Genomic DNA, 224,725 nt, shown 5'->3' with positions numbered 1-224,725 from the left:
ATCGGCTGGCTGGAGCGCAGCGAGCGGGCACCGCGGTCCGGCGCCGGGACGCACTGGCTGTGGCCGGTGGCGCTGGGCGTGGGGCTGGCGGTCAGCCTGTGGGCGGGCGTGCAGGTGCGCCACGCGTTCAATGGCTTTACCACGCTGTTGTCCGGGCCCGTGCTGATGGATTACCGGTTCGCGGTGCTGGTCGTGCTGGCGTGGTGCATGCTGAGGCTGCCGCCGCGCTGGGCCATGCTGTCGCTGGCGCTGACCCTGCTGCTGCTGGTCGGCATGGTGGCCGGCACGGCCGAGTACGCCAACACGCCTGTGGGCTTCTTCAACCTGCTGCACATCGCGTTGGAGATGAACATCCTGCTGCTGGCGATGCTCTACCTGTGGCTGACCAACCGCGACCGGTCCGCGCTGGCCGAACAGTTGTCGGAAGAGACGCTGCGCGACCAGGTGACGGGGCTGCCGAACCTCAAGGCGCTGCGGGAGCGCACGGGCCGCCCGATGCCGCGCGCCGAACTGGGCTATCTGCTGCTCGACCAGACCGACACGCTGGTCGCCGGCTTCGGCCTGGACACGCAGGCGCAGGCCATGAACGCGACGGCGCGCCGCCTGGACGACCTGGTCGAGACCTATTACGTGGGCACCGGCCAGTTCGCGCTGCTACCGCGCCCGGGGCGCGACGCCGACCTGTGGGAGCGGGTGATGGCGCGGGTGGAGCACGCCGAGATCGATGTCGGTGGCGAACCGATCCGCCTGCTGCCCTATCTGGGGGTGGCCGCGTTCAATGGCACGCATCCCAGCGTGATCGACGGGGCCGTGCTGGCGGCGTCGCACCTGGCGTTCGAAGCCCGCCAGCACGGCGAGCTGCGGCCGCGCTACAGCGAGGTCGGCGATACGCAGGTACGCCGCACCCACCGTCGCCAGCTGCACGACGCCACCGAGGCCCTGGCCAGCCTGCGCAGTGAGCGCGTGGCGTTGTACTTCCAGCCGATCCGCGACCTCACTGCCGACATGGGGGCCAGCGGCGAACCCCGCATGCTGTCCGGCGAGGTGCTCTGCCGCCTGCTGGACGAGCGGGGCGACATCATGTCGCCCGCGCGCTTCATGGCGCCGCTCGAGGCGGCGGGGCGCGGCGCCGAGCTCGACCTCGCGGTCATGCGGGCCTTGTTCCGGCTACTGAGGAAGTCGCCCGAGGCGTTGCCCTACTGCCGCGAGATCGCGATCAACCTCACCGGCCAGAGCCTGGCGTCGATGAGCTTCCAGGTCGAACTGCGCACGTTGCTGGCCGGGTCGCCGTTGCCGATGAGCGCGCTGTGCTTCGAGGTCACCGAGACCGCCGCCATCTCCAACACCGCCGCCGCCAGCCACCTGCTCACCGACCTGCGCGCGCTGGGCTGCCACATCGCCATCGACGACTTCGGCACCGGCATGCAGAGCTTCGCGCGCCTGCGCGAGCTGCCCGTGGACGTGATCAAGATCGACGGCTCGTTCGTGCGCAACGTCGCCCAGCTCGGCAAGGACTATGCCGTCGTGCAGGCCTCGGTCGCGGTGGCCAAGGCCTTCGGTGCGACCACGGTGGCCGAGTTCGTCGAGGACGAGGACACCGAATTCTGCCTGCGGCGCCTCGGCGTGCACCGCGTACAGGGTTACCTCTATGGCGCTCCGCGTCCGCTGGCCGAGGTGCTGGCGGACGTGGCGGCCGAAGCGCAGGCCGCGCGCGACTGAGCCCGGGCTCAGACCGTCGCGCGTTGCGGGCGGTACGGAGGCGTGGACATCACCATTTCCGCCAGCGAGAACGCCAGCTCGCGTTCGGCCAGCACCGCGCCGTCGGCGCCGTGTTCCAGCAGGTGCTTCACTTCGCCCTCGCTGTGCGCGCGCGCCAGCAGGGTCAGCGAGGGATTGAGCGCGCGCAGCTTCGCGAGCGTCTCGCCGGCTTCGAGCGGTTGCGGGATGGCCAGCACGGCGATCTTGGCGCGCTCCGGATGGGCCTCCGCGAGCACGCGGTCGGCCGCCGCGCTGCCGCGGATGGCCGGAATGCCGGCGTCGTGCGCGCGAGCCACATGGTCGCCGTTGTCGTCGATCACGATGAGCGGCACGCCGCGGTCGCGCAGCACGCGCGCCAGTTCGCTGCCCACGCGGCCGTAGCCGATGATGATGGCGTGGTCGGTGACGTCCAGCGACGGGCCGGGCGGTACGTCCGGCTCGGCCGGCACGGGCGCCAGGGCTTCCTGCTTCTTCTGCCAGCGGTCCAGCCAGGTGAACAGGAATGGATTGGCGATGATCGACAGCAGCGAGCCGGCCAGGATCAGGTCGCGTCCTTCCGGCGGCAGGATCTTCAGCGCCACGCCGAGCGCGGCCAGGATGAAGGAGAACTCGCCGATCTGCGCCAGGCTGACGGAGATCGTCAGCGCCGTGCCGGTCGGGTGCTTGAACGCCTTGACGATGTAGTACGCCGCCACCGACTTGCCCAGCACGATGATGCCGAACGTGGCCAGCACCTGCCACGGATGCGCGACCAGGATGGCGGGATTGAACAGCATGCCCACCGACACGAAGAACAGCACCGCGAACGCGTCGCGCAGCGGCAGCGAATCGTTGGCGGCCTTGTGGCTCAGCTCGGATTCGTTGAGCAGCATGCCGGCGAAGAACGCGCCCAGCGCGAACGACACGCCGAACATCATCGCCGAGCCGAACGCCACGCCCAGCGCGATGGCCAGCACCGACAGGGTGAACAGCTCGCGCGAACCGGTGGCGGCGATCTTCTCCAGCGTCCACGGGATGACGCGGCGTCCGACCAGCAGCATGAAGGCGACGAAAGCGCCCAGCTTGATGAAGGTCCAGGCGATCTCCACCACGAAGCGGCCGAACGTCGCCGGCTCGCCGCCGTTGTCCGGGCCGAACGTGGACGCCAGCACCGGCAGCATCACCAGCGCCAGCACCATCACCAGGTCTTCCACGATCAGCCAGCCCACCGCGATGCGCCCGCGCGTGGTCTCCAGCAGGCGACGCTCTTCCATCGCTCGCAGCAGCACCACTGTGCTGGCCACCGACAGCGCCAGGCCGAACACGAAACCGTTGAGCGGCGTCCAACCCATGCCCCAGGCCAGTGCCCAGCCCAGGCCGGTGGCGACCGCGATCTGCACGATGGCGCCGGGAATGGCGATCGCCTTCACTTCCAGCAGGTCTTCGAGCGAGAAATGCAGGCCCACGCCGAACATCAGCAGCATCACGCCGAGTTCGGACAGCTGGGTGGCGAGTTCCTGGTCGGCGACGAAGCCGGGCGTGAACGGGCCGACGAAGATGCCTGCAACCAGATAACCGACCAACGGCGAGAACCGCAGCTTGTGGGCGATCGCACCCAGCACGAAGGCCAGGGCAAGGCCCACCGCGATGATGTTGATCAGGTCGGTGTCATGATGCATCGATCGGCAGTGTTCCTCGGCATAGGGGTCGAGTGTCGCCGATGCGAGCGCCCTGCCGCAAACGAAAACTGACCGCGGGTGCACGCGCGCTCGTGCGCACCTCACTGCGCGCAAACGGAAACGCCCCGCGCGGGGCGGGGCGTTCCGGATGGATCAGGCGATGACGCCCATCACCACTTGTAGGCGATGCGCCCGTAGACATACGCGCCGTTGAAGCCGGCTGGCGAATAATTGCTGTAGGGGAGCATGCCGGAGGTCGAGTTGGCGAAGATGCTGCGGTCCGGATACGAGTCCAGCAGATTGTCCGCGCCAAGGGTCAATGTCCACTGCGTGGTTGGCTTGTAGCTGGCCGAGGCATCGAGGATCCATTGGTCGTCGAAGGTCTGGTCGTTGGCGGCGCCGCTGGAGGGGCGGTTGGTGAAGCTGCCATAGCGCGTGGCAGCCAGTGCGAAGGCCCAATGCCCAGTTTTCCAGGTGCCACCGAGAATGGCCTTGTCCTTGGGATACCCCTCCTCGATGCGGCCGATCTCATCACGGCCTATGCGCGAGGGCGACAGCGCGGCAAAAGTGGCCCATGCGGCTGGGTCGGCGGCGATCGAGGTGATCTCGGTCTCGCTGTAGCCGTAACTCGCGGTCAGCTCCAGCGAACTAGCGGCAAAGGGAACGGTGTAGCTGGCGACCACATCTACACCGCGGGTACGGGTATCGACGGCATTGGTGAAGTAGTTGAACGACGTCACGCCGTTGATGCCTAGGCCTGCAAGCAGTGCCTGCGCTGCATTAGCCGCGGCGAGCCTGGACGGACTGCCGGCGTTGGCTGCGGCGGTCGGGTCGATGTTCAGCGGCGAGGACAGCACTATGCGATCGTCGATCTTGATCTGATAGGCGTCTACCGTCACGTACAACCGTTCGCTGGGTTGCAGAACCAGGCCAAGGCTGTAGGACGTGGATTCTTCCTGCGTCAACGCCTCGGCACCGAGCGCGGCGGCCGCGGCGCTGGTCGCCGGGAAGGTGCCGCGCTGCGTGAACACACCACTGCTATCCACCGAGCTGGTGATGACCTGGTAATTCTGCTGGGCCAGCGAAGGCGCGCGAAAGCCGGTGGACGCAGTGGCGCGAACGGCCAGCGTGTCCGTGAAGGCATAGCGTGCCGACAGCTTCCCAGTGACCGCATCGCCAAAGTCGGAGTAATTCTCGTAGCGCCCTGCGATGCCGGCGGAGAATCTATCGGTGACGTCGGCTTCCAAGGCCACGTAGGCCGCGTAGTTGTCGCGATCCGAATGCACAGCGTTCTCGGCGGTAAAGCCGCCGAAGCCCTGAGCGCCCCCGCCGGTGTACGAATTCAGTTCGCCCGGCGACTGGTTCCACTTCTCCTGCCGGTATTCGGCGCCGAACGACAGCGTTGCCGGGTAGGCCAGGCCGATCTCCAGCGGCTTGCTGACATCGGCATTCAACACGTTCTGGGTGTACTCCAGCGCGCCGTCGTAGAAGCGGTGCGGGCTGCTCGCGCCCAGGCTGTAGTTGATGCTGTTCTGGGTGTAGAACTTGAGGTGGTTGTAGCCGTAGTTGTAGCTGACGTCCCACTTCCAGCCGCTCTCGGTGTCGCCCTTGATGCCTGCGACCAGCGAACGGTCCTGCGACAGCTGGTTGATCTCGGGCACGTAGCCGTCCGGGTAGACCTGGGCCAGCAGCGCGCCCTGGCTGCTGTGGTTGCGCGAGCGATAGAAGGCGAAGGACACGATGTCGCGATTGCTGGCGATCGCGGTGGCGTACGCGCTGACGTTGTCGCTGAAGTCGAAACCGGCATTGGCCGAGACGGCGCCGGCATCGACCTGGGGATCGCCGTAAACGAAAGCGACCTGGCCCACCGCGGGATTGTTGCCCGTGTTCGGTGCCGTGCCCTGGTACGGGCCGGCGCGGTTGGTTTCGTCCTGCTGGGTCAGCTGCCCGGCGACATGGACGAAGCCGCGGCCGTCGCCGAACGACACGCCGGTATCGCCCGAGAGCTGCGTGCTGCCGCCGTCACCGGCGGAGTAGCCGCCCACGTCGACCGCCAGGCTGCCGCCCTTGCCGGCGCCCTTCAGCACGATGTTGACCACGCCGGCGATGGCGTCGGAACCGTACTGCGCGGATGCGCCGTCGCGCAGCACTTCCACGCGCTCGATGGCCGACACCGGGATCGCGTTGAGGTCCACCGCCGACGAGCCGCGGCCGATGCTGCCGTTGACGTTGACCAGCGCCGAGATGTGGCGGCGCTTGCCGTTGACCAGGATCAGGACCTGGTCGGGCGACAGGCCGCGCAGCTGCGCCGGGCGCACGCCGCTGGTGCCGTCGGTGACGGCGGGACGCGGGAAGTTCAGCGAGGGCAGCGCGCGGGCCAGCGCCGTGGCCAGCTCGGTGGTGCCGGTCGACTGCAGGACTTCCGGCGTGATGATGTCGATGGGCGACTGCGATTCGGCCACCGTACGGTCGGAGACGCGGGTGCCGGTGACGATCAGGGTATCGAGCGTGCGGGCCTCGGCGGCGGCCGACTCCTGCGCGAACGTGGCGGGGGCGACCAGGGCCAGGCTGATGGCGAGGGTCAGGGGGGACAGCGTACGGGTCATGGGGGAAGCTCCGGGAAGGACAGCGAAGTACGACTTCAAATGGATCAGGGCTTGCAAAGTTTCCTTTGAAACCATGGACTTAGGTGCTACCTGTTCTGGTTACAGGGGCGGGAAGGGCGTGTCAATGCTTTGTTAACAAGTGTGAGCGGGTGTGCTATCGATAAACTACGCGGCCGTTTCCGCCCAAATCCCCTTAGGTTGTTTCTTGATCGCCCTTCGTAATTTCGCGCTCCGCCGCGGCGAGCGCCTGCTGCTGTCCAACGTCGACCTGACCCTGCATGCCGGCTATCGCGTGGGCGTGGTCGGCCGCAACGGCGCGGGCAAGTCCAGCCTGTTCGCCGCCGTGCAGGGCGAACTGGAAGCCGACAAGGGCGACCTGGACCTGCCCGGCAAGGTGCGCATCGCCAGCGTGGCGCAGGAAACCCCGTCGCTGCCCGATCCGGCGCTGATGTTCGTGCTCGGCGGCGATACCGAGGTCGCGGCGGTGCTGCAGGCCGAAGCCGATGCCAGCGCGCGCGAGGACTGGGAAGTGGTCGCCAACGCGCACCAGAAGATGGCCGAGCTCGGCGCCTATGACGCCGAAGCGCGCGCGGGCAAGCTGCTGCACGGCCTGGGCTTCCCGGCCGATACGCACCACCGTGCGGTGTCGTCGTTCTCCGGCGGCTGGCGCGTGCGCCTGAACCTGGCGCGCGCGCTGATGATGCCCAGCGACCTGCTGCTGCTCGACGAACCCACCAACCACCTCGACATGGACGCGGTGCTCTGGCTGGAGCAGTGGCTGCTGAAATACCCCGGCACGCTGCTGCTGATCTCGCACGACCGCGAGTTCCTCGACAACGTCGCCACGCATACGCTGCACCTGCACGGCGGTGGCGCCAAACTCTACACCGGCGGCTACACCGACTTCGAGCGCCAGCGCGCCGAACAACTGCGCCAGCAGCAGATCGCGCACGAGAAGGAACAGGCCGAACGCGCGCACCTGCAGAGCTTCATCGACCGCTTCAAGGCCAAGGCCTCGAAGGCGGCGCAGGCGCAGAGCCGCATGAAGCGCTTGGCCAAGCTCGCCGGTACCGAGGCGGTGCGTGCCGAGCGCGAGTTCCGCATCGAATTCGCCGAACCGGCCAAGCTGCCGTTCTCGTTGATCCGTCTGAACCACGTCGAAGCCGGCTACGGTTCCGATGCGGTGATCCTGCACGACGTCGGTTTCGGACTCGAAGCCGGGCAGCGCATCGGTCTGCTCGGCCCCAACGGCGCCGGCAAGACCACGCTGGTGAAGACGCTGGTGGGCGAACTGCCGGTGCTGGCCGGTGATCGCATGGCGCACCCGGACCTGCGCATCGGCTACTTCGCGCAGCACACGGTGGAGTCGCTGCACGAAGGCCAGTCGCCGATGGATCACTTCCGCGACCTGTCGCCGGACGCGAGCAACCAGTCGTTCCGTGATTTCCTGGGCAAGTGGAACTTCCCCGGCGACCGCGCGTTCGAGCCGGTCGACGGCTTCTCCGGCGGCGAGCGTGCGCGCCTGGCGCTGGCGCTGATCGCCTGGCAGCAGCCGAACGTGCTGCTGCTCGACGAACCGACCAACCACCTCGACCTCGAGATGCGCGAAGCGCTGGCCGAAGCGCTCAGCGACTTCGACGGCGCCATCGTCATGGTGTCGCACGACCGCCACCTGATCGGCCTGGTCTGCGACACGTTCTGGCGCGTGGCCGACGGCAAGGTCGAACCGTTCGCCGGCGATCTCGACGAATACGCCGCCTGGCTGCGCACGCGCGCCTCCGCGCAGGGCAGCAAGCCGTTGCGCGCCGAACCAGCGCCGGCACCGAAGACCGCGCCGGCCCCTGCGCGCAAGGTCAATCCGGTGAAGCTGGCCGCCGCGGAAGCCAAGGTCGCCGAACTGGAAGGCAAGCTGGCCGATCTCGACGCGCAGCTCGCCGACCCGAACAGCTACGCCGATGCCGACCTCGCCGCACGGCTGGGCCGGGACCGCGAAGCGCTGCAGCAGCAGCTTTCCAAGGCCGAGGAGGCCTGGTCGGCGCTGTACGACGAGGTGTAACCGTCCCTTGCCCGCCACACGGCGCCGCAATGGGCTAGGCTAGACCTCACGACGGGGGGGGATGCGCGGCAGGGGTGCCGCGCACGCAACACCCGTGCGATGGGGGCGACATGGAGCGTAAGCAGGCAGGGATGGCCGCATGGGCCATCGTGTTCGTGATGTTCACGGCAGTGGCGCTCACGTGGTGGATCGCACCAGGCGCAACGGGCCATGTTGCACGCACCACTGCGCGCGCATCCCAGGCAAGCGTTCCGCCGGGCTCGATTCGCCAGAACGGATCGCAGCCGCTGGTGCCATCGCGAAGCCTCTGGTTGTCTGGCGAAGTGCTTGAGCTCCCCGACGCCGTCGGTGCACCCACAGTAACCATCCTTGTCGACGGACGTTCGTATGCTGCCGTGGTCCACGGGCGCAACTACAGCGTCGAACTCGGTCATCCGCCTCTGGATGCGATGGTGGTCGTGGAGGCACGGGCGCCGCGCATCATCTACCGGTCCGCGGTGGGCAGCGTGCAACGTTTGCGGTCACTCGCCGGCGCGGACGGGCTCCTTGAAGTGTCCGAACACGCGGCAATGAAAGTGTCGCCGTTCAGCACGGCGCTGGAGTCGGCAGTCAGGTTTGCGCTGGGTGGCCGTGACGCAGCTGACGACGTCGAGTTTTCCGAAGCCGTCCGCGCGGGAACCAACGACGAAATGGACCTGACTGCCTTCGTGCTGCTCAACACTGCGCACTATCCGGAGGATCTGCCTGCGCCAATCGAGACCGGCTACGAGTTGCTCCAGGATCGGGCGGCATTCAAGGTGTTCACGTCTTATCCGTGGGTCAAGCAATACGGTACCGGCTATCTATTTCGACAGGAACACGACGGCGCGACCTTGCGATCGCTCTCCGAGTTGCCACAACGATTGGTGCTCCAGGACGGGATGCCTTACGGCGATATCGCAACCGCGATCAACCGCGTCATCGTGTTGAACCGTCTTCCCGACGGGACATTCGAGCTGCATACCAACGCGGCGTGGCACAAGCCACGGTTCGAAGCAACGTTGGGCGAGGGCGGTGTCGTGAATCTGATGCCGATCGAGCGTGTCTGGCAGGGATTCGTCGACAGTCAGTATCCGTTCCAGACCGAGCGTTCGGTGTACGGCTACTACTTGCGGCGCATGGCCGTGAATGCCGGTGGAGGGGACGTATGGTCGTTCAGTGCGCTGTACAGACTGCCGCAGGGTTCCTCCGGTGGCTCCAGGTTCACGGAGGAGCACCATGTGCTGGCGGGTGGCAACCTCGATGGATGGAGCGAGCCCGGCGCGTGGGGCTCCGTATCGGGTCAGGTGCTGACCTTGCCCTGGTTCTGCGTTGCCGCGACGCAGGAGAATCCGCTCCAACACATTGAGTCGTGCGACTACGTCCAGCATCGGCTTGTTGCAGGCGCCGGACAGACGCTCGAGCATGGCTGGCGCATCGACCCCGCTACGCAGATGCCTGCCGTTCCCTCTGCGGGCCAGCCATTCGCGTGGTCGGTCGGCGCTTCCGACGCACTCGAACTGACGACTGCGACAGCGGAAACGCAGGTGTGGCGACTGCGTACGCGGGTACCCGGTGGAGACGCGGCAGGCGCGCCGGGCAACATCCTGCACCTCACCCGGTCGCTGGAGCCTTCTACGGCGGGACAAACCCGTGTCGGGATCGGAATGACTGCCCGTCGTCGCATCGAATCCGTGGGCGCCAGCCGCGGGGGCGACGTATGGGAGTACTCCCAGGCCCGGGCCGAGCGTCGTCTCTACAGTGGCCGCGATGGTGTGGTGACAAGGATTTCCCGCATCTCGAATGGCACGGGTACGCGCCTCACGACGCGCGCAGGCGCGACGGAGGGCCAGTTCGAGGGTTTCTGGCAAGTCGTCTCGACCGCCATCTACGACGGCAGAGCGGTTGGCTACATGCCGAACAGCACCGCGCAGTATTTCCGGAACTGTACGTCAGCCGTTGCGGCGGGTGCCGGCGTTTGCGCTACCCAGTACTCGGCATTCCGCCCGATACTCGCGCACGGCAACCGTGTTTACGGGATAGAAAGCAGCTACCAGACACCCGTCTCGTTCGTGGGTGGGGTGCGTGTCGCGCAACCCATGCAGCGATCGGTTGGCCCGATCTTCTATGATTGTCTGGCCGGCGCCTGTCCGACGAATGCAGTGATGACGGCATCATTGCCTCCATTGCTGCTGCGGGAGGCGCAAGCCGCGCCCTTGCAGGTTGAAAAGCCGTCGCATGCCCCCAGACTATCCGCCGCCTACCCCCGCATCCCCCGCCTCATGCCCATCTACGCCTTCGAATGCACCCAGTGCGGCCACAGTTTCGACCGTCTGCAGAAACTGTCCGATCCGGATCCCGATACCTGCCCGTCGTGCAGCGCGCAGGCGGTCAAGCGGCAGCTGACCGCGCCGTCGTTCCGCCTGGCCGGCAGCGGCTGGTACGAGACCGACTTCAAGAAGGACGGCGACAAGAAGCGCAACCTCGCCGACGGCGGCGAGGGCGCCAAGCCGTCGGGTGAGGCGAAGCCCGCCGCCGACACCTCGTCGGCATCCAAGAGCGACGCACCGAAGGCGGACGCCAAGCCCAGCGCGTCCAAGCCCGCCGCGGAGTAACGCCAAGCCGCCGCGCCGCCTTGCACGGCGCGGTCGTTGCCATCAGGCCATCAGGAACGCGGACGGCCCGAGACGCGGGTCATGGCGATGCCCTCCAGCGGCATCTCCTCGGTGTAGTCCAGCCACGCGCGGATCACCAGGTCGTCCACGGCGGTGTCCAGCCACATTGGCAGGCGGATCTGGTCGCCGGCGCCCGGCGCCACGTTCACCCATTCGCGCGCATGGATCACCTTGCCATCCGCGGACACGGCTTCCAGCCAGAACGGATGACTGGGCAACCGCTGCGGGCGCAACCGCACCTGGTACTGCCCGGCCAGCATCCGCCGCGATTCGATGCTCAGGGTCAACGGCCGGCGAGGGCGTGGGCGCGGTTCGTTGCTGGCTTCCAGCGGCGTATCGATCTTCACGCCGCGCGCGAGGTCGGCATCGGCGTACAGCTTCAGGTCGTTGTTGCGGTCCACCAGCAGCGCGCACCATTCGCCCAGCGGCAGCGCATCCTCGAACGCCGTGCAGCGGTCGACATAGGCCAGCACGTTGTCGGGATCGCGCATGAACTGGCGCGGCGCGTCCTCCAGCACGATCGAGCTGATGTTCCAGGTCTTGTCGTACTCCAGCATCACCGGCGGGCGGATCTGCTGGTCGCCCACCACCACGTGGTCGCCGTCCATCCGCAGCGTGCCGGTGTCGCGCCCCATCCAGAGCTGGCGCGCGTAACCCAGGTAGGGGCGATACCCAGACGCATCGCCCTCGCGGGCGGCGAGGCTCGCACCATCCCTGGGCGGATCCGCCAGCAGCGAACGACCGAAGCCCAGCGCGGTCAGCTGCGGATGCAGCATCTGCAGGACCGTCGCGCCAGTATCGAGCGTGCTGCCGCCACGGTCGATCTGGCCCGCGGGCAGGTCGGGCGCCAGCATCAGCAACAGGTTCTCGCGCGGCATGTCCGCCAGCACGCTACTGAGATCGTTCGGCATGGCCAGGTGATCGGAGGCGATCACGATGAGGGTGTCCTGCGCATACGGGCTGTTGCGGATCTTCTCCACCAGCGAGGAAATCAGGCGGTCGGTGCACTTGAGTGCGTTGAGCAGGCCGACATCGCCATGACGGCTCTCGTAGCGCTCCCCCTTGCACGACACCGGCAGGTGGCCGGCAGGGTGGTGCGTATCCATCGTCAGCGTGGTCAGCATGAAGGGCGTGCCGCGCGCCGACAGGGTCAGGAAGTCCTCGAACACGTCATCGAGCAGGACATCGTCGTGGATGCCCCAGTCCGAGAAGTGCTCGCGCGCGACGCCCGCCTGCTCGTAATAGCTGCGTTCCTTGATCCGGTCGAAGCCGTGGCTGGCGAGGAAGCTGCCCTTCGCAGCGAACGAGGCATCCGCGCCGCCGCTGAAATGCAGGCGGTAGCCCTGCTGCTTCAGGTAGTCGCCCAGGCAGTACGCGCCGGGCAGGAAGCGGCCCATGCGGCCCATCGCGTTCTCGTCGCCGCGCGCCGTCGTCAACGGCACGCCGCACATCGACGACACCAGGCCGGCGATGGTCCAGCCGCTGCCTTCCGGCGACGCGATGCCGCGGAAGTCGGCCGCCTGTCCCGCCAGGCGCGACAGATGCGGCATCAGGTCCGGAAAGACCTGCGGGTCCAGGTACGTGCGCTCGAGGCTCTCGCCGTAGATCCAGACGATGTTGCGTGCCCGCTCCACGGGGACGTGCGGGATGGCGTATTCGGCGGACACGGCGGTGACGTCGGTCGGCAGCGTGGCCCGGTAGAGCCGCAGTCCATCGGCGAAGAGCGGACTGCCCACGACCGCTGCGACGAAGGTGACGGCGAATGCCGCCGACAGCCATCCGCCGTGCCGGCGCATCCGGAAGCGGCGCACGCGAAGCAGCAGCAGCGAGGCCAGGGCGAGCAGGGAGAACACGACGAATACCGCGATGACGTTGCGGAACTCCGCGATGCCCGCGCCCTTCAGGCCGGTCTGCAGGTGGTAGAGCGTGGCGGCATTGATGCCATCGCCACTCAGGCGATCCACCAGCCACCACAGCGCGAGCGACAGCAGCCATGCACAGAACACGGCCGCCTTGACGCGGCGCCAGCGGGGCGACGCCACCAGCAGGCAGGCGAGCAGCAGCGAGCACGGAACAAGCCAGAGGGACATCGTTCAACCCTCCTGCATCGTTGCGCGGCTCCTTGCCCTCGATGGCGCGTGCGGTCGCAAGAACGTCATGAGTCGGTCAATCCCCTGCAACATGGATATGCCGACGCTGCCATGCGCAAACTGAACATGATGTCGTCACGCGCGTATCGCGTCCGCATGCGTCCGCACCATTCGCGCCTGTGACGTGCCTGCATTGCGCGGTATAAAGGAGCATTGCACCAGCGTGGGGAAACAGGATGAAGCGGACCGTGTGGATGATGGGTGGATACGCGTTGCTGGCCCTGGGCGCAGCGGCCTCGGCGCATGGCAGGGAGGCGCCGCTGCCGGCGGACGCGTTCCTCGCGTCACTGGCCGAGCATTGCGGCAAGGCCTACGTCGGCCGCATCACCGCGAACCAGCCGGCATCGACAACGCCCGACCCGTTCGAAGGCAAGACGCTGATCATGCACGTGCGTGGCTGCGACGCGCCGACCGAGGAGATCCGCGTGCCCTTCCATGTCGGCGACGATCATTCGCGCACCTGGGTGCTGACGCGCACGGAGAACGGTTTGCGGCTCAAGCACGACCACCGACATGAAGACGGCAGCCCGGATCCGGTGACGATGTACGGCGGCGACACGGCGGTGGCGGGAACGCCGCAGCGCCAGGCGTTCCCGGTGGACGCCGAATCGATAGCGATGTTCGAGCGGGAAGGGCTGGCGGCCTCGGTGACCAACACCTGGGCAATGGAAATGGTGCCGGCGAAGACCTTCGTTTACGAACTCAGTCGGCCGAACGGAAGGCTGTTCCGGGTAGAGTTCGACCTGGGCACGCCGGTTGAACTGCCGCCAGCGCCGTGGGGTACCGGCGAGGGCTGAAGCGCGCGTCTCGTCGCCAGGCAGGACCTGCAAGCGTCAACATGGGTCCCAGCTTTCGCTGGGACGACGAAAGCCAGAGATAACTCGACGCCGTCGTCCCAGCGAAAGCTGGGACCCAAATGGACGTTGGCTGCACGTCATATCGCGCAACTCTGTTGAAGCACGTCGCTGGGTCCCGGCCTTCGCCGGGATGACGGCTCTGGGAGGATCCAGCGCGACCGGATTCAGCGCGGTCCGAAGCGGCCGCGGCAACCGCGGTCCACCCACACCTGGTTGCCGGCGTAGCCCCAGCTGTAGCCTTCGCGGCAGCTGGTGTTGGACAGCTGCTGCAGCAGGATCGGCCGGCCCTGACGGGCGTCGTAGGCGCAGGTCCTGCGGCGGTTGTCGTCGCTGCTGCAGGTGACGCTGTAGTCGCCGTTGCCGCCGCCCCAGCCCGTGCCTGAATCGCGGAACTCGGCGCGGCAGCCGCTGCGCACCCAGACCATGCCCTGGCGCTGGCCCCAGTTCTGGTTCTCGGTGCAGCGGGTGGAGGACAGGTTCCGCTGAACCACCGCGCGGCCACGGAAGCTGGTGCGGCATTCGCGATAGGCATTGTTGGCGCTCTCGCAGGTCACCACGCCGCCATTGCCGCCGCCCCAGCCACCGCCGGACGTGCCTTCGGCGAATCGGCCACGACAGCCGCGGTCGACCCAGACCGTGCCGTTGCCGCTGCCCCAGTTCTGGCCCTCGACGCAGCGCGTGCCGGACAGGTTCTGGACGAGGACGGCGTTGCGGCGGAAGCCGGTCTGGCATTCGCGGCGGCGGTTGTCCTTGCTTTCGCAGGTGATCTGGCCACCGGAGGGTGGCGGGTTCGGGTTCCAGCCTCCGTTGTTGCCGCCGAGCGACTGGGCGATGTCCTGCTTGATGCGGCTGAAGGTCCAGTTGGAACGGTTGACCTGGTCCAGATAGAACCGCAACTGGTCGTCGGGGATCCGGCGGCCCCGGGACTGCTCGGAGTATTCGAGGCTGATCACCCGGGTCTGGTCCTGCACGGACAGCGTGCGCAGGTTCTCCGGCGCATAGGCCTTGGGCGTGATCTGGGCGACGGCGCTGCCGGCCGCCAGGGCCAGCAACAGTACGAAAACGGACTGCAACAACGGCTTCTTCATGGCGGCACCCTCCTGGGGAGGCGCCAGCATACGCCGGGAATGTTAATCCGGAGCAGAGGCCGGCCGGGGGAGCGGGTAAACTAGCCGGCTAGGACGGCCGACGGCCGTTGCACCCCTTCCGGCCCCGGCCGGATGACCCCCTGGAGTTCCCCATGCGTACCCATTTCTGCGGCCTCGTCGACGAGGCCATGATCGGCCAGACCGTGACCCTCTGCGGCTGGACCGACGTTGCCCGCAACCTCGGCGGCGTCTGCTTCATCGACCTGCGCGACCACGAGGGCATCGTGCAGGTGACGGTGGACCCGTCCAATGCCGAGGTGTTCAAGGTCGCCGCGTCGCTGGGCTACGAGGACGTGCTGCAGGTCGAGGGCGTCGTGCGCGCGCGCGAAGCCGTCAACAGCAAGATCCGCACCGGCAAGGTGGAAGTGATCGCCACGAACATCACCGTGCTCAACAAGGCCGAGCCGCTGCCGTTCCATCACCACGAGAACCCGGGCGAGGACATCCGCCTGAAATACCGCTACCTGGACCTGCGCAGCGCCGACATGCAGCGCAAGCAGCGCACCCGCATCCGGCTGGTGCAGGCGCTGCGCCGCTGGCTGGACGCGCGCGGTTTCCAGGACATCGAGACGCCGATCCTGACCAAGGCCACGCCGGAAGGCGCGCGCGATTTCCTGGTGCCGGCGCGCATGCATCCGGGCGAGTTCTACGCACTGCCGCAGTCGCCACAGCTGTTCAAGCAGATCCTGATGGTGGCCGGCTTCGACCGCTACTACCAGATCGCGCGCTGCTTCCGCGACGAAGCGCTGCGCGCCGACCGCCAGCTGGAGTTCACCCAGCTCGACATGGAGTTCGCCTTCGTGCGCGAGCGCGACGTGCAGGACGCCGTCGAAGGCATGATCCGCGACATCTTCAAGGAAGTGATGGACGTCGAGCTGGCCAATCCGTTCCCGCGCATGACCTGGGCCGAGGCGATGCGTCGCTACGGCTCGGACAAGCCGGACCTGCGCATCGCGCTGGAACTGGTCGATGTGGCCGAGTTGGTGAAGTCCAGCGAGTTCGCCGTGTTCACCGGTGCCGCCAACGATCCGGATGGCCGTGTCGCCGCGCTGCGCATCCCCGGCGGCGCATCGCTGAGCCGCAAGCAGATCGACGAGTACGCCGCGCATGCCGCCAAGTACGGCGCCAAGGGCCTGGCTTACATCAAGATCGACGAGGCCGGCGCGATCAGCTCGCCGATCCAGAAGTTCTTCGCCGAGGACGCGTTCGCTGCGCTGCTGAAGCAGGTGGGCGCCGGCAATGGCGACATCGTGTTCTTCGGTGCCGGTGGCTACAACAAGGTCTCCGACTTCATGGGCGCGCTGCGCCTGAAGGCCGGCAAGGACTTCGGCCTGGTCCAGGATGGCTGGACGCCGCTGTGGGTCACCGATTTTCCGATGTTCGAGTACGACGATGAAGCGCAGCGCTATGTGGCGCTCCACCATCCCTTCACCGCGCCCGCGGTGGACGACATCGACGACCTGCGCGCGAACGCGAAGACGGCGGTTTCGCGCGGCTACGACATGGTGCTGAACGGCAACGAGATCGGCGGCGGCTCGATCCGTATCCACCGTCCCGACATGCAGAGCGCGGTGTTCGAGCTGCTCGGCATCGGCGCGGAAGAGGCGGAAGCCAAGTTCGGCTTCCTGCTGGATGCGTTGCGCTTCGGCGCGCCGCCGCACGGCGGCATCGCGTTCGGCATCGACCGCATCGCGGCGCTGATGGCCGGCACCGAGTCGATCCGCGACGTCATCCCGTTCCCCAAGACCACCAGCGCCCAGTGCCTGATGACCGGCGCGCCGTCGCCGATCCCGGACGAGCAACTGGCGGAAGTCCACATCCAGGTTCGCCCCAAGAAAGACTGAGAGAGAACCACGCAATGACGGAATACGCTTTTTCGCTGGAGTGGGAACGCCTGGGCAATGACGGCGCCGATGCGGGCCTGGTGACGGAACGCGCGCGCGTGTTCGGCGGCTGGCTGGTGCGCGTCGGCACGTCGCCGGCGGGGATGGCGGTGACCTTCGTGCCGGATGGCCAGGGCCGCTGGGACGGCGAGGACTTCGGCGAAGACGACTACGAAGAAGACGAAGAAGAGTACGAAGAGGAAGAGGACGAGGACGCCGAAGAGGAAGACGAGGCGGACGAAGACGACGAGGAAGAAGAGGACGCATAAGCGTGCGGATCCGTCGCGCCACCGTGGATGATGCGCAGTTCGTCTCCGACCTGGCATCGCGCAGCTTTACCGAGACCTTCGGCCATCTGTATCCGGCCGAAGATCTGGCGGCATTCCTCGCCTATGCGTACGACGTCGAGAAGCAGCGCGTCATCCTGTCTCACCCGGACTACGCGGTGTGGCTGCTGGAGGACGACGGCGTTGCGGTGGGTCATGCCGCCGCCGGTCCTTGCGGCTTGCCGCATCCGGACGTGCAGACGGGCGATGGCGAGCTGAAGCGGCTGTACGTGCTGGCGTCGCATCAGAATGGCGGCTGGGGCGGGAAGCTGTTCGCCGAGGTGGAGCGCTGGCTGTTGAGGGACGGGCCGCGGACCTTGTGGATCGGGGTGTGGTCGGAGAATTTCGGCGCGCAACGGTTCTATGAGCGGCAGGGGTTCGCTCGAGTTGGCGGGTACAAGTTCGCCGTAGGGAAGACGCTGGATGATGAGTTCATCCTGCGGCGTGCGGCTTCTGCCGATGTCTGACCGATAGGAGCGTTCCGCCGGCCCTGCGGGCCAGCGGGTAACTTTTCTTTGTCTGGCCAAAGAAAAGTCACCAAAAGAAAGGCCATTCCCCGACGAAGCAATCCCATCGTGGTGCTGCTATCGGGATTTTCCGACTCGCCATCCTGGCGAGGCGGAAAACGGCGGACATCCTTGTCCGCCGCCCTCCGGGTCTGGTGGGTTCGCGGGAGCGGCAGTGTGGTCAAGCAAGGTCCGAATAGCCGCCGTCATCCCCGCATAGGCGGGGATCCAGCGACTTGCGGCCATGGAAAGCAAAGACACTGGGTTCCCGCTTTCGCGGGAATGACGGGCAGACGCTGCGTTGTTCAGAGAATTCCAGACGATAAGTGCCAGACGGTGGACATCCTTGTTCGCCGCCCTTCGGGTCTGGTGGGATCGCTGGTGCATCGATGCGGTCAAGCGAAGTCCGAATAACCGCCGTCATCCCCGCGTAGGCGGGGATCCAGCGACTTGCGGCCATGGAAAGCAAAGACACTGGGTTCCCGCTTTCGCGGGAATGACGGGAAGACGCTGCGTTGTTCAGAGAATCACTGAAGATCAAAAGCGAACGGCCGCGTGTGCGGCCGTTGCTGTTTGCGGAGGCTTGTTCCTTACTTCTGCAGGAAGTCGAGCAGGTCCTGGTTGACGCGATCCTTGTGGGTGTCGGTCAGGCCGTGCGGGGCGCCTGCGTAGACGATCAGCTTGGCGTTCTTGATCAGCGCGGCGGAGGCCTTGCCGGCGGCGTCGATGGGGACGATCTGGTCGTCGTCGCCGTGGATGACCAGGGTGGGGATGTCGAACTTCTTCAGGTCGGCGCGGAAGTCGGTGGCGGAGAACGCGGCGATGGAGTCGTACGTGTTCTTGTGGCCGGCCTGCATGCCCTGCGCCCACCAGCTGTCGATCAGGCCCTGCGAGACCTTCGCGCCGGGGCGGTTGAAGCCGTAGAACGGGCCCGAGGCGATGTCCTTGTAGAGCTGCGCACGGTTGTCCAGCGAGCCCTTGCGGAGGCCGTCGAAGACCTCGATCGGCAGGCCGCCCGGGTTGTCGGCGGTTTTCAGCATCAGGGGCGGCACGGCGCTGATCAGCACGGCCTTCCTGACGCGGCTGGTGCCGTGGCGGCCGATGTAGCGCGCCACTTCGCCGCCGCCCGTGGAGAAGCCCACCAGGGTCACGTCCTTCAGGTCCAGCGTGTTGATCACGGTGGCCAGGTCGTCGGCGTAATGGTCCATGTCGTTGCCGTCCCACGGCTGGCTGGAGCGGCCGTGGCCGCGACGGTCGTGGGCGACCACGCGGTAACCCTTGGAAGCCAGGAAGATCATCTGCGATTCCCAGCTGTCCGAGGACAGCGGCCAGCCGTGGCTGAAGGTGACGACCGGGCCGTTCTTCGGGCCCCAGTCCTTGTAGTAGAGCTGCACGCCGTCGGCGGTGGTGAGCGTGCTGGCGGTGCGTTCGACGGCGACCGGCGCGGTGGCGGGCTGGGCGGCGAAGCTGGCCTGGGTGGCGACGGCCAGCAGCGTGGCGGCGAGGGTGCGGGTGAAAACATTCATGGGTTCGGTTCCTGCAAGGGGTGGTGGGTCAGGAAAGCGTTCAGTCGGCGAGTACCAGCGTCACGTCGATGTTGCCGCGCGTGGCGTTGGAGTACGGGCAGACGATGTGGGCGGCGTCGACGAGGGCTTGCAGCTGCTCGCGGTCCACGCCCGGGGCGGCGATGGTCAGTTCGGCCTGGATGCCGAAGCCGGTGGGGATCTGGCCGATGCCGACCTTGCCGGTGACGGTGGTGGAGGCGGGCAGGGCGACCTTCTGCTTGCCGGCGACGAACTTCAGCGCGCCCAGGAAGCAGGCCGAGTAGCCTGCGGCAAACAGCTGTTCCGGATTGGTGCCGTCGCCGCCGGCGCCGCCCAGCTCGCGCGGGGTGGTCAGCTTGACGTCGAGTACGCCGTCGGACGAGGTGGCTTGGCCTTCGCGGCCGCCCGAGGCGGTGGCGGTGGCGGTGTAGAGGATCTTTTCGATGGACATGGCGGTTTCCTTGGTGGGTTGGGAAGCGGGAGGCGGGTGGCCGTCCGGTGAGGTGTACTTTGCGCGCCATGCCGGTACGAAAGGTGATATAGAATCCTGAAAACTTGATCTGGAGTTCCGACATGGTCGATCGGCTGGCGGTCCTGCTGGACCGGTTCTCGGTCAGCGCACAGGTGTTCAATGCCGGTGCGCTGTGCGGCATCAATACGCTGGAGGCGGAAACGGGCGTGGGGCAGCTGCACCTGATCCGGCAGGGGCCGCTGGAGGTGGTCTACGGCACCACGTCGCTGCGCATCGACGAGCCCAGCCTGCTGCTGTTCCCGCGCGCGCTGACGCACCGCTTCATCAGCGACGCGGTGCGCGGTGCCGACATGACCTGCGCGACATTGCGGTTCGAGGGCGGCGACCAGAATCCGATCTGTGCGGCGTTGCCCGACGCGGTCTGCCTGCCGCTGTCGGGCATCCGTGGCGCCGGGGACGTGCTGGCGCTGCTGTTCGAAGAGGCCTTCACCCAGCGCTGCGGGCGCACGGCGCTGGTCAACCGCCTGTTCGAAGTGGTGGTGATCCAGGTGTTGCGCCAGCTGATGGAAAGCGGCGAAGTGAAGGGCGGCATGCTCGCGGGGCTGGGACATCCGCGCCTGCGCAATGCCATCGTCGCGATGCACGAGGCGCCGGCGAAGGACTGGTCGCTGGAGGATCTGGCGCGCGTGGCGGGCATGTCGCGCACGGTGTTCGCGTCGACCTTCCGCGAGTCGCTGGGCATCACGCCCGGGCAATACCTGCAGGGGTGGCGCGTCGGCCTGGCGCAGCAGGCGCTGCGGCATGGCAAGCCGTTGAAGGTGGTGGCGTCGGACGTGGGCTACGGCAGCGAAGCCGCGCTGTCGCGCGCGTTCAAGGCGCACAGCGGCGTGTCGCCGCGGGAATGGAAGCGGCAGCAGGTCGCCGCCTGAATATTCAGTCCTTGTCGGGCGGCGCGACCTGGCGCTCGGGCAGCGCCTCGCGCGTGCCGTCCAGCAGGCCGCGACTCAGCTGTCCCTTGTCGATGAAGAGCAGCTGCCCGGACTCGCCGCGCTTGATGCCGCTGTCGATGGCGATGATGCGGCCATCGTGGAAGCTCACCACTTCGTCCATCGTGGTATGCCCGACGACGATGCGCGCCAAGCCGAGCCGGTCGACCAGCGTCCGCACGTCCGGCGTGTCGAGCTCGCCATTGAAATAGCCGCGGTACCAGATCGGGCTGCGCTTGCCGTCGTACAGGCGCGCGGTCGCCGGATCGGCCTTCACCGTGTCCTTGGCGACGCCCAGCGAACCGCGGTACGTCGCGTTGGTGGCATCGATGCCGGCGACCAGGTCCAGGTTCTCCGGCGCGATGCCGCCATGCAGGAACAGCGTGTCGCCCAGCTTCAGCATCACCGGACGCGTGCGCAGCCAGCCGCCGATCACCGTGTCGGCGCCATACAACGCGGAATAGGGACGACCGAGCAGGCGCGCGACCTCGACATACTTCGGATTGATGTAGCGCAGGTCGTCGTAGAGCACCATGGTTTCATGGTTGCCCAGCAGGAAGTGCACCGCGCCGCCGGCGGCATGCGCTTGCTGCTGCAACTGGAACAGCAGCCAGAACACCTCGTTGACCTTGTCGCCGCGATCGAACACGTCGCCGGTGATGACCAGGTGGTCGCGACCGAGCGCCCAGTTGTCGTTGCCGTCGATCACGCGATGCGCGCGCAGCAGCTTCACCATCAGGTCGTACTGCCCGTGGATGTCGGACAGTGCGACGATGCGGCCGCCGGTGTACGGCACGGATTCCGCGTCCGCGACGTGGTTCGGAATCACCGCCGGTCGGTCGTAGCCGCAACGCGGTGCGATCACGGTGTCCTTGCGTCGCTTGCGTTGCACGTCATGTTCGACCTTGCCGTCGCAGACCCACCAGGCGTCATAGCGGCGCGCGGTCGTCTGGAACACGTACGGACCATCGTCGAGCGTCGCTGCGGGCTGTCCGGTGACCTCTTCTGCCACGACCGGCGACAGCCAAGCGAGGGCGAGACCGGCCGCAAGAAGGCGTCTGCGCATCATGGCGATTTACCCAGCACATGCGTGCCGTTGGCGGTGTGGTGTTCCGGGATGCCGTAGACCTCGCCCAGCGCGCCGATGAAGCCGTCGACGTCGTCGCCGCGGAAGACGCCGCTGACGCGCTGGGCGCCGAGTGCGGGGTCCGCCAGCACCACGCGGTTCGTACTGTAGCGATTGAACTCGGCCACGGCCTCGGCGAGCGGCGTGTCGCTGAAGACCAGGCGTCCGCTCAGCCATGCCGGGCGCGCCCCGGCGGCGACTGTCGTCGCGCGCATCTGCATGCGGCCTGCGGACAGGCGCGCTTGCTGGCCCGGCACCAGCACGCCCAGGCGCTGCGCCGGCGCCTCGGCAGCCGCGCGTGCGCGCAGTTCCACGCTGCCTTCGTACAGGGCGACATCGGCCGCGCCGGCTACCTGGGAAACCTCGAACTGTGTACCGAGGGCGCGGACGCTGCCGGCGTCGGTGACCACGTCGAACGGACGCGCGGCGTCCTTGGCCACCTGGAAGAAGGCGCGGCCCTGCTCCAGCACGATATGCCGGCCGCCACGGTCGTAGCGCACGCTGAGGTGCGTGCCCGCGTCCAGGTCGACGCGGGAACCATCGTCCAGCTGCACCGAGCGGCGTTCGCCCACCGCAGTCCGGTAGGCGGCTTCCGTGGGCGCCGTCAGGCGCAGCGCGGCAAAGGTGCCGACGGCCAGCAGCGCGAGCGTCGCGGCCATCGCGGCGGGCCAGCGTCGCCGCGCGGTGCGCGCCTGCACTGGCGCGGCCTGCGGCGCACGCGAAGCCTCGGCGATTCGCCTGCCGATCTCCGGCGACGTCGCAAAGTCGCCGAACGAAGACCACAAGGCCTCCACGCGCGCATAGGCATCGCGATGGTCGCGGCTGGCCTCCAGCCACTGCTGCCACGCCCGCCGGTCGCCTTCGCTGGCATCGTCGGCGCGCAGCCGCACGAACCAGCGGGTCGCCTGCTGGTCGACGCCGTCACTGCCATCGATGAGGGTAAGGTCCGGTCTGCTCATGGCTCCGCCAGGCGCGCCTGCAGGTGGAGCAGCGCGCGCATCATGTGTTTTTCCACCGCACTCACGCTGACCTGCAGTTGCCGCGCGATGGCGGTGTAGGTCATGCCTTCGTAGCGTTGCAGCAGGAACACCTGCCGGCAGCGCGGCGACAGTTCGTCCAGCGCCGACAGCAGGCGTTCCAGCCGCTCCCTGCTTGCGTAGACGTCGTCGGTGGCGGGTTCCTCACTGGGCAATTCGTGCAGGGTGTCGTCGAGCGGGTCGTGCAGCCCGGTGTGGTGGCTGCGTTCGCGCCGGAAACGGTCGCGCAGCAGGTTGGCCGCGATCCGCACCACGTAAGCCTCGGCATGGTCCACCTGCGTAGGCGAGCGCACCAGGCGCATGAGGGCTTCCTGGGCCAGGTCCTCGGCATCCGCCTCGTGCTGCAGGTGCCGGCGGAAGTAGCGCACCAGCATCGGCCGGAAGCGCTGGGCATCGGCCGTCGTGGTGTCGTGGCCGGCTGCGGTGGCGGCGTCGCCACCGGCGTTGCGTTGTGGAATCGGATTCACGCGACGGGTGTCCGGAGGCTGCGGTGCGCAGAGAAAAGTAAGCGGAGGCACCGCGCGACGCAACCGCACGCGACGCAGTGAGGAATCGCCGATGCGCTGCGTCTGCCTTGAAAGGGGAGCGCCATCCGATATCTCACATTTCCCAGCACGTCCAAGGGGGACGACTTGATGAAGACCACCACGCCGCACCGCCACACCGTCATGTCACTGGCTCTGGCCACCGCCCTCGGCGCATCGCTGATGGCCGCGGCCCCGGTGTCGGCGGCGCAGACATCGTCCACCCACCAGTTCGCGGTCGGCAGCCAGCCACTCGGCGATGCGCTCAACCGCGTCGCGCAGACGGCCGGCGTGCAGATCATGGTGCCGCCCGACCTGGTGCGCGGGCGCACCGCACCCACGCTGTCGGGGCAGTACACCGTCAACCAGGCGCTGGACAAGGTGCTGGACGGCAGCGGCCTGACCCATCGCAGCACGCGCGGCGGCGTCATCACGGTGGCGCGCGCGCAGGAGAGCACGACACCCGCGAAAGCCCCGGCGCCGGCACCGAAGCCCGTACCGGCGGCCGCGGAAAATCCTCCCGACACACAGGATCTGGCCGCCGTGCAGGTGACCGGCTCGCGCATCAAGCGCGCGGAGATCGAAGGCCCGTCGCCGGTCACCGTGATCACGGCGCAGCAGATGGAGAACGAAGGCCACGCCACCGTGTTCGAAGCGCTGGAAACCCTGGTGATGGCCGGCGGTGCCGTGGAAACGGAACTGTCGGGCGGCTTTTCGGCCAATGCGCACCCGCTGAACCTGCGCGGACTCGGTCCCGGCCGTTCGCTGCTGCTGATCGACGGTCGTCGCGCGGCCGATTATCCGTTCCCGTACGAAGGCCGCAGCAACTTCCAGAACTTCGGCAACATCCCGTCGGGCGCGGTCGAGCGCATCGAGATCCTGGCCGGCGGCGCATCGGCGATCTATGGCGCCGATGCGGTGTCCGGCGTGGTCAACGTGGTGATGAAGCGTGGCTATGAAGGCGATGTGTTCAAGCTGCGCGGCGGCACCAGCACGATGGGGGGCCGCGATCGCGTCGACGTGCAATGGACCGGCGGCCGGACCGGCGAGAACTGGAGCGTCACCTACGCGTTCCAGTACTACTACCAGGAGATGCTGTACGGCTTCCAGCGCGATGACTGGGACCTGCGCAACAATCCGGCCGCGGGTAGGATCGGCCCCGAACCCACTGCGGCGCTGCGCATCCGTCGCGGCGGCACCAGCAGCAGCAATCCGCTGATCGCCTTGCCGGCAGGCACCTGCCAGCGCTGGGGCGACGAGCTCGTGGACTTTACCTATCGTCGCATCAGCGGGGGCAACGTGCAGACGCTGGGCAATGCGTGCGGCAGCTGGAACGACGAGCGCTACGTGCACCTGAGCAAGGGCAAGAACGAGGCGGCCGCCTATGTGTTCGGCACCTACAACTTCACCGACACGCTGGAAGGCTGGGCGTCTGCGCAGGTGTGGGACTCCAAGGCCGAGTCGCTGGGTGGCTTCGAGAGCATCACCGGTCCCCATACCGACGGCGTCGGTCGCCGCGGTGACTTCTACGATCCCCAGTTCGGCGCCGTCATTGGTCCGACGCGGTTGCTCACGCCGGTGGATCTTGGCGGCGTGGAGAGCATGAACCAGCACTACAAGGAGCGCTCGTTCGATCTCGCGGTGGGGCTGCGCGGCAAGCTCGGCGACCGGTTCGACTGGGACGCGACGCTGAGCCGCGCCGAGTACGACTTCCAGCGTACCCGCCGCCGCATGGTCGGCAACCTGGTCAACGACTTCTTCTTCGGTCCGCAGCAGGGCACGCGGCCGAATGGCGTGCCGATCTACACGATGAACCTGGAGCGCTGGCTGCGTCCGCTGACGCCGGCCGAATACGCCTCGATTTCCACGCTGGCCAAGTACGAAGCCGAATCGTGGGTCACGACGGGCAGCTTCGTGGTGACCGGTGACCTGTTCGAGCTGTCCGCCGGTCCGGTCGGCATGGCGGTGGTGCTGGAGGCAAGCCAGCAAGGCTACGAACTGGACAGCGATCCGCGCGTGCAGCCTGGCGTCGTGCAGCTGTACAACCTCACCGGCACCAATGGTGGCGGTGAGCGCGACCGCTACGCCGCGGGCATCGAGTTCAGCATCCCGATCACCGAGACACTGAAGGCCAGCCTGGCGGGCCGCTTCGACAAGTACGACGACATCACCGCCGTGGACGATGCCAAGACCTGGAACGCGGGCCTGGAATGGCGGCCCATGGATTCGCTGCTGATCCGTGGCGCGTATGCGACCAGCTTCAAGGCGCCGGACCTGCACTGGGTCTTCAGCGAAGGCAGTGGCAGCTTCGGAAGCGCCACTGACACTTGGCGCTGCATGGCCAACGGCGCCAACCCAGGTTGCTCCGGCTATAGCTACTCGATGTTTTCGGTGACCCGCGGCGATCCTGCCCTGGAAGAGGAAACGGGCAAGTCCTGGAGTGCGGGTTTCGTGTGGGACATCGTTGATGGCTTGTCGATCAGCGCCGACTATTGGGATATCGAGCTGAATGGCGCACTGGAACGCTTGGCCACGGCGGATATCCTCGACGACGAAGCGGGCTGCCGTACAGGGCGAAATCGTGCGAATAACGATGCATTTGGTTTCGCGGCGGACTCGGGCTACTGCCAATTGATCACTAGCCTGGTGACGCGACGCCCGGAGGACGGACAGGCAATCGACCGTGTGGCGGAGGTGCGCTCGCTGCCGATCAACCAAGCATTCCGTCGCGTGGCCGGTATCGATGCAGGCCTCAATTGGCGTGTTAGTACAGAACGCTTTGGTCGTTACGGCGTTCGCCTCAACTGGTCACACACGCTGACTTCAGAGCGTCAGATCACTGCCACTGATCCGGTAGAGCGCCACTGGCGCGACGACGTGCGCAATCTTGATTTCCGGAGCCGCGCCACCGCCGGCCTTGACTGGAAGGGCGGCGACTGGACCGCCAGCCTGTTCACCACGCGGTACGGGACATTACCGAAGGTCGGAACCGAGCAGATCAAGGGACGCACCGGCGTGCACTACCTGTGGAATGCCAACGTCGGCAAGCAGATCACCGACAAGGCGCAGGTGAAGGTCTACGTCAACAACCTGTTCAACAACCTGCACCCGAACGACGAAACCAACAGCAGCTTCCCGTATTTCTACGACGTCTATAACCCCGTCGGTCGCGAGGTGGCGGTGCAGTTCGAGTACGCGTTCCGTTAGGAAGCGCCCGCAGGATGCGGGGGTGGTGGGGCGCCCGGGTGACCGGGCGCCCTTTTTTCTTGGTTGGCGCCGCGGTCTGCTTGACCCACACTGGCGCCATGGACGAATCGACGGACGCCACGCGGCGCATCGTGCTGGTACACGGCATCTGGAACGCGCGCTCCTGGCTGACGCCACTGGCGCGCCGGCTGAGGGGCGACGGCTTCGAGGTCGATGTGTTCGGCTATCCCAGTATCGTCGGTGGACCCGAGCCGGCGATCACGGCGCTCGTGGACCGGCTTCGTGGCGGTCCGCCGGTGCACCTGGTGGGCCACAGCCTGGGCGGCATGATCGCGCTGGAAGCGCTGCGTCGCGCGCCCGACCTGCCGGTGCAGCGCGTGGTCTGCCTGGGCTCGCCCCTCTGCGGCAGCCAGGCGGCGCGCAGCCTGGGACAGCGTCGCTGGACAGCGCCCGTGCTGGGCCGCAGCGGCACGCTGCTGCAGGCCGGGTGTGCGCCGTGGGCGGGGTCCGTGCCCGTCGGCATGGTGGCCGGCAACGTGGCGCGCGGCATCGGTCGCCTGATCGCACGCTTGGATGGCGAATCGGACGGCACGGTGGGCCTGTCGGAAACCCGCTTGCCGGGGCTGGCCGCGCACTGCGTGGTCCCCGCCAGCCACACGGGCCTGGTGTTCTCCGCGGACGCTGCGCGCCAGGCTGCCCGCTTCCTGCGTGAGGGCCGGTTCGACGGGCAGGACTGACGGCTGCACGGGGGCGCGTATAATCCGCGCCCTTGTCAGTGCACTCCGGAATCCACCATGGGCAGAGGCCCGTCGATCGAAGCCCGCAAGAACGCCACCGACGCCAAGCGCGGCAAGATCTTCACCAAGATCATCCGCGAGATCGGCGTGGCGGCCCGCGCCGGCGGTGGCGACCCCGCCAACAACCCGCGCTTGCGCGCGGCGGTGGACAAGGGTCTGTCGGCCAATATGTCGAAGGACGTCATCGAACGCGCCATCAAGAAGGCGACCGGTGAGCTGGAAGGCGTGGTCTTCGAGGAGATCCGTTACGAAGGCTATGCGCCGGGCGGCGTCGCGGTGATCGTCGACTGCCTGACCGACAACCGCGTGCGCACTGTGGCCGAAGTGCGCCACGCCTTCGGCAAGCACGGCGGCAACATGGGCACCGAGGGCTCGGTGGCCTTCATGTTCAAGCGCCTGGGCGTGCTGAGCTACGCGCCCGGTGCCGACGAAGAGAAGATCACCGAAGCCGCGATCGAAGCAGGGGCCGACGACATCGTCGTCTACCCGGACGACGGGTCCATCGACGTGGTCACCACGCCGGATGCGTTCCAGTCCGTGAAGGATGCGATGACGGCCGCCGGCCTGGCCCCGGACCATGCCGAGACCACCTACCGCGCCGACAACGACATCCGCGTGGAAGGCGAAACCGCCCTGCAGGTGAAGAAGCTTCTCGACATGCTGGAAGATCTGGACGACGTGCAGGACGTTTATTCCAACGCCGACCTGGGCGCGGACGTGTATGCGTAGGAGCAGTGAATGGGGATTTGTGATTCGTGATTCGCGAGTGCGCGTTTCCTTGATCATCTCCCCCGCTGCTTCTTCCAATCACGAATCACCCATCACGAATCACGTTCCGTGACCCGCATCCTCGGCATCGACCCCGGCTCGCAGCGCACCGGCATCGGCATCATCGATGTCGATGCAGCGGGCAAGGTCACGCATGTCCACCATTCGCCGCTAGTGCTGCTGGGCGCGGACGATTTTCCGCAGCGCCTGCGCCGCCTGCTGGACGGCCTGACCGAGGCCATCGCGACCTGGCAGCCGGACGAGGTGGCCATCGAAAAAGTCTTCATGGCGCGCAACCCCGATTCGGCCCTGAAGCTGGGGCAGGCGCGCGGCGCCGCCATCAGTGCGGTGGTGCTGCGCGACCTGCCGGTGCACGAATACGCGGCCAAGGAAGTGAAGCTGGCCGTCGTCGGCCGCGGCAGCGCCGAAAAGACCCAGATCCAGCACATGGTCGGCATCATGCTCAACCTGCACGGCAAGCTGCAGGCCGATGCCGCCGATGCGCTGGCGGTCGCCATCACCCACGCGCACGTGCGCGCCACGGCAAAGCGGCTGGGCGTGAGTTCGCAACTGGCCTGGAGCAGGAAATGATCGGACGTCTGCGCGGCATCCTGGCGTACAAGTCGCCGCCTTGGCTGGTGATCGACGTCGGTGGCGTGGGCTACGAGCTGGAGGCGCCGATGAGCACGTTCTACGACCTGCCGGACGTGGGGCGAGAGGTGCTGCTGTTCACCCACTACGCACAGAAGGAAGACAGCGTGTCGCTGTACGGCTTCCTGCGCGAGGGCGAACGGCGGCTGTTCCGCGACGTGCAGAAGGTCACGGGCATCGGCGCGAAGATCGCGCTGGCCGTGCTGTCCGGCGCCAGCGTGGACGAGTTCGCGCGCATGGTGCAGGCCGGCGACATCACCGCGCTGACGCGCATCCCCGGCATCGGCAAGAAGACGGCCGAACGCATGGTGGTGGAACTGCGCGATCGCGCAGCGGACCTGATGGGTACCGGCGTCGGTGGGATCACCGCGCTGCCGGTGGATCCGCAGTCCGAAGCCACCATCGCCCTGCAGCAGCTGGGCTACAAACCGGCCGAAGCCACGCGGATGGCGCGCGACGCCACCGCCGCCGGCGACGATGCCGCGACGATCATCCGCAAGGCCCTGCAGGCCGCGCTGCGCTGATCGCCGTTCTAGAGCATCCCTTCACTTCTACAGCGCTACCCTGCCGGCCGCCATGTCCACCCCATCTTCTTCTCACGCCGATGCCGGCAACAGCGGGCAGCACGGTCATTCGCAGGCAGGCATGGTCGCCCTGGTCGCCGGCGCGGTCGGGGTGGTGTTCGGCGACATCGGCACCAGCCCGCTGTACACGATCAAGGAGATGTTCCACCCGCACTTCGGGCTGACGCCGGACCCGAACACCGTGCGCGGACTGCTCTCGCTCGGCTTCTGGTCGCTGCTGCTGGTGGTGACCCTGAAGTACGTCATCGTCATCATGCGCGCCGACAACGACGGCGAAGGCGGCATCATGGCGCTGACCGCCCTGGCGCAGCGCAGCCTGGCCAAGGGTTCGCGCATGAGCTACACGGTCGGCATCCTCGGCATCTTCGGCGCGGCGCTGTTCTTCGGCGACGGCATGATCACGCCGCCGATCACTGTGCTGGGCGCGGTGGAAGGTCTGGAAGTGGTATCGCCGGTGTTCCGGCAATGGGTGGTGCCGATCAGCCTGGTCATCCTGACCGGCCTGTTCGCCATGCAGCGTTTCGGCACGGCGAAGGTCGGCAAGGCGTTCGGCCCGGTGATGATCACCTGGTTCATCGTGCTGGCCGGCTTCGGCATCTACAACATCGCGCACAACCCGTCGGTGCTGGCGGCGCTGAATCCGTACTGGGCCTGGCATTTCTTCACGACCCACGACTGGCACGCGGTGTTGATCCTCGGCGCGGTCGTGCTGACCGTGACGGGCGGCGAAGCGCTGTACGCCGACATGGGGCACTTCGGCAAGAAGCCTATCCGCTGGGGCTGGTTCGGTTTCGTGTTGCCAGCGCTGGTGCTGAACTACTACGGACAGGGCGCCGTGCTGCTGCGCCATCCCGAGGCCGTGGCGAACCCGTTCTACATGTCGATCCCGGGCTGGGCCCAGGTCCCGATGCTGGTGCTGGCGACGACCGCGGCGGCGGTCGCGTCGCAGGCCGTCATCACCGGTGCGTTTTCGGTGACGCGCCAGGCGATCCAGCTGGGCTACCTGCCGCGCCTGCACATCAAGTACACCTCCAAGGACACGATCGGCCAGATCTACGTGCCGTCGATCAACTGGATGCTGTACTTCGCGGTGATCGTGCTGGTGCTGAGCTTCCAGAGCTCCGGTGCGCTCGCCACCGCCTATGGCCTGTCGGTGACCGGCACGATGTTGATCGACACGCTGCTGCTGGCGATCGTGGCGTACACGCGCTGGCCGGATTCGCGCAAGTGGGTGCTGCCGCTGTGCGGCGTGTTCCTGGTCATCGACCTGGCCTTCCTGTTCGCCAACGGTGCCAAGCTGGTCACCGGTATCGGCGCCTGGGTGCCGCTGTTCATCGGCATCTCCGCCTTCACCATGATGCGCACCTGGCGCCGTGGTCGCGAACTGCTGCATGGCGAAGTGCAGAAGGAAGGCATCCGGCTGGATACGTTCCTGCCGGGCCTGATGCTGGCGCCGCCGGTGCGCGTGCCGGGTACGGCGATCTTCCTGACCGCCGACAAGGGCGTGGTGCCGCACGCGATGCTGCACAACCTCAAGCACAACAAGGTGCTGCACGAGCGCAACGTGTTCCTCACCGTGGAGACCCTGACGGTCCCCTACGCGCCGAAGAAGAAGCGGTTGAAGATCGAGCCGATCGGCGACGATTTCTACCGCGTGGTGATCAGCTACGGCTTCGCCGAAACGCCCGACGTGCCGCAGGCGCTGATGAGTTCTTGCGACCAGGGTGGCGTGTACTTCGATCCGATGGAAACCACGTATTTCGCCAGCCGCGAAACCATCGTCGCCGCACGTCACGGCGGCATGCCCATGTGGCGCGACAAGCTGTTCGCGGCCATGCATCGCAACGCGGCGCCGGCGACCGGCTTCTTCCGCATCCCGGGCAACCGGCTGGTCGAACTGGGCGCACAGGTCGAGATCTGACGGGGAACCGGTCGGCATTTCGGCCATAATCCCGCCATGACCGCCGACCGCATCATCGACTCCTCCGCCACCCGCGAAGACGACGCCATCGAAGCCAGCATCCGCCCCAAGCGGCTGGACGAATACCTGGGCCAGAAGCCGGTCCGCGAGCAACTGGACATCTACATCCAGGCGGCGAAAGGGCGCGGCGAGGCGCTCGACCACGTGCTGATCTTCGGTCCGCCGGGGCTGGGCAAGACGACGTTGAGCCACGTGATCGCCAACGAACTGGGCGTGAACCTGCGCGTGACGTCCGGCCCGGTCATCGAGAAGGCCGGCGACCTGGCCGCGCTGCTGACCAACCTGCAGCCGCACGACGTGCTGTTCGTCGACGAGATCCATCGCCTGTCGCCTGTCGTCGAAGAGGTGCTGTATCCGGCGATGGAAGACTTCCAGATCGACATCATGATCGGCGAAGGCCCGGCCGCCCGGTCGATCAAGCTGGACCTGCCGCCGTTCACCCTGATCGGCGCCACCACCCGTGCCGGCCTGCTGACCGCGCCGCTGCGCGACCGGTTCGGCATCGTGCAGCGGCTGGAGTTCTACTCGCCCGAGGAGCTCACCCGTATCGTGCAGCGCTCGGCCCGCATCCTCGGCATGGACTGCGTGCCGGAAGGCGCCGCCGAAGTGGCGCGCCGCGCGCGCGGCACGCCTCGCATCGCCAACCGCCTGCTGCGGCGCGTGCGCGACTATGCCCAGGTCAAGGCCAACGGCCACATCGATGTCGACGTGGCGCGTGCTGCCATGCAGATGCTCAAGGTGGACCCGGAGGGCTTCGATGAACTCGACCGCCGCATGCTGCGCACCATCATCGACAGCTTCGACGGTGGCCCGGTCGGCGTGGAGTCGCTGGCCGCGGCGCTCAGCGAAGAGCGCGGCACGCTGGAGGACGTGATCGAGCCCTACCTGATCCAGCAGGGCTTCCTGATCCGCACCGCGCGCGGACGCATGGCGACCCGCAAGGCCTACCTGCACCTGGGGCTGACGCCGAAGGGCAGGGTGCCGGAATCGGGCGATGCATCGGGTGAGCTGTTCTGAGCTCCACTGGTTACAGGTTGGTATGCACGACACCGTGCGGGAGCGGATGCTTTGACGACTGATTCGACGAGGATCGCCGTGGATACGGCTCCGTTCATCTTTCCGACACGCGTCTATTGGGAAGATACCGACGCCGGTGGCGTGGTGTACCACGCGCAATACGTCGCTTTCCTGGAACGGACCCGTACCGAATGGTTGCGGGCCCGTGGCCACGCCCAGGAACGACTGCGCCAGACCCACGACCTGGTGTTCGCCGTCCGTTCGATGCGCCTGGATTTCCTGCGCCCCGCCCGGCTCGACGATCTGCTGCAGGTCAGTGCGCGCATCCACCAGTGCAAGCGGGCCAGCGTGGTCTTTGCCCAGTCCATCGAACGGGACGGCGAGGTCCTGCTGACGGCGGAGGTGAAGGTCGCAGCGCTCCGCGCGTCGACGTTCAAACCCGCTGGGCTGCCCGATGCGTTGTACGAAGAGTTCCGCCGGCTCGAGTCCCCGGGCCAGCCGCTTTAACCCGACAAGCAACACGAACCGAGATACGAGGAACGACGGATGATCGCAACGCTGCTGGCTTTCCAGGAAGTCGTGACCGAGGCGCTGCCGCCCGAAGCGACGGCCGCTGCGGCAGAGGCGGCCGCCGCCACCACGCACAGCGGAATCAACTACATCGACCTGATGCTCAAGGCCAGCCTGCCGGTGCAGCTGATCGTGCTGCTGCTTCTGGTTGGCTCGGTGATCAGCTGGGTGATCATTTTCCGCAAGGGGCGCGTGTTCAAGACCGCGAACCGAGACGCCGACGAGTTCGAGGGTCGGTTCTGGTCCGGCGCCGAACTGCACAAGCTGTATGCCGGTGCCGCCGACCGCAACCGCGTGGTTACCGGCCTGGAGGCGATCTTCGAAGCAGGCTTCCGCGAATTCACCCGCCTGCGCGACAAACGTGGCCTCGATGGGCGTGCGCAGCTGGAAGGCGCGCAACGCGCCATGCGCGTGACCTATACGCGCGAAGTCGATCAGCTGGAGCGCAATCTGGAACTGCTCGCCAACATCGGCTCGACCGCGCCGTACGTGGGTCTGGTCGGCACCGTGTTCGGCATCATGGTGACCATGCACGACATGCTCAACAGCGGCGAGCAGGCGGGCATCGCCGCCGTCGCGCCGGGCATCTCGGAAGCATTGTTCGCCACCGCCATCGGCCTGTTCGTCGCGATCCCGGCGGTGTGGGCCTACAACCGCTTCACCACCCGCGTCGAGCGGCTGGCCGTGCGCTACGAGAGCTTCGCCGAAGAATTCAGCTCGATCCTGCAGCGCCAGAGTTCGGGCGAGTAATCGGGGCACGCCATGGCCGGAAGCATCTTCCATCGCAAGCGGCGCAAGCTGAAGTCCGAGATCAACGTCGTGCCCTACATCGACGTGATGCTGGTGCTGCTGATCATCTTCATGGTGACCGCGCCGCTGCTCACGCTGAGCGTGGACGTGAAGCTGCCGTCGTCCAACGCGAAGGCAGTGGAGACGCGCAACGAACCGGTCATCGTGGTCGCGTATCCGGACGGGCGCTTCGGCTTGAAGCTACCCGAAGCCAAGCAGCCTGAAGTGCTGGATGCGGCGACGCTGGAATCCCGCGTCGCGGCGATCCGTGCCGAGCAGGGCGACGAGCTGCGCATCATGGTGGCCGCCGAGGGATCCGCGCCCTACCAGAAGGTACTGGATGCGATGGACGTGCTGCGGCGGGCCAAGGTCGGCAATGTCAGCCTGATGACCAACGCGGGCGGCAATGCACGCTGAGGTGCTCCAGCGCCAGCGCCCCCCTGAAGAGGAAGGGCTCGGCCGGGCGGTGGCGTGGGCCATCGGCCTGCACCTGCTGCTGCTCGCGATCCTGCTGCTGTCGCCGTACTTCAAGTGGGACCGCGAGCGGCTGAATGCGGCCGGCTCGCAGTCGATGGAGGCCACGCTCGATGTGTCCGCCGCCGACCAGCGCGCGGTCGAGCGCGCGCTCGATTTCCAGCCGGCGCCGATGCCCGAGCCCGTGCAGGAGCCGGCCCCCGAGGACACCATTCCGCCGCCGCAGCCGATCCCCGAGCCGAGGCCGCAGGACGCACCTGTCGAGCGGCAGGCGCAGGCCCAGGAACGCATCCCCGTGCCCGACACCGTGGATCAGGATGAAGCGCGCCGCGACGCGATCTCGCAGGAGAAGGCACGCCAGGAGCAGGAGGCCAAGCGGCGCCAGGAACAGATCGACCTGACCGAGCGCAAGCGCCAGGAGCAGGCCGAGCAGCAGCGACGGCTGGCCGCCCAGCAGGAAGAGGACCGGCAGAAGCGCATCGCTGCCGAAGCCGCGCAGAAGGCCGAGGCCGACAAGAAGCGACTGGAGGAAATCCGTCGCCAGCGCGCCCAGGCCCAGCGGGAGCAGCAATTGGCCGAGCAGAAGCTGCGGCAACTGGCGGACGCACGTGCCCGGCAGGCGGCCAGCGCGGCGGCTCCCACATCGGCGCCCGCGACCGGCCCGGTCGGCAATGGCGGCACCGATGAAGACCTGCGCGGCCGCTATGCCGCCGCCATCCAGGAAGCGGTGCTGCGCCAGTGGACCCGCCCCGAATCGGTCCCCGTAGGTACCCGTTGCCGGGTGGTGATCCGCCAGTTGCCCGGTGGCGACGTGGTCAGCGCCGAAGTCCAGCCCGGCTGCGCCATGGACGCGGCGGGCCAGGATTCCATCGAGCGCGCGGTACTCAAGGCGCGGCCGCTGCCGTACCGCGGCTTCGAGTCGGTGTTCGCGCGGACCCTGACCCTCAATTTCGAGGCCAGGGACCGTTGACTTCACGCGGCGTTTCGCTCCATTCCGTTCACAATTGTTAAAACGTTCACGCGGGGACTGGTATCCCTTTGCCGCCCCGCACAACCGCAGAGTCGTTGCCCATGAAGAAACCGCTGCGCTGGTTCGCGTTGCTCCTGTTCACCCTCGTTCCGGCGCTGGCCTCCGCCCAGCAGCAGGGTCTGGAGATCGACATCATCGGCGGCAACGCCTCCGCCCTGCCGATCACGGTGGTGCCCATGCCCTACCAGGGCAGCGCCGCCGCGCCGCCGACCGACGTATCGGCCGTGGTGCGTGCCGATCTGGAGCGCTCGGGCGCCTTCCGCACGCTGCCGGAGGCGCGCATCACCGAACGTCCCACCCGCGGGGGCGAGATCCAGTACCCGACCTGGCAGGCCCTGCGCCAGGACTACATCGTGGTCGGCCGCGTGGTCGATGCCGGTGATGGCGGTTACCGCGTCGAGTACGAACTGTTCGACGTGGCGAAGCAGGAGCGCATGCTCGGCCTGGCCATGACCGCCCGCTCCAATGCGCTGCGTGACGTCGCCCACCAGCTGGCCGACGCCATCTACGAGAAGATCCTCGGCGTACGCGGCGCCTTCTGGACCCGCATCGCGTACATCACTGCCGCCGGCACCGGCAAGGCGACGCGCTACGCGCTGATGGTGGCCGATTCCGATGGCTTCAATCCGCAGACCGTCGTGCGCTCGGCCGAGCCGCTGCTGTCGCCGTCGTGGAGCCCGGATGGCCGCAAGCTGGCCTACGTGAGCTTCGAGAGCGGCAATTCGGCGATCTATATCCAGGACATCTCCACCGGTGCACGCGAGAAGATCGCCAGCTTCCGTGGCATCAATGGCGCGCCCTCGTTCTCGCCCGACGGTCGCCAGCTGGCGCTGACCCTGTCGCGCAGCGGCAACCCTGAGATCTACGTGATGGACCTGGGCAGCCGTTCGCTGCGCCAGCTGACCACCACGTCCGCCATCGACACCGAGCCGGTGTGGAGCCCGGACGGGGGCAGCATCTACTTCACCTCGGATCGTGGCGGTCGCCCGCAGATCTACCGCGTGCCGGCCAGCGGCGGTAGCGCCAGCCGGGTGACCTTCGAAGGCAACTACAACGCCACCGCCAGCATCGGCTTCGACGGCAAGAAGATCGCGGTGGTGCAGGGCAGCGGCAACAACTACCGGATCGCCCTGATGGATACCAGCTTGGGCGGCGCCCGCTGGACCTCGTTGTCGCCGGGCTCGCTGGACGAATCGCCGAGCTTCGCGCCAAACGCCAGCATGGTGCTGTATGCCGCGCGGGAAGGCGGAAGGGGCGTGCTGTACGCCGTTTCCGCCGACGCGCGCGTGCGCCAGCGCCTGGTCGTGGCCAATGCGGACGTGCGTGAGCCGGCGTGGTCGCCCTACCGCACCCAGCGTTAATTTTGTGTCTACAATGTGACTCCCGGTTCCACCGATCCCCCGTTCAAACGACGCAAGGAATGACCATGAACAACACCACCCGTGTTCTGCTGCTCTCCATGATGTCCGTGGCCGTGCTGGCTGGCTGCAAGAAGGACGTCAAGCCGACCCCGCCGACCGACACCACGACGACCACTCCGACCACCCCGACGGGCCCGACCACGTCCGGCGTGTACGGTCCGAATGACCTGGATACCGATGCCTGCCTGCGCCAGCGGGTGGTGTACTTCGACCTGGACCAGGACGCCCTGAAGCCGGAGTTCCAGGCCATCATGGGATGCCACGCCAAGTACCTGCGTGACCGTCCGTCCTCGCGCATCACGCTGGAAGGCCACGCCGACGAGCGCGGCAGCCGCGAGTACAACCTGGGCCTGGGTGAGCGCCGCGGCAACGCCGTGAATTCGGCCCTGCAGGCCAGCGGTGGTTCGGCCAGCCAGCTGACCGTGGTCAGCTACGGCGAAGAGCGTCCGGTCTGCACCGATTCCAGCGAGTCCTGCTGGTCGCAGAACCGTCGCGTCGAGATCGTCTACACGGCCAAGTAAGCCGTCGTCGTCACGATGATCGCGAAGAAGACGTACCTGCTGGTCCTGGCGGCGGCCCTCGTGGCCGCCGCTCCCGCGCATGCGCAACGCGTCAGCCTGGCCGATCGCGTGGCCGCGCTGGAGGCGAAGGCCAACAACCCGCAGCAGAACCTGGACCTGCTCAACAAGGTCACGCAGCAGGAAGCGGAACTCCGCGAGCTGCGTGCCCAGCTGGAGCAGCTGCAGAACGAGAACGAGCAGCTCAAGCAGCGCGGCCGCGACCAGTACCTCGACCTGGACGGTCGCCTCAACCGTCTGGAAGGCGGCGCGGCACCGGCCCCGGCCGGCACGCCGGCCACTGCTCCCCCGCTGGGCAATGCGCCGGCCACTGCACCGGCGCCAGTCGATGCCGCGATGGCTGAGGCAGCGCCCAGCGTCCATGGCGACATGGGCGCGCTGTCCGCCGCCGGCGACGAACGCACCGCCTACAACGTCGCCTTCGACCGGCTGAAGGCCGGCGAATATGCCGATGCGGCACAGCTGTTCACCAGCTTCCTGCAGCTCTATCCCGGCGGCGTGTATGCGCCCAACGCGCTGTACTGGCTGGGCGAGAGCTATTACGTCACCCAGAATTACGCGCTGGCCGCGGACCAGTTCCGCGCATTGCTGGCGCAGTACCCGACCCACGACAAGGCGTCCGGCGCCCTGCTGAAGATCGGCCTGTGCGACTACGGACTGGGCAAGCTGCCCGAGGCCGAGCGCACCCTGGGCGAAGTCATTGCCAAGTACCCGGGCACCGACGTCGCCCGCACGGCCGACGACCGCCTGCGCGCCATCCAGCTCGGCCGCCTGCGCTGAGCTGCCTTCGTCCGGCCCTTCATGGCCGGATGACGGGCCGCCAGGGCGTATCATGCGCACCCCATGAATGACGCCGCCCGCCCCAGCGAAATCGTCCAGTCCCCGCTGGAACGCCTCAAGATCACCGAGATCTTCCTGTCCTTGCAGGGCGAGGCGAATGCGGTCGGCTGGCCCACGGTTTTCGTCCGCCTGACCGGCTGCCCGCTGCGCTGCCAGTACTGCGACACCGCCTACGCCTTCCATGGCGGCGATTGGCGCGAGATCGACGACATCGTGGCCGAGGTCGCCGCCTACGGCGTCCGCCACGTCTGCGTCACCGGCGGCGAACCGCTGTCGCAGAAGCGTTGCCTGCTGCTGCTGCGGAAGCTGTGCGACGCCGGCCTCGATGTGTCGCTGGAGACCTCGGGCGCGATCGACATCGCCGATGTCGATCCGCGCGTGTCGCGCGTGGTCGACCTGAAGACACCGGGCTCCAACGAGATGGCGCGCAACCGGCTGGAGAACCTGCCCCTGCTCACCGCGCGCGACCAGGTGAAGTTCGTGCTGTGCGGGCGCGCCGACTACGAATGGGCACGCGACATGCTCGCCGAGCATAGGTTGGCCGAGCGCTGCGACGTGCTGTTCTCGCCCAGCAAGTCCGAACTGTCGCCACGCGAGCTGGCCGACTGGATCGTCGAGGACCGCCTGCCGGTGCGCTTCCAGATGCAGTTGCACAAGCTGTTGTGGAACGACGAGCCGGGGAGGTGAGCGGACGGTACTGAGTGGGGCGGTTGTTGCCGTCATCCCAGCGCACGCTGGGATCCACTTGCTTTCCGCTTGGACAAAAATCAGACGCAACGGCACCATGGATCCCAGCATGCGCTGGGATGACGGGTCCGACGTTCCCACGCCTTACCACTGATCACGAATCACGAATCCCATGAAAAATGCCGTCGTTCTCCTGTCCGGAGGCATGGACTCCGCCGTCGTCGTCGCCATCGCCCGTGAGCAGGGCTTCGCCGTGCATGCGCTCAGCGTGCGCTACGGCCAGCGGCACACCTCCGAGCTCGATGCCGCCGCGCGCGTCGCCGCCACGCTGGGCGCCGCCGCGCACAAGACCGTGCACGTGGACCTGCGCAGCATCGGCGGCTCCGCGCTGACCGACGACATCGACGTGCCGGAAGCCGGTGGGCCGGGCATCCCGGTGACCTACGTGCCGGCGCGCAACACCATCATGCTGTCGGTGGCGCTGGGCTGGGCCGAGGTGCTGGGCGCGAACGACATCTTCTGCGGCGTCAACGCGGTGGACTATTCGGGGTATCCGGATTGCCGGCCCGAGTTCATCGAAGCGTTCGAGAAACTCGCCAACGTGGCGACCAAGGCTGGCGTGGAAGGCGCGGGCCTGCGCATCCAGGCGCCGCTGCTGCACATGAGCAAGGCCGACATCGTGCGCGAGGGCGTGCGCCTGGGCGTCGATTTCGCGCAGACCGTCTCCTGCTACCAGGCCGACGCGGAAGGCCGCGCCTGCGGCCACTGCGATGCCTGCCGCCTGCGCGCGGCCGGCTTCGCGGACGCCGGCGTGCCGGACCCCACGCACTACGTGTGAGCCGGTCGGATTTCGCCCCTTCGCGGACGATGCGCTAGAATGCGCGTCCCGGTGCAAGGCCGGGATGCGTTTCCGGGCCGTTAGCTCAGTCGGTAGAGCAGAAGACTTTTAATCTTTTGGTCGAAGGTTCGAATCCTTCACGGCCCACCACGCACATCCCGCCGACGCGCCATGACTGCGCTGCGTTCGCGTCGGCGCCCGGCAGGGAATCCCACGAGTGACCACGGCAGCGCGTGACTGGACGGCGCAGGCGATCCAGCGCATCGAGGCGGACTACAACCGGTCCGCCGACACCCACCTGATCCCGCTGCCGCTGCCCGGCTTTCCCGGCATCGACGTCTATCTGAAGGACGAATCCAGCCACCCGACCGGCAGCCTGAAGCACCGGCTGGCGCGCTCGCTGTTCCTGTATTCGCTGGCCAACGGCTGGCTGCGCGAGGGTGCGCCGGTGATCGAGGCGTCCAGTGGTTCGACGGCGGTGTCCGAAGCCTACTTCGCGCGTCTGCTCGGCCTGCCCTTCATCGCCGTGATGCCGTCGTCGACGTCGCCCGACAAGATCGCCGCGATCCAGTTCCAGGGTGGGCGCTGCCATCTCGTCGAGCAGGCGGCCGAGATCAACGAAGTTTCCCGGCGACTGGCGCAGGAGAGCGGGGGCCATTTCATGGACCAGTTCACCTACGCCGAGCGCGCCACCGACTGGCGGGCGAACAACAACATCGCCGAGTCCATCTTCAAGCAGATGGAGGCCGAGCCGCATCCGGTGCCGGCGTGGATCGTCTGCAGTCCGGGGACCGGCGGCACCAGCGCCACGCTGGGGCGCTACGTGCGTTACCGCCGGCATCCGACGCGCGTGCTGTGCGCGGATCCAGAGCATTCGGTGTTCTTCGACCGGTATCGCGGCGCCTGCGCCGGTGGCGACGATACGACGCTGACCTGTGCGCGCGGTTCCGGCATCGAGGGCATCGGCCGCCCGCACTGCGAGCCCAGTTTCATCCCCGCCTGCATCGACGCCATGGTGAAGGTGCCGGATGCCCTCAGCCTGGCGGGCATGCGCCACGTCAGCGCGGTACTGGGGCGGCGTGTCGGCGGGTCGACCGGCACCAATTTCGTCGGCATCCTGGCAGCCGCGGCGCGCATGCGCGAGGCGGGCGAAGCCGGCTCCATCGTCAGCATCCTGTGCGACAGCGGCGAGCGCTACGCGCACAGCTACTACAACCGGGACTGGTATCTCGAGCGCGGCATCCCCATCGTGGACAGCGACGATGCGATCGCCGCCGCCGTGGCCGGGCGCGGGCTGCCTTCGCTTGCGCAGGCCGACTGGCCGGACTGAATCCCTTTTGTTGAACGAGGCATCCCCATGACCAACCCGTTGCTCGACTTCTCCGGCCTGCCGCATTTCGACGCGATCCGTCCCGAGCACATCGCACCGGCCATCGACCAGTTGCTGGCCGAGGCCGAGGCGGCGGTGAAAGCGACGGAAGCCGTCGCCCCGGTGACCTGGGACGCGTTCGTCGTGCCGCTGGACGACGCCACCGAGCGCCTGGCGCGTGGCTGGAACCAGGTCACCCACCTGGAAGCCGTGGTGAACACGCCGGCGCTGCGCGCCGCCTACAACGCGCAACTGGCCAAGGTGACGCGCTTCTGGAGCGCGCTGGGGCAAAACCTTGCGCTGTACCGCCAGTACCGCACGCTGGCCGATGCACCCGAGGCGGCGCAATACGACGACGCGCGCTGCAAGGTGCTGGACAACGCGCTGCGTGATTTCCGCCTTGGTGGTGCCGAGCTGCCGGACGAACAGAAGGCGCGCTTCGCCGCGGTGAAGGAGGAACTCGCCGGCCTGGCGGCGAAGTTCTCGCAGAACGTGCTCGATGCGACCGACGAGTATGAGTTCTGGATCAAGGACAAGCAGCACCTCGGTGGCTTGCCGGCCGACGTGGTGTCGGCGGCACGTGCCGCGGCCAAGGCCGACGACGAGCCCGGCTGGAAATTCACCCTGCAGATGCCGTGCTACCTGCCGGTGCAAACGTATGCGGACGATCGCGCGCTGCGCGAGACGCTGTACCACGCGAATGCGGTGCGCGCGTCCGAGCTGGCCGACAACGAGGCGCTGGACAACTCCGCGCTGATCGATCGCATCCTCGCACTGCGCACCGAACTCGCTGCACTGCTCGGCTTCGCCAGCTACGCGGAGTATTCGCTGGCCACCAAGATGGCCGACACGCCGGATGAAGTGCTGGCGTTCCTGCGCGATCTCGCCGCGCGCGCCAGGCCGCATGCGCAGCGCGACCGCGAGGAACTGGAAACCTTCGCCCGCGAGCAGCTCGGCCTGGAGACGCTCGAAGCCTGGGACCTGGCCTATGCAAGCGAGAAGCTCAAGCAGGCGCGCTACAGCTTCTCCGCGCTGGAGGTGAAGCAGTACTTCACCGAGCCCGCGGTGCTGGCCGGGCTGTTCGGCGTGATTGGCGATCTCTACGGCCTGCGCGTGGAGCAGGACGAAGCGCCCACCTGGCATCCCGACGTCCGTTTCTACCGGCTGGTGGATGGCGACGGTGCGCTGGTCGGCCAGTTCTACCTCGACCTCTACGCGCGCGAAGGCAAACGCGGCGGTGCGTGGATGGACGACTGCCGCAACCGCCGCGACACCGCGCGCGGTGCGCAAACGCCCCTGGTCTATCTAGTGTGCAACTTCGGCAAGGGCATGGACGGCACGCCGGCCACCTTCAGCCACAACGACGTGACCACGCTGTTCCACGAAATGGGCCACGGCCTGCACCAGCTGCTGACACAGGTCGGCGAACTGGGCGTGGCCGGGATCAACGGCGTCGAGTGGGACGCGGTGGAACTGCCCAGCCAGTTCATGGAGAACTTCTGCTGGGAATGGGAGCGCGTGCAGGCGATGACCGCGCACGTGGACACCAGCGAACCGCTGCCGCGCGCCCTGTTCGACCGGATGGTCGCGGCGAAGAACTACCAGAGCGGCATGGCCACCGTGCGCCAGCTCGAATTCGGCCTGTTCGACATGCAGCTGCACAGCGGCTTCGATCCCGCCGACGACAGCGTGCTTGCGTTGCTGGATCGCGTGCGCGCCGAGGTGGCGGTGAACCTCCCGCCGGACTGGAACCGGTTCCCGCACCAGTTCAGCCACATCTTCGCCGGCGGCTACGGGGCGGGGTACTACAGCTACAAGTGGGCCGAGGTGCTCAGTGCCGACGCCTACGCCGCCTTCGAGGAGGCGCCGGCGGAGGTCGCCGACACCGGCGCGCGCTTCCGCCGCGAGGTGCTGGCGCGTGGCGGAAGCCGGCCGGCGGCCGAGAATTTCCGCGCCTTCCGCGGTCGCGCGCCCCGGATCGACGCGCTGTTGCGCCACGCCGGCATGGCCGGCTGAGCGCCGCGGCAACCCCGGAGGGCAGGGCGGAACCCGCTTCCGGCTGGTTTGACCCTGCCTGTAAACGTTTTCATAATGGCTCCCCCGCAACACCGGCGTTCCCGGGAGGACCGCTTACATGCCGCATCAGCGAAGGATCGAAGGCCTGATTGCCGGGATGACGCTGGAGGAGAAGATCGGCCAGCTCGGCGCTTTCGCCGATGCGCTGCGACCGTTCGCCTTCGAGGTCAATCCGGAGACCTTCGCGCGCGATGCCGAGCAGGTACGCGAGCAGATCCGCAGCGGCCGTGTCGGCGCGCTGTTCAACGGCGTGGGCGCGGCGGAAGGCCGCGAGGCACAACGCATCGCGGTGGAGGAGAGCCGGCTCGGCATTCCGCTGCTGCTGGGCGCCGATGTCATCCACGGCATGCGCACGGTATTCCCGATCCCGCTGGGCGAAGCGGCCAGCTTCGAACCCGACCTCGCCGAGCGCACCGCGCGCGCCACAGCGAAGGAAGCCACCGCCGCAGGCATCCACTGGACCTTCGCGCCGATGGTCGATGTCGCGCGCGACCAGCGGTGGGGTCGCGTGGCGGAAACCTCGGGCGAGGACGTGTACCTGTCCTGCGAGTTCGCCACCGCCCGCGTGCGCGGCTTCCAGGGCGATGATCTGACCGCTCCCGATTCGCTGCTGACCACGCCCAAGCACTTCGCCGCCTATGGCGCGATCTCGGCGGGCCTGGACTACAACTTCGTCGACATGGCGCCGCAGACGCTGCGCGACGTGCACCTGCCGCCGTTCAAGGCCGCGATCGATGCCGGCGCGCTGACGCTGATGAGTTCGTTCAACGACATCAACGGCGTGCCGGCCTCGGCCAACCGCGAGCTGCTGACCGACATCCTGCGCGGCGAGTGGAAGTTCGAAGGCTTCGTCGTTTCCGACTACACCTCCGACCTCGAACTGATCGCGCACGGCTACGCCAGCGACGAGTCCGACGCGGCACAGAAGGCGCTGTCGGCCGGCCTGGACATGAGCCTGCAGAGCGGCATCTACGCCGGCCACGTCGCCACGCTCGTGGCCGAAGGTCGGCTGAGCATGGACGAGGTCGACGAGGCCGTGCGCCGTGTGCTGCACGTCAAGGCGGCGGTCGGCCTGTTCGACGATCCCTACCGCTGCCTCGACGCCGAGCGCGAGGCCGACCTGTCGCACATCGCCGCGCATGACGCGCTGGCGCGTGACTGCGCGCGCCGCTCCATCGTGCTGCTGAAGAACGACGGCGACCTGCTGCCGCTGAAGAAGGCCGGCCAGCGCATCGCGCTGATCGGGCCGTTCGCGCAGGACACCGCCAACCTCGGCGGCTGCTGGAACATCTTCGGCGACGCCTCGCGCATGGTGGACGTGGAAACCGGCGTGCGCGCCGCGCTGGACGATCCGTCCGCGCTGGTCGTGGTGCCGGGCAGCGGCATCGAAGACGCGCTCGACGGCGGCCTCGACGCCGCGGTCGCCGCCGCGCGCGATGCCGACGTCGTGCTGCTGGCCGTGGGCGAACCGCACGAGTTCTCCGGCGAAGCGCAGTCGCGCACGCAGATCGTGCTGCCCGCCGCGCAGCAGGCGCTGGCCGAGGCGGTCGCCGCCACCGGCACGCCGGTCGTCGTGCTGCTGCGCAATGGTCGCGCGTTGGCGCTGGACGGCGCGGTGCGCGATGCGCAGGCGATCCTGGTGGGCTGGTTCCTCGGCACGCAGACCGGTCCGGCCATCGCCGACGTCGTGTTCGGCGACTACAGCCCGTCCGCGCGCCTGCCGGTGAGTTTCCCGCAGGACACCGGCCAGCAGCCGTACTTCTACAACCACCCCGCCACTGGTCGGCCCAACGTGCCTGGCACGCCGCGCTTCTTCCAGACGCGCTGGCGCGAAGTCACCCACGCCGCGCTGTATCCGTTCGGCCATGGCCTCTCGTACACCCGCTTCGACTACGGCGTGCCGCAGCTCGATACGCAGACGCTGGGCTGGGACGACACGCTGACCATCTGCACGCGCATCACCAATAGCGGTACCCGCGACGGCGAAGAAGTCGTGCAGCTGTATCTGCGCGACCGCACCGCCAGCCGCGTACGTCCGGTGCGCGAGCTGAAGCGCTTCCGCAAGATCGCGCTGGCTGCGGGCGAGTCGCAGGACGTCGAATTCACGCTGACGCGCGCTGATCTGGAGTTCCATGGCGTCGACAACCGGCCGGTCGCCGAGCCGGGCCTGTTCGACCTGTGGGTGTCGCCGTCCAGCGCGGTTGGCGACGCGGTGCCGTTCGAACTGCTCGCGCCCTGAGTCCCGATGTCGGCGCATGACGACACCGCACCGTCCGTCGGTGCCGTGAACGATGTCCCCGGTGCGCGCGAACGCATCGCCACCCGCATCGCGTTCTTCATCGGCGGCTTCGCCATCTCGGCGTGGGCGCCGCTGATCCCGTTCGCCAAGCACAAGCTGGCGCTGGACGACGGTCAGCTCGGCCTGATGCTGCTGTGCCTGGGCGTGGGCTCGGTATTGATGATGCCGCTCGCCGGCGGGTTGGCCGCGCGCTTCGGCTGCCGCCGCGCGATCCTCGCCGCAGGCGCGGTGATCTGCCTGTGCATGCCGGCGCTGATGCTGGCGCCCAGCATTCCCGTGCTCGCGCTGGTGCTGGCCGTGTTCGGCGCCAGCATGGGCGTGCTCGACGTGGTGATGAACGTGCAGGCGGTGATTGTCGAACGCGCCAGCGGGCGCGCGATGATGTCCGGCTTCCACGGCATGTACAGCGTCGGTGGCATCGCCGGCGCGGGTGGTGTGGCCGGTGCGCTGGCACTGGGCGCGTCGCCGCTGCTGGCGATCGGCGGCATGGCGGTGATCGCCGCGGTGTTGCTGGCCAGCGCACGGCGTGGCCTGCTCGGCGACGGGGGCGACGGCGATCATCCTGCCTTCGTGCTGCCGCGCGGGCGCGTGCTGCTGGTCGGCGCGGTGTGCTTCGCGATGTTCCTGTCCGAAGGCGCGGTGCTGGACTGGAGCGCGGTCTTCCTCACGTCGGTACGCAACGCCGATCCGGCCACCGCCGGGTTCGGCTATGTGGCGTTCGCGGTGACGATGACAGTCGGACGGCTGACTGGCGACCGCATCGTGCAGGCGCTGGGTGCGTTCCGTGTCGTGCTGTGCGGTGCGTTGATCGCGGCGGCGGGCTTCCTGCTGGCGATCCTGGTGCCGTCTCCGCTGGCGGGGCTGGCGGGTTTCGCGCTGGTCGGTGCCGGCGCGGCCAACGTGGTGCCGGTGATGTTCTCCGCCGCCGGACGCCAGCGCAGCATGCCCACGCACCTGGCGGTCGCCGCGGTCACCACGATGGGGTACGCGGGCGTGCTGCTGGGGCCGGCGGCGCTGGGTTTCATCGCCAAGCTCACCTCGCTGGCGGCGGCGCTGGGCCTGCTGGTCGTGCTGCTGGTGGCGGTGGCGTCGGTCGCGCGCGTCGCCACGCGCGACTGAGCGGTTTACGGGCGCGGCGCGCCGCGCATCATCGGACCGCCGGGGTAGCCGCCATACGGGCCGCCGTAATAGCCGCCGGGGCCGTCGTAGCGGTCCACGTTGATGTTGAGGTTGAACGTACGCGGCTTGCCTTCGTCGTCGTACGTGGTCTTGCAGAGGTTGAGGTTGGCCGCGTTGTAGGTGCTGCGGCCATGGCCCTTGCTGTAGCCGATGCCGGTGGTGACGCTGCCCGACACGCCATCGCCGTCGTCGTCGCCGTAGTAGACGCAGGGATCGACCGGGACCGCGGGCGCGCTGCTCTTCTTCGGGCGCGCCGGCTGCGTGTCGCCGTACCAGGTGCCGGGCGGGTCCTTGGCGTAGGTCGCCTCCCGGGGCACGCTCAGGTCGAGTGCTTCCGCCGTCGGCTGCGCGAGCGCAGGCCCGGTGGTCAGCAAGGCCAGCAATGCGATGGGCAAGGTCTTCATGGGACATCCCGGCAGGAAGGCGCGCCGGCTGGCGGACCTGAAAGGCAACCTAACAGCCGGGAATTGAACGTCGGCTGAGATCGACGTCCGGATGCCGGGAACTTCATCCCGCCGCGCCCAGCACGTCGAGCACCCGCTGGCCGTAGCGCTCCAGCTTGGCGCCGCCGATGCCGCCGACCCGCGCCAGGTCGGCCAGCGTGGCGGGCTGTTGCTCGGCGATGTTGCGCAGCGTGCTGTCGTGGAAGATGACGTAGGCGGGGACGTTCTGTTCGCGCGCCAGCTGTGCGCGCAGGTCGCGCAGCACCTGGAAGCGCGGCAGGTCGGCCGCCTGCACCGGCACCCCGCTGCGCGCGCCGCGGTCGCGCTCACGCTTCTCGCGCTGTTCCTTGCGCAGCTGCAGGCGGCGCTCGCCGCGCAGCACTGCGCGGCTGCCCTCGGTCAGGCGCAGGCTGCCGAACTCGGCCTCCACTTCCAGCAAACCACACGACACCAACTGGCGGAACACGCTGCGCCACGCGGTGGCATCCAGGTCCTTGCCGATGCCGTACGTGGTCAGGTGGTCGTGGCCGCACTGGCGGACGCGCTCGCTCTCGCTGCCACGCAGCACATCGATCACATGGTTCACGCCGAAGCGCTGGCCGCTGCGGTACACGCAACTCAAGGCCTTCTGCGCGGCTTCCGTCGCATCCCAGGTCTCGGCCGGACTCAGGCAGTTGTCGCAGTTGCCGCACTCGTGCGGGTAGGTCTCGCCGAAGCCGGCCAGCAGCACCTGCCGGCGGCACTGGGTGGACTCGCAGTAGCCCAGCAGCTGGTCCAGCTTGCGCCGTTCGAGGCGCTTGCGCTCTTCGCCGGCCTCGCCCTGTTCGATCATCTGCTTCAGCAGCACCACGTCGCCCAGGCCGTAGCACAGCCACGCTTCGGCGGCTTCGCCGTCGCGGCCGGCGCGGCCGGTCTCCTGGTAATAGCCTTCCATCGACTTGGGCAGGTCCACGTGCGCCACGAAGCGCACATCGGGCTTGTCGATGCCCATGCCGAACGCGATGGTCGCGACCATGACGATGCCGTCCTCGCGCAGGAAGCGGCGCTGGTTGTGCGCGCGCACGCTGGCATCGAGACCGGCGTGGTAGGGCAGGGCGTTGAAGCCCTGCTCGGCCAGGTAGTCGGCGAACTGCTCCACCCGCTTGCGCGACAGGCAGTAGACGATGCCGGCCTCACCCTGGTGCTTGCGCAGCATGTCGCGCAGCTGGTGGCGCGCGTTGTCCTTCTGCACCACGGTGTAGCGGATGTTGGGGCGGTCGAACGAGCTGACGAACTTCTCGGCCTCGACCAGGTTCAGCCGCTCGGCGATCTCGCGCTGGGTCGGCGGGTCTGCGGTGGCGGTCAGCGCGATGCGCGGCACGTCGGGCCAGCGCTCGTGCAGCAGGGTCAGCTCCAGGTATTCGCGGCGGAAGTCGTGGCCCCAGGCCGAGACGCAGTGCGCTTCGTCGATGGCGAACAGCGCGATGCGGCTGCGGTCCAGCAGCGACAGGAAGCGCCCGGTCAGCAGCCGCTCCGGTGCGACGTACAGCAGGTCCAGTTCGCCGCGCAGCAGGGCCTGTTCGACCTGCTGGGCTTCGTCCGCGGCCAGCGAGGAATTCAGGAAGGCGGCGCGCACGCCGAGCTGGCGCAGGGCATCCACCTGGTCCTGCATCAGCGCGATCAGCGGCGAGACGACGATGCCGGTGCCGTCGCGCAGCAGGGCGGGCACCTGGTAGCAGAGGGACTTGCCGGCGCCGGTTGGCATGAGGACCAGGGCATCGTGGCCGGCGGCGAGGTGTTCGACGATGGCCTGCTGGTGGCCACGGAAGGCGCTGTAACCGAAGACGCGTTGGAGGGTTTCGAGTGCGGGGGACGACATGGGTGCAAGGATAACGCGATGACGGGTGTCGGCCTGGTCCGTGGGCGCCGGGGGCTATCGGACATCCCTCTGGCTAGAGGTAGGAATTCATCCTGGTGCGAGCGTAGCGGCTGAAGCCCCTCTCCCAGCGGGAGAGGGGTTGGGGTGAGGGGCAACGGAGTCCGTTGATTTCTGTCTCCCTATGCAATGTCCGCGCCCGCGATGGGCTCTTGGTTCTACGGCCTGGCGGGGCGAATCTTCTTTTGGTTCCGGCGAGGCGCCGCTCGCCGCGGGGGCCTTCTTTCTTTGCTTGTGCAAAGAAAGAAGCAAAGAAACACACCCCAGGCGGCACGCCCTGCGTTGCGCGCAGGGTCCGCGAGCGGGCCGGGAATTTTCGTAAGGCACATCCATGTGCCATACGAAAACGCCGTCATCCATGACGGCGCCCTACGGGTTTTGCCCGGCCCGCTCGCCGTGCCTCATGGGGACCCGGAAAGCGTGAGCAACGGCAAAAGCGGCTCTTGGGCCCCCTGAGGTCCGGCAGTCACGGCGGGTAAAACCCGCAGGGCGGCGCACAGGACGTGCGCCGTTTTCGTACGGGGCAGAGCCTGCCCCGTACTCGATACGGGGATGCCCCGCACGAAAATTCCTGCCGGGACTGCGAACCCGCCGCGTGCGGCGGGCGGACCGCCGGGGTGTGCTTTCTTTGCCTACTTTCTTTGCACAAGCAAAGAAAGTAGGGCCCCCGCGGCCAGCGGCACCATGCCTCATGCAGGCGATCCATCCGCACGTCCACAAACAAAAAGCGCCCGCTTTCCTTTCACAAGCAAAGAAGCGCTCATCAACAGCCGAATGGCTGGTCAAGCAAGGCCCCGCGGCGAGATCCATCCGCACGTCCAGAAATGAAAACGCCCGGACCAGGCCGGGCGTTTCGAGGGGACCGCAATCGCCGCGATTACTGCAACAGCGAGCGCAGCATCCACGCGTACTTCTCGTGGGTCTGCAGACGCTGCGTCAGCAGGTCCTCCGTCGGCGCATCGTCCGCATCATCCGCGATGTCCAGCACCTTGCGGGCCGTCCGGCAGACCGCCTCGTTGCCGATCACCAGCTGGCGCACCATTTCCCGCCAGTCGGCGCTGTCGGTCAGGCCCGGCTCCTCGGGAATGGAGGTCAGGCTGACGAACTCGCGGTACGAGCCGGGTGCATTGAAGCCCAGCGCGCGGATGCGCTCGGCGATCTCGTCCAGCGCCGTCCACTGCTCCGTGTACTGCGTCTCGAACATCGTATGCAGCGAGTTGAACATCGCGCCGGTGATGTTCCAGTGGAAGTTGTGGGTCTTCAGGTAGAGCGTGTAGCTGTCGGCCAGGAAGCGCGACAGGCCGTCGGCGATCTTCTTGCGTTCGCCGCTGCTGATCCCGATATCGATGTTGGGTGCCGACGGGGCGGCCGCGAGCGGCGCGGCCACGGAGGCGGGCTTGGTCTTGGCGGGCTTGGTCTTCGGCTTGGCCATGCAGATGCTCCTGTAGGTGGGTTGAGACGGCACAATGGACACACTAGAACATGTGGCGTGAGCAAAAAGTTTCAAGCGCGTGCTGAAGATGAGTACTCCCCGTAACCCTTCCCCCCGTCCCGACCGCGCCGCCCTCGACCAGGGCCGGCAGTCGCTCGACCGCGCGCTGAGCCGCGACCGCGGCCGGCTGCACGGGCTGTGGTCGCGCTGGCAGGGCAAGCCGGCCGATGCCGGCGCGCGCCAGGCCTTCGAACAGGCATTGATCGCCTCTATCGCCACCCGCGAACGGCGTCTGGCGACCGTGCCCGCGGTGACGCTGGACGAGGCGCTGCCGATCGCCCGGGAGGGCGAGCGCATTGTCGAGCTGATCCGGAACCACCAGGTCGTCGTGATCGCCGGCGAGACCGGCTCCGGCAAGACCACCCAGCTGCCCAAGCTGTGCCTGGCCGCCGGTCGCGGCGTGGCCGGCATGATCGGCTGCACGCAGCCACGCCGCATCGCCGCGCGCGCGGTCGCACGCCGCGTGGCCGAGGAGCTGAAGACCGAACTCGGCCGCGGCGTCGGCTTCCAGGTGCGCTTCAACGACCAGGTCGGCGAAGACACCCACATCAAGTTCATGACCGACGGCATCCTGCTGGCGGAAATCGCCAGCGACCGCTGGCTGTCGGCCTACGACACGATCATCGTCGACGAGGCGCACGAACGCAGCCTCAACATCGACTTCCTGCTCGGCTACCTGAAGCAGCTGCTGCGCAAGCGCCGCGACCTGAAGGTCATCGTCACCTCGGCCACCATCGACACCGCGCGTTTCGCCAGGCACTTCGACGACGCGCCGGTGATCAGCGTGGAAGGCCGCACCTACCCGGTCGAGGTGCGCTACCGCGCGCCCGAAAGCGAGAGAGACGGCGAGGGCGAGCAGGAAGGCGACCGCACCGTCAACGACGCCATCGTGGCGGCGGTGGACGAGATCACCCGGCTGGACGCGCGCGGCGACGTGCTGATCTTCCTGCCCGGCGAGCGCGAGATCCGCGACGCGCACCAGTCGCTGGAGCGCCGCAAGTACCGCAACACCGAGGTGCTGCCGCTGTATGCGCGGCTGTCCAATCAGGACCAGGACCGGGTGTTCAACCCCGGCCCGAACCGGCGCATCGTGCTGGCCACCAACGTCGCCGAGACCTCGCTGACGGTGCCGCGCATCCGCTACGTGGTCGATCCCGGGTTCGCGCGCGTCAAGCGCTACAGCCCGCGCAGCAAGCTCGACCGCCTGCACATCGAACCGGTGTCGCAGGCCAGCGCCAACCAGCGCAAGGGTCGCTGCGGACGCATCGCCGAAGGCATCTGCTACCGGCTGTACTCGGAAGCGGATTTCCAGGCACGCGCGGAATTCACCGATCCCGAGATCCGTCGTTCCAGCCTGGCCGGCGTGATCCTGCGCATGCTGCAACTGGGCCTGGGCCGGATCGAAGACTTCCCGTTTTTGGAAGCGCCGGACGAGCGCGCCGTCGCCGACGGCTGGCAGCAGTTGACCGAACTCGGCGCCATCGACGGCGAGCGCCGCATGACCGCGATTGGCCGGCAGATGGCGCGCCTGCCGGTGGACGTGAAGCTGGCGCGGATGCTGGTGGCCGCGCAGGCGGCGGGCTGCCTGCGGCCGATGCTGGTGATCGCCTCGTTCCTCGGCATCCAGGATCCGCGCGAACGCCCGGCCGACGCGCGCGGCGCGGCCGACACCGCACATGCGCAGTTCGCCGACGGCCGCTCCGAGTTCGTCGGCGTGCTGCGGCTGTGGGATGCCTACCGCCAGGCGCACGAGGACCTGACCCAGTCGAAGCTGCGCGACTGGTGCGGCCGCCATTTCCTCGGCTTCCTGCGCATGCGCGAATGGCGCGAGCTGCATCGCCAACTGCGCCTGCTGTGCGAGGAACTGGGCTGGAAGGAAGAAGCCAGCGAAGCGTCGCTGGCGCCGCTGCTCGCCGGCAGCAGCGCACCGCCGGCCGCGCGCGAGGACAGCGCCGCGGCGGTGAAGGCCACGCGTGGCCAGCTGCATCGCGCCGCACGCCTGGCGCGCGAAGGCAAGGCCGAGCCCGCGCCGGCACCGGTGGCGGTACGCGCGCAGCAGGACCAGGCGCCGGCCGGCGGTGGCTTCAGTGAGCGCGTACGCGCCAGCGCCTACCAGACGCTGCACCGCGCGCTGGTGGCCGGGCTGCCCACGCAGATCGGCCATCGCACCGACAAGGGCGACTACCAGGCGCCGCGCCAGCGCCGCTTCCTGCCGTTCCCGGGCTCTCCGCTGTCCAAGCGCCCGCCGCCATGGCTGCTGGCGGCGAACCTGCTGGACACGCAGAAAGTGTGGGGCATGACCCTGGCATCGATCGAACCCGACTGGGTGATCGCCGAACTGCCGCACCTGCTGCTGCGCAAGCATTTCGATCCGCACTGGTCGCGCGCGCAGGGCCAGGTGCTGGCGTCGGAGCAGATCAGCCTGTTCGGTCTGGTGCTGGCGCCGAAGAAACCGGTGCACTACGGCCGCATCGCCCCGGCGGAAGCGCACGACCTGTTCGTGCGCCAGGGCCTGGTGACCGGCGAGATCACCACGCGTGCGTCCTTCGTCGCCGACAACCTGAAGACGCTGGAGCAGGCGCGCGAAGAAGAAGCCAAGCTGCGCCGCGCCGGCCTGGTCGCCGACGAGGACTGGCAGGCACGCTGGTACCTGGACCGCATCCCGTCCGGGATCCATTCCGCCGCCGGACTGGATGCGTGGTGGAAGGCGCTTCCGCCGGACAAGCGTCGTGCGCTGCACTGGTCGCTGGCCGACCTGTTGCCGGGCGAAGGCAGCGAGGAAGACCGCTATCCGAAGTACTTCGCGCTGGGCGATGCCCGACTGCCGCTGCACTACCGGTTCGAACCTGGCGCGGTTGACGATGGCGTGACGCTGGAGGTGCCGCTGCACCTGCTCAACGCACTGGATCCCGCACGCCTGTCGTGGTTGGCGCCGGGGTTCGTCGCCGACAAGGCGGCCGGGCTGATCCGCAGCCTGCCCAAGGCGATGCGGCGCAACTATGTGCCGGCCCCGGACTTCGCCCGCGCGTTCTTCGAAGCGTTTGCCAAGCCTACCGCCGACGATATCCGCGGCGAACTGGCGCGGTTCCTGTCGCGTGCGACCGGCGTGGCGGTCAGCGCGCTCGACTTCGACGACGCGGCGCTGGAGCCGCACCTGCGCATGAACCTGCGGCTGCGCGAGGATCCGCGCGGTGGCGGCGAAGGAAAAGTGCTGGCCGAGTCACGCGATCTCGATGCACTGCGTGCGCGCTTCGGTGCGAAGGCGGGACAGGCGTTCGCGGCGCGTGCCGGTCGCGAGATGGCGGCGACGGGATTGCGCGAGTTCCCCGCGCAGCCGATCCCGCGCGAGGTGCCCGGCGAGGCCGGCGTGCCGGCCTATCCGGCCCTGCGCGACGAGGGCGAGACGGTGGCACTGCAGGTGTTCGCCGACCGCGCCGAAGCCGATGCCGCGCACCCGCGCGGCGTGCGTCGCCTGCTGGAGATCGCGCTGGCCGACAAGGTGAAGCAGGCGCGCAAGCAATTGCCGGTGTCGCCGAAGACCGGGCTGCTGTACGCGGCGATCGAATCGCAGGAGCGCCTGCGCGGCGACATCGTCGATGCGGCGATGAATGCCGTGCTGGCGGGTGGGCTCGATGCGATCCGCGACCGCGCCGCATTCGAGCACCGGCGCGACGACGCCGGCAAGCGCCTGTTCGGCGAAGCGATGGAACGGCTGAAACTCGCCGAGGCGATCCTGTCCGCGGTGGCTGAGCTGAAGCCGCAACTCGACGCACCGCTGATGGGCTGGGCGCGCGGCAACCTCGACGACCTTCGCGCGCAACTGGCGGCGCTGGTGCATCCCGGCTTCCTGCGCGACACGCCCGCCGACGCGCTGGCGCAGTTGCCGCGCTACCTGAAGGCGATGAAGCTGCGTGCCGAGCGCGCCAAGCGCGATCCGGCGAAGGACCAGGCGCGCATGCTGGAACTCAAGCCGTTCGCCGATGCGCTGGCGCAGGCGAACGAGGACGGCATCGCGCAGGCGGCGGACTGGCAGGCGCTGCGCTGGGACCTGGAGGAACTGCGGGTATCGGTGTTCGCGCAGGAACTGGGCGCGAAGAGCGGCGTGTCGCCGAAGAAGCTCGCGCAGCGCCTGCAGGCGCTGCGCGGGTGAGGCCTCGCGCGCGCGTCAGTCGGCGCGCTGCACCTTCGGTCGCGGATTATGGCCTTCCACCTGCAGGTACCAGCCACTGATCTTGCCGGGCGAGACCGTGACCTTGGCGTTGCCGAGTGGCTTGCCCGCGTAGTACTCACCGTCGATCACCCGCCAGCGCTGGCCGTTCTCCAGGGTGAACACGGTGCCGCGCGACCAGCCCTTGAGGCTGTTGCCCGCCAGCGTACTGGCGACGGGTTGCAGTCCATCGCTGCCGAACAGGGTGCCGGTCACGCGCGGGCCATCGTCCCTGCGCTCCTTGCGGACTTCTTCCACGACTGCTTTCCTGTCCTCGTCGAGCAGGCTGTTGAGCAACGTCAGCTGCTGGCTGCTCAGCTGGTCCAGGCCCGTCGCCTTCATCTGCTCGGGGGTGAGTCGCTTCTGGATGTCGACATACTCGCGCGCGTGCAGGGGCAGCGCGGCGGCGGCGCAGAGCAGGGCGAGCGGCAGGAGGCGGTACAGGCGCATGGTGATCCTCGGGGATGGCATTACTTGATACGGCGGACGGGCGCGGCGGTGTTGTAACCGTCGATCTTCATGAACCAGGTGTTGCCGAAGCGGGACGGCGTGATTTTTACCACCGGATCCGTGCGACGCACGCCGGCGAGCGAGGCGGGCTCCACCTGTTCCCACACCTGGCCGTTGGCCAGCGTGTACTGGCGTCCCTTCGCGAAGCCGTTGAATGCGCCGACGATCGTGCTCTGTATGGGCTCGGTCGTGCCGAAATCGAAGAACCCTCGGGTCTCCTGCTCGACCTCCTTGCGGCCCTCCTGCTTGGCCTGCGCGACTGCCTGAGCGGTCTTCTGGCCGATGCGCTGTTGCAGCCACGCATCCAGCGCGGCGAGTTCACCCGCGCTCAGCTTATCCAGGCCGGCGGCCTTGAATTCACTGTCGCTCATCGCGTCGCGCAGCGGCTCGAGGGGATTCTGCTGCGCGACGGCGCACGTGGAGGCGACCAGCAGCGCGATGGATAGAAACAAGCGGCTCATCTTCATGGTTGTTCCGGCGGTCGACTGGCCGGTAGTGTAGTCATTCCGGCGGCGCTTGGCCGCCCATCTCCGTGCCCATGGCTTCCCCTGTCCACGACATCGCCACACTGCTGCAACGACCTGCGGTCCAGGGGTTGCCGGCGCCGGTGCGCCGCGCGCTCGCCGAGGCGGCGACGGAGGCCGGCGCGCAGGACGGCATGCCCGATGCGGCCGAGGTGCTGGCCGATACGCTGGACACGCTGGTGACGCTGGGTGCGGACGCCGACGTCATCCTGGCCGCCCTCCTGCATGGGCTGCCGGCGCTTCAACCCGCCCTGGGACGCATCATGGCAGGCAAGCAGGTGCCCGGACTGGCGGATCTGCTGGAGGGCCAGGTCGCGGCCGCGCAGGTCTGGGCGCTGCACGCGGAGCAGGCGCGCACCGGCAACACGGAAGGCCTGCGCCGGCTGCTGCTGGCGATCGTGCGCGACCTGCGCGTGGTCACCATCCTGCTGGCCCGACAGCTCGCGCGCATGCGCGCCGCGGGCGCCTTGCCTGAATCGGAGCGCCAGGCGTTGGCGCGCCTCACCCGCGACATCCATGCGCCGCTGGCCAACCGGCTGGGCATCTGGCAGCTGAAGTGGGAGCTGGAAGACCTGGCGTTCCGCTACCTGCAGCCGCAGGTGTACAAGCAGATCGCCACGCAACTCGATGAAAAGCGCCTCGGTCGCGAGCGCTACATCGGCGAGGTCATCGACGCGCTGCGGGCGGCACTGGCCGAGCACGGGATCCACGCGGACGTCAGTGGCCGGCCGAAGCACATCTACAGCATCTGGCGGAAGATGCAGCGCAAGCAGGTCGGCTTCGACGAGCTGTACGACCTGCGTGCGGTGCGTATCGCGGTGGACGACGTCGCCGCGTGCTATTCAGCGCTGGGCATCGTGCATGCGCTGTGGGTGCCGATCCCCAGCGAGTTCGACGACTACATCGCGCGCCCGAAGGCCAACGACTACCGCTCGCTGCATACGGCCGTGGTCGGCCCGGAAGGTCGCACGGTGGAGGTGCAGATCCGCACGCACGAGATGCACGCGCAGGCCGAACTGGGCGTGGCGGCGCACTGGAAATACAAGGAAGGCAAGGGTGGCGGCGATGCCTTCGACCGCAAGATCGCGTGGATGCGCCGGCTGCTGGATGGCGCGGGCGACGGCTCCGTGGGCGAAGGCAGCCTGGCGGGTGAACTCGATGCGGAACTGGTCGAGGATCGCATCTATGCGCTGACGCCGAAGGGCGAGGTGGTCGACCTGCCGCGCGGCGGCACCGTGCTCGACTTCGCGTACCACGTGCACACGATGGTCGGGCACCGCACGCGCGGCGCCAAGGTCAACGGCCGCATCGTGCCGCTCAACCACGTGCTGCGCAGCGGCGACCGCGTCGAGATCATGACGTCGAAAGAGCCGGAGCCGCGTCGCGACTGGTTGCTGCAGGCCAACGGCTTTCTCGCCAGCGGGCGCTCGCGCGACAAGGTGCGGGCGTGGTTCCACAAGCTCGACCGCGCGCGCAACCTGCAGGCCGGGCGCGAGCTGCTGGAAAAGGAACTGAAGCGGCTCGGGCTGCACCACGCCGACCTGACGGGCGCGGCGAAGAAGTTCCATGCCGACAGCGTCGAGGAGCTCTACATCCAGGTCGCGCTGGGCGACGTTGGTCCGCACCAGGTCGGGCGTGCGCTGCACGAAGAGCAACGCGCGGCAGCCGAGCCGGATGCGGTGTCGCTGCCGGTGCTGCGGCCTCCGCGCAGGGTCGCCAAGCCGGGCAAGTCGAAGTTCACCGTGCAGGGCGTGGGCAACCTGCTGGTGCAGCTGGCCAAGTGCTGCCAGCCGGTGCCCGGCGAACCCATCGCCGGTTACCTGACGCGGGTGCGCGGCGTGACCGTGCATCGCGCGGACTGCGTGGCGTTCGCGCGTCTGGCGGCCACCAGCCCGCAACGCGTGCTGCCGGTGGAATGGGGGCAGGCCGGCGGCGGCTATGAAGTCGACGTGCAGGTCACCGCGCTCGACCGCAAATGGCTGCTCAAGGACATCACCACGCTGATCGCGCAGGAAGAAGCCAACGTGCTGGACATCAACAGCCAGAGCAACCGCACCAGCGGCCGCGTGCACCTGCGCCTGCGGCTGAAGGTGGCCGACTTCGGCCAGCTCTCCACGCTACTGGGCAAGCTCGATGCATTGCCCGGGGTCGAGGACGCGCGACGTTCAGGCTGAGTGGGTATGCTGCGGGCGTGACCCGCGAAGACCACCACGGCGCCGGACGGGGCCGACGCATCGAACCGCGCATCGACCGGACGCGCGGCGCGGCGAGCGATCCTGCGGCGCCCCGCGTGGCGACAATCCCTGCCTGGCGCGATCGCCGGCATTGGCGATGGGGCGCGGGGGTTGCCGTTCTCTTCATCGTGCTCGTCGTCGCGTTCCGCCAGCCGCTGGCGGACGTGCTGTGGCCGCAGACCCGTATCCAGTCGCTGCTCGACCAGGCGGACCAGGCGCTGCGTGCCGGCCATCTGGATGCGACCGATGGCAGCGGCGCGCGCCAGCTCTACGAAGCCGCGCAGGCGCTGGACAACGACCGCACCGAGGCCGCCGACGGCCTTGGCCGCGTCGCGCAGGCCGCGTTGCGCGCGGCGGACGTCGCGCTCGGACAGGGCCGTTTCGACGAGGCCCGCGCGCACCTCGCGCTCGCCCGCGACCTTCAGGTGCCGCGACCGCAGGCGGATGCGCTGGCGCTGCGTTTGCGCACGCGCGAAGCCGAGCATGCCGGTGTCGATGGCCTGCTCGCCGCCGCGGTGCGCGCGCAGGCGGACGGGCGCCTGTGGGGCGGCGACGACACGGCCCTGCCGCTATACCAGCGCGTGCTGGCGCTGCAGCCGACGCGCATCGAGGCGCTGGAGGGCAGGGAAGACGCGCTGTCCGACCTGCTGCAGGAGGCCGGATCGCATCTCCGCCGCGGCGAGATCGGCGAAGCCGCCGCCAGGATCACCGCGGCGCGCACGTTCGACGCCGGCCATGTCGACCTGCCGCAGGCGGAAGCGGCGCTGGCCGCGGCCGTCGACGCGCGACGTCGCGCCGGTGCGCGCGATCTGGCGCGCGGCCGGCTGGCGTCCGCACGCGCGGCCTACGACGCGGTCCTGTCTGCCGCGCCCGACGACGGCGGTGCGCGGCAGGGCCTGGAGCAGATCGGCCTCGCACACGCGCGGCAGGCGGAGCGCGCGGCGGGCGATTTCGATTTCGTGGGGGCACAACACGAGCTGGACCTCGCCCGCGAACTGGCGCCGCAGTCGGGTCGTCTGGCGCAGGCGGAGCAGGCCGTCGCGCGGGCACGCGAGGTACAGCAACGTCAGGGCGCGACCGCGTCCCTCGGTGCGCGTGAACGCGAGCGCCGCGTCGTCGCGCTGCTCGCGCGGATGGCGCAGGCCGAGGCGCAGGGCCAGTGGCTGACGCCGCCCGGCGAAAGCGCCTACGACACCTTGCGCGCGGCGCAGGCGCTCTCGCCTGACAGCCCGGCGGTGAAGCAGGCCGCTACCCGCCTGCTGCCCGCGGTCCGCAGCTGCTACGAGGACGAACTGCGCGCCAATCGCATCCGTCGCGCGCAGGCCTGCCAGCAAGCCTGGCAGACCCTGCAGCCGCGCGATCCCGCGATGCAGGACGCACGCCGACGGCTGGCAGAAAAATGGATCGCGGTGGGCACGGAGCGGTTGGGCGCGGGAGACCTCGTATTCGCCGCGCAGGCCCTGCAGGAAGCGCAGCAGTTGGACGCGACCGTCGCCGGACTGGACGATTTCGCCTCGCGCGTCCGCGTGGCCCAGGCGGCCACCGCGCCCTAGCGCAGGAAGACGCGGCGCACCGTGTCGCGCGCGGCGTCCAGCGAGAAGTGTCGCGCGATGTTGTCGCGGCCGTGGTCGGAGAGCCGCTGCCACAGCGCCGCATCGCCATACAGGCGCAGCACCGCGTCGGCGAAGCCGGCCGCATCGTCGGCAACCAGTACGTCGTGTCCGCTGCTCAGGTGCATGCCCTCTATCGCGCAGGACGTGGCCACCACCGGCTGGCCGTGCGCCATGCTCAGGTTGATCTTGCCCTTGACGCCCGCGCCGAAACGCAGCGGCGCCAGTGCGATGCGCGCGCCATCCATGTACGGTCCCAGCTCTGCCACGTGACCGTGCACGACGATGCCAGGCTGCGCCTGCAAGGCCTGTACCTCCGGCGGCGGCGCCACGCCGATGCAGTGGAAGCGGATCTCCGGCCGTCGAGCGTGGATCAGCGGGAACACCTCGCTGCCGAACCAGCGCACCGCATCGACATTCGGCGGATGCCGGAAGCCGCCGACGAACACCAGGTCGTGCCGCTGTTCGAAAGGCAGCCCCGTGGCCGCCAGCTCGTGCAGGTTCGCCACCACCTCCACGCGCGCGTCCGGCAGCAACTCCGTCAGCATCTCGCGCTCCACCGGGCTCACCACCAGCGTCGCGTCGGCCTGGCGGATCAGCGCGAGTTCGCGGTCGCGCGTACGCTCCGCGGCGCGCTTGAGGCCGGCATCCCCCGCCAGTTCCGCGCCGCGCCGCTCGCGCAGGAAGTGCAGGTCGACCGTGTCGAACACCACCCGTGCCTGCGGCGCGAAGCGCCGGACCAGGGGCAGGAACTCGGCGGCGACGTAGTGGCGCGACAGCATCACCACGTCGAAGCGGGCACCGTGTTCGCGCAGCCACGTCGCCGGGCGCGTCGCGAACGGCGCATGCCAGGCTTCTATGCCGAGGTGCCGGAGGCGCTCCGTATCGCCCTCCACGTGGTGCAGGTCGGCGGGCAGGAACACCACGTGGGCGCCGTCGTCCACCAGCATCCGCATCAGGTTGACCAGGCGCAGGGAGGCGGAATCGTGGTGCGGGCGCGGTGTCTCCGCGTCGATGACGAGGATCTGCCGCCGCGGCTGCACGACCGAGCCGGCCGTCGGCACGCTGCCGGCGCGCGGCTGCTGCGCGAGCGCATCCTTCCATTTGTCCGCAAATACGCCACGGTTGCGCACCTGGTAGGCCTTGGTGCCGCTTCCGGTGTCTGTGCCGGAGGTGATGCCCTCCAGGTGCACGACGCGCGATGCGGGCTGGCAGAGCACGCGGAGGCCGCGTGCGCGTACCGCGAAGGCGAGATCGGTGTCTTCGTAGTAGGCCGGCGCGTAACGCGTGTCGAAGCCGCCCAGTTCACGGAACAGCGGTGCGGGAATCGCGATCGCCGCGCCGGAGCAGTAGTCCGCATCGCGCAGGCTGGCATAGCGGGGATCGTCGGGCGAATCGAAGCGGCCGTAGTTCCAGGCCGAGCCGTCGTCGAACACCACGCCGCCGGCTTCCTGCAGGCGCCCATCCGGATAGATCAGCTGCGCGCCGACCAGCCCGGCGTTCGGGTGCGACTCAAACGTGTCGAGCAGCGCATCGAGCCACCCCGGTTGCGGCACGGTGTCGTTGTTGAGGAATACCAGATGATCGCCCTTCGCCAGCGCCGCGCCGTCGTTGCAGGCCGCGATGAAGCCGCCATTGGTCGAGCGGCGGTGGTAGCGCAAGCCCGCGACCTGAGACATCCACCCATTGGTCTCGTCGCGGGAGCCGTCGTCGATGACGAGGATCTCGCAAGCCACAACCGGCGGGTGTTCCGCCAGCGCGCGCAGGCAGGCGAGCGTGTAGGCCGCCTGGTTGTAGACCGGGATCACTATGCTGACGCGCGGCGCATCGCTCGCCGGTACCGCGAACGGCGCGAACGGTGCCGCTGCGGGGACGTAGAGCGGCGCGGAGTCCGGAAGTACGCGACGCGCGAACTGCCGCCGTACCCGCGCCCACGTGGGCCCCAGGCCCCGCGTGCGCAGGCTGGCCAGTCCTCGCCGCACCAGGCCGCGCATGCGTTCCAGCATGAAGCGCACGTCGGCCCACGACATCGACATTCCGTTGCAACTCCAGCTGAGCAAAGGGGAAACGGCCCGGACGCACCACGGATGGCTGCGCTAGACTCGCCCGACTCCCCATTGTCGCATCCCCTGTGGCCCGCAACGACTACGACGACGAAGCACTGGACGAAGACGACATCGACGACGGCGACGGCCCCGGCTGGCGGCAGCGCCTGCTGACGTGGGGCCTGGCCGCGGTGGGCCTGGGCCTGGGGTTCCTGATCCCCTACACGATGTACCTGAACCATCAGGTCACCGAGCGTTTCGGCGAGTTGCGCTGGCAGATCCCCACCCGCGTCTATGCGCGGCCGCTGCAGGTCGCGCCGGGGCTGGCGATGGACGCGCAGACGCTGAAGACCGAACTCGATGCGGCGGCCTACCGCGACGATGGTGCCGGCGAGCGCCCCGGGACCTACGCGCGCGACGGCGGTCGGTTCACCATTTCCAGCCGCGGCTTCATCGACGTGGACGGGCGCGTGGCGCCGCGTCGACTGCAGGTCAGCCTGTCCGACGGTCGCATCGCCGCGGTGCGCGACCTTGGCCGCAAGCAGAACCTCAAGGCGGCGCGGCTGGATCCGGCGCGCATCGCCACGCTGTACGGGCAGAAGCAGGAAGAGCGCCGGCTGGTACGGCTGGAGGAAGTGCCGGAACTGCTGGTGACCGGCCTGCAGGCGGTCGAGGACCGCGACTTCAAGGACCACCACGGCATCGACCTGTCGGGCATGGTGCGCGCGGCATGGCTGCTGGTGCGTTCCGGTGGCGATACGAAGCAGGGCGCCAGCACGCTGACCCAGCAGCTGGCGCGCAGCGGTCTGCTGGGGATCGGCAAGGAGCAGACGCCGACGCGCAAGTTCAACGAGATCCTTTATGCGCTGATCCTGGAAGCGCGCTACGACAAGCGCACCATCCTGGAGGCGTATTTCAACCAGGTCGATCTGGGCCAGCGTGGCAGCCAGGCGATCCATGGCGTCGCCGCCGGCGCGGAATTCTGGTTCGGCCGCGACCTGGACAGCCTGACCACGGAACAGGTCGCGCTGCTGATCGGGCTGGTCAAGGGGCCGTCCTGGTACAACCCGCGACGCAATCCGGAGCGCGCCACCGAACGGCGCGACTACGTGCTCTCCAAGCTGCACGAAACCGGCCTCATCGACGATGCCGAATACACGCGTGCGCGCGCCGCACCGCTGGGCGTGACCAAGACGCCGGGCATGGCCGCGGCCAATCGCTTCCCCGCCTACGTGGATCTGGTCCGTCGCCAGCTGGCGCGAGACTATCCCGAGAGCGCCCTGCAGGGCGCGGGCCTGAGCGTGCTGACCGGCATGTCGCCGTCGGCGCAGGCGTATGCGGAAGCGTCGGTGACGCGCACGATCAAGGCGCTGGAGAACAAGCGCCGTCCGCCGCTGCAGGCCGGCATGGTGGTGACCGACGTGCACGACGGCGACGTGCTGGCCGTGGTCGGCAGCCGCAACGTGGCGGAAGTCGGCTTCAACCGCGCCGTCGAGGCCCAGCGGCCGGTCGGTTCGCTCCTGAAGCCCTTCGTCTACCTGCTCGCACTGGCCCAGCCGGACCAGTATTCGCTCGCCACCTGGGTCGACGACTCCCCGGTGACCGTGCAGCTGGGCAAGAACCGGCGCTGGACGCCGGACAACGCCGACCGCCGCAGCCACGGCACCGTGCGGCTGGTCGATGCGCTGGCGCGTTCGTACAACCAGGCCACCGTGCGCGTGGGCATGAAGGTCGAACCGGACCGCCTTGCGCAGCTCATCCGCGTGCTGGCCGGCATCCAGGCCGAACCCAACCCGGCCTTGATCCTGGGTTCCACGGACCAGAGTCCGTACGCGATGGCGCAGCTGTACCAGTTCCTCGCCTCCGGCGGCGAGATCCAGCCGCTGCACGCGGTGCGCGGCGTGCTCGATCCCGACGGCAAGCTGCTCAAGCGCTACGACAAGACGCCGGCGCCCGCGCAGGAAGGCGATTCCATCGCCGCCAACCTCATCACGGTGGCCTTGCAGCAGGTCGTGTCGAACGGCACCGGCCGCCAGCTGATCGGCGATGGCCTGGGCAGGTTGCAGTCGGCCGGCAAGACCGGCACCAGCAACGACAGCCGCGACAGCTGGTATGCGGGCTATACCGGCGACCACCTCGCGGTGGTGTGGATGGGCAACGACCAGAACGAACAGACCGGCCTGTACGGTGGCACCGGCGCGATGCGCGTGTGGTCGGGCCTGTTCGCGCGGTTGCCCAGTGCGCCGCTGAAGGTGTCGGGCAAGGGCCTGGACTGGCAGTGGGTAGTCGGGTCCAACAGTACCGACGCCAGCTGTCCGGAAGCCCGGCAGCTGCCGTTCGTCTCCGGCTTCGCACCGGCCTACGCGCCGTGCGTCATCGAGCAGGTGCCGGTCGAAGGCGAAGAACAGGAAGGCGGCGGCTGGCGCAGCTGGTTCGGCCTGGACCGCAAGAAGGAAGAACCCGCACCGCCTCCCCAGGACCCGCCCGCGCAACAACCATGAAGATGAAGTACGCCTTCCCCCTCCTGCTGATCCTGCTGGCCGGTTGCGTCTCCGCACCGGTGCCCGAGGCACCGGTCGTACGCGATCCGGTGACGCCGGACCAGCGTGTCGCCGCGATCCATGCCGCCGCGGGCGCCGACGATCGCGAGCTCGCCGTGCAGCCGTTGCGCGATCCACAGGTCGAGGACCTGCGTGAGACGGCGCAGCAGGCACGCGCGTCGCGCGATGTCGCCAGGGCGGCGGACGCATTGAACCAGGCCTTGCTGCTGGTGCCGGACGATCCTGCCGTGCTGCAGGAACGGGCCGAAGTGGCGATGCTGCAGGGCGACTACGCACGCGCCGACACGCTGGCGCAGCGCGCCTTCCAGCTGGGTTCGCAGGTGGGTCCGCTTTGCCGCCAGCACTGGGAAACCGTGCGCCAGGTGCGCCAGCACGAACTCGCGGTGCATCAACCGTTGCCCGCACGCCACACGCCGGAGGATGCCGCCGCCCATGCCGCGCGCGCTGCGGCCCTGCAGGCGGCGATCGCCGAGGCGGAGAGCAAGCGCGATGCGTGCACCGTGCCGGTGATCGAGCGGATGTGAGGCGCATGCCGCGTCCGTGACGCGGTACCCTTGCCGCTGCACGCCGCCCTCCGTTTTCCCGATGTCCCAGCTAGCCCAGGCCAGCCGCGACGCCCTCAGCGAGGGCGGTGCGCTGGCGGAACGACTCGATGCCTTCGCGCCTCGCGATGCACAGCAGCGCCTGACGGCGGCGATCGCCGACGCCTTCGATGCGCGCGACGTGCTGCTCGCCGAGGCCGGCACGGGCACCGGCAAGACCTTCGCCTACCTAGTGCCTGCGCTGCTGTCGGGGCTGAAGACCATCGTCTCCACCGGCACGCGCGCGCTGCAGGACCAGCTCTACCACCGCGACCTGCCGCGCGTGCGTGATGCGCTCGGCGTGGCCGGACTGAAGTCCGCGCTGCTGAAGGGGCGCAGCAATTACCTGTGCCGCTACCGCCTCAACCAGGCCAAGGGCGACCCGCAGGCGCTGCGCACCACGTTCACCAGTCGCGAGCAGGTCGACCAGTTCCAGCGCATCGTCGCCTGGGGCGGACGCACCAAATTCGGCGACATGGCGGAGCTGGCCGCGTTGCCGGACGACTCGCCGCTGCTGCCGCTGGTCACGTCCACCATCGACAACTGCCTGGGCAGCGAGTGCCCGTTCTGGGAAGACTGCTTCGTGGTGCAGGCACGCCAGCGCGCGCAGTCGGCGGACATCGTGGTGGTCAACCACCACCTGTTGCTCGCCGACCTGGCGCTGAAGCAGGAAGGCTTCGGCGAGATCCTGCCGGGCGCGCAGGCGTTCGTCATCGACGAAGCGCACCAGCTGCCCGAACTGGCCGCGAACTTCTTCGGTGAAGGCTTCGGCATGCGCCCGTTGCAGGAACTGGCGCGCGATTGCCTGACGGAGTCGAAGGACGCGGCCGGCGCGTTGTCGGCGCTGCAGCCGCCCGTGCGCGCGCTGGAGCAGGCACTGCGCGAGCTGCGTGCGGCGATGGAAGGGCTGCCCGCACGGGGCACGCGCGAGCGCTTACTGGCCAAGCCCGGCGTCGCGGCCGGCTTCGACGCGCTCGCCGTCGCGCTGGACGAGCTCACCGCCGCGCTCGCGCCGCTGGTCGAGGCCTCGCTGGGACTGGAAGCGTGCGCGGCACGCGCGAAGGAGTTCGCCACCCGGCTGACGCGCTGGTACGCGGCGCCGACCACGGATGCCTTCGACGATGACGCCGCGCCAGCCGACGACGCCAGCGACGTACTCTGGTACGAACTGACGCCGCGCGCGTTCCGCTGCCAGCGCACGCCGCTCGATGTTTCCGGCCCGTTGCGCCAGCACCGCGAGCAGTCGCGCGCGGCGTGGGTGTTCACCTCGGCCACGCTGGCGGTCGGTGGGCGCTTCGACCACCTCGCCGTGCGGCTGGGCCTGGACGATCCGCCGACGCTGTTGCAGCCGAGTCCGTTCGACTGGCCGCAGCAGGCGCTGTGCTACCTGCCGACGGGGTTGCCCGATCCGAATGCGCCGGGCTATGGCCAAGGGCTGATCGCGACCTTGCGGCCGGTGCTGGAAGCGTCGCAGGGGCGCGCGTTCCTGCTGTTCGCGTCGCATCGCGCGTTGCGCGAAGCGGCCGAAGCGTTGCGGGGCGGCCCGTGGCCGTTGTTCGTGCAGGGCGAGGCGCCACGCGGCACGCTGCTGGAGCGGTTCCGCGAATCCGGCAACGGCGTGCTGCTGGGCGCGGCGAGTTTCCGCGAAGGCGTCGACGTGGTCGGCGATGCGCTGAGCGTGGTGGTGGTGGACAAGCTGCCGTTCGCGGCGCCGGATGATCCGGTGTTCGAGGCGCGGCTGGAGGCGGTGCGCCGTTCCGGCGGCAATCCGTTCCGCGACGAGCAGCTGCCGCAGGCGGTGATCGCGCTGAAGCAGGCGGTCGGCCGGCTGATCCGCAGCGAGACCGACCGCGGCGTGCTGGTGCTGTGCGATCCACGCCTGACCGGCAAGCCGTACGGGCGCGTGTTCCTCGATTCGCTGCCGCCGTTCCGCCGCACGCAGCGTTTGCAGGACGTGCAACGCTTCTTCGGCGCCGAAGTCGAGGAAGACATCGTGGCGCCGACCCGCGCCAGGGATTCGGACGACTGGTTCGCCGATGCGCGCTTCTGACCGCCGCCTTCGTGCCCAACGTTTAAGCTAGGCGCCTCATGACTTTCCCGCTGCCCATGAAGCTGCTCGCCTTCGAAACCGCCACCGAAGCCTGTTCCGTCGCCGTCCATGTCGATGGCGAGGTGCGCGAGCGCTTCGAGATCGCGCCGCGGCGGCATGCCGAACTCGCGCTGCCGTGGGCGGAGCAGTTGCTGGCCGATGCGGGCCTCGCGCGCAGCCAGCTCGACGCCATCGCGCTGAGCCGTGGTCCGGGTGCTTTCACCGGCGTGCGCCTGGCCATCGCGCTCGCGCAGGGCATCGCGCTGGCGCTGGACCGCCCGCTGGTGCCGGTGTCCACGCTCGCCGTGCTGGCCGCGCAGGTACCGCCACCGCCGGTGACCGCAGGCGAGGGCGGCTGCGATGTCGGTATTCCGCATCCCATCCTGGCCGCCATCGATGCGCGCATGGGCGAGATCTACACCGGCACCTTCGTGCATCGCGGCGACCGCCTCGAGGCGACGTCGGGGGAAGCCGTGATCGCACCAGCCGACTACGCGCTGGCCGGCGACGATGGTGGCTGGATCGGCGTAGGCACCGGTTTTGCGGCTGGCGACGGTGCGCTCGCCACGCGCCTGCAGGCCCGTTTCGCCCGCGTCGATGCGCAGGCGTTGCCGCACGCGGCGGATCTCGCGCGGCTGGCGGCGGACGCTTTCCGCCGGGGCGAGGTGGTCGCGCCGGAACTTGTCGAACCGGCCTACCTGCGCAACAACGTCGCGCTGACCTTGGCAGAACAGAAAGCCCTGCGCGCCTCGCGCGCCTGACCGCGTCGCGCGCTACTCGTCGCGCACTTCACCGCCCGGCAGGAAGCGCCAGGTACGGGTGACGTGCAGGATGTCGACGTTCTCGGCCGTTTCCGGCAGCGGTGGGAACGGCGAGGACAACTGCACGATGCGCTGCGCGGTGGAGTCCAGCAGCGGGATGCCGCTGGACTGGATGATGCGCGTCTGCTCGACGCTGCCGTCGCGGCGCACGGCCACGCTGATCACCAGCGTGCCGGCCAGGCGCCGGCGGCGCGCTTCGTCGGGATAGTTGAGGTTGCCGACGCGCTCGGCGCGGTCCACCCAGGCGCGCAGGTAATTCGCGTAGACGTATTCCTTGGTGCTGGCCGAAACGAACTTGCGCTTCGGCCGCTTGGCGTAGAGCTCGGAGCGCAGGTGGTACTCCGCTGCCAGTCGCGCCATCTCGGCATCGCGCTGCACCTTCTGTTCGCCCTGCGGCAGCTCGGGCCGGTCCGGCTGCGGGTGCGCTTCCGCGGCCGGCGCGCGGGTGTCGCTGTCGCGCGTGGTCACCACGCGGCTTTCCGGCGGCGGCACCGGCGCGGTGGTCTGCGCACGCAGCGGTTGCGGCGCCAGGCCGGTGTCGGGTTGCGGAATCCACCCGGCCTGGCTGTCGCGCGGACGCTTGGCCTGCTCGCTCTCGCCGCCGCCCTGCTGGCTGGCCGCAGCGAGGAAGTCGGCTTCCTTCGGCGTCAGCGGCGTGCTGGTCTGGCTGAGGATCACGTCCAGCGTCGGCATCACCGGCGCGGCGTCATCCAGGGCGAAGCCCACGCCGAGGACCAGCAGGCCGTGCACGATCAGCGACAGCGCCAGGGTGGCGCCGAGGCGTTCGTTCGCGCCGATCTTCGGCGGGCTTGCCGGTACGGCGGACATCTCAGGCCGCCAGCTTCTTCTCGATGGCGTCGAACAGCTGGCCGGCGATGTTCAGGCCGTACTGGCCGTCCAGCTCGCGCACGCAGGTGGGGCTGGTGACGTTGACCTCGGTCAGGTAGTCGCCGATCACGTCCAAGCCGACGAACAGCATGCCGCGCCGCTTCATCTCCGGCCCGACCTGCGCCGCGATCCAGCGGTCGCGTTCGCTCAGCGGCCGGCCTTCGCCGCGGCCGCCGGCGGCCAGGTTGCCGCGGAATTCGTCGCCCTGCGGGATGCGCGCCAGCGCGTAGTCCACCGGCTCGCCGTCGACCAGCAGCACGCGCTTGTCGCCGTCCTTGATGCCGGGGATGAAGCGCTGGGCCAAGGTCAGGCTGCCATCGCCGATCAAAGTTTCCAGGATGACGTTGGTGTTGGGGTCGCCGGCCTTCACGCGGAAGATCGAGCGGCCGCCCATGCCGTCCAGCGGCTTCAGCACCGCCTCGCCGTGCTCGGCCACGAAGGCCTTCAGCGCGGCCGGGTCGCGGCTCACCAGGGTCGGCGGGCAGCACTGCGGGAATAGCAGCGCCGCCAGCTTCTCGTTGAAATCGCGCAGGCCCTGCGGGTCGTTGACGATCAGCGCGCCGGCCTGCTGCGCGATGCCCAGCACGTGGGTGTCATAGAGGTACTGCTCGTCGACCGGCGGGTCCTTGCGCATCAGCACGACCTGGCCGGGGCCGAAGGTCAGCGTGCGCGTGTCGCCGAGGGTCGACCAGCCGGCCTTGTCGTCCTTCACCGTCAACGCCGCGACCTGGGCCTGGGCCACGCCCTCGCGCAGCGACAGCCGGCCGGGGATGACGTAGTGGAGGCGGTGACCGCGCCGCTGGGCTTCCAGCAGCATGGCGAAGGTGGTGTCCTTGGCGATCTTGATGGACCCGATCGGGTCCATGACGACGATGACGTCCAGCGGCATGGGGAGCGGTTCTGCGGGAGACGCCGCATGGTATCAGGGCGGGCGTCGGCGCCGCCCCGGACGCCGGCGGAACACCGCGTTCGCGCGGCGGCGGAAAATTGAGACGTGGATCGCATGATGCCGTTCAGCGACGCGGACCGGAAAGGCGCGGCTTGACAGTGCGCGCCGGGATGGGGGATATAGGCAGCAACGCAGCGTGGCCGGTTCGTCAATGAAGCCACGCGCGCATGGGGAAATCAGGTAATGACGCAGAACGAAGGCCAGGCCGGTGGACTCCACGGCCTACGGGTCATGGTGATCGATGACTCGAAAACCATCCGCCGCACCGCAGAAACCCTGCTCAAGCGTGAGGGTTGCGAAGTCGTGACCGCGACGGACGGGTTCGAGGCCCTGGCCAAGATCGCCGACCAGCAGCCGCAGATCATCTTCGTGGACATCATGATGCCGCGCCTGGACGGGTACCAGACGTGTGCGCTGATCAAGAACAACCAGGTGTTCAAGTCCACGCCGGTCATCATGCTGTCGTCCAAGGACAGCCTGTTCGACAAGGCGCGCGGGCGCATCGTCGGCTCGGAGCAGTATCTGACCAAGCCGTTCACGCGCGAGGAGCTCCTCGACGCCATCCGCGCCCACGTCAGCACCTGAGGGGCTGGCGCCATGACGATCATTCGCACTGAAGGCACAGGGGGCGGGCGATGATCCGCACACCGTTCGATACGCTGGCCGAATACGAGCGCCGCAGCCTGGCGCACGCCGTGGTGCAGCCGGCGCGCGAGATCGCACAGGACCAGTACCGCGGCGTCGGCTACCGCGTCGGCAAGCGCAGGCTGATTTCCAACTTCGGGGAAGTGGTGGAAATCGTGCAGATGCCGCCGGTCACGCCGGTGCCGGGCGCGCAGCCTTGGCTGCTGGGGATCGGCAACCTGCGCGGCAACCTGTTTCCGGTCGTGGACCTGAAGCAGTTCCTCGAAGGCGAGCGCACCGTGCTGCACGAGGGCCAGCGCGTGCTGGTCATGCGCCAGGCCGGCGGCGACGTCGCGCTGACCATCGACGAGTTGTACGGCCAGCGCAGCTTCCACGAATCGCAGCAGGTCGAGCCGGGGGAACTGGCGGACGGCCGCTACGGGCATTTCATCGATCGCGCTTTCGCCAGCGACGATCAGCGGTGGGGCGTCTTCGCGCTGGGGTTGCTGGCGCGCACGCCCGAATTCCGCCAGACCGCGCTCTGAGCGCGGACGACAAGAACAATCAGGGGTTGAACGATGAGCACTGCGACGGATTCTCCTAGCGCCGGCAAGGTCGGCAGTTTCGGCAACAATTTCTGGCTGCTGCTGCTGGCGTTGTCGGTGCTGGTCTTCGGTGCCAACACCGGTGTGGCCACCTACCAGGGCAGCCGCCTGTCCGGCGCCAGCACCGGCGCTTCGGACATGCGCGTGCTGTCGCAGCAGCTGGCCAACCAGGGCAGGGAGGCGGTCGCCGGCAACGCCGAGGCGTTCAAGGCGTTCAAGGAAACCAAGCAGTCGGTCGAATCCACCGTGTCCGACCTGCAGGCGCGCTTCGGCAACGAAGGCGCCATCTCCGGCCCGCTGGCCAAGCTGAGCGCCACCTGGGCGCCGCTGGGCAAGAACGCCGACCAGATCGTCACGTCCGAGGCCGCGGTGCTGGCGCTCGCCGGCAACGCCGACCGTTTCGCCACGCAGGTGCCGCAGCTGCAGGCGCAGCTCAACGAAGTCGTGCGTGCCATGTCCGCCGGTGGCGCACCGTCGTCGCAGATCTACAGCGCGCTGCAGCAGGTCGTGCTGGCCGGCACCATGGCCCGCCGCGTGACCGAAATCCGCGCCGGTGGCGCGGGCGCCGCGACCGCCGGCGACGCGCTGGGCCGCGACGCCGTGCTGTTCGGCCAGGTGCTGGACGGCCTGCGCGACGGCAACCCGGACCTGGGCATCGCGCCGGTCCGCAACGCCGCGGCGCTGTCGGCGCTGCAGAACTCGCAGACCCTGTGGACCGCGATGAAGAAGGACCTGGACGCGATCCTGGCCAGCTCGCGCAACCTGTTCGCCGCGCAGTCGGCGGCGGCCGCGCTGACCAATGGCTCCGGCCAGATGCTCCAGGACAGCACCAACCTGTTCCAGGCGTTCTCGGCCTTCGGCTCGGTGCGCGACACGCGCCTGTTCCCGAACTTCTGGCTCGGCATCGCCTCGGGTATCGCGGCGCTGGTGTCCATCATCGGCCTGTTGTGGTCGCTGTACCGCACCCGCCAGCGCGAGCAGGAAATGCGCTACCAGACGCAGGTGGAATACAACAGCCGCAACCAGCAGGCGATCATGCGGCTGCTGGACGAAATCAGTTCGCTGGGTGAAGGCGACCTGACGGTGAAGGCCTCGGTGACCGAGGACATGACAGGCGCCATCGCGGACGCCATCAACTACGCCGTGGACGAACTGCGCAACCTGGTGACGACGATCAACGACACCTCGGTGCAGGTGGCGGCCTCGACTCAGGAAACCCAGGCCACCGCGCTGCAACTGGCGGAAGCCGCCGGCCACCAGGCCGACCAGATCACCACCGCCTCCGACCGCATCAGCGAGATCGCGACCAGCATCGACCAGGTGTCGAAGAACTCCACCGAGTCCGCCGAAGTGGCGCAACGCTCGGTGCAGATCGCGACCGAGGGTGCCGGCGTGGTGCGCGAGACGATCCGCGGCATGGACCAGATCCGCGACCAGATCCAGGAAACCTCCAAGCGCATCAAGCGACTGGGCGAGTCCTCGCAGGAAATCGGCTCGGTCGTGGAACTGATCAACGACATTTCCGAGCAGACCAATATCCTGGCGCTCAACGCGGCCGTGCAGGCGGCCTCGGCCGGTGAGGCGGGCCGCGGTTTCGCGGTCGTGGCCGACGAAGTGCAGCGCCTCGCCGAACGCACCTCGGGCGCGACGCGCCGCATCGAATCGCTGGTGCAGACCATCCAGGCCGATACCAACGAAGCGGTCAGCTCGATGGAGCAGACCACCGCCGAAGTGGTGTCCGGCGCGCGACTGGCCGAGGACGCGGGTACCGCGCTGGGCGAGATCGAGCGCGTGTCGAACGACCTGAACAACCTCATCAAGGGCATCTCCAGCGCCGCGCAGCAGCAGTCGTCGGCCGCCCTGGACATCACCCAGACGATGGGCGTGATCCGCCAGATCACCTCGCAGACCTCGCTGGGTGCCGGGCAGACCGCCGAGTCCATCGGACACCTGGCGCAGTTGGCCGCGGACCTGCGCCGTTCGGTCGCCGACTTCAAGCTGCCGGGCTGAGGACGGGACGCACTGCATGAACTTCCTACGCCTTCCCGCCTGCCAGCAGCGCGAGGCTGACGGTTCTGCCGTCGCCGCGGGAGCACGCCGATGAGTGCGCTCCGCGAAGCCATGAGCCACGCCGTGCTCGGCTGGGTGAAACCCGAGCTGGACGAAACCCTGCGCCTGGTCCGTCAGGAGATCGAAGCGTTCGTCGAAACGCCGTCGGACACCAGCCGCATGCGCTTCTGCGCCGGCTACCTGCACCAGGTGCAGGGCACGCTGCGCATGGTGGAACTGTATGCGCCGGCGATGGTGGCCGAAGAACTCGAACTGCTCGCCAAGGCGCTGCAGGACGGCGGCGTGGGCGACCGCGACGAAGCCTGCGCCACGCTGATGCGCGGTGCGGTGCTGTTGCCGGATTACCTGGAGCGCCTGCAGGAAGGCCATCGCGACATTCCGATCGTGCTGCTGCCGCTGCTCAATGAGATCCGCGCCTCGCGTGGCGCGCCTGGCCTCAACGAGAGCATGCTGTTCCCGGCCGGCGCCCGCGATGAGGCGGCACCCAGCGAAGCCGAGATCGACCACGCGCGCAGCAGCCTCAGCGGCCGCAACCGCGAACTGCTCGACACCGTCGGCAACGCGGTGAAGGAAGAACTGCTGCGGGTAAAGGACGCGCTGGATCTGCACCTGCGCACGGGCAGCGACGCGAACGAACTCGACTCGCAGGTCACCGAACTGGGCAATGTCGCCGATACGCTCGGCATGATGGGCCTGGGCGTGGCCCGCGACGTGGTGCTGCAGCAGCGCGACACGTTGCGCGAGGTGGCCTCCGGGTCGCGTCCGGCCGACGAGGGCACGCTGCTCGATGTCGCCGGCGCGCTGCTGTACGTCGATGCGTCGCTGGACGACCAGGTCGCGCGTCTGGGCAGCGGCGATGCCGTGCAGGACCCGAGCGCCGCGGAATCGCAGCGCACGGTCGAGATCCTCGCGCAGGAAGCCATCATCAACTTCGCCGGCGCACGCGAGCGCTTCGTCGCCTTCATCGAGACCAACTGGGACCACGCCGAACTGGCGGACGTGCCGCGCCTGCTGGACGAAGTGGCGGGTGCGTTGCGCATGCTCGAACTCGGCCAGGCCGGCGACTACGTGGTCGGCGTGAAGCGCTACGTCAGCGGTGAGCTGATCGGCAAGAAGCGCGTGCCCGGTGGTCAGCAGCTGGACACGCTGGCCGATGCGATGGCCAGCCTGGAGTACTACCTGGAAGCGCTGCGCGAGCGGCGTCCCAACCGCGAGGACATCCTCGAGATCACCCGCGGCAGCCTGGAAGCCCTGCGCTACTGGCCGCTGCCGGCGGAAGCCGCCGCGCCCGTCGAGACGCCCGCTGTCGAAGCGCCGACCGCCACGCCGGTACCGGTCGCCGAAGCGCCCTCCGTGGCGCACGTCGAGCCCGTCGTCGAACCCGCGCCGGCATCGTTCGGTGCGCTCTCGCTCGAGCCCCTCGATGCCATGCCGCCGTCCAACGCCGGCGCGAACCCGTTCGATCCGGTCGGCTTCGAGGAAGACAGCGCACCATCGCCGTCGCCGGCCGAGGAGCAGACGTCTGCGTTCGACCTGCCGGTCGATGCGGGTGACATCGCCGTGGCCGATGCGCCAGCCGATGCCGACGACCGCGCCGCGATCGACGTGCCGGTCGAAACCTTCGCCGCGGACGTGTCCGCGCCGGTGGTCGAATCCGATGCGCTGCCCGACCTGCGGCACGAGATCGCCGCCGCCGCGGCCGCCGTGCCGTCGGCCATCGTCGGCGGCTTCGATGGCGACAGCACCGACATCGACGACGACATCCGCGAGGTCTTCCTCGAGGAGTTCGACGAAGAGATCGTCAACCTGCGGCAGCTGCTGCCGGCCTGGCGCAGCAATACCGAAGACCTGGAACGCCTGCGACCGATCCGCCGCGTGTTCCACACGCTGAAGGGCAGTGGCCGCCTGGTCGGCGCCAAGACCCTCGGCGAGTTCAGCTGGAAAGTCGAGAACATGCTCAACCGCGTGCTCGACCGCACGCGCGCACCGAGCCATGCCGTCGAAGTGCTGCTGGAGCAGGCCTGCGACACGCTGCCGCAGCTCAACGCCGCGCTGCGCGGCCAGGGCAGCGTCACCGCCGACCTGGCCGGCCTGCAGGACGTGGCCGACCGCCTCGCCGCGGGCGAGGACGCGTACTACAGCGCCGAGCCGACCGTGCTGGAAGAGGACGTCGACCTCGATGTCGTCGAGCCGGCCGCCGTGGCGCCCGTTTCCTTCGTCGACGAGGCGCCGGCCGTGTTCGAGCCGGAAGCCGAAGGCACGCCGGCCTCGGTCGATGCCGTGCTGCGCGAGATCCTCGAGGCGGAAGTCGACAACCATCTCGACACCGTCGATCACTGGCTGCAGAAGGCGCAGGTCGAGCCTGTGCCGGTCAGCGAGGAACTGCTGCGCGCGATCCACACGATGAACGGTGCGCTGGCGATGGCCGACGTGCCGGAAATCATCCACGTCACCTCGGCGGCCGAGCAGTACACCAAGCGCCTGCTGGCGGCCGGCGAAACACCGACGCCGGAGGGCGTGGCGGCCTTCGCGGACACCGCGCAGGCGATCCGTCGCAGCGTCGCCGCGCTGCAGGCACCGTCGCCGCGCATCCCGGCGTTCGCCGCACTGGCGGGCCAGCTGCGCGCACTCGCCGACCGCCTCCCCGACCTGCGCCAGGGTGCGCAGATCGTGGACGACACCCGGCAGGGCACCTACGTCGGCCAGACGCCGATCGCGCCGCCGGTCGGCCCCTCGGATGTCGAACTGCTGGCGATGGACCTGTCGGCGTATCTCGATGCCGAAGCGGCCAGCGGGGCTGGCGGATTCGACGCCACCCGTTCCGTCGAGGGCGCCACCGTCGACGACGGCGCAACCCCGTCGACCGGCGAGATCGCCAGCGACGCCACCGAAGCCGTGTCGTCGATCGACGCATCCACGGTTCCGGAAACACCGGCGCCGGTGGACCAGAGCGTCACCTTCTACGACATCGATTACCGCATCCTGCCGCGCACGCACGCGCCGGAGGCCGAGCCTGCGGCGCAGGCGGGCAGCGACGTCCCCGAGGACGAAGCGTTCGCCGAGGTGGAGGAGATCGTCGTTGCCGAGGCCGACGCCGAAGCAGATGCCGGCCAGGCCGATATGGCCGGGGATGCCTCGACGCCGATCGAAGAGCCCGTTGTGGTCTCCGGCGAGGACGTCATCGAGCAGGCATCCGACGAAGCGGTCCCCAGCGTCGAAGACGATGCCCTGGTGGTCGATGGCGACCTGCCCGCCTTCCTCGTCGAGGCGGACGACGCATCGCCGGCCGAGGCTGGCGACGGCGACGGAGTGGCAGAAGCGGATCCGTCCGTCGCGGACGATGGCGTCGCTGCGCAGGACGAAGCCGTTCCCACCGAGCTTTCCGACACGGCGGCGACCCCCGACGCGGAGACGGCCGCCTGGACGGCAGACGTCACCGACGCGGTCGAAGGGATCACCATCGCAGGCGATGCCGACGAAGGTCCTGATGCCGCGCCGGTCGCAGTCGAAGACGACGCAGTGGAGATGGAAGCGCTGTCCGTTGCCCAGGAAGACGACGCGTCCGCCATCGACACCGCGTCCACGGATGACGCCGGCGCCGCGCTTTCCATCGAGGATGCCCTCGTCGAGGAAACCGCGCCGGCACCGGCCGTCGACGAAACCGTGGAGATCCAGGACGTTGTGGATGTCGCGGACGTTGAAGACGCATCCGATGCGGAAGCACCCGCATCGCAGGACATCGAAGTCGAAGCCGTTGCCTCCGTCGAAGTCGAGGAGTCTGCCGTGACTGCACCCGCCGAGATGCCGGAGCCGGAAGACGCGCTCGACCTGACCGGGCTCGACCTGGACCTGGTCGAGATCTTCATCGAGGAAGGCAACGACCTGCTGGACCACTCCGACGACCTCATCGCCAAGCTGCGCGAGACGCCGGAAGACCGCACGCTGCTCACCGGCCTGCAGCGCGATCTGCACACGCTGAAGGGCGGCGCCCGCATGGCGGGTATCCACGCCGTCGGCGACCTGGGCCACGCGATCGAGTCGATGCTGGAATCGATCGCCGGCCAGCGCACCGAGCTGGACCGCCGTGGCATCCAGTTGCTGGAACGCGGTTTCGATACCCTGCACGCCCAGCTCGCCCGTGTCACCGCGCGGCGCGCCGTCTCCATCCCGGACGGCATGATCGCGGAGTTCACGGCCCGCGCCCGCGGCATCGAACTGCCGGACGCGCCGGTGTCGGCGGACACGCCGGCCGCACCGGTCGAACTGGCGCCGCTGTCGGCACCGATCGATACCGACGCCGCCGCGCCGGTCGAGGAAGAGTTCTTCCCGGTCGGGCAACAGGAGCAGGTCCGCGTCCGCGCCGATCTGCTGGACCGCCTGGTCAACAACGCCGGCGAAGTCGCGATCTACCGCGCGCGCCTGGAGCAGCAGCTGGGTGCGTTCCGCGGTGCGATGGCGGAACTGGACCGCACCAACATCCGCATGCACGACCAGCTGCGCCGTCTCGACCTGGAGACGGAGGCGCAGATCGTCGCCCGCTACCAGCGCGAGCACGACAAGCAGGATCCGACGTTCGATCCGCTGGAACTGGACCGCTTCTCCACGCTGCAGCAGCTGAGCCGTGCGCTGGCCGAATCGGCCGCCGACATCAGCGGCCTGCAGGGCGTGCTGGACGACCTCGCGCGCCAGTACGACAGCCTGCTGCAGCAGCAGTCGCGCGTCAGCTCGGAGCTGCAGGACGGCCTGATGCGCGCGCGCATGCTGCCGTTCGAAGGCATCGTGCCGCGCTTGCGCCGCGTGCTGCGTCAGGCGGCGACCGAGACGCACAAGCAGGTCAGCCTGCAGTTCTCCGGCACGCACGGCGAAATGGACCGCAACGTGCTGGACCGCATGACCGCGCCGCTGGAGCACCTGCTGCGCAATTCGGTCGCGCATGGCCTGGAAACGCCGAAGGAACGCCGCAAGGCGGGCAAGCCGGAAGAGGGCACCGTGCACGTGGCCCTGCGCCGCGAAGGCTCGGAAATGGTGCTGGAGGTGTCCGACGACGGCGCCGGCCTGAACCGCGACGCCATCCGCAAGCGCGCCGAACAGCGTGGCCTGCTGCAACCGGGCGCGGTGCTGCCCGACACCGCACTGGACCGCCTGATCCTGGAGCCCGGCTTCAGCACCGCCGACAAGGTCAGCCAGCTGGCCGGCCGCGGTGTCGGCATGGACGTGGTCTACAACGAAGTGCGCCAGCTGGGCGGTTCGCTGGAAATCAGCTCGGTGCCGGGCAAGGGCGCGACCTTCACCCTGCGCCTGCCCCAGACGCTGGCGGTCAGCCAGGCCGTGTTCGTGCAGATCGGCGAAACCCAGTTCGCGGTGCCGGTGGCGGCGGTCAGCGGCATCGGCCGCATCAGCCACGCCCGCTTCAGCGCCGGCGCGGGCAGCTACCACTACGCCGGCGAAGACTATCCGCTGTACAACCTCGGTCACCTGGTCGGCCAGGGCGCGGCCAAGGCCGAAGGCCAGCCGCAGGTACCGTTGCTGCTCGTCCGTTCGGGCGACCTGCGTGCCGCCGTGGCGGTCGACCAGGTGCTTGGCAACCGCGAAATCGTGGTCAAGCCGGTCGGTCCGCAGATCGCCTCGATCCCCGGCATCTACGGCGCTACGATCACCGGCGACGGCAGCGTGGTGGTGATCCTGGACGCCGCACCGCTGGTGCGCCGCCACCTGGCGCAGCCGCAGGAGCCCGCGCAGCAGGCGCCCGCGGTGGAACAGCGCCGCGTGCCGCTGGTGATGGTGGTCGACGACTCGCTGACCATGCGCAAGGTGACCAGCCGCGTGCTGGAGCGCCACAACTTCGAGGTCAACGCCGCGCGCGATGGCGTCGAGGCGCTGGAGAAGCTGGAAGAACGCGTGCCCGACCTGATGCTGCTCGACATCGAAATGCCGCGTATGGACGGGTACGAGCTGGCCACCGCGATGAAGGCCGATCCACGCTTCAAGGACGTGCCCATCGTCATGATCACCTCGCGTACCGGCGACAAGCATCGCCAGCGCGCCTTCGACATCGGCGTGCAACGCTACCTGGGCAAGCCGTACCAGGAGCTCGACCTGATGCGCAACGTGTACGACCTGCTGGGAATCGCCCGTGTCCGTGAGTGAAGCCAAACGCGTCGCCCTGCTGGCGCGCCCGGGCGAGGCGCGCGAGCGCCTGCGCGTGGCGCTGCACGAGGCCGGTGCCGAGATCGTGCTGGAAGACGACCCCAATGCGCTCGATGTCGAGGCACTGGGCAACAGCGCGCCGCAGGTGGTGCTGGTGGCGCTGGAACCGGCCATCGAGGACAGCCTGGAGCGCTTCGACAGCGTGCTGCACGATCCCGCGGTCGCGGTGATCTTCGACGAAGCCGAATTGGCCGCGCGCCGCCAGGGCTGGGATGCCCAGCGCTGGGCGCGCCACCTGGCCGCCAAGCTGCACGGTCACCGCGACGTGCTGCCGCCTGGCCGCGAGGAAGACGTCGGCCTGCAACTCGAGCCTGGCCTGCCCGTCACGCCTGCGCAATTGCACGAAGGCGACAACGTGTCCGATTACCTGGCGTCGGTCGCCGGCATGGCGCTGGAGCTGCCCAGCGACGATTTCGCCTACACCGGCAGTTTCCAGGCGCGCGAAACGGACGAGCAGGTGATCGACGCGGATGCCTGGCTGCGGTCGGCCTCCGCGCCGGCGGAAACCCCGTCCGCGCCGCCGCTGCCGGAAACGCCGTCGGCCGTACCGCCGCCCCTGCCCCCTGCAGCGCCCGCGGCCTCCGGCTTCGACCTGTCCAGACTCGAGCTGGAACCACTGGAAGGTGGTGGTCTGGCATCCGCGCGCGTCCAGGGCGCCGTGCTGGTGTTCGCCGGCATCGGCGGGCCCGACGCCGTGCGCAAGCTGTTGGCCGACCTGCCCACGGGCTTTCCCAAGCCGGTGATGGTGCACCTGCGCCTGGATGGCGGCCGCTACGACAACCTGGTCCGGCAGATGGAGCGCGTGTCGCACATGCCGGTCCTGCTCGCCGAAGCCGGCAAGAACGCCGATGCCGGACACGTCTACGTGCTGCCGGGCGACGTAGTGCCGTTCGTCGACGCGGGCGCGGTGGGCTTCCGTCCCGGCGCGGTTATCCACACGGTGATCCCGCAACTGCCGCCGACCGACAGCGCCGTGCTGCTGCTGAGCGGCAGCGACACCGCGCTGGTCGATGCCGCCGCCGCGCTGGGCAACGAGGGTGCGCTGGTCATGGGCCAGTCGCAGGAAGGCTGCTACGACCCCGCCGCGCCCAAGGCGCTCGCGGCGCTCGGCGCCGACCTGGGATCGCCCGCGCAGATCGCGCAGCGCCTGACCGACCGCTGGTTCTGAGGAACATACGATGGCCCATTCCAACGACGAAATCCGCGGCGTCCTGATCCAGGCCGGCGAATACCGCCTGCTGCTGCCCAACGCCACCGTCGCCGAAGTGCTGACGCGCGCACCGGTCGAGCCGGTCGCGGACATGCCGGACTGGCTGCCGGGGCGCATCGACTGGCACGGCTGGCCGGTACCGCTGGTCGCGTTCGGTCGCCTGACCGGCAATGTCGGCGAACCGGTGGCGCTGAACAGCAAGATCGTCGTGCTGAAGGCGCTGAGCGGCGACAAGGATCGACCTTACTTCGCTCTTCTGACGCCGTCGTTCCCGCGCCTGGTATCGGTGCCGCGCGACGGCCTGCTCGCCGACGCGACCGAGGAGGACCTGCCGGTGGGCGTGAAGGTCCGCGTGCTGCTGGGCGACGAAGCCGCGGTACTGCCCGATCTGGAACTCGTCGAGACGATGATCGACGAGGCGCTGGCCAACGCGGCCTGACGTCCTGCAGGGTGGGCCTTGGCCCACCGTTTCGCTGTCTGTCACCGGGATGCTTCGGCACGTGGTCGGTACATCCGACGCCGTGCGATGGCGGGCTTGAGCCCGCCCTACAGCCCGCCCTACAGGTCGCCGAATCTCGATTGCAGGGCGGCGATGGCGGCCAGGCCGGCGGTTTCGGTGCGCAGGATGCGCGGGCCGAGACGGAGTCCGGTGAAGCCCGCGGCCGACAGCGTGTCGCGATCGCGCGGCGACCAGCCGCCTTCCGGTCCGATCGCCACCACCACCGCGCCTGATGCGATCTCGACGGTCGCCAGCGCTACGTCGCCGGTCGGATCGAGCGTGAGTTTCGTCGCGCCGGTGCCGACATCGCGCGCCGCATCGGCAAGGGACGCCGGCGCCGACAGGCTCGGCAGGCGTGCACGGCCGCTCTGCTCGCAGGCGGAGGCGATGACGCTGCGCCAGTGCGCCACGCGCTTCTCGGTGCGTTCGGCATTGAGCTTCACCTCGGTGCGCTCCGCCATCACTGGAATGATCGCCGCGACGCCGAGTTCGGTCGCCTTCTGCAGGATCAGGTCCATCTTCTCGCCGCGGGCGATGCCCTGCAGCAGGATCACGCGCAGCGGCGACTCGTTGTCGATCGCGCGCGCAACGACGATGTCGGCCACCACGCCGCGCTTGCTGATCGCGGTGAGGCGCGCGTCGTAGTCGTGGCCATCGCCGTTGAACAGCACGCAAGCATCGCCTTCGCGCAGCCGCAGCACGCGTGCGAGGTGGTTGGCGGCGGTCTCGGGCAGGGCAAGGGACGTGCCCACGCTCAGGGGGGCGTCGACATGGCAGCGGGTCAGACGCATGCGGTGGCCTCGTCGATGGCGTGGCGGGTGACGTCGGCGAGCAACTGCAGCGCGTCGTCGTCCACGCAGTAGGGGGGCATCCAGTACAGCACGTCGCCCAGCGGGCGCAGCACCACGCCGCGTGCCAACGCGGCGCGGTACGCCTTCAGGCCGATGCGTGCGGTGGCGGGGAACGGCGTCGCCTTGTCGCCGTCCTGCGTCAGTTCGAACGCCAGCATCATCCCGGCCTGGCGCACGTCGGCCACGTGGCGGTGTGCGGCCAGCGGTTCGGCGAGCGTCGCCATCGTGCGCGCGGTCGCGCGGTTGCGTGCCAGCACGTCGTCGGCGCGGAAGATGTCCAGCGACGCCAGCGCCGCCGCGCACGCCAGCGGATTGCCGGTGTAGCTGTGCGAATGCAGGAAGGCGCGCTCGCGCGAGTCGTCGAGGAAGCCATCGTAGATCGCCTGCGTGGCCAGCACCGCCGCCAGCGGCAGGAAGCCGCCGGTCAGCCCCTTCGACAGGCACAGCAGGTCGGGCATCACACCGCTCTGTTCGCTGGCGAACAGCGTGCCGGTGCGGCCGAAACCCACCGCGATCTCGTCGGCGATCAGGAACGCGCCACTGGCGTCGCACAGTTCGCGCACGCGGGAAAGATAGTCCGGGTGGTGCATGCGCATGCCGCCGGCGCACTGCACGCGCGGCTCGACGATGACGGCGCAGACTTCACCCGCATGGTCCTCCAGCAGCGTCGCCAATGCATCGGCTGCGCGCCGCGCGCAGTCGGCCGGCGACTCGCCGGGCTGCGCCAGGTAGGCATCGGGGGAGGGCGCGAACAGCGCCTCGGTCAGCAGCGGCGCATAGACCCGCCGGTACAGCGGGATGTCGCCCACGGCCAAGGCACCCAGCGTTTCGCCGTGGTAGCCGTTCTCCAGCGCGATGAACTTCGTCCGCGTGTGTTCGCCACGGTTGTGGAACCAGTGGAAGGCCATCTTCAGCGCCACTTCCACCCCCGCCGAGCCGTTGTCGGCGTAGAACACCTTGGCCAGCGGTGCGCGGCCCATCTGGTGCGGCGCCACCGCCAGCAGTCGTTCGGCCAGCTCCACCGCCGGCGCGTGGGTGAAGCCGGCCAGCATCACCTGCTCCAGCGACTGCGCCTGTGCGGCAATGGCGGCACCGACGCGCGGTTCGGCATGGCCGAACAGGTTGGTCCACCAACTGCTCACCGCATCCAGGTAGCGCGTGCCGTCGTGGCCGACCAGCCACGCACCCTCTCCATGGGCGATCGGGACGAGCGGCAAGGTGTGCGGGTGCTCACGCATCTGCGTGCAGGGATGCCACAGCACCGACAGATCACGGGCACGCCACGCGTCCGCCTCTGCTAGCATTCCCGTCTGATGATCCTGTTGTCGCATCCCCTCATGATATCGGGCACCGCCCCCTGCCGTCGCCACGCACTGCGTGGTGCGCGCGGACGCCGCGCCGTCGCATGAGCCGCCTGCCGACCATCCACGGGATCACCCAGCGCACCGATGGGCCGGACCGCCATGTCGAGGAGCTGGACCTGGAATTCAGCAACGGCGAGCGCCGCCGCTATCACCGCCTGCGCTCGCAGGGGCATGGCGCGGTGGTCGTGGTGCCGATGCAGGACGACGAGACGGTACTGCTGGTGCGCGAGTACGCCGCCGGCATGCACCGCTACGAACTGGGCCTGGTGAAGGGCCGCATCGACGCCGGCGAGACGCCCGAGCAGGCCGCCGACCGCGAACTGAAGGAAGAAGCCGGCTTCGGCGCGCGCCGCCTCGACGTGCTGCGCGCCCTGACCCTGGCGCCCACCTACATGAGCCACCAGTCCTGGCTGGTGGTGGCAAGAGACCTGTACCCCGAGCGTCTGCCGGGGGATGAACCCGAGGAGTTGGAAGTAGTGCCCTGGAAGTTGCAAGACCTCGACCAGCTGATGCTGCGCGAGGATTTTTCGGAAGGTCGTTCGCTGGCGGCACTGTTCATCGCCCGCGAATGGTTGAACGCGCGGACATGACCAAGATGACCGCCGACCTGCACGAAGCCGTCATCGTCATCGCCCGTGAAGCGGGCCAGGCCATCATGGCCGTGTACGAGGGCGCCTTCGACGTGCAGCGCAAGAACGACGACAGCCCGCTTACCGCCGCCGACATGGCCGCCCACCAGGTGATCATCGATGGCCTGCGCCGGTTGACCCCCCAGTGGCCGGTGCTGTCCGAGGAAGCCGCCGACATCCCGTGGTCCGAGCGCAGCCAGTGGCCGACCTACTGGCTGGTGGATCCGCTGGACGGCACCCGCGAATTCATCAAGCGCAATGGCGAGTTCACCGTCAACATCGCGCTGATCGAGCAGAACGAACCCGTCTTCGGCGTGGTCCACGCGCCGGTGACCGGCGAGACCTGGCACGCGCGCCAGGGCCGCAACGCCTACCGCCGCGTCGGCGACGTGGATGCGCAGATCCGTACGCGTGCGCCGGCCACCGGCACGCTGAAGGTTGCCGCCAGCCGTTCGCACCGCGACGCGCGCACGCAGGCTTTCCTCGACGGCATGGGCGACATCGAGGAGGTCTCGCTCGGCTCGTCGTTGAAGTTCTGCCGCATCGCCGAAGGCACGCTGGACGTCTATCCGCGCTTCGGTCCCACCAGTGAGTGGGACACCGCGGCCGCGCAGTGCGTGCTGGAAGCCGCCGGCGGCGCGCTGCTGGCGCCCGACGGCCGCGCGTTCCGCTACAACCGCCGCGAGACGCTGCTCAACGGCGATTTCGTGGCGCTGGGCGACATGACGCTGCCGTGGCGCACCTGGCTGGCGCGCGCGCAGGACGACGACCATGGACATGCCCGCATCGCCTGACGGCGACATCGCGCGGCTGCTGGCCATCATGGCCCGCCTGCGCGATCCCGACGGCGGTTGTCCGTGGGACCTGGAGCAGGATTTCTCGACCATCGCGCCGTACACGGTGGAAGAGGCCTACGAGGTCGCCGATGCGATCGACCGGCATGACCTGCCCGCGCTGAAGGACGAACTGGGCGATCTGCTGCTGCAGGTCGTCTTCCATGCGCAGATGGCGCAGGAGCAGGGCGCCTTCGCCTTCGGCGATGTCGTCGAGGCGATCTGCGACAAGATGGTGCGGCGCCATCCGCACGTGTTCGGTCCTTCGACAGGCTCAGGACAGGCTGCCTCGTTCGCGGATGCGGAAGCGCAGACGGTGAACTGGGAAGCGATCAAGGCCGCCGAGCGCAAGGCCGCGGGCGAAGAAGACACGTCCGCGCTGGCCGGCGTCTCGCGCGGCCTGCCCGAATGGCAGCGTGCGGTGAAGCTGCAGTCGCGCGCGGCGCGGGTCGGCTTCGACTGGCCAGACACCGCGCCGGTGATCGACAAGCTGCACGAGGAGATCGACGAGGTGCGCGTCGAACTCGCCGCCGCGCCATCGCCCGAGCGCGACGCGCGGCTGGAGGACGAGATCGGCGACCTGCTGTTCGTCGCCGCCAACCTCGCGCGCCATGCCAAGGTCGATATGGGCGGCGCGCTGCGCCGGGCCAACCTGAAGTTCGAGCGTCGCTTCCGTGCGATGGAAGCGATCGCCGCCGCCGAGGGCACGACGATGTCTGCGCTGTCGCTGGAGCAGCAGGAAGCGCTGTGGGGACGCGTCAAGCAAGGCGAAGGCATGTAGCGTCAGCCTTCTCGGCCTCGCCGTCGCGGCGTTCCTGGCAGGGAGGGCACACGCAGCGGAGCAAGCTCCGCTCTACGGGGGGCGGTTGTCCTGCCCGACCACCGTTGGACCGTCATTCTCGCGAAGGCGGGAACCCAGCGACTTGCAACATCGCACCGAACCGGCGCGGTGATTCGCGTGCGAAGACGGCAGCGGTCGCATCGCCGGACGCGTTGCGTTGCCGGGATCCCTGGGCTGGCGGCGGGCCAGGGCCCGCCCTACGCTGTCGGCATGAAAACCTTGCTGCTGTTCCTCGTCACCGCGTTGGCCGAAATCGTCGGCTGCTATCTGCCGTATCTGTGGCTGCGCAAGGGCGGCAGCGCGTGGCTGTTGCTGCCCGCGGCCGCCAGCCTGGCGCTGTTCGCGTGGCTGCTCACGCTGCATCCCACCGCGTCCGGGCGCGTGTACGCCGCCTACGGCGGCGTCTACGTCACCATGGCGATCGGCTGGCTGTGGGCGGTGGATGCGGTGAAGCCGACGCGCTGGGACCTGCTGGGCGCCGGCTTGTGCCTGGCCGGCATGGCGGTGATCATGTTCGCGCCACGCGCCGCCTGACCCTGTGGGAGGGGACATGAGCCGCTTCGCCAGCTTCCGCGAGTTCTATCCGTTCTATCTCGCCGAACACAGCAACCGCACCTCGCGGCGGCTGCACTTCATCGGCAGTTGCGGCGTGCTCGCGCTGCTGGTGCTGGCCATCGTCGAGGGGAATGCGTGGTGGCTGCTCGCCGCGCTGTTCTGCGGCTACGGCTTCGCCTGGGTGGGCCACTTCTTCTTCGAGAAGAACCGGCCGGCGACCTTCAAGCATCCGTTCTATTCGTTCGCCGGCGACTGGGTGATGTTCAAGGACATCCTCACCGGGAAGATCCGGTTCTGAGCGACGCATGAGCCGTGTCGTCCGGCACGCCGTCCGCGCGGTCGCGCTGCTGATCGGTGCACCGTTGACCGGGCTTTTCGCCTACGACCTGGTGGCGGTCAGGCCGCATGTAGCCGGCATGGAGGCGATCCTCGCGCAGGCTGATGGCCAGGATGCATCGCCGCCACTCCTGATCCGCCGTCTGATAGACGCGAGCGTGGAATCACCGGCGCCGTCGGTGGCCAGGATGGCAGTCCGCCAGTTCTACCATTCTCGGTCCGCCATGGCCTGGCAAGCGAGAACAGCGCTCTGGCAGATCCTGCTGCCCATGCATTTCAGCGATGAAGAAATGTACGGGCTCTACGCATCCCAGGCTTACAACGGTGTCGACAAGGGCCTGGGCCGTCTTGCACGACGCGAGCACGGCAAGTCCCTTGGCGCGCTGGCACCCATCGAGGCGGCGCGCATCGTTGCGATCGTACAGGGACCGTCTTACATGCTGCGGGACAGACAGCGGCTGGAGACACACGCCGAGCAGCTGATGGCCCGAGCCGGATATGCCCCATGAGCGGCCTCGCGACCCCTCACTCGTAGAACATCAGGAACGCCGCGCCCACGATCAGGGCGAACGCCGCGTAGTGGTTCCATTTCAGTGGCTGGCCCAGGTACCAGGTGCTGAAGCCGGCGAAGACCACCAGGGTGAGGATTTCTTGGATCGTCTTCAGTTGCACGACCGAGTACACGGCGCTGCCCATGCGGTTGGCCGGCACCATCAGGGTGTACTCGAAGAAGGCGATGCCCCAGCTGGCCAGGATGGCGACGAACAGGGGGTAGCCTTGTACTTCAGGTGCCCGTACCAGGCGAACGTCATGAAAATGTTGGACGCCAGCAGCAGGAACAGGGGCAGGATGCGGTCGATCATGGCGCGGCCGTTGAGGAAAGGACGCAAAGCGTAATCCCAACTGCCAGCTGAATGCAGTGGGCGTCTTCACGCGGTGTCCACCGGTCGACCGGTAGTTTCACAAACCTGAAGCCTCTCAAGGAGCCGGTATGCGACACAGTCAGGAAACCGCGGGTCTGGTGCTGGTCGTGGAAGACAACCGCAATATTTCCGAGATGATCGGCGAGTATCTCGAAGGGCGGGGATTCGAAGTCGACTACGCCACCGACGGCCTCGACGGCTACCGCCTGGCGGTTGAGAACAGCTACGACGTGCTGGTCCTGGACCTGATGCTGCCACGGCTGGACGGCATGGAAGTGTGCAAGCGCCTGAGGAACGAGGCCCGCAAGTCAACGCCCGTCCTGATGCTGACCGCGCGAGACACGCTGGACGACAAGCTGACCGGCCTCAGTTCCGGCGCCGACGACTACCTGACCAAGCCGTTCGCCATCCAGGAACTGGAAGCACGCCTGCGCGCCCTGATCCGGCGGGAACGCCGCCAGGTGGGTGCCGAGGTGCTCAAGGTCGCCGACCTGGTGCTGGACCCCGTCAGCATGCGTGCGACCCGCGGCGGTACCGAGCTGATGCTGTCGCCGATCGGCCTGCGCCTGCTGACCATCCTGATGCGCGAGTCGCCCCGCGTGGTGACCCGGCAGGAGATCGAGCGCGAGATATGGGGTAACGGCCTGCCGGATTCCGACACGCTGCGCAGCCATCTCTACAACCTGCGCAAGGTGATCGACAAACCCTTCGACAAGCCGTTGCTGCACACCGTGCAGAGCGCGGGCTACCGTATCGCCGATATCGGCTGACCTGAGCGTCGGCGCGCGGCATCATGGCCACTCCGCCGGACGATACGCCGATGCGCCACCACGGCCTGCCCCGCAAACTCAGGATCGCCTTCATCCTGCAGGCCGTGATGGTCAGCCTGGCCATCGTGCTGGGCGTCTACCTGATCTCCGCCGTCATCAAGCACAGCCTGATGAACACGGCGCTGCAGGAGGAGGCCGCCCACTTCTGGCAGCTCTACAGCGCCAGCACCGCGCAGCCGCCACCGAACACGTACAACCTGCGCGGCTACCTGGTGCTCAAGGGGCATTCCAACCTGGTGCTGCCGGAGAACCTGCGCGACCTCCGCCCCGGGTTCCACGAACTGAAGAACGACGACCTGCTGGTGCTCGTCGACGAGCAGTCCGAGGGCCGCCTCTACCTGGTGTTCCTGCGCTCGCAGGCCGAACGCCTGGCGTTCTATTTTGGCACCGTGCCGATCATCATGACCCTGGTCGCGATCTACCTGGTGTCCTGGCTGACCTACCGCGCGTCCAAGCGGCTGGTGTCGCCCGTCAGCTGGTTGGCGCGACAGGTGGCGGAATGGGATCCGCGCCGTCCCGACGTCAGTGCGCTGGCCGCCGATCGCCTGCCGAACGATGTGCAGGGCGAAGCCCGTCAACTCGCCGCGGCGTTGCACGGACTGGCGCAGCGCGTGAGCGCGCACGTGGCGCGCGAGCGCGACTTCACGCGCGATGCCAGCCATGAACTGCGCACGCCGCTGACGGTCATCCGCGTGGCCACCGACATGGGCATGGCCGAGGATTCGCCGCCGCGCGTGGCGCGGGCGCTGCAGCGCATCCAGCGCGCCGGCCGCGACATGGAGGCGGTGATCGACGCGTTCCTGATCCTCGCCCGGGAGGCCGAGGTCGAGCCGCAGAGCGAGGATTTCGATGTGGCCGACATCGTCATGGACGAGGCCGAGAACGCGCGCACGCTGCTGCTCAACAAACCCGTCGACCTGGAAGTCACGCTGCATGCACGCCCACGCCTGCACGCACCGCCGCGTGTCTTCCAGGTGGTCGTCAGCAACCTGTTGCGCAATGCCTGTGCCTACACCGACCGCGGCCGCATCGACGTGCTGCTGGAGTCCGATCGCGTGATCGTGCGGGACAGTGGCATCGGCATGTCCGTCGAATCGATGCAGCGCGTGTTCGAACCGTTCTACCGCGCCGACCCCACGCGCCCGCATGGCAGCGGCCTGGGCCTGTCGATCGTCAGCCGGCTGTGCGACCGATTCGGCTGGAAGATCGAGCTCGACAGCGAGCTCGGTCGCGGGACTACGGCGACGATCCGCTTCGTTCCGTAATCCATAATGGGAACTGACCGGTGCCGCGGGCTGTCAACGCGGCAGCCTCCGGCGCGTTCCCGTTTCCGACTCCCCACTCCCCGAGCCGACTCACTGCATGAGCCAGCCAGCACGCATCGCCCCCCGCAAGACATCTCCCCTGCCCAGGATCCTGCTTGGGGCCGCCGTTGTCGCCATCCTCGGAGCGGGCGCGTGGTACTGGACCTCGCGCAAGGCCGAAGGCGCCGAGAGCGCGTATCGCACCGCGACCGTGGAGCGCGGCGACATCCGCGTGGCCATCTCGGCCACTGGCACGCTCAGCGCGATCTCCACCGTGACCGTCGGCAGCCAGATCTCCGGCCAGGTCACTGACGTGCTGGTGGACTACAACAGCGAGGTGAAGAAGGGTGAGGTGCTGGCGCGCATCGACCCGAGCACCTACGAAGCCCAGATCGAACAGGGCAATGCGCAGATCGCGAACGCACAGGCCAGCCTGAAGCAGGCGCAGGCCACGCTGGCGAACGCCGAACTGGACTACACCCGCAAGGCCGACCTCGGCACGCAGAAGCTGGTCGCGCAGAGCGACGTCGACCTGGCCCGCGCGGCGCGCGACCAGGCGCGTGCGCAGGTCAACGCCGCGCAGGCGTCGATCCGCCAGCAGACCGCGTCCACCCAGACCACCCGCGTCAACCTCGACCGTACCGTCATCCGCTCTCCGGTGGACGGCGTGGTGCTGACCCGCAGCATCGAACCCGGCCAGACCGTGGCGGCCAGCCTGCAGGCGCCGGAGCTGTTCACCATCGCCGAAGACCTGTCGAAGATGAAGATCGAACTGGCCGTCGACGAAGCCGACATCGGCCAGGTCAAGGTCGGGCAGGCGGTCTCGTTCACCGTCGATGCCTTCGCCGACCGCCAGTTCCGCGGCGAGGTGCAGCAGGTGCGCCTGTCCGCCACCACCACCAGCAACGTGGTGACCTATCCGGTGGTGGTCAGTGTGGACAACAGCGACGGCACGCTGCTGCCGGGACTGACCGTCAATGCCGAGATCGAGGTCAGCAAGCGCGACGACATTCTCAAGATTTCCAACGCCGCGCTGCGCTACAAGCCGACCGGCGAGGAGGCCAACGCCACGGCCGCCGCACAGGCGCCGCAGGGTGGCCAGAACCGCGGCAGTGGCGTCAGCGACGACCTGGTGCGCGTCGCCGGCACCCTGCAGCTGAAGCCGGAACAGCAGTCCGCATTCGACGCGGCACTGGCCGCGTTGCGTGAGCGCCAGGCCGCGCGTGCGGCGCAGGCGCAGCAGCGAGGCGGTGCGAGCATGTTCGGTGGGCCGGGCGGCGGCCCGCGTCCCGGCGGCAACAGCAGCAGTGGCGGAGGCGCAATGCAGGCGCAGATCCGCCAGCGCATGGCCGAACGCATGCAGCAGGACTTTGCGCCGTTCCGCGCCACTCTGGACGAGCAGCAGAGACAGCGCTGGGATGGCGAACTGCGCACGTTGCTCGGCGCCAAGCGCGCGCCGGTCTACAAGCTGGTCAACGGTAAGCCGGACATGGTGCAGGTGCGCGTGGGCGCCAGCGACGGCACCAGCACCGAGGTGTCCGGTGCGGTGAACGAAGGCGACGTGGTGGTCGTGGGCGAGCGCGCGAAGGAATGAGCACGCCGTCCGCGAACGCCGGCGACCGCGTGCCGGTCATCCAGACGCATGCGCTGGGCAAGGTCTATTCCGCCGGCACCGAGGCGGAAGTGGTCGCGCTGCGCGGTGTCGACATGCGCGTGGACCGCGGCGATTTCGTCGCCATCATGGGGCCGTCCGGTTCGGGCAAGTCCACGCTGATGAACCTGATCGGCTGCCTGGACACGCCGACCGACGGCCGCTACCTGTGCGACGGCATCGACGTGGCCACGCTGGACGCCGAGCAGCTGGCGATCCTGCGCCGCGAGAAGATCGGCTTCGTGTTCCAGGGCTTCCACCTGTTGCCGCGCATGACCGCACTGGACAACGTGGCGATGCCGCTGGGCTATGCGCAGGTGCCGCCGGGCGAGCGCGCCGAACGCGCGCGCCAGGCACTGGCCGCGGTCGGTCTGGCCGAGCGCGCCGGCCACCGGCCCAATGAACTGTCCGGTGGCCAGCAGCAGCGCGTGGCCATCGCGCGCGCGCTGATCAACCAGCCGCCGATCCTGCTGGCCGATGAACCGACCGGTGCGCTGGACAGCAAGACCGGTGAGGAGATCCTGGCGCTGTTCAAGCGCCTGCGCGACGACGGTCATACCGTCATCCTGATCACCCATGACGCCGAAGTCGCCGCGCACGCCGACCGCATCCTGGTGATGCGCGACGGCGAGCTGCATGAGGAGGAGGTGATTCGTGATTCGTGATTGGAAGGGAGGCGCCATGAGGCCGATTCCCCAACGAGCTTGCGATATTTCGGTGCAGCGTGGCTGCGGTCGCTTTGCTCTTGCGAATTCCCTATCACCAATCACCAATCACGGCTTCCAACCATGAAGTTCTCCGACATCCTGCGCACCGCGCTGCACGCACTGCGCGGCAACTGGATGCGCAGCGCGCTGACCTCGCTGGGCGTGATCATCGGCATCGCCGCCGTCATCGTCATGGTGTCGGTGGGCCAGGGCACGCAGGCCGAGATCGACAAGCTGGTCTCCGGCCTAGGTTCGCAGCGGCTGGACATCAGCCCGGGTGCCGGCCGTGGTCCCGGCGGTGGCGGCGTGCGCATGAGTTCCAGCAGTTTTTACACGCTCAAGGAAGGCGACGTCGACGCGATCCGCAACGAGATCCCGGAAGTGCAGTACGTGGCCGGTGCGTTGCGCGGCAACACCCAGATCGTGTTCGCCGAGAACAATGCGTCGACCAGTTGGCAGGGCGTGCAGGCGGATTTCTTCGACATCAACAGCTGGGTTATCGCCAACGGCGAAGGCTTCGATGCGCAGGACTACTCCAGCGCCGACAAGGTGGTGATCCTCGGCGAGACCGTGCGGCGCACGCTGTTCGGCGAGGACAGCGGCGTCGGCCAGACCGTGCGCCTGGGCCGCGTGCCGTTCACGGTGGTCGGCACGCTGGCGCCGAAGGGGCAGGGCGGTTTCGGGCAGGACCAGGACGACGTGATGATGGTGCCGCTGGAGACCGCGCGCCGTCGCCTGATGGGGTCGATGGGGGTGCCACCGGGTGCCGTGCAGCAGATCGCGCTGACCGTGGCCGACGCCAAGGACCTGGGCTACGTGCAGGGCGAGGTGGAAGCGCTGCTGCGCCAGCGGCACAAGATCGGCCCGGGTGAGGACGATGACTTCAACGTCCGCAACATCTCCGAGATCGTCGCCACCCGTACCGCGACCACCCGGCTGATGTCGCTGCTGCTGGGCGCGGTGGCCACGATCTCGCTGATCGTCGGCGGCATCGGCATCATGAACATCATGCTGGTGTCGGTGACCGAGCGCATCCGCGAGATCGGCCTGCGCATGGCGGTGGGCGCGGGGCCGGGCGACGTGCGCCGGCAGTTCCTCGCCGAGGCCATGCTGCTGTCGCTGGGCGGTGGCGTGCTGGGCATCGTCATCGGCGTGGCCGGGGCGTTGCTGGTCGGCAAGTTCAGTGACCTGCCGGTGGCGTTGAACGGGCAGGTCATCGGCCTGGCGGCGGGCTTCTCGATCGCCACCGGCCTGTTTTTCGGCTACTACCCGGCACGCAAAGCCTCGCAGCTCGACCCCATCGAGGCGCTGCGCTCCCAGTAATGCGCCAGGACTGGCGTGGCGCAGCGGCGGGAGTATGCTGAACGCCCGTTGCGCCCACCGGTCCTGCGCCATGAGCCCGCATTCGTCCCGCCGGCCGCTTGCACTCGCCATCCATGGAGGCGCTGGCGTGATCGAGCCGGGGAGCCTGGGGGCCGACGTGGAAACCGCGATCCACGCCGAACTCGCGCGCGCCCTCGATGTCGGCCACGCCATCCTCGCCACGGGCGGCACTGCGCTGGACGCGGTCGAAGCCGCGGTGACGGTGCTCGAGGATTCGCCGCACTTCAACGCCGGGCGCGGCTCGGTGTTCACCGCCGAAGGCCGGCACGAACTGGATGCGTCGATCATGGACGGAAGGCATCGCCGTGCCGGTTCGGTCGCCGGCCTGATGACGGTGCGCCATCCCGTGCGGTTGGCGCGACGCGTGCTGGAGGATTCGCCGCATGTGTTCCTGATCGGCGACGGCGCGGAGCAGTTCGCCGATACGCAGCCGGGCATCGAGCGCGTGCCGAACGGCTGGTTCTCGACCGAGGCGCGGCGCGCGCAGCTGCGCGATGCGCAACAGCGCGAGCAGCAGGCCTGGCAGGGCAGCGACGATCTGCGCGGCAAGTACTTCGGCACGGTCGGCGCGGTCGCGCTCGACAGCCGCGGGCACCTGGCGGCCGCCACGTCTACCGGCGGCATGACCAACAAGCGCTGGGGGCGTGTCGGCGATTCGCCGGTGATCGGTGCCGGCACCTGGGCCGACGCGCGTTGCGCGGTCTCGTGCAGCGGCTGGGGCGAGTTCTACATCCGCAACGCGGCGGCGCACGACATCGCCGCACGTATCGCGTATCGGGGCGATCGCCTTCGCGATGCGGTGGAGGATGTGATTCTCGGCGAAGTGCCGCAGCATGGGGGCGATGGCGGCGCGATCGCGGTGGACCGCGACGGCAACCTGGCGCTGGTCCTCAATACGCGCGGCATGTACCGCGGCTGGGTGCGGCCTGACGGCACGCGCGGCACGGCCATCTATCAGGACACCTGAGTGACGGTGCCGTCGGAGCGCAGCGCGGATGCGTTGACGCTGGCGATCTATCGCACTCTCCGCGCCCAGGCGCTGCGGTTGTGCCGTCGTACGGACGAAGCGGAAGACCTGGTGCAGGAAACGCTGCTTGCCGGCATGGTCGCCGGACGCCATGACCTGCCCTGGCTCTCCGGCGTACTCCGTCGCCAAGCAGCGATGGCCGCACGCACGGCGGTCCGTCGGCGCCGTCGCGAAGCGCTGGCCGAACTCCATGAAGACGTCGTCGCTGCCGAGGCATCGCACCCGTCATCCGGACCCGCCGCGACGCACCTCCCCTGGCTGGCGACGCTCCCGCCCTCGGCACGACAGCTGGCCGTGCTCGCCCTGCACGGCCTGTCCGCGGACGAGATCCGCTGGATCCTGCGCATCGAGCCCACCGCATTCCGCCAGCGCCTGACCCGCATCCGCCAGACGCTCGCTGCGCAGTCCCCGACGGTGCGCGCCGAAAGCATCGCGCTGTCGCAACTGCGCGACCCTGCACGCAGCGTCGATCTGGCCTTCGGCCTGGCCCGGCGTGCGCTGAAGGCCGCCATGCAGGCCGGCGAGGGCCTGGGAACGCACGATCCGGATGGGCACCTGCTCCTGATCGATGCCGGTGCTCACACATCGCCTTCCCGCGGCAACCAACAGAAGGGAATCACACAGGAGGACATCCCATGCTCACGCACTGCAAGGTAGGCGCCATCGTGTTCTTCGTCTCCGACCTGGCCCGGTCGGTGGCGTTCTACCGCGACACCCTGGGCCTGCCCATCGACGCCATGGACGGACATGACGGCCCATTCGCGATGGGCGAGGTCGGTGAACTCGCGCTCGTCTTCATCCCGCGCCCGGCGCGCGCGGGCGAATCGCCGGTCGTCGTCTTCAGTCTCGAGGGCGGCATCGACGACCATGCCGAAGCGCTGGCCGCGAAAGGCGTGGAGATCGTGGTGCCGGTCAGCGAGTCGCCCGACGGCGGGCTGTCGCTGGACTTCCTCGATCCGGACGGCAACGTGCTGAGCCTGCACCAGAACGAGGGCGCGCCGCGCCGGCACTGAGCGCGGCGCGGCGACGGGATCACTTCACGTACGGGGCAATCACGCGCTGCCAGATGTCGTAGCCGGCGGCATTCATGTGCAGCCGGTCTTCGACGAACAGGGCCTCATTGGGCTGGCCGCCTGCATCCAGCATGGGCGTGAAGATGTCGATGTAATCCACGCCCAGGCGCGTGGCTTCCGCCTGCACCAGCGCATTCGCCTCGCGCTGGGTGGGCAGGAGTTGCGCGCGCGACGGGCTGGGCTTGGTGCTGATGTAGGCGATCTTCGCCTTCGGCAGGTCGCGGCGTACGCGCTCGACGAAAGCGATGAAGTCGGCATGCAGCTGCTGCGGCGAGCGGCCCGAATTCAGATCGTTGTCGCCGGCGTAGATCAGGATCTGCCGCGGGGCGTAGGGAACGATGGTGCGGTCCGCGTACCACGTGCTGTCCCGCAGTTCGGACCCGCCGAAGCCGCGATTGATCACCGGCACGCCGGGGAAATCCTGCGCCAGCGTGTCCCACAGGCGGATCGACGAGCTGCCGGTGAACACCACGCCTCCGCGCGGTGGCGGCGACTGCGCGTCTTCCGCCGCAAAACGCTGCATGTCGTTCTTCCACTCCGCGTTGGAAACCTGCTCCGGAATGCGCGGCGCGGTCTTCGCCGTTGTCGTGGCGGCAGGCGTGGCGGACGTCGCGGGCGGGCCGCCCGCGCAGGCGGCGAGCACGGCGGCAAGCGCGAGGGCGGACAGGGGCAGGCGCAGGGAGTTCAGGAACGTCACGGGGGAAGGGCTCCTCGGGGGCGGTCAGCCCCAGTGGACCAGCCCGGGACCGGTGATGCAAACCGGCCGCGGGCTGCCTTGTGGCAAAATCGCGTCTTGGCGCGCTACCGGCGCCGGTTCCACCCGATCCGACCTCCCGCTGGTCCAGGCACCGCCTGGCCGGCCGGGGACGATGCGGGACCTCCTTCGCATCGACCTGCCCATGGCTGACGAAACCGGACATCTCCCCCGCGGCCCGGGCCGCATCCTCAAGGCGACCGTGTGGTCCATGCAGGGGCTGCGGGCGGCGTGGATCCACGAATCCTCGTTCCGCCTGGAGGTCTACCTGCTGGTCGTGCTGGCGCCACTGGCACTGTGGCTGGGAGAGGGCGGGCTGGAGCGCGCGCTGATGATCGGCAGCTGCCTGCTGGTGCTGGCGGCCGAGCTGCTGAACTCCGCGGTGGAGGCCGTCATCGAGCGCTACGGCCCCGAACACCACGAACTCGCCGGTCGTGCGAAGGACATGGGTTCCGCCGCCGTCTTCGTGCTGATGATGAACGTGCTGCTGTGCTGGGGCCTGATCCTTGTGCCCCGCTATCTCTGACTTTTGATCTGAACCAAGGTACTCCCCCATGATGGAACTGCTTACCGATCCGCAGGTGTGGATCACGCTGATCACGTTGAGCGCGATCGAGATCGTGCTGGGCATCGACAACTTGGTCTTCATCTCCATCGCGGTGAGCAAACTGCCGGCGCACCAGCGCGAAGTCGCGCGCAAGTTCGGCATCGCCGTGGCGTGCATCACCCGCATCATGCTGCTGCTGACGCTGGCCTGGCTGGCCGGCCTGACCACCGATCTGTTCACCCTGTTCGGCCAGGGTATCTCGGTGCGCGACCTGGTGCTGATCGTCGGCGGCCTGTTCCTGCTGGTGAAGGGCACCAAGGAGATCCTGGAGCTGGTGAAGGGCGAACCGGATTCGGAAGACGTGCATACGCGTCCGGCCGTGTCGTTCGCCGGCGTCATCGCGCAGATCGCGGTGATCGACATCGTGTTCTCGCTGGACTCGGTGATCGCCGCGGTCGGCATGGCCAACCACACCCCGGTAATGGTGGCGGCGATCCTGCTGGCGGTGATGGTCATGCTGCTGGCGGCCAAGCCGCTGGGCCAGTTCATCGACAACAACCCGACCATCAAGATGCTGGCGCTGGCCTTCATCGTGGCCGTCGGTGCCTACCTGCTGCTGGACGGCTTCGAGATGCATATCCCGAAGGGCTATCTGTACGGCGCGATGGGCTTCTCGGCGGTGGTCGAATGCCTCAACCTGTGGGCGAAGAAGCGCGCCAGCCAGCGCATGCTGCGCGAGTAAGCGCACGCCGACGTCGCATCGCGAAGGGCTCCCTCGGGAGCCCTTCTTTTTCACGGACAGGTAACAAGTCCGTGGGCGTTGCCTCCCGCGCCGCATGACGCTTGCGCCGTCACGGGCGAGGTGCTGCAATCGGCGCGTCCTTCAACGGAGTGTCGTGCCATGCGCCAGGTGTCGCGTCTGTGGTTGCTCGTCCTGCTCGTCGCGCTGCTGTCCGGCTGCGGCTACAACGCCATCCAGCAGAAGGACGAAGCGGTGAAGGCGGGCTGGTCCGAGGTGCTCAACCAGTACAAGCGGCGCGCCGACCTGATCCCCAACCTGGTCAAGACCGTGCAGGGCTACGCCCAGCAGGAGCGGCAGGTGCTGACCGACGTGACCAACGCGCGTGCGCGCGTCGGGCAGATCCAGGTCAATGCCGACGACGCCGCCTCGCTGCAGCAGTTCCAGCAGGCGCAGGGCGAACTCTCCAGCGCGTTGTCGCGGCTGCTGGTGGTGACCGAGAACTACCCGAACCTGAAGTCCGACCAGTCGTTCCGCGACCTGCAGGCGCAGCTGGAAGGCACCGAGAACCGCATCACCGTCGCGCGCGGCCGCTACATCCAGACCGTGCAGGACTACAACACGTATATCCGCCAGTTCCCGCAGGTGATCACCGCCAAGATCACCGGGGCGAAGGAGAAGCCCAACTTCACCGTCGAGAACGAAGCTGCGATCTCGGAAGCGCCGGCGGTGGATTTCGGTACGCCTCCGCCCGCACCGGCCACGCCGCAGGCACCCACACCGCCGCCGGCACCGTCGCCGGACAACTGAGCAGCGACGCATCCCCGCCATGCTCCGCGCGCTGGCGCTCTGCCTGCTGCTGATCGTCGCGCCTGCGTGGGCGCAGTCGCTGGCGCCCATTCCCGCGCTCGATTCGCCGGTGGTGGACACCACCGGCACGCTGGATGCGACGCAGAAGCAGCAGCTTGAAGCGCAGTCCCTGGCATTGCAGCAGCGCAAGGGCAGCCAGTTGCAGGTGCTGATGGTGTCGACCACGCAGCCGGAAACCATCGAGCAATACACGCAGCGCGTCTTCGACCAGTGGAAGCTGGGCCGGCAGGGCGTGGACGACGGCGTGCTGCTGCTGGTCGCCAAGGACGATCGCCGCGTGCGCATCCAGCCGGGCTATGGACTGGAAGGCGCCATTCCCGATGCCATCGCCAACCGCGTCATCCAGGAATACCTCGCGCCCAAGTTCCGTACCGGCGATTTCGGCGGCGGCATCGTCGACGCTACCGCGACGCTGGTGAAGCTGATCGACGGCGAAGCGCTGCCGGCGCCCGTCAGCACGCATCGCGAGCCCGGTAGCGGTCGCGGCACCGACTGGCTCTTCGCGCTGTTCGCGGCGTTCATCGTGGCGACGGTCGTGCGCGGCGTGTTCGGACGTGCGCCGGCTGGGCTGCGCGGCGTGTTCACCGGCGGCGCGGCGGCGGGGGTCGCGCTGCTGCTGTCGTCGCTGATCCCGGCGGGGATCGCCGGCGTGTTCGGATTGCTTTACGGGCTTGCTTCGGTCTCCACGGGTGGTGGCTACGCGCGTCACCGCGATTGGGGTGGGTGGGGCGGCGGCGGTGGCGGTTGGGGTGGTGGCGGGTTGGGAGGTGGTGGAGGCGGCTTCGGTGGAGGCGGCTGGGGCGGTGGTGGCGGCATGTCCGGGGGCGGTGGCGCCTCGGGGAGCTGGTGATGCGCCTGCTACGGCATCTGTTCGCCCCTTCGTCGCGCCGGTTGTTTCCCGAGGACAGCCTGCAGCGGATCACCGAGGCGATTGCGACGGGTGAGCGCCAGCATCGCGGCGAGGTGATGTTCGCGGTGGAATCGAACCTGCCGCCCGGCGCGGTAGTGGCCGGCATGGACGCGCGCGACCGGGCGCAGGACGTGTTCGTCCGCCTGCGCACCTGGGATACCGAGGCCAACAACGGCGTGCTGATCTACCTGCTGCTGGCCGACCACCGTATCGAGATCGTCGCCGACCGTGGCCTGGCAGGTCGCGTGAGCGATGCGGAATGGGCGGCGGTCTGCCGGCTGATCGAGCAGGAGATGCGCGCGGGACATCCCGAACAGGCCGTCATCAACGGCATCCGCGCGGTATCGGACCTGCTGGCGATGCACTGGCCGCAATCCGACGGGCAGCCGGACGAGGACGAACTGCCCAACCGGCCGCACCTGCTGGACTGAAACCGGCGCCGTGTAACGCGGAGCTCGCTCGACAGCCGGTGGTTCCGGGTGAGGGCCCAGCCGAGCAAGCTCGGCTCTACGACGGCAACCGCATCGGCTGGATGGATATCGACGCCGTAGAGCGGAGCTTGCTCCGCTGCCTTGGCTCCGAATACCTGCCCAGCCAGGCGAGTCGGGCGCTACGAGATCGCCAGTCATCCACGCGCGGACCGGCTGGGGCAAAATAGCCCATCCCCACCGGCCACGCCGAGGCGCATGATCTACCTCCACCAGATCGATCCGATCATCTTTTCGCTGGGACCGGTCAAGCTGCACTGGTACGGCCTGATGTATCTGCTTGCGTTCATCACGGCCTGGTGGCTGGGCCGCCTGCGCGCGTCGCAGGGACGCTTGCCCGGCGTCAACGCGGATGCGTTCTCCGACCTGTTGTTCTACGCCATGCTCGGCGTGGTGCTGGGTGGTCGCATCGGCTACGTGCTGTTCTACGGCTTCGGTACCTTCCTCGACAACCCGCTGTCGATCTTCAAGGTGTGGGAAGGCGGCATGAGCTTCCATGGCGGCCTACTCGGCGTGATGGCCGCGGCGCTGTGGTGGTCGCGCAAGCACCGGCTGCATTTCTTCGACACGATGGACTTCGTGGCGCCGCTGGTGCCGCCGGGCCTGGGCTTCGGCCGTCTCGGCAACTTCATCGGTGCGGAGTTGTGGGGCAAGCAGACGCACAGCGACTGGGGCGTGATCTTTCCGACCGACCCTGCGCTACGCCACCTGGATGCACTGCAGCTTCAAGCGCAGTATGCGGCTGGCGCACTGGACCCGTTCGCCCGTCATCCTTCACAGCTCTACCAGGCCTTCCTCGAAGGGCTGGTGATGTTCGTCGTGCTGTGGACGGTCTCGCGCAAGCCCCAGCCGCGTTATCTCGTCTCCGGCCTGTTCGCGCTGATGTATGGCGTGTTCCGTTTCATCGTCGAGTTCGTGCGCGTGCCGGACGAGGGCATGTACGTCGCATTCGGCTGGCTGACCAAGGGCCAGATCCTCAGCGTACCGCTGGTGCTGCTGGGCCTGTACCTGCTGTGGCTGTCGCGCCGCGCGCCGACGCTGCAGCCGGTGGTGCCTGTGCCCAACGACGGCAAGGAGAAGACCGTATGAAGCCGTTCGCCGGAGGCGAAGCATGAAGCAATACCTCGACCTGTTGCGCCACGTACTGGAGCAGGGCGCCGAGAAGTCCGACCGCACCGGCACCGGCACGCGCAGCGTGTTCGGCTGGCAGATGCGCTTCGACCTCAACGAAGGCTTCCCGCTGGTCACCACCAAGAAGCTGCACCTGCGCTCGATCATCCATGAGCTGCTGTGGTTCCTGAAAGGCGAGACCAACATCGCCTACCTGAAGGACAACAAGGTCAGCATCTGGGACGAGTGGGCAGACGAGAGCGGCGAGCTGGGTCCCGTGTACGGCAAGCAGTGGCGCAGCTGGGAAGGTGCGGACGGCCAGACCATTGACCAGATGCAGTGGCTGGTGGACGAGATCAAGCGCAATCCCGATTCGCGTCGCCTGGTGATCAGCGCCTGGAACGTGGCCGAGCTGCCGAAGATGGCGTTGATGCCGTGCCATTCGCTGTTCCAGTTCTACGTGGTCGACGGCAAGCTCAGCTGCCAGCTGTACCAGCGCAGCGGCGACATCTTCCTGGGCGTGCCGTTCAACATCGCCAGCTACGCGTTGCTGACGCACATGGTGGCGCAGGCGACGGGTCTCGGCGTGGGCGATTTCGTGCACACGCTGGGGGATGCGCACCTGTATTCGAATCACTACGACCAGGCGCGCGAGCAATTGTCGCGCGAACCGCGTGCGCTGCCGAAGCTGCACCTCAATCCCGACGTCACCGATCTGTTCGGCTTCACCTTCGACGATATCGAGATCCACGGCTACGACCCGCATCCGGCGATCAAGGCGCCGGTGGCGGTCTAGGTCCTGTGCGCGTCTCGCTGATCGCGGCGCTCGATCGCCACCACGCCATCGGCCGCGACAACGATCTTCCGTGGCGTCTGCCTGACGACCTTAAGCGCTTCAAGGCGCTGACGCTGGGGAAGCCGGTGCTGATGGGTCGCAAGACCGCCGAGTCGCTTGGCCGCGCATTGCCCGGACGGTTGAACCTGGTGCTGACCCGCAGCGGTCGCGTGCCGTTCGAAGGCATGCAGGCGGTGGCGTCGGTCGACGAGGCGATCCGGATCGCGACGGAACAGGGTGCCGACGAACTCTGTGTGATAGGCGGTGGCGAGGTCTATGCGTTGACGCTGGACCGCGCCGATGTGCTGCACCTGACCGAGGTCGATACCGTGGTGGACGACGCGCATGCGTTCTTTCCGCCGTTCGATCCCGTGGACTGGCGCGAAGTCTCGCGCGAAGTGCATCCGGTAGATGCGAAGCATGCGCTGTGCTTTGACTTTGTCGAGTACAGGCGTCTCTGACAGCGCGCGATGCGCAGACGAACGTGGGCGTGTCATTCCGGCAGCCCTCAACGACAAGCCTGACAAGGTCGGAATCCACTTTGCTTGCAGTCGAATCAGTGCGAGCGGAAGCACAATGGATTCCGGCTTTCGCCGGAATGACGATATGAACTCCCGCACTTTCCGCATCTGGGGGATGCGCGGCGTCGAGCGGCTCGCGCTACGGCAATGCGATTTGGTCGACGGCCGCAGGCTGCCGGTAATGGCCGATGATGGCGTGGCGGAACAGAAGGTCGTCTTCCTGCGTGCCGGCGTTGATGTTGTGCAGGATCAGTGGCGTGCCGTCGTGGCTGCGGCGGTCCGACACGATGCCGATATGCAGCAGGCCGCTGCCGGTGAGTTTCCACGCCACGATGTCGCCGGGCGAGAAATCGTCCGCTGAAGAGCCGATGCTCTGATGCCATCCGTTGCGTTCGAACCAACGCATCTGGTTGGGCACGCGACGGTGGTCGATGTTGCGATCGGGTCGGGACAGCCCCCACAGCTTCGGGTATCCATCGAAGTGGAGACGCATGTCGTCGTGGATCGCCTGCTGCAGGTCGAGTCCCTGTGTGCGCAACGCGCGTATGACCACATCCGTACAGACGCCGCGATCGGACGGCACATCGCCGCCGGGGTACGACAGGCTGAAGTAGCTAGGGTCATACAGGCGCACCACGCCGACCTGCGCACGTGCCGCGGCGACCAGCGGGGGCGAGATGGTAGGAGGCGCATCCGGCGTGGCAGCGGACGGCGGCGCGGTATCGACGGCGGCCGGCGTTTCGTCACGGCAGGCCGCGAGTACCAGCAGCATCAGGCACAGCGTCGAAAGCCGCGCCCGCCGCATGCTCAGTCCTTCGGCAGTTCGCCCTTGGGCGGAGGTGGCACGTCGCGGCCGGGCACCTGCACCAGCCGGATGTCGTCGGTATCCAGTTGCAATGCGGTGAGCTTGCCGCCCCACACCGCGCCGGTATCGATCGCGTGCACGCCATGGCCGATCATCAGGCCCAGCGTGGACCAGTGGCCGCAGACGATCTTGAGGTCGCGCTCGGCGCGGCCCGGCACTTCGTACCAAGGATACAGGCCCTGCGCCTGCCGGCCCGGCGCGCCTTTCTCCTCGATCGCCATTCGTCCGCGTGGCGTGCAATAACGCATCCGCGTGAGCACGTTGATGATGGCGCGTGCGCGATCGTAACCGGACAGGTGCGGCGCCCAGTTCGGCTTGTCGCCGTACATGTTGCGGAACAGCTTGCGGTAGGCGTTGCCGTGCAGCTGCTGCTCCACCTCACGCGCATGCTTTTCGGCCAATGCCGTGGTCCACTTCGGCGCAAGGCCGGCATGCACCATCATCCAGCCGAGCTCGCGGTCCACGTGCACCAGCTTCTGCATGCGCAGCCAGTCCAGCAGCACGCGGGCGTCGTCCGCCAGCACCACACGCTGCAGGTCGGGATTGACCTTGCGTTGCTCATCCGGCGAGCGTTCGCCGATGGCGAGCAACGACAGGTCATGGTTGCCGAGCACCGTCGTGCTGTGGTCGCGCAGCGAATGCACCAGCCGCAGCGTCTCCAGCGACTGCCCGCCGCGGTTGACCAGGTCGCCGCAGAACCACAGGCGGTCCTGCGCGGGATCGAAGCGGATCTTCTCGAGCAGCCGCTGCGTGGCGTCGTAGCAGCCCTGCAGGTCGCCGATGGCCCATACCGTCATCGCGGCGGACTCAGTGCAGCGTCCGCGGGACGGACAGGGTGAACTGCGCGATGGGAGCGTCGAAACGGGTACCGTCGTCGGCCAGCATGTCGTAGCTTCCCTGCATGGTGCCCAGTGAGGTCTCGAGGATGGCGCCGGAGGTGTAGCGGAAATCCTCGCCCGGCCTCAGCCAGGGCTGCTCGCCGACGACGCCTTCGCCCTCGACCGTTTCCACCTTGCCGTTCGCATCCGTGATGACCCAGTGGCGGCGCAGCAGCTGCGCGGGCACGCGGCCACGATTGCGGATATGGATGGTGTACGCGAACACGTAACGCCCGTCCTCGGGCGTGGACTGGTCGTCCAGGAAGCGCGTGGCGACATCGACGTCGATGGCGTAGTCGGGGGAATCCATGCGGGAAGTGTATGCAATGGCGTGTAAAAGCGGAAACAAGGCGGTGATGCAGCGCGATCAGCCTTCCGCAGGCAGGTTGGCGAGGCGGACGAAGCCCTCGACCTCGATCTGTTCGGCACGCGCATCGGGACGCAGGCCGGCGGCTTCGATCTGTTCGCTCGAACAGGTGCCGCCTAGCGCGTTGCGCAGGGTCTTGCGACGCTGGCCAAAGGCGGCCCGCACGACCTCTTCGAAGCGGCGATGGTCGGCGATGCCGATGGCCGACGCGTCGCGCGGCACCAGGCGCGCAACGGCGGAGTCCACTTTCGGCGGGGGGCGGAAAGCGCCCGGCGGCACGACGAACAGCGAGTCGACGCTGCAGTAGGCCTGCAGCATCACGCTGAGCCGGCCGTAGACCTTGCTGCCCGGCTCGGCAGCCATGCGGTCCACCACCTCTTTCTGCAGCATGAAGACCATGTCGTGGATCGATGCGGCGTGTTCGATGGCATGGAACAGGATCGGCGAGGACAGGTTGTAGGGCAGGTTGCCGACGAGCCGGATCTTCCCGTCGCCGGCGAGCTTGCCGAAGTCCACGTCCAGCACGTTCTTGTGGATGATGGTGAGCCGGCCGACGCCTTCCGAGGCTTCCATCAGCGGCGTGATCAGGTCGCGGTCGAATTCGATCGCGGTCAGCTCGCCGTGCTTGCGGAGCAGTGGGAAGGTGATCGCGCCCTGGCCCGGCCCGATCTCCACTAGCCGGTCGCCGGGCTGCGGGTTCACCGCCATCACGATCTTGTCGATGTAGCTGCGGTCGGTCAGGAAGTGCTGGCCGAGGGACTTCTTGGGAGGAGCCTTGAAATGCGACATGCGGGAATTATGCGGGAAGGTCGCATCTTCCGCCGGCGAGCGGCGGTCAGCCCGTGCGCTGGGCTGCCATGCGCGCGCAGGTGGCGACGGCGGCGAACAGGCTGGACGGGTCCGCGACGCCCTTGCCGGCCAGGTCGAGCGCGGTGCCGTGGTCGACCGCCACGCGCGGATAGGGCAGGCCCAGGGTCAGGTTCACGGCCTGCTCGAAGCCGCTGTACTTCAGCACCGGCAGGCCCTGGTCGTGGTACATCGCGACCACCGCATCGAAACCGCACAGCTTCTGCGGCAGGAAGGCGGTATCGGCGGGCAGCGATCCTTCCAGGCGCATGCCGTCGGCGCGCAGCGCGTGCAGCAGCGGTTCGATGACCTCGATCTCCTCGCGCCCCAGAAGCCCGGCTTCGCCTGCATGCGGATTGAGGCCGAGCACGGCGATGACGGGATCGGCGATGCCGAAGTCGCGGCGCAGCGCGGCGTGGGTGATGCGCAGCACCTGCGCCAGCGCTGCATGGGTGATCGCGTCAGGCACGTCGCGCAGTGGCAGGTGGGTGGTCGCCAGCGCGACGCGCACGATGTCGTTCGCCAGCATCATCACTACCGGCCGGCTGGCATGCTCGGCGAGCAGCTCGGTGGTGCCGCTGTAGGCGATGCCGCCGGCATTGATCGCGGCCTTGTGCACCGGGCCGGTAACCAGACCATCGAGTTCGCCGCGCAGGCAAGCATCGGCCGCCAGTGTCAGTGCATCGATGACCGCGCGTGCGTTGCGCGGGTCGGTCTTGCCGAAGGCGTTGGGTGCCGCATTGGGCACGGGCCGAAGGCGCAGATCGCCTGGCTGCGAGGCGACCTCCTGTTCAACGAGCAAGCGGAGTGGAAGGCCGAGTGCGTCCGCGGCGGCGGCGAGCGTGGCGGCGTCGCCGAAGGCGAGCAGGGTGCAGTCCTGGCGGCGCTGCTGCGCCAACCGCACGCAGAGCTCCGGTCCGATGCCGCCAGGCTCGCCCGGAACCAGCGCCAGCCGGGGCGTCATGTCAGCCGCCCGGCGTGGTCTCGGCGCGGTCGCCGGTGCGGAAGCTGACGTAGGCTTCGCCACGCAGCTCCTGCAGGTAGCGGTTGTATTCGTCTTCCGCCTTGCGGCGGCCGATGGTGTCGCGCACCTGGGCACGACGGTTCTGGTCGGTCACGTCCGTCTGGCGGCTGCCGACACGCTGCACGATGTGCCAGCCGGCATCGGTGCGGAACGGTGCGCTCACCTGGCCATCCTGCAGGCCGGTGACTTCCTTGCCGAATGCGGGACCGAAGGCGTCGGCCGGGAACCAGCCCAGGTCGCCGCCGTCGTCGCGGCTGTTCGCGTCCTCGGTGGATTCCTTGGCCACGGCGACGAAATCGGCGCCGCCGGCGATACGCGCGCGCAGGGTGTCGATCTTCGCCTTCGCGGCGGCCGCATCCTGGGTGTCGGTGACGCGCACAAGAATGTGGCGCGCGTTGTATTCCTCGACCGAACGCTTCTCGGCCTGCGCTGCGTCGCGCGTCTCCACCAGCTTCAGCAACTGGAAGCCGCTGGGGCCGCGCAGCGGGCCGACGACCTGGCCCGGGCTCATGCCCTTCAGCATCTCGACGAAGGCGGTCGGGATTTCATCGACGCTACGCCAGCCGAGGTCGCCACCTTCCAGCGCGTTGGGGCTGTCGGAGTAGCGCACGGCGGCAGCGGAGAAGTCGAGCTCTCCCTTGTCAACCAGCGCCTTGACGCCGTCGATCTTGCCCTGGCCCGTGCTGATCTGCTCGGCGCTGGCGCCGTCGGGCAGCGCGACCAGGATGTGGGCCAGGCGGTACTGGGTGCCGCTGGCGGCCTGCGCGGCGAGCGCGGCATCGACTTCGCCCTCGCTGACGTTCACGCGGGTCTGCGCAAAGCCCTGCTTGAGGCGCTGAATGGTGATTTCGTCGCGCAGCGAATTGCGGAACTCGGGGAACGACATGCCGTCGGCTTCCAGCCGCTGGCGCAGGCCGTCCGGGGTGGTGCCGTTCTGCTGGGCCACGGCATTGACCGCGTTGTTGAGGTCGGCGTCGTTGACGCGTACGCCGGTTTCCGCGGCACGTGCAACCTGCAGCTTGACCAGCACCAGGCGCTCGAGCACCTGGCGTTCCAGCACCGCGCGCGGCGGCAGCTGGCCCGGCTGGTTGGCGTACTGGGTCAGCACGTTCTGCACGGCGCGGTCGAGCTCGCTCTGCAGCACCACGTCTTCGTTGACGACGGCGGCGATGCGGTCCAGCGGCTGCAGGGTCTGCGCCGTCACGGGCGCGGCGACCGTCGACAGGGTCAGCAGGCCGGCGATCAGGAGGCGGGAAAACGGCTTGGTCATGGCATCGGATCCGGAGCGTAGGTGGTGTCGTCCGGACGCGGCGCGATATTGCTCGGTGGGACGAGATAGAGGTCGTCTCGGTAGTAACCGAGGATAGCACGGCGCAGGGTCCGGTCCGTGTCCTGGCCGGCCGAGCCCAGGCCCTTGAGGACGAACTCGAGCTGGAAGCCCGTGTTCATTTCGCCCTCGCGGTTGCGCACATAGCGGCGTACCAGTGCGCGCACGGCGAGACAGCAGCTGTCCCATTGCACGCCGGCGACGCCTTCCAGCAGGCCAGGCTCCTGGTTGGTGGCGGCGTCGCGGTAGAACGAATGGTAGTAGCGGCCGACCACGCTCCAAGCGGGCGTGACCGGATACAGGAACGAGAAGTCGGCCTGCTCCAGCAGGTCGCGGCGGCGGCGGTAGGTGAGGTTGACCACGCCATCGTCGGGCAGCAGGTAGCGTGCGCGCACGCTGGCCAGATCCTCCCGGCGGAACTTCGGGTCCCACTGGTAGGACGCGCCGATGGTCCAGCGGTCGGTCGGCGCGTAGTTGGCGTCCACCACCCACGCCGACTTGCCCCGTTCAAGCGGCACTTCCGCAGAAGAGTACGTGACCAGACTGTCGTCGAAATAGCGGATCTGGCCGATGCTCGCCGACAGACGCTCGAAGCCGTCCTTCTGTCGCAGCAGGCGCGTGGTCAGGGCCAGCGTCAACTGGTTGGCATCGGCCTGGCGGTCGGGACCCGTGTAGCGGTTGTCGCGGAACAGCTGGCCGTAGCTGAAGTTGAACGGACGGGTGTCGAAGATCGGAATGCCGTCCTGCTCACGGTACGGCGCATTGAGGTAGAACAGCCGCGGTTCCAGCGTCTGCAGGAAGCGGTCGCCCTTGATCTCGGTCTCGCGGTCGAAATACACGCCGGCATCCAGCGAGCCGATCGGCAGGCTGCGGCTGGGCGAGCGGTCGTAGAACTCGGCGATCATCGCCGGCGTCACCTGGTTGGCAGGGACACCATAGGCCGCCCGCGCCTGTCGGATCGCGGTGTCCCGCGCGAGGTCCGCGTCCAGCCGGTACTCGGTGTGCCGGTACGCCAGGGTGGGCGTGATGTACCAGGAGGCGCCCTGGATCGGGAACGACACGGTCGGCTTGATGTCGAGTCGGCTGCCGCCATCCTTCGCATCGTGCTGGAAACGGACCGCTTCCACGTGGCCGCCGACGTTGATCCAGCGGCTCAGCGGCTGGCTCCAGTTGAGGTAGGCGCGCGGCAGACGGTCGTAGGGGAGCGACGCTTCACTGCTGAGGTAGTCGGACAGCTGCCAGTGGTCGGCCATCAGCCCGGCGGTCCAGAACTCGCCCGCGCCGTAGACGCCTGCAGTGCTCGTCACGGACGAGAACGACTGGCCATAAAGCGAGTTGCCGAAGTCTTCCTGGTAGCGGGCGTCGCTGAGCCAGGTCAGGTTCGCGCGCGCCTGCCAGTTCCGGTTGAACCGGTGGGAACCGACATACGAGAAGAAGCCGCGTCCGTCGTCCGGATCCGGATTGTTCGGATTCTCCGGGTCGTAGGTCGACTCGCGCATACGGTCGCGGACCAGGTCGTCCTTGTTCATCCAGGTGCCCTGGATCTCGCCGCGTCCTTTTTCGTAAAGGTAGCGGAACTCGGCGCCCAGCTGGAAGCCGCGCTCGCTCATGTAGCGGGGCTCGAGCGTGGCGTCATAGTTCGGCGCCAGGTTCAGGTAGATGGGCTGCTTCCAGTCGAAGCCGTTGCGACCCGACAGGCCGATCGCCGGATACAGCAGGCCGGTGTGGCGCTGGTCGTCGATGGGGAACTTCAGGTACGGCACGTACAGTACGGGCACCTTGCCCAGCCGGATCGTCGCCCCGCGCGCCACGCCCCAGCCGTCGTCGGTACTGATGTCGATGCGCCGGGCGCGCAGGTCCCAGCGCCGGTCCTCGGGGTCGCAGGTCGAATAGGTCGAATGCAGCAGGCTGCCTTCCGGCCCCTTCATGTCGATGCGGTCTGCGCCGCCGTTGCCGCGGCGCGACACCAGCTGGTAGCGGACGTTGTCGATCTGGTGGGTATCGGTTTCCTGGTTGCCACGCGCCGTGTCGGCCACCAGGCGGATGCCGGTGTCCTGGTAGCGGATGTGGCCGTCGGCGACGTAGGTGTCCTTTTCCTGGTCGTACTTCAGGTTGTCGGCGCCCAGGAACTGGTCGCCGCGGCTCAGGGCCACGTTGCCCTGGTACTCGAGGTTGGACTCCGTGCCGCCCAGGCTGTCGCCCTCGATGGAGGTCGACTGTTCGGCGCGCTGCTCGCGGGTCGCCTGCGGGGTGCCGGATGCCACGGGTTGCGGGGCGCCACCGAAGGCCGGGATGACGTCCTGGATCGGGCAGAGCGCCCAGCTTTCAGGCTTCTCATCGTCGGCGAGTGCCGGCAGGCACAGGGCGATGCTGAAGGGCAACGGGAGCAGGCGGAGGGCGGTGCGCACGCGGTGCTGGGCTCGCTGTCGGACGAAAAACGGCCGTTAGCTTGCCGTATCCCATGCATGCGGGCAATGAAGGCCTCCGGGCGATGTCGGGGGAGGTTCAGCGACCGGGCGAGCGGGTGGTCTGCTGTCAGCGCAGCTCGTCCACGTGGACCTTGGCGCAGTCCCGCAGGGCCTCCAGGTCGTAGCCGCCCTCAAGCATCGAGACCAGGCGCCCGCCGGCGTGCCGGTTGGCGACGTCGCGCAGCTGCCGGGTGATCCAGCCGAAGTCTTCGGTCTCCAGCATCAGGTCCGCCAGCGGGTCGCGCATGTGGGCGTCGAACCCGGCCGAAATGAGCACCAACTGGGGCTTGAAGTCGTCCAGGGCCGGCAGCAGTTCGTCGGCCCAGGTGTTCTGGAAGCGGAAGCCGCCGCTGCCCGGTGGCAGCAGGGCGTTGAAGATGTTGCCCGCGCCGCGCTCGTACGGCGCGCCGCTGTGCGGGTAGATGCCGGACTCGTGACTGCTGAAATAGGCCACGCGCGGGTCGTTGTAGAAGATGGCCTGGGTGCCGTTGCCGTGGTGGACGTCGAAATCGATCACCGCCACCCGCTCCAGCCCGTGCTTGTCGCAGGCATATGCTGCGGCCACGGCGATGTTGTTGAACAGGCAGAACCCCATCGCCGCCGTGCCGGTCGCGTGGTGGCCCGGCGGGCGGACGGCGCAGAACGCCGTCCGGTCGTCGCCGTCCATCACGGCATCCACCGCGGCCACGCCGGCGCCGGCGGCCCGCAGCGCCGCAGCGCGCGAGGCCGGGCAAATCACCGTGTCCGGATCGAGCATGCGGTAGCCGGCGATGTCGGCTTCCAGTACGTCGTGCACCAGGGCGTCGTCGTGCACGCGGCGCAGATCGCCCAGCTTCACGATGGGCGCCTCGCGCCAGTCCGCGTCGGCGTGATGTTCGCGCAGGGCCTCGAGCACGACTTCCAGCCGCGCAGGACGCTCCGGGTGCTCGGGACCGGGGTCGTGCAGCAGGCAGGCGGGGTGGGTATAGATGATCAAGGTGCCGGCGTTGCCCCGTCAGGGCGGGAACCGCCTCTCCCGTTGGATGTCCGGTTCCATTCTATGCGCCACACCGGCCGGGCCGGCATCCGACCTTGGAGGGATACGCCCGGCCTCAGGAGTGCCGGCGCTCGTGCTTCCACAGCACCTCGCCCTGGCCGTCGGCACGGGCCAGCACGCGGGCCAGCACGAACAACAGGTCGGAGAGGCGGTTGAGGTAGCGGATCGCTTCCGGCCGCACCGCATCGTGGCGGGCCAGGGTGACGGTCTCGCGTTCTGCCCGGCGCACGATGGTGCGGGCCAGGTGGCAGCGCGAAGCGGCTTCGCCGCCGGCCGGCAGGATGAAGTCCTTCAGCGGCGGCAGGTCGTCGTTGTAATGGTCCAGCTGCCGCTCCAGCGCATCCACGTCGTCGCCGGTGATCGCGGCATGGCCCGGGATGCACAGCTCACCGCCCAGGTCGAACAACTGGTGTTGCACCGTGGTCAGCAGGGCGCGGATGTCGTCCGGCACGCTGGGGACCGCCAGCAGCACGCCGATCGCCGAATTGGCTTCGTCCACCGTGCCGTAGGCAGTGACGCGCGCGGAGTCCTTGCCCACGCGGGTGCCATCGCCCAACCCCGTGCTGCCGTCGTCGCCGGTGCGGGTGTAGATCTTCGAGAGACGGTTGCCCATCGGCTTGCCGGTTCGGTCCGGTCAGTCGGCCGTGCGGCCGTGCGGCTTGGCCAGGCGCACGACCTGCTCGACCACCACGTGCACGATGACGGCCAGGCCCACGTAGATCGCGGCCACGCGCAGGTAGGGCACGTACCAGTCGCTGAAGTTCTTCCACCAGCCGGCAAGGGTGGGCTCGCTGACCACCGGACTCAGCCAGTAGAAGCTGCCCTGGCTCAGCAGGTGGCAGACGGTGACCGACACCAGCAGGCTGCCGACCAGCAGCGCCAGCGTGCGGCCATGGTGCGCGGTCTGGTAGCGGCGCAGCAGGACGCCACCGGCCCACATCGCGCCGTAGGCAGGCAGCAGGAACCAGTACGCCGGCGAGACGCAGTAATGCGTCCAGAAGTTGATGCCCTGGCCACTGATCACGACGTAGTCCACGGCGACGGCGGCGGCCATGAACAGCGGGAACGCCCAGCGCGACCAGCCGCGCAGGTAGTAGCCGCCGATGAAGAACGCGGCCCAGCTGGCGTCGGGCAACGGGCCGATGTGGCCGAACGTGGTGGGCAGGTGCAGGCGCGTCAGCACCAGCAGGGCGGCGATCAGCGTCAGCACAATGACGCGTTGGACAGTGGTGTTCATCGGCACGGTTCCGGAGACTCAGCCCCGCATTCTACCGGAGCCCGTGCATCGCATGCCCACGGACGGGGCGTCGGAGGCGGGGCGCTATCATGGCGGCATGACAGAACGGCATGACGTGGTGATCGTGGGCGGGGGGCTGGTGGGTGCCAGCCTGGCCATCGCCCTGGACCGGCAAGGGCTGGATGTGGGACTGGTCGAGGCCACGCCGACGGGCCAGATGCCCGCCGTGTTCGACCAGCGCAACCTCAGCTTCGCTGCGGCGACGGTCAACGCGCTGACGTCGCTCGGCGTGATGCAGCGGCTGCGCACGCCCACCGGGCCGATCCGGCGCATCCATATCAGCCGCCAGGGCGACTTCGGCCGGGTGAAACTCGATGCCGGCGATTATGGTCGCGACGCGTTCGGCCAGGTGGTGGTGGCGCGGGACTTCGGCGAGGCGCTGGAGGCGCGGCTGGATGGGTTGTCGCAACTGACCCGGTATCGGCCGGCACGCTTCGTCGGCTTCGCGCAGGACGAAGCAGGGCATCGTGCGCTGCGGATCGCCGATGGCGATGGCGAGCGCACGCTGCAGGCCCGCCTTGTCGTGGCGGCCGACGGCACCCGCAGCGCCGTGCGCGGGGCGCTCGGCATCGGGGTGGACGAACACGACTACGGGCAGACCCTGTTCGTCGCCCGTGTGCGTGCCACCCAGGCGCCGGACGGCACCGCGTACGAACGTTTCGGCGATACCGGACCGACCGCCCTGCTGCCGCGCGGTGACCGTCATTGGGGCGTCGTACACGGGGTCGCGCGGGAAGACGCCGATGCGGTCGCCGCGTTGGGCGAAGCGGCCTGGCTTGCACGTCTGCAGCACGCCATCGGCTGGCGCATCGGCCGCCTGACCGCCAGCGGCGAGCGCAGCGCGTATCCGATCATCCGCGTCGTCGCGCAGCGGCTGGTCGCCGAGCGCGCAGTGGTGCTGGGCAATGCCGCGCAGACCATCCATCCGATCGGCGCGCAGGGCTTCAACCTCGGCCTGCGCGATGCGCTGACGCTGGCCGAGGAGATCGCCCATCGCGACGATCCCGGTGATGCGGACAGCCTCGCTGCCTATGCCGCGCGCCGTAGCGAGGATCGCGGACGCACGCTGGCGTTCTCCGACGGCCTGGCGCGCCTGACCGCCAATCCGTCGCCGCTGTTGAAGCCGCTGCGGAGCCTGGGCCTGGCGGCCGTGGATGCGCAGCCCTCGCTGCAGTCGTTCCTGGTCGGCGGTGCGATGGGCTTCCGTGGCGATGTACCGGCGTTGTGCCGCGGGGAGGCCGCATGAAGCGGCGTGGACAGATCGATGTCGCCGTCGTCGGCGGCGGCGTGGTGGGGGCTGCCTGCGCCCTGGTGCTGGCGCGCGAAGGACTCGACGTGGTGCTGGTCGAAGGCCGCGAGCCCCCACGCTGGTCGCCTGCACAGCCGGACCTGCGCGTCTATGCGTTTGCCCCGGACAACGCGGCGCTGCTCGACGAGGCTGGCGTGTGGAGCGCCGTGCGCGATGCGTGCGCGCAGCCCTATCGGCGCATGCGGGTGTGGGATGCCGGCGGCGGCGACGAACTGCGGTTCGATGCCGATACGCTCGGTCGAACGCAACTGGGCTGGATCGTCGAGAACGCGCTGCTGGTCGACCGGCTGTGGGCCCCGTTGCCGGCGGCCGGCGTGCAGGTGCGCTGCCCGGCACGCGTGGAGGCGATGGAGCAGGACGAGGCTGGCGTGACGCTGCGTTTGGACGACGGTACGCGCGTCGATGCGCGATTGGCGGTGGCGGCGGATGGTGCCGATTCCACTTTGCGCCGCCTCGCTGGCCTCGACGTCGCTGCGCACGAGTACGCGCAGCGTGGCGTGGTGGCGTTCGTCCGTACCGGCATGCCGCATGAAGACACCGCGTGGCAGCGCTTCCTGCCGACGGGACCCTTGGCCTTCCTGCCGTTCGCGGACGGGCTCAGCTCCATCGTCTGGACCTTGCCGGATGACGAAGCGCAGCGCGTGCTGGCGCTGGACGATGCCGCATTCGGCCGGGAACTGACGCTGGCCATGGGCGGCAAGCTCGGCCAGGTGGACGCGGCCTCGCCGCGCGCGGCTTTTCCGCTGAAGCGGCAGCTGGCGAAGGACTACGTCGCCGGCCGCGTCATCGTCGCCGGCGATGCGGCGCATGTCGTGCATCCGCTGGCGGGGCAGGGCGTCAATCTCGGTTTGCGCGATGTCGCCGCGCTGCGCGACGGCATCCGTGCCGCGCAGGGCCGGCGTGCCGACTGGGCCGCGCCGCATCGCCTCGAACGCTGGGCACGCCAGCGCCGCAGCGAGAACGCGACCGCCGCCTACGCCTTCGACGGCATCAACCGGCTGTTCTCCACCGACGAGATGCACCTGACCCTGCTGCGCGGTCCGCTGCTGGGCCTGGCAGGCAAGCTGCCGCCGCTGGTGGATTTCTTCTGGCGGCACGCCGCGGGACAACGCGCCCGCTGACGCATGCGCGCGCGGCATGCGGTAGCCTCACGGTTCCCCCGTCCGAGGTGTCCATGATGAGCGCCGCGCCCGTCCTTCCCGATCCATCGCGCCGCCGCGTCCTCGGTGCGCTCGGCGCTGCCGGCCTGGCCGGCACGGTTCCTTTCGCTCGCGCCGGGACCAGGCGTCCGCTCGGCGTCGCACTGGTCGGCCTCGGTTACTACAGCCGTGACCTGCTGGCGCCCGCGCTGCAGATGACGAAGCACTGCCGGCTGGCCGGCATCGTCACCGGCACGCCCGCCAAGGCAGAGGAATGGCAGCGGCGCCATGCGATTCCCGACCGCAACGTCTACGACTATGCCGCCTTCGACCGCATCGCCGACAATCCCGACATCGACGTCGTCTACCTCGTGCTGCCCAACCATCTGCACAAGCCGTTCACCCTGCGCGCGGCGGCGGCCGGCAAGCACGTGTGGTGCGAGAAGCCGATGGCGATGGATGCGGGCGAGGCACGCGCGATGATCGATGCCTGCCGTGCGCACCGCGTGCAACTGGCGATCGGCTACCGCATGCAGCACGAGCCGAATACGCAGGCGGTGATGGCGCTGGCGACGTCGCGGCCGTTCGGGCCGCTGCAGCGCATCCGTGCCGAGGCCGGCTTCCACGGATTCGACGGCGCCAGCGGCGACAACTGGCGGCTGGATCCCGCACGTGGCGGTGGTGCGATGTACGACATGGGCGTGTACGCGCTGAATGCGGCCCGCTACACCGCAGGTACGGAACCCATTGCGGTGACGGCGACATCGTCGATACAGCGGCCGGAGATCTTCCGGGGTGTCGACGAGACGATGCGGTTCCGTCTCGAGTTCCCCGATGGCGTCACGGCGGACTGCGCCACCAGTTTCGGCGAGAACATGAACCGGCTGCGTGCGGAGTGCGCGGAGGGCTGGTACGAACTGTCGCCGTTCCAGGCCTACGAGGGCGTGCGTGGCGAGGCCAGCGACGGACGCCGTTTCGACGTGGCGATCGGCGCGACGCCGGCACAGCAGGCGCGGCAGATGGATGCCGATGCGTTGGCCATCCTGGAGCACCGTCCGCCACGCGTTCCCGGCGAGGAAGGCTGGCGCGACATGCGGGTGCTGGATGCGATCTTCGCGTCTGCGCGTGATGGGGGAGCGCGCGTGGAGATCGGCTGAGGCGGGTTGGTGCAGGCAGGTCTGCGCGTTACCGTCGTCCCCGCGCAGGCGGGGACCCAGTGACGTTAGTCCGTGGAAAGCAACGTCACTTGGTACCACCTTCGCGGGAACGACGGAAAAAGTCGCGTGGTTCGGCTGCGCGAGCACAGTCACTCGGTTGTCGCCTGACCCGAGGTGCGTCTGGCGAAAGCTGCGGGAATGACAGGCAAGCTCCGCGTTGTACGAAGGATCCTTCGCTGGCCCGCGTTTCCGTCAGCTAGGAATGAACGGGAACACGATCTTCAGCAGCCCCTTCAATCCGCCCTCGGCGGTGCTGGCCACCGCTTTGGCACCCAGGCTGTTGAGCGCGTTGCGCGCGTCCTGCCAGCGCAGCTTGGTGACGTCCTTCTTCAGCAGGTCAGCGACTTCCTCGGAGGTCGGCGTCATCGCCTTCAAGGCCTCGGCGACCGCGACCGGATCGGGTTGCAGGTAACCCCAGCGCTCGGCGATCGCCAGCAGCGTGTCGAAGCGCACTGCCACGACCTCGCGGTTGTGCTCGTAGACCGGCAGCGCGCCGACATCGAGGATGGCCTGCTCGAACTGCTGGTGGTCGTCCGGGTGCTCCACGCGGATGGCGAGGAAACCCTCCTTGCGGCTGCGTTCGCTGACATGCTTCGCGCCGGATTTCAGGTTGGCCTCGGTCAGCGCACTGGCGACGATGCGCTGCAGGGCGGCGTCGCGCTCTTCCGGCACCAGCGCGCGCCAGCGGGCGTAGCCGTCGCGCCGCAGTGCCTTGATCTTCGCCGGCGTCACCCGCAGCTTGCCGGCGACAGTGAAGTTGGATTCGTCGCGGCTGATGGCGCCGTCGCGTTCCAGCAGCACGAAGATCAGCAGTTCCAGATCGCGCTTGGTCAGCGACTGGAAGCCCTGCAGCAGGGTCAGTCGCAGGAACTCGGTGCCGAATGCGGCAGGGTCCTTGAGTTCGATGGGCAGCATCGTCGGTCTCCGTATCAGGCAGGCATCTTGCCACGCCGGCGTGTCAGTACCTGAGACGTCGGCGGCACCGCGTCACAGGCCGGCTTCGCGCCCCGGGTGTTCGGCGCGGAACGCCTCGATCGCGCCCCGGTCCTGCAGGGTGACGAACACCGTGCGGCCATCCTGTCCTCCGAACGCGACGTTGGTCGGCTTCTGCCCCTTGAGCTTCACTTCACGCAGCAGCGTGCCATCGGGCGATACCACCGCGACCAGGCCGGCGCCGTAGCGCGCGATGTACAGGTTGCCCTTCACGTCGGTCCGCATGCCGTCCAGGCCGTGGTCGTCGAAGGCGATTAGCAGGCGCTTGTTCCTGATGCTGCCATCGGCGCGGATGTCGTAGACCCAGACCTTCCGCTGCACGCTTTCGTTGACGTACAGCCGTTTCCCGTCGGGGCTGACGTCCACGCCGTTGGTCGTGCCCATGCCGCTTTCCAGCAAGTGCGGCGTGCCGCTGCGATCGATGCGCCACAGCTGGCCGGTGTTGTCCGCCCAGCTGGGGTCGCTGGCGTACAGCGTGCCGTCGGGCGAGATCGCGATGTCGTTGGGCTGGTTCGCCTGCGGCATGTGCACGAACACGGTCGCGTCGCGTTCGCCCGGTGCGATGCGCAGCACATGGTGGCCGCTGTAATCGGCGATATACATGCTGCCGTCCACGTCGAAGCGGATGCCGTTGCCGGTGCTGCCTGCCGGCAACGTGGTGAACAGGGTCGCCTTGGCCTTGCCGTCCGCATCGAACGTCACCCGGCCGATGGTGCCGTCGCGCCCGAAGCTGACCGCGTAGAGCGCGCCATCGGGTCCGAACGCCGGACCCTCGATGCCTGCACTGAAGACGCCGTCGCCGATGACGTCGCGCGCGACGTACAGGGCGTCGGCCTCCGTACTCGCTGCAGGTGTCGCATGCGTGCAGCCGGCCAGTGCCACGGCGAACAGAAGGAAGGTGGCCTGCATGAAGCGGTACGACGTCATCCGTTTCCCCTCGGTTGGCGTGGGTAATGCCGGGAACGTGTCAGCCGGGCGTGGCGAACACCGTGATCTCTTCGCGGTCGTGGTAGAGCTGGCGCGCGCGCACCTCGAGCGGCCTGCCGGCCTGCTCCTCGAACAGCTCGAGACACAGCTTCGTCTCGTCCCAGCGCTTCTTCATCGGCAGCTTGAGGTTGAACACCGCATGCCGGCACCAGCCTTCGCGGAACCACTGCGCCATGCGTTCGGCGACGCGGCGCGGCTGTTCGACCATGTCGCAGACCATCCAGTCCAGCGATTGCGTGGGCTTCCAGTGGAAACCGTCCGCGCGCAGGTGCTCGACCAGCCCGGTCGTCAGCACGTGCTCGCGCAGCGGGCCGTTGTCGACGCTGGTCACGCGCAGGTGGTGGCGGGTCAGCACCCAGGTCCATCCACCCGGTGCCGCGCCGAGATCGGCGGCGGTCATGCCCGGCTTCAGCAGCGCCTCGCGCTGGGCGTCGTCGAGCAGCGACAGGAAGGCTTCTTCCAGCTTCAGCGCCGAGCGCGACGGCGCATCCGGCAGCAGCTTCAGGCGGGGGATGCCGAGCGCCCAGGGCGCGCTGTCACGGGTGTGGGCGACGCAGAGGAACAGGTGGTCGCCCTGCACGAACACCACGTGCAGGCGTGGCAGGCGCGCATCGTCCTTCTCGGTCAAAAAGCCCGCCTTGCGCAGCGCCGGACGCAGCGCGTTGCCGAAGCTGCGCGCCAGCCCGGCGAGCGGCTTGGCGCTGTCGGAATCCGGATGCTCGACCCACAGGTCGCCGTAGCGCCCGGCACCGGACAGTGCGGCGAGGATCGGCGTGATGCGGTCCTTCGGATCGATGCCGCGCAGTTCGGCGAGCAGGCGCAGCTTCTGCCGGGCGAAGATCAGGTCGCGCCACGGCAGCGCACGGTCCAGCGCCTCGGCCTGCTCGCATACGAACACGACATGGCCATCGTTGCGCTGCGCGCGGGCATAACCGGCGAATCCGGCCAGCGCAGCGCGCTCGGTCAGTTCGGCGGCAAGTTCGGGTTCGAATCCCTGACGGCAATAAGCCAGCAGGCCGGTCGTCGATGACATGGCGCGGTCGCGTGAAGCGGATGGCTGCGGCTCCTGCCGCGAGGACAGGGTACAGGAGAAGCCGGGGGAGGGCTTCTCCGTGCGCTGCTCAGTACGTGTCGCCGCCCTGTTCGCCGTAGCGCTTCAGCACGGCGCGTGCCTCGTCGCGGCACAGGTCGCGCACGACCTCGATGCCGCGCCGGTTGAGCTCGCCGATCCAGTCGGCCGGCAGCGGACCTTCGTCGAACTCGGTCAGCTCCATCACGTCCTCGGCGCGCGCGCCGATCAGCAGGCGGTCGATGCCGGCCCAGATGGTGGCGCCGTAGCACTGGCAGCAAGGCTGCGACGACGTCGCCAGCACGACCGGCGCCAGCACGTCGTTGAGGCGCGGCGTCTGCAGGCGCTGCTGCGCCAGCATGTAGGCCATGGTTTCCGCATGCGCCAGCGAACAGGTATGCGGCATCACGCGGTTCACGCCGAGCGCGATCACGCGATGGTCTGGGCCGAACACGACCGCGCCGAACGGTCCGCCGCTGTTGGCGTCCACGTTGCGGCGCGACAGGTCGATGGCCAGCGCGACCTTGTCTTCGTCGCTGGCGTAGGTCGCCGCCGGATCGACCAGGTCATGGGTCCAGGCGGGCAGGGTCAGGTGGATCTGTTGGTAGAGCATTACTGGGCAGGCAACTTCGCAACGGAGGAATCGGATTCGCAGCGGCCGCTGACGCACTGGCAGGCGGTCACGTCGGCGAAGCCGCAGATACCCATGCGACCGCTGGCGGCGCACTGCGCCTGCACGCCCTGCGGATCGGTGGGGCTGTTCTTGTTCACGCAGGCCGGCATCGCGCCGCAGCAGTTGCCGACGTTCTTCACCGCGCAGTCGGCGCTGGTAGTGCACGCGTAGTCCACGGTAATCGCGCCGGCCTCGCGCGCTGGCTGGTTTCCGCCGGTCGGCTTGGGTGCCGGCGTCACGGTGGCCGGTGGCTCCGTCGTCGCGCCATCGGAGGACGCAGGTGCCGCGCACCCCGTCAGCGAGAACAGGAACAGGCAGGACAGCAGGGCAGGCAGCAGGCGCAGCGCGATGCGGGTCATGGCGGACTCCTTCCTCGGTGGTGGTGCGCGCAGCCTGCCTTTCCTGCCCTCAAGAAGCGGTGAAAGGCGCCGGCCTCAGGCCTTGGTCGCCCAGGTATCGCGCAGGGTGACGCTGCGGTTGAACACAGGTCGTTCCGCGGTGTGGTCGTAGCGGTCGGCGACGAAATAGCCGGTGCGTTCGAACTGGAACGATTGCTCGGGTGCCGCGCTGGCCGCCGCCGGCTCCACGTAACCGGTGACGGTACGGCGCGATTCCGGGTTCATGTAGTCGCGGTAGGTCTTGCCTTCCGACTCGTCGTCGGGATTCGGCACGGTGAACAGGCGGTCGTACAGGCGGATCTCGGCGGCCACCGCATGCTGTGCACTGACCCAGTGGATGGTGCCCTTGATCTTGCGCTCGGCGCCGGCCATGCCGGGGCGCGATTCGGGGTCCAGCCAGCCGCGCAGCTCGACGATCTCGCCGGTCTCGTTCCTGATCACTTCATCGCAACGCACGATGCCGGCGCCGCGCAGGCGGACTTCGCCGCCCAGGGTCAGGCGCTTGAAGCCCTTCCGCGGCACTTCCTCGAAGTCCTCGCGCTCGATCCACAGCTCGTGCGAGAACGGCACGCTGCGCTGGCCGAAGGCGTCGTCTTTCGGATGGTTGGAGAACGTCAGCGTCTCCTCGTGGCCGTCCGGCAGGTTGGCCAGCACCAGCTTCACCGGGTCGATCACGCCCATGCGGCGCGGCGCGGCGGCGTCCAGGTCCTCGCGCAGCGCGCCTTCCAGGATGCCGATGTCCAGCAGCGAGTTCTGCTTGCTGATGCCCACGCGGTCCACCATCAGGCGCAGCGCGGCCGGCGTGTAGCCACGGCGGCGGATGCCCTGCAGCGTCGGCATGCGCGGGTCGTCCCAGCCGTCGACGAGCTGGTCGTTGACCATCGCCAGCAGCTTGCGCTTGCTCATCACCAGGTAGTTGAAGTTCAGGCGCGAGAACTCGATCTGGCGCGGCTTGCTGGCTTCCTTCGGCAGGCCCTTGGCCAGCAGCGGCGCCAGCAGGTCCGGCGAGTTCGCCAGATCGACCTTGTCCACGCACCAGTCGTACAGCGGGCGGTGGTCTTCGAACTCCAGCGTGCACAGCGAGTGGGTGATGCCTTCCACCGCGTCGCTCAGCGAGTGCGCGTAGTCGTACATCGGGTAGATGGGCCAGTCATTGCCGGTGTTCTGGTGCTCGACGTGCTTGATGCGGTACAGCGCCGGATCGCGCAGGTTGATGTTGCCGCTGGCCATGTCGATCTTGGCGCGCAGCGTGCGTGCGCCGTCCGGGAACTCGCCCGCGCGCATGCGACGGAACAGGTCCAGGTTCTCCTCGACGCCGCGGTCGCGGTAGGGCGAGTTGCGGCCGGGTTCGGTCAGCGTGCCGCGGTACTCGCGCACTTCTTCCGCGCTCAGGTCGCAGACGAAGGCGTCGCCCTGGCGGATCAGCTTCTCGCCGGCGAGGTACAGCACCTCGAAATAGTCCGAGGCGTGGCGCAGGTCGTGCCAGTCGAAGCCCAGCCAGCGCACGTCATCCTGGATGGCACGGACGTACTCGGGGTCTTCCTTGGCCGGGTTGGTGTCGTCCAGGCGCAGGTTGCAGACGCCGCCGAACTCGCCGGCGATGCCGAAGTCCAGGCAGATCGCCTTGGCATGGCCGATGTGCAGGTAGCCGTTGGGCTCGGGCGGGAAGCGCGTCTTCACCGACGTGTGGCGGCCGCTGGCCAGGTCCTCGCGCACGATCTGGCGGATGAAGTCCTTCTTTTCGGGAAGGGCGTCGGGGGCGTGAGCGGCGTCGGACATCGTGGGGGCTGGGACGTGGAAAGCCGCAAGTTTAGCCGGTCCCGGCGACCCGCTGGTCTATCCTGAACGGCCTTCGCGCGCATGGAGCCCGGCATGAGCCTCCCGGTCCTGGTCATCGGCAACAAGAACTACTCGTCCTGGTCGTTGCGCCCGTGGCTGCTGCTCCGGCACTTCGGCGTGGCGTTCGAGGAAGTCCGGCTGCTGCTGGACACGCCCGCGTTCGCGGCCGATGTGCGCCGTCATTCGCCCACGGGCAAGGTGCCGGCGCTGCACGATGGCGATGTCCGGGTCTGGGATTCGCTGGCGATCTGCGAATACGCCAACGAGCGCTGGCTCGACGGACGCGGCTGGCCGGCGGACCGCGCAGCACGCGCGCTGGCCCGCGCCGCCGCTGCGGAAATGCATGCGGGCTTCGTCGCGCTGCGCACGCAGTTGCCGATGAACAGCCGGCGCACGCCGGATGCCTACCGGTGGGATGCGGCCGCGCAGGCCGACATCGACCGCGTGCAGGCGCTGTGGCGCCAGTTGCGCGCGGCGCATGGCGAGCATGGGGAATTCCTGTGCGGCGAGTTCGGCATCGTCGACGCGATGTATGCGCCGGTGGCGATCCGCTTCGACGGCTACGGGGCGGCGGTCGATGACACGGCACGCCGCTACATGCAGGCGCTGTTCGCGCTACCGGCCATGCAGGAATGGCGGCAGGCCGCCGCGGCGGAAACTGAATCGGTCGCGGCCACCGAGGCGCTGCGCATGCCGTATCCGGATCGGCCGGTGTAGGCTGGCCGCGGAGGACGAATCCATGCGCGTGGTCTATCTGGCCGACAACCTGTTCGACGCCCACCTGGTGAAGCACGCGCTGGAGGAGGCGGAGATTCCCGCGTTCGTGTTCGGCGAATCCCTGCTGGGCGGCATGGGCGAACTGCCCCTGTTCGGCGTGCTGCGGGTCTGCGTGCCGGACACAGCGTTCCCCGAGGCTGAGGGTGTCGTAAAGGCGCTGGGGCTGGAATCGCGCGACGACGGCCCCATCTTGGAAGGCGACGACGAAGGCCTGGGCATCCTGCCCGCCTGATCCGTCGCCTACGACCACGAGGTTCGCCATGCTGGGTATCGGAGCCTACAAGCAGCGCATGCCGCGCGCGGAAGACATGCTGCCGGGTCGCAGCACGCCGCTGCCGCTGCACAACGTGCATTTCGTCAATGGACATCCGCTGCAGGGTGCGTTCGAAGGTCTGCAGCAGGTCGAATTCGGCCTGGGTTGCTTCTGGGGCGCCGAGCGCAAGTTCTGGAACGTGCCCGGCGTGTACAGCACGTCGGTCGGCTATGCCGGCGGCGGCACGCCGAACGCGACCTACGAAGAGGTCTGTTCCGGCCAGACCGGCCACAACGAAGTCGTGCGCGTCGTGTACGACCCCGCGCAGGTGTCGTTCGAACGCCTGTTGCAGGTGTTCTGGGAAAGCCACGATCCCACACAGGGCATGCGCCAGGGCAACGACGTCGGTACCCAGTACCGCTCCGGCATCCACTGCCACACGCCGGAACAGCAGGCGGCCGCGGAAGCGAGCCTGCAGGCCTACCAGCAGCAATTGAAGGCGGCGGGCTACGGCGACATCACGACCGAAGTCGTGTATCCGGCACCGCCGTTCTACTACGCTGAGGATTACCACCAGCAGTACCTGGCGAAGAATCCGAACGGCTACTGCGGCCTCGGCGGCACGGGCGTGAGTTGCCCGATCGGGCTGGAGGCCTGAGCGGTCGCGCCTGCCTCAGGGCAGGTGTTCGCACCAGTACTGCAGTTCGCTGCTCTTGGTGGGCTCGTACACGGCGTGGAAACCGGTGAAGCCCGGTCGCCCGCGGCGATCGGAGAAGGGCGGCGAGTGCGTCGCCGCATGGATGAGCACCGGCTGGCCCGTGGTCATGCCGTACACGTACACCTTGATCGCCTGGCCGGTCGCCGGGCGGTCCACGTAGACCGGCTTGAATTCGAAGTAGCGCCCGACCTTCGTGCCGGTTGCGCGGTACGGATCGGCCGTCGGCGCCGCATCGACCGTGAAGTCCTCGCCACCGTAGATGATGTGGCAGCGCACGCTGGCGGCCTGCGCCTGCCCGGCGAACGCAAGTGCGGCGAACGCCGCGAGCGGATGCCAAGCCTTCATGTCATTCCCCCGTGCACTGGCGGACGGACTGCCGGTCCGGACTGGCGCAGGGACTGGCGGCGGCCGGGTCCGGGTGCGGCACGCCATCGGCATCGAGCCTGGCCACGTGCGTGCGCCAGTCCACCACGCCGTCGCGGCCGACCGTCGCCGACAACACCCAGCCGGTGGTCGTGGCCGGCGTGTCGAAGCCGTTGAACAGGAAGTTGCCCAGGCTGTAGACGATCGGCTTGCCGCGGTAGTACTCGGCGCCCTGGGTCACGTGCGGATGGCCGCCGACCACCATGTCGGCCCCGGCATCGATCATGCGACGCGCGAAGGCGCGCAGGCGTGGGCTGGGGTCGGGTTCGTCCTCCCAGCCCCAGTGCAGGTAGGGAATCACGATGTCGGCATGGTGCACGCGCCGGGCGGCCACGATGTCCTCGATCACATCGTCGTCCTCGCCGCTCCAGGCGACGCCGGGGCGGGTGGCGTCGGCCTCGAACGAGCGTGGCTTGAACTCCACGTAGCCCAGCAGCGCGATGCGCAGGCCGTTGCGTTCGACGATCCAAGGCGCATGCGCACGGGTGGCATCGCGCCCGCCGCCGAAGTAGGGCAGGTCCGCCTTCTCCAGCAGGTCGAGCTGCTCGGCGAAGGCCGGCTTGCCGAAATCGCCGGAGTGGTTGTTGGCCAGCGAGACGGCGTCGAAATGCCGCTTCAGCACCGGCAGCGTGCGTGGATCGGCGCGGAAGGTGTACGGCTTTTCTTCCGCGGTGCCGGTGGTCGCGACCACACACTCCAGGTTGCCGATGCGCACGTCGTGCGCGGCCAGCAGCGGCGCGAACGGCGCGAAGGGATCGTCCCCACGGGCGATCAGTTCGCCTGGCGTCTCGGCGACCATGATGTCGCCGACGAAGACCAGCCGGACCTGGTCCGGTGCGGCGAGGGCCGGCGGAGCGGCCAGCAACAGGCATGACAGCAGAAGAGGGCGCATGCGCGGATCATCCCGCTTCCGCCGGTTGGGCACCAGCCCCGCCGTCGCGCGGGACGGCGGGGCGGGAGGACGTTACGCCGACAGCTTCCCGCGGATGGTCGCGCGCAGGGCCTGCAGGTCCTTGGCGAAGGCGTCGATGCCGCTCGCCAGCTTTTCCTTGGCCATCGGATCAGCCTCGATCGCGGCGGCGAAGCTCTCCGCCGTCACCGGTGCGGCGGTGACCGCTTCAGCGGCACCAGGCGACAGCTTGCGCGGCAGGTCGCCGCTTTCCTGTTCCAGCTTTTCCAGCAGGTCGGGCGAAATGGTCAGGCGGTCGCAGCCGGCCAGCGCTTCGATCTGCGCGGTGGAACGGAACGAAGCCCCCATCACCACCGTCGGCGAGCCGCGGCGCTTGAACTCGGCATAGACCCCGCGCACGAAGACCACGCCCGGGTCCTCGTCGATGCTCGCCGGTGTCTGCCCGTTGGCGACATACCAGTCGAGGATGCGGCCCACGAACGGCGAGATCAGGAACGCACCGGCCTCGGCGCAGGCGATGGCCTGGGTCGGGTTGAAGATCAGCGTCAGGTTGCAGTCGATGCCTTCGCCCTGAAGCTCGCGCGCGGCTTCCACGCCTTCCCAGGTGGAGGCGACCTTGATCAGGATGCGGTCGCGGCCGATGCCATGGTCGGCGTACATCTGCACGAACTTGCGCGCCTTGGCGACGGTGGCGGCGGTGTCGTAGGCCTGGTCGGCATCGACTTCGGTGGAGACGCGGCCGGGAATCAGGCCGGCGAGCTTGGCGCCTACGCCGACGGTCAGGCGGTCCACGACCTCATCGACCAACGATGCGCCGCCGCCCTGCGCACGTGCCCAGGCGAGTTGTTCCTCGATCAGATCGGCGTACACCGGCAGGTCCAGCGCCTTCTTCACCAGCGTCGGGTTGGTGGTGCAGTCCACCGGCTTGAGGCGCTTGATGGCGTCGTAGTCGCCGGTGTCGGCGACGACGACGGAAAGCTCGCGGAGTTGCTGGAGTTTGCTGGGGGCGGCGGAATTCATGTGGTGGCTCGGCGGGCACAGGATGGGGAGGGGAAGTATGCCTTGTCCGTTGGCACGAGGGTTTGTGGCGAGTGGTGGAAATGGCCTTGCTTTGGCATGGTGCGGCTCCTCGCGGCGAGAGGTTTCAAAGCCCCTCTCCCTGCGGCGACCGAAGGAAGTCCCTGTGGGAGAGAGGGGTTGGGGTGAGGGCTAACGAAGTCCATGTCTTCTGCCCGCTCTGGCGGTTGCCACATCCGCCGTGGGCTTCTGCCTTTGATGGCCCTGCGGGAGGGGCTTTCTGTCGCCGACGCATGGCGCCGCTCGCCGCGGGGGCGTTCCTTTCTTTGCTCGTGCAAAGAAAGGAACCAAAGAAACACGCCCCAGGCGGCACGCCCTGCGCTGTGCGCTCCGGGTCCGCGAGCGGGCCGGGAATTTTCGTAAGGCACATCCGTGTGCCATACGAAAACGCCGTCATCCATGACGGCGCCCTTCGGGTTTTACACGGCCCACTCGCCGTGCCTCATGGGGACCCAAAAGCAGGAGCAACAGCGCGTGCGGGTCGCGCGCGGAAGCACTGGCTTTTGCTCCTGGGCCCCCTGAGGTCCGGCAGTCACGGCGGGTAAAACCCCGAAGGGGCGGCGCACAGGACGTGCGCCGTTTTCGTACGGGGCAGAGCCTGCCCCGTACTCGATACGGGGATGCCCCGCACGAAAATTCCCGCCGGGACTGCGCACCCGCCGCTCGCGGCGGGCGGACCGCCGGGGTGTGCTTTCTTTGCCTACTTTCTTTGCACAAGCAAAGAAAGTAGGGCCTCCGCGGCGAGCGGCGCCATCTCTACGGAACATGGAAAGTGCAGCATGTCTGTTTCTTCGAGCGAAAGTTAGCGGTCGCCGCAATCCAGTCATCCAGGCTGCAACAAGACACGATCTCGGAAGCAGGAGCGCATTCGGTCCTCGCAAGCAATCAGCGATGCAGATCGCCACTCGCTTCCGGCTGGTATTCGATCGCGGTGACCCGCAGGCGCAAGGGCCGGTTGCCCGACGCCTGCCAGTCGATCGTCTGACCCACGGACAGTCCGAGCAGGGCGCTGCCGACCGGCGCGAGCACGGAGACCAGGCCGGTCTCGACATTCGCTTCGTGGGGATACACCAGGGTCAGGCGATGGTGTTCGCCGGTGAGCTCGTCCTCGCATTCCACGCGCGAGTGCATCGTCACCACGTTGTCCGGCATGTCGTCCGGTGCGCGCACGTCGGCGCGGTTCAGTTCGTCTATCAATGCCAGCGCGGCGGGGTGGCGGCGCAAGACGGGCGTGTCGAGCAGGGCCTCCAGGCGGGACAGATCGCGGCTGGAAACGACGAGCGGGGGCAGGGAGGGCGGCAGGCCGCTGGTGCGGGTGTTGTTCATGGGTTTCTCTGTGGTTTTAGGGTCGCGCAAAGGAAACGGGCGACGCATTGCGGCGTCGCCCATCGGAGTCCTGATTTGCGCGCCTACCGTAGCCCGGAAGCGCGGCGGCTTCAAGCCACGTGGGTCGCCGTGTGTTCAGGCGTCGCGGCTGCGCGGGGCACCGGCGCGTCGGGTTCGAACAGGCCTTGCGGCAGTTCGCGGAACACCTGTGCGAGCTGCTGCAGGAACTCGCTCATCGCCGAGCTCTTGCGCCACACCATGGCGATCTGCCGGCTCGGGTGCGAATCGCTGAATCCGAGCAGGTGGATGTTGTCCGAGCGCGCGACCGGTGGCTTCACCGCCAGCGTCGGCAGCAGGGTGATGCCGACGTCGGCCGCCACCATCTGCCGCAGCGTCTCCAGGCTGGTGGCGCGGAACTCGGACTTTTCGTTGGCGCCCGACAGGCGGCACACGTCAAGCGCCTGCTCGCGCAGGCAATGTCCGTCCTCCAGCAACAGCAACTGCTGCTGCGACAGTTCCGCAAGGCTCAGCGAATCGCGCGTCGCCAACGGATGCGACTCCGGTACCGCCAGCACGAACGGCTCTTCGAACAGGAATTCGGTATGCAACTGGTCGTCGGTGACCGGCAATGCCAGCAGGCCCGCATCCAGCTTGCCTTCGCGCAGGCGCGCAAGCAGCACGTCGCTCTTTTCCTCGACCAGCAGCAGTTCCAGGTGCGGGAAGCGCGCGCGCAGGCGTGGCACCACGTGCGGCAGCAGGTAGGGACCGAGCGTGGGGAAGATGCCCAGGCGCACCGTGCCGGCCTCCGGGTCCTGGCTGCGGCGCGCGGCCTCCTTCATCTGCTCGACTTCGGCGACGATGCGGCGCGCGCGGTCGGCGGCATCGCGGCCGGCCGGCGTCAGCATGACCTTGCGCGGCGCGCGCTCGACCAGCGGCACGCCGAGTTCGTCTTCCAGCTTCCTGATCTGGGTCGACAGCGTGGGCTGGCTGACGTAGCACGCGGCGGCGGCGCGACCGAAATGCTTGTGGTCGGCCAAGGCCACCAGGTACTTGAGATCGCGCAGGTTCATCGGACTCCTCCCTCAGGGAACCGCATGGCATGCGACGCGGCGCGGATCGGCGTGCGGTCCGCGCCCGTGCATCATGCCGCCACTGCGTCCGGGGTTTCCACCGGCGCCGACGTGCGGATCAGGTGGTCGAACGCGCTCAGCGCGGCCTTCGAGCCCTCGCCCATGGCGATGACGATCTGCTTGTACGGCACCGTGGTGGCGTCGCCGGCGGCGAACACGCCCGGCACGCTGGTCTGGCCACGGTCGTCGACGATGATCTCGCCGCGCGGGCTCAGGTCCACCACGCCCTTCAGCCATTCCGTGTTGGGCAGCAGGCCGATCTGCACGAAGATGCCTTCGAGTTCGACGCGGTGCGTGTCGCCGCCCGTGCGGTCCTTGTAGACCAGGCCGGTGACCTTGCTGCCGTCGCCGAGGACTTCGGTGGTCTGCGCGCTGGCGACGATGCGCACGTTCGGCAGGCTGCGCAGCTTGCGCTGCAGCACGTCGTCGGCGCGCAGCTGGCTGTCGAATTCGATCAGGGTCACGTGCGCCACGATGCCGGCCAGGTCGATCGCCGCCTCGACACCGGAGTTGCCGCCGCCGATCACCGCCACGCGCTTGCCCTTGAACAGCGGGCCGTCGCAGTGCGGGCAGTAGGCCACGCCCTTGTTGCGGTACTCGTTCTCGCCGGGCACGTTCATCTGCCGCCAGCGTGCGCCGGTGGACAGGATCACCGTCTTCGAGCGCAGCGAGGCACCGTTGGCGAGCTGCACTTCGACCAGTCCGTCCTTGCCTGCCGGCACCAGCTTCTCAGCGCGCTGCAGGCTCATCACGTCGACCTGGTAGTCCCTGACGTGCTGCTCCAGTGCGGCGGCCAGCTTTGGGCCTTCGGTGTACGGCACGGAGATGAAATTCTCGATCGCCATCGTGTCCAGCACCTGGCCGCCGAAGCGCTCGGCCGCCACGCCGGTGCGGATGCCCTTGCGCGCGGCATAGATCGCCGCCGACGCGCCGGCCGGACCACCGCCGACGACGAGCACGTCGTACGGCGCCTTCGCCTTGATCTTCTCGGCGTCGCGCTTGCCGGCGTTGGTGTCCAGCTTGGCGACGATCTCTTCCACACCCATGCGGCCAGCGCCGAAGACCTCGCCGTTGAGGAAGATCGTCGGTACCGACATCACTTCGCGCTGCTCGACTTCCTGCTGGAACAGGGCGCCGTCGATGGCGACGTGCTGGATCTTCGGGTTCAGCACCGCCATCAGGTTCAGCGCCTGCACCACGTCAGGGCAGTTCTGGCACGACAGCGAGAAATAGGTTTCAAAGCGGTAGTCGCCGTCCAGCGAGCGGATCTGTTCGATCACGTCCTGCGCCAGCTTCGATGAGTGTCCGCCGACCTGCAGCAGCGCCAGCACCAGCGAGGTGAACTCGTGGCCCATCGGCAGGCCGGCGAACGTCAGGTGGATGTCGTGGCCGGGCGAGGCCAACGAGAACGACGGCGTACGTTCGCCGCCGCGCTGCTCGGTAACGGTGATCTTGTCGGAGACCTCCTGCAGGTCCTTCAACAACGCCTGCAGCTCGGCAGAGCCGGCGCTGTCGTCCAGATAGGCGGTGATGTGGATCGGGCGCACGGCCTTTTCCATGTAGGCCGTGAGCTGCGTCTTCAGATTGGCGTCCAGCATGGCGAACGTCTCCGTAGAGGAAATCGGGGGAAAGGAAGGTCATGCGTTTGCAGGAGCGGCATGCGCCGGGGGGAGAGAGGCCGGTCAGGGAGGAGGGAACCGGCGAGCGGCGCATGCCGCTGCTGCAAACGTCCGGGTCAGCTCCGGGCCAGCGGCCCGGAGGTGACGTGATGCGATGGGCGGAAACGCCCGAGGAAACGCTCGGCAATACCCCGTTCGTGGTGAGCCTGTCGAACCACGCTCTTGGCGTGGATCGACAGGCCACGGCAGCCTTGGTTTTCCTTGAAAAGCGTGGTTCGACAAGCTCACCACGAGCGAGACTCAAGGGCTGCACCCACTCTGCAGGGTGTTGTGAGATTCCTTAGATCTTGCCGACCAGGTCCAGCGACGGGGCGATCGTCTGCGCGCCTTCCTTCCACTTGGCCGGGCACACCTGGCCGGGGTTGGCGGCGGTGAACTGCGCGGCCTTCAGCTTGCGCAGCGTTTCCGACACGTCACGGGCGATCTCGTTGCTGTGGATCTCGGCGGTCTTGATGACGCCTTCCGGGTTGATGACGAAGGTGCCGCGCAGGGCCAGGCCTTCTTCCTCGATGTGCACGCCGAAGGCGCGGGTGAGCTGGTGGGTCGGGTCGCCGACCAGCGGGAACTGGGCCTTGCCCACCGCCGGGGAGGTTTCGTGCCACACCTTGTGCGAGAAGTGCGTGTCGGTGGTGACGATGTAGACCTCGGCGCCGGCCTTCTGGAACTCGGCGTAGTTGGCGGCGGCGTCTTCCACTTCGGTCGGGCAATTGAAGGTGAAGGCGGCCGGCATGAAGATCAGGACCGACCACTTGCCCTTCAGCGTGCCGTCGGTGACTTCGACGAATTCGCCGTTGTGGAAGGCGGTGGTCTTGAACGGCTGGACCGCGGTGTTGATCAGGGACATGGAAGATCCTCGTGAGTGGAGTGGGTGTGGTGAAGCGATGGCGCCATGGTAGGCAGGGACTATTGATATCTCAAATCGATTAATGGAATTGAATAGATAGCTTTTGGCTATCGATAAGGCGTCCCACGTTGAACGCGTACAAGCGGATCAGTGGCTACTTGGTGATGAAATCATTATTTTTCAATGGCTTGTGGGTTTATCGATGCGGACGCTGACGATTGGCCCGCTCTGGGAGTCCGCGCCACTGTCGTGAACGACGGGGCTCCGCGCCGCCTTTGGGCAGCACATGGCAGCGGTCGAGACGTCCATACGTCATAGGGCACCATGATGGTGCGTCGCGGCGAAGCGGTTGCGTCCGGGCCAGCGCGGCCCGGTACCATGCGCGGCGATGCCTGCCGACCTGCCCACCGCCCGACTCGACTTGGCCCTGCGCGCCGCCGCCGCCCGCCTTTCAGGGCCGGATGCCCGCCATGAGGCCGAGCAGCTGCTGCTGCATGTGCTGGGGCGCGACCGGGCTTGGCTGTTCGCGCATGGCGACGATCCGTTGCCGGCGTCCGGCGCAGCGACCCTCGACGCATGGCTGGCACGCCGAGCGTCGGGCGAGCCGCTGGCCTACTTGCTGGGCCGCCGGGGTTTCTGGACGCTGGACCTGCAGGTCTCGCCCGCCACGCTGATCCCGCGCCCGGAGACCGAGCGGCTGGTCGAACTGGCGCTGGAGCGGCTGCCGGACGACCGGCCGCTGCGCGTCGCCGACCTCGGCACCGGCAGCGGCGCCATTGCGCTCGCGCTGGCCAGCGAACGGCCATTGGCGCAGGTGGTGGCAACCGATCTCAGCGGGGATGCGCTTCGGGTCGCGCAGGCGAACGCGGAAACGAACCGCATCGCCAACGTCGCGTTCCGCCATGGCAGCTGGCTGGCACCGCTCGCCGGCGAGCGCTTCGACCTGATCGCCAGCAATCCCCCCTACATCGCCGACGGCGATCCGCACCTGGGTCAGGGCGACCTGCGTTTCGAGCCGCCGACCGCGCTGTCGTCGGGCGCCGATGGGCTGGACGCCATCCGCGAGATCGTGGCGACCGCGCCAGCGCACCTGCTGCCCGGCGGCTGGCTGCTGCTGGAGCACGGGTGGGATCAGGGCGAGGCGATCCGCGCGTTGCTGCTCGCGGCAGGTTTCGTCGACATTGCGACGGAGACGGATCTCGAGCAGCGCGACCGGGTGACCCTCGGGCGCATAACGGAAGGGCAAGACTGCAGCCGCTAGACTGTCGCTTTCGTCCAGGACCGCCGCCCATGCGCACGCTGTACCCCGAGATTGAGCCCTTCGACACCGGCACGCTGAAGGTCGACGACCGCCACACGCTGTACTACGAACAGTGCGGCAATCCGCAGGGCAAGCCGGTGGTGCTGCTGCATGGCGGGCCGGGCGCCGGCTGCAGCCCGAAGATGCGGCGCTTCCACGATCCGGCCAAGTACCGCATCGTGCTGTTCGACCAGCGCGGTTCCGGGCGGTCCACACCGCACGCGGACCTGGTGGACAACACCACATGGGATCTCGTGGCGGATATCGAGAAGCTGCGCGACAAGCTGGACATCGAGCGCTGGCAGGTGTTCGGCGGCAGCTGGGGCTCCACGCTCGCGCTGGCCTATGCCGAAACCCATCCGCAGCGCGTCACCGAACTGGTGCTGCGCGGCATCTTCATGCTGCGCCGCTGGGAACTGGAATGGTTCTACCAGGAAGGCGCCAGCCGCCTGTTCCCCGATGCGTGGGAGCACTACATCACCGCGATTCCGCCGGTCGAACGCCACGACCTGATCTCCGCGTTCCATCGCCGCCTGACCTCGGACGACAACGCCACGCGCCTGACCGCGGCGAAGGCGTGGAGCGTGTGGGAAGGCGCGACCAGCTTCCTCCACGTCGACGCCGATTTCGTCAGCGGCCACGAGGAGCCAGAGTTCGCACTGGCCTTCGCGCGCATCGAGAACCACTACTTCGTCAACGGCGGCTTCTTCGAGGTCGAAGACCAGTTGCTGCGCGATGCCTCGCGCATCGCCGACATCCCGGGTGTCATCGTGCATGGCCGCTACGATGTGGTCTGTCCGATCGCCAATGCGTGGGAGCTGCACAAGGCCTGGCCGAAGGCGAAACTCGAGATCACGCCGGCGTCGGGCCACTCCGCGTTCGAAGCGGAGAACGTCGACGCGCTGGTGCGTGCGACCGACGCATTCGCCTGATTCAACGTCACCAGACCATTCCCGGGAGCGCACGATGGACGGACACCGCAAAGAAGCTGCCGCGTTCGACCAGCGCGTGCTCGACCTGTACGACGACTACGTGCACGGCCGCGTCGACCGGCGCGGCTTCCTCGCCGGCGCGGCGCAGTTTGCTGTCGGCGGCACCACGGCCGCGGCGTTGCTGGCCGCGCTGACGCCGCAGTACGCGTTCGCCACGCAGGTCGCCGCCGATGATCCGCGCATCACCACGGTCTACCGCACCTTCCCCGCACCGGAAGGCCACGGCGAAGGCCGCGGCCTGCTGGCGGCGCCGCGCGCGGAAGGGCGTTACCCGGTCGTGCTGGTGGTGCACGAGAACCGTGGGCTCAATCCGTATATCGAAGACGTCGCGCGCCGGCTGGCGGTCGCAGGGTTCATTGCGTTCGCGCCGGATGCGCTGTATCCGCTCGGCGGATATCCAGGCAACGACGACAGCGGTCGCGAGATGCAGGCCAAGCTGGATCGCGCCAAGGTCCTCGCGGATCTCGAGGCCGCTGCGCGCTTCGCCGACGCACTGCCGCGCGGCAACGGGAAGCTGGGCGTGGTCGGCTTCTGTTTCGGCGGCCTCGTGACCAACCTGCTCGCCTCGCGGCTGCCCGATCTGGTCGATGCCGGCGTGCCGTACTACGGCGGCCAGCCCTCCGCCGAGGAAGCGGCCCGCATCAAGGCGCCGCTGCTGTTGCAGTTCGCCGAACTCGATACACGCGTCAATGCGGGATGGCCGGCCTACGAACAGCAGTTGAAGGCGGCTGGCGTCGTGTACGCCGCACACGTCTATCCAGGCGTGAACCACGGTTTCCACAACGACACCACACCGCGCTACGACCAAGCAGCCGCGGAACTGTCGTGGCAGCGCACGCTCGCGTTCTTCCGTGCGCACCTGGCCGGAAACTAGCGATCCCCGTCACAAGGCCGGCCGCCGTTGCAGCGCCCGCTGTCCGGTCGCCGCACATGCATACGAACGACTCGGATGAATGCCGCGCCACCGCGCGGCGACGATCGGACGACGGGGCGTGTACGGCGATGACGATGGAAGCGATGCAGGCGGACGCAGGCAGGGTGGGGCTGGAGGATGTCGACATCACGCGGTTGGGCATGGCGGCGATGCGGTTCATCAAGGCCATCGAGCAAGGCCAGCACGAGGTGCTGTGGGACGCGGCATCGAAAGCCTTCCGGCAATCCATGCCGCGCGATGCCTTCATCGATTCGCTGACCCACCGTCACGGGGTGCTGGGCTGCGGCACGGGCCGGCGATGGACGGCGATCAGGGTCGACCGGCCGGAGGGGCATGTGCAGTGGTTGCCGGGAACCTACGCGCGGCTGGAGTTTTCCGTGTCGTTCGGCGCAACCGAAGCGCCGCATCGCGAAGTGGTGACGCTGCGGCACGAAGAGCAGGGCGTGTGGCGCCTGGCCGGCTACGGCGTCAAGGCCGCCTGAGGACTCAGCTGCGCGGCGTGCCGTCGAGGGTGTGGTCGATCATCCACAGGCCGGCCCACAGCTTGGCATCCAGTTCGTAGCCTTCGCCCATCTTCTGCGCCAGCCATGCGGCGGCGCGCGCGCGCGGAATCGCGTGCACGGTGATGTCCTCGTCGCCATCACCACCGCCTTCGCCGACCTTGCGCAGGCCGGTGGCGCGGACGAAGGCGATCTTCTCGCTGCTGCTGCCGGACGAGGTGGGGCCGATCATCAGCACCTCTGCATGGTCGGCGGTCCAGCCGGTTTCCTCTTCCAGCTCGCGGATCGCAGACACCTCGATCGACTCGCCGGCATGGATGTCGCCCACCAGGCCCGCCGGCATCTCGATGGTGCGCGCCTGCAGCGGCACGCGGAACTGTTCGACGAACAGCACGTCGTCGTCCGGAGTCACCGCGATGATGATCGCCGCCAGGCCGCCCGCGTGCGCGCGCTCGACGTACTCCCAGGTGCCGCGGACCATCATCCGCTGGTATTTGCCCTGCCAGACCACCTCGGCAGGCACTTTGCGCTTGTCGTCGTCGCGTTCGTCCATGCCGCGATGCTAGCGGGTACGGGTGACGTTTGACAGACGATCAGTAGGCGGGATCTTCGAGCCCCGCCGCCACACGCAACCGCCGTCGCGTCATCGGCCCGAAGCGCAGCGCATCCGACAGCGCGGACAGCATGTCGCCATCGGCCTGGCCGCGTCCGTGATCCGCGGTGATCTCACCCAGCGGGGCGTCCAGCGCGATGGTCGTCAGCTGCCGCCACAGCAGCGCGTGTTCGCGTTGCTCGCGCAGGCGGACGGCCATCGTGGCGGCGCCGCGCAGGCGCAGGAACGCGACTTCGTCCATGCGGCTCAGCAGCGTGTCCAGGTCGCCGAAATGCGCGAGCAGCACCGCGGCGGATTTCGCGCCGATGCCGGTCACGCCGGGAATGTTGTCCACCGCATCGCCGGTCAGCGCCAGGTAGTCGGCGATCTGTCGCGCCTCCACGCCGTGACGGGCCTTCACGCCGGCCATGCCCCAGCGCTGGCCGCGCGCGAAATCCCACTGCTCGTCGTGTTCCTGCAGCAACTGCGACAGGTCCTTGTCGGCCGAGACGATGACGCCACGGAATCCCTGCGGGCGCGCCGCATGCAGCGCACTGCCGATCAGGTCGTCCGCTTCGTATTCCCCATGCGCCAGCACGCTCAGGCCGAGCGCGGCACACAGCGCCTTGCAATGGGTGAACTGGCGGCGGAGTTCTTCCGGTGCGGGGTCGCGGTTTGCCTTGTACGCCGGATACAGGCGATTGCGGAAACAGCTGTCCAGCGCCTCGTCGAACGCGATGGCGATGTGCGCCGGGCGTTCCTTTTCCAGCAGTTCCAGCAGGAAGCGCGCGAAGCCGTGCACCGCATTGGTCGGCCAGCCGTCGGCGTCCTGGAATTCGTCCGGCATCGAATGCCAGGCGCGGAACACGTACAGGCTGGCATCGACCAGGTAGAGCGGGCGCGGGTGGAGCACTTCAGGCATCGGGCGTCCACTCGGTCAGCAGCGCGGCGGCATCCGGCCGCTCGCGCTCGGGCGCCTGCAATCGCGGCGTGCCGATGTGGATGAAGCCGACGATCTTCTCGTTCGGTGCGAGCCCCAGCAACCCGGCGACATGGTCGTCGTACGCCATCCAGCCGGTCAGCCACTGCGCGCCGAAGCCGAGCGCCTGCGCCGCCTGCAGCAGGGCGAAGCAGACGCTGCCCGCGGTGAGCAACTGTTCCTGTTCCGGCACCTTGTGGCCGGGCGTGAGGCGGGCGACCACCGTGATGATGTCCGGCGCGCTGGAAAAACGGCCACGGTCTTTTTCCACCGCCGCGTCGGGTGCGTCGGGGTCGAGCGCGCGCGTGCGGGCCGCCAGCCGGTCGCCCAGTGCATGGCGTGCATCGCCGTGGATATGGAGGAAGCGGAACGGCACCAGCTTGCCGTGGTCGGGCACGCGCACGGCCGAGGCCAGCATGCGCGCGAGCGTGGCGGGATCGGGGCCGGGTTCCCCCAGTTGCTTCGACGGCACGGAACGTCGCGCGTCCAGTGCCTGCAGCAGGCTTTCAGTGGGCATGGAGTCGCCTTATAGTGGGATGCAGTGCACAGTATCGATGCACGAGTTTAATCGCAGCGGATGCGTTACGGTCCTCTGCTACGCACGGAACCGTGAGTCGATACGGAGCGCCGTGGACCATCTGGCCGATCGAACGACGCAATGCCCACCACGCCGCCACCTCTCCCCACTACCGGCAACCAGCTTGTCGCGCTGTTGCGTGACGCGATGCAGCCGCCGTTGGAAGCGGCGTTCGCCGACGTGGTGGACGGGTTGCGCCAGCCCATGCTGGACCGGCTGGAGCGGATGGAACTGGATCGCGGCCCCTACCTGGAAGGATTGCTGGCGCTGAAGGACCGCCGCGAGGCGATCCTGCGTGGATTCCGCGAGGACATGGCATCGGCGTGGCGGATCGCGGCGGACGGCGAGGCCGCGGCGGTCCGGTTCGGCGAGGAGCCGGCGGGCAGCGTCCGCGGCCTGGGGCTGGTCGAGGAGGACGAACTCGACGTGCGGCTGGCGACCGAGCACCTGGCCGAGGCGATCTCGCGCGAGTGGCAGTCCGAGCTGCTGCGCCTGAACGGTTATCTGACCTGGCTGGACATGGGCGTGCGGCTCACGCCGGACAGCGCGCCGTATTCGCCGTCGCGCATCGCGATGGCGGTGTACCGGGGCTTCGCGGCGGCGTCGCTGCCGGGCAACGTCCGTGCCCTTGCGGTGCAGTGCTGCGCACGCGAGTTCGTCGAGGTGCTGGGTCCGATCTACGAAAACCTGCATGCGCGGCTGGTGCGCCGGCTGGGGCCGCAGGACAGTACCGGGCCGAGGATGCGGCGCGCGCAGGCGATTCCCAGCAGCGGCGATGAAGCCTCCAGCGAGCCCGACTGGATGACGCGCTTCTTCGTCGAATGGGACCATGAGGATCACGAGGCCGCCGCCTCCGCCGATGCCGCGACTCTGCCGCCGGCCCTGCACCAGTTGCTGGAGGAGTCGCGGCACCAGCGGGCACGGGAGCAGGGCATGGCGCGTGCGGCGGGCGCACGCACCTCGCTGTCGCAGCGCGAGCTCATCGTGGCGTTGACGCTGCTGCAGATCGCCTCGCCGGAAGTGCATGCCGAAGTGCTGGCCAATCCGCGGCAGCTGCAGGCGGCGTTCAAGCAGCAGATCTTCCTGCAGGCCGCGCAGCTGGGCGTGGCGCCGGAAGCGGTGGCGATTTCGGAAGCGGACGAGAACGTCGTCGACCTGGTGGGCATGCTGTTCGAGGTGATCTTCCGCGAAAGCCACCTGGGCGAGGAGCAGGTCCATGTGCTCGGGCGCCTGATGGCGCCGATGACGAAGGTCGCGCTGCAGGACCGCAAGCTGTTCCTGCAGGCCAGCCATTCGGCGCGACGGTTGCTCAACCTGCTGGTGGAGGCGTGCGACGGCAATCCGGGCGAGAACGATGCCCAGCGCCTGTTGCTGGAAAAGGTGAAGGACACGGTGCAGCGCCTCGTCGCGGACTTCGACGAAAGCCAGTCGGTGTTCCGCGCCGCACGGAGCGACTTCAACGATTTCTATGTCCATTACCGCGCGGAAGCGGAGAAGGTGGAGCAGGCGCTGGCGGCCGAACAGCAGGCGCGCGACGCCGAGGCCGACGTGCTGGCCGGTTTCGCCGCCTCGCTGGACGCGCGCCTGCAGGGCACGGACGTGCCGGCGCCGATGCGCGACGTGTTGCTCGCGGGGTGGCCTGCGTACGCGGCGCGCATGCAGGCGCTGAACAAGCCGCAGGCCGCGCCGATGATGCTGGACGGCCTGCTGCGCGCCGTCGACGACGCCCAGGTCCGCCAGGACGTGCGCGCCTGGCACGCCGCGCTGGACTGGCTGCAGCCCATGTGGATGGCGTCGGGCCAGGCGCGTCCCGCCATCGCCGCCCTGCGGGAGCAGCTGTTCTCGCGCCTGGTCGCGCCCCACCAGGCGGCGGAACACGCCGCACCGCCGACGCCGGCTGCGCCCGCGACATCCGCGCCGACCACCGTGCTGCCCGGCCTGCTGGAGGCGCAGGAGTGGATGGAGGGGCTGCAGCATCTGGACCCGGTCATGACCGAGTATTTCCAGCACCTGCGCGAGGGCAGCTGGCTGGATTTCGTCGACAAGGACCATCGCGTGCAGGCCGGGCGGCTCAGCTGGATCAGCCCGTTCTCGCGCCGCATGATGTTCGTCAACCGCGCGGGCGCGCGCATCTGCGTCGCGTCGGTGCAGGAACTGGCGGTCATGGCGCAACTGGGCCGCGTGCGGATGCATCGCGACGAGGACGCCTTCTACAGCGCCATGCAGGGCGTGGTGGACCGCCTGGTGGCGCCGGCCGCGTCCTGACGCGCCGGACGGCGCGCATGCAAGCCGCGTGCCGCGGCGGTTGCGCGTGGGGTATCGTGGTGCGCGACATCAAACTGCCGAGGCCATCACGGTCGTCCGCAAGCCGGATTTCCTACGATGTCGCTGCGGATCCCCGTCCGCCTCCCCCACCTTTCCTTCGCCCCCCCGGGCGGGACCCCTGCGCATGTCGAATGTCCTGAACATCGCCGACCGCCCCGGGCGCGACACGCGCCTGCTGGAGCAGGCGCGCGACGCCTCCGTCCCGCCGCTGGTCGATGCCTTCGCGGTGGCGCTGGGCCGGTTCGACGATGCGTTGTTCGACCGCGCCGAACGCGCAGGTCCTTCGCAGATGGCGTTCCTCGACGCGATGCGCGAACTGCGCCGTCGTCGCGAGGACATCATCGGGCGTTTCCGCGGCCAGCTGCAGCGTTCGTGGAAGGCGCTCGAGGCGGGCCAGCCGTCGCCCGCGGAGCGCGTGTTCCTGGAGTCGGCGGACGATACGTTGAGCCTGGTGTCCGAACAGGAGCTGGAGTCGCGCCTGGCAGTGCGCAATCTCGCCAGCGTCATCCAGCGCGAGTGCAAGCCCGTGCTGGGGCGACTGGACCGCCGGCTCGGCTGGATCGCCGGCGACATCACGCTCGACAGCGACCTCAATCCCATCGGCCCGGAGCACATCGGCGTCGCCGTCCACCAGGCCTTCGTTGCCTGCGACCTGGCGCCCGACGTCCGGCTGGTGGTGATCAAGTTGTGCGAGCGCGACCTGGTGCCCGCCATCGCCCGCATCTACGGATCGCTCGACCAGCGCCTGATGCAGGTCGGCGTGATGCCGGAGCTGCCGGCACGCCGGCCGCCGGCCGCCGCCGCATCATCGGTGGGCGAAGCGGTGCAGGACCTGGATGCCGCGGGCGAAGGCGAAGAGCCCGGCGCACCCGCGTGGGCGGCGCGGTTCCTCAACCGCATGGCAGGCGTCAGCCGTGGCTTGCAGGCCACCCAGGCCGCGCCGGCAGCGCCGGGCTTCGGCGACGTGCCAGCAGCGGGCTACGGATCCGCGCCCGGTGCGCAGGGCGTGCTGCTGGAAGCCCTGCACCACCTGCTGCAGGAGTCCCGCCGCGGCCGCGATGCCGCCGATGCACCGGAGGCGCGCGCCGTCGATCCCCGCCAGCGCGACCTGTCGCAGCGCGAGATGCTGTCGGTGCTATCGCTGCTGCAGGCCTCGCCCAGCGCGACGCTGCGGGCGGCCATCGGCGACACCGGCGAGTCGCTGTCGCAGCGGCTGAAGAACGAAGTGCTGAGCAGCGCCACCCAGTTGGGCGTGGATCCGTCGCAGGCGCGCCTCGCGCCGGTCGACGAGGACGCCATCGACCTGGTCGGCATGCTGTTCGACGTGATGCTGGACGAACGCGACCTGGAAGGCCGCCCGCGCGAACTGATCGGCCGCCTGGTGGTGCCGTTCGTCAAGGTGGCGCTGCTGGACCGCCGCATGTTCGTGCAGAAGACCCATCCGGCGCGCCGCCTGCTCAACGTGCTGGCCGAAGCCTGCGAGGGCAACAACGGCGAGAGCGCCGCCGAGCGCACGCTGCTGACCAAGGTGGAGGAGGTCGTCGACCGCCTGGTCGCCGAATTCAACGAGAACCTGGCGATCTTTCTCACGCTGGAAGAGGAGTTCCGCGCGTTCCTGGAACAGCACCGGCGGCGCATCGAGATCGCCGAACGCCGCGCCGCCGAGATCCAGCGCGGCCAGGAACGCCTGGAAGCCGCGCGCGCGCGCATGACGTCCGAACTGGACGAGCGCCTGGCCGACCGTCGCGTGCCGCAGGCGATCGAGGACTTCCTGCGCCAGCCCTGGGCGCACCACGTCACCATGACGGTGCTGCGCGAAGGCGACGAAGGCGACGGCCTGCGCGAATCGCTGGCGCTGGCCGATGGCGTGCTCGAGGAACTGACCGAGGCGCAGCGCCACGTGGTCGGCAAGCCGTGGCTGCAGGCCTGGCGCCCGCAGATGCTCAAAGTGTTCGCCAGCGTCGGCATGAACCAGGACGCCGCCGCCGGTGCGGTCGACGCGCTGCACGACACGCTGCAGGCCGTGGCCGCCGCGCGTCCGGACCTGGAAAAGGCCTTGCCGGAACTGCCGCAGGTGGTGTTGCCCAAGCCGGTCGTCGATGAGGAGACCACGCCGATCCAGCTGGTGGCGGGGGCCGATACGCTCGATTTCGACCACAGCGATGCGGACCATTTCCGCGGCCTGCCGATCGGCACCTGGCTGGACTTCATCGACAAGGACAACAAGGTGCAGGCGGGCAAGCTGTCGTGGGTCAGCCCGATCTCCTCGCGCCTGCTGTTCGTCAACCGTCGCGGCGTGCGGTTCTGCGTGGCGTCGCCGGAAGAACTGGCGGCGATGGTGCGGCTGGGTCGCTTGCGCACGCACCAGAGCGAGGATGCGTTCGACAGCGCCATGCAGGGCGTGATCGAACGCCTCGAACCGGTTCCCTCGGCCGCCGCGCCCGCCTGACCGGATCGCCTCCGCGCGGCGCTGCCGCGCTCTGTTAGCATCGCCGCTCGGGTGACCTAACGACGAGGGGCGCAATGGCGGTCGAAGTTCGGGTACTGAAGGAAGCCGCGGCCGGCGAGCGCCGCGTGGCCGCGACACCGGAAACCGTCAAGAAGCTGATCGCCGCCGGTGCGCGCGTGCTCGTGGAGCGCGGCGCCGGCGATGGCGCAGGTTTCGTCGATGCGGCCTACGCCGATGCCGGCGCCGGACTCGTCGACGCGCAGGGCCGCGACAGCGCCGACCTGCTGCTGTGCGTGCAGCCGCCGTCACCCGACGCCATCGCGGACTTCAAGACCGGCGCCACGCTGGTCGGCGTGCTGCAGCCCACGGCGGACGCGGCGCGTGCCGAGGTGCTGCAGGCGAAGGGCATCCAGGCGTTCCCGCTCGAACGGCTGCCGCGCACGACGCGTGCCCAGGCGATGGATGTGTTGAGCTCCCAGGCCGGCATGGCCGGCTACAAGGCGGTACTGATCGCCGCGCAGCTGGCGCCGCGTTTCTTCCCGATGCTGACCACGGCGGCCGGCACCATACGGCCGTCCAAGGTGCTGATCGTCGGCGCCGGCGTGGCGGGCCTTCAGGGCGTGGCCACCGCCAAGCGGCTCGGCGCGCAGGTCGAGGGCTTCGACGTGCGCCCGGAGACGCGCGAACAGATCGAATCGCTAGGCGGCAAGTTCCTCGATCTCGGCGTCAGCGCCGCAGGCGAGGGCGGCTATGCCCGCCAGCTGACCGAGGAAGAACGCGCGCTGCAGCAGCAGCGCCTGGCCGATCACCTCAAGGGCATCGACGTGGTGGTCTGCACCGCCGCCGTGCCGGGTCGGCCCGCGCCGAAGATCATCACCACGGCGATGGTCGACGGCATGAAGCCCGGCAGCGTCATCGTCGACCTCGCCGCCGAAACCGGCGGCAACTGCGAACTGACCCGTCCCGGCGAAACCTATGCGCATGACGGCGTGACGATCGCCGGCCCGCTGAACCTCGCCAGCCTCGGTGCCGTGCACGCCAGCGAGATGTACGCCCGCAACGTACTGAATTTCGTCGCGCTGTTCGTCAAGGACGGCGCGCTGCAGTTCGACTGGGACGACGAACTGCTGGCGAAGACGGTGTGGCCGGAGCGGCCAGCGGCGGCGAACGCCGCCGCCTGATCCGTCAGTGCTCCGGCCGCCGGTCGCGATCGCGCGGTGGCGGCGCGTTGTCGCGCATCCAGGCTTCGCGCTGTGCCGGCGTCATCTTCTTCCACTGCTCGCGCAGCGCGTCCCGCTGCTCCGGCGTCATCTTCTTCATGTGGCCATAAAGCGCGCGCGCCTCGCGGCGCTGGCCGGGGCTCATGTCCTCGAAACGCTTCATGCCATGGCGGGCCTGCGCGCGCTGCTCGGGCGTCATCGCCTGCCAGCGCTGCGCACGTTCCAGCATACGGGCCCGATCTTCCGGTTCGCGGTTCCAGCGGTCGCGCACGGGCGCGATCAACGCCTCGCGCTGCTGCGGCGTCAGCTTGTCCCACGTCGGCAGCGGGGCAGGGGATGTCTGGGCGAGCGCTTGGCCGGCTGCGAGTGCCAGGCCGAGGGCAAGGACACGAAGGGCAAGGACCTTCATCGGGTCGACTCCATGGCAAGGGGCTGTGCCTCGGCGGAGGCCAGCCACAGGTAAAGATCGGGATCCTCGTCGAACGTGCCGGCGACGCCCAGTTCGTCCGCGATGGCATCGCCATCGGACGGGATGGCGGCGGCCACCGGGGTCGACGCGGGAACGGCCGGGGTGCGGGGCAGCCATTGCAGGCCGATGCCCACCGCCAGCACCGCCGAGAACGCGGTCGCCGTCAACCAGCGCCACGTGCGGCCACGACCGGGCGACGCCTGCAGGCCGGCCTCATGGCGCGCGCCGCGCAGGCGCATCAGCGTCTGCGGCGACACCTGGGCCAGTGCGGCCTGGTGCAGGCGACGGGCCTGCCGGTCCACGTCATGGCCGTTGTCGTGGGCGGGGTTCATCGGAATTCCTCCAGTTGTTTCTGCAGTGCGTCGCGCGCGCGGGACAGGTGGGTCTTCACCGATCCCTCCGAGCAACCCATCGCGCGCGCGGTGTCGGCGACATCCAGTTCTTCCAGTACGCGCAGGGTGAAGGCCTCGCGTTGCCGGTTGGGCAGGGCGCGCAGGGCCTGCACCAGCCGCGCATAGGCCTCGCGCTGGTCGTGCGCCTGCGCCGGGCCGGCGCCATGATCCGGCGCCCAGTCCACGGGGCCTTCTTCGCCGCGGTCGCCGGTCGGCAGCAGCCAGCGCAGGCGGAAGCCGGCGCGGCGCTGCAGGTCGACGATGCGCCGGCGCAGGATGCTCCAGAACAGCGGCGACCACTCCTCGGCCGGCTTCTCGCGATAGGCCAGCATCTTCATCATCGCGTCCTGCACCGCGTCCAGCGCGTCCTCGCGATGGCGCAGGCCTGCCTCGGCGAAGCGGAACGCACGCGGTCCGATATCCGCCAGGAACAGGTCGATCGTCGCCGCCAGCGGCGCGGGCGACGACGTTTCCTGCAGTGGACTGGAAGCGGTACTCACCAACATAGCTTAGCGGCCGGTGCCGTGAATCAGCCGCGACGGTCGAGGCGGTGATCGATGCGGTCGCCGCGACGGTCCCAGCGCGCCTCGGCGCGCTCGCCCTTGCGATCCAGGCGCGCGTCGATGCGGTCGCCGCGGCGTTCCAGCTGGTTGGCCTTGTGCGGATGACCCTGCTGCGCGGCGCGGTCCGCGCGGCGGTCGAACTGGCGCTCGATGCGGTCGCCACGCACGTCCAGGCGATGTTCGACGCGGTCGCCGCGACGGTCGAGGCGGTGGTCGATGCGATCGCCCAGGTCGCCGGCGAAGGCGCCACCAGTGGCGGACAGCAGCAGGACGGACAAACTCAGCAGAGACAGGCGCTTCATGATCGGGTCCTTGGGGGTGGGGTGCAGGCATGGAAACGCCCCGCATCGGCATCGGTTGACGCGATGGCATCGGGTCCCGGGCGGGTTCAGGTATGGTTATGATGCGGGGCCGCCGCGGCAGCGCCGCGCGGCAACCACTACATGCAGACAGGATGGGGGAGCGGATGAGCGACGGGTTCGTGGCGCTGTACATCTTCATGCTGGCGGCCATCGCCGGGCACGTGATCATTTCGCGGGTGCCGGTGATCCTGCATACACCGTTGATGTCCGGCTCCAACTTCATCCACGGCATCGTGCTGATCGGCGCGATGGTGGTCCTGGGCCACGCCGACACCACGCTGGAAAAGGCCATCGGCTTCATCGCCGTGCTGCTGGGTGCGGGCAACGCCGCCGGCGGCTACGTGGTCACCGAGCGCATGCTGGAGATGTTCAAGAGCAGCAAGCCCGCGGGTGGCAAGTGAGCAGCGTGCCAGTGATGCCTGCACGCCAGCCGCTGTCGGTCCGCGACGTCTTCCAGTGGGTCAGTTACCTGCAATACCCCGCACTGCTGGTCGCAGTGGGGTATGCGGTGAAGGCGGCCCTCTCGATCGCCACGGCCGGGGCCGACGGCTGGTCGCCGGTCTTCGATGACGCCAACTATGTGCTGCTGTATGCCGGTGTCGGCATCGGCCTGTCCTCGCTGCAGGATCCGACGCGCACGCAGAACGAAGTCTCGCGGCGCGTCTGGCAGGACGCGCGCAAGGGGCGCTGGATGCTGGCGCTGCTCGCGCTCTATGCGCTGGGCGCGATGGCCGGCGGCCTGGCCGGCGCCTACCTGGCCGATTCCACGGTGGTGAACCAGCTCTCGTTGGGCCTGATGGCCTTCGGCCTGGGCATGGTCGGCCTGCTGAAGACCGCCATCGAAATGCGCGAACACCATCGGTTGGACAAGCAATCCGCGTCGTCGTCGGAAGGGAGCCGGGCATGAGTGCGTTGACGCTGGTGAAGCTGAGTTACTTCGTGGCGGCCACACTGTTCCTGCTCGGCCTGCAGCGCATGGCCAGTCCGAAGACCGCGCGCAGCGGCATCCAGTGGGCCGGCGTCGGCATGCTGATCGCCACCGTCGCCACGTTCTTCCTGCCGGGGCTGCACAACATCGGCCTGATGATCGCGGCCATCGTGATCGGCGTGGGCCTCAACTGGCTCTGGGGCAAGAAGGTGGCGATCACCGACATGCCGCAGATGGTGGCGCTGTTCAACGGCATGGGCGGCGGTTCCGCGGCGGCGATCGGCGCGGTGGAACTGGTGCGCTACTCCGGCGGCGAAGCGACGGTGCCGTCGACCTTCACGCTGTCGCTGGCGGTCACCGGCGCGCTGATCGGCGCGGTGTCGCTGACCGGTTCGGTCATCGCCTGGGCCAAGCTCGACGGGCGCATGGACAAGCGCTACACGTTCCCGGGGCAGCAGTGGTTCAACGCGCTGGTCGCGCTGGCCGCCATCGTCTGCGGCGTGATGGCGCTGACCACGCTGGCGATGCCGTGGATCATCGCGTTCTTCGTGCTGTCGCTGGCGCTGGGCGTGCTGATGACGCTGCCCATCGGCGGCGCCGACATGCCGGTGGTGATCTCGCTGTACAACGCGTTCACCGGCCTGGCGGTCGCGTTCGAAGGCTACGTGCTGGGCAACGAGGCGCTGATCATCGCCGGCACCATGGTCGGTGCGGCCGGCATGCTGCTGACGCGGCTGATGGCCAAGGCGATGAACCGCAAGATCAGCAACGTCCTGTTCTCCAACTTCGGCGGCGGCAGCGCCGCCATGCAGGAGATCGGCGGATCGATGAAGCCCATCGAGGCCGCCGACGTCGCCGCGATGATGGCCTACGCCGAACGCGTGGTGATCGTGCCGGGCTACGGTCTGGCCGTGGCGCAGGCGCAGCACAAGATCTGGGAGCTGTCGCAGAAGCTGATGGATCGCGGGGTGAAGGTGAAGTTCGCCATCCACCCGGTCGCCGGTCGCATGCCCGGCCACATGAACGTGCTGCTGGCCGAAGCCGGCGTGCCCTACGACCTGATCGCCGACATGGACGACATCAACCCCGAGTTCGCCAACACCGACGTCTCGCTGGTGATCGGCGCCAACGACGTGGTGAACCCGGTGGCGAAGACCGATCCGGCCTCGCCCATCTACGGCATGCCGATCCTCGACGTGGTGAACTCCAAGAACACCATCGTCATCAAGCGCGGCAAGGGCACCGGTTTCGCCGGCATCGAGAACGCGCTGTTCTACGCCGACAACACCCGCATGCTGTACGGCGACGGCAGCGAGATGGCGAACGCGCTCGTCAGCGAACTGAAGGCGCTGGACGGCGGACACTGAGCGCACGTATCAGCAGGTGAAGCCAGCAAAAAAGCCGGGCACCGCCCGGCTTTTTTCTGGACTGGTTGCGCGATATCAGCACTGCCCTCGCACGGACGCCGCGGTCTCGCAGGGATGGAGCGCCGTCAGCGCGTCCACCAGGCCGCCAGCAGCGGGGCTGCGACCATGGCCAGGGCATCGAGCGGCGTCGTGCTGAGGGAAATCAGGGTCCAGCCGTGGTGCGCACCCAGGCGCAGGGCGGATTCCCAGGGCGCCAGTCCGAACGCGAATCCGAGCTGCGTGGCCGACACGGTCCACAGCGCCAGCGCCGAGACCGCGACCGTGACCGCTGCGGCCAGCATCGCGCGGCGCGTGCCGGCGGCCATGCCGCCGAGGCGCAGCACCAGCACCACGTCCAGCGCGACCAGCAGGGCCATCCAGCCGGTCTGGCGCTCCAGGTAGAGCGCCAGCGACACCCAGACCACCAGCACGCAGGCGCTGGCCACGACGAGCATCACGGGAAGCAACCAGCGGGGAATGCGACGCGGGGCGGGGGACATGGAGACTCCGGCAGGGCCGCCAAGGATACGGCCTGAACGCGGTCGCCGGAGCGCGGGCGCTACAATAGGCCGTCTTGCAGCGCCCCACGCGCGCCCCCATCTGGTCCGGCATGTACTCCCGCAGCAGCGAACCCGTCCAATTTTCCCGCGACTGCGCCGCCGTGCTGGTGCCGCAGGGCGAACTCGTCACCCTGCCGGCCGGCAGCTATGGCTACATCACCCAGGCGCTGGGCGGCAGCTACACCGTCTTCGTCGAGGGCAACCTGTTCCGCATCGCCGGCAAGGACGGCGACGCCATCGGCAAGGAGCCGACCGAACCGCTGTCGCTGCCCGACAACGCCAGCGACGAGGACGTCGAGGCGGCGGTCTGGAACCAGCTGCGCACCTGCTTCGATCCTGAAATCCCCTTCAACATCGTCGACCTCGGCCTGGTCTACGAGGCCAACCTCACCACCCGTGACGACGGCCAGCGCGGCGTCGAGGTCAAGATGACGCTGACCGCGCCGGGCTGCGGCATGGGCGAGATCCTGGTCGACGACGTGCGCAGCAAGCTGGAAATGATCCCCACCATCGCCGAGGCCGATGTCGACCTGGTGTTCGACCCGCCGTGGGGCCGCCACATGATGTCCGATGCCGCCAAGCTGGAAACCGGCATGCTCTGAGCCGCCGCGCTCGCCACCGCAGAACCCGTCAGGAAGGAAGAGATGAACGTGATGAACGCCGCCCCGTTGACCTACCGCGTGACCCGCAACGAGAAGGCCCGTACACCGGCCGAGCGCGACGCCATCCTCGCCAGCCCCGGGTTCGGCCTGCACTTCACCGACCACATGGTCGCCATCACCTGGGACAAGGCGCAGGGCTGGCACGACGCCGAAGTGCGCGCCTACGGTCCGCTCTCGCTCGATCCGGCCGCCTCCGTGCTGCACTACGGCCAGGAGATCTTCGAAGGCATCAAGGCCTACCGCCATGCCGACGGTTCCATCTGGACGTTCCGCCCCGATGCCAACGGCAAGCGCCTGCAGCGTTCGGCCGCGCGCCTCGCGCTGCCGCAGCTGCCGGTCAACGAATTCGTCGAGTCGCTGCGCCAGCTGGTCGCCATCGATGGCGACTGGGTGCCGTCGGCGCCGGAGACCAGCCTGTATTTCCGTCCCTTCATGATCGCCACCGAGGCCTTCCTCGGCGTGCGCGCCGCGCAGCAGGCCGGCTACTACGTCATCGCCAGCCCGGCCGGCGCGTACTTCGCCAAGGGCGTGTCGCCGGTGGCGATCTGGCTGTCCGAGGACTATGCGCGCGCCGGCAAGGGCGGCACCGGTGCCGCCAAGTGCGGCGGCAACTACGCCGCCTCGCTGCTGCCGCAGCAGGAAGCGCAGGCGCAGGGCTGCTCGCAGGTGCTGTTCCTCGACCCGGTGGAAGGCAAGTACCTGGAAGAGCTGGGCGGCATGAACGTGTTCCTGGTCTACAAGGACGGCCGCATCGTCACCCCGGAACTGTCGGGCAGCATCCTGGAAGGCATCACCCGCGAGAGCATCATCCAGATCGCACGCGACCGCGGCCACACGGTGGAGGAGCGCAGGATCGCCATCGACGAATGGAAGCAGGGCGTCGCCTCGGGCGACATCGTCGAAGTGTTCGCCTGCGGCACCGCCGCGGTGATCACCCCGATCGGCCAGCTGAAGGGCAAGGGCTTCGACGTGGGAGACCTCAGCGCGCCCGCCGGCGAGGTGACGATGGGCATCCGCAAGGAACTCACCGACATCCAGTACGGCCGCCTGCCGGACCGTCATGGCTGGCTGGTGAAGCTGCGCGACTGAGCCTATGCGCCGTCGTCGATACGATCCGGATGTGGCCCGTATCGACATGGCCTTGCGGTCGCCTGGGCGGTAAACGGCGACGGCTCCCACGGTGTCGCAGGACGTTACGGGGCCTGTTCGTTGTCTTCGCGTGCCGCCTCGCATCTGGAGTACTTCGCCGAGGGCGTCCCGAGTTCCCCCTCCGGCTGCCAGAGGAGTTTGTCCCCGTGCAGCGACAGCCGGGATACGACAAGATTCTCCTCTGACGGCTCATCCGGCATCACATCCAGGCCGAGCCGCGCCCTGATACGCCATGCGCCACTGCCTTCGGGCTCGACACGTTCGACGACGTGGAAGTTGCCTTCGCCGTACTCAGCGAATGCGTGAATCAGATCCGGGGCTATCACCAAGCTACCGACCGGGACAATATCGATTCCTTCATGCGTGCGCTGCGTGCGCACGGTACGCGATCGCGCCCGATATCTTTCGCATCCCGAGGCGCCCTCCGCATCATCGGGATACCAGACACCGGTAACAACGTCCGGCAATCGGGTCAGAGCGGCGGTCCCCACCTGCGTCTCCGCCTGGTCATCCCCGGGCATCGTGGAGGGCGTCGACGCGCGGCATTCCGCACATGCGGTGACCATGGCCAGCAGACACACCAGCTTGCATCCCTTCATCTTGCTGTCTCCTCCATCGTTGTCGTGGTCTTGCGCAGAATCAATACATCCTCGATCACGCCATGGCGAGTCACATAGGTAGCTGCGGGTATCGGCTCTCAAGCGAATCGGTAGCGACATCTTCCACCGGCACCGAGCTCTGTTTGTTGCGTCGTCGATGCATGCGCATGCGAATAAAAAATTCGCGCCCGTCACGCGCGCACGACGTAAATGAATCTACAAGGCGATGTCTACCGGTGACCATCGCTTCATGCATGTATTCCGATGATTACGTTTGCAACACTTCGCGATGAAGTGTGTCTTTCATCGCTGATTCACGTTCGCGCAATCCGCTAGCTTCGTTCCTGCGTCGTGCCTTGCACGACGTGCATCCGGTCGAACGCAACCGCCTGTCCACCCCCTCCCGTATCTGCCATGCGCCCTCGACCGGGCCATTGCCGCGTTGGCGGCTTTTCGTTTCCATCATTGAGGGAGAGTCTGATGTCCGGATTTGCAAAGCGTGGTTCGCGTGTGCGCCTGCTGTGCCTGTCGTCCGCCGTGCTCGCATCGCTGTATGCGCTGCCGGCGATGGCCGGTCGCGTCGACATGAGCGGCTTGCAGGTGGAAGAACCCGGCGGCTACGACCGCTTCATCGTGAAGTACCGCGACGGCAGCAGCGAGAGCACCAATGCGACGCAGCTGCAGCGTTCGCTGAGTACCGCCGCCAGCACCGGTGTCGCCAAGCGCGGCGGTCGCGCGCTGGGGCTGGAGAAGCTGCGTCGCCTGGCCGCCGGTGGCGCGGATGTGGTGCGCGCCGACCGCAAGCTGGACCGCGTGGAAGCCGAGTCGCTGATGCGCCAGCTCGCCGCCGATCCCAACGTGGAGTACGTGGAAGTCGACCAGCGCATGTATCCCACGCTGACGCCCAACGATCCGCGCCTGTCCGAGCAGTGGGGCTTCGGCACCACGGCGTCCGGCATCAACGTGCGGTCGGCCTGGGACAAGTCCACCGGTGCGGGCGTGGTGGTCGCGGTGATCGACACCGGCATCACCAACCATGCCGACCTTAATGCGAACATCCTGCCGGGCTACGACTTCATCAGCGACACCTTCGTGTCGCGCGACGGCAACGGCCGCGATTCCAATCCGAACGACGAAGGCGACTGGAACCCGGTGGCGAACGAGTGCTACAGCGGTTCGCCGGTCAGCAACTCCAGCTGGCACGGCACGCACGTGGCCGGCACGGTCGCGGCGGTCACCAACAACAGCACCGGCGTGGCCGGTACCGCGTTCGGCGCCAAGGTGGTGCCGGTGCGCGTGCTGGGCCGCTGCGGCGGCCTGACCTCGGACATTGCCGATGCCATCACCTGGGCCTCGGGCGGCACGGTCAGCGGCATCCCCGCCAACGCAAATCCGGCCGAAGTGATCAACATGTCGCTGGGCGGTGGCGGCTCGTGCTCGACGACGTACCAGAACGCGATCAACGGGGCCGTGGGTCGCGGCACGACCGTCGTGGTGGCCGCGGGCAACAGCAACGCCAATGTGTCGACGGCGGTGCCGGCGAACTGCCCCAACGTGATCGCCGTGGCGGCCACGACATCGGCGGGTTCGCGTGCCAGCTTCTCCAACTACGGCACGGGCATCGACATCTCGGCGCCGGGCGCGAGCATCCTGTCCACGCTCAACACCGGCACCACCACGCCGGGCAGCGCCAGCTATGCGTCGTACAACGGCACGTCGATGGCGGCGCCGCACGTGGCGGGTGTGGTCGCGCTGATGCAGGCGGCCGCGCCGTCGCCGCTGACGCCGGCGCAGGTGGAGACCATCATCAAGAACACGGCGCGTCCGTTGCCGGGCACGTGTTCGGGTGGGTGCGGGGCGGGCATCGTCAATGCGGATGCGGCGGTGGTCGCGGCGCAGGGCGGCACGCCGCCGGTCGGTGGCGTGCAGACGTACACCAACGGTACCGACGTCAACATTCCCGACAACAACACGACCGGCGTGACCAGCACCATCGCGGTGTCGGGGCGGACGGGCAATGCGCCGAGCAATGCGCAGGTGGCGGTGAACATCGTGCACACGTACAAGGGCGACCTGATCGTCGACCTGCTGGCGCCGGACGGGTCGGTGTACGTACTGCACAACCGCACGGGCGGCAGTGCCGACAACATCAACCAGACCTACACGGTCAACCTGTCCAGCGAAGCGCTCAACGGCAGCTGGCGCCTGCGCGCGCGCGACCGTGCGGCGGCGGATACCGGCTACATCAACAGCTGGAGCATCACGTTCTGAGGATGGACCCTGAGGGAGTGCGCAGGGAGGTGCAGGAAGAGCCCCGGCCTTGGCCGGGGTTTTTTTATGGGGCATCGCTGCCCATTTCCGGACCGACAGTGTGAGCCTCACATTCACTTTGACCGAGGGGGCTGGCCTGGAGAGCCTCTCATTGCTCAATAAATGCGTTTCCCTGCAATGCAGTGTAGACAGGGAAAAAGGATGTCCGCTTCGGTGGAGCTCGCGGCGCTATCGACCGGAGTGAAGTGAAAATGGCGATACCCGACAGGGAGGTTATGCAGATGCAGAAAGTGCTTTTTATCTCTTCCTGGTGTCGCTGGAGCGCGATCGCAGTCGCCCCGCGCTGCTTGGATGCGGGGCGAAAAACACGGCTCACTGATCTTCATCGGCCAAGGAAAAAATACAGATCAATGTTGTGTCTTGGTGTGGTGTATTGCGCGCTGCTGTCTGGTTGCCAGCATGTAGGAAAGTCGGGAGCGGACGCCGGCATCCGGCCCAATGTCAACTGGCCATCTACGGTCGTGGCAGAGCGTGAATTCCCGGCGGCGGAAGTCGTCATCGACGAGCGCCGCAAGCCATCGAGGCTGTGGCTGATTTCATCGCATGAGAAGGGAGTGGCGCAAGCTCTTGAATTCTTCTCGGGTGAGCGCGTGGACGGTGTCCAGGTGGAATCGATCGACTCGAACTTTCCCGCCGAAAGGTTGGACTACAACTTCGCTTACAGTTTTATTGACAGCAGCGGGCATCGATACGCGTCCATCCCGGGAATACCGTACACCGTGGGTACCGACCAACCCTCGATTTATGGCGGTTGGAAGGATCGAAAGGGGCGAGGCCATGAGGTCGTGCTGGGAGACTACCTATTCGAGCGCAAGATCGTGACCGGGCCCAACGGGATATCCAAGCACATCGATGAACCGAGCGATGTGCGACCTTTGTTTGGAGGGCAATCCATCTGCGAGACAACGGCTTATGTTGCTCGCACGCAAGCACGCTTGCAGGAGGCCGAGCCAGAGTTCGAGCCGATGACAAAGATTGTCGCGGACTACAGCAGGGAAAGAGGCTGCTGGGTCACCCTCCCAACGCTCGCGGTGGACCTTTTTGACAATACGATCCTCATCGCCATCGGCGACAGAGTGATCCGATTGAGCAGCAAGGACTTGTCGCCTATTGGGTCCATGGGAAGCGTCCGCATCATCGACGTTAAGGAATAGAGATAGAACACGCCAAGAGGCACGAACGTGAATGCACAACTCCGACCAGCCACACTTACAGAAAGCGAACTGAGGGCGACGATCTACTTTGCGGTGGGAGTAGCTTCCGAAGGAAGCCTGCGTGGGCGCAATGTCGCCTATGATCTTGCATTCGCAGGCTACATTCACCAAGCAGGCGATACGGCGCGGGGGGAGCCTCGCGAAGCTGGCGTGTTTCGGGAGGGGCAGCTGGAGCCGATCTACAACAGCGGCTATTCCATTGGCACACTGCAAACCGATTTCGGTCAGCAGCGAAATGATGTGAATCGCAACGCAGATCGGTTGCTCGATGCTTATCAGGCTTGGGCGCAAGAGCATACGCAGCAGCGACCAGACTTGGCTCTTACCCCGGCCGAATACGACATGGCCAGCGATGCCTTGCGGCGCCAGGGCAATGAGATTCGAGGTGACCGGCAGGTCGTCACTGACAATGGGTATGACGTGCCGGCTGGAATTAAGACCCGCCTGAGCGAGTTTCTGGGCTCCGATGACGGGATTACTTTTGTCCATAATCAGGACATCAGGCAGGTCAATCATCTGCTCCGGAATGGAGGATCGATTCGTCAGCTGGAAGACACGTTGCTTTATCAGAATGCGACAGCTGACGACCAGATCCGCATGGCCACCGTCATCTCCAAGCTTGAGAATCAGGACGGGCGGCGGAACTGGCCGAGAATCGTCGAGCGAATCGAGAGTGGAGCCATCGACTCGGTGGATGATCTGAAGGCTGCAGTTCCGCGGCATCTTCATGGTGATCGCGACAACGCACTGCGTGGTGCAGAGCTGGTGATTTCGTTGCGCGGTTCCGAAACGAACAACCCGCTCCATGCTGCGTGGCAGAGTGTAGTTGCAGACCCGTTGGTCAACCCGACGCAGCTTGATCAGGACCGAACGCGCCCCAATCTGCTGGCCGAGTACTCGACCGTCAAGAATCTGTTCCTGGTGCCGGCGCAGGGGCGCGCTTTTGTCGAGGCACTGGATGTGGGCGGAACCAGAACCCAAGATGTTCGCTTTCAGGGTGCGCCTGCCGGTCACACTGCCGGTCTGTATGCTTCAGGAAGCGACCTCGTGCAGTGGAACCGGAATGGCCATGGTCATGCGTATGTCGGCGGGGAGTGGCGTGAGATCGAGCGCAGCCAAGTCACCCGGACGGATCGTGACAATGGGGTTGTCGAGCTGAATGTTGCACGTGATGGGGTGCCCGTCCCCCTACTGCACATCGACCCCCGTGCACCGCGCATGCAGCCTCGGCCTGACTTGCCACAAGATGTGCAGAGACAGCCGGGCGGCGATGGCTCCTCTATCCATGACAGAGGGCCGGAGCAGGGCCAACAAGCCGATGGACGCCAGGGGATGCTTTACGACCCACCGGGGCGGTGGGAGGAATTCTTGGCAGACCGTTACCTCGCCGCCGTCATGTCTGGCGACAGCGCCTTGGCGGATCGTGCAGCCGTCGACTTCGCGCGCTCGGCGGAAGGCCGGCATATGGAAGCCCAAGGTGAACGATTGCTCGCGCAGCAGCAGGCGGCTGAGCAGAGCCAGGCGCAAGATCGGCAGATGACGCGCTAGCCGGGTGTCATGGGGTTCCGCATCACACGGATGCAGACAACGAGGAGGTGTCATGGAAGACGTCAATGTGGTGCCAGCGGCTACGCCGGTCGATGCCATCAAGGCCCTGATGGTATTGCGTGCGGAGATGACGCAGCGCGAGGAGCGCATGAGCGTGGCGATTAGCGATCAGGTGCAGTCGCTGCGACAGGAGGTCGCGCAGTTTCGGCGCGATGTCGCCGCCATCGTGGAGGGCGCGGGTACGCGGATCGCGCAGGATGCCCGTGAGGCCGTGTCGCCCGTCACCGCCGAATATGGTCATGCCGTGTCCGTCACCACCGCGAAATTGCGGGGGATGGGCAGGGTGGTGTGGATGTGGTTGGGCGTAGCCGCGGCGATCCTGCTGCTGGTGCTCTTCGTTGCGTGGACGGTACTGGGCTACTATCGGCGCGAGCTGGCCGATACCCGGCAAGAACTGCAGCGCTACGAGGACGCCGTGCCGGTCGTGCAGGCGTTCTATGCCTCCGACGCGGTGGTCTGCGGCGGTGTTGTCTGCACGAATGCCGATCCGGACGGGCAGCGGGCCGGCGACAAAGGGCAATACCGGGCGGCCAGGCAACGGCCGCAGCGCTAGCGTGTGTTTCCAGTAGGCCCCGCTGCGAAAGCTAAGGTCCAGGAAAGTCAGAAGAACCCCGGCATGGGTCGGAGTGTTTTCTTTTGTATCGTACCGGCTTGTCGCGCGGGCTCGGTATCAGGGGTAAAGCCATGTGCCCTTCCGTAGCCGGTGCGCCGGTGCAGGCCACGACGCCCGCCATCAAGCCCCTGCGGTTCATCGTGTGTGCCGGCATGGACCCGGCGGACGGCGACACCGTCAATCCCACCTGTTACTCCAACATCATCAGTCGGCTAGGTCCGGCGGGGCGGGGAGGCCGGCTTCCTGCCGCCGGGATACGGCAGTGAGGCGCTTCGCATCGTCGAAAGCCTGTGGGGGTACTTCCTGGCCAGGTGCCGTGCTGCCACCCAGCGCAACATTCCCGATACGTGTTTCCCGTACTAATGGAACGGAGCCACCCAGGACAGCGAAGACCGGCTTGAGCTGATGATAGCGCTGGTTTCGCGAAGACCTGCACATCACCATCAACTGAAGGCGGCGGGCCTTCCTCTTCCCGGGAGCCCATAACGATGAAGGCCTGCGTCAGCAGGCCTTGTCGTTGTTGCGTCTGGATCGTTAGGCCTCAAACCGCCTCGAACAGATTCGCCGCCACATTTTCCCTGACCTTCGCCGGATCCCAGATGCGTCGGTTCATGGCGATGTATAGCCCGTCGGCAGCGACTACACCCCGCCGATGGCGCAGGCGATGTTGAATCCCGCGTCGGAGCCGCGGAAGCGGGTACGGCCGAGCGCATCCGTCATCACGATGGTCTTGTCCAGGATGGTGGCCAGCACAGGGCCCATCTGCACGGCGCTGTCCGTGATCAGTGCGAACTCCGTCGGCCGCGCCGCGATACACGCGCGGATCAGCTTGGACAAGGTACTCTGCGCCCCCGTGTTCCGACCCCTGTTTCCCCTTGGCCGTGTCCGCGAAGCGTTCCCGCCTGAGTCAGGCGTGCGGCCACCGTAGCCCAATAGGCCATCATTGAAAGCAAACCAACTCCAACTGAAAACAGACTGGCGCTTCGAAGAGAGCGAGCAGCGGCGGCACTATGTCGTCGAGCCGTGGCTCGCCGGTCGCCGGGTAGGACGTGCCCATGGCTGGTTCGAGCCCGGCGCGAGCTTTGTACTGGAAAAGATCGAGATCGATTCGAGGCAGCGCTCACGGGGCTACGGCAGCATGGTGATCGAGCGCTTGCGGAAGAAGGCACGCGACAAGGGGTGCCGGGAGCTGGTGGTCAACAATGTGCGCGCAAGCAATCACCGGGCCATCTCGCTCTACGAGGCCATGGGTGCAAAGGCTGTCCCGACCTCGGCGGACCTCTGCGCCTATGTCATCTCGCCGCCATAGGCCCGGGAGACCCGTGTCGGAGCAGGTTTTACGACTGCAGGATTCAGATCGGAGAAGCAGTCCTTCTTCCGTAACGCACAAGGCCCGCATCAGCGGGCCTTGTCGTTGTTGAGCGAGGAAGCGTGTGCCTCAGACCGCCTCGAACCGGTTCGCCGCCACATTCTTCCTGACCTTCGCCGGATCCCAGATCCGTCCGTTCATGGCGATGTACACGCCCGTCGGCAGCGACTGCACCGCGCCGATCGCGCAGCCGATGTTGAACTCCGCGTCCGAGCCGCGGAAGCGGGCCGGGCTGAGGGCGCCGGTCATCACGATGGTCTTGTCCGGGATGGTGGCCAGCACATGGCCCGTCTGCACCATGCTGTCGGTGCCGTGCGTCACCAGCACGTGCTTCGTCGGCTGCGCCGCGATGGTCGCGCGGACCAGCTCGCGGTCCTCGTCGGTGATGTGCAGCGAATCCTTGCGCAGGATCGGAATGACCGTGAAGCGGAACGTCACCCCCAGCTCGCGCAGGATCATGCCGATCTGCGGATCGCCGATCTGGTAGTCGGACTTGTCGTCGAAGTAGATCTTGTCGATCGTGCCACCGGTGGTGACGATCAGCAGCTCGTCCATCTCAAGGCTCCTGCCGGCGCTCACGGCGCGCCTGGCGTTGTATCCGGGGAAGTCAGTTCGTAGGGTTCGCCGTAGTGCTCGCAGATCCGTTCCAGCGCGCGCGAGGGCGGGGCCACCACCTGCGAATTATCGCCGCTTTGCCGGGTGAACGTGCAGGTCACCCCGGTGACGGTGCCGTCCTCGTCGCCACTGGCGTCCACCTGCACCATCAGGTCCATGGTGTCGTACTCGAGCGGCAGGTCGTGCGGTGCATCCAGCTGCCACAGGTGGAATTCCCAGCTGCAGCAACTGCTGCGCCCGGCTTCCACCAGCCAGCCGTCGATGACCTGCAGCTCGTAGTAGCCGCCGCTGAAGAAGTGCTGCAGCGTCCGCGTGGCCGGATCGATCCGGTAGACATCGCCTTCGCAGTTCGGCCCGGCGCCGCACATGCCACGGACCTCGACTTCGTACATCCCGTCCTGGTCCAGGTCCACCAGGTCGACGTGGCCCATGCGGTTGTAGGCCACCTCCTGCGTGATCTCCAGCCGGTCGCAGACGCGTCCCGCTTCGCAAGTGAGCGTGGCGACATGGCGGCGCAGCCCGGGCGAGACGCACTCCGTCAGTGCGGTCAGCACGGTTCCGTCGCGGTTCTCCGCGCGGACGGGATCGGCAGGTTCGCAGACCTCATCCTGCGCCCACGCGCACGGCGCCAGCAGGCCCAGCAGCAGCGCAAGTGCGAGGCGCGTCATCCCTTCCTGCCGAACCGCTTGGCGAACGCGGGCCAGCTGGTCGCCAGCACGATGCCGATGGACAGCACGATGCCCACCCACGCGAACTTCGCCTTCACCGGATCGGCCCAGGCCACCATCACCGCGTGCGAGAACCAGAACAGCGCCAGCACACCGGCCCAGAACGCCGCCGTGCGCCGGCGCGTCATCACGCCGATCATCAGCACGATGGGCGGCAGACTGAAGACCAGCAACGCGAGCGTGTACTGGCGGTCGCCCCAGAACCACAGCGCATACAGGATGGCCAGCAGTTGCAGCAGGCTGGCGAGGACCAGGCGCGAGCGTTCCATCAGCGCGCCTCCAGGCGGCGGGCGATGTCGGCCACGCGACGGCCGAGGGCGCGCGCAAGGGCGGCTTCTTCCTCGCTGGGCTGCGGGTCGTCCTCGCCACCGGCGACATGGCTGGCGCCGTACGGCGTGCCGCCGGTGCGCGTGCTGCTGAGCTGCGGCTCGGTGAAGGGAATGCCGACGATCACGCAGCCGTGGTGCAGCAACGGTACCTGCATCGACAGCAACGTGGATTCCTGCCCGCCGTGCTGGGTGGCGGTGGAGGTGAACACCGCTGCCGGCTTGCCGACCAGCGTGCCGCTGGCCCATTCCGCGCCCAGGCCGTCGATGAAGTGCTTGACCGGTGCGGCCATGTTGCCGAAGCGGGTGGGGCTGCCGAGGATCAGGCCGCTGCAGTCGGCCAGGTCCTGCCGGTCCACATACGGTGCGCCGTCCTCGGGCACCGGCGGCGCGGCCTGCTGCGTCACCGCCGCCACCGGCGGCACCGTGCGCAGGCGCGCGGACATGCCGTCCACTTCGCCCACGCCGCGTGCGATCTGCCGCGCCAGCCGCGCCACGGACCCGCCGCGGCTGTAGTAGAGCACCAGGATCTCGGGCATCGGACCATCTTCGTTGCGTGGAAGGCGCCCAGTATCGGCGATGTCGCCTCCCTGACGCATCGGTTACCCTTCCGCCATGGAGCCCCTGGATTCGTTGAACCGCTGGACCGACCGCGTGCGCGACCGTGCGCGCATGGGCACGTTCTTCCGTTTCCTGGCCAAGCGCTTCCTCGACGACCGCCTGTTCCAGGCCGCGGGCTCGCTGGCCTACACCACCCTGTTCGCGCTGGTGCCGCTGGCGATGGTGGTGTTCGGCGTGCTGTCCGCATTCCCCGTGTTCCAGGAATGGAGCGCGTCGTTGCGCGACTACATCTTCGCCAACTTCCTGCCCGGCGCGGCGGCCGGACTGAAGGCGAAGCTGGATGGCTTCCTGGCCAACACCGGCAAGCTGACGGCGGTGGGCGTGATCGCGCTGGTGGTCTCGCTGCTGATCACCCTCAACAGCATCGAGGCCACGTTCAACCGCATCTGGCGCGTGCACAGCGCACGCCCGAAGCTGTCGCGCTTCCTGGTGTACTGGACCGTGCTGACGCTGGGTGCGCTGATGGCCGCGGCCTCGCTGGCGCTGTCGGCCCGCTTCTATGCGCTGCCGGTGTTCTCCACCGACGGCGGCCGCTGGCTGCAGACGCTGTCGCTGAGCGTGGCGCCGGTGCTGATCGAACTGGCCGCCATCGTGGTGATCTACCGCGTGGTGCCGCACCGGACCATCAAGTGGCGTTATGCCGTGGCCGGCGCGCTGCTGGCCACCGTGCTGTTGGAACTGGCGAAGTGGGGCCTGGGCGTGTACCTGGGCAGTTTCAACACTTACCAGAAGATCTACGGCGCGGTCGCCGCTGCGCCCATCCTGTTGCTGTGGATCTTCCTGTGCTGGGTGGCGGTGCTGCTGGGCGCCTCGCTGGCCTCGGGCATGGCGGCCTTCCGCTACCAGCCGGTGGCGCTGCGGCTGCCGCTGGGTTACGAGATCTATGGCCTGCTGCGCATGCTGGGGCGCTTCGCGCAGGCGCGTGAAACGGGCAAGGGGCTGCACAGCGACCAGATCCTGGCGATGGAGCCGATGCTGACCGACTCGCTGATCCAGCAGATGCTGGGCCAGTTGGCCGAGATCAATCTGCTGCGCCGCGACGAGGAAGGAGAATGGCTGCTGGCGCGCGACCTGGACGACCTGACGCTGTGCGACCTGTACGAAGCCTGCCAGTTGCGCATCCCGGTCGCCGAGGCCCACCTGCCGTTCCATGACGATGCGCTGGGTTGTTCCGCGCGCCGCGCGCTGGACGACCTGCGCATGCCCTTGCGCGAACTGCTGAAGAAGCGCGTCAGCGACCTGTTCACCGAACCCTGCCAGGAGCCTGCATGAAGTCCGTGTCTTCCCTGTCGCTCGCCGTCGTGCTGACGCTGGCGGCCTGCAATGCCGGTTCGGCGCCTTCGGAAGCGTCGTCGCCCGCGATCGAGGCGCACGTGCAGGCGGTGGACCCCGCAACGCAGAAGGCCGCCGACCGCACCGCCGAGCTGCCCACGCTGCAGGTGACGACGCTGGACGGCGCCGATTACACGCTGGCTGCGCACCGCGGCAAGTGGGTGGTGGTGAACTTCTGGGCGACCTGGTGCGCGCCCTGCCTGAAGGAAATGCCCGACCTGTCCGCGCTGGACAAGGACAACGACCACATCGAAGTGATCGGGCTGGCGTACGAAGAGATCGAGGCGGACGAACTGAAGGCGTTCCTCGCCGAACGGCCGGTCGTCTATCCGGTCGCCATCCTCGACGTGTACAACCCGCCGGCCGACTTCGCTACGCCGCGCGGCCTGCCGCTGACCTACCTGATCGCGCCGGACGGCAAGGTCGCCAAGCAATTCCTCGGTCCGGTGACCGGCAAGGAGATCGAAGCCGCCATCGCCGCGGCCGGTGGGTCTGCAGCGAAGGCATGATGGCGGCGCGCTTCCTCGTCAGCGGCAAGGTGCAGGGAGTGTTCTTCCGTGCATCCACGCGCGAGCACGCGCTCGATCTCGGCCTGAACGGTCGTGCGACCAACCTGCCGGATGGCCGCGTCGACGTGATCGCCGAGGGCGACGCCGCCGCACTGGATGCGCTGGAGGCGTGGCTGCACCAGGGGCCGCCTGCCGCGCGCGTCGAGTCGGTCGTGCGCGAGGCATGGTCCGGGCCGGTGAACGAAGGCTTCGTCACCGGCTGACGGGGGTTGCTGTGGCGAACACCACGAATCGTGCGCACGGTGCACGTTATGCGCGGGGGATGCGCGCCGGTTTGCTGGCTATGCCGCTCTCACCGTGACGGCTCGTTTGATTCGTAGAGGCGCAGGGCGCGGGCGGCCTGTGCGTCGTCCAGCGGTGGCGGGCGCGCGACCGCGGGCTGTTCCGGTTCCTTCCAGCCTGGGATCTTGCGCGCGCCCTTCTGCACCTGGCGTGCCGCCAACCCGACGAGGACCGGTACGATGCCGCCGTTCTTGCCCAGTTGCTCCAGGCTGGTGGGTTCCTTCCAGCTGCGGCCGAGCGCGCCGGATTCGACCTCGACGGGATTCCTGAAACGATAGAGGTCCACCACTTCCTCCGGCTCCGGTCGGACAACCATCGTCTCCAGCGTCGTGGCCTGCGGATCCCCAGCGGGCGTGGCCGCGTCCTGCGCCATCGCGGGTGCCGCCAGCAGCCACAGCGTGGCCATCCATGACCGCCGCACCGGTCAGCCGCCGCGCAGCGGCTTGATCGGTTTCAACACGCCGTAGCGTTCCTTGTGCAGCTTGCCCTTCAATGGCGGCAGGCCGAGCGGCTCCAGCGGCACCTGCGTGTCGGGCAGGCGGTCGAGCAGGTCGCGGATCAGCGTCAGCCGCCCGGTGCGCTGGTCGTTGAAGTCGACCAGCGTCCACGGCGCATGTTTCGTGTGCGTGGCCTCGAGCATGATCTCGCGCGCGGCGGTGTAGTCGGCGTAGCGCTCGCGCGCCTTCAGGTCGATCGGCGACAGCTTCCAGCTTTTCAGCGGTTCTTCGGCGCGTTCGGCGAAGCGTTCTTCCTGCTGCGCCTGGTCCACGCACAGCCAGTACTTGAACAGCAGGATGCCGTCGTCGGTGATGCCGCGCTCGAACACCGGTGCCTGCTGCAGGAAACGCGCGTGCTGCTCGTCGGTGCAGTAGCCCATCACCTTCTCGACGCCGGCGCGGTTGTACCAGCTGCGGTCGAACAGGACGATCTCGCCCGCGGCCGGCAGGTGCGCGATGTAGCGCTGGAAATACCACTGCGTGGCTTCGCGCTCGCTGGGCTTGGGCAGCGCCACCACGCGGCACTGGCGCGGATTGAGGTGTTCGGTGATCGCGCCGATCGCGCCGCCCTTGCCGGCGGTGTCGCGGCCTTCCATCACCACCACGATGCGGGCGCCGCAGTGGGAGGCCCAGCGCGCCATCGCGGCCAGTTCCAGCTGCAGCGGCTTGAGGCGTGCTTCGTAATCCTTGCGCTTGAGCGGTTTCATCACGACGTCCTGTGCGGCGGGGGAATCAGCGTGTGCGACGGGCCTTGTGTCCGGCCATGCCGCGGGCGACTTCCAGCAATGCGCCTTGCTGGCGCGTGTTGAGCGCGCGATAGGCGGCGAGCAGGTCGTGTTCGCCCTGCGTGCGGGCGGGGTCCAGCGTCGTTGCCAGTTCCGACAGCAGGGCGCCGGCCGGCACACCAAAGGCACGCGCGAGGGCGGCGAGCTGGTCGCCGCCGGGCATCTTCTCGCCGGCGAGCCAGGATTTCACCGTGGCCACGCCGGCGCGCGGGATGGCGGCGGCGAGATCGGCGGCGGTCAGGCCGCTGGCCTTGGTCAGCAGGCGCAGGGTGGCATCGAGGGACATGGCGGGCTCTCCTTGCTCATTCCTTCAGGCGGGGACGCAGCGTCGCCAGGTTGCACGGGCGGGTGCGCGCATCGAGCTGGGCGCGGATGATCTTCTCCCACGCCGTGCGGCAGGCCGAGGTGGAGCCGGGCAGGCAGAAGAGGAAGGTCTGGTTGGCCAGGCCGGCGAACGCGCGCGACTGCAGTGACGAGGTGCCGATCTCCTCCACGCTGACATGGCGGAACAGTTCGCCGAAGCCGGGCATTTCCTTGTCGAGCAGCGGCAGCAGCGCTTCGGGCGTGGAGTCGCGGCCGGTGAAACCGGTGCCGCCGGTCACCAGGATGCCGTCGACGACGGGATCGGCGATCCACTGCGAAACCTGTGCGCGCAGGCGGTAGCGGTCGTCGGGCAGCAGGGTGCGTTCGTGCAGCTGGTGGCCTTCCTGAGTGAGGGCCTCGACGAGGTAGTCGCCGGAGCGGTCCTCGGCGAGCGTGCGGCTGTCGGAGACGGTCAGCACGCAGAGGTGCAGCGGGATCAAGGCGTCGGCATGGCTCATGCCGGCAGGGTAGCGCAATCGCGGGTCAGCCGAGTGGCGCGGGCGGCAGGCCCTTGCGGCTGCGGTCAGTCATGCGCCGCGCGACGTCGATGAAGCCGTCCGCGAAGCGCGGCATGTCGAACAGCGGGGAGTCCGCGATGGCGTTCCGCAAGCGGGTGCGCAAGGCCATGCGCGCGTCGGCATCGCGGCCCAGCCTGACGGCGATGGCGACGAAGGCCGTGTCGTCGGCCACGTTCATGTCGTGCAGGCCGAGATGGTGGTTGAGGCTGCCGGCGACGCGCGCGGCGAACGTCGTGCCCGGGCAGGTGAGCACGGGGCAGCCCGCCCACAGCGCGTCCGACGCGGTGGTGTGCGCGTTGTAGGGATGCGTGTCGAGGAACAGGTCGGCGTGCCGGTAGCGCGCCAGGTATTCCGCATGCGGCAGCTTGCGCATGAACACCAGGCGCGCCGGATCCACGCCACGTGCCTGCGCCGCTGTGCGCAGGCGGTCGTCGGCGCGACCCGGTCCGGACAGCAGCCACAGCACGCTGCCGTCGACCTGGGCGAGGACATCGAACATCCGCGCCATGCTGCGCGGATTCAACTTGTAGCTGTTGTTGAAACAGGCATACACCACGCCGCTGTCGGGGAGCCCGCATTCGGCACGCGAGGGCGGCGTGTCGACCGCGCGACGCGTGTCCGAGGGCTGGAAAGCACCGGGCAGCCAGGCGACGGTTTCGCTGTACGAAGGCGCCAGCGTGTCGGGCAGGGCGAAGCGATCGGCGAGAACGTAGTCGATCCATGGCGCACCGGACGTGCCGGGATAGGCAAGCCAATTGACCTGGACGGGCGCGGGGCGCATCGCCAGCACTTCCGGGGTACCGCCGCCGCCCCAGCCGCGCAGGTCGTACAGCACGTCGATGCGCTGGTCGCGGATCGCCTGCGCGATGCGCGCATGCGGTTGTCCGGCGACGTCATGCACCTGCGTCGCCGCCGCCAGCCGTTGCCGGATCGGGCTGCCGTCGTCCGGCGTGAGGGCGAACAGGTGCGCCACCATGCCCTGTGCCTGCAACGCTTCGAAGAACGCCACGGTCAGCAGGCCCGTGGGATGCGCGCCGAAGCCGTTGGACAGGAAGCCGAGGCGCAGCGGTGCGTCTTCCGGCGAGCACGGTGCAGGCGGCAATGGGCGGATGACCGACGCCAGCGCGTGCGCGCGCTGACGGGCGCAGGCGAGTTGCTCCTCCGCGGTGGCGTCTTCGCTCAGGAACGCGAACGGCTCGACGACACCGGTCCCGTCGCGCACCGCGCGGCGCACCTGCGCCGAGAGCAGGTCCAGGTCGCGCCAGTCGCAGAGCTTGCGGCGCCAGTTCAACAGATGGGCGGCGAACACCGGCTCGCCCGGCACCAGCCGGTACGCATGCTCGTAGGCCTGCGCGGCGGCTTCCGCTTCACCGGCGTCTTCCAGTGCATGGCCCAGCCACAGCGCGATGCCGGGATGTTGCGGTGCCTGTGCGGCGGCATCGCTCAACGCCTGCGCGGCCTGCACGTGGCGGCCCGACAGCCAGTGGCTGCGGCCAAGTCGTGCGAGCGCTTCCGGATGGCGCGGGCGGAGATCCAGTGCGCGCTCGGCGGCGCGGCGTCCGGCGTCGGCGTCGCCGTGATCGAGTTCCGCGTCCGACAGCATCACCCAGGCGATGAAGTCCTGCGGCTGCTGCTGCACGTGCAGCCGCAGTCGCGTGCGCTCGTTGCGTGGATCGTCAGCGGTCATCGCGGCCACCCAGCTCGAACGTGCGCGTGTTGGCGAAGGTGGCAGTGATGATCATGGGTGGAGCCTAGCGACTGCCGACTGTGCGAGACAAGCACGACCCACGCGAAGCAGGCGTGGGAGCGACGTCAGTCGCGAACAGGCGCCGAGATCGCGACTGACGTCGCTCCCACATCGGGAGAACCGGCGCAAGCCGTTGGCTGGAGTGACAGGCGGAAGCGCAGGGTACCGTCGTACGGTGTCCAGCCCATCGCGCGGTACAGCGCCTGTGCGGTGACGTTGTCGTGGTCGGTTTCCAGTTCCAGCCGCAACGCGCCATCGGCGTAGGCGAAGTCCGCAGCCGCCGACAGCAGGGCGCGGGCCACGCCGTTGCGGCGCGCGTCCGGCAGCACCAGCAGGTCGTTGAGGATCCAGACGTGCGCGGCACTGACCGAGGAGAACGCAGGATAGAGCTGGGTAAAGCCGACGGCTGCGCCGTCGACGGACGCCAGCAGGATCACCGACTCGCCACGCGTCATGCGGGCCCGGATGAAGTCCCGCGCCAGTGCCGGGTCCGACGGCTTGCCGTAGAAGACGCGGTACAGGTCGAACAGCGGCGCGATGGTGTCGACATCATCGGCGGTGGCGCGGGTGATCTGGAGGCTCATCGTGGGTTCCTTGGGGTGCGTCGCCCGGGTTTGTGCCTCGTGACAGTGCCATGTTTTCCAGCGTGCTTCGACGCCGTCATCCCGGCGCAGGCCGGAACCCAGCGCCTCATGCTTCTCCCTTGGCAACAGTTTCCTGCAAGTCACTGGGTCCCGGCCTGCGCCGGGATGACGGGGTAGAACGTGGCGCGAAACGTTTCCGACTCAAGCCGCTTCCGTCAGCCGCGCCAGTTCGTCGGCCAGGTGCTCGCGGCCCAGGCGGTCGATCAGTTCGTCCAGGTCGCCCTGGATGATGTTGGGCAGGTCGTACAGCGTGAGGCCTTCGACGCGGTGGTCGGTGATGCGGCCCTGCGGGAAGTTGTAGGTGCGGATGCGCTGGCTGCGGTCACCGCTGCCGACCTGCAGCTTGCGTGTCTCCGCCTGCGCGGCCTGCTGCTTGCTGCGTTCGGCATCGAGCAGCTGCGCCTTCAGCCGCTTCATCGCCTTGTCGCGGTTGGCGTGCTGGCTGCGCTCGGTCTGGCATTCCACCACCACGCCGCTCGGCACGTGGGTGATGCGGATCGCCGACTCCGTCTTGTTGACGTGCTGGCCACCGGCGCCGGAGGAGCGGAAGGTGTCGACCTTCAGGTCGGCCGGATTGATGACGATGTCGTCCACCTCATCCACGTCGGGAATGATCGCCACGGTTGCTGCCGACGTGTGGATGCGACCCTGCGATTCGGTCTCCGGCACGCGCTGCACGCGGTGGGTGCCGGATTCGAACTTGAGCTTGGAATACGCGCCGCGGCCGACGACGCGCGCGACGATTTCCTTGTAGCCGCCATGTTCGCCGGGGCTGTCGGATTCGATCTCGACCTTCCAGCCCTGGCGTTCGGCATAGCGCGCATACATGCGGAACAGGTCGCCGGCGAAGATCGCGGCTTCGTCGCCGCCAGTGCCCGCGCGGACTTCGAGGAACAGGTTGCCGTCGTCGCGGTGGTCCTTGGGCAGCAGCAACAGCATCAGTTCGTCGTCGAGCTGTATCAGTCGCTGCTGGGCGGCGGCGATCTCCTCGTCCGCCAGCTCGGCCAGTTCCGGATCGTCGCGCATGGCCTGCGCGGCGGCCAGGTCGGCCTGCGCGCGCTTTTCTTCCGCCATCGCGGTGGCGAGTGGCTCCAACTGGGAAAACTCGCGCGAGAAATTGCGGAAGCGCTCGCTGTCGCCGATCACGCCAGGGTCGGCGAGTAGGCGTTCCAGTTCTTCCCGGCGTTCGGCCAGCGCTTCGAGCTTACGGCGCAGCGTCGGCGTCATCGTCTTTCTTCAGGTGGGAATAGGGCGGCTGCGCGGGGAACAGGCGATCGACGGCACGCGCAAGTTCGGCATCGCCGCTCATGGCGGCTTCGCGCAGTGCCGCGGTCGGCGGATGCAGCAGGCGGTTGGTCAGCGTGTGGGCGAGGAATTCGAGGACCTGCGCCGGCTCGCGGCCGTTGGCGAGTTGCTGGCGCGCCTTCGCCAGCACGTCCTCGCGGGTGGATTCGCCCAGGGCGCGCAGGCGCTTGAGCGGTTCCTGGCGAGAGCCGGCGTGCAGGTGCTCCATGAAACGGCCGACCTGCACGTCGATGATCGCTTCGGCAGCGTCTGCCGCCTCGCGGCGACCACGCCGGTTGTCTTCGACCGCGCGTTCCAGGTCGTCGACGGTGTAGAGGTAGGCGTCGCGCAGTTCGGCGACCGACGCCTCGATGTCGCGCGGCACGGCGAGGTCGAACAGCAGCATCGGCTTGTGCTTGCGCTTGGCCAGTGCGGTGGCCACCTGCGACTGCAGCACCACCGGCTCGCGCGCGGCGGTGGCGGAGAACACCACGTCGGCTTCGGCCAGGTGGCGTTCCAGTTCGGTCAAGGGCAGGGCGTAGCCGCCGTGGCGGGTGGCCAGTTCCTGCGCGTGCGCCAAGGTGCGGTTGGCGACCAGCAGCCGACGCACCTTGCCTTCGCTCAGGTGCTTGGCGGCGAGTTCGATGGTTTCGCCGGCACCGACCAGCAGCACCGTGGACTCGCTGAGGCGGGCGAAGGAGTTCTGCGCCAGGCGCACGGCGGTGGAGGCGACCGAGACCGGGTTGGCGCCGACGCGGGTGTCGGTGCGCGCGCGCTTGGCCACGGCGAAGGTCTGCTGGAACAGGCGGTCGAGGCGGTTGCCGAGCGCGCCGTGTTCGCGCGCCGTGGCCCAGGCGTCCTTCACCTGGCCGAGGATCTGCGGCTCGCCGAGCACCATCGAATCCAGCCCGGTCGCGACGCGGAACAGGTGGCGGACGGCGTCGGCGTCGCGGTGCCGATAGAGATAGCCTTCAAGCCCTTCGGCGTGGGTCGCCAGCCAGCTCGCCAGCACGTCGCCGTTTTCGGCCACCGCGTACAGCTCGGTGCGGTTGCAGGTGGAGAGCAGGGCGGCCTCGACCACGTCGGGCAGCGCCCGCAGCGACGACAACGCGTGCAGCACCGTGCCGGCGTCGAACGCCACCCGTTCGCGCAGGTCGACCGGCGCGGTCTGGTGGTTCAATCCGAGGACCCACAACGTCATCGTTCAGGCGCTTGCAGTAAGCTGCTGGCTCATATCAGGGCCGCCATTTTACGGCCGACGTGACGTTCATGCCCGAAATGATTCGTACTGGGATCGCCGCGCTGGTCCTCGCGGTCGCCATGCCGTCCGCGAATGCGGCACCCGCTGCACCGCCGGGCACCGCGCGGGACGATGCGCTGACCACGGTCATGGCGGGTGAATTCGCCCTGCAGGCCGGCCAGTTGCCGGATGCGGCGCGCTGGTACCTCGACGCGGCGAAGCGGGGCGACGATGCCGGGTTGGCAGAGCGCGCCACCCGCATCGCCCTGCTGGCCAAGGACGATGCCCGTGCCGCTGAAGCGCTCAAACTCTGGAAGGCGCGGTCGCCGCGGACGCTGGCCCTCCGCGGCGCCGAAGCGACGCTGGCGATGCGCCAGGGCCAGGCGCGGGTTGCGCGCCGGGAACTGGCCGCGCTGATGAAGGATGCCGACGACCTGGGTTGGCGCTATGCGCTGACGGCACTGGGGAGCGGCAGCAAGGACCCGGCGCTGGCGCCGCGGCTGCTGAAGGAACTGGTGGACGAGCGGGCGATTCCCGACAAGCTGCAGCCCTGGCTTGCGTTCACGGGCCTGGCGCAACAGCTGGACCAGCCGGCGCTGGCCGAACGCATGGTCGCCGACGTGATGAAGCGCTTCTCGGGCGAACCGGCGGTGGCGCTGCTGCAGGCCAGCCAGTTGCTGCAGGCAGACCGCAAGCAGGAAGCGCGCGCGGTGCTGGATGGCCTGTTGCCCAAGGCGGCCACCGATCCGGCGCTGCGGCTCAAGCTGGCCGAGGAATACGACCGGCTGGGCGATCCCGCCGCAGCCGCGCGCGCCATGGGGCAGGGTCCCCAGGACACGCTGACCTACGGATTGCGTGCGCAGTTGCTGGCCAGGGCCGATGACAAGACCGCGCTGGATGCGCTGTACCAGGAACTGAAGACGGCCGGCACGGACCAGCCGACCGAATACAGCCCGGACCGCCGCCTGCTGCTGGGCCAGATGGCCGAGTTCCTGGAAAAGCGCGACGAGGCGCTCACCTGGTACCGCAGCGTGCCCGCTGGCGACCAGCGCGCCGACGCACGCCTGCGCGCGCTGAAGACGCTGTTCGACCTGGGGCGCAAGGACGAGGCCTTCGCCGAAGCGCGCGCGCTGCAGGGCGACGCCAGTGTCGAGGACGGCACGCGACGCGACGCCTATCTGATGGAGGCCGAACTGCGTCAGCAGGATGAGCAGGACGAGGGCGAACTGGAAGTCTTCGCGCGCGGACTGGCCGCCTACCCTGACGATCTGGCGCTGCTGTATTCGCGCGGGCTGGCGTGGGAGCGGCGCGACCGCATCGACCATGCGGAGGCCGATTTCCGCCGCATCCTGGTCATCGAGCCCGACAACGTGGCCGCGCTCAATGCGCTCGGTTACACGCTGGCCGATCGCACCACGCGCTACCAGGAGGCGCTGGAACTGATCGATCGTGCGCGCACCGCGGTACCGGACGACGCGGCCATCATCGACAGCTATGGCTGGGTGCTGTACCGGCTCGGCCGCAATGCGGAAGCGCTGGTCGAGCTGCGGCGCGCGTTCACGCTGCAGAAGGACCCCGAGATCGCCGCCCACGTGGCCGAGGTGCTGTGGGTGATGGGACAGAAGGACGAGGCGCGCCGCTACTTCGACGAGGCGCGCAAGCTCGACCCCGACAACCGCTCGCTGCTGCGGGCGCTGGAGAAGACAGGCGCATGAAGGTTTCAGGATTCCTGCTGGCGGGGCTGGCGGCCCTGTCGATGGCGGGCTGCGCCACGCGCGGTCCGGCCGTGGATTCGCCGGCGCTGAGCGACCCGGAGGCGCTGGCGGCGGCACAGGCGGCGCAGGCCACCCGCGCGGCCTGGCTGGCGTCGCGGCCGGACTGGTCGTTCGCGGGCCGGGTGGCGGTCAATGCGAACGGGAAGGGCGGCAGTGGCCGGATCGACTGGCAGCAGACGGGCACGGGTTACCAGGTCGCGCTGAGCGCGCCGGTCACCCGCCAAAGTTGGCGCCTGGGCGGCGACCTGCAGACCCGGGCCGCACGGCTGGACGGGCTGGAAGGTGGGCCACGCGAGGGCGCCGATGCCGACCGCCTGCTGCGCGAGGCGACCGGCTGGGACATCCCGGTCGCGTCGATGGTGCACTGGGCCCGTGGCGTGGCTGATCCTTCCGCTTCCGTCGACGGTGTGGAATACGACACCGATGGTCGCCTGCGGACCCTGACCCAGCAGGGCTGGCGGGTGGACTATCTGGACTGGTTCCCGGCCGAGGGCGCCCAGCCGGTCATGCCGCGCCGCATGGAGGCGCGCCGGCAGGGCGCGACGGTGAAGGTCGCCGTCGACCAGTGGCAACTGGCGCCGCAGTGAGTGCGTTCCCCGCGGCGGACGGCTGGTCGGCCTGGCCGGCGCCGGCCAAGCTCAACCTGACCCTGCAGATCGTCGGACGTCGTGCCGATGGCTATCACCTGCTGCAGACCGTCTTCCGGCTGCTGGACTGGGGCGACACGATCCGCCTGCGGGTCCGGGCAGATGGCGAGATCCGGCGGGTAGGAGAGTCCGTTCCGGGCGTCCCGGAGGCTGAGGACCTGGTTGTCCGTGCCGCCAAGCTGCTGAAAAAAGAAGCCAATATCGGCAAAGGTGTCGACATTGGCGTCGAAAAACGCATTCCGGCCGGTGGCGGCTTCGGTGGCGGATCGTCGGATGCCGCGACCGTGCTGGTCGCCCTTGATCAGATATGGGGCTGCGGTCTGACGCCGGACCGACTGGCGTCGCTGGGGTTGCAGCTGGGGGCGGACGTGCCGGTCTTTGTCCGTGGCGAGAATGCGTGGGCTGAAGGCGTGGGCGAGATTCTGGCGCCGCTGACCCTGCCGCCCGCCTGGTATCTGCTGGTCGATCCGGGCATCCATGTGCCGACGGCGGCCCTTTTCGCGTCACCGGATTTGACGCGTGATGCTGCACCCGCGAAAATATCTGACTTCGTTTCGGGATCACTGCTCGGCAACGCGTTCGAGCCGGTGGTGCGTCGCCGGGAGCCTGCCATCGAGGCGGTCTTCCAGGCCCTGTCGCACATCGGTACGCCACGTTTGACCGGTTCCGGCGGCGGCTGCTTCGTGGAGTTCGCCGACCGGACCTCTGCCGAGGATGCGCTGGCGTCACTGCCTGCCGGGCTTCATGCCTGGGTGGTGGAGGGCGCGGCGCGCTCGCCGCTGCTGGATGCGCTGGCGCAGGCTTCGCGGGACGGAGAAAAACGCCTAGGGGCGTCGCCAAGTGGTTAAGGCACCGGGTTTTGATCCCGGCATTCGTAGGTTCGAATCCTTCCGCCCCTGCCAATCCAGTCCAGCCGCATCCGCCGAGACGACACCATGCAAGACGAACGTAACCTGCTCGTGTTCTCCGGCAACGCCAACAAGCCGTTGGCGAACAGCATCTGTCGCGAGCTGGGCGTGCGGCCGGGCAAGGCGCTGGTCTCCCGCTTCTCCGACGGCGAAGTCCAGGTCGAGATCCAGGAGAACGTGCGCCGTCAGGAAGTGTTCGTCGTGCAGCCGACCTGCGCGCCGAGCGCGGAGAACCTGGTGGAGCTGCTGGTCCTGATCGACGCGCTGAAGCGCGCATCGGCCAGCAGCGTCACCGCGGTGGTGCCGTACTTCGGCTACGCCCGCCAGGATCGCCGCATGCGCTCCTCGCGCGTGCCGATCACGGCGAAGGTGGCGGCGAAGATGTTCGGCGCCGTCAACGCGGATCGCGTGTTGACGGTCGACCTGCACGCCGACCAGATCCAGGGCTTCTTCGATATCCCGGTCGACAACGTGTATGCCTCTCCGCTGTTGCTGGCCGACATCTGGCGCGCCTACGGCACGGAGAACCTGCTGGTGGTGTCGCCGGACGTGGGTGGCGTGGTCCGCGCCCGTGCGGTCGCCAAGCGCCTCGACGATGCCGACCTGGCGATCATCGACAAGCGCCGTCCGCGCGCCAACGTCGCCACGGTGATGAACATCATCGGTGACGTGGAAGGCAAGGACTGCGTGCTGGTGGACGACATCGTCGACACCGCCGGCACGCTCTGCGCCGCCGCAGCGGCGCTTAAGCAGCACGGCGCCAACAAGGTGGCGGCGTACTGCACCCATCCCGTGCTCTCGGGCCCGGCGGTGGACAATCTGAACAACTCGGTGCTCGACGAGCTCGTCGTCACCGACACCATCCCGCTCTCGCCGCAGGCGCAGGGCTGCAGCAAGATCCGCCAGCTGTCGGTGGCGGAACTGCTGGCGGAAACGATCCGCCGCATCGCCTTCGGCGAGTCGGTCAGTTCGCTGTATGTGGATTGAGTCTCCGCCGCACGCCGGAACATCGGCGGGTGGCTTTCCGGGTTCATCTGGTCGCGGGTGAACCTTCAATCAGATCGCCATGAGGCGGTCCAACAACCTAGGTAGTGAATCAACATGGCTAAGACGCATGAAATCAAGGTCGAGCGCCGCGCAGACGAGGGTAAGGGTGCGAGCCGCCGCCTCCGTCACGCGGGCACCGTGCCTGCCATCGTTTACGGTGGCGAACTGAAGCCGGTCAGCATCCAGCTGAACCACAACGAAGTCTGGCTGGCCTCGCAGCACGACTGGTTCTACTCGTCGATCCTGGACCTGAGCCTCAACGGCGACATCCAGAAGGTGCTGCTGCGCGACATGCAGCGCCATCCGTTCAAGCAGCAGATCATGCACCTGGACTTCCAGCGCGTGAACGAGAACGAGACGCTGCGCACCGCGGTGCCGCTGCACTTCCTCAACGAAGACAAGTCGCCGGCCGGCAAGTCCGCCGAGGTCGTGGTCACCCACGAACTGAACGAAGTCGTCGTCGAGTGCCTGCCGAAGGACCTGCCGGAATTCATCGAGATCGACCTGGCCGACCTGGCCATCGGCGCGGTGGTCCACCTGTCCGACGTCAAGCTGCCGGCCGGCGTGGTCATCCCCGAGCTGAAGCTGGGCAAGGAACACGACGTCGCCGTCGTGATCGCCAAGCACGGCAAGGAAGAGGTCGAGGAAGCGCCGGCCGAGACGGCCGAAGTGCCGGCCTCCAAGGTCGCCAAGAAGGACGACAAGTAATCGCGTGAACCCTCGCCCGCTCCGGCGGGCGAGGGTGTGCGATGCGTCCCCATGGCAGGCTTGCGCCTCATCGTCGGACTGGGCAATCCCGGTGCCGAACATGCCCGAACCCGGCACAACGCCGGGTTCCATTTTGTCGACGCCCTGGCGGAACGGCAGGGTGAGCGGTTCGGCCTGGACAGCAAGCTGTTCGGCGAGACCGCGAAGGTCGTGGTCGCCGGCCAGCCGGTGTGGCTGTTGAAGCCGGCCACGTACATGAACCTCAGCGGCAAGTCGGTTGCGGCGGCGCTACGCTTCTGGAAGATCGCGCCGGAAGAGGCGCTGCTGGCGCACGATGAGCTCGACCTCCCGCCGGGCGCCGCGCGACTGAAGTTTGATGGTGGGCACGGCGGCCAGAACGGCCTGCGCGACACCATCCAGCACCTCGGGCACGGCAAGTTCCATCGCCTGCGCATCGGCATCGGCCATCCTGGTCACAAGGACCGGGTGACGGGGTGGGTGCTGGGCAAGCCGGGCAAGGACGACGAAATCCTGATCGCGCGGGCGATCGACGACGCGATGGACGTGCTGCCGCTGGCGGTGGCCGGCAACTTCATGGATGCGATGACGCGGTTGCACACGCAGAAGCCGTGATTGGTGATTGGTGATTTGCAGGCACCAGGCCGCGAATCACCAATCACGAATCACGAATCCCGGATGTAGACATGGGTATCAAATGCGGCATCGTGGGCCTGCCGAACGTCGGCAAGTCCACCCTGTTCAATGCGCTGACCAAGGCGGGCATCGCCGCGGCCAACTTCCCGTTCTGCACCATCGAGCCGAACGTGGGCGTCGTGCCGGTGCCGGACCTGCGTCTCAACCAGCTGGCCGAGATCGTCAAGCCGCAGAAGGTGATCCCGACGGCGGTGGAATTCGTCGACATCGCCGGCCTGGTGGCGGGCGCCGCCAGCGGTGAAGGCCTCGGCAACAAGTTCCTGGCGCACATCCGTGAGGTGGACGCGATCACCCACGTGGTGCGCTGCTTCGAGAACGACGACGTCATCCACGTCAACAACCGCATCGATCCGCTGTCGGATATCGACACCATCGATACCGAACTGGCGCTGGCCGATCTGGAGAGTGTCGAGAAGGCGCTGAACCGCGCCGAGCGTTCGGCCAAGGCAGGCGAGAAGGACGCCATCGCCCGCAAGCCCGTACTGCAGAAGCTGCAGGCCGGCCTCAACGACGGCAAGCCGGGCCGCGCGCTGGGCCTGGACGACGAGGAAAAGGCGCTGGTCCGCGACCTGTTCCTGCTGACGCTGAAGCCGGTGATGTACGTGGCCAACGTGCTGGAGGACGGGTTCGAGAACAATCCGCACCTGGAGGCCGTTCGCGCCCGTGCCGCCACCGAGGGCGCGCAGGTGGTGCCGGTGTCGGCCGCCATCGAGGAAGAGCTGTCCCAGCTCGACGATGCCGACCGCGACGCCTTCCTGACCGACCTGGGGCTGGACGAGCCGGGGCTGAACCGGGTGATCCGCGCCGCCTACACCCTGCTGGGCCTGCAGACCTACTTCACCGCCGGCGTGAAGGAAGTCCGCGCCTGGACGGTGCGGGCGGGCTCCACCGCTCCCCAGGCCGCAGCCGTGATCCATACCGATTTCGAGAAGGGCTTCATCCGCGCCGAGACCATCGCGTTCGACGACTTCCTCAAGTACAAGGGCGAAGCCGGTGCCCGCGACGCGGGCCGCCTGCGGCTGGAAGGCAAGGAATATCGCGTGCAGGAAGGCGACGTCCTGCATTTCCGGTTCAACGTCTGAGAAAAAAGTGTCGCGGACGCGTTGACAGACGTGCCGGCACACGCCAAAATCTCGGGCTGTTTCACCCTGGTTTGATTTGGCCCTTGGCCCAGTCAGTCCGGTGATCCCGGAGGGATACCCAAGCGGCCAACGGGGGCAGACTGTAAATCTGCTGGCTTACGCCTTCGGTGGTTCGAATCCACCTCCCTCCACCAGTTTTCGTTGTTGTTTCGCGTTGTAGTGGTCTCCCGGTGCGGGAGTAGTTCAATGGTAGAACTGTAGCCTTCCAAGCTACTAGTGCGGGTTCGATTCCCGTCTCCCGCTCCACTGAACACCGCGCAGGACCAGCGGCAATCCAGGCAACACAACCGGTTTCACGCTCACGTAGCTCAGTCGGTAGAGCACCTCCTTGGTAAGGAGGAGGTCGAAGGTTCGATTCCTTTCGTGAGCACCACTTCCATCCATTTGATCCACTCGAGAACCAGCAGCCATGGCAAAGGGTAAGTTCGAACGCACCAAGCCCCACGTGAACGTGGGCACGATTGGTCACGTTGACCACGGCAAGACGACGCTGACGGCGGCGCTGACGAAGATCGGCGCGGAGCGTTTCGGTGGCGAGTTCAAGGCCTATGACGCGATCGACGCGGCGCCGGAAGAGAAGGCGCGCGGCATCACGATCTCCACGGCCCACGTGGAATACGAATCCGCCTCGCGCCACTACGCGCACGTGGATTGCCCGGGCCACGCCGACTACGTGAAGAACATGATCACCGGTGCGGCCCAGATGGACGGCGCGATCCTGGTGTGCTCGGCCGCCGACGGCCCGATGCCGCAGACCCGCGAGCACATCCTGCTCTCGCGCCAGGTCGGCGTGCCGTACATCGTGGTGTTCCTGAACAAGGCCGACATGGTCGACGACGCCGAGCTGCTCGAGCTGGTCGAAATGGAAGTCCGTGAGCTGCTGAGCAAGTACGAGTTCCCGGGCGACGACACCCCGATCATCTCGGGCTCGGCCCGTCTGGCGCTGGAAGGCGACCAGAGCGAGATCGGCGTGCCGGCGATCCTGAAGCTGGTCGATGCGCTGGACAGCTGGATCCCGACCCCGGAGCGCGACGTCGACAAGCCGTTCCTGATGCCGGTGGAAGACGTGTTCTCGATCTCGGGCCGCGGCACCGTGGTGACCGGCCGTATCGAGCGCGGCGTGATCAAGGTGGGCGAGGAAATCGAAATCGTCGGTATCCGTCCGACCCAGAAGACCACGGTCACGGGCGTGGAAATGTTCCGCAAGCTGCTGGATCAGGGTCAGGCGGGCGACAACGCCGGTCTGCTGCTGCGCGGCACCAAGCGTGACGACGTGGAGCGTGGCCAGGTGCTGGCCAAGCCGGGTTCGATCACCCCGCACACCGAGTTCGAAGCCGAAGTCTACGTGCTGAGCAAGGACGAAGGCGGCCGTCACACGCCGTTCTTCAAGGGCTACCGTCCGCAGTTCTACTTCCGCACGACCGACATCACGGGTGCCGTGACCCTGCCGGAAGGCGTGGAAATGGTCATGCCGGGCGACAACATCAAGATGACGGTCACCCTGATCAACCCGGTGGCGATGGACGAAGGCCTGCGCTTCGCGATCCGCGAAGGCGGCCGTACCGTCGGCGCCGGCGTGGTGGCCAAGATCATCAAGTGACGTCCTGACCCGGACGGGTCAGCCCGTCCGGCTTCGTCAGGCCGTCATCCCCGCGAATGCGGGGATCCAGTGCCTGGCGAAGCGACAAGGGCGGACCGGAACCTCGGTCCGCCTTCGCCGTCTAAGGGAAGGTTGTAGCAAATCGATACGCCAGTAGCTCAATTGGCAGAGCAGCGGTCTCCAAAACCGCAGGTTGGGGGTTCGAGTCCCTCCTGGCGTGCCACTTCCTCCCTCGCGGAGTCCGGGTCCCCGGCACTCCCCAAAGAAAAGAGCGACAACTGACTTGAACAGCAAGGTCGAACAATCCAAAGCCGGTACGCCCGCAGCGGACATCGCCAAGTACGTGCTGGCGCTGGCGCTGGTCGTCGGCGGTCTGGTCGCATGGTGGTGGTTCAATGGCCAGTGGGCCACGCCGGTGCGCGCACTGGCTGTCGTCGCGGGACTGGTGCTGGGTGCGCTGGTGTTCCTGCAGACCGGCAAGGGCCGCGACACGCGCGAGTTCCTGTCCGAATCGCGTTTCGAACTGCGCAAGGTCGTATGGCCGACCCGCGAGGAAGCGACCCGCACGACCTGGGTGGTCGTCATCGTGGTCATCATCCTGAGCCTGATCCTGGCCGCCTTCGATTTCGGCATCCAGAAAGCGATCGAGCTGTTCCTGAATTTTGGTCGTTGAGGAGAGTGCCGCAGTGAAGCGTTGGTATGTCGTCCATGCCTACTCGGGCTTCGAGAAGTCGGTGGCCCAGGCCCTTCGCGACCGCATCGTCCGCGACGAGATGCAGGAAAAGTTCGGCGACGTCCTGGTCCCGACCGAAGAGGTCGTGGAAATGCGCTCCGGCCAGAAGCGCCGTTCCGAGCGCAAGTTCTTCCCGGGTTACGTGCTGGTCCAGATCGAGACCCATGACGAGGGCGGCATCCCGCGGATGGACAGCGAGAGCTGGCATCTGGTGAAGGACACCTCGAAGGTCCTCGGCTTCATCGGCGGCACCGCCGACCGTCCCCTGCCGATCCGTGACGAAGAGGCGGCTGCCATCCTGGATCGCGTCCAGGAAGGCGTCGAGAAGCCCAAGCCCAAGGTCCTGTTCGAGCCGGGCGAGATGGTCCGCGTCACTGATGGTCCGTTCAACGACTTCAACGGCGTGGTCGAGGAAGTCAATTACGAGAAGAGCCGCCTGCGTGTCGCGGTGCTGATCTTCGGTCGTTCCACCCCGGTGGAGCTGGAATTCGGGCAGGTCGAAAAGGCCTGATCCGGCGGCCCGGCGTATTCAGTCGGGACCGTAAAACCCTGATATACTGCGCGGCTCCCTGACGGCGATGCCGGGCAGGAGCCATGGCCGCCCTCGGGTGGCCATTGGCGCGTTCGAGAAAACGCGATGCCGGGACGCGTGATTTTCCCGGTCCGATGGGGAGCCTGAAACCCAGGCGCTAGCACCCGGAGAGCACTCACATGGCAAAGAAAGTTGTCGGTTACATCAAGCTGCAGGTGAAGGCCGGTCAGGCCAACCCCTCGCCGCCGGTCGGTCCTGCGCTGGGTCAGCGCGGCCTGAACATCATGGAATTCTGCAAGGCGTTCAACGCCGCCACGCAGAAGCTGGAGCCGGGCCTGCCGATTCCGGTGGTCATCACCGCCTATTCCGACCGTACCTTCACCTTCATCACGAAGACGCCCCCGGCGTCGATCCTGCTGAAGAAGGCCGTCGGCATCACGTCCGGCTCCAAGCGCCCGAACACCGAGAAGGTGGGCAAGGTCACCCGCAAGCAGCTCGAGGATATCGCCAAGGCGAAGGAGCCCGACCTGACCGCGGCCGACCTGGACGCAGCGGTGCGCACGATCGCGGGTTCGGCCCGCTCCATGGGCCTGACGGTAGAGGGTTAAGAGATGGCACAGAACAAGCGACAGAAGGCCATCCTGGCCGCCGTGACCCCCGGCAAGGCGTACGCCATTGACGAGGCCCTGAAGATCATCAAGACCGCGGTCAAGTCCAAGTTCGTCGAGTCCGTCGACGTGGCCGTGCGCCTGGGCGTGGACGCCAAGAAGTCCGACCAGCAGGTGCGTGGTTCGACCGTGCTGCCCGCCGGTACCGGCAAGTCGGTCCGCGTGGCAGTGTTCGCCCCGGCCGGCGCGAAGGCTGACGAAGCCGCCGCCGCTGGCGCCGAAGCCGTCGGCATGGACGACCTGGCCGAGAAGATGCTCGCCGGCGACATCAACTACGACGTGGTCATCGCCACGCCGGACGCGATGCGCGTGGTTGGTAAGCTCGGTACGGTGCTGGGCCCGCGCGGCCTGATGCCGAACCCGAAGGTCGGCACCGTGTCGCCGAACCCGGCCGAGGCGGTCAAGAACGCCAAGTCGGGCCAGGTGCGCTACCGCACCGACAAGGCCGGCATCATCCATTGCACGATCGGCAAGGCCAGCTTCGAAGACGAAGCGCTGAAGTCGAACCTGCAGGCGCTGCTGATCGACTTGGTGAAGGCCAAGCCGGCTACCTCCAAGGGTCAGTACCTGCAGAAGATCTCGGTCAGTTCGACCATGGGCCCCGGCGTCACCGTCGACCAGTCCTCGCTGTCCCTGAAGTGACGAACTGACCCGCGCGCAAAGCGCGCGGCTTTGTCAGTTCGTCATCCCCGCGGCTTTTAGCAGCCGAATGGCTGCTCAAGCGGGGATCCAGCGACTTGAAGTCTGAGTCGCCGGAGAAACAAGAAAGTCGCCGGGTTCCCGCCTTCGCGGGAACGACGGCAAAAATTTTGAGGGCAGTCGCCCAAACCGGGGTTCCGGTGCAAGCGACAGCCGTCAAAGACCGCAGGTGCGGTCAGCGCGCAACGACGACGGGCACGGAGGCTCGTGTTGGCAGGGAATCGCCGTCGTGGCTAGCGGGATCGCTTAATCCACCCCCGAAAGGGAGTGCGCCTGCGCAGATGGTGCCGCCTTCTGGAAGTTTTCTGGTGCTGGCCGCAAGGCCGGCCAGTCAGACAGGCCACCGACGGGACCGCAAGTCCCCGGCATCCAGGATGGACGCCGTCCAGGACCGCGAACGGCAGGAGCCGCGAGCGGAGTCAATAAGTGAGGAGTGTATGGCTCTCAATCTGTCCCAGAAGCAAGAAGTAGTCGCCGAACTGGCAGACGTCGCCGCCAAGGCGCACTCCCTGGTCGCTGCCGAATACGCAGGCACCACGGTCAGCCAAATGACCGCGATGCGCAAGAAGGCTCGCGAGACCGGTGTGTTCTTGAAGGTTGTCAAGAACACGCTGGCCGTGCGTGCCATCGCCGGTACCGAGTTCGAGGTTGTCCAGGACAAGCTCGTCGGTCCGCTGCTGTATGCGTTTTCGACCGAGGAGCCCGGCGCTGCCGGTCGCCTGATCAAGGAATTCGCCAAGGGTAACGACAAGCTGCAGCCGAAGGTCGTTTCCGTGGGTGGCCAGCTGTATCCGGCCAGCCATGTGGACGTCCTGGCGTCGCTGCCGACCCGTGATCAGGCGCTGGCCATGCTGGCCCGCGTGCTGGCCGAACCCGCCTCGATGTTCGCGCGCGCCGTCAAGGCCGTGGCCGACCAGCAGGGTGGTGGCGAAGCACCGGCGGAAGCTGCTGCCGAAGCCCCGGCCGAAGCCTGAGTTCGACGTCTTTACGGTTCTACGAACCCTAATCCCAGATAATTTCCAAAGGTAAACACAATGTCCCTTTCCAACGAACAGATCGTCGACGCCATTGCCGGCAAGACCCTGATGGAAGTGATGGAGCTGGTCAAGGCCATCGAAGAGAAGTTCGGCGTCTCCGCCGCCGCCCCGGTCGCCGCTGCTGCCGGCCCGGCCGCCGCTGCCGCCCCGGTCGAAGAGCAGACCGAGTTCACCATCGTCCTGAAGGACGCCGGTGCCAAGAAGGTCGACGTCATCAAGGCGGTCCGCGCCATCACCGGCCTGGGCCTGAAGGAAGCCAAGGACCTCACCGAGGCCGGCGGCGTGCTGAAGGAAGGCGTGTCGAAGGAAGACGCCGACAAGTTCAAGAAGGAACTCGAAGCCGCTGGTGCGAGCGTCGAAGTCAAGTAAGTCGTATCCGTCGCCGGTTCACTCAGGCGACAACCCGAGGCCGGGGGCGAAAGCCCCTGGCCTTCGGTCGTTTCAACGGGAGGAGGGAATAGGGAATAGGGAATCGCAAGAGCGCGGCGCCGTCCTGCGCTCGCGATCGATTCTCCATTCCCTATTCCCGATTCCCGCCCAAGCGAGTTTGTAGTTGGAAGTAGCGGCAGAAGGCGTGCTGGTGCCGGCAATACCAGCGACTTCCAACTGGAAATTCCCCCGTTCGAAAGAATGTCCCCCGTGTGGTCGCGGACGCGCGCCCCACGCTGCCAGAGGCACAGTCACATGACGACATATTCGTTCACCGAAAAGAAGCGCATCCGCAAGGATTTCGGCAAGCAGCGGTCGATCCTCGAGGTCCCGTTCCTGCTGGCCATCCAGGTCGACTCCTACCGTGAGTTCCTGCAGGAGCACACCGATCCCGCCAAGCGCGAGGACCGTGGCCTGCACGCTGCGCTGAAGTCGGTCTTCCCGATCGCCAGCTACAGCGGCAACGCCGCGCTGGAGTACGTCGGCTACAAGCTCGGCGAGCCCGTGTTCGACGAGCGCGAGTGCCGCAACCGTGGCCTGAGCTACGGCGCCCCGCTGCGCGTGACCGTGCGCCTGGTGATCTACGACCGCGAGTCGTCGACCAAGGCCATCAAGTACGTGAAGGAGCAGGAGGTCTATCTGGGCGAGATTCCGCTCATGACCGACAACGGCACCTTCATCGTCAACGGCACCGAGCGCGTCATCGTCTCGCAGCTGCACCGTTCGCCGGGCGTGTTCTTCGACCACGACCGCGGCAAGACGCACAGCTCGGGCAAGCTGCTGTACAGCGCCCGCATCATTCCTTACCGCGGCTCCTGGCTGGACTTCGAGTTCGACCCGAAGGACGCGCTGTTCACGCGTATCGACCGCCGCCGCAAGCTGCCGGTCTCGATCCTGCTGCGTGCGCTGGGCTACTCCAACGAGGAGATGCTCAATGAGTTCTTCGACGTCAACACCTTCCACATCCTGCCGGAAGGCGTGCAGTTGGAACTGGTCGCCGAGCGCCTGCGCGGCGAGACGCTGAACTTCGACCTGGCCGATGGCGACAAGGTCATCGTGGAAGCCGGCAAGCGCATCACCGCGCGCCACGTGAAGCAGTTGGAGCAGTCCGGCATCGCCGCGCTGGCCGTGCCCGATGAGTACCTGGTCGGCCGCATCCTGTCGCACGACGTGATCGACGCCAACACGGGTGAGCTGCTGGCCGCCGCCAACGACGAGATCACCGACGACCAGCTGGCCAAGTTCCGCAAGGCCGGCGTGGACGCTGTGGGTACGCTGTGGGTCAACGACCTGGACCGTGGTCCGTACCTGTCCAACACCCTGCGCATCGATCCGACCAAGACGCAGCTGGAAGCGCTGGTCGAGATCTACCGCATGATGCGTCCGGGCGAGCCGCCGACCAAGGATGCCGCGCAGAACCTGTTCCACAACCTGTTCTTCACGTTCGAGCGCTACGACCTGTCGAACGTCGGCCGCATGAAGTTCAACCGTCGCGTGGGCCGCAAGGAAACCACCGGCGAAGCCGTGCTGTACGACAAGAAGTACTTCGGCGCGCGCAATGACGAAGAGGCCAAGCGCCTGGTCGCCACGCTGGGCGAGACCTCGGACATCCTGGACGTCATCAAGGTCCTGACCGAGATCCGCAACGGCCGCGGCACCGTGGACGACATCGACCACCTGGGCAACCGTCGCGTGCGTTCGGTCGGCGAGATGGCCGAAAACGTCTTCCGCGTGGGCCTGGTCCGCGTCGAGCGCGCCGTGAAGGAGCGCCTGTCGATGGCCGAGTCCGAGGGCCTGACGCCGCAGGAACTGATCAATGCCAAGCCGGTGGCCGCCGCGATCAAGGAGTTCTTCGGCTCCTCGCAGCTGTCGCAGTTCATGGACCAGAACAACCCGCTGTCGGAAGTCACGCACAAGCGTCGCGTCTCGGCCCTGGGCCCGGGCGGCCTGACCCGCGAGCGCGCCGGCTTCGAAGTCCGCGACGTGCACCCGACCCATTACGGCCGCGTCTGCACCATCGAGACGCCGGAAGGCCCGAACATCGGCCTGATCAACTCGCTGGCCGTGTACGCGCGCACCAACAGCTACGGTTTCCTCGAGACGCCGTACCGCAAGGTCGTGGACGGCACCATCACCGACGAGATCGAATACCTGTCGGCGATCGAAGAGAACGAGTACGTCATCGCGCAGGCCAACGCGCTGCATGACGCCAAGAGCCGTCTGACCGAGCAGTTCGTGCCGTGCCGCTACCAGGGCGAATCGCTGCTGAAGCCGCCGGGCGAAGTGGACTACATGGACGTCTCGCCCATGCAGACCGTGTCGGTCGCTGCGGCGCTGGTGCCGTTCCTGGAGCACGATGACGCGAACCGCGCACTGATGGGCGCCAACATGCAGCGCCAGGCCGTGCCGACGCTGCGTGCGCAGAAGCCGCTGGTCGGTACCGGCATCGAGCGCGCCGTGGCGCGCGACTCGGGCGTGACCGTGAACGCGCGTCGTGGCGGCGTGGTCGAGCAGATCGACGCCGGCCGCATCGTGGTGAAGGTCAACGAGGTCGAGATCTCCGGCGAAACCGATGCCGGCGTCGACATCTATTCGCTGATCAAGTACACGCGCTCCAACCAGAACACCTGCATCAACCAGCGTCCGCTGGTGAACGTGGGCGACGTGGTCGCGCGCGGCGACGTGCTGGCCGACGGTCCCTCGACCGACATCGGCGAGCTGGCGCTGGGCCAGAACATGCTGATCGCGTTCATGCCGTGGAACGGCTACAACTTCGAAGACTCCATCCTGCTCTCCGAGCGCGTGGTGGAAGAGGATCGCTACACCACGATCCACATCGAAGAGCTGACCTGCGTCGCGCGCGACACCAAGCTGGGACCGGAGGAAATCTCCGCCGACATCCCGAACGTCTCCGAGCAGGCGCTGAACCGCCTCGACGAGAGCGGCGTGGTGTACATCGGTGCGGAAGTGCGCGCCGGCGACATCATGGTCGGCAAGGTCACGCCGAAGGGCGAGAGCCAGCTGACCCCGGAAGAGAAGCTGCTGCGTGCCATCTTCGGCGAGAAGGCCTCCGACGTGAAGGACAGCTCGCTGCGCGTGCCGCCGGGCATGGACGGCACCGTCATCGACGTGCAGGTCTTCACCCGCGACGGCATCGAGAAGGACAAGCGTGCGCGCCAGATCGAGGAAAACGAGATCAAGCGCGTCAAGAAGGACTTCGACGACCAGTTCCGCATCCTCGAAGGTGCCATCTACGCCCGCCTGCGTTCGCAGCTGGTCGGCAAGGTCGCCAACGGCGGTCCGGGCACGCTGAAGAAGGGCGATGCGATCTCCGACGCCTACCTCGACGGCCTGAAGAAGTCCGAGTGGTTCACCCTGCGCATGAAGGACGATGACGCGTCCGACGCCATCGAGCGCGCCCAGATGCAGATCCAGGCGCACGAGAAGGAGTTCGAGCGTCGCTTCGCCGACAAGCGCGGCAAGATCACCGCCGGCGATGACCTCGCCCCGGGCGTGCTGAAGATGGTCAAGGTCTACCTGGCCGTGAAGCGCCGCATCCAGCCGGGCGACAAGATGGCCGGCCGCCACGGCAACAAGGGTGTCGTGTCGACCATCGTGCCGGTCGAGGACATGCCGTACATGGCCACCGGCGAGACCGTGGACATCGTGCTGAACCCGCTGGGCGTGCCGTCGCGTATGAACATCGGCCAGGTGCTGGAAGTGCACCTGGGCTGGGCCGCGAAGGGACTGGGCAAGAAGATCCAGGACATGCTGGACGCCCAGGCCAAGGTGGCCGACCTGCGCAAGTTCCTGACCCAGATCTACAACCACGACCAGAAGCTGGGCGAGGATCGCGTGGACCTGGACCAGTTCAGCGATGCGGAACTGATCGCGCTGGCCAGGAACCTGACCGACGGCGTGCCGATGGCCACCCCGGTGTTCGACGGCGCGGCGGAAACCGAGATCAAGCACATGCTGGAACTCGCTGACCTGCCGATCAGCGGCCAGACCCAGCTGTTCGATGGCCGCACCGGCGAGGCGTTCGATCGCCACACCACGGTCGGCTACATGCACATGCTGAAGCTGAACCACCTGGTCGACGACAAGATGCACGCGCGTTCGACCGGTCCGTACTCGCTCGTCACCCAGCAGCCGCTGGGCGGCAAGGCGCAGTTCGGTGGCCAGCGCTTCGGTGAAATGGAAGTCTGGGCGCTGGAAGCCTACGGCGCGGCGCACACCCTGCAGGAAATGCTGACGGTCAAGTCCGACGACGTGCAGGGCCGCAACCAGATGTACAAGAACATCGTCGATGGTGCCCACGAGATGGTCGCGGGCATGCCGGAATCCTTCAACGTGCTGGTGAAGGAAATCCGCTCGCTCGCCATCAACATGGAACTGGAAGACTGACCGATGTGGCGCGGCGGCACTGACCTGCCGCTGCGCCGATCGACCCTGGTCAACCCGCCATCGACAAAGATTCCTCCTGACGGAGAAACACCATGAAAGACCTGCTCAACCTCTTCAACCAGCAGCGCCAGACGCTGGACTTCGATGCGATCAAGATCGCGCTGGCCTCGCCGGACCTGATCCGTTCGTGGTCCTTCGGCGAAGTGAAGAAGCCGGAAACCATCAACTACCGCACCTTCAAGCCGGAACGCGACGGCCTGTTCTGCTCGGCCATCTTCGGCCCGATCAAGGACTACGAGTGCCTGTGCGGCAAGTACAAGCGCATGAAGCACCGCGGCGTGGTCTGCGAGAAGTGCGGCACGGAAGTGACGCTGGCCAAGGTGCGCCGCGAGCGCATGGGCCACATCGACCTGGCCAGCCCGGTCGCGCACATCTGGTTCCTCAAGTCGCTGCCGTCGCGCATCGGCCTGATGCTGGACATGACCCTGCGCGACATCGAGCGCGTGCTGTACTTCGAAGCGTATGTCGTCACCGAGCCGGGCCTGACCTCGCTCGAGCGCCGCCAGCTGCTGACCGAAGAGCAGTTCATGCAGGCGCGCCAGGAACACGGCGACGACTTCGACGCCGCCATGGGCGCCGAGGCCGTCTACGACCTGCTGCGCACGATCGACCTGCAGGCCGAGATGGTGAACCTGCGCGAAGACATCGCCAGCACTGGTTCGGAGACCAAGCTCAAGCGCCTCACCAAGCGCATCAAGCTGATGGAAGCGTTCCTGGAGTCGGGCAACCGTCCGGAATGGATGGTCATGACCGTGCTGCCGGTGCTGCCGCCGGACCTGCGTCCGCTGGTGCCGCTGGACGGTGGCCGCTTCGCGACCTCCGACCTCAACGACCTGTACCGCCGCGTCATCAACCGCAACAACCGCCTGCGCCGCCTGCTGGAGCTCAACGCCCCGGACATCATCGTGCGCAACGAAAAGCGCATGCTGCAGGAGTCGGTTGACGCCCTGATGGACAACGGCCGCCGCGGCCGCGCCATCACCGGCACCAACAAGCGCCCGCTGAAGTCGCTGGCCGACATGATCAAGGGCAAGCAGGGCCGCTTCCGCCAGAACCTGCTGGGCAAGCGCGTCGACTACTCGGGCCGTTCGGTCATCGTGGTCGGTCCGACCCTGCGCCTGCACGAGTGCGGCCTGCCGAAGAAGATGGCGCTGGAGCTGTTCAAGCCGTTCGTGTTCGCCAAGCTGCAGCGTCGTGGCCTGGCCACCACCATCAAGGCCGCCAAGAAGCTGGTCGAGCGCGAAGAAGCCGACGTCTGGGACATCCTGGAAGAGGTCATCCGCGAGCACCCGGTGCTGCTGAACCGCGCGCCGACGCTGCACCGCCTGGGCATCCAGGCGTTCGAGCCGGTGCTGATCGAAGGCAAGGCGATCCAGCTGCACCCGCTGGTCTGTACCGCCTTCAACGCCGACTTCGACGGTGACCAGATGGCCGTGCACGTGCCGCTCTCGCTGGAAGCCCAGCTGGAAGCGCGCGCGCTGATGATGTCGTCCAACAACATCCTGTCGCCGGCCAACGGCGAGCCGATCATCGTGCCGTCGCAGGACGTCGTGCTGGGCCTGTACTACATGACCCGCGCGCTGGAGAACAAGAAGGGCGAGGGCATGGCGTTCGCCAACATCGCCGAGGTCAAGCGCGCCTACGACAACCGCGCCGTCGAGCTGCACGCGAAGGTCAAGGTCCGCATCAGCGGCACCGTGATCGACGAGGAAGGCGGCCGCAGCCAGCAGACCAGCATCGTGGACACCACGATCGGTCGCGCGCTGCTCGCCGAGATCCTGCCGGAAGGCCTGCCGTTCGCGCTGGTCAACACCGAGTTGAACAAGAAGGCCATCAGCCGCCTGATCAACTCCAGCTACCGCATGCTGGGCCTGAAGGACACGGTCGTGTTCGCCGACAAGCTGATGTACACCGGCTTCGCGTACGCCACGCGCGCCGGCGTCTCCATCGGCATCGACGACATGCTGATCCCCGCCGAGAAGAAGGGCATCCTGGGCGAAGCCGAACAGGAAGTGCTGGAGATCCAGGAGCAGTACCAGAGCGGTCTGGTCACCGCCGGCGAGCGCTACAACAAGGTGGTCGACATCTGGTCGCGCACCAACGAGCGCATCGCCAAGGCGATGATGGACACCATCGGTACCGACAAGGTGCAGAACGCCAAGGGCGAGACCATCAACGAGAAGTCGATGAACTCGCTGTACATCATGGCCGACTCCGGCGCCCGTGGTAGCCAGGCGCAGATCCGCCAGCTGGCCGGCATGCGCGGCCTGATGGCCCGTCCCGACGGTTCGATCATCGAGACGCCCATCAAGGCGAACTTCCGCGAAGGCCTGAACGTGCAGGAGTACTTCAACTCCACCCACGGTGCCCGTAAGGGTCTGGCCGATACCGCGCTGAAGACGGCGAACTCCGGTTACCTGACCCGTCGCCTGGTCGACGTGGCGCAGGACGTGGTGATCACCGAGGTCGACTGCGGCACCCAGGAAGGCCTGACCATGACGCCGATCGTGGAAGGCGGCGACGTGGTCGAGCCGCTGCGCGACCGCGTGCTGGGCCGCATCGTGGCCGAGGACGTGTTCCTGCCGGGCAACGACGAGGATCCCATCGTCACCCGCAACACGCTGCTCGACGAAGCGTGGGTGCAGAAGCTGGAAGATGCCGGCGTGCAGGCGTTGAAGGTGCGTTCCACCATCACCTGCGAATCCGACTTCGGTGTCTGCGCGCACTGCTACGGCCGCGACCTGGCCCGTGGTCACATCGTCAACATCGGCGAAGCGGTCGGCGTCATCGCCGCGCAGTCGATCGGCGAGCCCGGCACCCAGCTGACCATGCGTACGTTCCACATCGGTGGTGCGGCGTCGCGTGCGGCGGCCGTGGACAACATCACCGTCAAGACGACCGGCTCGATCAAGTTCAACAATCTCAAGTTCGTCGAACACGCGAACGGCAGCCTGGTCGCGGTGTCGCGCTCCGGCGAACTGTCGGTGCTCGATGGCCATGGCCGCGAGCGCGAGCGTTACAAGCTGCCCTACGGCGCCACCATCAACGTCAAGGACGGCGCGCAGATCACCGCCGGCCAGGCCGTGGCGAACTGGGACCCGCATAACCACCCGATCGTGTCGGAAGTGGCCGGCTTCGTGCGCTTCGTGGACTTCGTCGATGGCGTCACCGTCATCGAGAAGACCGACGACCTGACCGGCCTGGCCTCGCGCGAGATCACCGATCCGAAGCGTCGCGGTTCGCAGGGCAAGGACCTGCGTCCGATCGTCCGCATCGTGGACAAGGACGGCAAGGACCTCAGCATCCCCGGTACCGACCTGCCGGCGCAGTACCTGCTGCCGCCGCGCTCGATCGTCAACCTGCAGGACGGCGCGCCCGTCGGCGTGGGCGACGTGGTCACCAAGGTGCCGCAGGAAGCGTCGAAGACCCGCGACATCACCGGTGGTCTGCCCCGCGTGGCCGACCTGTTCGAAGCCCGCAAGCCGAAGGATCCGGCCATTCTGGCCGAGCGCTCCGGCGTCATCAGCTTCGGCAAGGACACCAAGGGCAAGCAGCGCCTGATCATCAAGGACACCGACGGTTCGGAGCACGAGGAGCTGATTCCGAAGTTCCGCCAGATCATCGTGTTCGAAGGCGAGCACGTGGCCAAGGGCGAAACCATCGTGGACGGCGAGCCGAGCCCGCAGGACATCCTGCGCCTGCTGGGTGTCGAGCCGCTGGCGGCCTACCTGGTCAAGGAAATCCAGGACGTCTATCGCCTGCAGGGCGTGAAGATCAACGACAAGCACATCGAGGTCATCACCCGCCAGATGCTGCGCAAGGTGGAAATCACCGACGCCGGCAACAGCAAGTTCCTGGCCGGCGAGCAGGTCGAGAAGCAGCGCTTCATCGAAGAGAACGCCAAGCTGCTGGCCCGCAACGAGCTGCCCGCGAAGTACGATCCGGTCCTGCTGGGCATCACCAAGGCCTCGCTGGCGACCGAGTCGTTCATCTCGGCAGCCTCGTTCCAGGAGACCACCCGCGTGCTGACCGAGGCGGCCGTCCGCGGCACCCGCGACACGCTGCGCGGCCTGAAGGAAAACGTCATCGTGGGTCGCCTGATCCCGGCCGGTACCGGCCTGGCGTACCACAACCAGCGCCGCCGCAACGCATCCGGTCTGACCGAGGCCGAGGTGAACGCCCTGTCCGGCGGCACGGCCGAGACCGCTCCGGCGGCCGCGGTCGCCGCCACCGACGACGCCGGCGAGGAGTCCAGCGCCAGCTAAACCGTACGACCTGACGGCCTCCGGGCCGTCCCAGACCACGAAAAGAGGCGCAGGATGCGCCTCGTTTTCGGCCCAGGAAGGGCGGGATCGCAGTCAGTTGGCAGGCACCCACCTCCGTCGCGTTGACGGTCGGGCGGGTTGCCGGCTATACTTTTCCGTCTAGGTGGGCCGTCTTGCGGCCTGCCTTCGTTTTCATGTCAAACAAGGCTCCGGCCTTCACACGAAGAATCCATTATGGCAACCGTCAATCAGCTGGTCCGCAAGCCGCGGCAGGCCCCCACGTACAAGAGCCAGTCGCCCGCGCTGGACAACTGCCCGCAGCGTCGCGGCGTGTGCACCCGCGTCTACACGACGACCCCGAAGAAGCCGAACTCGGCCCTTCGCAAGGTCGCCAAGGTGCGCCTGACCAACCAGGAAGAAATCATCAGCTACATCGGCGGTGAAGGCCACAACCTGCAGGAGCACTCCGTGGTGCTCGTGCGCGGCGGCCGTGTGAAGGACCTGCCGGGCGTGCGCTACCACACCGTGCGCGGCTCGCTCGATGCCTCGGGCGTCGCCAAGCGTCGCCAGGGCCGTTCCAAGTACGGCGCCAAGCGTCCCAAGGCTTAAGGAAAAAGAATCATGTCGCGCAAAGGCTCTGCCCCCCAACGTGAAATCCTGCCGGACCCCAAGCACGGCAGCCAGACGATTGCCCGCTTCATCAACATGGTGATGCTGAGCGGCAAGAAGTCGGTCGCCGAGAAGATCGTCTACGGCGCCATGGACGTCATCGGCGAGAAGAACCCCAACGCCCTCGAGCTGGTCGAGAAGGCGCTGGACAACGTGTCCCCGGCCGTCGAAGTGAAGTCGCGCCGCGTCGGCGGTGCCACCTACCAGGTGCCGGTCGAAGTGCGTTCGTCGCGCCGCATGGCGCTGGCAATGCGCTGGCTGATCGAGTCCGCGCGCAAGCGTGGCGAGAACACCATGCCGCGCAAGCTGGCCGCCGAACTGCTGGATGCCTCCGAGAACCGCGGCGGCGCCATCAAGAAGCGTGAAGAGACCCACCGCATGGCGGAAGCGAACAAGGCGTTCGCGCACTACCGCTGGTAACGGCCTCCGGGCCCTTGCAAGCAAGGGCCTTCGGCACCATCTAAGGTGCCCTTGGGACGCTTCCCGCGCCCCGCCCCGAAGGCCGCCGAAAGGCGGCATTCGGCCATCTGAAGATCCGCCCTCCCGGAAGGCCCCTGCATCCCGCTGGCCCTCCATCAGAAAAGAGAGACTGTCGTGGCTCGCACCACTCCCATCGAGCGTTACCGCAATTTCGGCATCATGGCGCACATCGACGCCGGCAAGACCACCACGTCCGAGCGCATCCTGTTCTACACCGGCGTCAGCCACAAGATCGGTGAAGTGCACGACGGTGCCGCGACCATGGACTGGATGGAGCAGGAGCAGGAGCGCGGCATCACCATCACGTCCGCCGCCACCACGGCGTTCTGGACGGGCATGGACAAGTCCCTGCCGCAGCACCGCTTCAACATCATCGACACCCCCGGCCACGTCGACTTCACCATCGAAGTCGAGCGTTCGCTGCGCGTGCTCGACGGCGCGGTGTTCGTGCTGTGCGCCGTCGGTGGCGTGCAGCCGCAGTCCGAGACCGTGTGGCGCCAGGCCAACAAGTACGCCGTGCCGCGCCTCGCGTTCGTCAACAAGATGGACCGTACGGGTGCCGACTTCTTCAAGGTCGTCGACCAGCTGAAGAACCGCCTGGGTGCGTACCCGGTGCCGATGCAGGTGCCGGTCGGCGCCGAAGACGGCTTCGAGGGCGTCATCGACCTGCTGAAGATGAAGTACATCCACTGGGATGTCGCGTCGCAGGGTACCAAGTTCGAGTACCGCGACATTCCTGCCGAGTTGGCCGACAAGGCCGCGACGGACCGTGCCTTCATGGTCGAAGCGGCTGCGGAAGCCAGCGAAGAGCTGATGGACAAGTACCTCAACGAAGGCGACCTCTCCGAGGCCGAGATCATCGCCGGCCTGCGCGAGCGCACGCTGAAGGTGGAAGTGATTCCGGTCTACTGCGGCTCCGCGTTCAAGAACAAGGGCGTGCAGGCCATGCTCGACGGCGTGATCCAGCTGCTGCCGTCGCCGACCGACCGTCCGCCGGTGCAGGGCATCGACGAGAACGAGAAGGAAGACAGCCGCAAGGCGGGCGACAACGAGCCGTTCTCGGCGCTGGCGTTCAAGATCATGACGGATCCGTTCGTGGGTTCGCTGACGTTCTTCCGCGTCTACTCGGGCGTGCTGAACTCCGGCGACGCCGTGTACAACCCGGTCAAGTCGAAAAAGGAGCGCGTGGGCCGCATCCTGCAGATGCACTCCAACCAGCGCGACGAGATCAAGGAAGTGCGCGCCGGCGACATCGCGGCGGCCGTGGGCCTGAAGGACGTCACCACAGGTGACACGCTGTGCTCGCTCGACCACATCATCACCCTGGAGCGCATGGTGTTCCCGGAACCCGTCATCTCGATGGCGGTGGAGCCGAAGACCAAGTCCGACCAGGAAAAGATGGGTCTGGCCCTGGGCCGCCTGGCGCAGGAAGATCCTTCGTTCCGCGTCAAGACGGACGAGGAATCCGGCCAGACGATCATCTCGGGCATGGGCGAGCTGCACCTGGAAATCCTGGTGGACCGCATGAAGCGCGAGTTCAACGTGGAAGCCAACGTCGGCAAGCCGCAGGTGGCCTACCGCGAGACGATCCGCAAGTCTGTCAAGCAGGACGGCAAGTTCGTGCGCCAGTCGGGCGGTCGCGGCCAGTACGGCCACATCGTCATCGAAATGTCGCCGGTCGAGCGCGGCGTGGGCTTCTCGTACGAGAGCGCCATCGTCGGTGGTGTCGTGCCGAAGGAATACGTTGCCGCTGCTGGTAAGGGCATCGAAGACGCCATGAAGAGCGGCCCGCTGGCCGGCTTCCCGGTGGTCGACATCGCCATCAAGGCCGTCGACGGTTCGTTCCATGACGTCGACTCCAACGAAATGGCGTTCAAGGTCGCCGGCTCGATGGCCTTCAAGGAAGCTTTCAGCAAGGCCCAGCCGGTCCTGCTGGAGCCGATGATGAAGGTCGAGATCGTCACCCCGGAAGACTATCTGGGCGACGTGATGGGCGACGTGAGCCGTCGTCGCGGCATCCTGCAGGGTCAGGACGACAGTCCGTCCGGCAAGGTGATCGCCGCGATGGTGCCGCTGGGCGAAATGTTCGGCTACGCCACCACGCTGCGTTCGATGTCGCAGGGTCGCGCCACGTTCTCGATGGAGTTCGACCACTACGCGGAAGCGCCGGCCAACATCGCCGACGCGGTCGTCAAGAAGAACTGAGCAATGGGGCAGGGTATCGCGGTCGCGATGCCCTGCATTCCCGTCACGAATCACGCATAACAAGGTAGAAGACAATGGCAAAGGGTAAGTTCGAACGCACCAAGCCCCACGTGAACGTGGGCACGATTGGTCACGTTGACCACGGCAAGACGACGCTGACGGCGGCGCTGACGAAGATCGGCGCGGAGCGTTTCGGTGGCGAGTTCAAGGCCTATGACGCGATCGACGCGGCGCCGGAAGAGAAGGCGCGCGGCATCACGATCTCCACGGCCCACGTGGAATACGAATCGGCCTCGCGCCACTACGCGCACGTGGATTGCCCCGGCCACGCCGACTACGTGAAGAACATGATCACCGGTGCGGCCCAGATGGACGGCGCGATCCTGGTGTGCTCGGCCGCCGACGGCCCGATGCCGCAGACCCGCGAGCACATCCTGCTCTCGCGCCAGGTCGGCGTGCCGTACATCGTGGTGTTCCTGAACAAGGCCGACATGGTCGACGACGCCGAGCTGCTCGAGCTGGTCGAAATGGAAGTCCGTGAGCTGCTGAGCAAGTACGAGTTCCCGGGCGACGACACCCCGATCATCTCGGGCTCGGCCCGTCTGGCGCTGGAAGGCGACCAGAGCGAGATCGGCGTGCCGGCGATCCTGAAGCTGGTCGATGCGCTGGACAGCTGGATCCCGACCCCGGAGCGCGACGTCGACAAGCCGTTCCTGATGCCGGTGGAAGACGTGTTCTCGATCTCGGGCCGCGGCACCGTGGTGACCGGCCGTATCGAGCGCGGCGTGATCAAGGTGGGCGAGGAAATCGAAATCGTCGGTATCCGTCCGACCCAGAAGACCACGGTCACGGGCGTGGAAATGTTCCGCAAGCTGCTGGATCAGGGTCAGGCGGGCGACAACGCCGGTCTGCTGCTGCGCGGCACCAAGCGTGACGACGTGGAGCGTGGCCAGGTGCTGGCCAAGCCGGGTTCGATCACCCCGCACACCGAGTTCGAAGCCGAAGTCTACGTGCTGAGCAAGGACGAAGGCGGCCGTCACACGCCGTTCTTCAAGGGCTACCGTCCGCAGTTCTACTTCCGCACGACCGACATCACGGGTGCCGTGACCCTGCCGGAAGGCGTGGAAATGGTCATGCCGGGCGACAACATCAAGATGGTGGTCACCCTGATCAACCCGGTGGCGATGGACGAAGGCCTGCGTTTCGCGATCCGCGAAGGTGGCCGTACCGTCGGCGCCGGCGTGGTAGCCAAGATCATCAAGTGACGTCCTGACCCGGACGGGCCAGCCCGTCCGGCTTCGTCAGGCCGTCATCCCCGCGAATGCGGGGATCCAGTGCCTGGCGAAGCGACAAGGGCGGACCGGAACCTCGGTCCGCCTCTTTTTGCAGAATCTTCCCGTCAGGGGCATCAAGATGCTGCAAAACAGCAGAACCTGCGCTATCATGCGCGCCCCTTGACGGCCTCCTGGCCCGAAAGGAATCGCATGATCCGCCAGCGCCCCCTGGGAGGCCGCTGGTTCCTACCGCGAAAAGAGGTGCAGGAAGCGCCTCGTGTTCGCCAGACACGGAGTGTCGCGTGCCTTCCTGCAAGCCTTCGGGCCGGGCAGGGCATCCCGGTGGTTGACGGGATATGTCACGCGTCCTATACTTTCATGTCTGGGCGGGCCGGTTTACCGGCTCGCCTAGTTTTTCAGGAAGATTCCCCAGCCTATCCGGCGCTTTCCGTCCGTGGAGTCAACGCGGCCGGTGGGGAGCTGGAACAGCTTGGACTAACCGGGGCAAGGCATCCCAGAGGCCGCGCCCGTCGCTCTTTAACGAAGGAACTACCGCAATGGCGGACCAAAAGATCCGAATCCGGCTCAAGGCGTACGATCATCGTCTGATCGATCGCTCGGCCAGCGAGATCGTCGAGACAGCCAAGCGGACCGGCGCGCAAGTGCGCGGCCCGATCCCGCTGCCGACCAAGATCGAGCGCTACACCATCCTGGTTTCCCCGCACGTCGACAAGGACGCGCGTGACCAGTACGAGACCCGCACGCACAAGCGCGTGCTCGACATCGTCGACCCCAACGACAAGACCGTGGACGCGCTGATGAAGCTCGAGCTCGCGGCTGGCGTCGACGTGCAGATCAAGTTGACCTGAGGCCCACGACCATGACCGCGAAGAAATATTCGTTGGGTCTCGTCGGCCGCAAGGCTGGCATGACCCGCGTGTTCACCGAAGATGGCAAGTCCATCCCGGTGACGCTGATCGAAGCTACCCCGAACCGCATCACCCAGATCAAGACCCCGGAAACCGACGGCTACAGCGCCGTGCAGGTCGCCGTGGGCGCCCGTCGCGCCTCGCTGATCACCAAGCCGGTCGCCGGTCACCTGGCCAAGGCCAAGGTCGAAGCCGGTCGTGGCCTGTGGGAGCTGCGCGTGGAAGCCGACAAGCTTGGCGACTTCACCGTCGGCGGCGAGATCAAGGCCGACATCTTCGAAGTCGGCCAGATCGTCGACGTCCAGGGCGTCACCAAGGGCAAGGGCTTCCAGGGCACCATCAAGCGCTGGAATTTCCGCATGGGCGACGCCACCCACGGTAACTCGCTGTCGCATCGCGCGCCGGGTTCGCTGGGTCAGCGCCAGACGCCGGGCCGCGTGTTCCCGGGCAAGAAGATGTCCGGCCACATGGGTGCCGTGCAGCAGAGCACGCAGAACCTGGAAGTCGTCCGCGTGGATGCCGAGCGCGGCCTGATCGCCGTTCGCGGCGCCGTGCCGGGCGCACCGGGTGGCGACGTGATCGTGCGTCCGGCGAGCAAGGGTTGAGGAGAACGACCATGGAACTAGCCATTACAGGTAGCGCCAACAAGCTGTCGGTCTCCGACGACGTGTTCGGCCGCGAATTCAGCGAAGATCTGGTTCACCAGGTCGTCGTTGCCTACCGCAACGCCGGTCGTGCCGGCACCAAGGCGCAGAAGACCCGCGCCGAAGTGAACGGCACCACCAAGAAGTCCAAGAAGCAGAAGGGTGGCGGTGCTCGTCACGGCGCCCTGACCGCGCCGATCTTCGTCGGCGGCGGCGTGACCTTCGCGGCCAAGCCGCGCAGCTTCGCGCAGAAGGTCAATCGCAAGATGTACCGTGCGGCCATCAGCTCCATCCTGTCCGAGCTGAACCGCCAGAACCGCCTGAAGGTCGTGGAAACGTTCGACGTTGACGCCACCAAGACCAGCGCCCTGATCGAGAAGCTGAAGGGCTTCGACCTGGGCAAGCGCCCGCTGATCGTCACCGAGGATGCTTCCGAGCACCTCTACCTGTCCGCCCGCAACCTTCCCTACGTGGAAGTGCGCGACGTGCAGGGGCTGGATCCGGCCGCGCTGGTCGGTGCCGACTCGGTGCTGATCACGGCCGACGCCGTCAAGAAGATCGAGGAGTGGCTGGCATGATCAGCAACGAAAAGATTTTTGCCGTGCTGCGTGCTCCGCGCGTCTCCGAGAAGACCGTGCGCCTGCAGGAACTCTCCAACCAATACGTCTTCGAAGTCTCGAACGATGCCACCAAGGCCGATGTGAAGGCCGCGGTCGAGCAGCTGTTCGACGTCAAGGTCGAGACGGTCAACGTGGTCAACGTCAAGGGCAAGAACAAGTCCTTCCGTAACCGCGCCGGCCGCCGCGGCGACTGGCGCAAGGCGTACGTGCGTCTGGCCGATGGTCAGGCCATCGACGTGTCGGCCAAGGCCTGAGGTAGACCCACATGCCATTGATGAAATTCAAGCCCACCTCCCCCGGTCGCCGTTCGGCGGTCCGCGTGGTGACGCCCGACCTGCACAAGGGTGCTCCGCATGCTGCGCTGCTCGAGAAGCAGAGCAAGTCCGGCGGTCGCAACCACCACGGTCGCATCACCACCCGTCATATCGGCGGTGGCCACAAGCAGCATTACCGCATCATCGACTTCAAGCGCGACAAGGAAGGCATCCCGGCGCGCGTGGAGCGGATCGAATACGATCCCAACCGCACCGCGCACATTGCGCTGCTGTGCTACGTCGATGGCGAGCGTCGCTACATCATCGCCCCGAAGGGCCTGAAGGCCGGTGACCAGGTCATCGCCGGTAGCGATGCGCCGATCAAGGCTGGCAACACGCTGCCGCTGCGCAACATCCCGGTCGGTACGACGATCCACGGCATCGAGCTGAAGCCGGGCAAGGGCGCGCAGATCGCCCGCGCTGCCGGCGCCGCCGTGCAGCTGGTCGCTCGCGAGCAGGGCTTCGCCACGCTGCGTCTTCGCTCCGGCGAAATGCGCAAGGTGCAGGTCGAGTGCCGCGCCACGGTGGGCGAAGTCGGCAACGACGAGCACAGCCTGGAGAAGCTCGGCAAGGCCGGTGCGAAGCGCTGGCGCGGTATCAAGCCGACCGTCCGCGGTGCGGCCATGAACCCGGTCGACCACCCGCACGGTGGTGGTGAAGCCAAGGCCGGCCAAGGTAATCCGCATCCGGTCACCCCGTGGGGTGTGCCGACCAAGGGTTACAAGACGCGCAAGAACAAGCGCACGCAGCAATTCATCGTCCGCGATCGTAGGGGCTAATCGACCATGGCACGTTCACTCAAGAAGGGCCCGTTCGTCGATCACCACCTCGTCAAGAAGGTGGAGGCCGCGGGCGGCAGCAAGAAGCCGATCAAGACCTGGTCGCGCCGTTCGATGATCCTGCCGGAAATGGTGGGTTTCACGATCGCCATCCACAACGGCAAGAACCACGTTCCGGTGCTGGTCAACGAGAACATGGTCGGCCACAAGCTCGGCGAGTTTGCCGTCACCCGTACCTTCAAGGGTCACGGTGGCGACAAGAAAGCCGGCGGCAAGAAGTAAGGAGAGATGACCATGGAAGCGAAAGCCATCCTGCGCACCGCGCGCATCTCCCCCCAGAAGGCCCGCCTGGTCGCTGACCAGGTGCGTGGCCTGCCCGCCGAGCGCGCCGTCAACCTGCTGAAGTTCTCGGACAAGAAGGCTGCCCACCTGATCAAGAAGGTCGTGGAGTCCGCCATCGCCAACGCCGAGAACAACCAGGGCGCCGACGTCGACGAGCTGAAGGTCAAGACCATCATGGTCGACGAAGGTCCGATGCTGAAGCGTTTCATGGCCCGCGCCAAGGGCCGTGGCACCCGCATTCTGAAGCGCACCAGCCACATCACCGTGGTCGTGGGCGAGGGCAAATAAGTATGGGTCACAAAGTTCATCCGACCGGTATCCGCCTGGGCATCGCCAAGGACTGGAATTCCAAGTGGTTCGCCAACAAGCGCGACTACGCCGACTACCTCGCCGCGGACCTCAAGGTGCGCGAGATGCTTCGCAAGAAGCTGGCGCAGGCAGGCATTTCCAAGATCCTGATCGAGCGTCCGGCCAAGACCGCCCGCGTGACCATCCACACCGCCCGTCCGGGCGTGGTGATCGGCAAGCGCGGTGAGGACATCGAGAAGCTGCGCAAGGAAGTGAGCGACCTGATGGGCGTCCCGGCGCACATCAACGTCACCGAAGTGCGCAAGCCCGAGCTGGACGCCCAGCTGGTGGCCGAATCGATCGCGCAGCAGCTCGAACGCCGCATCATGTTCCGCCGCGCCATGAAGCGCGCAGTCGGCAACGCAATGCGCCTGGGTGCCCTGGGTATCAAGGTCAACGTCGCAGGCCGCTTGAACGGTGCGGAAATCGCCCGTTCGGAGTGGTACCGCGAAGGCCGTGTGCCGCTGCACACGCTGCGTGCCGACATCGATTACGGTTTTGCCGAGGCGAAGACCACCTACGGCATCATCGGCATCAAGGTGTGGGTCTACAAGGGCGAAATCTTCGATTTCAGCCAGGTGGGTCAGGAGAAGCAGGACGACGCGCGCCCCGAGCGCAGCGAACGTCCGTCGCGCCCGGCTCGTGACCGCGACGCGAGGTAATCAGTCATGTTGCAACCCAAGCGAACCAAATACCGCAAGATGCACAAGGGCCGTAACGAAGGCCTGAGCTGGAGCGGCAACCTCGTCAGTTTCGGCGAGTACGGCCTGAAGGCCACGGCGCACGGTCAGCTGACCGCGCGCCAGATCGAAGCGGCCCGCCGCTCGATCAGTCGCTACGTCAAGCGCGGCGGCAAGATGTGGATCCGTGTGTTCCCCGACAAGCCGATCACCAAGAAGCCCATCGAAGTCCGCATGGGTTCGGGTAAGGGCAACGTCGAATACTGGGTCGCCCAGATCCAGCCGGGCCGCATGATCTATGAAATCGAAGGCGTCAGCGAGGACATCGCGCGCGAGGCGTTCCGCCTGGCCGCGGCCAAGCTGTCGGTCACCACCACTTTCGTGACCCGGACGGTGCGCTAATGGAACTCAAGCAACTCCGCGAGAAATCGGCTGACGAGCTGAAGGCCCACCTGACCGAGCTGCGCAAGGAACAGTTTTCCCTGCGCATGCAGAAGGTGACCGGCCAGCTGCCGAAGACGCATGAAACCCGCCGGGTCCGCCGCGAGATCGCTCGCGTCAAGACCCTGCTGGGCAGCCAGAAGTAAGGAGCGACCAAGATGAGCGATAACAAAGACAAAGCGCAACGCACCATCGAAGGCCGCGTCGTCAGCAACAAGATGGACAAGACGGTCACCATTCTGGTGGAGCGTCAGGTCAAGCACGCCCTGTACGGCAAGTACATCAAGCGTTCCACCAAGCTGCACGCGCACGACGCGGACAACAGCTGCAAGGAAGGCGATGTAGTGCGCGTGACCGAGATCGCCCCGATGTCCAAGACCAAGAACTGGCGCGTGGTGGAAATCATCACCCGCGCGGCCGAATAAAGGAGATCTGACTCATGATCCAGATGCAGAGCTACCTTGACGCGGCCGACAACTCCGGTGCCAAAGAACTGATGTGCATCAAGGTGCTGGGCGGCTCGAAGCGCCGCTATGCCGGCATCGGCGACATCATCAAGGTGACCGTCAAGGACGCCATCCCGCGTGGCAAGGTCAAGAAGGGCGAAGTCTACGACGCCGTGGTCGTGCGTACCCGCAAGGGCGTCCGTCGTCCCGACGGTTCGCTGATCCGCTTCGATGGCAACGCCGCCGTCCTGCTGAACAACAAGCAGGAGCCGATCGGCACCCGCATCTTCGGGCCCGTGACCCGCGAGCTGCGTTCCGAGAAGTTCATGAAGATCGTTTCGCTCGCGCCTGAAGTGCTCTGAGCGGAGGACATAGAAATGGCTAACCGTATCAAGAAGGGCGACCAGGTCGTCGTCACCGCCGGCAAGGACAAGGGCAAGAAGGGCGACGTGGTGCGCGTGGACGGCGACCGCGTGGTCGTCTCCAACGTCAATGTCGTCAAGCGCCACACCAAGCCGAACCCGCAGGCCGGTATCGCGGGTGGCGTGGTGGAGAGCGAGCGCTCGATCCACATCTCCAATGTCGCGCTGTTCAACCCGGCAACGGGCAAGGGCGAGCGTATCGGTTTCAAGGTGCTGGAGGATGGACGCAAACTGCGTGTGTTCCGCTCCAGCGGTGAGGCGCTCGACGCCTGAGGAATGACATGACCACTCGTCTCGAAAAAATCTACAAGGAAGAAGTGGCGCCGGCTCTGATGAAGAAGTTCGGCTACACCAATCCGATGGAAGTGCCGAAGATCACCAAGATCACCATCAACATGGGTGTGGGTGAAGCGGCGACCAACAAAAAGATCCTGGAAAACGCCGTGGCCGACCTGGCCAAGATCACCGGCCAGAAGCCGATCACGACCAAGTCCCGCGTGTCGGTGGCTTCGTTCAAGATCCGTGATGGCTGGCCGATCGGCTGCAAGGTCACGCTGCGTCGCGCCAAGATGTACGAATTCCTGGATCGCCTGATCAGCATCTCGCTGCCGCGCGTCCGCGACTTCCGTGGCGTGTCCGGCCGTTCGTTCGACGGCCGCGGCAACTACAACATGGGCGTGAAGGAACAGATCATCTTCCCGGAAATCGACTTCGACGCCGTCGACGCGATCCGCGGCATGGATATCGCCATCACGACGACCGCCAAGAACGACGCCGAAGCCAAGGCGCTGCTCGAAGCGTTCAAGTTCCCGTTCCGCAACTGATTCGCTAGGAAAACGACATCATGGCAAAGACCTCGATGGTCAACCGCGACATCAAGCGGGAAAAGCTGGCCAAGCAGTACGCCGCCAAGCGCGACGCACTGAAGAAGATCATTTCCAGCCAGAACGCTTCGTACGAAGAGAAGGCCGACGCGGTCGTCAAGCTGCAGAAGCTGCCGCGCGACTCCTCGCCGAGCCGCCAGCGCAACCGCTGCGAGCTGTCCGGTCGTTCGCGTGGCGTGTACCGCAAGTTCGGCCTGGGCCGCAACATGCTGCGCAAGGCCACCATGAACGGCGACGTCCCCGGCCTGCGCAAGGCCAGCTGGTAAGGACGCCGGGGGCGCCCGTCCAGGGTTCCCCTCAGGTTTCAAGGACAAGTCCGGCACGCGCCGGACTTGTTGTTGTACAATGTTCGGCTCCCGCGGCTTGGCCGGGGGAGGGCTGGTGAACCGGCCGCCCGCCTGGGGGTTTCCAGGGACAACACAAGATTTTCGCGAAAGCGGATATCGGTGCTACTCATAAGGCAGACTCTCATGAGCATGACTGATCCCATCGCCGACATGCTGGTGCGCATTCGCAATGCCGCCGCTGTTGGCAAGCCGACGGTGAAGATGCCGTCCTCCAAGATCAAGACCTCGATCGCCAACGTCCTCAAGGCGGAAGGCTATGTCGGCGACGTCCGCGTGACGAAGACCGAGAACAACAAGGCCGAGCTCGAGATCGTCCTGAAGTACTTCGAAGGCAAGCCCGTCATCGAGAAGCTGAGCCGCGTGTCCCGTTCGGGCCTGCGCCAGTACCGTGGCAAGGCCGAACTGCCCAAGGTCCTCGGTGGCCTCGGCGTCGCCATCATTTCCACTTCCAAGGGCATCATGACCGATGCGCAGGCCCGTGCGGCCGGCGTGGGTGGTGAAGTCCTGTGCTTCGTGGCCTAAGCGAAGGAGCCCAGACATGTCCCGCGTAGCCAAGAAGCCGATCAGTCTCCCGAAGGGCGTCGAACTGAATGCCCAGGGTGAAACCCTCAACGTCAAGGGCCCGAAGGGCACCCTGTCCATCGCCAAGCCGGCAGGCGTCGAACTCAACGTCGACAACGGCACGGTGAACCTGTCGCCGGTCACCCCGGCCGACGACGCCATTACCGGCACCATCCGCGCGATCCTGGCCAACATGGTCAAGGGCGTGTCGGAAGGCTTCGAGCGCAAGCTCGAGCTGGTCGGCGTGGGTTACCGCGCCGCGATGCAGGGCAAGGACCTGAACCTGTCGCTGGGTTTCTCCCACCCGATCCTGTTCAAGACGCCGGAAGGCATCACCATCGCCACCCCGACCCAGACCGAAATCCTGGTGCAGGGCGCCGACAAGCAGCGCGTTGGTGAAGTCGCCGCCAAGATCCGCGGTTTCCGTCCGCCGGAACCCTACAAGGGCAAGGGCGTGAAGTACTCCGACGAAACCATCATCCGCAAGGAAGCGAAGAAGGCCTAACCGGGCTTTCGGCTTCGAGGAACCAGATCATGAGCATCAAGAACACTGCCCGCCTGCGCCGCGCCAAGTCGACCCGCGCGCACATCCGCGAACTCGGCGTGCCGCGCCTGTCGGTGCTGCGTACCGGCCAGCACATCTACGCCCAGCTGTTCACCGCCGATGGCTCCAAGGTCATCGCGTCGGCCAACACGCTGCAGGCCGATGTGAAGGATGGCCTGAAGAACGGCAAGAACAGCGATGCCGCTGCCCGCGTGGGCAAGGTCATCGCCGAGCGCGCCAAGGCCGAAGGCATCGAGAAGATCGCGTTCGACCGTTCGGGCTACCGTTACCACGGCCGCATCAAGGCCCTGGCCGACGCGGCCCGCGAAGGCGGCCTGCAGTTCTGATATTGAAAGGCATGGGGGCGACCCCATGCCTTGTCCTGCCGGCGCGGGCTGCGCCGGGCGCGATCCTTCTTCTGCATCGATCGTTGCATCACCGCTCCACACCACAACCATAAGCGGCCACGCCGTACATACCTCAATAACCAAGGAATTCAAGCAATGGCAGAAGAGCGTCAGCCGCGGGGTCGCGATCGCGACCGTAATCGCGAAGAGAAAGTCGACGACGGCATGATCGAGAAGCTGGTCGCGGTCAACCGCGTCAGCAAGACCGTCAAGGGCGGTCGCCAGTTCACCTTCACCGCACTGACGGTGGTGGGTGACGGCAACGGCAAGATCGGTTTCGGCTACGGCAAGGCGCGCGAAGTGCCGGTCGCCATCCAGAAGTCGATGGAATATGCCCGCAAGGGCATGCTGAATGTCGATCTGAACAACGGCACGTTGTGGCACCCGGTGAAGGCCGGCCACGGTGCGGCCCGCGTGTTCATGCAGCCGGCTTCGGAAGGTACGGGTGTCATCGCCGGCGGTGCCATGCGCGCCGTGCTGGAAGCGGTGGGCGTGAAGAACGTGCTGGCCAAGGCCGTCGGTTCGCGCAACCCGATCAACCTGGTCCGCGCCACGCTGAAGGGCCTGAGCGACATGCAGTCGCCCACCCGCATCGCGGCCAAGCGCGGCAAGAAGGTGGAGGAACTCCTCAATGGCTAACGAGTCCAACAAGACCGTCAAGGTGCGCCTGGTGCGCGGCCTGCGTGGTTCCCAGTCGCGCCACCGCCTGTCGGTGAAGGCGCTGGGCCTGAACAAGCTCAACGATGTGCGTGAACTGAAGGACAGCCCGCAGGTGCGCGGCCTGATCGCCAAGGTCCACTACCTCGTCAAGGTCGAGGAGTAATCAACATGCGTCTCAACACACTGAAGCCCGCCGATGGCGCCCGCACCGAACGCACCCGCGTCGGTCGCGGTATCGGCTCCGGCCTGGGCAAGACCGCCGGTCGCGGCCACAAGGGTTCGTTCGCGCGCGCCGGCAAGGGCAAGATCAAGGCGAAGTTCGAAGGCGGCCAGATGCCGCTGATCAAGCGTCTGCCGAAGGTCGGTTTCCGTTCCAAGCTGAAGCTGGATTGCGCCGAAGTGCTGTCGTACCAATTGGAGAAGCTGGAAGCCGGCGAGATCGATTTCGCCGCGCTGCGTGCCGCCAAGCTGGTGCCCAGCACCGCCAAGCGCGCCAAGATCGTCAAGAAGGGCGAACTGACCAAGAAGTTCGTGCTGAAGGGCGTGGCCGCCACGGCCGGTGCCAAGGCCGCCATCGAGGCTGCCGGCGGCAGCGTGCAGGAGTAACGGACGCATGGCGCAGGGTAATGCCGCCGGTGCTCTGGCAGGCGCAGGCAAGTTCACCGAACTCCGCCAGCGCCTGCTGTTCGTGCTGGGTGCGCTGATCGTCTACCGGATCGGCTGTTTCATCCCGGTCCCGGGCGTCAATCCCGATGCCATGCTTGCGATGATGCAGGCGCAGGGCGGCGGCATCGTGGACATGTTCAACATGTTCTCGGGCGGCGCCCTGCACCGTTTCAGCATCTTCGCGCTGAACGTCATGCCCTACATCTCGGCGTCGATCGTGATGCAGCTGGGCGTGCACATCTTCCCCAGCCTGAAAGCGCTGCAGAAGGAAGGCGAGTCCGGTCGCCGCAAGATCACCCAGTACTCGCGCATCGGCGCCGTGCTGCTGGCGATCGTGCAGGGCGGCAGCATCGCCACCGCGCTGCAGAACCAGGTCGCGCCGGGCGGCATGCCGGTGGTGTATGCGCCGGGCATGGGCTTCGTGCTGACCGCGGTGGTCGCGCTGACCGCCGGCACCATCTTCCTGATGTGGCTGGGCGAGCAGGTGACCGAGCGCGGCATCGGCAACGGCGTCTCGCTGATCATCTTCGCGGGCATCGTGGCGGGTCTGCCGGGCGCGGTCATCCAGACCGTCGGCGCCTTCCGCGACGGCACGCTGAGCTTCATCTCGCTGCTGATCATCGCGGTGGTGGTGTTGGGCTTCACGTTCCTGGTGGTGTTCGTCGAGCGCGGCCAGCGACGGATCACGGTGAATTACGCGCGCCGACAGGGCGGCCGCAACGCGTACATGAACCAGACGTCGTTCCTGCCGCTGAAGCTCAACATGGCCGGTGTGATCCCGCCGATCTTCGCCTCCAGCATCCTGGCCTTCCCGGCCACGCTGGCGATGTGGTCCGGTCAGAACAGTGGCGCGACCACGTGGCTGCAGCGCATTTCGAATGCGCTCGCCCCGGGTGAGCCGCTGCACATGATCGTGTTCGCCGCGATGATCATCGGTTTCGCCTTCTTCTACACGGCGCTGGTGTTCAACTCGCAGGAAACCGCCGAGAACCTGAAGAAGTCGGGCGCGCTGATTCCGGGTATCCGTCCGGGCAAAGCCACGGCGGACTACGTCGATGGCGTGCTGACGCGCCTGACGGCGATCGGTTCGATGTACCTGGTGGCGGTCTGCCTGTTGCCGGAAGTGATGCGCACGCAGCTGGGCACCTCGTTCTACTTCGGTGGCACGTCGCTGCTGATCGTGGTGGTGGTGGTGATGGACTTCATCGCGCAGATCCAGGCGCACCTGATGTCCCACCAGTACGAGAGCCTGTTGAAGAAGGCCAATCTGAAGGGTGGTTCGCGGGGCGGTCTTGCCCCCCGCGGCTGAGGTATAATCGCGGGCTTCCCGCACCAGTCCGGCCGTCATGGCCGGCTGACTTAGATGGGCGGCCCCCGCAGCGATCCGGTGCGGGGGTGAGAACCAGCCAGTCCCTGCGCCAGAGTAGCGCGGGCGGGGCAGGGCAGGGGGAAACCCCGGTCCTGCGCCAGGCGGGTTCCGGCGCCGGAGCATGGGCACACTCCCCATGCCGGTCCGAAGTCGGCACTGCCGGCGCGGGCTTCCCGTAAACACCGGATCTTGTTAGAATTTCCAGTTCACTCCGCCTGTCTGCGCGAATCCCGCCCGGGACGACCGTACACGGGCCAATACTCACAGTTGGAGAGCCGCGTCATGGCGCGTATTGCAGGTGTCAACCTGCCTGCCCAGAAGCATGTCTGGGTCGGTTTGCAAAGCATCTACGGCATTGGCCGTACCCGTTCCAAGAAGGTCTGCGAAGCCGCCGGCGTCGCCTCGACCACCAAAATCCGCGACCTGTCGGAGCCGGAAGTCGAGCGCCTGCGCGCCGAAGTCGGCAAGTACGTGGTCGAGGGCGACCTGCGCCGTGAAGTCGGCATCGCGATCAAGCGCCTGATGGACCTGGGTTGCTATCGCGGTCTGCGCCACCGTCGCGGCCTGCCGCTGCGTGGCCAGCGCACCCGCACCAATGCCCGCACCCGCAAGGGTCCGCGCAAAGCCATCAAGAAGTAAGGGGCGACCATCATGGCCAAGCCAGCTGCTGCCAAAGTCAAGAAGAAGATCAAGCGCGTCATCACCGACGGCGTCGCCCACGTCCACGCTTCTTTCAACAACACCATCGTCACCATCACCGACCGCCAGGGCAACGCGCTCTCGTGGGCGACCTCGGGTGGTGCCGGTTTCCGCGGTTCCCGCAAGTCCACGCCGTTCGCGGCGCAGGTCGCTGCCGAAAAGGCCGGCCGTGCAGCCCTGGACTACGGCGTGAAGTCGCTGGAAGTCCGCATCAAGGGCCCGGGTCCGGGTCGTGAGTCGGCCGTGCGTTCGTTGAACAACGTGGGCTACAAGATCACCAACATCATCGACGTGACGCCGATCCCGCACAACGGGTGCCGTCCGCCGAAAAAGCGTCGCGTCTAAGGGGGCGATAAGAAATGGCTCGTTATATCGGTCCTACCTGTAAGCTCGCGCGCCGCGAAGGCGCCGACCTGTCGCTCAAGAGCCCGGCCCGTGCGCTGGACTCGAAGTGCAAGCTGGAGCAGAAGCCCGGCCAACACGGCGCCACCGCCCGCAAGGGCAAGCTGTCCGACTACGCTACCCAGCTGCGCGAGAAGCAGAAGGTCAAGCGTATCTACGGCCTGCTGGAGCGCCAGTTCCGCAACTACTACAAGAAGGCCTCGACCAAGAAGGGCAACACCGGCGAGAACCTGCTGCAGCTGCTGGAAACCCGCCTCGACAACGTCATCTACCGCATGGGCTTCGCCGTGACCCGCCCGGCCGCCCGCCAGCTGGTCTCGCACCGTGGCGTGCTGGTCAATGGCAAGCCGGTCAACCTGCCGTCCTACCAGGTCAAGGCCGGTGACGCGATCGCGCTGTCCGAGAAGGCCCAGAAGCAGCTCCGCGTGCAGGAGTCGCTGACCGTTGCCGAGCAGCTCGACCTGAACCCCTCGTGGGTCGAAGTCGATGCGAAGAAGTTCAGCGGCGTGTTCAAGGCGGTACCGGCGCGTTCGGACCTGCCCGCCGACATCAACGAAGCGCTGATCGTCGAGTTGTACTCGAAGTAATTCATTCACGCACCCCCGGGCGACCGGGGGACCGCAGGAGACAAAGCAACATGACGGGTATTACTCAGCAAGTGCTGCGCCCCCGCGGCCCGCAGATCGAGCGCCTGACCGGCAATCGCGCGAAAGTGGTCATCGAACCGCTGGAGCGTGGTTACGGCCATACGCTCGGCAATGCGTTGCGCCGCGTGCTGCTGTCGTCGATCCCCGGCTTCGCGATCACCGAAGTCGAGATCGATGGCGTGCTGCACGAATACAGCACCATCGAAGGCATGCAGGAAGACGTGCTGGAAGTGCTGTTGAACCTGAAGGATGTGGCCATCCGCATCCACAGCGGCGACTCCTCCACGCTGAGCCTGGCCAAGCAGGGCCCGGGCGTGGTCACCGCCGGCGACATCAAGACCGACCACAACGTCGAAATCCTGAATCCGGAACTGGTCATCTGCAACCTGACCAAGGACACGGCGCTGAACATGCGCCTGAAGATCGAGCGCGGTTTCGGCTACCAGCCGGCCGCCGCCCGTCGTCGTCCGGACGAAGAGACCCGTGCGATCGGCCGCCTGGTGCTGGACGCCTCGTTCTCGCCGGTCCGTCGCGTCGCGTACGCGGTGGAAGCCGCGCGCGTCGAGCAGCGCACCGACCTGGACAAGCTGGTCCTGGACATCGAAACCAACGGCACGATCGATGCCGAGGAAGCCGTGCGCACCGCCGCCGACATCCTCAGCGACCAGCTGTCGGTGTTCGGTGACTTCACGCACCGCGACCGCGGCGCGCCGAAGCAGGCCGCCAGCGGCGTGGATCCGGTGCTGCTGCGCCCGATCGACGACCTGGAGCTGACCGTGCGTTCGGCCAACTGCCTGAAGGCCGAGAGCATTTACTACATCGGCGACCTGATCCAGAAGACGGAAGTCGAACTGCTCAAGACCCCGAACCTCGGCAAGAAGTCGCTGACCGAGATCAAGGAAGTCCTGGCGCAGCGCGGCCTGTCCCTGGGCATGAAGCTGGAGAACTGGCCGCCGGCCGGCGTCGCCCAGCACGGCATGCTCGGCTGATGATGTAACAGGGAACTCCCGCGTTCGCGCGGGAGTTCTGTCGTTCCAAGCGCAACACCTCGTCGACAGGCCACAAGGCCCGCGACGCTCCGGTCAGGGATGGCCGGTCCGGACCACCCGCAGTCCACTGTTCCAACGCCAGGATGGCGACAGCGAAATCCAACGACCCACCATTCTTTAGGAGTCCAACCCATGCGCCACCAGAAAGCCGGTCGCAAGTTCAACCGCACCAGCGCCCATCGCGAAGCGATGTTCCGCAACATGGCCGCCTCGCTCATCAAGCACGGCCTGATCAAGACCACCCTGCCGAAGGCCAAGGAACTGCGCCGCGTTGCCGAGCCGCTGATCACCCTCGGCAAGATCGATGGCGTGGCCAACCGCCGCCTGGCGTTCTCGCGCCTGCGCGACAAGGAAGCCGTCGGCACGCTGTTCACCACCCTCGGCCCGCGCTACCAGTCGCGCCCGGGTGGTTACCTGCGCATCCTGAAGTGCGGCTTCCGTGCCGGCGACAACGCCCCGATGGCGTACGTCGAGCTGGTCGACCGTCCGGAAGCAGCGGCCGAGTAAGCCCCGCCTCCCGCAGACACCAAGAGCCCCGGCCAACGCCGGGGTTTTTGTTTTCCGGCGGCACGATGGAGAGGGAGCCGGATGCGGCAAACCGCCACGGGGTGACGTATGGGCCGTGACGCATGGATAATGCGGGCACGACCTCACGCTACCGGTGCCGATGAATCCTCTTCGCTGGAGTTTCCGCGCGCAGTGCTTCCTGGGTTTCGCGATCTGCGCGGGCCTGCTGGGTTATGCGCTCTACGTGCAGTTCGTGCACCAGCTTGAGCCGTGCCCGTTCTGCATCTTCCAGCGCCTGGCCTTCGCGGCGACCGGCGTGCTGTTCCTGCTCGGCGCCCTGCATGGCCCACGACGTCCAGGCGGGCGCAGGATGTACGGCGTGCTGGCGTTCCTCGGCGCGGCGACCGGTATCGGCATCGCCGGCAGGCACGTGTGGGTCCAGTTGTATCCGCCATTGATGCCGAGCTGCGGTCCGGGCTGGGACTACATGATCGAGAACAACACCTGGCTCGGCGTCGTGCAGAAGGTGTTGGCGGCCAAGGGCGACTGCAGCACGGTCGACTGGAGTTTCCTCGGCCTGACCATGCCCATGTGGAGCCTGGTGTGGTTCGTGCTGCTGGCAGTCTGGGCGCTCTGGATCGGCTTTCGCGCGCGCAGGACCTCGACCTTCCGCTGATTTGACGCGGCGCACCAATCTGGCACGATGGTGGGCCCAAAGGAGTCCACCATGAATCCGTCCGACCGCAACCTGCGCGCTGTCTCCCTGCCGCCCCAATGGGCGCCGGACAGCTGGCGCGCGCGGCCGGCGATGCAGATGCCCACCTATCCGGACGCCGAGGCGCTGGAGTCCGCGCTGGGCGAGTTGCGACAGCTGCCGCCGCTGGTGACCTCGTGGGAGATCTTCTCGCTGAAGAAGCAACTGGCCGAGGCACAGGAAGGCAAGCGCTTCCTGCTGCAGGGCGGCGACTGTGCGGAGAACTTCAGCGATTGCGAGTCCGGGCTGATCTCCAACCGGCTGAAGGTTCTGCTGCAGATGAGCCTGGTGCTCGTGCATGGCCTGCGCCTGCCGGTCGTCCGTGTGGGCCGTTTCGCCGGGCAGTACGCCAAGCCGCGTTCGGCGGATACCGAGACCCGCGATGGCGTGTCGCTGCCCAGCTACCGCGGCGACGTGGTCAATGCGCCGGCGTTCACCGCCGAGGCGCGCGTGCCCGACCCGCGCCGCATGATCAAGGCGCATGCACGCTCGGCCATGACGATGAACTTCGTACGTGCGCTGATCGATGGCGGGTTCGCCGACCTGCACCATCCCGAATACTGGAACCTCAACTGGGTCGGTTATTCGCCGCTGGCGAACGAGTACCAGCAGATGGTCGCGTCCATCGGCGATGCGGTGAGGTTCATGGAGACCCTGTCGGGCTCCGAAGTGCACAACCTCAACCGGATCGACTTCTACACCTCGCATGAAGCGCTGCTGCTGCCCTACGAAGAGGCGCTGACCCGCGAAGTGCCGCGCCAGTGGGGCTGGTTCAACCTCAGCACGCACTATCCGTGGATCGGCATGCGCACCGCCGCCGTCGACGGCGCGCACGTGGAGTACCTGCGCGGCGTGCGCAATCCCATCGCGATCAAGGTCGGTCCGTCGGTCACGCCGGACCAGTTGCTGCGCCTGATCGACGTGCTGAATCCGGAGGACGAAGGTGGGCGCCTGACCTTCATCCACCGCATGGGCGCGGCACAGATCGCCGACAAGCTGCCGCCGCTGCTCGACGCGGTGCGCCGCGACGGCCGGCGCGTGCTGTGGGTCTGCGACCCGATGCACGGCAACACCGAGAGCACCAGCAACGGGTTCAAGACGCGCCGCTTCGACAACGTGCGCAGCGAGGTCGAGCAGTCGTTCGACCTGCATGCCGCCGCCGGAACGCGCCTGGGTGGCGTGCACCTGGAACTGACCGGTGAGGACGTCACCGAATGCACCGGTGGCGCGCGCGAGTTGACCGATGCGGATCTGGAGCGGGCCTACCGCTCGACCGTCGATCCGCGCCTGAACTACGAGCAGTCGCTGGAGATCGCGATGAGCATCGTGCACAAGCAGAACCAGCTGGCCGCGCCCGCCGCGCGCTGACCGGTCGGCGCGGCGCGGCTACCGCGCCGTGTCCTCGGTGACGTTCTGCGGGATGTTCCAGGTCGTGCCGCGGGCATAGAGTTTCGCGAATTCGGTCGCCGGCAGGGGTTTGCTGAAGTAGTTGCCCTGCAGTTCGTCGCAGCCGTTGGTCGCAAGCCAGGCCGCCTGTTCCAGCGTTTCCACGCCTTCGGCGATCGTGCGGCATTGCAGCTGTGCGGCGAGGCTGATGATGGCGCGCGTGATCGCGGCCTGGTTGGGTTCGGACACGTCGCGGACGAACGACTGGTCGATCTTCAGCACGTTGAAGCCGTAGTTGCCCAGGTAGCTGAGGCTGGAGAAGCCGGTGCCGAAGTCGTCGATGGCGATGCGCACGCCCAGTGCCTTCAACGCCCGCAGCGTGCGGTCGGTGCGCTGCACGTCGCGCATCAGGGTGGTCTCGGTGACTTCGAGTTCGAGGAATTCGGCAGGCAGCCCGCTGTCCTGCAGCGCCTCCACCACGGTATCCACGAGGTCGTCCGTATCGAAGTTCGCGGCGGCGATGTTGACGGAGACGCGGATCGGCGGCAGGCCGGACTGCTGCCAGATCCGGTTCTGCCGGCAGGCGGCGCGGATCGCCCACTGGTCGATGTCGACGATGAGGTTGGTCTCCTCGGCGATCGGCAGGAATTCGCCCGGCAGCATCAGGCGGTCGCCGCGCTGCCAGCGGGCCAGGCCTTCGACGCCGACGATGCGGCCGCTGACCCGGTCGACCTGCGGCTGGTAGTGCAGCGAGAGATCGCCGTTGCGCAGGCTGCGGCGCAGGCTGTTCTCCAGTTCGATGCGCGCGTCCACGCTGGAGGCCAGTTCGCGCGTGTAGAAGCGCGTGGCGTTGCGGCCGTTGCGCTTGGCCAGGTACATGGCGGCGTCGGCGCGCATCATCAGTGTGGCGGCATCGTAGCCGTCCTCGGGGAACAGGCTGATGCCGATGCTGAAGGCCTGGTGCAGTTCGTGCGAGGCGACCGTGTACGGTGTGCCGCCGAGGGCGAGCAGCCGGTCGGCGATCTGCAGCACGCCGTCGCGCGTCAGGATGTCGGGCAGCAGCACCACGAACTCGTCGCCGCCGGTGCGGTACACGCTGCCGAGGTTGCCGATGTTGCGCTGGATCCGGCGCGCCACCTGCTGCAGCAGCTCGTCTCCGGTGTGGTGGCCGAGCGCGTCGTTGACGTGCTTGAACAGGTCCAGGTCGAGGAACAGCACCGCGATGCCGTTGCCGTGGTTGGTCGCATGGGTGATGGCCTGCCCCAGTCGCTCGTTGAGTTGCAGGCGGTTCGGCAGGCCGGTCAGCGCGTCGTGGTGGGCAAGGTAGGTCATGCGCGAGCTGAGGGCGCGCGATTCGGTGATGTCGCGCAGGACCATCACCGTGCCGACCATGCGTTCGTCCCGGTCGTGAATGGCGGACAGCGAACGTTCCACCAGCATGCGGCTGCCGTCGCGGCGCACCAGTTGCAGGTCGCCCGGTAGCCCGGTCGGATGCAGGTCTTCTTCATCCCCCTCCGGCGACGCGATGCGGGCCAGCGGTGCCACCTGGTCCAGCGGCTCGCCCAGCGCCTGTTCCAGGCTCCAGCCGCACAGCGCTTCCGCGGTCGGGTTCATGTACGTCACGCGGCTCGCCACGTCCACGGTGATGACGGCCTCGCTGATGGAGGTCAGCGTGACTTCGGCCAGTTCGTTGGCGTCGTGCAGTGCATGCTCGAGGCGGGCTTTCTCCGTGACGTCGACCGACATCACGAAGAAGCCGGAGACGTTGCCCGTGTCGTCGATGTCGGGCGTATAGAAGCTGTGCATCCGCCGCATGCCGTCGGCGGTGGAGAAGCTGCTCTCGAACTCGCCCTCGCGCCCGGCGAGCGCCGCCTCGACATGCGGCGTGCGCCGCTGGTGGGCCTCTTCGCCGAACAGTTCGCGCATGGTCACGCCTGGGCGTGGCGGCGTCCGCCACCGGACCTGTTCGGCGAAGGCGCGGTTGTGGAAGACCAGGCGCTGCCGCGTATCGAACTGCGCGATCAGCGCGGGCAAGCGGTCGGTGACGCGTTTCAGGTGGTCGCGGGCCATCGCCAGTTCGCGACGCGCGCTGACCTGTTCGCTGACATCGTTCCCCATCAGGTACCAGCCGGCGATTTTCCGGCCGGACGCGACATCGGGCACCAGGTACAGGTGGACCGCGCGCGCGGGCTGGCCCAGGTCGGTTTCCCAGGCGATCCAGTGATCCGGGGTGCAGTCGTGCATCGCACGCTTGAGGGAGGCGAGGAAGCCGGGGGCATCGGCATGCACGTCGTCCACGTGGCGATCGTTCCAGCCTTCGGGCGACCCCGACCACGCGCGGCAGGCGCGATTGGCGAAGCCGTAGCGGCCGTTGCCGTCGATGTAGGCGATCAGGGCAGGCAGGTGGTCGGCCACGGCGTCCAGCAGCGCGCGGCTGCGGCGCTCCGTGCGCGCGAGGTTGCGCAACAGCAGGAACAGCAAGACGCCAAGACCGATACCGCCCGTCGTCAGCAGGACGATGGATGTCAATCCCGGCATCGCGTCGCGCAGCGGAGGCGACCGCAGGACCAGGCGCCATTCGCTTCCCAGCAGCCGCAGGTCGCGCTGCGCAGTGAACGCGGGTTGCCACCCGCCGCCATGGCGGGCCTTCAGCGTCCCGGTCTCGAAGATCGGAACGTCGCCACGGTCGTGGGCGAGCAACTGCAGGTCGAACTCTCCGCCACCCGGCCCGACCGCGTCCTCCATCACGCGCTGCCAGCCGAAGCCCGCGGTGGCGAAGCCGCGCAGCAGGCGTCGCCGTGCCTCCACGCCATCGCGCGCGCCGACCGGATCGGCATAGACCGGCGCATACAGCAGGAACCCCGCAAGCCCCGTGCTGCCCCTGGTCGCATCGCCGAGCGCCACCAGCGGTGCGGAGGCCAGTTCGCCGCTGTCGCGCGCCGACTCGATGGCGCTGCGTCGCGCAGCTTCCGCCATCACGTCCTTGCCCAGCAGCGGACGCATGCCCGGGGCGGCCGGATAGAGCAGATCGATCACGACGTATTCGGCCCGATCGCCAGCGGGGTGGATGGCGAACGCATCGCCATAGCGGGCGCGCTGCGCGGTGACGTACGCATCGCGCTCTTCCAGCCGTACGCGGCGCGCGAAGCCCAGCCCATGCACGCCGGCATGGCGGGTGGGTACCTTCAGTTTCTCGACAAAGGCGAGGAAGTCGTCCTGCCCGATGTCCTCGCGTCCCTCGAGCACCGCGGCAGCGGCACGCACGGTGTCTTCGTACGCGTTCATGTGCGTGGCGACCGCCGTGGCCACCGCGTCCGCTCGGGCGTCGAACTGCGCACGGGCGTGTTCCCGTGCCTGCTGCCAGGCCGTGGCACCGGCCCACAGGGAAAGCAGGCTGGCGATGACCAGGACGCCCCATGCCAGCGAATTCAGGTTGCGCTGCCGCCGGCGGGCGGTGGACTCCGATCCACTGAACGCCCGCAGTTCCGATGCCCGGTCCGCGCCTGACTCCACGCGTGCGATCCCCGCCTGCTGGTTGGCTGCTATGACGCCACGAACGGGAAGCGCCTGCAAGCGCTTCCTCGCGCAAAATGACTCACATTTTCCGGCTGGACGTCAGCGTCGGGGCGTGCGTGGCGGCAGCGTGGGCCAGTACTCCGGTGGCTTGCGCGCGCGGGTGCGTTGTTCGTAGTCGTACCCCAGCGCGATCAGCTGCGCCTCGCTCCATGCCGGTCCGATGAACACGACGCCGAGCGGCAGGCCATCGCTGTGGCCCATCGGAACGGTGAGGCTGGGATAGCCGGCGACTGCTGCGGCACCGTAGCCCGCACCTGGGAAGTGGTCCCCCGCCTTGTGGTCGGTCAGCCAGGCCGGACCGGTGGTCGGTGCGATCAGTGCGACCAGTTGCTGCGCCTTGAGCGCGGCATCGATGCCTTCCGGGCCGGCAAGCCGGCGCGCGCGGCTGCGGGCGGCGATGTACTCCGCTTCGCCCAGCCCGCCCTTGGCGTTGGCCTGTTCGAACAGCTCCTGGCCGAAGAACGGCATCTCGGAGACGCGGTACTGCTCGTTGTAGCCGATCAGCTGCGACAGCGTCGTGAGCGGGGCCTTGCGCTCCGTCAGGTACCGTTCCACGCCGTGCTTGAACTCGTACAGCATCAGCTGCAGTTCGTCCGCGTTCCATTGGCCGTCGGTGGGGATCTCCGCATCCACGACGACCGCGCCGGCTTCGCGCATCACCTGGATCGCGCCTTCCAGTGCGGCAGCGGCGTCGGGGTGGATCGCCGCCTTGCTGCGCAGCACGCCGATGCGGGCGCCTTTCAGCGCACCTGGCTTCAGGCGTGCGCTGTAGTCCAGCGCGGTGTTCCAGGCGGCCTGGGTGGTCGCCGCATCCGCCGCATCCCGGCCGGCCAGCGCGGCCAGCAGCAGGGCCGCGTCCGATACGCTGCGGGCGATGGGGCCTGCCGTGTCCTGGCTGTGCGAGATCGGCAGGATGCCTTGCCGGCTGATCAGGCCCACCGTCGGCTTCAATCCCACCACGCCGTTGATGGCCGCCGGGCAGACGATGCTGCCGTCGGTCTCGGTGCCGACGCTGATCGTGACGAGGTTGGCCGACACCGCCACCGCGCTGCCGGAGCTCGACCCGCAGGGATTGCGGTCCAGCGCGTAAGGGTTGCGGGTCTGGCCGCCTCGCCCGCTCCAGCCCGAGGTGGAATGCGTGGAACGGAAATTGGCCCACTCGCTCAGGTTGGTCTTGCCGAGGATGACCGCGCCGGCCTCGCGCAACCGACGGACCAGAAACGCGTCCTGGCCCGGACGGAAATCCTTCAGCGCCAGCGAGCCGGCGGAAGTGGCCATCGGCACCGCGTCGATGTTGTCCTTCAGCAGCACCGGGATGCCATGCAGCGGTCCGCGCACGGTATTGGCGCGCCGCTCGACATCGCGCAGCGCGGCCTCCTTCAGGGCATCGGGATTGAGTTCGATGACGGCGTTGAGTTGCGGCCCCGCCTTGTCGACCGCGGCGATGCGGTCCAGGTAGGCCTGCGTGAGCTTGCGGCTGTCCAGTTCGCCCGACTGCATGCGCGACTGCAGGTCGGCGATGTCGAGCTCGGCGTAGATGAAGTCGGTCGGCGCGGGTGCCGTCGCGGCCGGTGGCGTCGCCGGCTGGCAGGCGACCAGGGCGAGCGTCAGGCAGAACGGCAGCAGGAGTCGACGCATGCAGTCACCTTCGCGGGGTTGCCGCAGGCTACGCAGCGGCCGGGCCGTGCGTCAAATGGTCTTGCGGCGGCGGATGTCGCGCCACAGGACCCAGACGATCACCAGGTTGACGACGAGCAGCGCCGCGGTGGGCCAGCCGGGATGGCGGTACAGCGCATCGACCTCCAGCGGCAGGTAGGCCGCCGAGCCGATGCAGCCCAGCCACGACGCCCAGGCGCGGGCGCGCCACAGGCCCCAGGCTTCCAGCAGGCGCATGCCGGCGTAGACCACGATGATCAGCACCGCGACGTGGACGGACTCGGGATTGATCTTGTCCAGCCATTGGCCCATCACGCCGGGGCCGGCGCTGGGAACGAAGCGGCTGACGATCGCCTGCACGCTCTCGCGCAGGCGATCCGGGCCCAGCGCCAGCAGTCCGCCGGCGAGGGCCAGGGCCAGCACGCCCTTGGCGCCCTCGAACAGGGCGATGGCGTGCAGGCCGGGATGCGCCCTGGGATCCGGGTTGTACGCGGACGTCTCCAAGGCGCGGTGCGGCGGTCAGGCGGCGCGCGAGGCGCGCTTGCGGTCGCTTTCGGTCAGGAACTTCTTGCGCAGGCGGATTTCCTTCGGCGTGATCTCGACCAGTTCGTCGTCGTCGATGAAATCCAGCGCCTGCTCCAGCGAGAACTTGATCGCCGGCGTCAGCTGGATGGCATCGTCCTTGCCCGAGGCGCGCATGTTGGTCAGCGGCTTGGTCTTGATCGCGTTGACGGTCAGGTCGTTGTCCTTGGAGTGGATGCCGATCAGCTGGCCTTCGTACACGTTGTCGCCTTCGGCGGCGAACAGCTTGCCGCGCTCCTGCAGCGGGCCCAGCGAATAGGCCGGCGTGGCGCCCGGCGCATTGGCGATCATCACGCCGTTGAGGCGCTTGGCGATGGCACCCTGTTCCTTCGGACCGTAGTGGTCGAACACGTGGAACAGCAGGCCCGAGCCCTGCGTCAGCGTCTTGAACTCGTTCTGGAAGCCGATCAGGCCACGCGCCGGGATCTGGTAGTCCAGGCGCACGCGGCCCTTGCCGTCCGGCTCCATGTTCTTAAGCTGGCCTTTGCGGGTGCCCAGCTTCTCCATCACGCCGCCCTGGTGGACTTCTTCCACGTCGACGACGAGTTGTTCGATCGGCTCCATCATCTGGCCGTCGATTTCCTTGATGATCACTTCCGGACGCGACACGGCCAGTTCGTAGCCTTCGCGGCGCATGTTCTCGATCAGCACCGACAGGTGCAGCTCGCCGCGGCCGGAAACCAGGAACTTGTCGGCGTCTTCCAGCTGTTCGACCTTCAGCGCGACGTTGTGCACGGTCTCGCGCTCCAGGCGCTCCTTCAGCTGGCGGCTGGTCAGGAACTTGCCGCCCGACAGGTCCTTGTGGCCGGCGAACGGCGAGTTGTTCACCTGGAAGGTCATCGAGATGGTCGGCTCGTCGACGGTCAGCGCCGGCAGCGCTTCCGGAGTGTCCAGCGCGCAGACGGTGTCGGAGATGGTCAGGTCCTGGATGCCCGATATGGCGACGATGTCGCCGGCCTCGGCGCTGTCCTGCTCGATGCGCTCCAGGCCCAGGAAGCCCAGCACCTGCAGCACCTTGCCCTGGCGCTTCTTGCCTTCGCGGTCGATCACGGCGACCGGCATGTTCTTCTTCAGTGTGCCGCGCTGGATGCGGCCGATGCCGATGACGCCGACGAAGTTGTTGTAGTCCAGCTGGCTGATGCGCATCTGGAAGGCGCCTTCCGGATCCACTTCCGGCTTCGGCGCGTGCTGCATGATCGCTTCGTACAGCGGGGTCATGTCGCCGCCGCGCACCGTGTCCTCCAGACCGGCATAGCCGTTCAGGGCCGACGCGTAGACGATCGGGAAATCCATCTGCTCGGGCGTGGCGCCCAGGCGGTCGAACAGGTCCCACACCTGCTCCACGACCCACTCCGGACGCGAGCCGGGGCGGTCGACCTTGTTGATCACCACGATCGGCTTGAAGCCCATCGCGAACGCCTTCTGGGTGACGAAGCGCGTCTGCGGCATCGGGCCGTCCATCGCGTCGACCAGGATCAGCACGGTGTCGACCATCGACAGCACGCGCTCGACCTCGCCACCGAAGTCGGCGTGGCCCGGGGTGTCGACGATGTTGATGCGGTTGCCCTGCCAGGTGATGGCGGTGTTCTTGGCCAGGATCGTGATGCCACGTTCCTTTTCCTGATCGTTGCTGTCCATCACGCGCTCGGCCAGCACGGTGCGCTCGGAAAGGGTGCCGGACTGCTTCAGCAGCTGGTCGACGAGGGTGGTCTTGCCGTGGTCGACGTGCGCGACGATCGCGATATTGCGGAGGTTTTCGATGGACATGGATTCTGGGATCGGAAAAACGCACCCGGATACCCCCTTCGAAGGGGCAGGGCGCGAGGACGGGGAGGAAAGAATGCGGCGTATTATAGCGGGCTATGGCGCGCTAAGCACCTGATTTTCCGAATAACGCCAGAACGGACGCCGGCCGCCGAAGGGGCCGCCCTTGAAATCGCGCCGGATCGTCGTGATCTGGGAAGCGGAGGGCGCCTGAACGGGCGCCCGTCGTTCCTCTGGCGACGCCCGCGGCCTGAAGGACCGCCGGGGGCAGCTCAGGCACCACCGTTGACGCCCCTGGCCCGTGCCAGAGCGCGCAACAGTGGCGCAGAGCCGACCGCCACCTTATTTCACCCCTGGAGAACCGTTCCATGAGTCAGCTGACTGCCACCTTCGACACCTCGCGCGGCCCGATCACGATCGAGCTGTACCCCGACAAGGCCCCGCTGACGGTGGCCAACTTCGTCAACCTGGCCAAGCGCGGCTTCTACGACGGCCTGAACTTCCACCGCGTGATCCCCGATTTCATGATCCAGGGCGGTTGCCCCGAGGGGTCCGGCCGTGGCGGCCCCGGCTACCGGTTTGAGGACGAGACCACCAACGGCGTGCGCCATGAGCGCGGCGTGCTGTCGATGGCCAATGCCGGCCCGAACACCAACGGCAGCCAGTTCTTCATCACCCACGTGCCCACCCCGTGGCTGGACGGCAAGCACACCGTGTTCGGCAAGGTCACCGAAGGCCTGGATGTGGTGGACGCGGTGAAGCAGGGCGACCTGATCACCAAGGTCACCATCGCCGGCGACACCGATGCGGTACTGGCCGCCAAGGCCGAGCGCGTGGCGGAGTGGAACCGCTTCCTGTCCGCGTGATGGAATGAAAGGGCCGGTCGTTGACCGGCCCTTTTTTGTTTGGGAGCACCACCATGAAGGATCGCCGTGCGCCCCCGATGGGCGCGATGCTGTTGATGGCCGCGCTGCTGCTGGCTGCCTGCCGGCAGGACGCCGACACCGACCCCGTCGCTGCCGCGCCGGAAGTCGAACAGCCGTACGCCGAACGTTTCCAGCAGAGCCTCGAGGGTCTCTGGAGCACCGAGGAGAACGAGGGCGACGACGCGGAAACGCTGTACGTCTTCGAGTGGCAGGCGGCTGGCCTGCGCGTGGTGCGCGATGGCGCCCTGCTGGACGGCAAGGTCGAGGATGTCGACCTGGATAACGGCACGCTGGCCCTGCACGTGACGTCGGATACCGGCCCCAGCGAAACCGTCACCGTACGCAAGGTGCCCGATCCTCAGACGCCGGATGCCTTCAGCCTGCGCATCACCTGGGGAGGCGGGCAGACGGAGGCGCTGGGCTTCGTGCGCCGACTGACGGCACGCGACCGCGAGGGCGTCGCGGAGGCGGTCCGCACGGCCAGCCGCCCGGACGATGCCGCCTGCGACACCGATGCGCCCGCCGGCAGCGTGCGCGCGGCGCTGGTCTGCGGGCATGAGGAGTTCGGCGCGCTGGACGCCGGGATGCGCGCGCAGTTCAAGGAACTGGCCGACCGCTACCCCGATGGCGACCGCACGGTGGCCGCGGCGACCCGGCAACTGGATGCCTGCGACACCCCCGCCTGCCTGCGCGCGGCTTATGCCCAGTGGCAGGCCTATTTCGACGAGAACTACGACCTGGGCGACGTCGTCGACTACCAGTGACCGCATGTGCGTGACGCTGCCGGCCTAGACCATGGGCTAGTCGGTCGTGGTGGGGTGCCGTGATACCATTTTGCGCCGCAAAAAAGACGGCGGCGACGCTCCATCACCGTTTCCACGCGAGGTTGTGCAATGCCCCTGCTTGCCCGGCGCATCGGTCGCGCCAAGCCCAGTGCGATCATGGCGGTTGCCGAGAAGGCCAAGAAGCTGAAGGCCGACGGCCGCGACATCATCAGTTTCTCGATCGGCGTTCCGAATTTCCTGCCCGGCGACCACGTCTACCAGGCCGCCCGCGACGCGCTGGCGAAGGATTCCGGCCAGTACGGCAGCAACCGCGGCACCGACGCGCTGCTGGATGCCTTCCTGCAGCACATCGAAGCGCTGGGCCTGACCGGCTACACGCGTGCCAACCTGTCCACCGGCATCGGCGCCAAGCACATCCTGTACAACCTCGCCGAGTCGCTGCTGGACGAGGGCGACACCATCGTCTACCCGTCGCCGTACTGGACCACCTACGCCGACATCGCCGACATCGTCAACGCGAAGGCCGTGCCGCTGCCGTGCCCGGCCAGCCAGGATTACAAGCTGACGCCCGCGCAATTGGATGAGGCGCTGGCGACGTACAAGCCGAAAGTCTTCCTGTTCAACAACCCGTCCAACCCGACGGGCATGGTCTACACACGCGACGAGATCGCCGCGCTGGCCGACGTGCTGGTGAAGCATCCGGACACCTGGATCATCACCGACGACATCTACAACCGCATGCTGTTCGACGGGCTGGCGTACACCAACTTCGTGCAGGCGCGGCCGGAACTGCGCGAGCGCACGGTGTTCGTGGATTCGCTGTCGAAGACTTACGGCATGCCGGGCTGGCGCGTGGGCTTCATGGCGGGTCCGGAGGTCGTCGCGAAAGCGCTGACCACGATGAACTCCAACCACATCACCAACGTGCCGGAAGTCGTCACCGCCGCGGCCATCGCCGCGCTGACCGGTCCGCAGGACGTGCCGCTGGCGAAGAACGCCGAGTTCCAGGCCAAGCGCGACCAGGTGCTGGCGGCGATGGAAGCCATTCCCGGCGTGGTCTGCCCGCGTCCGCAGGGCGCGTTCTATGTGTTCCCCGACATCAGCTGCGCGTTCGGCAAGTCGCACAACGGTGTGAAAATCGAAAACGACGTCGATTTCTGCAACGTGCTGCTCGACGCGAAAGGCGTCGCCTGCGTGCCCGGCTCCGCGTTCGGCGAGCCACGCGCGCTGCGCATCAGCTACACCTGCCCGACGCCGCAGCTGGCGCCGGGGCTGCAACGTTTCCAGGAATTCTTTGCCGAGTTGAAGTAACCGTCGCGTGGGCCTTGGCCCACCTTTCCCCACGCGGCGGGCCTGGGCCCGCCCTACGTAACCCCGAGGATCCGCACCATGAAAACCCCCGTCCGTGTTGCCGTTACCGGCGCTGCTGGCCAGATCGGCTACGCGCTGCTGTTCCGCATCGCTTCCGGCGAAATGCTGGGCAAGGACCAGCCGGTCATCCTGCAGCTGCTCGAGCTGCCGCTGGAGAAGGCCCAGGCCGCGCTGAAAGGCGTGATCATGGAGCTGGAAGACTGCGCGTTCCCGCTGCTGGCCGGCATCGTCGGTACCGACGATCCGGAAGTCGCGTTCAAGGACGCCGACGTGGCCCTGCTGGTCGGCGCGCGTCCGCGCGGCCCGGGCATGGAGCGCAAGGACCTGCTGCTCGAGAACGCCAAGATCTTCACCGCCCAGGGCGCGGCGCTGAACAAGGTCGCCAGCCGCAACGTCAAGGTGCTGGTGGTCGGCAACCCGGCCAACACCAACGCCTACATCGCGATGAAGTCGGCACCGGACCTGCCGTCGAAGAACTTCACCGCCATGCTGCGCCTGGACCACAACCGCGCGCTGAGCCAGCTCGCCAACAAGGCTGGCGTGGCCGTCGGCGATATCGAGAAGCTGGTCGTGTGGGGCAACCACAGCCCGACGATGTACCCGGACTACCGCTTCGCCACCGTCAATGGCACGTCGCTGAAAGACACCATCAACGACGCCGACTGGAACGCCAACACGTTCATCCCGCAGGTCGGCAAGCGCGGCGCCGCGATCATCGAAGCGCGCGGCCTGTCGTCGGCCGCGTCGGCCGCCAACGCCGCCATCGACCACGTGCGCGACTGGGTGCTGGGCAGCAACGGCAAGTGGGTGACGATGGGCATTCCGTCCGACGGCAGCTACGGCATCCCGGAAGGCGTGATGTTCGGCTTCGCCGTCACCACCGAGAACGGCGAGTACACGATGGTGAAGGACCTGCCGGTCGACGCCTTCAGCCAGGCTGCGATCGACAAGACGCTGGGCGAGCTGGAAGAAGAGCGCAGCGGCGTAGCGCACCTGCTGGGCTGATCGCGCCCGCATGGTGTACAAGAAGCGCCGGGGATTCCCGGCGCTTTTTTTGTCCCGCGTGGGGCGGCGTCCGGGCAGGGGAGGCGCATGATCGTTCCGCAGTACTGGGCCGAAGGCCGCTTGCAGCATCGTTCGAAGGGCAGGCAGGTTACCGTGCGCCGCTTCGGCTGGTCCGACGTCAGCCAGCAGGAGGCGCAAGCGCACGCCGACGCGCGCACGCGCGAAGCCTTCGAACGGGTTCTCGCGGGTGAGCCGCTGCAGCGACGGGAAGACAAGCGTCCCTACAACGGCGCGGTCGGCGTACCGATCCGCGAGGAGATCATCGCGCGCGACGGCGACAGCGTGATCACCCGCAATTCCTATGGCGCGCTCTGTCTCAACACGCCGCATGCATTGTTCGTGGACATCGATTTCGAGGCGCCTGGTCCCGCCGCCGCCTTGAAGCGCAACGTCCGTCTGCCCCTGCTCGCCTTCGCCGTGATCGCCGGCATCTGGGCCGGATATTGGTGGGTGGCCCTGGTGGCGGCCGTTGTCGCCTGGCTGGTGGCAGGCCGGGTGATCCGCCATCTCCACGCCGCCCGCCTGCGTCGCGATGGGCGTCCGGAAGCGTGGGCCAATGCGCGCGTGGAGGCCTTCGCCGCGGCACATCCCGACTGGAGCCTGCGTCAGTACCGCACACCGGCAGGCTTGCGCGTCCTCGTCACGCACCGCCCGTTCGACCCGGCCGAACCCGAGGTGGAAGCCTGCTTCAAGGCGCTGCAGTCCGATCCGGTGTATGCGGTGATGTGCGTGCGCCAGCATTGCTTCCGTGCGCGCGTCAGTCCGAAGCCGTGGCGCATCGGTATCGATCGCCATCTGCGGCCACGACCCGGCACGTGGCCGATCAAGCCCGAGCGCATGGAGGAACGCCGGCAGTGGGTGAACGACTACGAGCGACGTTCGGCCGGTTTCGCTGCGTGCCGCTATGAGCGTTCGTTCGGGGAAGGTCGCATCGATCCCGGCGTCGAGCCGGTGCGTGCGTTGCACGATCGCCTGTGCCGTGCGGAGAGCGCCCTGCCGCTGGCATGAGGAGTGGGCGCCCTGCGCGGGTGCGACACGTTGTCCCATGCGACCAAGGTAGGAAGGTTGCCGCGCGGGCGCAGGTCTATGCTGCCTCCACTCGCTGCACCCGGGAGGATCGCATGGCCTACGAAGACGTCTACCGTCGCTCGATCGAGCAGCCCGAGGCCTTCTGGGGCGAGGAGGCGAAGGCGATCCACTGGCACGTGCCGCCGCAGCAGGTGCTGGACTATTCGACGCCGCCGTTCCGCCGCTGGTTCGTCGGCGGGCAGACCAACCTCTGCTACAACGCGGTGGACCGCCATCTCGACGAGCGCGGCGACCAGTTGGCGCTGGTGGCGGTGTCCACCGAAACCGACGTTACCCGCGAACTGACCTATCGCGAGCTGTATCGCGAGGTGAACGCGTTCGCTGCCGTGCTGAAGAAACTCGATGTCGGTCGCGGCGACCGCGTCGTCATCTACATGCCGAATATGGCCGAAGCGGTGTTCGCCATGCTGGCGTGCGCGCGCATCGGTGCGGTGCACTCGGTGGTGTTCGGCGGCTTCGCCGCGCACAACCTGGCGTTGCGCATCGACGACGCGCAACCGAAGCTGCTGATCGCCGCCGATGCCGGCAGCCGTGGCGGCAAGGTCATTCCGTACAAGCCGCTGGTCGACGAGGCCTGCGCGAAGGCGACCACACCGCCGCCGAAGGTCCTGATCGTGTCGCGCGGACTCGATCCTGCCGAGCCGAGGGTCGCCACCCGCGACGAGGACTACGCCACGTTGCGTGCCGAGGTCGGCGATGCCGACGTGCCGATCGAATGGCTGGAGTCGAACGAGCCCAGCTACCTGCTCTACACCTCCGGCACCACCGGCAAGCCGAAAGGCGTGCAGCGCGATGTCGGTGGCTACGTGGTGGCGATGGCGCTGTCGATGCGGACCGTGTTCGACGTCGGGCCGGGGCAGGTGATGTTCTCCACCTCCGACGTCGGCTGGGCGGTCGGCCAC

212 protein-coding genes, 6 tRNA genes and 3 pseudogenes (2 of these 221 cut by a window edge) are annotated in these 224,725 nt (G+C 67.7%); 151 read left to right on the top strand and 70 right to left on the bottom strand.

Annotated elements, in window-relative coordinates:
* A protein-coding gene (locus ACGHX3_RS15250) for an EAL domain-containing protein (RefSeq protein ID WP_162337738.1) crosses the window boundary here: on the top strand, positions 1-1,719 show its 3' portion. 561 nt of this gene lie to the left of the window's left edge; 1,719 of the gene's 2,280 nt are visible here — the last part of the coding sequence; its start codon lies off the left edge, out of view; its stop codon occupies positions 1,717-1,719.
* A gap of 8 nt (positions 1,720-1,727) precedes the next feature.
* Here the strand turns inward: ACGHX3_RS15250 and ybaL are convergent, their stop codons facing one another.
* Positions 1,728-3,416, bottom strand: coding sequence for a YbaL family putative K(+) efflux transporter (gene ybaL, locus ACGHX3_RS15245; protein ID WP_313929095.1), 1,689 nt, complete (start codon positions 3,414-3,416; stop codon positions 1,728-1,730).
* A gap of 170 nt (positions 3,417-3,586) precedes the next feature.
* Complete coding sequence (locus ACGHX3_RS15240) at positions 3,587-6,022, bottom strand: TonB-dependent receptor plug domain-containing protein (RefSeq protein ID WP_394695495.1); 2,436 nt, start codon at positions 6,020-6,022, stop codon at positions 3,587-3,589.
* A 205-nt stretch (positions 6,023-6,227) separates the two neighbouring features.
* Between ACGHX3_RS15240 and ACGHX3_RS15235 the strand changes: the two genes are divergently transcribed.
* Positions 6,228-8,078, top strand: a complete 1,851-nt coding sequence (locus ACGHX3_RS15235; protein ID WP_394695494.1) for an ABC-F family ATP-binding cassette domain-containing protein — start codon at positions 6,228-6,230, stop codon at positions 8,076-8,078.
* 2,300 nt (positions 8,079-10,378) lie between these two features.
* The gene (locus ACGHX3_RS15230) at positions 10,379-10,711 is read left to right on the top strand and encodes an FmdB family zinc ribbon protein (protein WP_394697306.1); all 333 of its coding nucleotides are present in this window, start codon (positions 10,379-10,381) and stop codon (positions 10,709-10,711) included.
* A gap of 50 nt (positions 10,712-10,761) precedes the next feature.
* Here ACGHX3_RS15230 and ACGHX3_RS15225 read toward each other — a convergent pair whose 3' ends face one another.
* On the bottom strand, positions 10,762-12,861 hold the full coding sequence (locus tag ACGHX3_RS15225) for a phosphoglycerol transferase I (protein ID WP_394695493.1): 2,100 nt from the start codon (positions 12,859-12,861) through the stop codon (positions 10,762-10,764).
* A gap of 254 nt (positions 12,862-13,115) precedes the next feature.
* Between ACGHX3_RS15225 and ACGHX3_RS15220 the strand changes: the two genes are divergently transcribed.
* Entirely contained in the window at positions 13,116-13,718 is a 603-nt protein-coding gene (locus ACGHX3_RS15220; RefSeq protein WP_394697305.1) for a hypothetical protein, read from the top strand.
* Positions 13,719-13,942: 224 nt separating this feature from the next.
* On the opposite strand, the gene ACGHX3_RS15215 is transcribed toward ACGHX3_RS15220, so the two are convergent.
* Positions 13,943-14,866: a DUF3011 domain-containing protein gene (locus ACGHX3_RS15215; protein WP_394695492.1), complete on the bottom strand. Its 924-nt coding sequence runs from the start codon at positions 14,864-14,866 to the stop codon at positions 13,943-13,945.
* Between the two features lie 152 nt (positions 14,867-15,018).
* On the opposite strand from ACGHX3_RS15215, the gene aspS reads away from it, so the two are divergent.
* The 3 genes from aspS to ACGHX3_RS15200 are packed head-to-tail and all read left to right on the top strand — an operon-like array spanning position 15,019 to position 17,602.
* The gene (aspS, locus tag ACGHX3_RS15210) at positions 15,019-16,770 is read left to right on the top strand and encodes an aspartate--tRNA ligase (RefSeq protein WP_394695491.1); all 1,752 of its coding nucleotides are present in this window, start codon (positions 15,019-15,021) and stop codon (positions 16,768-16,770) included.
* A 14-nt stretch (positions 16,771-16,784) separates the two neighbouring features.
* Positions 16,785-17,078 carry a DNA primase gene (locus tag ACGHX3_RS15205; RefSeq protein WP_394695490.1) on the top strand — a complete coding sequence of 98 codons (294 nt, stop codon included), beginning with the start codon at positions 16,785-16,787 and terminating at the stop codon, positions 17,076-17,078.
* Positions 17,075-17,602 (top strand): GNAT family N-acetyltransferase, encoded by a 528-nt coding sequence (locus tag ACGHX3_RS15200; protein ID WP_394697304.1) that lies wholly within the window; start codon positions 17,075-17,077, stop codon positions 17,600-17,602. Before ACGHX3_RS15205 ends, ACGHX3_RS15200 begins: the two co-directional genes overlap by 4 nt.
* Before the next feature lie 629 nt (positions 17,603-18,231).
* Here ACGHX3_RS15200 and ACGHX3_RS15195 read toward each other — a convergent pair.
* Positions 18,232-19,167, bottom strand: a complete 936-nt coding sequence (locus ACGHX3_RS15195) for an alpha/beta fold hydrolase (RefSeq protein WP_394695489.1) — start codon at positions 19,165-19,167, stop codon at positions 18,232-18,234.
* Between the two features lie 40 nt (positions 19,168-19,207).
* Complete coding sequence (locus ACGHX3_RS15190) at positions 19,208-19,636, bottom strand: organic hydroperoxide resistance protein (RefSeq protein ID WP_213600679.1); 429 nt, start codon at positions 19,634-19,636, stop codon at positions 19,208-19,210.
* A 122-nt stretch (positions 19,637-19,758) separates the two neighbouring features.
* Here ACGHX3_RS15190 and ACGHX3_RS15185 point away from each other — a divergent pair, with 122 nt between their 5' ends.
* The gene (locus ACGHX3_RS15185; protein ID WP_394695488.1) at positions 19,759-20,586 is read left to right on the top strand and encodes a cupin domain-containing protein; all 828 of its coding nucleotides are present in this window, start codon (positions 19,759-19,761) and stop codon (positions 20,584-20,586) included.
* Between the two features lie 4 nt (positions 20,587-20,590).
* Here ACGHX3_RS15185 and ACGHX3_RS15180 read toward each other — a convergent pair whose 3' ends face one another.
* From ACGHX3_RS15180 to ACGHX3_RS15170, 3 genes are read right to left on the bottom strand one after another with little or no spacing between them, the layout of a single operon-like run.
* Positions 20,591-21,709 carry a metallophosphoesterase gene (locus ACGHX3_RS15180; protein WP_394695487.1) on the bottom strand — a complete coding sequence of 373 codons (1,119 nt, stop codon included), beginning with the start codon at positions 21,707-21,709 and terminating at the stop codon, positions 20,591-20,593.
* Positions 21,709-22,728 carry a FecR family protein gene (locus ACGHX3_RS15175; RefSeq protein ID WP_394695486.1) on the bottom strand — a complete coding sequence of 340 codons (1,020 nt, stop codon included), beginning with the start codon at positions 22,726-22,728 and terminating at the stop codon, positions 21,709-21,711. Before ACGHX3_RS15175 ends, ACGHX3_RS15180 begins: the two co-directional genes overlap by 1 nt.
* A complete protein-coding gene (locus ACGHX3_RS15170; RefSeq protein WP_313929109.1) occupies positions 22,725-23,273 on the bottom strand; it encodes an RNA polymerase sigma factor in 549 nt (182 codons plus the stop codon). Before ACGHX3_RS15170 ends, ACGHX3_RS15175 begins: the two co-directional genes overlap by 4 nt.
* 168 nt (positions 23,274-23,441) lie before the next feature.
* Here ACGHX3_RS15170 and ACGHX3_RS15165 point away from each other — a divergent pair, with 168 nt between their 5' ends.
* From ACGHX3_RS15165 to ACGHX3_RS15065, 21 genes are all read left to right on the top strand, one after another.
* A complete protein-coding gene (locus ACGHX3_RS15165) occupies positions 23,442-26,537 on the top strand; it encodes a TonB-dependent receptor domain-containing protein (protein ID WP_394695485.1) in 3,096 nt (1,031 codons plus the stop codon).
* A 98-nt stretch (positions 26,538-26,635) separates the two neighbouring features.
* Positions 26,636-27,274, top strand: coding sequence for an esterase/lipase family protein (locus ACGHX3_RS15160; RefSeq protein WP_394695484.1), 639 nt, complete (start codon positions 26,636-26,638; stop codon positions 27,272-27,274).
* A 57-nt stretch (positions 27,275-27,331) separates the two neighbouring features.
* Positions 27,332-28,063 (top strand): YebC/PmpR family DNA-binding transcriptional regulator, encoded by a 732-nt coding sequence (locus ACGHX3_RS15155; RefSeq protein WP_162337754.1) that lies wholly within the window; start codon positions 27,332-27,334, stop codon positions 28,061-28,063.
* Between the two features lie 108 nt (positions 28,064-28,171).
* Complete coding sequence (gene ruvC / locus ACGHX3_RS15150; protein ID WP_394695483.1) at positions 28,172-28,693, top strand: crossover junction endodeoxyribonuclease RuvC; 522 nt, start codon at positions 28,172-28,174, stop codon at positions 28,691-28,693.
* On the top strand, positions 28,690-29,277 hold the full coding sequence (gene ruvA / locus ACGHX3_RS15145) for a Holliday junction branch migration protein RuvA (RefSeq protein ID WP_162337756.1): 588 nt from the start codon (positions 28,690-28,692) through the stop codon (positions 29,275-29,277). Before ruvC ends, ruvA begins: the two co-directional genes overlap by 4 nt.
* A gap of 52 nt (positions 29,278-29,329) precedes the next feature.
* A complete protein-coding gene (locus tag ACGHX3_RS15140; RefSeq protein ID WP_394695482.1) occupies positions 29,330-31,258 on the top strand; it encodes a potassium transporter Kup in 1,929 nt (642 codons plus the stop codon).
* A 36-nt stretch (positions 31,259-31,294) separates the two neighbouring features.
* Positions 31,295-32,335, top strand: coding sequence for a Holliday junction branch migration DNA helicase RuvB (ruvB, locus tag ACGHX3_RS15135; RefSeq protein ID WP_162337758.1), 1,041 nt, complete (start codon positions 31,295-31,297; stop codon positions 32,333-32,335).
* A 51-nt stretch (positions 32,336-32,386) separates the two neighbouring features.
* The gene (gene ybgC / locus ACGHX3_RS15130) at positions 32,387-32,842 is read left to right on the top strand and encodes a tol-pal system-associated acyl-CoA thioesterase (protein ID WP_313929113.1); all 456 of its coding nucleotides are present in this window, start codon (positions 32,387-32,389) and stop codon (positions 32,840-32,842) included.
* A gap of 39 nt (positions 32,843-32,881) precedes the next feature.
* Positions 32,882-33,655 carry a protein TolQ gene (tolQ, locus tag ACGHX3_RS15125; RefSeq protein ID WP_213600671.1) on the top strand — a complete coding sequence of 258 codons (774 nt, stop codon included), beginning with the start codon at positions 32,882-32,884 and terminating at the stop codon, positions 33,653-33,655.
* Positions 33,656-33,667: 12 nt separating this feature from the next.
* Complete coding sequence (locus tag ACGHX3_RS15120) at positions 33,668-34,111, top strand: ExbD/TolR family protein (RefSeq protein ID WP_162337761.1); 444 nt, start codon at positions 33,668-33,670, stop codon at positions 34,109-34,111.
* Positions 34,101-35,138: a cell envelope integrity protein TolA gene (gene tolA / locus ACGHX3_RS15115; RefSeq protein WP_213600670.1), complete on the top strand. Its 1,038-nt coding sequence runs from the start codon at positions 34,101-34,103 to the stop codon at positions 35,136-35,138. The genes ACGHX3_RS15120 and tolA overlap by 11 nt, the downstream gene beginning before the upstream one ends.
* Positions 35,139-35,239: 101 nt before the next feature.
* Positions 35,240-36,559: a Tol-Pal system beta propeller repeat protein TolB gene (tolB, locus tag ACGHX3_RS15110; RefSeq protein ID WP_394695481.1), complete on the top strand. Its 1,320-nt coding sequence runs from the start codon at positions 35,240-35,242 to the stop codon at positions 36,557-36,559.
* 65 nt (positions 36,560-36,624) lie between these two features.
* The gene (pal, locus tag ACGHX3_RS15105; RefSeq protein ID WP_313929116.1) at positions 36,625-37,140 is read left to right on the top strand and encodes a peptidoglycan-associated lipoprotein Pal; all 516 of its coding nucleotides are present in this window, start codon (positions 36,625-36,627) and stop codon (positions 37,138-37,140) included.
* Between the two features lie 15 nt (positions 37,141-37,155).
* Positions 37,156-37,977, top strand: a complete 822-nt coding sequence (gene ybgF / locus ACGHX3_RS15100; RefSeq protein WP_313929117.1) for a tol-pal system protein YbgF — start codon at positions 37,156-37,158, stop codon at positions 37,975-37,977.
* A gap of 63 nt (positions 37,978-38,040) precedes the next feature.
* The gene (gene queE / locus ACGHX3_RS15095; protein WP_394695480.1) at positions 38,041-38,724 is read left to right on the top strand and encodes a 7-carboxy-7-deazaguanine synthase QueE; all 684 of its coding nucleotides are present in this window, start codon (positions 38,041-38,043) and stop codon (positions 38,722-38,724) included.
* 172 nt (positions 38,725-38,896) lie between these two features.
* The gene (queC, locus tag ACGHX3_RS15090; protein WP_394695479.1) at positions 38,897-39,562 is read left to right on the top strand and encodes a 7-cyano-7-deazaguanine synthase QueC; all 666 of its coding nucleotides are present in this window, start codon (positions 38,897-38,899) and stop codon (positions 39,560-39,562) included.
* A gap of 74 nt (positions 39,563-39,636) precedes the next feature.
* Positions 39,637-39,712, top strand: a tRNA-Lys gene (locus ACGHX3_RS15085).
* A gap of 67 nt (positions 39,713-39,779) precedes the next feature.
* Positions 39,780-40,892: a PLP-dependent cysteine synthase family protein gene (locus ACGHX3_RS15080; protein WP_394695478.1), complete on the top strand. Its 1,113-nt coding sequence runs from the start codon at positions 39,780-39,782 to the stop codon at positions 40,890-40,892.
* 27 nt (positions 40,893-40,919) lie between these two features.
* Positions 40,920-42,947, top strand: coding sequence for a M3 family metallopeptidase (locus ACGHX3_RS15075; protein WP_394695477.1), 2,028 nt, complete (start codon positions 40,920-40,922; stop codon positions 42,945-42,947).
* A 118-nt stretch (positions 42,948-43,065) separates the two neighbouring features.
* The gene (locus ACGHX3_RS15070; protein WP_394695476.1) at positions 43,066-45,246 is read left to right on the top strand and encodes a glycoside hydrolase family 3 N-terminal domain-containing protein; all 2,181 of its coding nucleotides are present in this window, start codon (positions 43,066-43,068) and stop codon (positions 45,244-45,246) included.
* 6 nt (positions 45,247-45,252) lie between these two features.
* Entirely contained in the window at positions 45,253-46,425 is a 1,173-nt protein-coding gene (locus ACGHX3_RS15065) for an MFS transporter (RefSeq protein WP_394695475.1), read from the top strand.
* Positions 46,426-46,430: 5 nt separating this feature from the next.
* On the opposite strand, the gene ACGHX3_RS15060 is transcribed toward ACGHX3_RS15065, so the two are convergent.
* The 3 genes from ACGHX3_RS15060 to ACGHX3_RS15050 form a co-directional block, all read right to left on the bottom strand.
* The gene (locus ACGHX3_RS15060) at positions 46,431-46,889 is read right to left on the bottom strand and encodes a hypothetical protein (protein ID WP_394695474.1); all 459 of its coding nucleotides are present in this window, start codon (positions 46,887-46,889) and stop codon (positions 46,431-46,433) included.
* Between the two features lie 103 nt (positions 46,890-46,992).
* Positions 46,993-48,786 (bottom strand): DNA helicase RecQ, encoded by a 1,794-nt coding sequence (gene recQ, locus ACGHX3_RS15055; protein WP_394695473.1) that lies wholly within the window; start codon positions 48,784-48,786, stop codon positions 46,993-46,995.
* A gap of 934 nt (positions 48,787-49,720) precedes the next feature.
* Positions 49,721-50,275: a Dps family protein gene (locus tag ACGHX3_RS15050; RefSeq protein WP_162337773.1), complete on the bottom strand. Its 555-nt coding sequence runs from the start codon at positions 50,273-50,275 to the stop codon at positions 49,721-49,723.
* A gap of 88 nt (positions 50,276-50,363) precedes the next feature.
* Here ACGHX3_RS15050 and hrpA point away from each other — a divergent pair, with 88 nt between their 5' ends.
* Positions 50,364-54,485, top strand: a complete 4,122-nt coding sequence (gene hrpA / locus ACGHX3_RS15045) for an ATP-dependent RNA helicase HrpA (RefSeq protein WP_394695472.1) — start codon at positions 50,364-50,366, stop codon at positions 54,483-54,485.
* 15 nt (positions 54,486-54,500) lie between these two features.
* On the opposite strand, the gene ACGHX3_RS15040 is transcribed toward hrpA, so the two are convergent.
* Both ACGHX3_RS15040 and ACGHX3_RS15035 read right to left on the bottom strand, forming a co-directional pair.
* Positions 54,501-54,992, bottom strand: a complete 492-nt coding sequence (locus tag ACGHX3_RS15040; protein WP_313928071.1) for a hypothetical protein — start codon at positions 54,990-54,992, stop codon at positions 54,501-54,503.
* Positions 54,993-55,012: 20 nt separating this feature from the next.
* Positions 55,013-55,519, bottom strand: coding sequence for a hypothetical protein (locus tag ACGHX3_RS15035; protein WP_394695471.1), 507 nt, complete (start codon positions 55,517-55,519; stop codon positions 55,013-55,015).
* A 71-nt stretch (positions 55,520-55,590) separates the two neighbouring features.
* Between ACGHX3_RS15035 and ACGHX3_RS15030 the strand changes: the two genes are divergently transcribed.
* Positions 55,591-57,750, top strand: a complete 2,160-nt coding sequence (locus ACGHX3_RS15030; protein ID WP_394695470.1) for a RelA/SpoT family protein — start codon at positions 55,591-55,593, stop codon at positions 57,748-57,750.
* Between the two features lie 116 nt (positions 57,751-57,866).
* Complete coding sequence (locus ACGHX3_RS15025; RefSeq protein ID WP_394695469.1) at positions 57,867-59,363, top strand: hypothetical protein; 1,497 nt, start codon at positions 57,867-57,869, stop codon at positions 59,361-59,363.
* Here ACGHX3_RS15025 and ACGHX3_RS15020 read toward each other — a convergent pair.
* A complete protein-coding gene (locus ACGHX3_RS15020) occupies positions 59,360-61,456 on the bottom strand; it encodes a glycosyltransferase (RefSeq protein WP_394695468.1) in 2,097 nt (698 codons plus the stop codon). The two genes, ACGHX3_RS15025 and ACGHX3_RS15020, sit on opposite strands and share 4 nt — an antisense overlap.
* Positions 61,457-61,551: 95 nt before the next feature.
* Here ACGHX3_RS15020 and mrcB point away from each other — a divergent pair, with 95 nt between their 5' ends.
* The 4 genes from mrcB to tsaB all read left to right on the top strand — a co-directional run bounded on the left by mrcB (position 61,552) and on the right by tsaB (position 67,457).
* Positions 61,552-63,966, top strand: a complete 2,415-nt coding sequence (gene mrcB / locus ACGHX3_RS15015; protein ID WP_394695467.1) for a penicillin-binding protein 1B — start codon at positions 61,552-61,554, stop codon at positions 63,964-63,966.
* Positions 63,963-64,550: a hypothetical protein gene (locus tag ACGHX3_RS15010; RefSeq protein WP_162337780.1), complete on the top strand. Its 588-nt coding sequence runs from the start codon at positions 63,963-63,965 to the stop codon at positions 64,548-64,550. Before mrcB ends, ACGHX3_RS15010 begins: the two co-directional genes overlap by 4 nt.
* A gap of 61 nt (positions 64,551-64,611) precedes the next feature.
* Positions 64,612-66,657: an ATP-dependent DNA helicase gene (locus ACGHX3_RS15005; RefSeq protein ID WP_394695466.1), complete on the top strand. Its 2,046-nt coding sequence runs from the start codon at positions 64,612-64,614 to the stop codon at positions 66,655-66,657.
* A 56-nt stretch (positions 66,658-66,713) separates the two neighbouring features.
* On the top strand, positions 66,714-67,457 hold the full coding sequence (gene tsaB / locus ACGHX3_RS15000; protein ID WP_162337782.1) for a tRNA (adenosine(37)-N6)-threonylcarbamoyltransferase complex dimerization subunit type 1 TsaB: 744 nt from the start codon (positions 66,714-66,716) through the stop codon (positions 67,455-67,457).
* Between the two features lie 12 nt (positions 67,458-67,469).
* Here tsaB and ACGHX3_RS14995 read toward each other — a convergent pair whose 3' ends face one another.
* Positions 67,470-68,345, bottom strand: a complete 876-nt coding sequence (locus ACGHX3_RS14995; protein ID WP_394695465.1) for an energy transducer TonB — start codon at positions 68,343-68,345, stop codon at positions 67,470-67,472.
* Between the two features lies 1 nt (position 68,346).
* Positions 68,347-69,294: a glutathione synthase gene (gene gshB, locus ACGHX3_RS14990; RefSeq protein ID WP_162337784.1), complete on the bottom strand. Its 948-nt coding sequence runs from the start codon at positions 69,292-69,294 to the stop codon at positions 68,347-68,349.
* A gap of 243 nt (positions 69,295-69,537) precedes the next feature.
* Here gshB and ACGHX3_RS14985 point away from each other — a divergent pair, with 243 nt between their 5' ends.
* The 6 genes from ACGHX3_RS14985 (at position 69,538) to ACGHX3_RS14960 (ending at position 80,509) form a co-directional block, all read left to right on the top strand.
* On the top strand, positions 69,538-69,939 hold the full coding sequence (locus tag ACGHX3_RS14985) for a response regulator (protein WP_055940451.1): 402 nt from the start codon (positions 69,538-69,540) through the stop codon (positions 69,937-69,939).
* 53 nt (positions 69,940-69,992) lie between these two features.
* Positions 69,993-70,523, top strand: coding sequence for a chemotaxis protein CheW (locus tag ACGHX3_RS14980; RefSeq protein WP_162337811.1), 531 nt, complete (start codon positions 69,993-69,995; stop codon positions 70,521-70,523).
* Between the two features lie 33 nt (positions 70,524-70,556).
* Positions 70,557-72,593, top strand: a complete 2,037-nt coding sequence (locus ACGHX3_RS14975; protein WP_162337785.1) for a methyl-accepting chemotaxis protein — start codon at positions 70,557-70,559, stop codon at positions 72,591-72,593.
* Positions 72,594-72,683: 90 nt separating this feature from the next.
* On the top strand, positions 72,684-78,800 hold the full coding sequence (locus ACGHX3_RS14970) for an Hpt domain-containing protein (protein ID WP_394695464.1): 6,117 nt from the start codon (positions 72,684-72,686) through the stop codon (positions 78,798-78,800).
* The gene (locus ACGHX3_RS14965; protein WP_394695463.1) at positions 78,787-80,028 is read left to right on the top strand and encodes a chemotaxis protein CheB; all 1,242 of its coding nucleotides are present in this window, start codon (positions 78,787-78,789) and stop codon (positions 80,026-80,028) included. The genes ACGHX3_RS14970 and ACGHX3_RS14965 overlap by 14 nt, the downstream gene beginning before the upstream one ends.
* A gap of 10 nt (positions 80,029-80,038) precedes the next feature.
* Positions 80,039-80,509 (top strand): chemotaxis protein CheW, encoded by a 471-nt coding sequence (locus ACGHX3_RS14960; protein ID WP_394695462.1) that lies wholly within the window; start codon positions 80,039-80,041, stop codon positions 80,507-80,509.
* 119 nt (positions 80,510-80,628) lie between these two features.
* On the opposite strand, the gene ACGHX3_RS14955 is transcribed toward ACGHX3_RS14960, so the two are convergent.
* Positions 80,629-81,360 (bottom strand): 16S rRNA (uracil(1498)-N(3))-methyltransferase, encoded by a 732-nt coding sequence (locus tag ACGHX3_RS14955; protein WP_394695461.1) that lies wholly within the window; start codon positions 81,358-81,360, stop codon positions 80,629-80,631.
* The gene (gene bioA, locus ACGHX3_RS14950; protein ID WP_394695460.1) at positions 81,351-82,724 is read right to left on the bottom strand and encodes an adenosylmethionine--8-amino-7-oxononanoate transaminase; all 1,374 of its coding nucleotides are present in this window, start codon (positions 82,722-82,724) and stop codon (positions 81,351-81,353) included. Before bioA ends, ACGHX3_RS14955 begins: the two co-directional genes overlap by 10 nt.
* 101 nt (positions 82,725-82,825) lie before the next feature.
* On the opposite strand from bioA, the gene nudE reads away from it, so the two are divergent.
* From nudE to ACGHX3_RS14920, 6 genes are all read left to right on the top strand, one after another.
* Positions 82,826-83,374 carry an ADP compounds hydrolase NudE gene (nudE, locus tag ACGHX3_RS14945; RefSeq protein WP_162337791.1) on the top strand — a complete coding sequence of 183 codons (549 nt, stop codon included), beginning with the start codon at positions 82,826-82,828 and terminating at the stop codon, positions 83,372-83,374.
* The gene (cysQ, locus tag ACGHX3_RS14940; protein ID WP_394695459.1) at positions 83,371-84,207 is read left to right on the top strand and encodes a 3'(2'),5'-bisphosphate nucleotidase CysQ; all 837 of its coding nucleotides are present in this window, start codon (positions 83,371-83,373) and stop codon (positions 84,205-84,207) included. The genes nudE and cysQ overlap by 4 nt, the downstream gene beginning before the upstream one ends.
* On the top strand, positions 84,185-85,027 hold the full coding sequence (gene mazG / locus ACGHX3_RS14935; protein WP_394695458.1) for a nucleoside triphosphate pyrophosphohydrolase: 843 nt from the start codon (positions 84,185-84,187) through the stop codon (positions 85,025-85,027). The genes cysQ and mazG overlap by 23 nt, the downstream gene beginning before the upstream one ends.
* Positions 85,028-85,297: 270 nt before the next feature.
* Positions 85,298-85,621, top strand: a complete 324-nt coding sequence (locus ACGHX3_RS14930; RefSeq protein WP_394695457.1) for a YnfA family protein — start codon at positions 85,298-85,300, stop codon at positions 85,619-85,621.
* A gap of 16 nt (positions 85,622-85,637) precedes the next feature.
* Positions 85,638-85,940, top strand: a complete 303-nt coding sequence (locus tag ACGHX3_RS14925; protein WP_394695456.1) for an Mpo1-like protein — start codon at positions 85,638-85,640, stop codon at positions 85,938-85,940.
* A gap of 7 nt (positions 85,941-85,947) precedes the next feature.
* Positions 85,948-86,487, top strand: a complete 540-nt coding sequence (locus ACGHX3_RS14920) for a hypothetical protein (protein ID WP_394695455.1) — start codon at positions 85,948-85,950, stop codon at positions 86,485-86,487.
* Between the two features lie 16 nt (positions 86,488-86,503).
* Here the strand turns inward: ACGHX3_RS14920 and ACGHX3_RS14915 are convergent.
* A pseudogene (locus ACGHX3_RS14915) lies at positions 86,504-86,841 on the bottom strand (DMT family protein).
* A gap of 128 nt (positions 86,842-86,969) precedes the next feature.
* On the opposite strand from ACGHX3_RS14915, the gene ACGHX3_RS14910 reads away from it, so the two are divergent.
* The 8 genes from ACGHX3_RS14910 to ACGHX3_RS14875 all read left to right on the top strand — a co-directional run bounded on the left by ACGHX3_RS14910 (position 86,970) and on the right by ACGHX3_RS14875 (position 94,816).
* Complete coding sequence (locus ACGHX3_RS14910) at positions 86,970-87,671, top strand: response regulator transcription factor (RefSeq protein ID WP_056879702.1); 702 nt, start codon at positions 86,970-86,972, stop codon at positions 87,669-87,671.
* 23 nt (positions 87,672-87,694) lie between these two features.
* Positions 87,695-88,996 (top strand): sensor histidine kinase, encoded by a 1,302-nt coding sequence (locus ACGHX3_RS14905; protein WP_394695454.1) that lies wholly within the window; start codon positions 87,695-87,697, stop codon positions 88,994-88,996.
* A 97-nt stretch (positions 88,997-89,093) separates the two neighbouring features.
* Positions 89,094-90,629, top strand: coding sequence for an efflux RND transporter periplasmic adaptor subunit (locus ACGHX3_RS14900; RefSeq protein ID WP_394695453.1), 1,536 nt, complete (start codon positions 89,094-89,096; stop codon positions 90,627-90,629).
* Positions 90,626-91,351, top strand: a complete 726-nt coding sequence (locus ACGHX3_RS14895) for an ABC transporter ATP-binding protein (protein WP_394695452.1) — start codon at positions 90,626-90,628, stop codon at positions 91,349-91,351. Before ACGHX3_RS14900 ends, ACGHX3_RS14895 begins: the two co-directional genes overlap by 4 nt.
* Positions 91,352-91,474: 123 nt before the next feature.
* A complete protein-coding gene (locus tag ACGHX3_RS14890) occupies positions 91,475-92,716 on the top strand; it encodes an ABC transporter permease (protein WP_394695451.1) in 1,242 nt (413 codons plus the stop codon).
* Positions 92,717-92,786: 70 nt separating this feature from the next.
* Positions 92,787-93,743 carry an isoaspartyl peptidase/L-asparaginase family protein gene (locus tag ACGHX3_RS14885; protein WP_213600638.1) on the top strand — a complete coding sequence of 319 codons (957 nt, stop codon included), beginning with the start codon at positions 92,787-92,789 and terminating at the stop codon, positions 93,741-93,743.
* The gene (locus ACGHX3_RS14880; RefSeq protein WP_394695450.1) at positions 93,744-94,460 is read left to right on the top strand and encodes an RNA polymerase sigma factor; all 717 of its coding nucleotides are present in this window, start codon (positions 93,744-93,746) and stop codon (positions 94,458-94,460) included.
* Positions 94,439-94,816, top strand: a complete 378-nt coding sequence (locus ACGHX3_RS14875; RefSeq protein WP_162337801.1) for a VOC family protein — start codon at positions 94,439-94,441, stop codon at positions 94,814-94,816. The genes ACGHX3_RS14880 and ACGHX3_RS14875 overlap by 22 nt, the downstream gene beginning before the upstream one ends.
* 19 nt (positions 94,817-94,835) lie before the next feature.
* Here the strand turns inward: ACGHX3_RS14875 and ACGHX3_RS14870 are convergent, their stop codons facing one another.
* A complete protein-coding gene (locus tag ACGHX3_RS14870) occupies positions 94,836-95,519 on the bottom strand; it encodes an SGNH/GDSL hydrolase family protein (RefSeq protein WP_394697303.1) in 684 nt (227 codons plus the stop codon).
* Between the two features lie 256 nt (positions 95,520-95,775).
* Between ACGHX3_RS14870 and ACGHX3_RS14865 the strand changes: the two genes are divergently transcribed.
* The 8 genes from ACGHX3_RS14865 (at position 95,776) to ACGHX3_RS14830 (ending at position 101,590) form a co-directional block, all read left to right on the top strand.
* A complete protein-coding gene (locus ACGHX3_RS14865; protein ID WP_213600636.1) occupies positions 95,776-96,156 on the top strand; it encodes a diacylglycerol kinase in 381 nt (126 codons plus the stop codon).
* A gap of 28 nt (positions 96,157-96,184) precedes the next feature.
* Complete coding sequence (locus ACGHX3_RS14860) at positions 96,185-96,919, top strand: TerC family protein (RefSeq protein ID WP_394695449.1); 735 nt, start codon at positions 96,185-96,187, stop codon at positions 96,917-96,919.
* A 159-nt stretch (positions 96,920-97,078) separates the two neighbouring features.
* Entirely contained in the window at positions 97,079-97,726 is a 648-nt protein-coding gene (locus ACGHX3_RS14855; protein WP_213600635.1) for a LemA family protein, read from the top strand.
* A 19-nt stretch (positions 97,727-97,745) separates the two neighbouring features.
* Positions 97,746-98,636 carry a TPM domain-containing protein gene (locus ACGHX3_RS14850; RefSeq protein WP_394695448.1) on the top strand — a complete coding sequence of 297 codons (891 nt, stop codon included), beginning with the start codon at positions 97,746-97,748 and terminating at the stop codon, positions 98,634-98,636.
* A complete protein-coding gene (locus tag ACGHX3_RS14845; RefSeq protein WP_394695447.1) occupies positions 98,636-99,127 on the top strand; it encodes a TPM domain-containing protein in 492 nt (163 codons plus the stop codon). The genes ACGHX3_RS14850 and ACGHX3_RS14845 overlap by 1 nt, the downstream gene beginning before the upstream one ends.
* Positions 99,128-99,382: 255 nt before the next feature.
* Positions 99,383-100,273: a prolipoprotein diacylglyceryl transferase gene (lgt, locus tag ACGHX3_RS14840; protein ID WP_394695446.1), complete on the top strand. Its 891-nt coding sequence runs from the start codon at positions 99,383-99,385 to the stop codon at positions 100,271-100,273.
* A gap of 22 nt (positions 100,274-100,295) precedes the next feature.
* The gene (locus tag ACGHX3_RS14835) at positions 100,296-101,090 is read left to right on the top strand and encodes a thymidylate synthase (protein WP_394695445.1); all 795 of its coding nucleotides are present in this window, start codon (positions 100,296-100,298) and stop codon (positions 101,088-101,090) included.
* A 5-nt stretch (positions 101,091-101,095) separates the two neighbouring features.
* Positions 101,096-101,590 carry a dihydrofolate reductase gene (locus ACGHX3_RS14830; RefSeq protein ID WP_394695444.1) on the top strand — a complete coding sequence of 165 codons (495 nt, stop codon included), beginning with the start codon at positions 101,096-101,098 and terminating at the stop codon, positions 101,588-101,590.
* Positions 101,591-101,789: 199 nt separating this feature from the next.
* On the opposite strand, the gene ACGHX3_RS14825 is transcribed toward ACGHX3_RS14830, so the two are convergent.
* The 10 genes and pseudogenes from ACGHX3_RS14825 to ACGHX3_RS14780 all read right to left on the bottom strand — a co-directional run bounded on the left by ACGHX3_RS14825 (position 101,790) and on the right by ACGHX3_RS14780 (position 111,698).
* Positions 101,790-102,455, bottom strand: a complete 666-nt coding sequence (locus tag ACGHX3_RS14825) for a DUF1287 domain-containing protein (RefSeq protein WP_394695443.1) — start codon at positions 102,453-102,455, stop codon at positions 101,790-101,792.
* A gap of 11 nt (positions 102,456-102,466) precedes the next feature.
* Positions 102,467-103,312, bottom strand: a pseudogene (locus tag ACGHX3_RS14820) (symmetrical bis(5'-nucleosyl)-tetraphosphatase); the annotation flags it as partial.
* Positions 103,313-103,322: 10 nt separating this feature from the next.
* Positions 103,323-103,703 (bottom strand): Co2+/Mg2+ efflux protein ApaG, encoded by a 381-nt coding sequence (gene apaG, locus ACGHX3_RS14815; protein ID WP_162338567.1) that lies wholly within the window; start codon positions 103,701-103,703, stop codon positions 103,323-103,325.
* A gap of 57 nt (positions 103,704-103,760) precedes the next feature.
* Entirely contained in the window at positions 103,761-104,549 is a 789-nt protein-coding gene (rsmA, locus tag ACGHX3_RS14810; RefSeq protein WP_394695442.1) for a 16S rRNA (adenine(1518)-N(6)/adenine(1519)-N(6))-dimethyltransferase RsmA, read from the bottom strand.
* A 46-nt stretch (positions 104,550-104,595) separates the two neighbouring features.
* Positions 104,596-105,570 (bottom strand): 4-hydroxythreonine-4-phosphate dehydrogenase PdxA, encoded by a 975-nt coding sequence (gene pdxA / locus ACGHX3_RS14805; RefSeq protein ID WP_394695441.1) that lies wholly within the window; start codon positions 105,568-105,570, stop codon positions 104,596-104,598.
* Position 105,571: 1 nt separating this feature from the next.
* Positions 105,572-106,900, bottom strand: coding sequence for a peptidylprolyl isomerase (locus ACGHX3_RS14800; RefSeq protein WP_394695440.1), 1,329 nt, complete (start codon positions 106,898-106,900; stop codon positions 105,572-105,574).
* Entirely contained in the window at positions 106,897-109,365 is a 2,469-nt protein-coding gene (lptD, locus tag ACGHX3_RS14795; RefSeq protein WP_394695439.1) for an LPS assembly protein LptD, read from the bottom strand. Before lptD ends, ACGHX3_RS14800 begins: the two co-directional genes overlap by 4 nt.
* Before the next feature lie 127 nt (positions 109,366-109,492).
* Positions 109,493-110,401, bottom strand: a complete 909-nt coding sequence (locus ACGHX3_RS14790) for a histone deacetylase family protein (RefSeq protein WP_394695438.1) — start codon at positions 110,399-110,401, stop codon at positions 109,493-109,495.
* Positions 110,402-110,516: 115 nt separating this feature from the next.
* The gene (locus ACGHX3_RS14785) at positions 110,517-111,074 is read right to left on the bottom strand and encodes a cob(I)yrinic acid a,c-diamide adenosyltransferase (protein WP_162338561.1); all 558 of its coding nucleotides are present in this window, start codon (positions 111,072-111,074) and stop codon (positions 110,517-110,519) included.
* Between the two features lie 21 nt (positions 111,075-111,095).
* Positions 111,096-111,698 (bottom strand): hypothetical protein, encoded by a 603-nt coding sequence (locus ACGHX3_RS14780; protein ID WP_394695437.1) that lies wholly within the window; start codon positions 111,696-111,698, stop codon positions 111,096-111,098.
* Between the two features lie 97 nt (positions 111,699-111,795).
* Between ACGHX3_RS14780 and ubiH the strand changes: the two genes are divergently transcribed.
* From ubiH to ACGHX3_RS14765, 3 genes are read left to right on the top strand one after another with little or no spacing between them, the layout of a single operon-like run.
* Positions 111,796-113,004, top strand: coding sequence for a 2-octaprenyl-6-methoxyphenyl hydroxylase (ubiH, locus tag ACGHX3_RS14775; protein WP_394695436.1), 1,209 nt, complete (start codon positions 111,796-111,798; stop codon positions 113,002-113,004).
* Entirely contained in the window at positions 113,001-114,188 is a 1,188-nt protein-coding gene (locus ACGHX3_RS14770) for a UbiH/UbiF family hydroxylase (RefSeq protein WP_394695435.1), read from the top strand. The genes ubiH and ACGHX3_RS14770 overlap by 4 nt, the downstream gene beginning before the upstream one ends.
* Before the next feature lie 56 nt (positions 114,189-114,244).
* Positions 114,245-115,363 carry a Gfo/Idh/MocA family protein gene (locus ACGHX3_RS14765; protein ID WP_394695434.1) on the top strand — a complete coding sequence of 373 codons (1,119 nt, stop codon included), beginning with the start codon at positions 114,245-114,247 and terminating at the stop codon, positions 115,361-115,363.
* A 252-nt stretch (positions 115,364-115,615) separates the two neighbouring features.
* On the opposite strand, the gene ACGHX3_RS14760 is transcribed toward ACGHX3_RS14765, so the two are convergent.
* The 6 genes from ACGHX3_RS14760 to ACGHX3_RS14735 all read right to left on the bottom strand — a co-directional run bounded on the left by ACGHX3_RS14760 (position 115,616) and on the right by ACGHX3_RS14735 (position 121,322).
* The gene (locus tag ACGHX3_RS14760) at positions 115,616-116,338 is read right to left on the bottom strand and encodes a hypothetical protein (protein ID WP_394695433.1); all 723 of its coding nucleotides are present in this window, start codon (positions 116,336-116,338) and stop codon (positions 115,616-115,618) included.
* Positions 116,339-116,410: 72 nt separating this feature from the next.
* Positions 116,411-117,343 carry an SMP-30/gluconolactonase/LRE family protein gene (locus ACGHX3_RS14755; RefSeq protein WP_394695432.1) on the bottom strand — a complete coding sequence of 311 codons (933 nt, stop codon included), beginning with the start codon at positions 117,341-117,343 and terminating at the stop codon, positions 116,411-116,413.
* 40 nt (positions 117,344-117,383) lie between these two features.
* Positions 117,384-118,436 carry a 23S rRNA (cytidine(2498)-2'-O)-methyltransferase RlmM gene (gene rlmM / locus ACGHX3_RS14750; RefSeq protein WP_394695431.1) on the bottom strand — a complete coding sequence of 351 codons (1,053 nt, stop codon included), beginning with the start codon at positions 118,434-118,436 and terminating at the stop codon, positions 117,384-117,386.
* Positions 118,437-118,524: 88 nt separating this feature from the next.
* Positions 118,525-119,085, bottom strand: a complete 561-nt coding sequence (locus ACGHX3_RS14745; protein WP_394695430.1) for a nucleoside deaminase — start codon at positions 119,083-119,085, stop codon at positions 118,525-118,527.
* Entirely contained in the window at positions 119,085-119,504 is a 420-nt protein-coding gene (locus tag ACGHX3_RS14740; protein ID WP_313927075.1) for a hypothetical protein, read from the bottom strand. Before ACGHX3_RS14740 ends, ACGHX3_RS14745 begins: the two co-directional genes overlap by 1 nt.
* 75 nt (positions 119,505-119,579) lie before the next feature.
* A complete protein-coding gene (locus ACGHX3_RS14735; RefSeq protein WP_394695429.1) occupies positions 119,580-121,322 on the bottom strand; it encodes a glutamine--tRNA ligase/YqeY domain fusion protein in 1,743 nt (580 codons plus the stop codon).
* A gap of 93 nt (positions 121,323-121,415) precedes the next feature.
* Between ACGHX3_RS14735 and ACGHX3_RS14730 the strand changes: the two genes are divergently transcribed.
* Genes ACGHX3_RS14730 through msrA form a run of 3 tightly spaced genes read left to right on the top strand, consistent with a single transcriptional unit; the run spans position 121,416 to position 123,070 of the window.
* Positions 121,416-122,099: a glutathione S-transferase family protein gene (locus ACGHX3_RS14730; protein ID WP_394695428.1), complete on the top strand. Its 684-nt coding sequence runs from the start codon at positions 121,416-121,418 to the stop codon at positions 122,097-122,099.
* 22 nt (positions 122,100-122,121) lie between these two features.
* Positions 122,122-122,391, top strand: coding sequence for a DUF2007 domain-containing protein (locus ACGHX3_RS14725; protein ID WP_394695427.1), 270 nt, complete (start codon positions 122,122-122,124; stop codon positions 122,389-122,391).
* A 28-nt stretch (positions 122,392-122,419) separates the two neighbouring features.
* A complete protein-coding gene (gene msrA, locus ACGHX3_RS14720) occupies positions 122,420-123,070 on the top strand; it encodes a peptide-methionine (S)-S-oxide reductase MsrA (RefSeq protein ID WP_394695426.1) in 651 nt (216 codons plus the stop codon).
* A 15-nt stretch (positions 123,071-123,085) separates the two neighbouring features.
* Here the strand turns inward: msrA and ACGHX3_RS14715 are convergent, their stop codons facing one another.
* From ACGHX3_RS14715 to ahpC, 7 genes are all read right to left on the bottom strand, one after another.
* Entirely contained in the window at positions 123,086-123,475 is a 390-nt protein-coding gene (locus ACGHX3_RS14715; protein WP_394695425.1) for a hypothetical protein, read from the bottom strand.
* A 1-nt stretch (position 123,476) separates the two neighbouring features.
* Complete coding sequence (locus ACGHX3_RS14710; protein ID WP_394695424.1) at positions 123,477-124,445, bottom strand: CapA family protein; 969 nt, start codon at positions 124,443-124,445, stop codon at positions 123,477-123,479.
* Between the two features lie 72 nt (positions 124,446-124,517).
* Complete coding sequence (locus ACGHX3_RS14705; protein ID WP_394695423.1) at positions 124,518-125,483, bottom strand: transaldolase; 966 nt, start codon at positions 125,481-125,483, stop codon at positions 124,518-124,520.
* Between the two features lie 942 nt (positions 125,484-126,425).
* A complete protein-coding gene (gene rnk, locus ACGHX3_RS14700) occupies positions 126,426-126,866 on the bottom strand; it encodes a nucleoside diphosphate kinase regulator (RefSeq protein WP_394695422.1) in 441 nt (146 codons plus the stop codon).
* A gap of 110 nt (positions 126,867-126,976) precedes the next feature.
* The gene (gene oxyR / locus ACGHX3_RS14695; RefSeq protein WP_394695421.1) at positions 126,977-127,936 is read right to left on the bottom strand and encodes a DNA-binding transcriptional regulator OxyR; all 960 of its coding nucleotides are present in this window, start codon (positions 127,934-127,936) and stop codon (positions 126,977-126,979) included.
* A gap of 71 nt (positions 127,937-128,007) precedes the next feature.
* Complete coding sequence (gene ahpF / locus ACGHX3_RS14690; protein WP_394695420.1) at positions 128,008-129,594, bottom strand: alkyl hydroperoxide reductase subunit F; 1,587 nt, start codon at positions 129,592-129,594, stop codon at positions 128,008-128,010.
* Positions 129,595-129,955: 361 nt separating this feature from the next.
* Positions 129,956-130,519, bottom strand: coding sequence for an alkyl hydroperoxide reductase subunit C (gene ahpC, locus ACGHX3_RS14685; protein WP_142125842.1), 564 nt, complete (start codon positions 130,517-130,519; stop codon positions 129,956-129,958).
* A gap of 388 nt (positions 130,520-130,907) precedes the next feature.
* On the opposite strand from ahpC, the gene prmC reads away from it, so the two are divergent.
* Genes prmC through ACGHX3_RS14665 form a run of 4 tightly spaced genes read left to right on the top strand, consistent with a single transcriptional unit; the run spans position 130,908 to position 134,227 of the window.
* On the top strand, positions 130,908-131,780 hold the full coding sequence (prmC, locus tag ACGHX3_RS14680; RefSeq protein WP_394695419.1) for a peptide chain release factor N(5)-glutamine methyltransferase: 873 nt from the start codon (positions 130,908-130,910) through the stop codon (positions 131,778-131,780).
* Between the two features lie 29 nt (positions 131,781-131,809).
* Positions 131,810-132,751: a prolyl aminopeptidase gene (gene pip, locus ACGHX3_RS14675; RefSeq protein WP_394695418.1), complete on the top strand. Its 942-nt coding sequence runs from the start codon at positions 131,810-131,812 to the stop codon at positions 132,749-132,751.
* A 34-nt stretch (positions 132,752-132,785) separates the two neighbouring features.
* Positions 132,786-133,685, top strand: a complete 900-nt coding sequence (locus ACGHX3_RS14670; protein ID WP_394695417.1) for a dienelactone hydrolase family protein — start codon at positions 132,786-132,788, stop codon at positions 133,683-133,685.
* A 56-nt stretch (positions 133,686-133,741) separates the two neighbouring features.
* Positions 133,742-134,227: a DUF4019 domain-containing protein gene (locus ACGHX3_RS14665; RefSeq protein ID WP_394695416.1), complete on the top strand. Its 486-nt coding sequence runs from the start codon at positions 133,742-133,744 to the stop codon at positions 134,225-134,227.
* Positions 134,228-134,231: 4 nt separating this feature from the next.
* On the opposite strand, the gene ACGHX3_RS14660 is transcribed toward ACGHX3_RS14665, so the two are convergent.
* From ACGHX3_RS14660 to ACGHX3_RS14650, 3 genes are read right to left on the bottom strand one after another with little or no spacing between them, the layout of a single operon-like run.
* The gene (locus ACGHX3_RS14660) at positions 134,232-134,798 is read right to left on the bottom strand and encodes an NUDIX hydrolase (RefSeq protein ID WP_394695415.1); all 567 of its coding nucleotides are present in this window, start codon (positions 134,796-134,798) and stop codon (positions 134,232-134,234) included.
* Between the two features lie 40 nt (positions 134,799-134,838).
* On the bottom strand, positions 134,839-135,759 hold the full coding sequence (locus tag ACGHX3_RS14655) for a 5'-3' exonuclease H3TH domain-containing protein (RefSeq protein WP_394695414.1): 921 nt from the start codon (positions 135,757-135,759) through the stop codon (positions 134,839-134,841).
* Entirely contained in the window at positions 135,752-136,333 is a 582-nt protein-coding gene (locus ACGHX3_RS14650) for a nitroreductase (RefSeq protein WP_394695413.1), read from the bottom strand. The genes ACGHX3_RS14655 and ACGHX3_RS14650 overlap by 8 nt, the downstream gene beginning before the upstream one ends.
* A gap of 141 nt (positions 136,334-136,474) precedes the next feature.
* Between ACGHX3_RS14650 and ACGHX3_RS14645 the strand changes: the two genes are divergently transcribed.
* The 3 genes from ACGHX3_RS14645 (at position 136,475) to ACGHX3_RS14635 (ending at position 142,348) form a co-directional block, all read left to right on the top strand.
* A complete protein-coding gene (locus ACGHX3_RS14645) occupies positions 136,475-138,658 on the top strand; it encodes a DUF1631 family protein (RefSeq protein ID WP_394695412.1) in 2,184 nt (727 codons plus the stop codon).
* A gap of 184 nt (positions 138,659-138,842) precedes the next feature.
* Positions 138,843-141,167, top strand: coding sequence for a DUF1631 domain-containing protein (locus ACGHX3_RS14640; protein WP_394695411.1), 2,325 nt, complete (start codon positions 138,843-138,845; stop codon positions 141,165-141,167).
* 74 nt (positions 141,168-141,241) lie between these two features.
* The gene (locus ACGHX3_RS14635; protein ID WP_394695410.1) at positions 141,242-142,348 is read left to right on the top strand and encodes an NAD(P) transhydrogenase subunit alpha; all 1,107 of its coding nucleotides are present in this window, start codon (positions 141,242-141,244) and stop codon (positions 142,346-142,348) included.
* Positions 142,349-142,352: 4 nt separating this feature from the next.
* On the opposite strand, the gene ACGHX3_RS14630 is transcribed toward ACGHX3_RS14635, so the two are convergent.
* Genes ACGHX3_RS14630 through ACGHX3_RS14615 form a run of 4 tightly spaced genes read right to left on the bottom strand, consistent with a single transcriptional unit; the run spans position 142,353 to position 144,113 of the window.
* Positions 142,353-142,796 (bottom strand): DUF3106 domain-containing protein, encoded by a 444-nt coding sequence (locus tag ACGHX3_RS14630; protein ID WP_394695409.1) that lies wholly within the window; start codon positions 142,794-142,796, stop codon positions 142,353-142,355.
* Positions 142,793-143,188, bottom strand: coding sequence for a hypothetical protein (locus ACGHX3_RS14625; protein WP_213600597.1), 396 nt, complete (start codon positions 143,186-143,188; stop codon positions 142,793-142,795). The genes ACGHX3_RS14630 and ACGHX3_RS14625 overlap by 4 nt, the downstream gene beginning before the upstream one ends.
* Positions 143,185-143,754 carry an RNA polymerase sigma factor gene (locus tag ACGHX3_RS14620; RefSeq protein ID WP_394695408.1) on the bottom strand — a complete coding sequence of 190 codons (570 nt, stop codon included), beginning with the start codon at positions 143,752-143,754 and terminating at the stop codon, positions 143,185-143,187. Before ACGHX3_RS14620 ends, ACGHX3_RS14625 begins: the two co-directional genes overlap by 4 nt.
* Before the next feature lie 23 nt (positions 143,755-143,777).
* A complete protein-coding gene (locus tag ACGHX3_RS14615) occupies positions 143,778-144,113 on the bottom strand; it encodes a hypothetical protein (RefSeq protein ID WP_394695407.1) in 336 nt (111 codons plus the stop codon).
* A 164-nt stretch (positions 144,114-144,277) separates the two neighbouring features.
* Between ACGHX3_RS14615 and ACGHX3_RS14610 the strand changes: the two genes are divergently transcribed.
* Genes ACGHX3_RS14610 through ACGHX3_RS14600 form a run of 3 tightly spaced genes read left to right on the top strand, consistent with a single transcriptional unit; the run spans position 144,278 to position 146,468 of the window.
* Positions 144,278-144,574: an NAD(P) transhydrogenase subunit alpha gene (locus ACGHX3_RS14610; RefSeq protein ID WP_093296220.1), complete on the top strand. Its 297-nt coding sequence runs from the start codon at positions 144,278-144,280 to the stop codon at positions 144,572-144,574.
* Between the two features lie 14 nt (positions 144,575-144,588).
* A complete protein-coding gene (locus tag ACGHX3_RS14605) occupies positions 144,589-145,080 on the top strand; it encodes a hypothetical protein (protein WP_213600594.1) in 492 nt (163 codons plus the stop codon).
* On the top strand, positions 145,077-146,468 hold the full coding sequence (locus tag ACGHX3_RS14600) for an NAD(P)(+) transhydrogenase (Re/Si-specific) subunit beta (protein ID WP_394695406.1): 1,392 nt from the start codon (positions 145,077-145,079) through the stop codon (positions 146,466-146,468). Before ACGHX3_RS14605 ends, ACGHX3_RS14600 begins: the two co-directional genes overlap by 4 nt.
* Positions 146,469-146,593: 125 nt before the next feature.
* Here ACGHX3_RS14600 and ACGHX3_RS14595 read toward each other — a convergent pair whose 3' ends face one another.
* Entirely contained in the window at positions 146,594-147,007 is a 414-nt protein-coding gene (locus ACGHX3_RS14595) for a hypothetical protein (RefSeq protein ID WP_394695405.1), read from the bottom strand.
* A 110-nt stretch (positions 147,008-147,117) separates the two neighbouring features.
* On the opposite strand from ACGHX3_RS14595, the gene sufT reads away from it, so the two are divergent.
* Positions 147,118-147,669, top strand: coding sequence for a putative Fe-S cluster assembly protein SufT (gene sufT / locus ACGHX3_RS14590; protein ID WP_162338577.1), 552 nt, complete (start codon positions 147,118-147,120; stop codon positions 147,667-147,669).
* 51 nt (positions 147,670-147,720) lie between these two features.
* Positions 147,721-148,818: a branched-chain amino acid aminotransferase gene (locus ACGHX3_RS14585; RefSeq protein WP_394697302.1), complete on the top strand. Its 1,098-nt coding sequence runs from the start codon at positions 147,721-147,723 to the stop codon at positions 148,816-148,818.
* Positions 148,819-148,922: 104 nt separating this feature from the next.
* Here the strand turns inward: ACGHX3_RS14585 and ACGHX3_RS14580 are convergent, their stop codons facing one another.
* Positions 148,923-149,477: a hypothetical protein gene (locus ACGHX3_RS14580; RefSeq protein ID WP_394695404.1), complete on the bottom strand. Its 555-nt coding sequence runs from the start codon at positions 149,475-149,477 to the stop codon at positions 148,923-148,925.
* 480 nt (positions 149,478-149,957) lie between these two features.
* Here ACGHX3_RS14580 and ACGHX3_RS14575 point away from each other — a divergent pair, with 480 nt between their 5' ends.
* The 5 genes from ACGHX3_RS14575 to ACGHX3_RS14555 all read left to right on the top strand — a co-directional run bounded on the left by ACGHX3_RS14575 (position 149,958) and on the right by ACGHX3_RS14555 (position 155,509).
* Complete coding sequence (locus tag ACGHX3_RS14575) at positions 149,958-151,748, top strand: S8 family serine peptidase (RefSeq protein ID WP_394695403.1); 1,791 nt, start codon at positions 149,958-149,960, stop codon at positions 151,746-151,748.
* A gap of 281 nt (positions 151,749-152,029) precedes the next feature.
* A complete protein-coding gene (locus ACGHX3_RS14570) occupies positions 152,030-152,962 on the top strand; it encodes a hypothetical protein (RefSeq protein ID WP_394695402.1) in 933 nt (310 codons plus the stop codon).
* Positions 152,963-152,989: 27 nt separating this feature from the next.
* Positions 152,990-154,570, top strand: a complete 1,581-nt coding sequence (locus tag ACGHX3_RS14565; protein ID WP_394695401.1) for a hypothetical protein — start codon at positions 152,990-152,992, stop codon at positions 154,568-154,570.
* A 52-nt stretch (positions 154,571-154,622) separates the two neighbouring features.
* Positions 154,623-155,183, top strand: coding sequence for a hypothetical protein (locus ACGHX3_RS14560; RefSeq protein WP_394695400.1), 561 nt, complete (start codon positions 154,623-154,625; stop codon positions 155,181-155,183).
* Between the two features lie 131 nt (positions 155,184-155,314).
* A complete protein-coding gene (locus ACGHX3_RS14555) occupies positions 155,315-155,509 on the top strand; it encodes a hypothetical protein (RefSeq protein WP_394695399.1) in 195 nt (64 codons plus the stop codon).
* A gap of 275 nt (positions 155,510-155,784) precedes the next feature.
* Here the strand turns inward: ACGHX3_RS14555 and ACGHX3_RS14550 are convergent.
* Positions 155,785-156,074: pseudogene (locus ACGHX3_RS14550) on the bottom strand (asparaginase); the annotation flags it as partial.
* A 112-nt stretch (positions 156,075-156,186) separates the two neighbouring features.
* Between ACGHX3_RS14550 and ACGHX3_RS14545 the strand changes: the two are divergent.
* Positions 156,187-156,552: an N-acetyltransferase gene (locus ACGHX3_RS14545; RefSeq protein ID WP_394695398.1), complete on the top strand. Its 366-nt coding sequence runs from the start codon at positions 156,187-156,189 to the stop codon at positions 156,550-156,552.
* Between the two features lie 129 nt (positions 156,553-156,681).
* Here ACGHX3_RS14545 and ACGHX3_RS14540 read toward each other — a convergent pair whose 3' ends face one another.
* From ACGHX3_RS14540 to wrbA, 4 genes are read right to left on the bottom strand one after another with little or no spacing between them, the layout of a single operon-like run.
* Positions 156,682-157,167 (bottom strand): asparaginase domain-containing protein, encoded by a 486-nt coding sequence (locus ACGHX3_RS14540; protein WP_162338518.1) that lies wholly within the window; start codon positions 157,165-157,167, stop codon positions 156,682-156,684.
* Between the two features lie 20 nt (positions 157,168-157,187).
* Positions 157,188-157,895 (bottom strand): hypothetical protein, encoded by a 708-nt coding sequence (locus ACGHX3_RS14535; protein ID WP_394695397.1) that lies wholly within the window; start codon positions 157,893-157,895, stop codon positions 157,188-157,190.
* The gene (locus ACGHX3_RS14530; RefSeq protein WP_394695396.1) at positions 157,892-158,224 is read right to left on the bottom strand and encodes a DUF2069 domain-containing protein; all 333 of its coding nucleotides are present in this window, start codon (positions 158,222-158,224) and stop codon (positions 157,892-157,894) included. The genes ACGHX3_RS14535 and ACGHX3_RS14530 overlap by 4 nt, the downstream gene beginning before the upstream one ends.
* Entirely contained in the window at positions 158,224-158,820 is a 597-nt protein-coding gene (wrbA, locus tag ACGHX3_RS14525; RefSeq protein ID WP_162338515.1) for an NAD(P)H:quinone oxidoreductase, read from the bottom strand. Before wrbA ends, ACGHX3_RS14530 begins: the two co-directional genes overlap by 1 nt.
* 76 nt (positions 158,821-158,896) lie before the next feature.
* Between wrbA and ACGHX3_RS14520 the strand changes: the two genes are divergently transcribed.
* From ACGHX3_RS14520 to ACGHX3_RS14510, 3 genes are read left to right on the top strand one after another with little or no spacing between them, the layout of a single operon-like run.
* Entirely contained in the window at positions 158,897-160,174 is a 1,278-nt protein-coding gene (locus ACGHX3_RS14520) for a YihY family inner membrane protein (protein ID WP_162338514.1), read from the top strand.
* Positions 160,171-160,743: a TlpA family protein disulfide reductase gene (locus tag ACGHX3_RS14515; RefSeq protein WP_394695395.1), complete on the top strand. Its 573-nt coding sequence runs from the start codon at positions 160,171-160,173 to the stop codon at positions 160,741-160,743. Before ACGHX3_RS14520 ends, ACGHX3_RS14515 begins: the two co-directional genes overlap by 4 nt.
* The gene (locus tag ACGHX3_RS14510; protein ID WP_394695394.1) at positions 160,740-161,006 is read left to right on the top strand and encodes an acylphosphatase; all 267 of its coding nucleotides are present in this window, start codon (positions 160,740-160,742) and stop codon (positions 161,004-161,006) included. Before ACGHX3_RS14515 ends, ACGHX3_RS14510 begins: the two co-directional genes overlap by 4 nt.
* 89 nt (positions 161,007-161,095) lie before the next feature.
* Here ACGHX3_RS14510 and ACGHX3_RS14505 read toward each other — a convergent pair whose 3' ends face one another.
* The 8 genes from ACGHX3_RS14505 to hemA all read right to left on the bottom strand — a co-directional run bounded on the left by ACGHX3_RS14505 (position 161,096) and on the right by hemA (position 168,124).
* Positions 161,096-161,491, bottom strand: a complete 396-nt coding sequence (locus ACGHX3_RS14505) for a hypothetical protein (protein ID WP_394695393.1) — start codon at positions 161,489-161,491, stop codon at positions 161,096-161,098.
* A gap of 18 nt (positions 161,492-161,509) precedes the next feature.
* Complete coding sequence (gene ppk2 / locus ACGHX3_RS14500) at positions 161,510-162,289, bottom strand: polyphosphate kinase 2 (RefSeq protein WP_394695392.1); 780 nt, start codon at positions 162,287-162,289, stop codon at positions 161,510-161,512.
* Positions 162,290-162,314: 25 nt separating this feature from the next.
* Positions 162,315-162,653: a helix-turn-helix domain-containing protein gene (locus ACGHX3_RS14495; protein ID WP_213600578.1), complete on the bottom strand. Its 339-nt coding sequence runs from the start codon at positions 162,651-162,653 to the stop codon at positions 162,315-162,317.
* Positions 162,654-162,669: 16 nt separating this feature from the next.
* Complete coding sequence (moaB, locus tag ACGHX3_RS14490) at positions 162,670-163,188, bottom strand: molybdenum cofactor biosynthesis protein B (protein WP_394695391.1); 519 nt, start codon at positions 163,186-163,188, stop codon at positions 162,670-162,672.
* 25 nt (positions 163,189-163,213) lie between these two features.
* On the bottom strand, positions 163,214-164,935 hold the full coding sequence (locus ACGHX3_RS14485) for a tetratricopeptide repeat protein (protein ID WP_394695390.1): 1,722 nt from the start codon (positions 164,933-164,935) through the stop codon (positions 163,214-163,216).
* Positions 164,936-165,060: 125 nt separating this feature from the next.
* Positions 165,061-165,579, bottom strand: a complete 519-nt coding sequence (locus ACGHX3_RS14480; protein ID WP_394695389.1) for a GNAT family N-acetyltransferase — start codon at positions 165,577-165,579, stop codon at positions 165,061-165,063.
* 201 nt (positions 165,580-165,780) lie between these two features.
* Complete coding sequence (gene prfA, locus ACGHX3_RS14475; protein WP_394695388.1) at positions 165,781-166,866, bottom strand: peptide chain release factor 1; 1,086 nt, start codon at positions 166,864-166,866, stop codon at positions 165,781-165,783.
* Positions 166,844-168,124, bottom strand: coding sequence for a glutamyl-tRNA reductase (gene hemA, locus ACGHX3_RS14470; protein WP_394695387.1), 1,281 nt, complete (start codon positions 168,122-168,124; stop codon positions 166,844-166,846). The genes prfA and hemA overlap by 23 nt, the downstream gene beginning before the upstream one ends.
* 68 nt (positions 168,125-168,192) lie before the next feature.
* Here hemA and ACGHX3_RS14465 point away from each other — a divergent pair, with 68 nt between their 5' ends.
* The 54 genes from ACGHX3_RS14465 (at position 168,193) to ACGHX3_RS14200 (ending at position 210,991) form a co-directional block, all read left to right on the top strand.
* Complete coding sequence (locus ACGHX3_RS14465) at positions 168,193-169,878, top strand: hypothetical protein (RefSeq protein WP_394695386.1); 1,686 nt, start codon at positions 168,193-168,195, stop codon at positions 169,876-169,878.
* Positions 169,875-170,525 (top strand): lipoprotein insertase outer membrane protein LolB, encoded by a 651-nt coding sequence (gene lolB / locus ACGHX3_RS14460; RefSeq protein ID WP_394695385.1) that lies wholly within the window; start codon positions 169,875-169,877, stop codon positions 170,523-170,525. The genes ACGHX3_RS14465 and lolB overlap by 4 nt, the downstream gene beginning before the upstream one ends.
* Positions 170,522-171,433, top strand: coding sequence for a 4-(cytidine 5'-diphospho)-2-C-methyl-D-erythritol kinase (gene ispE / locus ACGHX3_RS14455; RefSeq protein WP_394695384.1), 912 nt, complete (start codon positions 170,522-170,524; stop codon positions 171,431-171,433). The genes lolB and ispE overlap by 4 nt, the downstream gene beginning before the upstream one ends.
* Positions 171,412-171,487, top strand: a tRNA-Gln gene (locus tag ACGHX3_RS14450). Before ispE ends, ACGHX3_RS14450 begins: the two co-directional genes overlap by 22 nt.
* A gap of 33 nt (positions 171,488-171,520) precedes the next feature.
* On the top strand, positions 171,521-172,480 hold the full coding sequence (locus ACGHX3_RS14445; protein WP_162338501.1) for a ribose-phosphate diphosphokinase: 960 nt from the start codon (positions 171,521-171,523) through the stop codon (positions 172,478-172,480).
* Between the two features lie 114 nt (positions 172,481-172,594).
* Positions 172,595-173,248: a 50S ribosomal protein L25/general stress protein Ctc gene (locus tag ACGHX3_RS14440; protein ID WP_162338500.1), complete on the top strand. Its 654-nt coding sequence runs from the start codon at positions 172,595-172,597 to the stop codon at positions 173,246-173,248.
* A gap of 51 nt (positions 173,249-173,299) precedes the next feature.
* Positions 173,300-173,881: an aminoacyl-tRNA hydrolase gene (pth, locus tag ACGHX3_RS14435; RefSeq protein WP_394695383.1), complete on the top strand. Its 582-nt coding sequence runs from the start codon at positions 173,300-173,302 to the stop codon at positions 173,879-173,881.
* A gap of 71 nt (positions 173,882-173,952) precedes the next feature.
* Complete coding sequence (ychF, locus tag ACGHX3_RS14430) at positions 173,953-175,044, top strand: redox-regulated ATPase YchF (RefSeq protein WP_162338498.1); 1,092 nt, start codon at positions 173,953-173,955, stop codon at positions 175,042-175,044.
* A gap of 108 nt (positions 175,045-175,152) precedes the next feature.
* Positions 175,153-175,238: transfer RNA gene (locus tag ACGHX3_RS14425), tRNA-Tyr, on the top strand.
* 38 nt (positions 175,239-175,276) lie between these two features.
* Positions 175,277-175,350: transfer RNA gene (locus tag ACGHX3_RS14420), tRNA-Gly, on the top strand.
* Positions 175,351-175,401: 51 nt separating this feature from the next.
* Positions 175,402-175,477: transfer RNA gene (locus ACGHX3_RS14415), tRNA-Thr, on the top strand.
* 36 nt (positions 175,478-175,513) lie between these two features.
* The gene (gene tuf / locus ACGHX3_RS14410) at positions 175,514-176,704 is read left to right on the top strand and encodes an elongation factor Tu (RefSeq protein ID WP_213600565.1); all 1,191 of its coding nucleotides are present in this window, start codon (positions 175,514-175,516) and stop codon (positions 176,702-176,704) included.
* A gap of 147 nt (positions 176,705-176,851) precedes the next feature.
* A tRNA-Trp gene (locus ACGHX3_RS14405) sits at positions 176,852-176,927 on the top strand.
* A gap of 60 nt (positions 176,928-176,987) precedes the next feature.
* Entirely contained in the window at positions 176,988-177,377 is a 390-nt protein-coding gene (gene secE / locus ACGHX3_RS14400) for a preprotein translocase subunit SecE (RefSeq protein WP_394695382.1), read from the top strand.
* A gap of 13 nt (positions 177,378-177,390) precedes the next feature.
* Entirely contained in the window at positions 177,391-177,948 is a 558-nt protein-coding gene (nusG, locus tag ACGHX3_RS14395) for a transcription termination/antitermination protein NusG (protein WP_162338034.1), read from the top strand.
* 200 nt (positions 177,949-178,148) lie between these two features.
* A complete protein-coding gene (rplK, locus tag ACGHX3_RS14390; RefSeq protein WP_055945202.1) occupies positions 178,149-178,577 on the top strand; it encodes a 50S ribosomal protein L11 in 429 nt (142 codons plus the stop codon).
* 3 nt (positions 178,578-178,580) lie between these two features.
* Entirely contained in the window at positions 178,581-179,279 is a 699-nt protein-coding gene (gene rplA / locus ACGHX3_RS14385) for a 50S ribosomal protein L1 (protein ID WP_055945206.1), read from the top strand.
* Positions 179,280-179,773: 494 nt separating this feature from the next.
* A complete protein-coding gene (gene rplJ / locus ACGHX3_RS14380; RefSeq protein ID WP_162338039.1) occupies positions 179,774-180,310 on the top strand; it encodes a 50S ribosomal protein L10 in 537 nt (178 codons plus the stop codon).
* A gap of 60 nt (positions 180,311-180,370) precedes the next feature.
* Positions 180,371-180,742: a 50S ribosomal protein L7/L12 gene (gene rplL / locus ACGHX3_RS14375; RefSeq protein ID WP_162338033.1), complete on the top strand. Its 372-nt coding sequence runs from the start codon at positions 180,371-180,373 to the stop codon at positions 180,740-180,742.
* A 315-nt stretch (positions 180,743-181,057) separates the two neighbouring features.
* The gene (rpoB, locus tag ACGHX3_RS14370; protein ID WP_394695381.1) at positions 181,058-185,209 is read left to right on the top strand and encodes a DNA-directed RNA polymerase subunit beta; all 4,152 of its coding nucleotides are present in this window, start codon (positions 181,058-181,060) and stop codon (positions 185,207-185,209) included.
* Between the two features lie 92 nt (positions 185,210-185,301).
* The gene (gene rpoC, locus ACGHX3_RS14365) at positions 185,302-189,534 is read left to right on the top strand and encodes a DNA-directed RNA polymerase subunit beta' (protein ID WP_394695380.1); all 4,233 of its coding nucleotides are present in this window, start codon (positions 185,302-185,304) and stop codon (positions 189,532-189,534) included.
* 234 nt (positions 189,535-189,768) lie between these two features.
* On the top strand, positions 189,769-190,143 hold the full coding sequence (rpsL, locus tag ACGHX3_RS14360; protein WP_055945224.1) for a 30S ribosomal protein S12: 375 nt from the start codon (positions 189,769-189,771) through the stop codon (positions 190,141-190,143).
* Positions 190,144-190,155: 12 nt separating this feature from the next.
* On the top strand, positions 190,156-190,623 hold the full coding sequence (rpsG, locus tag ACGHX3_RS14355) for a 30S ribosomal protein S7 (protein WP_055945227.1): 468 nt from the start codon (positions 190,156-190,158) through the stop codon (positions 190,621-190,623).
* A gap of 174 nt (positions 190,624-190,797) precedes the next feature.
* Positions 190,798-192,888, top strand: a complete 2,091-nt coding sequence (gene fusA / locus ACGHX3_RS14350; RefSeq protein WP_162338030.1) for an elongation factor G — start codon at positions 190,798-190,800, stop codon at positions 192,886-192,888.
* Positions 192,889-192,962: 74 nt separating this feature from the next.
* Positions 192,963-194,153 (top strand): elongation factor Tu, encoded by a 1,191-nt coding sequence (gene tuf / locus ACGHX3_RS14345; protein ID WP_162338029.1) that lies wholly within the window; start codon positions 192,963-192,965, stop codon positions 194,151-194,153.
* A 566-nt stretch (positions 194,154-194,719) separates the two neighbouring features.
* Entirely contained in the window at positions 194,720-195,031 is a 312-nt protein-coding gene (gene rpsJ, locus ACGHX3_RS14340) for a 30S ribosomal protein S10 (protein WP_027070119.1), read from the top strand.
* A gap of 11 nt (positions 195,032-195,042) precedes the next feature.
* Positions 195,043-195,696 carry a 50S ribosomal protein L3 gene (rplC, locus tag ACGHX3_RS14335; RefSeq protein WP_213600564.1) on the top strand — a complete coding sequence of 218 codons (654 nt, stop codon included), beginning with the start codon at positions 195,043-195,045 and terminating at the stop codon, positions 195,694-195,696.
* An 11-nt stretch (positions 195,697-195,707) separates the two neighbouring features.
* Entirely contained in the window at positions 195,708-196,313 is a 606-nt protein-coding gene (gene rplD, locus ACGHX3_RS14330) for a 50S ribosomal protein L4 (protein WP_062352428.1), read from the top strand.
* Entirely contained in the window at positions 196,310-196,609 is a 300-nt protein-coding gene (gene rplW / locus ACGHX3_RS14325; RefSeq protein WP_055941273.1) for a 50S ribosomal protein L23, read from the top strand. Before rplD ends, rplW begins: the two co-directional genes overlap by 4 nt.
* Positions 196,610-196,620: 11 nt before the next feature.
* On the top strand, positions 196,621-197,448 hold the full coding sequence (gene rplB / locus ACGHX3_RS14320) for a 50S ribosomal protein L2 (protein WP_162338027.1): 828 nt from the start codon (positions 196,621-196,623) through the stop codon (positions 197,446-197,448).
* 6 nt (positions 197,449-197,454) lie between these two features.
* Positions 197,455-197,730 carry a 30S ribosomal protein S19 gene (rpsS, locus tag ACGHX3_RS14315; RefSeq protein ID WP_055941277.1) on the top strand — a complete coding sequence of 92 codons (276 nt, stop codon included), beginning with the start codon at positions 197,455-197,457 and terminating at the stop codon, positions 197,728-197,730.
* Positions 197,731-197,742: 12 nt separating this feature from the next.
* Positions 197,743-198,078, top strand: a complete 336-nt coding sequence (rplV, locus tag ACGHX3_RS14310; protein WP_055943295.1) for a 50S ribosomal protein L22 — start codon at positions 197,743-197,745, stop codon at positions 198,076-198,078.
* A 2-nt stretch (positions 198,079-198,080) separates the two neighbouring features.
* Positions 198,081-198,800, top strand: a complete 720-nt coding sequence (rpsC, locus tag ACGHX3_RS14305; protein WP_056878821.1) for a 30S ribosomal protein S3 — start codon at positions 198,081-198,083, stop codon at positions 198,798-198,800.
* 6 nt (positions 198,801-198,806) lie between these two features.
* Positions 198,807-199,220 (top strand): 50S ribosomal protein L16, encoded by a 414-nt coding sequence (gene rplP, locus ACGHX3_RS14300; RefSeq protein WP_055941282.1) that lies wholly within the window; start codon positions 198,807-198,809, stop codon positions 199,218-199,220.
* A complete protein-coding gene (rpmC, locus tag ACGHX3_RS14295) occupies positions 199,220-199,405 on the top strand; it encodes a 50S ribosomal protein L29 (RefSeq protein ID WP_055941284.1) in 186 nt (61 codons plus the stop codon). The genes rplP and rpmC overlap by 1 nt, the downstream gene beginning before the upstream one ends.
* 12 nt (positions 199,406-199,417) lie before the next feature.
* Positions 199,418-199,684 carry a 30S ribosomal protein S17 gene (gene rpsQ / locus ACGHX3_RS14290; RefSeq protein WP_055941286.1) on the top strand — a complete coding sequence of 89 codons (267 nt, stop codon included), beginning with the start codon at positions 199,418-199,420 and terminating at the stop codon, positions 199,682-199,684.
* Positions 199,685-199,698: 14 nt separating this feature from the next.
* Positions 199,699-200,067, top strand: coding sequence for a 50S ribosomal protein L14 (gene rplN, locus ACGHX3_RS14285; protein ID WP_013535986.1), 369 nt, complete (start codon positions 199,699-199,701; stop codon positions 200,065-200,067).
* A 15-nt stretch (positions 200,068-200,082) separates the two neighbouring features.
* Entirely contained in the window at positions 200,083-200,400 is a 318-nt protein-coding gene (rplX, locus tag ACGHX3_RS14280; RefSeq protein WP_162338026.1) for a 50S ribosomal protein L24, read from the top strand.
* A gap of 8 nt (positions 200,401-200,408) precedes the next feature.
* Positions 200,409-200,951 (top strand): 50S ribosomal protein L5, encoded by a 543-nt coding sequence (gene rplE / locus ACGHX3_RS14275; protein WP_055941290.1) that lies wholly within the window; start codon positions 200,409-200,411, stop codon positions 200,949-200,951.
* 20 nt (positions 200,952-200,971) lie between these two features.
* Positions 200,972-201,277 carry a 30S ribosomal protein S14 gene (gene rpsN / locus ACGHX3_RS14270; protein ID WP_062352415.1) on the top strand — a complete coding sequence of 102 codons (306 nt, stop codon included), beginning with the start codon at positions 200,972-200,974 and terminating at the stop codon, positions 201,275-201,277.
* 204 nt (positions 201,278-201,481) lie between these two features.
* Positions 201,482-201,880 carry a 30S ribosomal protein S8 gene (gene rpsH, locus ACGHX3_RS14265; protein WP_093296356.1) on the top strand — a complete coding sequence of 133 codons (399 nt, stop codon included), beginning with the start codon at positions 201,482-201,484 and terminating at the stop codon, positions 201,878-201,880.
* A 16-nt stretch (positions 201,881-201,896) separates the two neighbouring features.
* A complete protein-coding gene (rplF, locus tag ACGHX3_RS14260; RefSeq protein ID WP_162338025.1) occupies positions 201,897-202,424 on the top strand; it encodes a 50S ribosomal protein L6 in 528 nt (175 codons plus the stop codon).
* A gap of 29 nt (positions 202,425-202,453) precedes the next feature.
* Positions 202,454-202,810 (top strand): 50S ribosomal protein L18, encoded by a 357-nt coding sequence (gene rplR, locus ACGHX3_RS14255; protein ID WP_055941298.1) that lies wholly within the window; start codon positions 202,454-202,456, stop codon positions 202,808-202,810.
* A 156-nt stretch (positions 202,811-202,966) separates the two neighbouring features.
* Positions 202,967-203,509 (top strand): 30S ribosomal protein S5, encoded by a 543-nt coding sequence (gene rpsE / locus ACGHX3_RS14250; protein ID WP_055941300.1) that lies wholly within the window; start codon positions 202,967-202,969, stop codon positions 203,507-203,509.
* Entirely contained in the window at positions 203,502-203,693 is a 192-nt protein-coding gene (rpmD, locus tag ACGHX3_RS14245; protein ID WP_055941302.1) for a 50S ribosomal protein L30, read from the top strand. The genes rpsE and rpmD overlap by 8 nt, the downstream gene beginning before the upstream one ends.
* Positions 203,693-204,136, top strand: a complete 444-nt coding sequence (rplO, locus tag ACGHX3_RS14240; RefSeq protein ID WP_082563251.1) for a 50S ribosomal protein L15 — start codon at positions 203,693-203,695, stop codon at positions 204,134-204,136. Before rpmD ends, rplO begins: the two co-directional genes overlap by 1 nt.
* A 7-nt stretch (positions 204,137-204,143) precedes the next feature.
* Positions 204,144-205,505: a preprotein translocase subunit SecY gene (secY, locus tag ACGHX3_RS14235; RefSeq protein ID WP_162338024.1), complete on the top strand. Its 1,362-nt coding sequence runs from the start codon at positions 204,144-204,146 to the stop codon at positions 205,503-205,505.
* Positions 205,506-205,847: 342 nt separating this feature from the next.
* Positions 205,848-206,204 carry a 30S ribosomal protein S13 gene (gene rpsM, locus ACGHX3_RS14230; protein ID WP_055943298.1) on the top strand — a complete coding sequence of 119 codons (357 nt, stop codon included), beginning with the start codon at positions 205,848-205,850 and terminating at the stop codon, positions 206,202-206,204.
* Positions 206,205-206,216: 12 nt separating this feature from the next.
* Positions 206,217-206,609, top strand: coding sequence for a 30S ribosomal protein S11 (gene rpsK / locus ACGHX3_RS14225; RefSeq protein WP_055941307.1), 393 nt, complete (start codon positions 206,217-206,219; stop codon positions 206,607-206,609).
* A gap of 14 nt (positions 206,610-206,623) precedes the next feature.
* Entirely contained in the window at positions 206,624-207,253 is a 630-nt protein-coding gene (gene rpsD / locus ACGHX3_RS14220; protein WP_055941309.1) for a 30S ribosomal protein S4, read from the top strand.
* 50 nt (positions 207,254-207,303) lie between these two features.
* Positions 207,304-208,302, top strand: a complete 999-nt coding sequence (locus ACGHX3_RS14215) for a DNA-directed RNA polymerase subunit alpha (RefSeq protein WP_056878832.1) — start codon at positions 207,304-207,306, stop codon at positions 208,300-208,302.
* A 192-nt stretch (positions 208,303-208,494) separates the two neighbouring features.
* The gene (gene rplQ, locus ACGHX3_RS14210; RefSeq protein WP_142124587.1) at positions 208,495-208,869 is read left to right on the top strand and encodes a 50S ribosomal protein L17; all 375 of its coding nucleotides are present in this window, start codon (positions 208,495-208,497) and stop codon (positions 208,867-208,869) included.
* Between the two features lie 160 nt (positions 208,870-209,029).
* Positions 209,030-209,545, top strand: a complete 516-nt coding sequence (locus ACGHX3_RS14205; protein ID WP_394695379.1) for a disulfide bond formation protein B — start codon at positions 209,030-209,032, stop codon at positions 209,543-209,545.
* A 51-nt stretch (positions 209,546-209,596) separates the two neighbouring features.
* Positions 209,597-210,991, top strand: a complete 1,395-nt coding sequence (locus tag ACGHX3_RS14200; RefSeq protein ID WP_162338022.1) for a class II 3-deoxy-7-phosphoheptulonate synthase — start codon at positions 209,597-209,599, stop codon at positions 210,989-210,991.
* An 18-nt stretch (positions 210,992-211,009) separates the two neighbouring features.
* Here the strand turns inward: ACGHX3_RS14200 and ACGHX3_RS14195 are convergent, their stop codons facing one another.
* The 4 genes from ACGHX3_RS14195 to typA all read right to left on the bottom strand — a co-directional run bounded on the left by ACGHX3_RS14195 (position 211,010) and on the right by typA (position 218,590).
* The gene (locus tag ACGHX3_RS14195; RefSeq protein ID WP_394695378.1) at positions 211,010-214,522 is read right to left on the bottom strand and encodes an EAL domain-containing protein; all 3,513 of its coding nucleotides are present in this window, start codon (positions 214,520-214,522) and stop codon (positions 211,010-211,012) included.
* Between the two features lie 102 nt (positions 214,523-214,624).
* Complete coding sequence (locus ACGHX3_RS14190; RefSeq protein ID WP_394695377.1) at positions 214,625-216,223, bottom strand: amidase; 1,599 nt, start codon at positions 216,221-216,223, stop codon at positions 214,625-214,627.
* Between the two features lie 51 nt (positions 216,224-216,274).
* Positions 216,275-216,745, bottom strand: a complete 471-nt coding sequence (locus tag ACGHX3_RS14185; protein WP_162338019.1) for a DUF2127 domain-containing protein — start codon at positions 216,743-216,745, stop codon at positions 216,275-216,277.
* 15 nt (positions 216,746-216,760) lie between these two features.
* Positions 216,761-218,590 (bottom strand): translational GTPase TypA, encoded by a 1,830-nt coding sequence (gene typA, locus ACGHX3_RS14180; protein WP_162338018.1) that lies wholly within the window; start codon positions 218,588-218,590, stop codon positions 216,761-216,763.
* Positions 218,591-218,955: 365 nt separating this feature from the next.
* Here typA and ACGHX3_RS14175 point away from each other — a divergent pair, with 365 nt between their 5' ends.
* From ACGHX3_RS14175 to prpE, 6 genes are all read left to right on the top strand, one after another.
* On the top strand, positions 218,956-219,453 hold the full coding sequence (locus ACGHX3_RS14175; RefSeq protein ID WP_394695376.1) for a peptidylprolyl isomerase: 498 nt from the start codon (positions 218,956-218,958) through the stop codon (positions 219,451-219,453).
* Positions 219,454-219,506: 53 nt separating this feature from the next.
* Positions 219,507-220,277 (top strand): hypothetical protein, encoded by a 771-nt coding sequence (locus ACGHX3_RS14170; RefSeq protein WP_394695375.1) that lies wholly within the window; start codon positions 219,507-219,509, stop codon positions 220,275-220,277.
* A gap of 129 nt (positions 220,278-220,406) precedes the next feature.
* The gene (locus ACGHX3_RS14165) at positions 220,407-221,609 is read left to right on the top strand and encodes a pyridoxal phosphate-dependent aminotransferase (RefSeq protein ID WP_394695374.1); all 1,203 of its coding nucleotides are present in this window, start codon (positions 220,407-220,409) and stop codon (positions 221,607-221,609) included.
* A 78-nt stretch (positions 221,610-221,687) separates the two neighbouring features.
* Complete coding sequence (locus tag ACGHX3_RS14160; RefSeq protein ID WP_394695373.1) at positions 221,688-222,674, top strand: malate dehydrogenase; 987 nt, start codon at positions 221,688-221,690, stop codon at positions 222,672-222,674.
* Between the two features lie 87 nt (positions 222,675-222,761).
* Entirely contained in the window at positions 222,762-223,742 is a 981-nt protein-coding gene (locus ACGHX3_RS14155; RefSeq protein WP_394695372.1) for a hypothetical protein, read from the top strand.
* A gap of 113 nt (positions 223,743-223,855) precedes the next feature.
* A protein-coding gene (prpE, locus tag ACGHX3_RS14150) for a propionate--CoA ligase (protein ID WP_394695371.1) crosses the window boundary here: on the top strand, positions 223,856-224,725 show its 5' portion. Its footprint extends 1,032 nt past the window's final position; only the first 870 of its 1,902 coding nucleotides appear in the window; the start codon lies at positions 223,856-223,858; its stop codon lies beyond the right edge, outside the window.

The sequence above is a fragment of the Pseudoxanthomonas japonensis genome, assembly GCF_043632995.1.
Taxonomy (GTDB): Bacteria; Pseudomonadota; Gammaproteobacteria; order Xanthomonadales; family Xanthomonadaceae; genus Pseudoxanthomonas_A; species Pseudoxanthomonas_A japonensis.
The sequence above is the reverse complement of the archived record's forward strand: the minus strand, read 5'-3'. Positions and strand labels throughout refer to the sequence as shown.

Excerpts from the sequence above, each read along its gene's own strand:
- ybaL (WP_313929095.1), bottom strand. The coding sequence starts at position 3,416 with ATGCATCATGACACCGACCTGATCAACATCATCGCGGTGGGCCTTGCC.
- ACGHX3_RS15240 (WP_394695495.1), bottom strand. The coding sequence starts at position 6,022 with ATGACCCGTACGCTGTCCCCCCTGACCCTCGCCATCAGCCTGGCCCTG.
- ACGHX3_RS15230 (WP_394697306.1), top strand. The coding sequence starts at position 10,379 with ATGCCCATCTACGCCTTCGAATGCACCCAGTGCGGCCACAGTTTCGAC.
- ACGHX3_RS15225 (WP_394695493.1), bottom strand. The coding sequence starts at position 12,861 with ATGTCCCTCTGGCTTGTTCCGTGCTCGCTGCTGCTCGCCTGCCTGCTG.
- ACGHX3_RS15220 (WP_394697305.1), top strand. The coding sequence starts at position 13,116 with ATGATGGGTGGATACGCGTTGCTGGCCCTGGGCGCAGCGGCCTCGGCG.
- ACGHX3_RS15215 (WP_394695492.1), bottom strand. The coding sequence starts at position 14,866 with ATGAAGAAGCCGTTGTTGCAGTCCGTTTTCGTACTGTTGCTGGCCCTG.
- aspS (WP_394695491.1), top strand. The coding sequence starts at position 15,019 with ATGCGTACCCATTTCTGCGGCCTCGTCGACGAGGCCATGATCGGCCAG.
- ACGHX3_RS15205 (WP_394695490.1), top strand. The coding sequence starts at position 16,785 with ATGACGGAATACGCTTTTTCGCTGGAGTGGGAACGCCTGGGCAATGAC.
- ACGHX3_RS15195 (WP_394695489.1), bottom strand. The coding sequence starts at position 19,167 with ATGAATGTTTTCACCCGCACCCTCGCCGCCACGCTGCTGGCCGTCGCC.
- ACGHX3_RS15190 (WP_213600679.1), bottom strand. The coding sequence starts at position 19,636 with ATGTCCATCGAAAAGATCCTCTACACCGCCACCGCCACCGCCTCGGGC.
- ACGHX3_RS15185 (WP_394695488.1), top strand. The coding sequence starts at position 19,759 with ATGGTCGATCGGCTGGCGGTCCTGCTGGACCGGTTCTCGGTCAGCGCA.
- ACGHX3_RS15180 (WP_394695487.1), bottom strand. The coding sequence starts at position 21,709 with ATGCGCAGACGCCTTCTTGCGGCCGGTCTCGCCCTCGCTTGGCTGTCG.
- ACGHX3_RS15175 (WP_394695486.1), bottom strand. The coding sequence starts at position 22,728 with ATGAGCAGACCGGACCTTACCCTCATCGATGGCAGTGACGGCGTCGAC.
- ACGHX3_RS15165 (WP_394695485.1), top strand. The coding sequence starts at position 23,442 with ATGAAGACCACCACGCCGCACCGCCACACCGTCATGTCACTGGCTCTG.
- ACGHX3_RS15160 (WP_394695484.1), top strand. The coding sequence starts at position 26,636 with ATGGACGAATCGACGGACGCCACGCGGCGCATCGTGCTGGTACACGGC.
- ACGHX3_RS15155 (WP_162337754.1), top strand. The coding sequence starts at position 27,332 with ATGGGCAGAGGCCCGTCGATCGAAGCCCGCAAGAACGCCACCGACGCC.
- ruvA (WP_162337756.1), top strand. The coding sequence starts at position 28,690 with ATGATCGGACGTCTGCGCGGCATCCTGGCGTACAAGTCGCCGCCTTGG.
- ACGHX3_RS15140 (WP_394695482.1), top strand. The coding sequence starts at position 29,330 with ATGTCCACCCCATCTTCTTCTCACGCCGATGCCGGCAACAGCGGGCAG.
- ruvB (WP_162337758.1), top strand. The coding sequence starts at position 31,295 with ATGACCGCCGACCGCATCATCGACTCCTCCGCCACCCGCGAAGACGAC.
- tolQ (WP_213600671.1), top strand. The coding sequence starts at position 32,882 with ATGATCGCAACGCTGCTGGCTTTCCAGGAAGTCGTGACCGAGGCGCTG.
- ACGHX3_RS15120 (WP_162337761.1), top strand. The coding sequence starts at position 33,668 with ATGGCCGGAAGCATCTTCCATCGCAAGCGGCGCAAGCTGAAGTCCGAG.
- tolA (WP_213600670.1), top strand. The coding sequence starts at position 34,101 with ATGCACGCTGAGGTGCTCCAGCGCCAGCGCCCCCCTGAAGAGGAAGGG.
- tolB (WP_394695481.1), top strand. The coding sequence starts at position 35,240 with ATGAAGAAACCGCTGCGCTGGTTCGCGTTGCTCCTGTTCACCCTCGTT.
- pal (WP_313929116.1), top strand. The coding sequence starts at position 36,625 with ATGAACAACACCACCCGTGTTCTGCTGCTCTCCATGATGTCCGTGGCC.
- ybgF (WP_313929117.1), top strand. The coding sequence starts at position 37,156 with ATGATCGCGAAGAAGACGTACCTGCTGGTCCTGGCGGCGGCCCTCGTG.
- queE (WP_394695480.1), top strand. The coding sequence starts at position 38,041 with ATGAATGACGCCGCCCGCCCCAGCGAAATCGTCCAGTCCCCGCTGGAA.
- queC (WP_394695479.1), top strand. The coding sequence starts at position 38,897 with ATGAAAAATGCCGTCGTTCTCCTGTCCGGAGGCATGGACTCCGCCGTC.
- ACGHX3_RS15075 (WP_394695477.1), top strand. The coding sequence starts at position 40,920 with ATGACCAACCCGTTGCTCGACTTCTCCGGCCTGCCGCATTTCGACGCG.
- ACGHX3_RS15070 (WP_394695476.1), top strand. The coding sequence starts at position 43,066 with ATGCCGCATCAGCGAAGGATCGAAGGCCTGATTGCCGGGATGACGCTG.
- ACGHX3_RS15065 (WP_394695475.1), top strand. The coding sequence starts at position 45,253 with ATGTCGGCGCATGACGACACCGCACCGTCCGTCGGTGCCGTGAACGAT.
- ACGHX3_RS15060 (WP_394695474.1), bottom strand. The coding sequence starts at position 46,889 with ATGAAGACCTTGCCCATCGCATTGCTGGCCTTGCTGACCACCGGGCCT.
- recQ (WP_394695473.1), bottom strand. The coding sequence starts at position 48,786 with ATGTCGTCCCCCGCACTCGAAACCCTCCAACGCGTCTTCGGTTACAGC.
- ACGHX3_RS15050 (WP_162337773.1), bottom strand. The coding sequence starts at position 50,275 with ATGGCCAAGCCGAAGACCAAGCCCGCCAAGACCAAGCCCGCCTCCGTG.
- hrpA (WP_394695472.1), top strand. The coding sequence starts at position 50,364 with ATGAGTACTCCCCGTAACCCTTCCCCCCGTCCCGACCGCGCCGCCCTC.
- ACGHX3_RS15040 (WP_313928071.1), bottom strand. The coding sequence starts at position 54,992 with ATGCGCCTGTACCGCCTCCTGCCGCTCGCCCTGCTCTGCGCCGCCGCC.
- ACGHX3_RS15035 (WP_394695471.1), bottom strand. The coding sequence starts at position 55,519 with ATGAAGATGAGCCGCTTGTTTCTATCCATCGCGCTGCTGGTCGCCTCC.
- ACGHX3_RS15030 (WP_394695470.1), top strand. The coding sequence starts at position 55,591 with ATGGCTTCCCCTGTCCACGACATCGCCACACTGCTGCAACGACCTGCG.
- ACGHX3_RS15020 (WP_394695468.1), bottom strand. The coding sequence starts at position 61,456 with ATGTCGATGTCGTGGGCCGACGTGCGCTTCATGCTGGAACGCATGCGC.
- ACGHX3_RS15010 (WP_162337780.1), top strand. The coding sequence starts at position 63,963 with ATGAAGATGAAGTACGCCTTCCCCCTCCTGCTGATCCTGCTGGCCGGT.
- ACGHX3_RS15005 (WP_394695466.1), top strand. The coding sequence starts at position 64,612 with ATGTCCCAGCTAGCCCAGGCCAGCCGCGACGCCCTCAGCGAGGGCGGT.
- tsaB (WP_162337782.1), top strand. The coding sequence starts at position 66,714 with ATGAAGCTGCTCGCCTTCGAAACCGCCACCGAAGCCTGTTCCGTCGCC.
- ACGHX3_RS14995 (WP_394695465.1), bottom strand. The coding sequence starts at position 68,345 with ATGTCCGCCGTACCGGCAAGCCCGCCGAAGATCGGCGCGAACGAACGC.
- gshB (WP_162337784.1), bottom strand. The coding sequence starts at position 69,294 with ATGCCGCTGGACGTCATCGTCGTCATGGACCCGATCGGGTCCATCAAG.
- ACGHX3_RS14985 (WP_055940451.1), top strand. The coding sequence starts at position 69,538 with ATGACGCAGAACGAAGGCCAGGCCGGTGGACTCCACGGCCTACGGGTC.
- ACGHX3_RS14975 (WP_162337785.1), top strand. The coding sequence starts at position 70,557 with ATGAGCACTGCGACGGATTCTCCTAGCGCCGGCAAGGTCGGCAGTTTC.
- ACGHX3_RS14970 (WP_394695464.1), top strand. The coding sequence starts at position 72,684 with ATGAGTGCGCTCCGCGAAGCCATGAGCCACGCCGTGCTCGGCTGGGTG.
- ACGHX3_RS14960 (WP_394695462.1), top strand. The coding sequence starts at position 80,039 with ATGGCCCATTCCAACGACGAAATCCGCGGCGTCCTGATCCAGGCCGGC.
- ACGHX3_RS14955 (WP_394695461.1), bottom strand. The coding sequence starts at position 81,360 with ATGCGTCTGACCCGCTGCCATGTCGACGCCCCCCTGAGCGTGGGCACG.
- bioA (WP_394695460.1), bottom strand. The coding sequence starts at position 82,724 with ATGCTAGCAGAGGCGGACGCGTGGCGTGCCCGTGATCTGTCGGTGCTG.
- nudE (WP_162337791.1), top strand. The coding sequence starts at position 82,826 with ATGAGCCGCCTGCCGACCATCCACGGGATCACCCAGCGCACCGATGGG.
- cysQ (WP_394695459.1), top strand. The coding sequence starts at position 83,371 with ATGACCAAGATGACCGCCGACCTGCACGAAGCCGTCATCGTCATCGCC.
- mazG (WP_394695458.1), top strand. The coding sequence starts at position 84,185 with ATGGACATGCCCGCATCGCCTGACGGCGACATCGCGCGGCTGCTGGCC.
- ACGHX3_RS14930 (WP_394695457.1), top strand. The coding sequence starts at position 85,298 with ATGAAAACCTTGCTGCTGTTCCTCGTCACCGCGTTGGCCGAAATCGTC.
- ACGHX3_RS14925 (WP_394695456.1), top strand. The coding sequence starts at position 85,638 with ATGAGCCGCTTCGCCAGCTTCCGCGAGTTCTATCCGTTCTATCTCGCC.
- ACGHX3_RS14920 (WP_394695455.1), top strand. The coding sequence starts at position 85,948 with ATGAGCCGTGTCGTCCGGCACGCCGTCCGCGCGGTCGCGCTGCTGATC.
- ACGHX3_RS14910 (WP_056879702.1), top strand. The coding sequence starts at position 86,970 with ATGCGACACAGTCAGGAAACCGCGGGTCTGGTGCTGGTCGTGGAAGAC.
- ACGHX3_RS14905 (WP_394695454.1), top strand. The coding sequence starts at position 87,695 with ATGGCCACTCCGCCGGACGATACGCCGATGCGCCACCACGGCCTGCCC.
- ACGHX3_RS14900 (WP_394695453.1), top strand. The coding sequence starts at position 89,094 with ATGAGCCAGCCAGCACGCATCGCCCCCCGCAAGACATCTCCCCTGCCC.
- ACGHX3_RS14895 (WP_394695452.1), top strand. The coding sequence starts at position 90,626 with ATGAGCACGCCGTCCGCGAACGCCGGCGACCGCGTGCCGGTCATCCAG.
- ACGHX3_RS14890 (WP_394695451.1), top strand. The coding sequence starts at position 91,475 with ATGAAGTTCTCCGACATCCTGCGCACCGCGCTGCACGCACTGCGCGGC.
- ACGHX3_RS14885 (WP_213600638.1), top strand. The coding sequence starts at position 92,787 with ATGAGCCCGCATTCGTCCCGCCGGCCGCTTGCACTCGCCATCCATGGA.
- ACGHX3_RS14875 (WP_162337801.1), top strand. The coding sequence starts at position 94,439 with ATGCTCACGCACTGCAAGGTAGGCGCCATCGTGTTCTTCGTCTCCGAC.
- ACGHX3_RS14865 (WP_213600636.1), top strand. The coding sequence starts at position 95,776 with ATGGCTGACGAAACCGGACATCTCCCCCGCGGCCCGGGCCGCATCCTC.
- ACGHX3_RS14860 (WP_394695449.1), top strand. The coding sequence starts at position 96,185 with ATGATGGAACTGCTTACCGATCCGCAGGTGTGGATCACGCTGATCACG.
- ACGHX3_RS14855 (WP_213600635.1), top strand. The coding sequence starts at position 97,079 with ATGCGCCAGGTGTCGCGTCTGTGGTTGCTCGTCCTGCTCGTCGCGCTG.
- ACGHX3_RS14850 (WP_394695448.1), top strand. The coding sequence starts at position 97,746 with ATGCTCCGCGCGCTGGCGCTCTGCCTGCTGCTGATCGTCGCGCCTGCG.
- ACGHX3_RS14845 (WP_394695447.1), top strand. The coding sequence starts at position 98,636 with ATGCGCCTGCTACGGCATCTGTTCGCCCCTTCGTCGCGCCGGTTGTTT.
- lgt (WP_394695446.1), top strand. The coding sequence starts at position 99,383 with ATGATCTACCTCCACCAGATCGATCCGATCATCTTTTCGCTGGGACCG.
- ACGHX3_RS14835 (WP_394695445.1), top strand. The coding sequence starts at position 100,296 with ATGAAGCAATACCTCGACCTGTTGCGCCACGTACTGGAGCAGGGCGCC.
- ACGHX3_RS14825 (WP_394695443.1), bottom strand. The coding sequence starts at position 102,455 with ATGCGGCGGGCGCGGCTTTCGACGCTGTGCCTGATGCTGCTGGTACTC.
- apaG (WP_162338567.1), bottom strand. The coding sequence starts at position 103,703 with ATGGATTCCCCCGACTACGCCATCGACGTCGATGTCGCCACGCGCTTC.
- rsmA (WP_394695442.1), bottom strand. The coding sequence starts at position 104,549 with ATGTCGCATTTCAAGGCTCCTCCCAAGAAGTCCCTCGGCCAGCACTTC.
- pdxA (WP_394695441.1), bottom strand. The coding sequence starts at position 105,570 with ATGACGCCCCGGCTGGCGCTGGTTCCGGGCGAGCCTGGCGGCATCGGA.
- ACGHX3_RS14800 (WP_394695440.1), bottom strand. The coding sequence starts at position 106,900 with ATGACCAAGCCGTTTTCCCGCCTCCTGATCGCCGGCCTGCTGACCCTG.
- ACGHX3_RS14785 (WP_162338561.1), bottom strand. The coding sequence starts at position 111,074 with ATGGGCAACCGTCTCTCGAAGATCTACACCCGCACCGGCGACGACGGC.
- ACGHX3_RS14780 (WP_394695437.1), bottom strand. The coding sequence starts at position 111,698 with ATGAACACCACTGTCCAACGCGTCATTGTGCTGACGCTGATCGCCGCC.
- ubiH (WP_394695436.1), top strand. The coding sequence starts at position 111,796 with ATGACAGAACGGCATGACGTGGTGATCGTGGGCGGGGGGCTGGTGGGT.
- ACGHX3_RS14770 (WP_394695435.1), top strand. The coding sequence starts at position 113,001 with ATGAAGCGGCGTGGACAGATCGATGTCGCCGTCGTCGGCGGCGGCGTG.
- ACGHX3_RS14765 (WP_394695434.1), top strand. The coding sequence starts at position 114,245 with ATGAGCGCCGCGCCCGTCCTTCCCGATCCATCGCGCCGCCGCGTCCTC.
- ACGHX3_RS14760 (WP_394695433.1), bottom strand. The coding sequence starts at position 116,338 with ATGCTGCCCATCGAACTCAAGGACCCTGCCGCATTCGGCACCGAGTTC.
- ACGHX3_RS14755 (WP_394695432.1), bottom strand. The coding sequence starts at position 117,343 with ATGACGTCGTACCGCTTCATGCAGGCCACCTTCCTTCTGTTCGCCGTG.
- rlmM (WP_394695431.1), bottom strand. The coding sequence starts at position 118,436 with ATGTCATCGACGACCGGCCTGCTGGCTTATTGCCGTCAGGGATTCGAA.
- ACGHX3_RS14745 (WP_394695430.1), bottom strand. The coding sequence starts at position 119,085 with ATGCTCTACCAACAGATCCACCTGACCCTGCCCGCCTGGACCCATGAC.
- ACGHX3_RS14740 (WP_313927075.1), bottom strand. The coding sequence starts at position 119,504 with ATGACCCGCATCGCGCTGCGCCTGCTGCCTGCCCTGCTGTCCTGCCTG.
- ACGHX3_RS14735 (WP_394695429.1), bottom strand. The coding sequence starts at position 121,322 with ATGTCCGACGCCGCTCACGCCCCCGACGCCCTTCCCGAAAAGAAGGAC.
- ACGHX3_RS14730 (WP_394695428.1), top strand. The coding sequence starts at position 121,416 with ATGAGCCTCCCGGTCCTGGTCATCGGCAACAAGAACTACTCGTCCTGG.
- ACGHX3_RS14725 (WP_394695427.1), top strand. The coding sequence starts at position 122,122 with ATGCGCGTGGTCTATCTGGCCGACAACCTGTTCGACGCCCACCTGGTG.
- msrA (WP_394695426.1), top strand. The coding sequence starts at position 122,420 with ATGCTGGGTATCGGAGCCTACAAGCAGCGCATGCCGCGCGCGGAAGAC.
- ACGHX3_RS14715 (WP_394695425.1), bottom strand. The coding sequence starts at position 123,475 with ATGAAGGCTTGGCATCCGCTCGCGGCGTTCGCCGCACTTGCGTTCGCC.
- ACGHX3_RS14710 (WP_394695424.1), bottom strand. The coding sequence starts at position 124,445 with ATGCGCCCTCTTCTGCTGTCATGCCTGTTGCTGGCCGCTCCGCCGGCC.
- ACGHX3_RS14705 (WP_394695423.1), bottom strand. The coding sequence starts at position 125,483 with ATGAATTCCGCCGCCCCCAGCAAACTCCAGCAACTCCGCGAGCTTTCC.
- rnk (WP_394695422.1), bottom strand. The coding sequence starts at position 126,866 with ATGAACAACACCCGCACCAGCGGCCTGCCGCCCTCCCTGCCCCCGCTC.
- oxyR (WP_394695421.1), bottom strand. The coding sequence starts at position 127,936 with ATGAACCTGCGCGATCTCAAGTACCTGGTGGCCTTGGCCGACCACAAG.
- ahpF (WP_394695420.1), bottom strand. The coding sequence starts at position 129,594 with ATGCTGGACGCCAATCTGAAGACGCAGCTCACGGCCTACATGGAAAAG.
- ahpC (WP_142125842.1), bottom strand. The coding sequence starts at position 130,519 with ATGTCCCTGATCAACACCGCGGTCCAGCCGTTCAAGACCACCGCCTTC.
- prmC (WP_394695419.1), top strand. The coding sequence starts at position 130,908 with ATGCCTGCCGACCTGCCCACCGCCCGACTCGACTTGGCCCTGCGCGCC.
- pip (WP_394695418.1), top strand. The coding sequence starts at position 131,810 with ATGCGCACGCTGTACCCCGAGATTGAGCCCTTCGACACCGGCACGCTG.
- ACGHX3_RS14670 (WP_394695417.1), top strand. The coding sequence starts at position 132,786 with ATGGACGGACACCGCAAAGAAGCTGCCGCGTTCGACCAGCGCGTGCTC.
- ACGHX3_RS14665 (WP_394695416.1), top strand. The coding sequence starts at position 133,742 with ATGCATACGAACGACTCGGATGAATGCCGCGCCACCGCGCGGCGACGA.
- ACGHX3_RS14660 (WP_394695415.1), bottom strand. The coding sequence starts at position 134,798 with ATGGACGAACGCGACGACGACAAGCGCAAAGTGCCTGCCGAGGTGGTC.
- ACGHX3_RS14655 (WP_394695414.1), bottom strand. The coding sequence starts at position 135,759 with ATGCCTGAAGTGCTCCACCCGCGCCCGCTCTACCTGGTCGATGCCAGC.
- ACGHX3_RS14650 (WP_394695413.1), bottom strand. The coding sequence starts at position 136,333 with ATGCCCACTGAAAGCCTGCTGCAGGCACTGGACGCGCGACGTTCCGTG.
- ACGHX3_RS14645 (WP_394695412.1), top strand. The coding sequence starts at position 136,475 with ATGCCCACCACGCCGCCACCTCTCCCCACTACCGGCAACCAGCTTGTC.
- ACGHX3_RS14640 (WP_394695411.1), top strand. The coding sequence starts at position 138,843 with ATGTCGAATGTCCTGAACATCGCCGACCGCCCCGGGCGCGACACGCGC.
- ACGHX3_RS14635 (WP_394695410.1), top strand. The coding sequence starts at position 141,242 with ATGGCGGTCGAAGTTCGGGTACTGAAGGAAGCCGCGGCCGGCGAGCGC.
- ACGHX3_RS14630 (WP_394695409.1), bottom strand. The coding sequence starts at position 142,796 with ATGAAGGTCCTTGCCCTTCGTGTCCTTGCCCTCGGCCTGGCACTCGCA.
- ACGHX3_RS14625 (WP_213600597.1), bottom strand. The coding sequence starts at position 143,188 with ATGAACCCCGCCCACGACAACGGCCATGACGTGGACCGGCAGGCCCGT.
- ACGHX3_RS14620 (WP_394695408.1), bottom strand. The coding sequence starts at position 143,754 with ATGTTGGTGAGTACCGCTTCCAGTCCACTGCAGGAAACGTCGTCGCCC.
- ACGHX3_RS14615 (WP_394695407.1), bottom strand. The coding sequence starts at position 144,113 with ATGAAGCGCCTGTCTCTGCTGAGTTTGTCCGTCCTGCTGCTGTCCGCC.
- ACGHX3_RS14610 (WP_093296220.1), top strand. The coding sequence starts at position 144,278 with ATGAGCGACGGGTTCGTGGCGCTGTACATCTTCATGCTGGCGGCCATC.
- ACGHX3_RS14605 (WP_213600594.1), top strand. The coding sequence starts at position 144,589 with ATGCCTGCACGCCAGCCGCTGTCGGTCCGCGACGTCTTCCAGTGGGTC.
- ACGHX3_RS14600 (WP_394695406.1), top strand. The coding sequence starts at position 145,077 with ATGAGTGCGTTGACGCTGGTGAAGCTGAGTTACTTCGTGGCGGCCACA.
- ACGHX3_RS14595 (WP_394695405.1), bottom strand. The coding sequence starts at position 147,007 with ATGTCCCCCGCCCCGCGTCGCATTCCCCGCTGGTTGCTTCCCGTGATG.
- sufT (WP_162338577.1), top strand. The coding sequence starts at position 147,118 with ATGTACTCCCGCAGCAGCGAACCCGTCCAATTTTCCCGCGACTGCGCC.
- ACGHX3_RS14585 (WP_394697302.1), top strand. The coding sequence starts at position 147,721 with ATGAACGCCGCCCCGTTGACCTACCGCGTGACCCGCAACGAGAAGGCC.
- ACGHX3_RS14580 (WP_394695404.1), bottom strand. The coding sequence starts at position 149,477 with ATGAAGGGATGCAAGCTGGTGTGTCTGCTGGCCATGGTCACCGCATGT.
- ACGHX3_RS14575 (WP_394695403.1), top strand. The coding sequence starts at position 149,958 with ATGTCCGGATTTGCAAAGCGTGGTTCGCGTGTGCGCCTGCTGTGCCTG.
- ACGHX3_RS14570 (WP_394695402.1), top strand. The coding sequence starts at position 152,030 with ATGCAGAAAGTGCTTTTTATCTCTTCCTGGTGTCGCTGGAGCGCGATC.
- ACGHX3_RS14560 (WP_394695400.1), top strand. The coding sequence starts at position 154,623 with ATGGAAGACGTCAATGTGGTGCCAGCGGCTACGCCGGTCGATGCCATC.
- ACGHX3_RS14555 (WP_394695399.1), top strand. The coding sequence starts at position 155,315 with ATGTGCCCTTCCGTAGCCGGTGCGCCGGTGCAGGCCACGACGCCCGCC.
- ACGHX3_RS14540 (WP_162338518.1), bottom strand. The coding sequence starts at position 157,167 with ATGGACGAGCTGCTGATCGTCACCACCGGTGGCACGATCGACAAGATC.
- ACGHX3_RS14535 (WP_394695397.1), bottom strand. The coding sequence starts at position 157,895 with ATGACGCGCCTCGCACTTGCGCTGCTGCTGGGCCTGCTGGCGCCGTGC.
- ACGHX3_RS14530 (WP_394695396.1), bottom strand. The coding sequence starts at position 158,224 with ATGGAACGCTCGCGCCTGGTCCTCGCCAGCCTGCTGCAACTGCTGGCC.
- wrbA (WP_162338515.1), bottom strand. The coding sequence starts at position 158,820 with ATGCCCGAGATCCTGGTGCTCTACTACAGCCGCGGCGGGTCCGTGGCG.
- ACGHX3_RS14520 (WP_162338514.1), top strand. The coding sequence starts at position 158,897 with ATGGAGCCCCTGGATTCGTTGAACCGCTGGACCGACCGCGTGCGCGAC.
- ACGHX3_RS14515 (WP_394695395.1), top strand. The coding sequence starts at position 160,171 with ATGAAGTCCGTGTCTTCCCTGTCGCTCGCCGTCGTGCTGACGCTGGCG.
- ACGHX3_RS14510 (WP_394695394.1), top strand. The coding sequence starts at position 160,740 with ATGATGGCGGCGCGCTTCCTCGTCAGCGGCAAGGTGCAGGGAGTGTTC.
- ACGHX3_RS14505 (WP_394695393.1), bottom strand. The coding sequence starts at position 161,491 with ATGGCCACGCTGTGGCTGCTGGCGGCACCCGCGATGGCGCAGGACGCG.
- ppk2 (WP_394695392.1), bottom strand. The coding sequence starts at position 162,289 with ATGAAACCGCTCAAGCGCAAGGATTACGAAGCACGCCTCAAGCCGCTG.
- ACGHX3_RS14495 (WP_213600578.1), bottom strand. The coding sequence starts at position 162,653 with ATGTCCCTCGATGCCACCCTGCGCCTGCTGACCAAGGCCAGCGGCCTG.
- moaB (WP_394695391.1), bottom strand. The coding sequence starts at position 163,188 with ATGAGCCATGCCGACGCCTTGATCCCGCTGCACCTCTGCGTGCTGACC.
- ACGHX3_RS14485 (WP_394695390.1), bottom strand. The coding sequence starts at position 164,935 with ATGACCGCTGACGATCCACGCAACGAGCGCACGCGACTGCGGCTGCAC.
- ACGHX3_RS14480 (WP_394695389.1), bottom strand. The coding sequence starts at position 165,579 with ATGAGCCTCCAGATCACCCGCGCCACCGCCGATGATGTCGACACCATC.
- prfA (WP_394695388.1), bottom strand. The coding sequence starts at position 166,866 with ATGACGCCGACGCTGCGCCGTAAGCTCGAAGCGCTGGCCGAACGCCGG.
- hemA (WP_394695387.1), bottom strand. The coding sequence starts at position 168,124 with ATGACGTTGTGGGTCCTCGGATTGAACCACCAGACCGCGCCGGTCGAC.
- ACGHX3_RS14465 (WP_394695386.1), top strand. The coding sequence starts at position 168,193 with ATGCCCGAAATGATTCGTACTGGGATCGCCGCGCTGGTCCTCGCGGTC.
- lolB (WP_394695385.1), top strand. The coding sequence starts at position 169,875 with ATGAAGGTTTCAGGATTCCTGCTGGCGGGGCTGGCGGCCCTGTCGATG.
- ACGHX3_RS14445 (WP_162338501.1), top strand. The coding sequence starts at position 171,521 with ATGCAAGACGAACGTAACCTGCTCGTGTTCTCCGGCAACGCCAACAAG.
- ACGHX3_RS14440 (WP_162338500.1), top strand. The coding sequence starts at position 172,595 with ATGGCTAAGACGCATGAAATCAAGGTCGAGCGCCGCGCAGACGAGGGT.
- pth (WP_394695383.1), top strand. The coding sequence starts at position 173,300 with ATGGCAGGCTTGCGCCTCATCGTCGGACTGGGCAATCCCGGTGCCGAA.
- ychF (WP_162338498.1), top strand. The coding sequence starts at position 173,953 with ATGGGTATCAAATGCGGCATCGTGGGCCTGCCGAACGTCGGCAAGTCC.
- tuf (WP_213600565.1), top strand. The coding sequence starts at position 175,514 with ATGGCAAAGGGTAAGTTCGAACGCACCAAGCCCCACGTGAACGTGGGC.
- rplK (WP_055945202.1), top strand. The coding sequence starts at position 178,149 with ATGGCAAAGAAAGTTGTCGGTTACATCAAGCTGCAGGTGAAGGCCGGT.
- rplA (WP_055945206.1), top strand. The coding sequence starts at position 178,581 with ATGGCACAGAACAAGCGACAGAAGGCCATCCTGGCCGCCGTGACCCCC.
- rplJ (WP_162338039.1), top strand. The coding sequence starts at position 179,774 with ATGGCTCTCAATCTGTCCCAGAAGCAAGAAGTAGTCGCCGAACTGGCA.
- rplL (WP_162338033.1), top strand. The coding sequence starts at position 180,371 with ATGTCCCTTTCCAACGAACAGATCGTCGACGCCATTGCCGGCAAGACC.
- rpoB (WP_394695381.1), top strand. The coding sequence starts at position 181,058 with ATGACGACATATTCGTTCACCGAAAAGAAGCGCATCCGCAAGGATTTC.
- rpoC (WP_394695380.1), top strand. The coding sequence starts at position 185,302 with ATGAAAGACCTGCTCAACCTCTTCAACCAGCAGCGCCAGACGCTGGAC.
- rpsL (WP_055945224.1), top strand. The coding sequence starts at position 189,769 with ATGGCAACCGTCAATCAGCTGGTCCGCAAGCCGCGGCAGGCCCCCACG.
- rpsG (WP_055945227.1), top strand. The coding sequence starts at position 190,156 with ATGTCGCGCAAAGGCTCTGCCCCCCAACGTGAAATCCTGCCGGACCCC.
- tuf (WP_162338029.1), top strand. The coding sequence starts at position 192,963 with ATGGCAAAGGGTAAGTTCGAACGCACCAAGCCCCACGTGAACGTGGGC.
- rpsJ (WP_027070119.1), top strand. The coding sequence starts at position 194,720 with ATGGCGGACCAAAAGATCCGAATCCGGCTCAAGGCGTACGATCATCGT.
- rplC (WP_213600564.1), top strand. The coding sequence starts at position 195,043 with ATGACCGCGAAGAAATATTCGTTGGGTCTCGTCGGCCGCAAGGCTGGC.
- rplD (WP_062352428.1), top strand. The coding sequence starts at position 195,708 with ATGGAACTAGCCATTACAGGTAGCGCCAACAAGCTGTCGGTCTCCGAC.
- rplW (WP_055941273.1), top strand. The coding sequence starts at position 196,310 with ATGATCAGCAACGAAAAGATTTTTGCCGTGCTGCGTGCTCCGCGCGTC.
- rplB (WP_162338027.1), top strand. The coding sequence starts at position 196,621 with ATGCCATTGATGAAATTCAAGCCCACCTCCCCCGGTCGCCGTTCGGCG.
- rpsS (WP_055941277.1), top strand. The coding sequence starts at position 197,455 with ATGGCACGTTCACTCAAGAAGGGCCCGTTCGTCGATCACCACCTCGTC.
- rplV (WP_055943295.1), top strand. The coding sequence starts at position 197,743 with ATGGAAGCGAAAGCCATCCTGCGCACCGCGCGCATCTCCCCCCAGAAG.
- rpsC (WP_056878821.1), top strand. The coding sequence starts at position 198,081 with ATGGGTCACAAAGTTCATCCGACCGGTATCCGCCTGGGCATCGCCAAG.
- rplP (WP_055941282.1), top strand. The coding sequence starts at position 198,807 with ATGTTGCAACCCAAGCGAACCAAATACCGCAAGATGCACAAGGGCCGT.
- rpmC (WP_055941284.1), top strand. The coding sequence starts at position 199,220 with ATGGAACTCAAGCAACTCCGCGAGAAATCGGCTGACGAGCTGAAGGCC.
- rpsQ (WP_055941286.1), top strand. The coding sequence starts at position 199,418 with ATGAGCGATAACAAAGACAAAGCGCAACGCACCATCGAAGGCCGCGTC.
- rplN (WP_013535986.1), top strand. The coding sequence starts at position 199,699 with ATGATCCAGATGCAGAGCTACCTTGACGCGGCCGACAACTCCGGTGCC.
- rplX (WP_162338026.1), top strand. The coding sequence starts at position 200,083 with ATGGCTAACCGTATCAAGAAGGGCGACCAGGTCGTCGTCACCGCCGGC.
- rplE (WP_055941290.1), top strand. The coding sequence starts at position 200,409 with ATGACCACTCGTCTCGAAAAAATCTACAAGGAAGAAGTGGCGCCGGCT.
- rpsN (WP_062352415.1), top strand. The coding sequence starts at position 200,972 with ATGGCAAAGACCTCGATGGTCAACCGCGACATCAAGCGGGAAAAGCTG.
- rpsH (WP_093296356.1), top strand. The coding sequence starts at position 201,482 with ATGAGCATGACTGATCCCATCGCCGACATGCTGGTGCGCATTCGCAAT.
- rplF (WP_162338025.1), top strand. The coding sequence starts at position 201,897 with ATGTCCCGCGTAGCCAAGAAGCCGATCAGTCTCCCGAAGGGCGTCGAA.
- rplR (WP_055941298.1), top strand. The coding sequence starts at position 202,454 with ATGAGCATCAAGAACACTGCCCGCCTGCGCCGCGCCAAGTCGACCCGC.
- rpsE (WP_055941300.1), top strand. The coding sequence starts at position 202,967 with ATGGCAGAAGAGCGTCAGCCGCGGGGTCGCGATCGCGACCGTAATCGC.
- rpmD (WP_055941302.1), top strand. The coding sequence starts at position 203,502 with ATGGCTAACGAGTCCAACAAGACCGTCAAGGTGCGCCTGGTGCGCGGC.
- secY (WP_162338024.1), top strand. The coding sequence starts at position 204,144 with ATGGCGCAGGGTAATGCCGCCGGTGCTCTGGCAGGCGCAGGCAAGTTC.
- rpsM (WP_055943298.1), top strand. The coding sequence starts at position 205,848 with ATGGCGCGTATTGCAGGTGTCAACCTGCCTGCCCAGAAGCATGTCTGG.
- rpsK (WP_055941307.1), top strand. The coding sequence starts at position 206,217 with ATGGCCAAGCCAGCTGCTGCCAAAGTCAAGAAGAAGATCAAGCGCGTC.
- rpsD (WP_055941309.1), top strand. The coding sequence starts at position 206,624 with ATGGCTCGTTATATCGGTCCTACCTGTAAGCTCGCGCGCCGCGAAGGC.
- ACGHX3_RS14215 (WP_056878832.1), top strand. The coding sequence starts at position 207,304 with ATGACGGGTATTACTCAGCAAGTGCTGCGCCCCCGCGGCCCGCAGATC.
- rplQ (WP_142124587.1), top strand. The coding sequence starts at position 208,495 with ATGCGCCACCAGAAAGCCGGTCGCAAGTTCAACCGCACCAGCGCCCAT.
- ACGHX3_RS14205 (WP_394695379.1), top strand. The coding sequence starts at position 209,030 with ATGAATCCTCTTCGCTGGAGTTTCCGCGCGCAGTGCTTCCTGGGTTTC.
- ACGHX3_RS14200 (WP_162338022.1), top strand. The coding sequence starts at position 209,597 with ATGAATCCGTCCGACCGCAACCTGCGCGCTGTCTCCCTGCCGCCCCAA.
- ACGHX3_RS14190 (WP_394695377.1), bottom strand. The coding sequence starts at position 216,223 with ATGCGTCGACTCCTGCTGCCGTTCTGCCTGACGCTCGCCCTGGTCGCC.
- typA (WP_162338018.1), bottom strand. The coding sequence starts at position 218,590 with ATGTCCATCGAAAACCTCCGCAATATCGCGATCGTCGCGCACGTCGAC.
- ACGHX3_RS14175 (WP_394695376.1), top strand. The coding sequence starts at position 218,956 with ATGAGTCAGCTGACTGCCACCTTCGACACCTCGCGCGGCCCGATCACG.
- ACGHX3_RS14170 (WP_394695375.1), top strand. The coding sequence starts at position 219,507 with ATGAAGGATCGCCGTGCGCCCCCGATGGGCGCGATGCTGTTGATGGCC.
- ACGHX3_RS14165 (WP_394695374.1), top strand. The coding sequence starts at position 220,407 with ATGCCCCTGCTTGCCCGGCGCATCGGTCGCGCCAAGCCCAGTGCGATC.
- ACGHX3_RS14160 (WP_394695373.1), top strand. The coding sequence starts at position 221,688 with ATGAAAACCCCCGTCCGTGTTGCCGTTACCGGCGCTGCTGGCCAGATC.
- ACGHX3_RS14155 (WP_394695372.1), top strand. The coding sequence starts at position 222,762 with ATGATCGTTCCGCAGTACTGGGCCGAAGGCCGCTTGCAGCATCGTTCG.